A 177,408-nucleotide genomic window follows, 5' to 3' on the forward strand; every position below is an offset into this window, starting at 1 on the left:
GCTACGGCTGCACCGCACGACTTCGTCATGCTGCCTGCAACCTAGCGTGCCGACGACTTCGTCGCGGCGGTTTGGTGATGATGGCAGAGGGGTTCCACGCGTACCCATCTCGAACACGACCGTTAAGCCCTCTAACGCCGATGGTACTTGGACCGCAGGGTCCTGGGAGAGTAGGAAGTTGCCAAGCTAAAGAGCAGAAGAAGCACCCTCGCGGGTGCTTTTTTGCATACTCGGGCGTTTTGTATCCTCGGGCAGTGTGATCCGGGTTCTCGGAGGGCCATTAGAGGGACGTTAGAGGGACGTTAGCTGCTTGGAGAATGTGTTTGTTGGAAACTCGATGTGTGTTGTATTGGCTAGTTAAAGGTGTTGTGGATGCGCGTTGCCTGAGATGGGGAGGAAGGAACGATGTGTGAGAGGTCGGGATATCGCTCGTTGCCCGAATTTTATGCGAAATTTCACATTGGCGCGGCGCGATAACGGGGGACTTGGACGATTTTATGCGATAAATCGCATTCATGGGGGCGGTTTCGTTCCGACGGGGTCGCATATATGCTAAAAATCATATAAAACGCCGAGATTGCGGCTCATTCAAACTAATGAATGTGAAAAACCGCATAAAATCGCAAAAGCCGGTTAGGCGTTTTTCTTGCGTTCTGTTGCGCGCGATGCTCCCCTTGCCTGATCTGCGCGTGCCGGACCACGATGAGGCAGAATGTTGCGATACAACAACATTTGGCCCGCCAAACAGCTCCATTCCGGCGAAATGATGCCAAAAGTCAACATTACCAACGATTTCTCCGAAAAAAGAGGGAATTCGGCCCAAAATGTTGACTATCCGCATCATTTTTTACGTTAGAGGGTGTTATTCCGTAAAAATGTTGCTAATCCGCAACAATTTGCTGGCTGCCTTCGCCAGAGGAGCTGCAAACGTGCATCTGATTGCCCGTCTGGTACCCCAGAAGAGGCCAACTTGACGGTGCCAAGTTGACATTTGGTAAATTAAGAAGTAAAGTATTTACCTAACCGGGGTATTGGGAGGATTCGAATGGCTACCGTCAAGCAAATAGCTGAACTTCTGGGCATCTCTAATGCGACCGTGTCGCGGGTACTGAATCATGACCCCAAGATATCGGTAAGCGAACAAACGAGGGCCGCGATTTTTAAGACGGCCGACGAGATCGGCTATACGAAGAAGAAGGTCAATCCCAAAATCGATAATATCGCGTTGCTCTACTGGGTGGAGGAGGGCGAGGAACTCGATAATATTTTTAACGAATCGATTCTGAACGAGATTGTGAGCCAGGCGCAGAGCCGGAACATGAGCTTGGTTCGATACGATAAGCGAGACGGTATTGCGGCGGTTAAAGAGGATATGGCCGGGTTTATTGCGATCGGTTGGTTCGACATGGAGGAGATCGAGTGCCTCAAGCGAATAACGCGCAAGGGCGTGTTCATCAATACGCGGCCCGACGAGAGCTTGTTTGACAGCGTTCAGGCCAATCAAGACTCGATGGTGAGACAAATCGTCGATTACTTCGTCGCGAAGGGCCACAAGAGCATCGGCTTCATCGGCGGCCCCGATTACGAGATGGTTACCCATAAGCCCCTCATGGATGTTCGGGAGTGGTCCTTCCGCCAGACGATGGCCTATTACAATCTTCTTAGGGAAGAGCAGATCTTTATTGCGGATGGTTTTACCGTCAAGGAAGGATATCGCATCGGCGCCGACGCGATCAACAAGCTGCAGGATGCCATGCCGACCGCGTTCTGCGTGGCCAGCGACGCGCTTGCGATCGGCGCCCTGCAGGCGTTTAACGAGCGGCAATGGGAGATTCCGGGCCGGGTGTCCTTCTTCAGCATCAACGACATCGGCATCGCCCAGTATGTCTCCCCGCCGCTGACGACCTTCCGCATCGATATCTCGATCATATGCAGCTCCGCCCTGGACCTGCTGATGGAACGCATCCTCAAGAACAGGACCACGACCAAGACTGTTTATATCAACGGCACTCCGATCTTCAGGAGAAGCTGCTGACGGTGTCTGCGATCGCCAATCGGCGGTCGTTTTTTTTGCGCGGAAAAGAAAGGTGTCTCGCCAACGGAAAACGGTTACAAATTTTAATTGACAGATGTGGGAGGGCGTGCTAAGATAACTGCAAGTAAATAATTTACCATAATTAAATAAATAATTTATTTGAAAGGTGAAGTTGATGACGTTTATCAAAGGCATGGACATATCCGTTCAGACAGAAATCGAGCAGCTAGGCGCCAAATATTATAATGGCGGAGAGGAAGGCGATGCCGTTCATATCCTCGGAGATTACAACGTCAACCAAATCCGCTTGCGATTGTGGAACAACCCGTACGACGCCGACAACAAGCCCTACGGCGGAGGCACCAACGATCTTCCGACGACGATTAAACTCGCGCAGAGAGCGGCGGAGAGAGGAATGGGCTTCTTGCTGGACTTGCATTACAGCGACTTCTGGGCCGATCCCGGCACTCAGGTCAAGCCGAAGGCGTGGCAGGACTTATCCGGCGAAGCGCTGGAGAGAGCCGTGTACCAGTATACCTTCGACACGTTAAAGGAGCTGGAGCGCAACGGAGTTCTGCCCGGCATGGTTCAGATCGGCAATGAGATCACGAACGGCTTGCTCTGGTCGGACGGGAGGTTCGAGAACGGCAAGGCGATGATCCGCTTGCTGGCGGCCGGCGTCGAGGCGGTCAGAGACTATAACCCGGCCATTCGCACCGTGATCCATCTGGACTGGGGCGGCGACAATGCGCTGTACCGAAGATGGTTCGACGAAGCGGCCGCCGCCGAGCTCGACTTCGATATTATCGGCCTATCCTATTATCCGTTCTGGCACGGTACGCTGGAGCAGCTCACCGATAACATGAACGATATCTCTTCCCGCTACGGCAAGGATGTGCTTATCGCGGAGACGGCATTCCCCTTCACGATAGAGCAGATCGAGAGCGAAGTGATGATCTTCACCGAAGAGCATGCGGCCTCGGTGCCGTACGCCATCGACGCGCAGGGGCAGAGCCAATTCCTGCTGGATCTGATGAACGCCATTCGCTCCGTCGAGAACAACAGAGGCATCGGCTTCTTCTACTGGGAACCCACCTGGCTCAATATCCGTCAGGCAAGGTGGGCCACGGAGGAGGGGAAGAAGTACTTGAGCAATGACGGCATCTCCGCGAATGTATGGGCCAACCTTGCTTTGTTCGATTTTCGCGGCAACGCTCTTCCCGCTCTCCAGGCGATAAGGGACTTCTGATTCGGTCCGGGCCGGGAACCAAGGAAGGCAATTCATAAAAGGGGGAACGACAATGAGAAAAGGATTCCAGGTAATGCTTGCGTCGGTAATGAGTTTGGTTGTTCTGTCCGGATGCGGCGGCAATTCCGCGAATTCGGAATCGACGCCTTCGTCGGGGACGAAGCCCGCCGGGGCGACAGAGGGGGCGAGCGCTTCCGCCAAGACGAGCGAATCCATCACGTTATGGACCAACTTCCAGGTGGAGGCGGAATTGCTGCAGAAGTACGCGGACAAGTGGTCGGAGGAGACGGGCAACAAGGCGACGGTCGTCCAGACGAGCATCGAGCTTCAGCAGTTCGCCCAGGCGGCGAACAGCGCCGGCGGTCCCGACGGCATCTTCGGCATCGCCAACGATCAGCTCGCCAGCTTCGTCACCGCCAATCTCGCGGAGGAAGTGCCTGCCGACTTCTACAATGACAGCGATTATGTCAGTGCGGCCGTTCAAGCCAGCTATGTGGACGGCAAGCGGTACGGGGTTCCGATCGCGGTGGAGACGGTCACGCTGTTCTACAATACCGACAAGGTATCCGCGCCTCCGACGACCTGGGACGAATTGCTCGCGACCGCCAAGACAAGCGGCGGCGTCAAGTTCGACGCGACAAGCATCTACTACGATCTGGGCTTCGTCAGAGCGTTCGACAGCTACATCTTCAAGTGGGCGGACAACGCCTACGACATCGAGGACATCGGGCTTGGCAACGACGGCGCGGTTCAGGCTTACGGCTACATCAAGAAGATGGTTGACGAAGGCTTCATCTCGTCCGACATCACCTTCGATATCGCCAGAAGCGCGTTCGAGAACGGGGAGACGGCCTACTACATCGGCGGTCCTTGGGACGTGGACGCCTTCGCTTCCGCAGGCGTGAACTTCGCGGTCGTTCCAATGCCGACGCTGAACGGGAAGCCGTTCGTCACTCCGGTAGGAACGCAGGTCGGCTTCGTCAGCTCCAAGTCGACGCACAAGGACGCGGTATGGGACTTCTACCGATACCTGATCGACGAGGCCTCCGCAGAGCTGTATCAAGTGGGCGCCCGCATTCCGGCCAAGTTAAGCGTCCAGCAGCAGATCGAGATGGATGCCACAACGCAAGCGTTTATGCAGCAGATTGCCAGCGGAGAACCGCTTCCGTCCGTTCCGGAGCTGGGGCAATTGTGGACTCCGTATACGGATAATATGCGCCTGCTGTTCCAGGGCAAGCTGTCGCCGGAGGAAGCCGCCAAGTATATCGATTCGCAATTCAAGGAAGCCATCGAGCTGATGCATTCCGGTTCGTAGGCAAGCGCGTCAGGAGACAGCCGAATGAGAAAAGCGAAGAGCAACCTAACTGCGTATGCGTATTTATCGCCGGCGATGATATCGATTTTTGTACTGACCTTTCTGCCGGTCGCCTACACCGTCTTTATCTCTTTTACCAACTATAACATGTACCATCTGGACTCCTACGACCTCGTCGGCTGGAAAAATTACGAGACACTGCTAAGCGGCACGATCAAGAATGTGTTCTTCTCCGTATTGGGCTGGACGGTCGCCTTCGCGCTTCTCAGCACCGCCCTGTCCTATGCGGTGGGCATGGGGCTGGCCGTGCTGCTGAACAATCCGCTCATGAAGGAAGCCCGGATTTACCGCTCCATTCTCATAATTCCCTGGGCGCTGCCGGCGACCATCGCCATTCTGTCCTGGCAGGGCCTTCTGAATGAGCAATACGGCGGCATCAACCACCTGCTGGAGGCGTTCGGCATCCCTGCTGTTCCTTGGCTGACCGACGTCTTCTGGGCAAGGGCGGGCATTATTCTTGTCAATGTCTGGCTTGGCTTCCCCTACATGCTGAACGTGTGCATGGGAGGGCTGCAGTCCATCTCGCCGACCTTCTACGAGGTGGCCAATGTGGAGGGCGCATCCAAGTGGTACGCCTTCCGCCGAATTACGATGCCGCTTATGTTCAAGGTGAGCGTTCCGCTGGTCGTCGCTTCGTTCGCGGCCAACTTCAATAACTTCGGCAATATCTACATGATCACCCAGGGCGGGCCGGCCAAGGTCAATTCCCAATTCGCCGGCAGCACGGACATTCTGGCCAGCATGGTCTATAAGATGACAACCTGGTCGAACCGCTACGATCTGGCGGCGACGCTCAGCATCTTTATCTTCATCATTGTCGGAGTGCTGACCCTTGTGAATCTCAGGCTCTCCGGGGCATTCAAGGAGTAGAGCGGCATGGGGAAAATCGGATTACGAAACGGGAGGGCGGCACGATGAAGGGGAAGCAACGGACGGGCCTATGGATAAGTCGGCTGGTGATCTGGATCGCCATCTTCTGCACGCTGTTTCCGGCTTATTGGATATTCATGGCGTCTTTCTCCGCCGGACAGAGCTTCTTCAGCGCCACGCTGTTCCCCAAAGCTCTGACGGCACACAATTACGAGCGATTGATCTCGGAGACCGACTTTATGCGATGGGTGGGCAATTCCCTCAAGATCTGTCTGTGGGTGTCGGTGATCCAACTGTTCCTGACCAGCACATCGGCTTACGCCTTCTCGCGGCTGCGTTTTCCCGGCAGGAAGAACGGGCTGATGGCCTTGCTTGTGCTTCAGGTATTCCCCAGCAGCATGGCTGTGTCCGGCTTCTATATTCTCATCTACCGGTTCGGCCTGTCGGACAGCGTGTACGCGCTTATCCTGGTGCTGGCGGGAGGGAGCGCCTTCAATATCTGGCTGCTCAAAGCCTATATCGATACGATTCCGAAGGAGCTCGACGAGGCGGCCTTCGTGTCCGGCGCCGGACACGGGGTTGTGTTCACCCGAATCATTCTGCCGCTGGCGCGGCCTCAGCTTGCGGTCATCTTCGTCTTCTCGTTCATTGCGACATATAGCGAGTACGTCATCTCGTCCGTGTTCTTGAACAAGCCGGAGAATCACACGCTGGCACTCGGCCTGCAGACCTTCATCACGAATCAGTTCGCGGCGAACTGGACGCTGTTCGCGGCCGCCGCGGTGCTGTCGTCCTTGCCGATCATGGTCATGTTTATGTTTATGCAGCGATTCATTCAGAACGGTCTGGCCGCAACCGGAGTCAAGGGCTGACGACCGTTCATCCCGGAAGGAGGTGATCGTCCGACTCGATTGGAGTCTGCCGGCAGGTACGAGCGTATCAGAGGGCAAGCGGCATGAGACAGAATAAGAGGAGGTTTGTATGATGTTAAGAAAACGGTTGCAAAAAACGGCGACGGCGGTGCTCGCCGCTGCCATTCTGCTCGGAGGGAGCGTAAACGCTCCGGCTCCCGCATCCGCGGAGGAGTATGACGATTTTATCCGCGGTGTCGACGTATCCATGCTGAGCATGGTGGAAGACCTCGGCGGGCAGTTCTACTCGGACAATGTCGAGGGCGATGCGCTTGAGATTCTCCACGACAACGGCGCCAACTATGTGAGACTGAAGCTGTGGGTGGACCCCTACGATGCGAACGGCAATCCCTACGGCGGGGGCACCAACGACTTCGAGACGACGCTGGCTCTGGCCAAACGAGCCGATGCGCTCGGAATGGGAATTCTGATCAACTTCCATCTGAGCGACTGGTGGACGGACCCGGCCAAGCAGATCAAGCCGAAGGCCTGGGTCGGCCTGTCCTTCTCCAGCTTGAAGACGACGTTGTACAATTATATGAAGAATACGCTCGACGACTTCGCGGACGAGGGCATCATTCCCGATATGATCCAGGTGGGCAATGAGATCCCTACGGGAATTCTGCATACCGACGGCAAGGTAGGGGACGGCAACGACGACTTCTCCGACCTGGCCGAACTGCTCGGAAGCGCCATCGACGGCGTGAGGGATTCGGCGGCTTCCAATGCCAAGATCATCCTCCATCTCGACCACGGCGGCGACAACGGACTCTACCTCTGGTGGTTCGGCAACCTGCTCGCCGCCGATGCGACTCTGGACTTCGACATTATCGGTCTCTCCTTCTATCCGATGTGGCACGGAACGATGTCCGATCTGCAATACAATCTCAACGATATCAGCAAGAGGTACGACAAGGACGTGCTGATCGTGGAGACCGCCTACGCCTACACCCTTGATGACGGCGACGGAGCCGGCAATGTATTCATCAGCGGCGACGAGAACATCGCGGGTTATCCTGCGACGCCTCAAGGCCAGTTCGACTTCATGAACGATCTGGAGTCCATCATCCTTAATGTCCCCGACAGCCGAGGGCTCGGTTATTTCTATTGGGAGCCGACCTGGCTGCCGGTGGAAGACGCGGTATGGGGGACGGCGGCCGGGGTGGCGTATGCCAACGACTCCGTAACGCCGACCAATACGTGGGATAACCTGACGCTGTTCGATTTTGACGGCAATGCTCTCTCCTCCATGAATCTCTTGAACGAGCCAACGCCGAACCTCTTGACCAATCCGAGCTTCGAAGCCGACGGTTACACGAATACCCCGTCCGGCTGGAATGTGTGGCTGCCGAGCGGTGTCTCGGCCACGACTGTCAAGACGGAGAGCAGCTACGCCTTCGACGGCGATTACAAGCTGACGTTCTGGAATTCGTCGAGCTACAGCGGCTCCATCTACAAGACCTTCACCGGGCTTGAGAACGGAACGTATTCGTTCAGCGTATGGGCGATGACGAACGGGGATCAGACGACGCTGCAGCTCTATGCGAAAAACTACGGAGGCGCGGAGCTCAACACGACGATCGGCACGAGCGACATCAACTGGAACCTCTTCACCATCGACAATATCGTGGTGACCAACGGGACGTGCGAGATCGGCATCTATACGGTTGCCGGAGCGAATGATTGGCTGAACCTGGATAAGGCCATGTTCAGGAAGGTGGAGTAGCTCCTCTTCGGAGCAGCCGATTTGTACCCAAGCAAGGCCCGGGATACGGTTGATGCCGTATCTCGGGCTTTTTTGGGCAGTGGCCGAGGCGGTTGCCTATGTCCCCTTCTCCGCAGACACATAGAATGATCGAAGCTAGAAGATCAGACGGAACGCGGGTGATGGTGTGAATATCGCATTCGACATGTTCTTTGCGCGCACGGAGGCAAGACGCAGGGGAATCGGCCGCTACTCGCACAATCTCATCCACGCCATGATCACCTCCGATACCGGGCATTCCTACTATTATTTTTACCCCGATCTGTCAAAGGGACTTGCTTCTCTTAAGCGGCAACTGCAGCAATTCCTGCTTCGCAACCGAATCGACGTTTACCATATCATGAGCCCCTTCTACTTGTTCCATCTTCGCCCCGATCTGTTCGCCCAGTACCGGCACATGCTGCCGGACCGCTCCTGGTTCGGGACGGTTCGCGTGGCCGTGACGCTATACGATGTGATCCCCCTCGTCTACGAGGAGCAATTCCTGAACAACGACAATCGCCAGGTCTATTGGTCGACGATCGAGCTGATTCGTTCATGCGACGCGATCTTCGCGATCTCGGAGACGACGAAGCAAGATGCGGTTCGCCTTGCCGGTCTCGATCCGGACCGAATCGTTGTCATCATGGCCGGATTGGACCCGCAGTTCGCGGCAGCGGCGACGGAACGCAGGCGGGACGCGAGCCAAGCTTACGGAATTCGCCGCCCTTATGTCATGTGCACCGGAGGGACCGATCCCCGCAAGAACGCGACGGCGCTCATCAGGGCTTTCCTGGACGCGAATGCGCGACTGGGGCGCAAGCATCAGCTTGTGCTCGCCTGCGCCATCTCGGAGGGGGAGACGATCGCGCTGAGAAGATTGGCCGCGGCAGCGGGGGACGCGGCCGCTCTGGTCACGACCGGCTACGTGCCCGATGCCGAGCTGGTCGAATTGTACAAGGGGGCGGTATTGTTCGCGTTCCCGTCCTTGTACGAAGGCTTCGGCTTGCCGGTGCTCGAGGCGATGGCCTGCGGAACGCCGGTGCTGACGTCGGACGGCTCCTCGCTGAAGGAGATAAGCGGGGAAGCCGCCTGCCTGGTCGATCCGACCTCGACGAAGGCCATCTCGGAGAAGCTCGCTTATCTGCTCTCGCATCCCGATCAGCTCAAGAGGCTGTCGCAGCAGGGACGGAAGCAAGCGGCGAAGTTCACTTGGGAGAAGGCGAGCCGGCTCGTTCTCGAGACGTACGAGGCGATCACAAGACGCAAGGCGGCCATCGTGGCTCCGTATGCTCCGCCTTATGCCACGGCTGTCGGGCTGCTTCCGCTTGCGGCTCCGTATCTGGTGAACGATGTCGATATCGATCTTTACCTCGTGGGAGAGAGCCGCGATCTGCAGCTCGCCCTGGAGGACGACGGAGCGATTCGGCGCCTCGATCTCGGGCAGTTCGCCGAGCGTTCCGCAGCCTACGATCACATCGTGTACGAATTCGGCGACGACTCCCGCTACGATGCGATAGCGCCGCTGCTGCATCGTTATCCCGGCATCGTTGTGACCGGCGACGCGGACTTCCACGCGCTCGCGATTCGAACGACGCTGGAGAGGAACCGGCTGGAAGCCTACTACCGGGTGCTGGAGAGCGAATTCGGCTCCGCCGAGGCGCATGAGAAGCTGGATCGTCTGCTCGCCGGAAGCCTGCAGCCGGAAGCGATCAAGCTGCTTCGCCATTATCTTGGGAAGGCTCACGCGGTTGTCGCTTACGGGGATAAGCAGCGGGCCGAGTTGGTTAAGGCGGGCTGTTCCCCCGTTCTTACAGCTCCCGTACCCGTGCCGGAGAAGGACGGTGTCATCAAGACGAGAGGGGAGGGCTTCCTCTTCTCGAGCTTCGGCCCGCATCGAGATGCCGAGGAACTGCTTCCCTTGCTGGCGGCCATGAAGCAGCTTAAGGCGAATCCGGGCGGCAGACGTCCGATCGGGCTGCGGATCTCGGGGCCATACCTGGGCGGAACGAAGGAGCAGTTGCTCAGGCAAGCCAATTCCTTGGGAATTGGCGATCGGGTGGAGATTGCGGATGAGCCGGGGAATGCGGCCCAGGCGGAGAAGGAATGGCGAGAGACCGATGTCGCCGTTCAACTGGGAAGGGCAGAGGCGGGAAGGTTGGCGTATGCTCCTTATCTGGCGCTTGGCTACGGCGTTCCCTTGATCGTCAGGGAGGAGGTGATGGAGCCGTCAATGCAGGAGGAAGAGACGCTCGCCTTCCGTATTCGGGAAGGGCAAGACTTCGACGACCGTGTTCTTCAAGCAATGCTGTCGCTATATCGGAACGAATCGCTGCGGGAAGCGTACTCCCGGGACGGGCGGGCTTACGCGCAGCGGACGTTAACCGCAGCCGCTTATGCGGAGGTCGTCAGGCAAGCGATGTTCCGGACGAGAACAGAGGATGAGGAGACCGCCATCTGGACATTCAGCATGACGCCGGGCGGTGTGCCGAAGATCGTTCAGGTTCAGCGCAACAATGAGGAGAGAGGGGACGAACGATGCTGATATCGAAGCTATGCGGAGAGAAGGACTTCACCACGCCATGGTTCGTCCGCGGCTGCATCGAGCTGAAGGAGACGTTCCGTTACCATCGGAAGCTGTGGGAATGGTGCTATATTTTAGAGGCATTGCGGGAACGTTCGATGCTGTATCCTTTTCGCAGGGGGCTTGGCTTCGGGGTTGGCAGAGAACCGTTGACTTCCGTCTTCGCTTCGCGCGGCTGCGAGATCGTTGCCACCGACATGGACGCAGAGAAGGCGAAGGCTCAAGGGTGGGCGGACACGAATCAACATGCGCTCGGCCTCGATGACCTGAACGAGAAGGGGCTGTGCAACCCCAATCTTATGAAGAGACTAGTTACCTACGAGACCGTCGATATGAACGCTATTCCGGAGCGCTACCACGGGAAGTTCGACTTCACCTGGTCCTCCTGCAGCTTCGAGCACATCGGCTCGATCGAGAAGGGCAAGCGGTTCCTGCTCGAGCAGATGAAGTGCCTCCGCTCCGGAGGCGTTGCCGTTCACACGACGGAATACAACCTGAGCTCGAACGAGGATACGCTGGAAGCGGAAGTGCTCGTCATCTTCCGCAAGCGGGACATCGAGGAGATGGTCGCTGCCTTGCGCCAAGAGGGCTATCTCGTCGAGATCGATTACACGGCCGGCACCGGCCCGTTCGAATCGATCGTGGACGTTCCGCCCTTCCACTTCAACCCTCATCTTCGACTGCAGCTCGGCCAATACGTATCGACCTCTGTCGGCCTTATCATCCATAAACCGTGAAACCAGTGAAAACCGTGAAACCGTGAAACCAGTGAAAACCGTGAAAACCGTGAAAACCGTGAAAACCGTGAAAATCGGTAAAATTCGACTTTATTCGTATGGACAACAAACAAAGTATGCGTGAGGCGGGGGCAGCGGAAAGGACGAGGAGAGCGTGTGAGCGGAACGAGAAGAACCAACGAGAAGTCCCTCCGCACGCCAATCGCCGCTCCAGTTGAGTCGACTCATCTCAATCCTTCCGCGCGCTTACCGGCGCTCCGAAGAGGCGGTTGGAGGGGGGCTAGTGGAGTCAGAGTGTCAAAGAACCGTCAGGGAGAGAACTTCCCTGACGGTTCTGCTTGTTGCGACGGCAGGGCCGGAAGAAGGGGCGGCGAAGAGAGGGTCAGCGTACGAGCAGCAGATCGAGGTGGACGATCCCGTTGAACTTGGCAAGTTCGTCCGGAGTCGTCGGCTCGATGGCGCCCGCGCGAGGAACGTTGAAGATCTGGAAGCCGCGGCTGGCCAACTGCCTCATGTACGGCACGGGATCGGTCTGCTCCCACAGGATCGGCAAGTATTCCATGAAGACGATCATTTTGTCGTTGCGGTCGACGATCTGCAGCAGGCTGTCCATGATGTAGGGCTCTCCGCCGTCGATGTCGATCTTGATGACGTCCGCCTTGAGCGAAGGATCGAGATAATCCGTCAGCAGCCCGAGCTTGACCCTGGTCTCGGTAACACCGTTAAGCTCGACGAGATCCGGGTAGAAGATGCTTGTTCCGCCTTCGCCCCTCGTTCGCATAAACGTCTCTCCGCGCTTGTCGGACACCATTACCTGGTGGAGCTTGACGTGGCCGAAGCCGTTTAACGTCGCGCTTTTGATCAGATTGCGGTGGTGGAACGGGTTCGGCTCGAACGCGTGCACCTTGCCGGTCGGTCCGGTCCGCATGCCGGCCAGCAGGCTGAAGTAGCCGCTGTGCGCGCCGATATCGAGCACGGTCATTCCGGGCTTCACGGCGTTCAGGAAGTAGCCCGACAGCCACGGCTCCCATTCTCCTTCGAGAAGGATCGACATGCAGACGGGGTCCCGCAGGTCCAGCATCATGGCCGGTCCGTGAATCAGGTTGACGAGCACAGTATGGTCCCCCACATACACGTGAGGTCGGTTCAGGTTCAGCATGGAGTGGCACCTCCTCAGGTTCAGGTGGGAATCGGCGCTTCGGCCGTCAGAAGCAGCTTCGGAAGCCGGACGCGACAGGCCGAATCGTTGTGCTTGTAGAGGCGAAGCTCGACGTCATTCTCCGCCGCCGGAAGATGGATGACGGCTTCCAGGCTGCACGGCTCCGAGAGAGGGCGGCTCCAGAGCACCTTGCAGCCCTCCTCCGCCGTCAGCTCGAGCGTGAAGCGGCCGTGCCCATCCAGCGCGACTTCGGCTTGCAGCAGGTAAGCTCCCGGCTGCAGCGAGAGGAACGGGCCGTAGAACACGTAGCCGGACGAGTGGGAGCTCAGCTTCCCTTGAAGGTCATACCCCGCGGGGCGGTTAAACGGCAACGTGTACAGGCTTCCCACGATGACAGGAGGATGATAGGCCAGCGCGGCATCGGCCTGGGGCGCGGGCGGACGAGCCGCCGCCGTCGTCCCGCGCTTGCGCAGCCGAATCGCGGCGATTCCGTTCGCGAAGACGAACGGGTTGTCGAAGCGCGTCTCGGCGAGCTCGCTGCGATCGCATTGAATCCACGATTGCTTCGGCGCGTCGAACTGCATCTCCATGTCGAGCTTGCGGAAGTAGGATACCTCCATCGCCTGCTTCGGGATTCCGTAGCGGCTGAAGGCCAGATCGAGGTAATCCGCGCTGAATTGGATCAGCCACCCCAGGTCCATCAGCTTGCCGAACGGAACGGTGACGAGCGCTTCTCCGTCTTCGCCAAGAAGATCGTAGACGTGGCGGAGCGCCCGCAGCGGAGCCTCGCGATCGCCCCGCTTCTGTTCCCCGTAGGCGTGCTGGCCGACATGCTCCAGCGTCGAGATGCAGACGACCGTGTCGTGCTTCCGCTCGTACTCCATCAGATCGACGTTCACGACGCCGGAAGCCTGCTCGAACTTGTCGATTACCGTGCGATTCGCCAGCTCGGGAGAACGCTCCAGCAGCGGCTTGTAATAATTCAAGACGTTGCCGATCTCCAGATAGGCGTGCCGCGTGCCCGCTTCTCGGCGCTCAAGGAATTCGAGTGCGAGCGGCAGCTCGATCGCCCGCTCCGAACAATTATTGTAAGGTATCCGGTTGTAGGGAAGCGGCTTGCCGTTGTGAAGAAAATAATTGAACAGCTCCATGCCCGCAATGCCCGTGTTGCCTGTATTGCCCGTGTTGCCCGCAATACCCGCGATGCCCGTGTTGCCCATGTCTCCGCTCCATTCTGTGAAGGATGAGGCCGATCCGGCCCGGTAGGGGGTAGACTCCAGTACTGAAGTATATGCGCGGGGGAGAAATGCGTATGGACGAATATCGGCAGCATCGGAACCGGGCACGGTCGTTTGCCCCAAACGAGCCGGGAATTCGCCCCATATACTGGAGAAGATCGGGGCGAAGGAGGCGGGGCGATTATGAAGGTCACGGGGGTCCACTGGCAGGGACCCGTCTACGATATGGGAGGGTACGGGAACGTCTCCCGCAACTACTTGCGCGTTCTGGAGGCGATCGGGGTTCCCGTGTTGGTCGAATCGTACGGCGGCGGGATGCATCGGGCCGAGATCGGGGAAGAGACGTACCGGTGGCTTCAGCGGCTATCCAATCCCCGGATCGGAGATCGGGTCGTCAGCATACGTCATGGAGTGCCGCCGCTGTTCGATCAAGCGGCGAGTCCGATTCGCGCGGCCAAGAAGGTCGGCATTACCTTGTTCGAGACGGATCGTCTCCCGCAGGGCTGGGCCGAGCCGTGCGACCGCATGGACGAGGTCTGGGTGCCGACGGAGTTTAATCGCCGGACGTTCGCGGCCAGCGGAGTTCGGGAATCCAAGCTGAAGGTGCTGCCGTATGCGCTGGACGCGAGTCGGTTCTACCCCGGCATCGTCGCCAGCCGAATCGACTTCGCTCCTCCGCTGCCCGGCTTCTCGTTCCTCTATGTGTTCGGCTTCGACTATCGCAAGGGCTTCGATCTGCTCATCGATGCCTTCTGCGAGGAATTCTCTTCGGCGGAGAAGGCATGCCTCGTCCTGAAGGTATACGTGCACAGCGGCTATAAAGCGGAGCAGGTGATGCAAGAGATGAGGAGATGCATTCCGCAGGGGCGCCTGTTCCGCCAAATCTTCGTTATCCTCGAGCCGTTCGACGACAGGCAACTGCTCGAGCTGTATCAAGCCTGCGACGCCTATGTGTCCGTAGACCGCGCCGGCTGGGGCATGCCCGCCATGGAGATGATGGCGCTCGGCAAGCCCGTCATCGGTCTGGACTGGGGGGGCTACACCGAATTCATGGACGATTCGAACGGCCTGCTGATCCGGCCGGAGAAGGAGCTGGTCCCCGTCGATGCCCGGCTGCAGAGGGATCGCCCGGATTATTACCTCCATCATCGCTGGGCGGACATCCGGCCGCAGAGCGTCGGGGCCGCGATGAGGCGGATTTACGAGGACGAGGAGCTGAGGGCGAGAATCGCGAGGAAGGCTGCGTTCGACATTCACATGAACTTCTCCATCGAGGCGGTCGGGGTGCGCATGCGGCAGCTTTTGCAGCTTGGCTAGACGAATCTAGGCTTCCGCCAGCGGGTGTTCGTCCATGCCGGCGCACCCGACCATCCATACAATAGTCCATACACCGGGAGGGCAGTGCCGCGAAGCGGATCGCTGACTCCCGATTCGGAGGAGATCGGCAATGAAATTCGTGATCATGGCCGGAGGGCGAGGCAATCGCTTGTGGCCGCAGAGCGCCGAAGGGAAGCCGAAGCAATTCCATGCCTTGGCCTCGAGCGGGTCGATGCTTCAGACAACGTACCGCAACCTGGCGAGCCGGGTCGATGCGAAGCAGATTTACGTAGCGACGGCCGACCGCTATCGCCTGCTGGCGCTTGATCAGCTTCCGGAGCTGGAGGAGAGCCGCCTCATCTGCGAACCGGCGCAGCGGGACACCGGACCGAGCATAGCGTTGTCGGCCCTGCACTTCCTGAGAGCCGAAGACGACGAGGCGATGGTCTGCCTTCCTTCCGATCAGAACGTGCCGGATACGGACGCTCTCTTGGGCGCGCTGGCGCATGCTGCGGAGTTCGCCGAGGCGTCCGGCTCGATCGTCACCCTGGGCGTCCTTCCGACCCGGGGCGAGACGCAGTACGGGTACATCCAAGCGGAGCGGGGCTCCGCGCTCGGGCGCATCGTCAAGGTGCGGGCATTCATCGAGAAGCCGAGCGAGGAGCGGGCGATTCAGTTGGCCTGCACTCCGGACGTGTATTGGAACAGCGGCATCTGCATATGGAAGCCTTCGACCGTCCGGCGAGAGATGAAGCTTCATCAGCCGGAGATGTGGCGGAGGATGGAAGAGGCCGGCGAGCGGCTCGAACGGATATACGGGGAGCTGCCCCGGCTCTCGATCGATTACGCCATTCTCGAGAAGAGCGACCGCCTCTATGCAATTCCCGTCGCGCTCGAATGGGACGACATGGGGAGGTGGACGTCGCTCGAGCGGATCAAGGCCGCGGACGAAGCGGGCAATATCGTCCAGGGATTGGTCGAGATGGCCGGAAGCGCGGGCAACATCGTGCTTACGGATCGGCCGACGATTGTAATCGGGGCCCGGGATCTGATAGTCGTCTCGCTGCCCGAAGGGCTGCTTGTGAGCAGCAAGGCGAAGGAATCGGCGCTGAAGGCGATCGTTCAGCAGCTAGAGAACCGCAGGGAGGAATCGCAGGAATGAAGGCTCTTGTTACCGGAATTACGGGATTCGTCGGAAGCCATCTGGCCGAGTACTTGCTGGAGCTCGGGGTCGAGGTCGTCGGCACGGTGCGGGGGCGAAGCCGGATGGATCACATCCGTTCGTTCGAGAAGGACGTCAAGCTGGCGGAGTGCGAGCTTCGGGACCCGTTCTCCGTGGATCGGCTTATCCGCGAGGAGAAGCCGGAGCTGATCTTCCACCTGGCGGCGCAGAGCTTCGTCCCGACCTCGTGGAACTCGCCGATGGATACGATCCACAACAATGTGGCCGCGCAATTGAACGTGTTCGAAGCGGTTCTTCGCAGCGGGCTGGACCCGAAGATCCAGATCGCCTGCTCCAGCGAGGAGTACGGGCACGTTCTCCCGGAGGAGACTCCGATCAAGGAGACGAACCCGCTCCGGCCGCTCAGCCCTTACGCGGTCAGCAAGGTCGCCCAGGATTACATGGGCTACCAGTACAACCGCAGCTTCGGGCTGCGCGTCGTGCGGACGCGAACGTTTAACCACACGGGCCCGCGGCGGGGAGAGCAGTTCGTCACGTCGAACTTCGCGAAGCAGATCGCGGACATCGAGAAGGGCAGGAAGCCGCCGATTCTCTACGTCGGCAATCTGGAGGCGCAGCGCGACTTCACCGACGTTCGCGATGTCGTCCGCGCCTATTGGCTTGCCCTGGAGCGCGGGGTTCCCGGCGAGGACTACAACATCGCCTCCGGCGAGTGCCGTACGATCGCGGATATGCTGTCGCTGCTGCTGTCGCTGAGCGAGACGGAGATCGAGGTGCGGACCGATCCGGCCAGGCTGCGGCCGTCCGATGTCGAGATTCTGCTCGGAGACTGCCGGAAGTTCCGCCTGAGGACCGGCTGGAAGCCGGAGATCCCGTTCCGGCAGACGATGGAGGATCTTCTTAACTATTGGCGCGAACAGCCCTGATCGCATCATTGCTCCCCAATCAACCCCAATCAACCCAATCACCCCAATCGATCCCCAATCCCTATCCCTATATACGCGGCGAGGAGGACAGACCGGCATGTACGCGATGTGCAGCATCATCTCCAAAAATTATCTGGCCCACGCGAGAACGCTCGCGCAATCGTTCCTCCGGCATCATCCGACCGGCAAGGCGTTCATTCTCCTGACCGATGAAGGAGAAGGGCAGATCCCGGCTCAGGGAGAGCCGTTCGAATGGGTCTATGTCCGCGACATCGGCTTGCCGGACGCGGACTCGCTACGGTTCCGCTACGATGTTGTGGAGTTCAATACGGCGGTCAAGCCTTTTCTCATGGAATATTTGTTCGTCTCCCGCGGGGTCGACAAGCTCGTCTACCTGGACCCGGATATTCTGATCACGCAGCGGATGGATGAGCTGTTCCGCCTGATGGACCGCACCTCGATCGTGCTGACGCCGCACATTCTGACCCCGATGAAGGACGACGGCTTGCGTCCGAGCGAGACGGACCTGCTGCAAGCGGGCATCTACAACCTCGGCTTCCTTGCGCTGACCCGTTCGGCGGAGGCGATGAGGCTGCTCGGCTGGTGGAAGGCGAGACTGCTCGCTTACTGCTTAATGAAGCCCGAGAGCGGCTATCACGTCGACCAGAGGTGGATGGACTTCGTGCCCGCCCTGTTCGAGAACGTTCATATTCTGAAGTCCTGCGGCTACAACGCCGCGTATTGGAACCTGCACGAACGAACCGTCGCAAGCGAAGACGGGATGTTCCTCGTGAACGGGGAACCGCTTCTGTTCTATCACTTCAGCGGCTTCACGGCGGACTTGAGCCAGATCTCCAGGCACCAGACGCGCTTCTCCTGGGAGCAGGTCCCCGGGCTGCGCCCTCTCTTCCTTCAATATGCCCGGCGACTTGCGGAGAACGGCCATGCGACGCTGTCTTCGCTCGGGTACACATACGGGTTCTTCGACAATCAGGTGCGAATTCCGCCGTTCGTCCGCGAGGTGTACCGGAAGCTCGGAGAGGAGGCGAAGCGCTTCGGCAACCCGTTCGCGACGCTCGATCCGGGCGGATTCTATCAGTGGCTGTTCTTCCCCCAGCGGTCCCCGACCGGCTTGCCGCGCCTTCTGCACGAGATTTACGAGACCAGGCCGGATCTGCAGCGGGCATTCCCCAGTCCGACGGGAGCGCAGCGCGGGGAGTTCCTGAAGTGGGCGAGGCCGTTTATTCCGCTTGAATACGGAGTCGAGCCGAAGCTGTGGAACCCGGTCATGGACGTCGCAATGACGAGACCGTTCGGGTAGCGGGGACGAGAGTACGGCAACGGTTAGCGAAAAAAAGGGGGCGAGCGCAGATGGGGCGGAAGGAGAGCGAGTCCGGCGAGGGGCTTCCGGGGACGAATCTGATCGGCTACGTCCGCTACGAGATGGGAATCGGGGAATCGTGCCGGATGGCCGCCCGCGCGCTGGAGCGGGCGGGGGTGCCGTTCGGCGTCTATCCCTTCTCCGGAGGCTGCACGTCCCGCAGCGAGGATTCTTCGCTGGAGGCCTTCTATGTATCCGAGCCCGAGTATGCGATCAACCTCGTGCACGTCAATGCCGACCAGATGCCGGTCGCCTACGGGGAGCTTGGCCCGTCTTGGTTCGAGGGGCGCTACACGATCGGCTACTGGCACTGGGAGCTGCCGGAATTCCCGGACGAGTTCGCGGAAGGCTTCCGGTACGTCGACGAGGTGTGGGTGCCTTCGGCATTCGTCGCCCGCGGCGTCGCGGCCAAATCCCCGGTTCCGGTCGTCCGCATCCCCCACGGGGTCGAGGTGCGCGTCCCCCCGGGAATGTCGAGGAGAACGTTCGGCCTTCCCGAGCGCCGCTTCCTGTTCCTGATGATGTACGACACGTTCAGCTACAGCTCCCGCAAGAACCCGGCCTCCGTCATCGAGGCTTACCGTCGCGCCGCCCTGCAGTTCGGCCTCCCCGCCGACCTGGTCGTGAAGATGAACAACCCGCAGCCGGAGGAGATCGCGGCGATTCGCCGGGCGACCGAAGACCTGCCGGGGGTTCACCTCATCGACCGGACGCTCGGCCGGCTAGAGACGAACGCTCTCTTGGCGTGCGCCGATTGCCTCGTCTCCTTGCACCGTGCGGAGGGCTTCGGCTTGCCGATCGCCGAGGCGATGGAGCTGGGGAAGCCGGTCATCGCGACAGCCTGGTCGGGCAACGAGGACTTCATGTCGCCGGGCAATTCGGGAGCCGTCCGCTACCGGCTGCAGCCGCTCGGCCGCGACTTCGGCCCTTATCGTTCCGAGCAGGTATGGGCGGAGCCGGATGTGGAGCATGCGGCGTTCCTGATGCGCAAGGTCGTCTATGACGAAGAGTGGAGGGCGCGAATCTCCGCGGAAGGGCGCCTGACGATCCGGACGACATTCTCCCCGGCGGCTTCCGGGCTCGCCATGGCAAGGCGGCTGGCCCAGATTGCGGGCGAACGGGATGCACGGCGGCCGGGAATGCGGTAATATAGGGGGAAAATGAAGGCAGGTGTTCCATGAACATTCGACAGCTTGAAGAGAGAGACTTCGATGAGCAAACGGCTTTGTCCGAATTTGCCTTCCAATACGTTCTGAGCGAAGACGAACGCAAGGCAAGGCGCAGGCAATATCGGCCGGCGGATTACTGGGGAGCGTTCGGCGAGCGGGGGGAATTGCTGTCCAAGCTGACGATTCTGCCGCTGGAATGCAGGGTCGGCGGCCGCGCCCTGCGGATGGGAGGCATCGCCGGCGTGGCGACGTGGCCGGAAGCGCGGCGGATGAACTGCGTCACGAGGCTGCTGGAGCGCGCGCTTGTCGTCATGAAGGAGCAGGGGCAGACGATCAGCATGCTCCATCCGTTCTCGATCCCCTTCTATCGCAAGTTCGGTTGGGAGCTTACGATCGAGCAGAAGAAGGTCGAGATCGAGACGGCCAAGCTGGCGAAGCGGAAGGATGCTCCGGGCCGTATGGAGACGATCCCGAAGGAAGGGGACGCTCTTAAGGAACTGCAAGACGTATACGAGGCGTTCGCATCGGCGTATCAAGGGGCGCTGGTCCGGAATGCGGAATGGTGGAACGAGCGCATTGTATCCAAGCCGGGAAGAATCTCCGCCTGGAGGAACGATGCGGGAGCCATGGAGGCTTACGTCTTCTACGAGGTGAAGGAAGGCGATCTGACGGTCCACGACTGGGCGGCCTTGAACGAAGAGGCTCGCGGCGCCCTGTGGGCGTTCCTCGCGAATCACGATTCGATGGCGGCGACGATCCGGCTGCAAGCTCCGACGGACGACGCGACCTCCTACCTGCTGCTTGATCCGCGAGGCGCGAAGCAGGAGCTTCATTCCTACTTCATGTCCCGGATCGTGGATGCGGCGGGCTTCCTTCGCCAATATCCGTTCGCGGGGGGCGAAGCGAAGGAGCGGCTGACGCTGCAGTTGACGGACGAGTATGCGCCGTGGAACCGGAACGTCCTCGTTGTCGAATGGGACGAGCAGGGCCGCGCCGTCGTCTCGGAGTCGGCAGAGGAGGCGGAAGCGGGAGCGGCTTCGACGGCCGGGAACGACACGGCGGGCGAGACGGCAGCGGACATCCGGTGCCACATTCGCGAGCTGTCCGCGATGCTGCTCGGGAGCCGCAGGCCGGAATGGCTTCAGCGCTGCGGCTTGCTGTCGGCGACTTCGGACGCCGTCCGGCTGCTGGAACGGAGAATTCCGCCGCGCGTTCCGTATCTTCCGGACTTCTTCTGAAGCCGCCGGGCGCTTGGAATTATTGCTTAGGGATGCGGCTGGCTCGTCAGCGGGCTGCCCGCATCCATTCCCGTCGTTGTCAGGTCGATCTTAACCGATACCGACACCTTCGCCTTCGAGAACAGCTCGGGCCAATCCGAGCGCCACTGCTTCCAGAGCCGGGGATTCCACCTCTCGACCCTTAATCCCGCGAACAGCACGTCCGCCTTGCGCTTCTGAATATACTCCAACGCTTCCAGAGTGTCGCTTGTTACTTTCTCCTCCAGGCGCTTCACGAACCGATCGTGCTCCGCCTTCGTCAGCACGCTGGAGCAGACCAGCTCGCCAACCCCTCCTTGCAGCGATAAATGTATTTTGATATTCGGCAAGCCTCCCGAGCTCACGACCCGCAGACGGGATTTGGCGTTGCCTACTTTGAACAGATCCGCCGCCTCGCCCCCCGCTTCGCCATCGCTGGGACAGGGCAGCGTAATGAGCCCTCGCTTGTACTCGCCCCGGATCATCATAATGTTGTCGACGAACTTGATCGGAACAAGGCCCGAGTCGATCTTGCCGGGAGGCAGCCGCAGCACATTCATGCCGTCGATAATGGCCGCCTGCTGGCTCTGCTGCTTGAGCAGCTTCAGCCGGGGGAGAAGCGTCACCGATCCCGGAGATTGGGCCAGGATCTCAAGGTTGATCAGGGAAAGCGCGGTCGAGGCTCCCGCCTGGAGGCTGGACAGCCTCTCCACCGTCTTCAATTGCTGCCCGATCGTGTTCTCGATCAGAGGATTGATGAGAAGATATCGATTGGCCAAGCCTTCCGTCGTCATGACGAACGCCGATCCCCGCAGCCCTTGGGAACGCGAGAAGAAGTCGAGAATCTCGCCGATATTGCGGTTAAGGGCGGCCTCTTCCCCGAGCAGCAGCGCTCTCATATGGCTCCACTGCAGGTTCCTCCCGAGCTGCGCGGCTATCTGGCCAGCCGCTTGGGAGATGGTGGACGCTTCGCTGGTCAGCGTGACGAACGACTTGCCGCTGGAAGAGGTGTCGCTTCTGGATTCGGAAGCCCCCGGCCGGTAGATCTGGGTGGTGACCCGGAATCCGCCGCTCTCCGTAAGATCGATAGCGACCGCTTGAACGAAGCCCCATGCGGTCAATTCGTTCTTGTCCCAGCACCCGGTCAAGAGGGTCAGCGCTCCCAAGAGAAGCATGCACCGTCCCCATGCGCCCACGCCCGCGCCGCTCACCTCGCGCGACCGCGGCGGCCGCGGGGCGGCGCCGATTCCGATGGAAGCAAGCGGCGATTCCGGGGGTTCTTCAGCATGGTTGTCAACGGGGCCCGAACGACAATGTCGCGCCAATCCGAGAGCTTCAAGGGGGCGATCGACGTCAGGTAGGGCTGACCCAGCGTGCGCAAGCAGGTCAGGTGCAGCAGCAGGAGCAGGGAACATATCATCAGGCCGAAGCCTCCGAGCAGCGTCGCCGCGACCATGAACGGGAACCTCAGAATGCGGATGGCAATGGCGATATCGTAATGCGGAATGGCGAAGGAAGCGATCCCTGTTAACGCGACCACAATGACCATGATCGGAGAAGAGATCTTGGCCATGATCGCCGCCTGGCCGATGACCAGCGCGCCGACGATGCTGACGGCAGATCCAACGGGCCGCGGCAGGCGAATTCCCGCTTCCCGAAGCAGCTCGAAGGAGATCTCCATAATCAGCGCTTCGATAAAAGCCGGGAACGGAATTCCTTCTCTCGTGTCCAATATAGCCAGCAGCAGGACGGTCGGAATCATCTCGGGGTGGAAGGTCGACAACGCGATATAGAGGCTGGGCAGCATCAGCGCGATGAAGAAGGCGCCGATTCGAAGAAGGCGGATCATCGTGGCGAACACGGTCCGCACGTAATAGTCTTCGCTTGTGCCGAGAAAATCGGTCAGAAGAGCCGGGGCGATAAGAACCATCGGCGAATTGTCGACGAGCACGGCGATTCGGCCGTCCATAATGGCGGCGGCTATCGCATCCGTTCGCTCCGTATACCGATATTGAGGGAAGGGCGAGTACTTCGAATCTTGAACCCAATCCTCAATGAAGGACGTCTCCGGGACGTCGTATTGCTCAATCCCTTGCAGGCGGCTTTGAAATTCGTTAAGCACCGTAGGGATTACCGCGTTGTCCAAGTAGCACATGGCGATGGTTGTCTTCGTTGTGTCTCCCGCGACCAGGAACTCGATCTTCAGGCGGGGAGTCTGCAGCCGCTGCCTGATCATTCCGAGGTTGGTCGAGAGCCGCTCAACGGTACCTTCCCGCGGGCCTTGAACGACCGGCTCGCTGACGGGCTCCGTCACCTGCCGCTTGTCGAACGAGGGCGCCTGGTAGGCGACAGCCCGATTCCAGCCGTCGAACATCAGGACGACGAAGCCTTGCAGGATGAGATTGATCGCCGCTTCCAGCTCCGTTACGATCCTCATCCCTTGAGAGGTCGCGCCCTCCTGGCCGAAGTAGCGTTCGACCGAGGCGGGGGTGACGGATTCGGCCCTCCCCGAACGGCGGCCCGAGAGGTCTTCCAGCGATTGCATCATGTAATGATTGCGGTCTACGGCAACGAGGGAGCTGCAGTACACCGACAATGCCTTGTAGTCCAAATTATCTCCGTATGTAAGTACATCGAAGATGACGTCATCGCATTTTCCCAACAACTGCTCCAGACTCCGCCGATTCGCGGACAGATCTTCCGTCAACAGCTCCGGGTTTGCGGGAGAGGGCTTCATCGTTCTGCCTCCTGTGCGCGCGAAGCGGGTTTTGTCCTTGCCAGAGTCAGTCCCGCAAGCGCGTAAATCAACAAACAGCCTACGAAGATGACGGTAAAGGGCCAAACTTGATAAACGAGGTATTGGAAGTCCGCCGGGCTGCTGAACAGAGTCAACGAGAGCAAGGTGCACAGCAAGCCGAGCGGATAGATGAAGGCCCGTTCGTCCTTAACGCCGCTTATCTTCGAGAGGACTCTGTTCAACGCGATAATGTATCCCGTAGCCTTCATATAGGAGCCCAGAATAAGCGCAACTCCGATAACCGCCTCGATGCGTTCGTTCGTGCCGCCGATCTCGATATTGCTGGCAAGCTGGTACAAGGAGTAGTTGAAGTGCCCTGCGGCGGCGCCGAACGCGGCGATCGTACACAATGTTGCGATCACCATGGATATTCCGGTAATGCCGAATGCCAGCAAGAGCCTGACGCTTAAGAGCCTGCTGTTGTCCTTGCCGGCATAGGGGAGAATCAGAGCGAACAAGCACACCTCCCCGAAGGGGAATCCGGCGGTGATGAACAGCCCGTGCAGGATAGGCCCGGCTCCCTTATCGAAGATGGGAAGCAGCCGGTTCCAGTCATAAAGCGGAAGTGCAATGACCAATACGACAACGGCGAACATGATCATGATCGGCACGAGCAGGACAAACATTCGGGCTGCCGCGGCGATTCCGGCTCTTGCGGTCAAGGTGGCCACAAGCAGACTGAACGAGCAGAAAATATAGAGGGGAGTCTCGGGCATCATGCCGCTGATAAAAAAAGCTCCGATTCCGGCGATAATGGCGGCCGTGGCGAACAAGAGCATCGCGATAACCGGAATCATAATGATCACCGTTGCGGTTCTCCCGATCAAGATGCGCGAGTATTCGACCATGTCTCGCCCTTCATGCCGCCGATGCAGGAACAATACGCAGAGCAAGGTGATCATTCCGAAGCCGAAGGCGCCGAGGAGCGATAACCAAGCTCCGTTGCCTGCCGTCAGGATAAGAGAACTGGGGATGAAGATGATCGCCGATCCCATCGAGACCGCAATGAGAAAGCACGCCAACTGCCCGGTGGTAAGTTTATCTGCGCGTCCTTGCAATATCGTGCCCTCCTTGAATGGTAAGTTAGTGGATCGGCGCGGATCAGCGATCGAGCAAGTCAGCGGATCGATTCCAACATGCGGACGAAGCCGTCCGAAGGCGGCCCGTAAATCCACTCCAGCCATTCTCCGAATCCAGCCCAATCCATATGGCCGGCATACATCAAGGCGAAGTAAAGGGACGGCGTCGTGATGAGCAGAATCCACCGGCGAGTTTTCTTGTTCTGGTGTTTCCAATCATGAATCGTGGTTAAGATAAATAAAGAGAACAATATCGTCAGGAATAACCACTTTTCCATCTCGTGCCGCTCCTTCCGTCGTCTGCATGCGCTTGGGGGTCTTGACCATTTTCCCCTTTTTTCCATGTCTTATGCGCGAAGATCAGGCGCGAACGAAGCGTGCATTCCCGGAATATCTTGAATGCAGGAGGCGTCTTGACGAAAATTTTCGGCCCGCAGGCAAGTAATCCGCAGCGGTTCTGCCCATACTTTCGAAGAGAGCGCAAGAGAAGGGAAGTTCGGCGGCGATCCCCCCTTGGCAAGTCGGGAAAAAGCGATTATAATAAGCCTATAGTCAAAGAAAGTCAAAGTCAGAGTCGGAGCCGTAATCGCGCTTCGGAAGGGAGGTTGGCGATGCGCAACATCTCGGATCTGATCGAGCAGTACTTAAAGCAAATCCTGGCGGTCAGCCAAGGGGGCGCCGTCGAGATTCAGCGCAGCGATCTCGCGGAGAAGTTCTCCTGTGTTCCTTCGCAGATCAACTACGTGATCGGCACCCGCTTCACGATCGAGAAGGGCTATTACGTCGAGAGCAAGCGGGGAGGCGGAGGCTACATCCGCATTCAGCGCGTCGACCTGCCGAATCTGGAAGCCGTGCAGCGCCACATTCAGATAACGGTGGGCGAGCAGATCGATCAGAGCGCCGCGGAGGGGCTGATCTACCAGTTGGAGGAAGCAAGGTACTTAAGCCCAAGGGAAGCTCATCTCCTGAAGGCGGCCATGTCGAGAGATGTGCTGCAGCTCAAGCTTCCCGCCCGCGATGAACTGAGAGCCCGGCTGCTTCGGGCGATGCTCGTGGCCTTGCTCGCCAAGTAGCGGCGGCAAGGGGAAAGGAGGAGTCAAGGATGGTATGTCAGGAATGCGGCAAAAGACAGGCAACGTTGCATTTTACGAAGATTGTGGGCGGCGAGAAGGCGGAGCTGCACATCTGCGAGGCATGCGCTCGCGAGAGAGGGGAACTGATCCCCGGCACCCAGTCCGGCTTCTCCATCCATAACCTGCTGTCCGGCATTCTCGACTTCGAGAATCCGGGGGCGGCGTCCAAGGCGCCCGTTCTTCGCTGCGAGACATGCGGCATGACCTATACCCAGTTCAGCAAGATTGGACGATTCGGGTGCAGCCAATGCTACAAGAACTTCGCGGATCGTCTGGACCCTCTGCTGAAGCGGGTTCACGGCAATACCGTCCACGTCGGCAAGATTCCGCGGCGGGCGGGCGGCCAGGTGCAGACGAAGCGGGAGATCGAGCAACTCAAGAAGGAGATGCTCGGCCGCATCGAGAGGGAAGACTTCGAGACCGCGGCGCAACTGCGGGATCGCATCCGGGATCTCGAGAAGGAGGTCGGCGGCTGATGAAGAACTTCGCCGCTTCGCTTCATGCGAGAGGAGGAATGAACGATGACCAAGCCTGAATTCGCCGAGTTTGCGCTTAGCCCTTGGATGGAGAAGGAAGGTCCGGATACCGACGTCGTGCTGAGCAGCCGGGTTCGGCTCGCACGCAACCTTCGCTCTTATCCTTTTCCCATGCTGGCTACTCCGGCCCAGTCCGCAGACGTCGCCGAGCAGTTGCTCGGCGTTGCGGAGAGCGGAAGGCTGGGCGGCCTCGGCCCGATCGCGTCGTATTCGCTGGCGGAGCTGACGGAGCTCGAGAAGCTCGTGCTCGTGGAGAAGCACCTGATCAGCCCGGCGCTCGCGAGCGAATCGCGCAACGGAGCTCTGATCCTTAGCCGGAACGAGGACGTCAGCATCATGGTCAACGAGGAGGATCATCTGCGGATTCAGCTCCTGTATTCGGGCTTCCAGATCAAGGAGGCGTGGGAATACGCGAGCAAGATCGACGATATCTTCGAAGAGAGCGTCGACTTCGCCTTCGACGAGAAGCACGGCTACTTAACGAGCTGTCCGACCAACGTCGGCACCGGAATTCGCGCTTCCGTCATGATGCACTTGCCCGCGCTCGTGCTGACCGGGCAGATCAACCGCATTCTGTCCGCCGTCACGCAGGTGGGCCTCGCGGTGCGCGGCATCTACGGCGAAGGCAGCGAAGCGACTGGCAACCTGTTCCAGGTGTCGAACCAGATCACGCTCGGGCAGTCGGAAGGCGAGATCATCGACAATCTGCACGCCGTCGCCCGTCAGATTATCGGCCACGAGAAGGCGGCGCGGGAACGTCTGATGGCGGACAACCGGGCGAGGCTCGAGGATCGCGTGATGCGATCGTTCGGCATTCTGTCCTATGCCGGCATCATCGACTCGAAGGAAGCGGCGCAGCGGCTGTCGGACGTCCGTCTCGGCGTGAATCTCGGGCTTCTGCCCAGCCTGAACCTGCAGATGCTGAATGAGCTTATGGTGTCCACGCAGCCCGGCTTCCTGCAGCGGAAGTTCGGCGAAGCGCTCAGTCCGGAGCAGCGGGACATGACGAGAGCGGAGATTATTCGTTCGAGGCTGGCAACGAAGGCGTAAATGTTCTATTCTATCTCTATAGGGGAGGTGTTGTCTCATGATGTTCGGAAGATTCACTGAACGGGCACAGAAGGTGCTTGCATTGGCTCAAGAAGAAGCCGTGAGACTGGGACACAACAATATCGGCACGGAGCATATCCTGCTCGGATTGATTCGCGAAGGCGAGAGCATCGCCGCCAAGGCGCTTATTGCGCTCGGACTCGGCCTCGAGAAGATTCAGGACGAGGTGGAATCGTTGATCGGCCGCGGCCAAGAGCAGCCGACCAATATCGCTTATACTCCTCGCGCGAAGAAGGTCATCGAGCTGTCGATGGACGAAGCGCGCAAGCTTGGACACACGTACGTAGGAACCGAACACATCCTGCTCGGCTTGATCCGGGAAGGGGAGGGCGTCGCCGCCCGCGTTCTGAATAACCTGGGCATCAGCCTGAACAAGGCCCGGCAGCAAGTGCTGCAACTGCTCGGCAGCAGCGAGAGCGTCTCGCCTAGCCACGGCCCGTCCGCGAACGTCAGCACGCCGACGCTCGACGGCCTGGCGCGCGACCTGACGGCCAGCGCCCGCGACAACAACATCGATCCTGTCATCGGCCGGGCGAAGGAGATCGAACGCGTCATTCAGGTTCTGTCCCGCCGCACGAAGAACAACCCGGTGCTGATCGGCGAGCCGGGGGTCGGCAAGACGGCGATCGCCGAAGGCCTCGCCCAGAAGATCGTCAACAACGAGATTCCGGAGACGCTTCGCGACAAGCGCGTCATGACGCTCGACATGGGCTCCGTCGTCGCCGGCACGAAGTACCGCGGCGAGTTCGAAGACCGCCTGAAGAAGATCATGGACGAGATTCGCCAAGCGGGCAACGTCATCCTGTTCATCGACGAGCTGCACACGCTGATCGGAGCGGGCGGCGCGGAAGGCGCCATCGACGCATCCAATATCCTGAAGCCGGCGCTCGCGCGCGGAGAGCTGCAATGCATCGGCGCGACGACGCTGGACGAATACCGCAAGTACATCGAGAAGGACGCCGCGCTCGAGCGCCGCTTCCAGCCGATCACGGTCGATCAGCCGTCCCCGGAAGAAGCGGTTCAGATTCTTCACGGGCTGCGCGACCGCTACGAGGCTCATCACCGCGTGAAGATTACGGACGATTCGATCGAAGCGGCGGTGAAGCTGTCCGACCGCTACATCACGGATCGCTTCCTGCCGGATAAGGCGATCGACCTGATCGACGAGGCCAGCTCGAAGGTGCGCCTGCGCTCGTACACGATTCCGCCGAACCTGAAGCAACTGGAGCAGCGTCTGGAGGATATCCGCAAGGAGAAGGACGCCTCCGTGCAGAGCCAGGAGTTCGAGAAGGCGGCTGCCCTCCGCGATACCGAGCAGAAGATTCGCGAGGAGCTCGACGCCACGAAGAACCAGTGGAAGGAGAAGCAGGGCCGCACCGATTCGGAGGTCACTCCGGAGGACATCGCCCAGGTCGTCGCAAGCTGGACCGGCATCCCGGTCAGCAAGCTGGCGGAGGAGGAGACCGAGCGCCTGCTGAAGATGGAAGAGATTCTGCACGATCGCGTCATCGGGCAGGAGGAAGCCGTCAAGGCGGTGGCGAGAGCCGTTCGCCGTTCCCGCGCAGGGCTTAAGGACCCGAAGCGTCCGATCGGTTCGTTCATCTTCCTCGGGCCGACGGGCGTCGGCAAGACCGAGCTCGCCCGCGCGCTTGCGGAAGCGATGTTCGGCGACGAGAACGCGGTCATCCGCATCGACATGTCGGAGTACATGGAGAAGCATTCGACCTCCCGCCTCGTCGGGGCGCCTCCGGGATACGTCGGCTACGACGAGGGCGGCCAGCTCACGGAGAAGGTTCGCCGCAAGCCGTATTCGGTCGTCCTGCTGGATGAGATCGAGAAGGCGCATCCGGAAGTGTTCAACGTGCTGCTTCAAGTGCTCGAGGACGGCCGTCTGACCGACTCGAAGGGCCGCACCGTCGACTTCCGCAACACGCTGATCATCATGACCTCGAACGTCGGGGCCGATCAGATCAAGCGCAACTCGACGCTCGGCTTCACGGCGGCGCATGATGCGGGCCGCGATTACGCCGTCATGAAGGATAAGGTGCTGGGCGAGCTGAAGAAGTCGTTCCGTCCGGAATTCCTCAACCGGATCGACGAGATGATCGTGTTCCACCCGCTCGAGCAGGAGCACATCGCCCGCATCGTCACGCTGATGGCCGACGAGCTGCGCAAGCGCCTCGCCGAGCACGACGTCGAGTTCGAGCTCACCGAAGCGGCGAAGGCATTCCTCGCGAAGGAAGGCTTCGATCCGCAATACGGAGCCCGTCCGCTGCGCCGTGCGATCCAGAAGCACATCGAGGATCGCCTGTCCGAGGAACTGCTGCTCGGCAAGATCCAGAAGGGCCACAAGCTGCTCATCGACGAAGCGGACGGCACGCTGGCGGTCCAGGTGAAGGACGAAGTCGGTTCGACGAATTTATAAGAGAGAACGGCGGCATCGGGAGACTCTCCCTGTGCTGCCGTTTTTGCGTCGTCAGCGTATGAAATTTCATATTCGTTTGTCCGTTGGGTTGTTTGGACGGCGAGTGGCGGGCGGGGAGAAGGACTCCGGCGAGGGCATCGTTCGATGCATATCACCAATCCGGGCGGCGGGCCATACCCTATAGCAAATCCGATGGCGAAGAAGGGAAGCCCGATGTATCGAAGGCGGCGAAGGCCGTTCCCGTGGAGACAGCCGCTTCCGTTCCTGCTCAGCGGAATCGGATTCGTGCTTATGCTGCTCATTCTGAGCAAAATCCTGTTTGTGCTGTTTTATTTGTTCGGGGGTGTGATGCTTATTGCCATCGTCCTGTGGTTCTTATGGAGATGGTGGTGGTATCGTTAGCCCCGGCGGGACCTCATCTTCGCGGATGCGGTCCTTTTTTTATTCCGCCGTTAGACGCATTTTACCCGGTTGGCCGATCATGGTACACTTTAGATACTGAATTGTTCGAGGGGACTAAGATGGCTAAAGTCAAGATCAAGTTCGTATGCAACGAGTGCGGGACGGAGTCGCCCAAGTGGATGGGGAAGTGTCCGGGCTGCGGGGCCTGGAACTCCATGACGGAAGAGGCGGAAGCCGTCACGAAGGCTCCGGTTGGACGGAGCGAGACGCTTCGGACGAAAGAAAAGCCCGCTTCCATCATACATATAGAAAGCGGCCGCGAGCCGAGAATATCGACCGGACTCGAAGAATTGAACCGCGTGCTGGGCGGCGGGCTCGTTCCCGGTTCGCTGATGCTCGTCGGAGGAGATCCGGGCATCGGCAAGTCGACGCTGCTGCTGCAGGCGTCCAACTCCCTGGCCAGCCAGGGACTGAAGGTGCTGTACGTGTCCGGGGAAGAATCGGTTCGCCAGACGAAGCTGCGGGCCGATCGTTTGGGCACCTTAAGCGAGAAGCTGTTCGTGCTCTGCGAGACGAACCTCGACTTCATCGAGGAAGCGGTTGCCTCGCTTGAGCCGGACTTCCTCGTGATCGACTCGATCCAGACGGTGTATCGCCCGGATGTCGCGTCGGCGCCCGGCAGCGTCGCGCAAGTGCGGGAATGCACGGCGCAATTCATGCGCGTCTCCAAGATCAACGGCGTCGCGACCGTGCTCGTCGGCCATGTGACGAAGGAAGGCGCGATCGCGGGGCCGAGGCTGCTCGAGCATATGGTCGACTGCGTGCTCTACTTCGAAGGGGAGCGCCATCATTCGTACCGCTTGCTTCGCGCCGTCAAGAACCGGTTCGGCTCGACCAACGAGATCGGAATCTTCGACATGACCGAGGACGGGCTGCGGGAAGTTGCCAATCCGTCCGAGCTGTTCCTGTCCGAACGCCCGCTCGGGGTGGCGGGCTCCTGCGTGGCCGCGAGCATGGAGGGGACCCGGCCGGTGCTCGTCGAGCTGCAGGCGCTGGTTGCGCCGACCAGCTTCCCGTCGCCGCGTCGGATGTGCTCGGGGCTCGACCATCACCGGATCTCGCTCGTGATAGCGGTGCTCGAGAAGCGGATGGGTTTGTTCCTGCAGAACCAGGACGCCTATGTGAACGTGGCCGGCGGGGTGAGGCTGGAGGAGCCCGCGGCCGATCTGGCCGCTGCGGTCAGCCTCGCATCGAGCTTCCGCGACTTGCCGACGAAGCCGTATGACGTCGTCTTCGGCGAGGTCGGCCTGACCGGCGAGGTGAGGGCGGTGTCCCGCGCGGAGATGAGGGTGAAGGAAGCGCTGAAGCTCGGCTTCAAACGCGTGATTCTGCCGGAGATGAGCTTGAAGGGGTGGTCGCCGCCGGCCGGGATTCAGTTGATCCCGGTGAAGACGGTGGCGGAAGCGCTCAAGGCAGCGTTGGAATAAGGGGGTGCCAGACACATTATGAGAGAGACCAAAGACAGAGAGCATCAGACGATGAACCAGTTGCTGCAGATGGTTGCCCCCGGCACGCCGTTCCGCGACGGGCTCGAGAACGTTCTTCGCGCCAAGACGGGGGCGCTGATCGTTGTCGGCTGCAGTTCGGAGATTATGGAGGTTGTGGACGGAGGCTTCAGCATCAATTGCGACTTCAGCCCGAACTACCTCTACGAGTTGGCGAAGATGGACGGAGCAATTATCCTCAGCGAGGATGCCAAACGCATTCTCTATGCGAATACTCAATTGATCCCGGACTCCTCGATCTCCTCGATCGAGACCGGCATCCGGCATCGCACGGCGGAGCGGGTGGCGAAGCAGACGGGCAAGCTTGTCGTCTCCATCTCCCAGCGGCGCAATATCATTACGCTGTATCAGGGCAGCCTGCGCTACTCCTTGAAGGAGACCGGGGCTATTCTGACCAAGGCGAACCAGGCGATCCAGACGCTCGAACGGTATCGGACGGTGTACAATCAGGCGCTGACCAACCTGTCGGCGCTGGAATTCGAGGAGCTTGTCACGATGCACGAGGTTGCATACGTGATGCAGCGCTCGGAGATGGTGCTTCGCTTCAAGATGGAAATAAGCCGTTACGTGCTGGAGCTCGGTAACGAGGGCCGGCTGATTCAGATGCAGATGGTGGAATTGGTCGGATCGGCGGAGGAAGAGTCCCGGCTGATGCTGAAGGACTATGCGCGCGATTCGAGCGACGAGAAGATTCGGGAGATTCAGGCGACGCTGAGGAAGCTGAGCTCCGAAGAGCTGCTGGACGCCAACGGCCTCATCCGGTTGCTTGGCTACACGTCCCTCAGCACCATCGCGGAGGACGGCTTCCACCCGCACGGCTATCGTCTGCTCAGCAAGATTCCCCGACTGCCGAGCGTTATTATCCATAATCTGGTGGGGCGCTTCGGCTCGTTCCCCCGCATGATGGCCGCTTCCATCGAAGAGCTGGACGAGGTGGACGGCATCGGAGAGGTGCGGGCGCGGTCGATCAAGGAAGGTCTGAAGCGAATTCAAGATCAGGTGTTTATTGACAGACAGATTTAACGCGTCTAGAATGAATGAATGTATGAAGGAATGGCAATCTGGCATTCGAATATATAACATTCGTCCTGGGATGAGGAACGACATCCGCCATTATAGGCTCAGCCGAACGTCCGGAACAAGTCCGATGCCGCAGCGAAGGCGTTTTTTGCTTGTCTGGTTTCGAACCGGCAACACGGTCGTTTCTTTTTTTTTGATTCCTGCTCCGATTGGACTCCGATTGGGCATAGTAAAGTCGAGGTGGATCCATGATCGCGAAATCCATACCGAATTTGTTTACCATAGGCAATCTGTTCCTCGGCGTTCTCTCCATTATCTTGGCGTTTAATGACCGGGCGGACGGGGCTGCGCTTCTGGTGATCATTGCCATGCTCTTGGACGGGTTGGACGGCCGCGTCGCGCGCGCCCTGGGCGTTCAGAGCGAGTTCGGCAAGGAGCTCGATTCCTTGTCCGACGTCATCTCGTTCGGCGTCGCACCCGCATTCATTATGTATCAGGCCGCCTTCTCGACCGATGTCAGCGAAGCGCTCGCCTGGATCGTCACGGCCATCTTCCCGATCTGCGGGGCGCTCCGCCTTGCCAGATTCAACGTGATCGAAGGCATTCCCGGCTACTTTATCGGGCTGCCGATTCCCGCCGCCGGCGGGGTGCTGGCGACCCTCGCTCTCTTCAACCACGATCTGAACGTGTATCTGCTTCTGATCGCTACGCTGGCCTTGTCGTTCCTGATGGTCAGCAACATCAAGTACCCGAACTTCAAGAAGCTCGGCCTTCCGCGAGCTGCGGTGTGGGCCATACCGCTCGTCGTCGCTGCAGCGGTCGTTCTGGCCTTCCTGTTCCCGCGAGCCATTCCGCGGTTTATCCTGGGGCTGCTGCTTCTCTACGCCCTCTGGGGGCTAAAAAAAAACGTTGACTCTCTGGTCGGCCGACGCCGCAAGAAGAGGGCGCGGGACGAGAAGCCGCGTTCGAAGCACAGCGCCTAATGTCCGGATTTCATCGCATGGCATGATCATCGAATACAGCAGAGGCCGTCTCGGGCGAGACGGCCTCTGCGCGTTTAATGGGATGACATTGGCGAACCGAAGGGCGAGCACGAGTGGAGTGCGAGTGTAATCGGGAATTTATGTGAAAATTCACATTCGTGCAGCGCGATAACGGGCAGGTTGGACGATTCTATGTGAAAAATAGCATACATAGAGAAATTTCCGGCTCGAGTTGTCGCATATATGCTAAAAACCGCATAAAACGCCGCAAATCCCTCCCAATCGAGCCGACGAATGTGAAAAACCACATAAAATTGCCGGAGCCGGGGCCAGAGCCAGAGCCGGAGCCGGAATCAAGACCCGGAGCCGGGGTCGGGGCCAGAGCCAGAGCCAGAGCCAGAGCCAGAGCCAGAGCCAGAGCGGGAGCCGAAATCAAGAGCCAGGGCCAGAGCGGGAGCCGAAATCAAGATCCGGGGCCGGGGCCGGAGCCGGAATCAAGAGCCGGAATCAACCCCAACCCAAGCCGGAGCGAAAAACAAACTACCGCAGCAACTGAACGGACAGGATCAGCGTGTGCCCGTCCGGCGTCTCCGCCGTCGCGTCGTAGCCGAGCAGCTCGGCCATGGAGCGGAACGGGACGAGGAGAACGTCCTGGACGAGCTTCGGAGCGGCGTCGAGCTCGAAGGGGTGTCCGTCCGCGCTCGCCTGCGTCTCGCCCAGCGTGAGCGAATACTTGCGATGCTCCCGTCCGAGGAACAGCGTCTTCGTCGCGTGATCCCATTGCAGGCTCGCTCCGAGCACGATCGCGGCCTCCTTGGCGGGAACAAGCAGCTCGTTATCCCCGGCGGCCCTCAGCATGGTGAAGGTCGGCTGCTGCTCTGCGTTGCCCATCTTCAGCGAGAACTTCGCATTTATCACCCGATTGTCCGGCGTGATGAGCAGGGAGGCGAGCTGATTCTCGAGCGTATCCGTGAATGTCCGCGCGTTGTCCGCCGTCACCCGGTACCGGCTGTCGTCCTCGCCGATCCGCTTCGCGATCCACGTGTTCACGTCCTCGCTGTAATGCGACAGGTCCTTGTACCGATCCAGATCGAAGGTCACGTCCGCTTCCGTCTGGAAGTCGTACACCTTCGTGTTGGGCAGCGCGCCAAGCTGTCCGTACATCCATTCGCTCATCTCGAGCTGGTTCCGGTAACGCGTCTCGTTCGTCTGCCTCCACACCTCGTGTCTGAGAATGCTGTAGGGCGGATAGAAGAAGATAAACTCGGCTTCCGGGTGAAGCTTCACCAGGGAGAGAATATTTTGTGCAAAATTGTCCTTCACGTACTCGATCGGCTCCTCGTTCAGGCCAAAGTACTTCTCGTTCACCTGGGCCAGCCGGTAGTCGTGCATGACCTTGGCAGCCGAGAAGCCTCCGCTTCCGTTCCAGTTGCCCAGGCGCTCCAGATCGCGGTTGTTCCCGTTCGTGAAGGAGTGGACGACACTCTTGAAGAGCATCGAGTAGACGGACAGATTAAACCAATATTTATAATCGTTCTTCCAGTCCGAATCGTACAAATAGTCGGGAAAATCAGCCGCCAGCTCCGGGTCCTGCGCCTTCAGCGCGAAGTAGTCGAGCCCCCACAGCACCTGCTTGACCTTGCCCGTGTCCAGGGCAAGCTTGGCGATCTTGTATTGTTCGTCCGCCATCGAGCCCCGCATCGCCAGCTTCATGACCTTGCCGTGCAGCGCCTCTCCGACGACGGACGGCAGGAAGTTCTCGGTCATCGACGTCCCGACGATAATCGTGTCGTAGTCGAAGTTCTTGGCCAGGCCGGGATTCTGGTAGCGCTCTTCGGTGGAGAAGACCATCGGGATGACGGTCGCCTTGCGGTAGAACTGGAGCGGATCGAGCGCAAGGGTGAGCAGGATAAGCGATAACGCAAGCGAGACGGAGGCGATGACGAAGCGGCGAACCCAGGAACGATAAGCCGCTCGGGCATTCCTCCCGGCCGGTCGGCGGACGGACGAGGCGGGAGCGGCGGGAGTGGATGCGGCGGCAGGGATAGGTGCGTGCACGGGGATGCCCCTCTCTGGTTGGTCATCGATTGCAGGCTTTTTTTCCTAGTTTCACTATACCGTTTAAGGCGGTTAACTGCCAAGATAAATTGAACTCGGGCGGATATAACCGATTTGTCAAAAATCGCTTATTTACTTTCCGGCCTTCCTTCTATACATAATGATTAATGATCTAAAGGGCGGGGGGCCGACTATTGCACCTCTATAAATGTAAGCGCAAACAAGGGGCGGGGGAAGTGAAGGCGATGAACAAAAAATCGAGGCTATGGCGAGAATATTTGATCTCTTATGTTTTTATTTTTGCGATTCCCTTCCTTATCCTCGGGATCTTCATATACATGAACGCGGTAAAGGTCGTTCAGCATGAGATCGAACAAGCGAACAGCTATAAGCTGAAGCAAGTGCAAAGCTATCTCGACGGCCAGATTAACGGCCTTAAGCATATGGCGGCGAAGATGGCCTTCGATCAACGGCTGACTCCGTATGCGGCCAAGCTGAACGACTATTCGGCTGCGGAGACGGTGAAGGAGTTGTCCCGATACAAGGATAACAGCTTGATTCTCGACGGCGTCCTGCTTTACTTCCGCGACGACAACCAGATTTTCTCCGACGAGGGCGTTGTTTCGCTTGATGTGCTGACCCAGCAGATGTATCGATTCCCGCAGGCGGAGCGCGAAGCGTTCCTGGCCGATCTGTCTGCCTCTCTCCAGATAACGTTGAAGCCGGCCGTTCCGGTGCAACTGCAGGGGGACAGGGAAGAACGACTGCTCACGTATATGTTCCCAATCATGCCGAACAACAGCCAGCCTTATGGAACGGTATTGTTCCTGATCAACGAATCGATGCTGACAAGCGCGATGAGCAATGTGTTGGGCAATGTTCAAGGGGCCGTCTACTTGCTGAACGAAGCTGGCGACGTGCTTGCCGTCGAGCGGACGGGGGAATCTCCGGAGGTCGAGCGCATCATGAAGAGGTCCGAGCTTAAGACGGGCGAGGTCATCAGCCGAATCGGTTCCACAAGCTATTCGGTGATGAGCGAGAAGTCGGAGCTGACGGGCTGGACCTACATGATTGTCATGCCGACGGATCAGTTCTGGAATCGGGTCATTCAGTTTAAGCAGATCGCCGGCCTGGTGCTGTTTATGGTGCTCGTCATCGGCATTGTTGCCGCCTGGTTCGTGTCGATCAAGAAGTCGGGCCCGATCCGTTCCCTGGCGGCGCACTTGCAGCACAAGGGCGCTCCGGGAAGGGAGAATCGGCCAAACGCCAACGAGTTCGAGTTCATTCGCGGCGCGGTGGATGACCTGCATCATTATACGCTGCAACTGCAAACGAATATGGAGCAGCAGTTGCCTCTCGTTATCGATCAGATGCTCTATCGGGCATTGACGGGGAGGGGCTCCGAAGCGGAGACGGGAGCGGGGGCGGCCTTCTATCCCCATATTCAAGGCCAATCTTATTATGTCATGGTGATCTCCTATCGCCAGGACAGCCATCAGCCGCTCGGCTCGTCCGGGCGCGAGGCGTTCTATCGCCTGCTGAATCGGATCGAGGTTGCCGATGGCAACGGCTTCGGCATCGAATTGCTTGATGAGCAGGCGTTCGCGCTCGTGATGGCGGTTCGGGAATCCGTCGCCGATACAAGAGCGCATCAGGTACAAGCCGCCAACGCCATACAGGCGTTGCTGCGCGAGAAGGCGGGCATCCACTCCTTGATCGGCGTCGGCACGGCCTGCAGCGAGCTGTCCGCGATTAATCAATCGTTGATCGAAGGGCTGGCCACCCTTGAATATCGACTACTGTTCCCGGAGGGACATGTGCTGTTCTTCGAGGATACGGCCAAGCTTCAGGATCAGAATCGCCAATATTCGATGGGCGACCAGATGAAGTTCACGCAGAGTCTGCGAATGGCCGATCAGGCCGTGTGCCTGGATTCCTTGCATGCGATGCTGAACAATATGGCGCAGATGGAGCAGTCCATGCTGATGCTTCGTTATATCTGCTTCGATCTTGTCAATGCCGTGCTGAAGGAGATAAGAAGCCTTAAGGTCGGAATGGAGTGGCCGGAGACGAAGCGAATGATGGAGTTCCAGACGTTGGAGGATTTGCGGGAGAGCATGGGGATCGTTGTCGCCCGGATCTGCGAGCATGTAGGGGCGGGCAAGCAATCGAAGCGAGCCGATCTATGCGGCAGGATCATCGCGGAGATCGATCGCGACTACCGGTCGGATCAACTGAGCCTGGACAGGCTGGCCCGGCAATTCGACGTGTCGCCGTCCTACATCAGCCGATTGATTCGCGAACAGACGGGCACCTCCTTCCTGGACTATGTGCAGCAGCTTCGGATACAGGCGGTCAAACGCGAGATGCTGGCAACCGACCGCCCCATTAAAGAGATTATTCTCGAAGCCGGCTATCAGGATATGTCGAGTTTTATTAAGAAGTTCAAGAAGTCCGAAGGGATGACTCCGGGCGATTACAGGAAAAAAGCGCGGTTGGAATAGGTCGTTTATGATCGTTGGCGACCGATTCAAATCTGACCTATTCCACAAAAACGGCTCATTTACAGTCGTCCCCCCTCAACTCTATAGTGAGTGCCATAACCGATGAGGGGAGGGAAAAAATCTCGATGACCGCGCTTTCAAGGGGCGTCCGCAAGCATTGGCAGATGTACGTCTTTCTGTCTCCGGCGCTTGTCTACTTCACGATTTTCCACTATATCCCGATGTATGGCGCGCAGATTGCGTTTAAGAATTATTCGGCCGTTAAAGGGATATGGGGGAGCGAATGGATCGGATTCGATCAGTTCGAACGCTTCTTCCATTCGTATTATTTCGGGCTGCTGTTAAGAAATACGCTGCAGATCAACTTGTACCAGTTGGCGCTGTTCCCGGTTTCGATTATCGTGGCGCTCGCGATTCACGAGGTGACCAGAGCACGCTTTAAACGGTTCGTGCAGCTAGTCACGTATGCTCCGCACTTTATTTCGGTTGTCGTCATCTCGGGCATGATCCTCGTGTTCCTTGATCCGTCCACGGGAATCGTCAACTCGCTGATCCAAGCCCTGGGCGGAGAGCCGATCTCCTTTATTACAGAGCCGGGCTGGTTCAAGAGCATCTATGTATTGTCCGGGGAGTGGCAGAACCTCGGGTGGGGCGCGATCATTTATTTGGCAGCGCTTGCCGGCATCAATCCGGAGCTCCACGAGGCTGCGCAGATCGACGGCGCCAATCGTTGGCAGCGAATATTCCACATTAATATTCCGGGAATCATGCCGACCATTATTATTCTCTTTGTTCTAAACTTGGGCAGCTTCATGAACGTCGGCTTCGAGAAGATCTACTTGCTGCAGAACCCGTTAAACCTGGAGTCTTCCGAGGTTATTCAGACCCATGTGTACAAGAGCGGTCTGCTGCAGGCGCAGTACAGCTATACGGCGGCGATCGGCTTGTTTAACAATGTCATTAATTTTGCGATTCTGCTAACCTTCAACAGACTGGCGAGAAGAAGCGGGAACAGTCTATGGTAGAGTCGAAGCCGAAGACCGGAGGGACTTAAGGGATGATCAGACATACATTCGGAGACCGAGTGTTCCAAGCGATGAATAGCGGATTTCTTGCCCTTCTCTCTATCGTTGTATTGTATCCGCTTCTGTATATAATTAGCGCTTCGATCAGCGATCCGACCTACGTGAACTCCGGACAAATGTGGTTATGGCCGAAGGGATTAACGTTCGAAGGGTATGAGCGGGTATTCCGCAATCCGGACATCTGGAGAGGGTACTTTAATTCCGCTTTCTACACCGTTGCCGGCGTATTGATCAATTTAGCGGTCACCTTGCCGTGCGCCTATGCGTTGGCCAGGACGGGCTTGCCGGGCCGTAAGCCGATCGCGTTGTTTATCATTTTCACGATGTTCTTTAGCGGGGGCTTAATCCCGAATTATTTGCTGGTGAAGGACTTGGGCATGGTCAATACGTACTGGGCGTTGCTGCTTCCCGCGGCGGCCTCGGCGATCAACATTATCGTATCGAGAACCTTCTTCCAATCGAATATCTCGCGAGAGATGGAAGAGGCGGCCGCTATAGACGGCTGCTCGGACTTCCGAATGTTCTTCGTGATCGTGCTGCCGTTATCCAAGGCATTGATTGCGGTTATGGCTCTCTTCTATGGGGTCGGCCATTGGAATCAATACTTCGGCGCTTTGATCTACTTGAGCGACAGAGACATGTTCCCGCTGCAACTGTTCCTAAGAGAGATATTGGTGCAGCAGGAGATCGCTTCGCAGATGCTGATGAACGGCGGCGACGTGGAAGTGCTGATGGCGGAGCAGACCAGGATCGCCGAGCTGATCAAGTACGCCGTTATGATTGTCGCCGCGCTGCCGCTTATTGTTGTTTATCCGTTTGTCCAGCGTCATTTTGTGCAAGGCGTTATGATCGGGTCGGTTAAAGGATAACCATCAGGGAGGGTTCTACTATGAGAAAAAGAACAGTGTGCGCTGCGACTGCGGCGGTAGCGTTGAGCATGACCGTGTTGGCGGGCTGTGCGTCGAATGGCAAGGAAGGGAATCCGAGCGCGAATTCCGCCGAGGGGCAGAAGCCGTCCGCCGCCGCGAAATCGTTTAACGAGACGGGGCTTCCGATCGTTAACCAGCCGATCAAGCTGACGATGATGGGCGCCGAGGACATGCAGCGGAACTGGGAGGACCTCTATTTCTTCAAAGGAATGGAAGCGGATACGAACATCCAATTCGAATATATGGCTCTGCCAAGCACCTCCTATAGTGAACGCAAAAATTTGGCATTTGCCAGCAATGAATTACCGGATATCTTCTTTAACGGCGGACTTACCAGCAACGACGAAGTCAATTACGGCGCGCAAGGCATGCTGATTCCGCTTGAGCAATTAATTGCCGATTATGCGCCGACCTTGACAAAGCTGTTCGAGGATTATCCGGAGATTCGCCAATCGATTACCGCGCCGGACGGACATATTTATGCGCTGCCGCAAATTGCGGATCATCCGCGCGACCGCTTCTTCCGATTGTTCGTGAATGGCGAATGGCTGGACAATCTGAAGATTGACAAGCTGCCCACAACCGTCGACGAATTGTACGCGATGCTGGTTAAGTTCCGCGATGAGGACCCTAACGAGAATGGCGTAGCGGACGAAATCCCGTTGACGGGAGACAACAAGCTGAATTATATTCGCCCGATCATGCTGTCCTACTTCGGTTATGTGAGCGACTTCATCAATGTGAAGGATGATAAGGCCGTCTTCGTGCCGGTACAGTCCGGCTACAAGGATTATTTGACCTTCATGCATAAGCTGTACGCGGAGAAGCTGCTGGATCCCGAAATTTTCTCTCAGAATAGAGCGCAGATGACGGCCAAGGGCGAGAAGGAGCTGTACGGCGTCATGGGCAACAGCTTGCCGTTCTTTGGCGGGAAGGACAGGCAGGTTGTGCCTAACAACATATTGGACAATCCGCAAATGCCGCCGCTCGTGAGCGAGGCAGGAGCAACGCCGATCTATCCGGAGCGCGATACGATTCGCCGCGGCATGTTCGCGATCACCAGTGCGAATAAGTATCCGGAAGCGACGATCCGTTGGCTGGATTACCTCTATTCGGAGGAGGGGTATAAGCACGCGCAATACGGAATAGAAGGAGAAAGCTATCGTTGGTCCGATACGGATCCGAAGTACGTGGAATATATCATTCCGGAAGGCATGCTGGAGAATGACTTCAAAAATACGAAGGTGTCCAATCTTGGGTATGGATTCGCTAATGAGGAATTGGAGAAAAAGTTCCTGAATTCGGATTGGCTTGGCTTCGTGCTGAATGACCAGGTTGGGCAATACGTGGATTACGGCCAGAAGGCGTTCCCGCTCACTTACTTCACGGAAGATGAGCTGCAGCGGGTGAATGCCCTCACGGTCGATCTGCAAACGTTCATCGAGCAGATGGAAGCGAAGATCGTCGTTGGTCAGGAACCGGTATCGAAGTGGGACGACTACGTGCAAACGATGAACAAGATGGGGGTAGAGGAACTGGTCGGCATCTACCAAGCCTCCTATGATCGTTGGAAGAGCGCCAAATGAGGACGGAGACGCCCCAAAGCCTTAAGGAATATGACGTCGTTGTGGTCGGCGGCGGATCGGCGGGGACAGCGGCGGCGATTCAAGCGGCCAGAGCGGGAGCCAAGACGGCTTTGATCGAGAAAAACGGAATACTGGGAGGCACGACAACGGCAGGAGCCGTTAATTTTCCGGGATTGTTCCACGCGTGGGGGAAACAGATTATTGCCGGAATCGGCTGGGAGGCGGTCGTGCGGACGGCCCGACTGGAAGGAACGCGGCTGCCGGACTTCTCCGTTGTGCCCGAACGGCACTGGCAGCACCAGATTCGCGTCAATCGGTTCCTGTATTCGGCGGTGCTGGATGAGCTGTGCCTGGAGGCCGGAGTGGAATTGAGGTTCCATGAAATGACGGCCGCTGCCGAGCAGACGGACTCCGGCATTCTGTTGAGCGTGGCAGGCAAGGAGGGAATAAGCCTGTTGCATGCGAGCAAGGTCGTGGATGCAACCGGAGACGCCGATGTATGCGGCTTGCTCGGTTATGAAAGGGTGCAGAGCGATCACAAGCAGCCAGGCACGTTAATCAATGAGATCGGCGGGTACGAGTTGGACGATATCGATCCGCTGAGGCTGAAGCAGCTCTACGATGCGGCGCTTGCCAGGGGCGAGATTCGGATGACGGATCATCCGGTAAGCGACATTCCGTTCTATCACGAATTGAAGGGCGGCTCCGTCAGCATGCATGTGCCGGGCATAGACGGCGGCAGCTCGGCGGCGAGATCGGCGGCGGAGCTGGAGGCGCGCCGGACCTTACTGCGCATCTACAAATTTCTGCGCACGGTTCCGGGGTGCGAACGGCTGACGATCCGATTCGCCGCAAGCGAATGCGGCATTCGCGAGACGTGGCGCATCGTCGGGGAGGAGACGATCACCGAGGAAGCGTATCTGAACGGGTACGTGTGGCCGGACGCGGTATGCTACAGCTATTATCCCATTGATCTGCATCACCCGAGCGGCAATACGGTCGTGAAGAAGTATCCGGCCGAGCATGTCGTGGCGACGATTCCGTACGGGGCGCTTATTCCGCTTCGGAGCGAGCATCTGCTGGTCGCCGGCCGCTGCATCTCCGGCGATCAGATGGCCAACTCCGCTTATCGGGTTCAAGCCACCTGCATGGCTACCGGGCAGGCCGCCGGAGCCGCCGCCGCGCTTGCTTCGCGGCATAACAAGAAGGTTCGGGAGCTGTCTTGCAAGGAATTGGCCGATTGCTTGCGGCAGCACGGCGCAATCGTGCCGAATCGCATACGGGAGGACTGAGCGTGGACAAGCGGTGGACGGCGTTATGGATTACGGATGAACGATTCGCGGGCAAGCCCAAGCTCGATCTGTTCCATAAGGAGCTGGAAGGAGAAGGGGCGTATCGGCACGAGGAAGAGCTGACGAACGTTCATATGCTTGTCCGCAAATCGTTCGATCTGGACCGGGCGGGCGAGGAGGCATGGCTGACGATTACGGCCGACGATTATTACAAGCTATATATTAACGGGCGCTTCGTCGGCCAGGGCCCGGCGCAGGGCAACTGCGATCATTATTATTACAATCGTTATGATGCGGCTCCCTACTTGATGCCGGGGACGAATGCGATTGCCGTTCATCTCTATTATCAGGGGCTTGTCTGCCGCGCGTACAACAGCGGCGATTACCGGCAGGGCATGATCGCGGAATTGGAAGTTGGCGGCCGGCTTGCGGTTTATACCGATGAGACTTGGCTGTATCGTATCGCGGAGGAATACGGCAACGGAGGCATTATCGGCTACAACACTCAGTTCCTCGAGGCGATCGACAGCAGGAGGAAGCAGGCCGACTGGCGGGAGAAGGAAGCTTCGCTTGCCGGCTGGCGGCCGTGCCTCGCGCTCGCGAGCCATGATTATACGCTGATCGCCCAGCCGACGCCTCCGGTGGCCGTGTATTCCATTCGTCCGCAGCGCATTGTTCGGTTGCCGGAAGGAGGTCTCTGGCTGGACTTCGGGCAGGAGCTGACCGGCCAACTGCAGTTGCAAGCGCGCGGGCGAGCGGGGGACGTGGTCGAGATCCGCTGCGGCGAGGAACTGCTTGAGCCTGAGCGAGAGTCGGAGTCGGGGCAAGAGTCGGAGCTTCGGCGCGTTCGCTTCCGGATGCGCTGCAATTGCGATTATCGGGAGCTCTGGACGTTATCGGGTGCGGTGGACGAACCCGACTTCTACGACTACAAGGCGTTCCGTTATGCCGAATTGCTTGCGCCGCCGTCCGTGGCCATCGATATCGACAGCATTCATGCCGTCGCAAGGCATTATCCGCTGGATGAACAAGCGAGCCGGTTCCGTTCCTCCAATGACCTGCTGAACCGGATCTGGTCGATATGCAGCAACGGCGTGCGCTGGGGAGCTCAGGAGAACTATGTGGATTGCCCGAGCCGGGAGAAGGGGCAATACTTGGGCGACAATACGATCATTGCGCACGCCCATGTCTATGTATCGGGGGATCTGCGGCTGTTCCGCAAATCCTTGCTCGACTTCCGGCATTATTCCCGCAAGGTATGCGCGGGCTTCACGGCGGTTGCGCCGGGACATCATATGCAGGAGATTGCCGATTTCTCGCTGCAGTGGCCCTTGCAACTGCTGCAATATTACCGCCAGAGCGGAGATGCCGCCCTGCTGTGCGAGCTGCTTCCGGCGGCGGAAGGGATTGTGCGTCACTTCGCCCGGTTCGAGAGAGCGGACGGGCTGCTGGAGCGGGTAACGGACAAGTGGAATTTGGTGGACTGGCCGATCGGGATGAGGGACGACTACGACTTCGCGCTGACCCAGCCGATCGGGGAAGGTTGCCACAATGTGTTGAACGCCTTCTATTACGGAGCCTGGAGCGCTGTGCTGCAAATTCGGGAGCTGTTGGGCGTGGATGGCGTGGATGGCGTGGATGGCGTAGATGGGAATGGGAATGGGAATGGGGATTCGCAGCTCAGGCTGGAGCAAGCGCGCCGCCGCGAGTCGTTCCGCGCGCAGTTCTACGATCCGGCCCGGCGCTTGTTCGTCGACGCGGCAGGCTCCGATCATCCGTCTCTGCATGCCAATGCGCTGTCGCTGCTGTTCGGTCTTGCGGACGAAGGGGAGGACGAGCGGTCGATCGTGGACTTTATTCGTCGCAAGCGGCTGAGCTGCGGCGTCTACATGGCGTATTTCGTTCTGCAGTCGCTTGCGAAGGCGGGGGCGCACGACCTGCTGTACGAACTGATCGTCTCCGACGACACCAATTCCTGGAGCACGATGGTGAAGGAGGGGGCGACGACCTGCTTCGAAGCCTGGTCGAAGGACGCGAAGTGGAACACAAGCTTATGCCACCCTTGGGCCAGCGCTCCAATTCCGTTGCTGATTGAGCATATCGCAGGCATACGGCCGGCGAAGCCCGGTTGGACGGAGGCGATCTTCCAGCCGCGAATTCCGGCCGGCCTTGAGGAGCTGCATCTGTCGTTCCGGACGGCTGCGGGCCAATTCGTTCTGGAGCACGGCAAGGAAGGAACGTACCTGAAGGCGCCGGAGGGCGTAACGGTACACCGCGCGGAGAGCGGAACGGCCATGCGAATGTTTAGGCAGAGCGATTAGCGAAGATACTAGCGAAGACGAGAAGACCGCCCGAAGCCGTGAGGCTTGGGGCGGTCTTCCTTGTGGAACACGGTTAAAGCCGACGAAGCCGCGATCGCTGCCGCCCCTGCCGTCACAATCCGGGAGTTTATGTGGAATTTCACATTCGTGCCGCTCGATAACGGGCAGGTTGGGCGATTCTATGCGGAAAATAGCATACATGGAGAAAATTCCGGTTCAAGCTGCTGAACGTATGCTATAAATCGCATAAAAAGCCCACATTCCCGCTCAATCCAGCCGACGAATGTGAAAAATCATATAAAATCGCAAAAGACATCGAACCAGGGGGCGAATCGCGTTACGGGGAACCGCCAGAGCGAGATCCCCCTGACGGTCCTTGCCGTCTTGCTGCGGGCGGCCCGACGCGGGAGCGTCAGGTCATGTTGAACAGCCCGAGGGTGGAGCACTTGTCGGACTCCTTGGCGACGACCTCTTCGAGGCTGATGTCGAGGAGATTGCCGAGCGCGGACATATAGAACATGTTCTTGCCGAGCTCCGTGGAGATGGCATCCTTGCAATTCTCGCACAGCTCTCCGGCCATGTGCGACTTCGATTGCCGCATCGCCTCATCGAGCGGAAGATCCTCCGAGAAGCCTTGGTGCCGGGCATTGAGCTCGATGCAGCCGCATTCCGTAATGGCCTTGGATACGGCTCGGTTCACTGAAGCGTTGGCTTGCCCGAACTTGGTGACGACATCCAGCAGACTGCGGTGACGGAGCAACAGTTCCGAGACCTGCTGCTGGAAATCCTGCAGCGTGCGTGCGCTCATCCGTTCCACCTCGGTTACCGTGATTTTGCTTTGCTAAGCACTATTATAGTGCAAGGCGTTCGGCATAGCAAAAGAAGAAAAACTCATTTTCCGCGCAAGAAAGTTTGCGAACCGGGGGCCCAGGGATCGATTAGGCGGCCGAAAATTGGAACATACTAGTAGATAACCGGGTGGACGGAGTCCGTTCGTTCGCTCCGGGTCCGGATCGGAAAAATCAAGGAGTGATTATTATGATGATGAAGCGCATCATCCAGGCGGCGGGCGTGCTGCTTGGAGCGATGATGGGACAAAGCGTGTTCTCCGCCCGCATGCCGAGCGGGTCGGAATGGATGAATCCGCTCATGGGAGCGTCCTCCGTCTCTAGCGGCGGCTACCTCGGAGCCGCGATCGGCGCGATGGTCGGCCTGTTCGCCGCGTCGGCGCTGGCGGGCCCGATCCAGCGGGCGATCGAAGCGGCGATCGAGAAGCTGTCCGCCATGCCGGCGGCCGCGCTGGCTTCGGGGCTGCTCGGAGGAGGAGCGGGACTTGGGCTCGCGGCTCTATTATATCCGTACTTGGGAGAGCTTCCCCGGATCGGCGCTATAGCGTCGGCGCTGCTCGCGCTCCTGCTCGGCTACGCGGGCGTCCGCGTCGGGACGCGCAAGAAGGACGAGTTGGCATCGCTGCTGCAAGCCCGGAAGGCGGGACAGCCGCAGGACGAGGAGCAGCCCCGCTTCGAGGAGCACAAGATTCTGGACACAAGCGTCATTATCGACGGCCGAATCGCCGATATCTGCAAGACCGGATTTATCGAAGGGACGCTTGTCATTCCGGAATTCGTGCTTGAGGAGCTGCAGCACATCGCGGATTCGTCCGACCTGCTCAAGCGCAACCGCGGCCGCCGCGGGCTGGACATTCTGAACAAGATTCAGAAGGAGCTGGACGTGCGCGTGCTTATCTACGAGGACGGCAATGACGAGCCGGGCGAGGTGGACAGCAAGCTGGTCAAGCTGGCGAAGGCGATGCGCGGCAAGGTCGTGACGAACGACTTCAACCTGAACAAGGTGTGCGAGCTGCAGGGCGTGTCGGTGCTGAACATCAACGATCTCGCGAACGCGGTCAAGCCGGTCGTGCTGCCGGGCGAGGAGATCGTCGTCCAGGTCATCAAGGACGGCAAGGAGCACGGCCAGGGGGTCGCCTATCTGGACGACGGGACGATGATTGTGGTCGAGGGAGGAAGGGACTTCATCGGGACGACGATGGAGGTGCTTGTAACGAGCGTGCTGCAGACGTCCGCCGGCCGGATGATCTTCGCGAAGCCGAAGCTATTGGAAAAAGCGCTTTGAACGAGTATGATATAAGAAAAACGGGCGGGACGCGCTCTCGGGTGTCCCGCCCGTTTTTCTTATGTCTAGGGGAGTGGGTGCGCAGCATGGAATGGGGAGCGGTGATCGTCGCGGCCGGCCGGGGAAAGAGAATGGCCGCCGCGGACAACAAGGTCTACCTCCCGCTCGGGGATCGGCCGGTGCTCGCCCATACGATCGAGGCGTTCGAGCGCTGCGCCGCCGTGAGCCGCATCGTGCTCGTGACGGCGCCGGGCGAGGAAGCCCGGGCGGAGACCGTTCTGCGCGAGCTGGGCGCAAGCAAGGTGAGCGCGATCGTGCCGGGCGGCGCCGAGCGGCAGGACAGCGTGTACGCGGGTCTTGCGGCGCTCGGAACGGAGGGCGCGCTCGTGCACGATGCGGCGCGGCCGCTTGTCGCGCCGGAGCAGATCGAAGCGTGCTGCCGGGAGGCCGAGCGGCACGGCGCGGCCGCGCTGGCCGTTCCGGTCAAGGACACGATCAAGATCGAAGGCGAGAAGGGCTTCATGACGCAGACGCCGGACCGCAGCACGCTGTGGTCGGTGCAGACGCCGCAGGCGTTCCTTCGCGCGGACCTGATGCGGGCGCATCGGCTTGCGAAGGAAGCGGGGAAGTCGGCGACGGACGACACGATGCTGATGGAGCTGCTGGGCCGCAAGGTGGCTATCGTTCAAGGGGATTATCGCAATCTTAAAATCACGACGCCGGAGGATCTTCCCGTAGCGGAGCTGTTCCTGGCAAGTCGTCGGCGGGAGGATTAAGAACTAATATGATCAGAGTGGGACAAGGGTTCGACGTGCATCAACTGACGGAAGGCCGCGACTGCATCATCGGAGGCGTCAAAATTCCGTATGAGAAGGGGCTGCTCGGCCATTCCGATGCGGACGTGCTGCTGCATGCGGTCGCCGACGCGGTGCTCGGGGCGCTGGCGCTCGGGGACATCGGGAAGCACTTCCCGGATACGGACCCGGCGTTCAAGGACGCGGACAGCGTGAAGCTGCTCGAGCACGTGTGGAAGCTTGCGACGGACCGCGGCTACAAGCTCGGCAACGCGGACGCGACGATTATCGCCCAGGCGCCGAAGATGGCGCCGCACATTCCGGCGATGGTCGACGTCATCGCCCGTTCGCTCGGGGCGGAGCCGTCGCAGGTCAACGTGAAGGCGACGACGTCCGAGAAGCTCGGCTTCACGGGGCGCGGGGAAGGGATCGCCGCGCAGGCGATTGTTTGCCTTGTCCAGGCAGAGCAATAATATTGCCATACAAGCATCCATATAAGGGGGAAGTTCCGTCATGTCCGACAAAGTAAGAGTAAGATATGCGCCGAGCCCGACGGGCCATCTGCATATCGGCAATGCTCGAACCGCGATTTTCAACTACTTGTTCGCCCGTCATCACGGCGGGGAGTTCATCATACGGATCGAAGACACCGATGTGAAGCGCAACGTCGCCGGCGGCGAGGAGAGCCAGCTCAAGTACCTGAAGTGGCTCGGCGTCGATTGGGACGAGAGCGTGGACAAGGTCGGGGCGCACGGGCCTTATCGCCAGACCGAACGGCTCGACATCTACCGCGGCTACTGGCAGGACCTGATCGACAAGGGACTCGCGTACCGCTGCTACTGCACCGAAGAGGAGCTGGAGAAGGAGCGCGAGGAGCAATCCGCCCGCGGCGAGACGCCGCGCTACTCCGGCAAGTGCCGCGGCTTAAGCGATGCCGATCGCGCCCGTCTGGAAGCGGAAGGCCGCGTCGCGAGCGTTCGCTTCCATGTTCCGGAAGGCAAGACGTATTCCTTCGACGATATGGTGAAGGGCGAGATCTCGTTCCAATCGGACGAGTTCGGCGACTTCGTCATCGTGAAGAAGGACGGCATTCCGACGTACAATTACGCGGTTGCGCTGGACGATCACCTGATGGAGATCACCCACGTGCTGCGCGGCGAAGATCATATTACGAACACGCCCCGCCAGTTGATGGTATACGAAGCGCACGGCTGGGAGCCGCCGGTCTTCGGCCATATGACGCTGATCGTGAACGAGAGCCGCAAGAAGCTGTCCAAGCGCGACGAGTCGATCATCCAGTTCATCGAGCAGTACGACAAGCTCGGGTATTCGTCCGAGGCGCTGTTCAACTTCATTACGCTGCTCGGCTGGTCGCCGGAGGGCGAGGAGGAGATCTTCACCCGCGAGCGGCTGATCGAGATCTTCGACGCGAGCCGTCTGTCCAAGAGCCCGGCGGTGTTCGACACGGTCAAGCTGAACTGGATCAACCAGCATTATCTGAAGGGGCTGGGGGTCGAAGCTCTGGCGGAGCTGTGCCTGCCGCACTTGAAGCAAGCCGGCCGCTTGGCCGCCGAGCCGAACGAGCGGGAGCTGGCCTGGGCGACCGCCCTCGTGACGCTGTACCGGGATCATCTGCGCTACGGTGCGGAGATCGTACCGCTGGCGGAGCTGTTCTTCCGCGAGGAGGTCGTTCTGGAGGACGAAGGCCGCGCCGTGCTTGCCGAGGAGACCGTGCCTGCGGTGCTGTCCGCGTTCGCAGGCCAGCTCGAGGCGGCGGGCGAAGCGGGCTTCGCCGAAGAGAACATCAAGGCTGCGATCAAGGCCGTTCAGAAGGAGACCGGCGCGAAGGGCAAGTCGCTGTTCATGCCGATCCGCGTCGCGCTGACGGGACAGACGCACGGTCCGGACCTGAACGGCAGCATCTGGCTGCTCGGCTACGAGCGGGTGCTGAAGCGCCTGAAGGCCGCCGCCGCGGGGGAACTGGCCTGACGGCGGAAAAGCGGGCGGAAACGATGATATCAGAGTATTCGGATGGGATTATGGTGCCCTTGTCGATCGGCAGGGGTTCGGCTATACTGGCGATATCAAGCTTCATACCGGAATCCGCGTCGAACAGGTAGAGTACGTTCCCGCCTCGGATGTACAGAGAGGGCTGCGATTGCTGAGAGCAGCCTCGTCCGTGGGAACCGAAGTGCGCCTGGGAGCCGCATCGCCGAGCAAGCGCACGCGCGCAGCGGGTAGGCGATGCCGTCCGGCCCTCGTTATCGGGCGAATGAGTTGGATGGCCGCCGCCGGCGGGACCGCGCGAGCGAGGCTGTTCAAGCAGAGTGGGACCGCGTCACGATCGACGCCTCTGCAGCGAGATGCTGCGGAGGCGTTTTTTTTATTTATCATCTATCTCCGGCCGCGGCGTCCGCTCGAATGGAAGCAAGGAGGTAACGATATGGGAGCATGGAGGAACATTCGCTCGGATATCGAAGCGGTATTCGAGAACGACCCGGCGGCGCGCAGCAAGTTCGAGGTCATCTTCACGTACTCGGGTCTGCACGCCATCTGGGCTCATCGCGTCGCTCACTTTTTTTACCGCCATCGGTGGTTTACGGTCGCCCGGATCATCTCGCAGGTCAGCCGCTTCATGACGGGAATCGAGATTCACCCCGGCGCCCGGATCGGCCGGAAGCTGTTCATCGACCACGGGATGGGCGTCGTCATCGGGGAGACGTGCGAGATCGGCGACGAGGTCGTCATCTACCAAGGAGTGACGCTCGGCGGAACCGGCAAGGAGAAGGGCAAGCGCCACCCGACGATCGGCAATCGCGTCGTTATCGCATCGGGCGCGAAGGTGCTGGGCTCGTTCACGGTGGGAGACAATTCGAACATCGGGGCGAATTCGGTCGTGCTTCGGCCGGTGCCCGCCGACAGCACGGTTGTCGGCATTCCCGGCAGGGTCGTGAAGCGCAACGGGGAACGCGTCGGGGACCGTCTCGATCACAAGAATCTGCCCGATCCGGTCATCGAGACGTTCCGCTTCATGCAGACGGAGATCGACTACATGCAGAAGGAGCTGCACGCGCTGAAGTCGGAGGTCGAACTGTTGAGGGCCGAGAGGAATAAAGAAGAGGAGACGGAGCCGGCTAAGATCGGCGCCGCCTCCCAAGAATCGTAAAGGAGAGTCGAATTGTGACCTTGAAGATCTACAACAGCCTGACTCGGGAGAAGGAGATATTCGTTCCGCTGACGCCGGGCCATGTCAACATGTACGTGTGCGGGCCAACCGTCTACGATTACATTCATATCGGCAACTCCCGGCCGGTTATCTTCTTCGACGTCGTGCGCCGCTATCTGGAATTCTCCGGCTACGAGGTAAACTATGTCGTCAACTTCACGGATGTGGACGACAAGATGATCCGGCGCGCGAACGAGCTAGGCCTCACCGTTCCGGAGCTCGCCGAGAAGTATATCGCGGGCTTCAACGAGGATCGCGAAGGGCTCGGCGCGAGGCCGGCCACGATCAATCCGCGAGTCACCGAGAATATTCCGGAGATCGTCGCGTTTATCGAAGAGCTTGTGGACAAAGGCTATGCGTATGAGAGCGGCGGGGATGTGTACTATCGCACGTCCAGGTTCCCGGAATACGGCAAGCTCTCCCACAAGAACCTCGACGAGCTGCAATACGGCATCCGCGTCGAGGTCGACGAGCGCAAGGAGAACCCGCAGGACTTCGTGCTCTGGAAGGGCGCGAAGCCGGGCGAAATCTTCTGGCCGAGCCCTTGGGGCGACGGACGTCCGGGCTGGCACATCGAATGCTCGGCGATGGCGCGCACGTTCGCGGGCGATACGCTGGACATTCACGGCGGCGGCCACGATCTGCAGTTCCCGCACCACGAGTGCGAGATCGCGCAGTCCGAGGCGCTGACCGGCAAGCCGCTGGCGCGCTACTGGATGCACAACGGCTTCGTTAACATCAACAACGAGAAGATGTCCAAGTCGCTCGGCAACGGAATCAATCCGCGCGAGCTGCTGAAGCGCACGAGCGCGCAGGCGATCCGCTACATCATGCTGACGACGCATTACCGCAGCCCGCTGAACTTCAGCGAGGAGATCGTCCGTCAGGCGGAGAACAGCGTCGCGCGGCTGGCGACGAGCGCGAGCAACCTGAAGCATCGCCTCGCCGGCGTGCACGACGAGCTGCCGGAAGGGCCGGACGCCGAGGTGGAAGCGCGGCTCGCGGAGCTGATGGCCGAGTTCCGGGCGAAGATGGACGACGACTTCAACACGGCCGACGCGGTGACGGCGTGGTTCCAGCTCGTCTCGGAGACGAACGCTTATCTGCAGCGCGACGTCGCGGACGCTGCGACGCTCGGTCTTCTGCTGAAGACGGCGGAGGAGCTGGATCGCGTGCTCGGCCTGCTGCTGCCGGAAGATGAAGGGGCGGATCTGCTGGACGAGGAAGTGGATCGCCTGATCGCCGAGCGCGCGGACGCGCGGAAGAGCCGGAACTTCAAGCGGGCCGACGAGATTCGCGATCTGCTCGCGGAGAAGGGGATCCTGCTGGAGGACACTCCGCAAGGGATTCGGTGGCGGCGCGCATGACGGAGTCGAAGCGAGTCGAGGGCGGAAACGCGGAGCCGAAGGCGGAAACGGAGAGAAGCGCGAGCGGAACGGCAGGCAGAACGGCAAGCAGAACGGCAGGCGGAACGGCAGGCGGACAGGCGCCGGGATTGCCGGAGAAGAGACTGCCGGAGGCGGTCATCGCGCCGGTCGTTCCCGGCGACGTGCCGGTGCATCTGCTGCCGCCGATCGTGCTCGCGTACATCGGGGACGCGGTGTTCGAGGTGTATGTTCGGCAGCGGCTTATTCTCGAAGCGGCGATCCGCAAGCCGCAGCAGCTCCACAAGGCGGCGTCGAGCCGCGTATCCGCGGCCGCCCAGGCGCGGCTGCTCGAGAAGTGGCAGCCGCTGCTGACGGAGGAAGAGGCGGACGTCGCCCGGCGCGGCCGGAACACGAAGTCGGGCCAGCCGCCGAAGAATGCCGATCCGGCGGCCTATCGGCTGGCGACGGGGCTCGAGTGCCTCGTCGGCTACCTGTATTATCGCGGCGAGCGGGACAGGCTCGAGCAATTGATCGGTCTGGCGTTCGAAGAAGACCGGACGAACGAGTGAGGAGAGGAAGATCGATATGAACAATCGTTATAAGCCCCGCCCTTCGTCAGGCGATTCGAGAAGGCCGTCCGAACGCGGCAGAGGGGTTCGCGAGACCGATAGCGCGATCGAGGAAGAAGCGGCAAGCGACGAGAGCTACCTGGCCGGCAAGCATCCCGTGCTGGAGGCGCTGAAGGCGGGCCGGGCGCTGAATAAGATCTGGCTGTCCAACCAGGCGCAGAAGAGCCTTGTTCAGCCGATTCTGGACGAAGCGAAGACGCGGGGCGTCGTCGTTCAGTTCGCCGACAAGAAGAAGCTGGATTCGCTCGTGCCGGGGCTGCAGCATCAGGGGGTCGTCGCGCAGGCGGCTTCCGCCGTCTATGCGGAAGTGGAGGATCTGCTCGCGCTCGCGAAGGAGCGGGGCGAAGCGCCCTTCCTGATCCTGCTCGACGAGGTCGAGGACCCGCACAACCTGGGGTCGATCCTGCGCTCGGCGGACTGCACGGGGGCGCACGGCGTCATCGTGCCGAAGCGGCGCAGCGCCAGCCTCACCGCCGTCGTCGCGAAGACGTCCGCGGGAGCGGTCGAATACGTGCCCGTCGCGAGGGTGTCGAATCTTGCCCAGACGATCGACAAGCTCAAGGAGGAAGGCGTCTGGGTGGCCGGAGCGGATGCTGCGGCGACGCAGGACGTCTACAAGGCCGACCTGAGCGGCCCGATCGCGATCGTGATAGGAAGCGAAGGCAAGGGCATCTCGCGGCTGATCCGCGAGAAGTGCGACTTCCTCGTCTCGCTGCCGATGTTCGGCCACGTCAACTCGCTGAACGCCTCCGTCGCCGCGGGCGTCATCCTCTACGAGACGGTGCGCCAGCGCCGGGCTCGAGCGGAGAAGACGGCAGCCGCGGGGACGCCTGCCGCCAAGGGAGATGGACATGCTTCGCCGTGAAGACGTTCTGATCGTCGACGGCTACAACATGATCGGCGCCTGGCCCGAGCTCGAGAGGCTGAAGGCGGACAAGCTGGAGGATGCGAGAGACCGGCTGCTCGACCTGCTCGCGAATTACCAGAGCTACGCCGGCCTCTCGGTGTACGTCGTGTTCGACGCCTTCCGGGTGCCGGGGCTCGGCGCCGAATTCAAGCAGAATCGTCTCCAGGTCGTGTACACGCGGGAGAAGGAGACGGCGGACGAGTGCATCGAGCGCTTGGTCGGCGAGATGGCGTCGGTGTCGCGCAACCTCTACGTGGCGACGTCCGATCAGACGGAGCAGAGGGTCGCCTTCGGCAGAGGGGCGCTCCGTCTGTCCGCGCGCGAGCTGAAGCTTGCGATCGAGGACGGGAAGCGGGAGATCGAGCGGACTCTGCGCAAGGAACCGCCCCCGAAGCGCAATCCGCTCGGGGGAATTCTGAAGCCGGATATCCAGCTTCGGATGGAGCGTCTGAGGAGAGGACAGTCGCTTCCGGAGGAAGAGGATGGGAGCGAGTGACATTTCTGCCATTGTCGAATGCTTGGAATGCGCGTCAAATAAGGTCGCATCGGTTGACGCTATTGGAATCTTCAAGTATATTGTTAGTAGTTTGGAAGTTTCCGAGAGGCGGCAACGCAAGCCTGCTGAAGCCTGATCGAGACCTGGAAGGTCGGAGGGATGATTCGTGAGCGTCGACGTGAATGATCTAATAGCACACGAATACGACTTCAAGACCGACGAGGACATCGTGGAAGCCGTCCGTCTGGGCGATTCCAACGCTCTCGAATACCTGATCAACAAGTATCGCAATTTCGTCCGGGCGAAGGCCCGTTCCTATTTTCTCATCGGCGCGGAGCGCGAGGACATCGTTCAGGAAGGGATGATCGGCCTCTACAAGTCGATTCGCGACTTCAAGGGCGACAAGCTCGCTTCCTTCAAGGCGTTCGCCGAGCTGTGCGTCACCCGCCAGATCATTACCGCAATCAAGACCGCCACCCGCCAGAAGCACATTCCTCTTAACTCGTACGTCTCCTTGGACAAGCCGATCTATGACGAAGATTCCGACCGGACGCTGCTGGACGTCATCTGCGGCTCGCGCGTATGCGATCCCGAAGAGATGATCATCAACCAGGAGGAGTTCTTCGGCCTCGAGGACAAGATGTCCGAGATTCTGAGCGACCTGGAGCGCCGGGTGCTGATGCTCTATCTGGACGGGCGTTCCTATCAGGAGATTGCCGTCGACCTGGACCGTCACGTCAAGTCGATCGACAATGCGCTGCAGCGGGTCAAGCGCAAGCTGGAGAGGTATCTCGAGGTGCGGGACATCGGGCTTTGACCGCCCGGGCCGGGCAGCCGCTCCGAAGCGCGAAGACCATCCAACCGAATCAAGGACGAAGCAGTTTCCGACGAGGGCTGCTTTTTTTGTTGCGCGAGACTTATATTTTCCAATTGTTGTAGAAACAATGGGAATAGCTCTGTCGCCAGAAGACGGTCTTGAGGTTCCTTAAGCTCCCATTTGACTTTTCGTTGACATCGGTATAGCCCCTGTGATAAATTATTTTAGTAACCTTAAGGTGGAGTTTTATGCACAGGCCCTGAATCTTGGGCGAAACGCCAGGTCTCGTTGTCGTGCAACGGCGAGATGGTGTTTGCGCTTGGATTCAATATGTTTATGAAGTTGGCAAGCCCGGGAGGTGGAACACATGCGGGTTATTATTACGCTCGCTTGCACGCAATGCAAGCAACGCAACTACACGACGAGCAAGAACAAACGGACGCACTCCGATCGCATTGAGCTGAAGAAGTTCTGCAAGTTCTGCAATTCGCAACTTCCTCATCGCGAAACTCGGTAAGTCGTAGGAGGTTTGGACGTGACTTTCCTGGCCAAAATGAAACAGAGCTTTGGGTCCTTTTTTGCCTTCTTCGGCGACAGCTGGAGCGAGCTTAAGAAGGTCAAGTGGCCGAAGCGCAAGGAATTGATCAGCTATACGGTTGTCGTTATCGTCACCGTGCTGCTGATCGCCGTCTACTTCTGGGCACTGGACATCGGCATCTCTCAGCTCGTCGATCTAGTCATTTGACACAGGAACCAAAGGTGACTTCGATGGAGAAAAGATGGTATGTTGTTCACACGTACTCCGGGTATGAGAACAAGGTGAAGACCAACCTGGAGAAACGTGTGGAGTCGATGGGCATGCAGGATAAGATTTTCCGCGTGCTCGTGCCAATGGAAGAGGAGATTGTCAACAAGGACGGCAAGAAGAAGACGGTGATGCGCAAGGTGTATCCCGGCTACGTTCTCGTTGAGATGATCCAGACGGACGATTCTTGGTATGTGGTGCGCAACACGCCCGGCGTTACCGGGTTCGTGGGCTCCACGGGATCGGGATCGAAGCCGACGCCTCTCCTGCCCGAAGAAGTAGAACAAATTCTGCGTCATATGGGCATGGAAGAGCCTAAGCCGGTTATCGACTTCGAGATCAAGGAGAACGTTCGCGTGAAGGTTGGGCCTTTCGCCAACTTCGTCGGATCGGTTGAAGAGATCCTGCACGACAAGAGCAAGCTTAAGGTGCACGTGAACATGTTCGGCAGGGAAACCCCGCTTGAGTTGGATTACACGCAAGTGGAGAAGATATAATTTTATCCGGTTTCTAGGCAAGAGCGGGAGGAGCTAACGGCTCCGTCTAACCGCATTATGGGGCAAGGAGGTGTGCAACATGGCAAAGAAAGTCATCAAACTGGTGAAACTGCAAGTCCCTGCCGGTAAAGCGAATCCGGCGCCGCCAATCGGTCCTGCACTGGGTCAAGCGGGTGTTAACATCATGGCTTTCTGTAAGGAATTCAATGCTCGTACCGCCGATCAAGCCGGCCTGATCATTCCGGTCGTCATCACGGTGTTCGAGGATCGTTCCTTCACGTTCGAGACGAAGACTCCGCCTGCGGCAGTATTGCTGCGCGTAGCTGCCGGTATCCCGAAGGGCTCCGGCGAACCGAACAAGAAGAAAGTCGCTACGGTTAAACGTGCGAAGGTACGCGAGATCGCCGAGCAGAAGCTTGTCGACCTGAACGCTGCTTCCGTCGAAGCCGCAATGCGTATGATCGAAGGTACCGCCCGTTCCATGGGCGTTGTCGTCGAAGACTAATTCCGGGCGGATCGAATGCCGTAACCGGGTGCCCTGCGCTTCGCCGCGCGGGACATGTGGGAGGACACATCCGTTAAAACCACAAAGGAGGAGAACAACATGGCTAAACACGGCAAGAAGTATGCTGAAGCCGCCAAGCTGATCGACCGCGACGCGACTTACGAGTCGCTTGAAGCGATCGAGCTTGTGAAGAAGGCCGCTTCCGCCAAGTTCGACGAATCCGTCGAAGTTGCGGTGCGTCTCGGCGTTGACCCGAGAAAGCAAGACCAAAACGTTCGTGGCGTTGTTGTCTTGCCTCACGGCACAGGCAAAACGAAACGAGTCCTCGTATTCGCGAAGGGCGAGAAGCTGAAGGAAGCTGAAGCTGCCGGAGCGGACTACGTCGGCGATACGGACCTCATCAACAAGATCCAACAAGGCTGGTTCGAGTTCGACGTCTGCGTCGCGACTCCGGACATGATGAGCGAAGTGGGTAAGCTCGGTCGTATTCTCGGCGGTAAGGGCCTCATGCCTAACCCGAAGGCCGGTACGGTAACGACTGACGTTACCAAGGCTGTTCAAGAGATCAAGGCCGGTAAGATCGAATACCGTCTGGACAAGGCTGGACAAATTCATGCTCCGATCGGCAAGGTATCGTTCGACGCTGAGAAGCTCAACGAGAACCTGAAGGCTCTGATCGACGCATTGAACCGCGCCAAGCCGGCGGCTGCCAAGGGCGTATACCTGAAGAACATCGCGATCTCTTCGACGATGGGACCGGGCGCTCGTCTGAACGCTGCATCTTACCGTTAATCGGTTGCAGGCACAATCTGCCGATTGACAAGCTTTGAACGATCGTGTTAATCTGTCAAAGTTGAATATCGATACCGTAGACCGTAGGTGCCGCAAGGCTTAATCTCCTACCGAGGTGTGTGTATAGAATCTTAAGCCGCTTCTTCGCGAAGCGGATGACTAGATCGAACACGTCATGCCTCCGTAGAATCTGCGGAGGCATTATTTATGCCTCGCCGATGTCCCGCCGATTCTGCGCGATTCCGATACGGTTGAATCAAGAACCAGGAGGTGTACGAAATGGCAAATGCGAAAATCATCGAAGCGAAGCAACAGGAAGTGACCGAGATCGCAACGAAGCTGCGCGAGAGCGCAAGCACCGTTGTGGCCGACTACCGCGGACTGAACGTCGCTCAAGTGACCGAGCTGCGCAAGCAACTTCGCGAAGCCGGCATCGAGTTCCAAGTTCTGAAGAACTCCCTGGTAAGCCGCGCTGCTGCAAGCGTCGAGCTGTCCGATCTGGATGCCGTCCTGACGGGTCCTACGGCAGTTGCGTTCAGCAAGACGGATGCCGTCGCCGCTGCGAAGATCCTGAACGACTTCTCGAAGAAGAACGACGCTCTGAAGCTGAAGGGCGGCGTTGTCGAAGGTCGTTACGTCGATGCTGCGCAAGTCAAGGCACTGGCCGACCTGCCTTCCCGCGAAGGCTTGCTGTCCATGTTGCTCAGCGTCCTTCAAGCTCCGATCCGCAACTTCGCGCTCGCAGTCAAGGCGGTCGCGGAGAAGAACGAAGCAAGCGCGTAAGTCGTGCGCATAGCTCCATCGCCGTCACAGGCGCAACAACCAACAACGCATGACTAGCTCCACCGAAGAGCTTCACCGAAGTGCTTCACCCAAAAATCAAATTTATTGGAGGTTCTATTTCCATGAGCAAAGAGCAAATCCTCGAAGCCATCAAGGGCATGAGCGTTCTGGAACTTAACGATCTCGTTAAGGCAATCGAAGAAGAATTCGGCGTAACGGCTGCTGCACCGGTTGCAGTTGTCGCTGGCGGCGCTGCTGCTGAAGTTGCCGAGCAAACGGAATTCGACGTTGTCCTTCTTGAAGCTGGCGCTTCCAAGATCAACGTTATCAAGGTTGTTCGCGAAATCACGGGCCTCGGCCTGAAGGAAGCTAAGGACGTTGTCGACAACGCTCCGAAGCCGATCAAGGAAAAGGTTGCCAAGGAAGAAGCTGAAGCTGTCAAGGCTAAGCTTGAAGAAGCTGGCGCCAAGGTCGAAGTTAAGTAATTCGCTTAACCTTCGAATAAGAATCGAACCCCTTGAAGATTCCGATCTTCGAGGGGTTTGTTCTTGAGATGAGGTTTGTTCTTGAGACGAGGAGGGGTACGAATGAGCGAGCATTATTATACGCAGAAGCCGCAGACGGCGAACGACCGGAAGTCGATTGCCGTCGAGCTTAGGGGCTTCAAGCTGCAGCTCACCTCCGATGCCGGCGTGTTCTCGCGGGACGGGGTGGACTACGGAAGCCGGACGCTCATCGATCGGATGACGTTCGCGGAAGATGCGGACGTGCTCGATCTGGGCTGCGGCTACGGCCCGATCGGCCTTGCCGCTGCCCGCCTTGCGCCGCGAGGACATGTCACGATGCTGGATATCAACGAGCGGGCGGTTGCGCTCGCGCTCGAGAACGCGAAGCGGAACGGGATCGGGAACGTCAGTGCCATGCAGAGCGATATTTATGGTTCGGTAGAGGGGCGGAGGTTCGATGCCATTCTGTCCAATCCGCCGATTCGCGCGGGCAAAGTCGTTGTTCATCGAATTCTGACGGAAGCCAAGGAGCATCTGAACCCGGGAGGCTCTCTGTGGATCGTCATTCAGAATAAGCAGGGGGCTCCGTCGGCCAGAGCCAAGCTGGAGGATACATTCGGCGAGGACCAGGTCGAGGAGATCGGCAAAGACAAGGGCTACCGGGTTTATCGAGCAAAAATGGTTTGACTTTACTTTCGCATTGTGATACTATTGAAAAATGTCAGTATTAAGATGGGCTTATTGTCTTTAGCTCGCTAAAATGTCAAGCCCTTTTGCGATTTAAGGAATAGTTTTAAGCCGCTAGGCGTATAATGGGTTTGTTTTGGGCAAATGACTGGATAACGATTGCCATTGTGTTGCCGAACGGCGCATAAGGGCTTTTCTTGGTCATTGGAACGTATCCGTCATCGGGTCCGCTATTTAGCTTGCTTAAGTGCGTACGCCCGCGGAACGGCTGCCTCTGCTACTGCTGGAGAGAGGATCTCGTTCTCGCTTGTGTTGAAGTAGACTGAAGGGGTGAGGTTAACTTGGCAGGACATCTTGTTCAGTATGGCCGCCGAACGCGGCGCAGCTACGCCCGTATTAACGAAGTGTTGGATATTCCCAACCTGATCGAAATCCAGCAGCAATCGTACCAGAAATTTCTGGACGAGGGTCTGCGCGAGATCTTCCAAGACATCTCGCCGATTACGGACTTCACGGGCAATCTCGTGCTCGAATTTATCGATTACAGCTTGGGAGAACCCAAGTATTCCGTCGATGAATCGAAGGAACGGGACGTAACGTTCGCGGCTCCGCTTCGCGTCAAGGTTCGCCTTCTCAATAAGGAGACGGGCGAGGTGAAGGAGCAGGAAGTGTTCATGGGCGATTTTCCGCTGATGACCGAGACCGGCACCTTCATCATCAACGGCGCCGAACGGGTCATCGTCAGCCAGCTGGTTCGCTCTCCGAGCGTTTACTACAGCACGAAGATCGACAAGAACGGGAAGAAGACGTTCACCGCGACGGTCATTCCGAACCGCGGCGCATGGCTTGAGCTCGAGACGGACGCCAAGGATATCGTCTATGTGCGGATCGACCGGACACGCAAGATTCCGGTAACGGTTCTGCTTCGTTCGCTTGGCTTCGGCTCCGACGCGGAGATTCTCGATCTGCTCGGACACGACGAGTTCATTCGCAATACGCTCGAGAAGGACAACACGGATTCCACGGAGAAAGCTCTCATCGAGATTTACGAGCGCCTTCGTCCGGGCGAGCCGCCGACTCTCGAGAACGCGCGCAGCCTCTTGATCGCCCGCTTCTTCGATCCGAAGCGCTACGATCTGGCGAACGTTGGCCGCTACAAGATCAACAAGAAGCTTCATATCAAGAATCGCTTGTTCAATCAACGCCTGGCCGAGACGCTGGTCGACCCTTCGACGGGCGAGATCATCGCCGAGACCGGCCAGATGATCGACCGCAGGCTGCTCGATCAGATTCTGCCGATGCTGGAGAAGAATGTCGGCTTCAAGACGTACCGCGTCACGGGCGGCGTCAACGAGGCGGAAGACATTCCGCTGCAGACGATCAGCGTGTATTCCCCGGTCGAGGACGGCAAGGTCGTGAAGGTCATCTCGAACGGCCTGATTGACAAGTCCGTTAAGCATATTACGCCTGCGGACATTATCGCGGCGATCAACTACTTTATGAACCTGCTGCACGACATCGGCAGCACGGACGACATCGATCACCTCGGCAACCGCCGCCTTCGTTCCGTCGGCGAGCTGCTGCAGAACCAGTTCCGCATCGGCTTGTCCCGGATGGAACGCGTCGTTCGCGAGCGCATGTCGATCCAGGATCAGAACGCGATTACGCCTCAGGCGCTGATCAACATCCGCCCCGTCATCGCGGCGATCAAGGAGTTCTTCGGTTCCTCGCAGCTCTCGCAGTTCATGGACCAGACGAACCCGCTTGCCGAGCTGACGCACAAGCGCCGTCTGTCCGCGCTCGGACCCGGCGGTCTGACCCGCGAACGCGCAGGCATGGAAGTGCGCGACGTTCATCCGTCCCACTACGGCCGGATGTGTCCGATCGAGACGCCGGAAGGTCCGAACATCGGCCTGATCAACTCGCTGTCCACGTTCGCGCGGATCAACGAGTACGGCTTCATCGAAGCGCCTTACCGGAAGATCGATCACACGACCGGCAAGGTAACGACGGAAGTCGTCTACATGACGGCCGACGAAGAGGATAACTACATCATCGCCCAGGCGAACGCCGAGCTGAACGAAGACAGCACATTCGCGGAAGATATGGTTATCGTTCGCTACAATAAGCAAGCTGATAACATTGTAACGATGCCTTCCAACCGAGTGGACTTCATGGACGTCTCGCCGAAGCAGGTCGTATCGGTCGCAACCGCGATGATTCCGTTCCTTGAGAACGATGACTCCAACCGCGCGCTGATGGGATCGAACATGCAACGTCAGGCGGTCCCGCTGCTCGTTCCGGACTCTCCGTTCGTCGGCACCGGCATGGAGCACAAGGCCGCGAAGGATTCCGGAGTATGTATCGTGTCCAAATACGACGGAATTATCGAACGCGTAACGGCGAACGAGATCTGGCTCCGCCGTACGGAAGTGATTGACGGCAAGGAAGTCAAGGGCGACATCATCAAGTATAAGCTGCAGAAGTTCATGCGCTCGAACCAAGGCACATGCATCAATCAGCGTCCGCTTAGCCGCAAGGGAGACATCGTCAAGAAGGGCGATATCCTGGCCGACGGTCCTTCGACCGATACGGGCGAATTGGCTCTGGGCCGCAACGTCGTCGTTGCGTTCATGACCTGGGAAGGCTACAACTACGAGGATGCGATCCTTCTCTCCGAGAAGCTTGTTCGCGAGGACGTCTATACGTCGATCCACATCGAAGAATATGAGTCCGAAGCCCGCGATACGAAGCTCGGACCGGAAGAGATCACGCGCGACATCCCGAACGTCGGGGAAGACGCGCTGCGCAACCTCGACGAGCGCGGCATTATCCGCGTAGGCGCCGAGATCGGCGCCGGCGACATTCTCGTCGGCAAGGTTACGCCGAAGGGCGTTACCGAGCTGACGGCGGAGGAACGCCTGCTACACGCGATCTTCGGCGAGAAGGCTCGCGAAGTGCGCGACACGTCCCTGCGCGTGCCGCACGGAACGGACGGCATCGTCGTCGACGTCAAGGTGTTTACCCGCGAGAACGGCGATGAGCTGCCTCCTGGCGTTAACCAACTCGTTCGCGTCTACATCGCCCAGAAGCGGAAGATCTCCGAAGGCGACAAGATGGCCGGACGCCACGGCAACAAGGGTGTCGTCGCCCGGATTCTGCCGGAAGAAGATATGCCGTTCCTGCCGGACGGAACGCCGGTGCAGGTCGTTCTGAACCCGCTGGGCGTACCTTCGCGGATGAACATCGGCCAGGTGCTCGAGCTTCACTTGGGGATGGCATGCCGGTACCTCGGCATTCGCGCCGCGACTCCGGTATTCGACGGAGCGCGCGAGAACGACGTCTTCGACACGATGGAAGAAGCCGGCATGCAGCGCAACGGCAAGACGAAGCTGTACGACGGCCGCACGGGCGAAGAGTTCGAGCGCGAGATCACGGTCGGCGTCATGTACATGATCAAGCTGGCCCACATGGTCGACGACAAGATCCATGCCCGTTCCACCGGTCCGTACTCGCTCGTTACGCAGCAGCCTCTGGGCGGCAAGGCTCAGTTCGGCGGCCAGCGCTTCGGGGAGATGGAAGTGTGGGCGCTGGAAGCTTACGGCGCCGCTTATACCCTGCAGGAGATCCTGACGGTGAAGTCCGACGATGTCGTTGGACGCGTCAAGACGTACGAATCGATCGTCAAGGGCGAGAACGTGCCGGAGCCGGGTGTTCCGGAGTCGTTCAAGGTCTTGATCAAAGAGCTGCAAAGTCTCGGAATGGACGTCAAGATTCTTGCCGGAGACGAGCGGGAGATCGAGATGAAGGAATCCGATGATGAAGATGATGCCACTGGCGACAAGCTGAACCTGAACCTGGAAGGCTCCGAGATCGGCGCCGAGTCCTGATAGCAGGGGAGCGGGCGGCGCAAGGCGCGCCGCCGATCGCCGCGCTATAACGTTCGAGTCATTCGGTACTGTCGCTCCCGTTTCCGAAATCCGCAGCAACGATGAAGGAGGGTTTGCTCCTTGTTAGACGTCAACAATTTTGAGTTCATGAAGATAGGTTTGGCCTCCCCGGACAAAATCCGTTCGTGGTCGAGAGGCGAAGTCAAGAAGCCGGAGACGATCAACTACCGTACGCTCAAGCCGGAGAAGGAAGGCTTGTTCTGCGAGAAGATCTTCGGGCCTACGAAGGACTGGGAGTGTCATTGCGGCAAGTACAAGCGCGTCCGCTACAAGGGCGTCGTCTGTGATCGCTGCGGCGTCGAAGTTACTCGCGCCAAGGTGCGCCGCGAGCGCATGGGCCACATCGAGTTGGCCGCTCCCGTCTCGCACATCTGGTACTTCAAGGGAATTCCGAGCCGCATGGGTCTGGCGCTGGATATGTCTCCTCGTTCGCTCGAAGAGATTATCTACTTCGCTTCCTATGTCGTAACGGACCCGGGCGATACGCCGCTCGAGAAGAAGCAACTGCTCTCCGAGAAGGAATATCGCAGCTACCGCGAGAAGTACGGGTATGCGTTCCAAGCCGGCATGGGCGCCGAAGCGGTCAAGCGACTGCTTCAGGACATCGACCTCGACCGCGAGCTCGACATGCTCAAGGAGGAGCTGCGCACGGCCCAGGGCCAACGCCGCAACCGCGCGATCAAGCGTCTGGAAGTTATCGAATCGTTCCGCAACTCCGGCAACCTGCCGGATTGGATGATCCTTGATGTGCTTCCGGTTATTCCTCCGGAGCTGCGCCCGATGGTGCAGCTCGACGGCGGCCGCTTCGCGACAAGCGATCTTAACGACCTGTACCGTCGCGTTATCAACCGGAACAACCGCCTGAAGCGTCTGCTCGATCTGGGCGCTCCGGACATTATCGTTCAGAACGAGAAGCGCATGCTGCAAGAAGCGGTGGACGCTCTGATCGATAACGGCCGCCGCGGCCGCCCGGTAACGGGTCCGGGCAACCGTCCGCTGAAGTCCCTCAGCCACATGCTGAAGGGGAAGCAAGGCCGCTTCCGTCAGAACCTGCTCGGCAAGCGCGTCGACTACTCCGGCCGTTCGGTTATCGTTGTCGGTCCGGACCTCAGGATGTACCAATGCGGGCTTCCGAAGGAGATGGCGCTCGAGCTGTTTAAGCCGTTCGTCATGAAGGAGCTCGTTCAGAAGGGTCTCGCCCACAATATCAAGAGCGCGAAGCGCAAGGTTGAACGCGTCAGCGCCGAAGTATGGGACGTTCTCGAAGATGTCATCAAGGAGCATCCGGTTCTGCTGAACCGCGCCCCGACGCTTCACCGTCTCGGCATCCAGGCGTTCGAGCCGATTCTGGTCGAAGGCCGCGCCATCAAGCTTCACCCGCTCGTCTGTACGGCGTACAACGCCGACTTCGACGGCGACCAGATGGCCGTTCACGTGCCGTTGTCCTCCGAAGCGCAAGCGGAAGCCCGCCTGCTGATGCTGGCTGCCGGCAACATCCTGAACCCGAAGGACGGCAAGCCGGTCGTGACTCCGTCTCAGGATATGGTTCTCGGCTGCTATTACCTGACAATGGACAACAAGGAAGCGCCGGGCTCCGGACTGCGCCTGTCCGAAGTGAACGAAGCCGTGTCCGCATACCAGCGCGGTGCCGCGCATCTTCATGCGCGCGTCATCATTCCGGTCAAGGCTCTGAAGAAGAAGTGCTTCACGGATAAGCAACAGGACGCTCTGTTGATTACGACGATCGGCAAGATCATCTTCAACGAGATCTTCCCGGATACGTTCCCGTATATCAACGAGGCGACGAAGGACAATCTGCTCAAGGGAACGCCGGAGAAGTACTTCATCTACGACAAGGGCGCCAATCTCGATGAGATCATGGCCTCCGTCCCGACGCCTGGCGCTGTGGGCAAAGAGTACCTCGGTCACCTGATTGGCGAGTGCTTCAACCTGTATCATACGATGCAGACGTCGATCATTCTCGACGACATCAAGAAGCTCGGCTTCACGTACTCGACCCGCGCGGGGATCAGCGTAGCGGTGGCGGACGTTATCGTTCCACAGGAGAAGGTCGACATCCTCAAGAAGTCGGACGATTCCGTTAAGCTGATCACGACCCAGTATCGTCGCGGTCTTATTACGGACGAAGAGCGCTACGACCGCATCATCGAGATCTGGTCGAAGACGAAGGACGAGATCACCGACGTCCTGATGAAGTCGATGGATCGCTACAACAGCATCATGCTCATGGTCGATTCGAAGGCGCGGGGCAACAAGTCGCAGATCACCCAACTGGGCGGAATGCGCGGTCTGATGGCGACGCCGTCCGGCCGAATCTTCGAGCTCCCGATCAAGTCGAACTTCCGCGAAGGCCTGACAGTTCTCGAGTACTTCATCTCGACACACGGAGCGCGTAAAGGTCTGGCCGATACCGCCCTGCGTACCGCGGATTCGGGTTACCTGACCCGTCGTCTCGTCGACGTCGCGCAAGACGTCATCGTTCGCGAAGAAGATTGCGGCACCGACAAGGGCATCTTCGTCTCCCGGATCGAGGACGGCAAGGAGATTATCGAGGACCTGTACGACAGAATCGAAGGCCGTTACGCCTTCGAGACGATCCGTCACCCGGAGACGGGCGAGATCATCGTCGGACGCAACGATCTGATCGATTCCGTCAAGGCCGAGCAGATCGTAGCCGCCGATGTGAAGAAGCTGCAGATCCGGTCGGTTCTGAGCTGCCGCGCCCGCCACGGCGTATGCAAGATGTGTTACGGACGCAATCTGGCGACTGGCAAGAAGGTCGAGATCGGCGAAGCGGTCGGCATCATCGCCGCCCAATCGATCGGCGAACCGGGAACCCAGTTGACGATGCGTACGTTCCACACCGGCGGCGTTGCCGGAGACGATATCACGCAAGGTCTTCCGCGTATCCAGGAGCTCTTCGAGGCCCGCAACCCGAAGGGGCAAGCGGTCATCTCCGAGATCGACGGCGTCGTCAAGGAGATTCGCGAGACCAAGGATCGCCGCGAGATCGAAGTGCAAGGCGATGCGGAGACGAAGGTCTACTCGGTCACGTACGGTTCGCGTATTCGCGTCTATGAAGGCTTGCATATTGAAGCCGGAGACGAGCTCACGGACGGCTCCATCGACCCGAAGGAGATTCTTCGCATCAAGGGCGTACGCGGCGTGCAGAACTACATTCTGCAGGAAGTACAGCGCGTATACCGGAACCAAGGCGTAGAAATCAACGACAAGCACGTCGAAGTTATGATCAAGCAGATGCTTCGCAAGATCCGGATCGTCGATCCGGGCGACACGAAGCTGCTGCCTGGATCCTTCGTCGACGTGCACGAATACGAAGCGGCGAACCGCCAAGCGATCATGGCAGACCAAGAGCCTGCCGTTGCCCGTCCGGTTCTGCTCGGGATTACGAAGGCGTCGCTCGAGACGGATTCGTTCCTGTCCGCAGCATCCTTCCAAGAGACGACCCGCGTCCTGACCGACGCTGCCATCAAGGGCAAGGTCGACCGCCTGCTCGGTCTCAAGGAGAACGTCATTATCGGCAAGCTCATTCCGGCCGGCACCGGAATGTCCCGTTACCGCAACATCAAGGTGGTCTCTCCTCTGGATGAGCCGGAGGACGAGGAAGTCGATCTTGAGGCGGTTACGGTCGAATAACCGATCGTTTGACCAGTCGGCGGCCCCTTCGGGGGCCGCTTTCTTGTGCCCTGTGAGTTCTGCTTATCCCAATCGCAGCGGCTCCGGCTCCGGCCGAGAGTTATCCACCTGTGAACAAGAACCCCGCGACCTCGCACCCCGTTAATAGTTAACGTTGTTACACACATTTTCCCCGCGGTTGTCCACCTTACGGTGTTGATAGACGACGATAAACGGGAGAGAGAGCGACTTCCGCCGATATTCCGCTGTGGACAGTTGTCTTCATCCGACTATCCACATGTGGACACTTAAGCGATTCGCCCGGACGGCCGCTTCTTGCGGAGAATATCCACAGACGAACAACTGCATTCCGCGCGTCAGGTTGGTGAAGGGGCCGGATGTCCGAGGGATTTATACGAAAATTCACATTCGCGCAGGTCGATAACGGACAGGGTGGGCGATTCTATGTGAAAAATAACATACATGGAGAGATTTCCGGCTTGGGCTGCCGTATGTATGCTAAAAACCGCATAAAAGCGCCGAAATCTCCGTCAATCCAAGCCAATGAATGTGAAAAAACATATAAAATCGCAAATGGAATTTCGGACTGACTTCCGACTTAATATTGCGTTAACGATCCTGTTGTATAGTGGGACAAGCGGAACGAGCTTCGACAAAATTAATGCCTTAAACCGGCGAGCCAGATTCTTGACACGGGCTATTCCGGATGATAATATGTTCTAGTGTGTGCCCGACGTGCTGATTCTTATGCTACTGGAGGTCGAATGTCCATGGAATTCGAAGGACGTTTGGAGCCGGGAACCATCAAGGTAGGCACTAAGCAGACGATCAAGATGGTCGAACAACACAAAGCCTCCTTGGTCTATGTAGCGCAGGATGCAGATTCGCGCCTGACGTCTCGTATCGTGCAGTTATGCAAGCAGCACTCCGTCGAGGTTGTGTATGTCGATACGATGCGCGCTCTAGGCAAGACATGCGGAATTGAGGTCGGCACGGCAGCCGCCGTTGTCGTAGAGGAATAGGAAGTATGGGTTTAGCCGTTCTGGATTTGTCTTTATGGCGAGGATAGAATCGGTCGAACCCTTTCGCATTTCTCAAAATGAACCGCCTGGATCTGTGGACTTCGCTCCGCTGGGGCCGGATGCCGTTATTCTAGTTCTCCAACATTATGGGAAGGGGGTGGCAATACCATGCCAACAATCAACCAGCTCGTACGCAAAGGCCGCGAACCTAAGGTCGTCAAGTCGAAATCCCCTGCACTGCAGAAGGGCTTCAATGCCCTCAAGCGTGTGGAAACCGACCTGAGCGCTCCTCAGAAGCGCGGAGTATGCACCCGTGTAGGTACGATGACGCCGAAGAAGCCGAACTCGGCCCTTCGTAAGTATGCCCGTGTTCGTCTGACGAACCGCGTCGAAGTCACAGCCTACATTCCGGGGATCGGTCACAACCTGCAGGAGCACAGCGTCGTTCTGATTCGCGGCGGTCGTGTTAAGGACCTTCCGGGTGTCCGTTATCACATCGTTCGCGGCGCTCTCGACACCGCAGGCGTGAACAACCGCAAGCAAGCTCGTTCCAAGTACGGCACGAAGCGCGCTAAGGCCAAGAAATAAGTATCGTTGCCAGGTTTAAAATGAGCTCAGCTCATGAAGAATGAGAAAGGAGGAATTACTCGATGCCACGTAAAGGACCAGTACCGAAGCGGGACGTTCTCCCGGACCCGGTATACAATAGCAAGCTGGTTACTCGTCTCGTCAACCGGATCATGATCGACGGGAAGAAGGGTGTTGCGCAACAACTGTTGTACAATGCATTCAACCTGATTCAAGAGCGTTCCGGCAAGGACCCAATGGAGGTCTTCGAGGCGGCAATCAAGAACATCATGCCGGTTCTCGAAGTTAAGGCTCGTCGCGTAGGTGGTGCCAACTACCAAGTTCCGATTGAAGTCAAGCCGGAGCGCCGCACGTCCCTCGGACTTCGTTGGCTCGTCAACTATTCCCGCAACCGCGGGGAGAAGACGATGGAAGAACGTCTTGCCGCCGAGATCATGGATGCCGCCAACAACACCGGCGCAGCCGTGAAGAAGCGCGAAGACACGCACAAGATGGCTGAAGCCAACAAAGCATTCGCTCACTACCGCTGGTAAGACAGGGGAGTCGGGGAAGCGAAAGGAGACAAAAGAATGGCAAGAGAGTTCTCCTTACAAAATACGCGCAATATCGGGATCATGGCGCATATTGACGCAGGCAAGACTACGACTACGGAACGGATCCTGTTCTACACCGGACGCGTTCATAAGATCGGCGAAGTGCATGAAGGCGCCGCTACGATGGACTGGATGGAGCAAGAACAAGAACGCGGCATCACGATTACGTCTGCCGCGACGACCGCTCAGTGGAAGGGTCACCGCATCAATATTATCGACACTCCGGGGCACGTTGACTTTACAGTTGAAGTTGAACGTTCCCTGCGCGTATTGGATGGAGCCGTTGGCGTATTCAGCGCCAAGGAAGGCGTAGAGCCGCAATCCGAGACGGTATGGCGTCAAGCCGATCGTTATGGAGTGCCGCGTATCGCTTATGTTAATAAGATGGACATCATCGGTGCAGACTTCTTGCAAGTCGTCAACGACATGCGCGCTCGTCTGCAAGCTAATGCCGTCGCTATCCAATTGCCGATCGGCGCTGAGAATCACTTCAAGGGCATGATCGACCTGATTGAACGGGTTGCTTATGTCTACCAAGATGATCTGGGCAAAGATCCGGTTAAAGCAGAAATTCCTGCCGAGTTGGCCGACCAAGTCGAAGAACTCCGCATGGAATTGGTTGAGAAGGTTGCCGAACTTGACGAAGAGTTGATGATGAAGTATCTGGAAGGCGAAGAGCTGACCGTTGCTGAGATCAAGGCTGGACTTCGCAAGGGCGTCGTGGAGGTTAAGATCTTCCCGGTCGTATGTGGATCTTCCTACCGCAACAAGGGCGTTCAGCCGATGCTGGATGCTGTCGTCGACTTCCTGCCTGCTCCGATCGACGTTCCGGACATCAAGGGTCACCTCGATGACGGCACGGAGACGACTCGCAAGTCCGCTGACGATCAACCGTTCTCGGCGCTCGCGTTCAAGATCATGACCGACCCTTACGTTGGTAAGCTGACATTCTTCCGCGTTTATTCCGGCGTACTGAACTCCGGTTCGTATGTGGTCAACGCGACGAAGAACAAGCGCGAACGTATCGGCCGTATCCTGCAGATGCACGCGAACAGCCGTCAGGAGATCAGCGAAGTGTATGCAGGCGACATCGCTGCAGCCGTCGGTCTCAAGGACACAACGACGGGCGACACGCTGTGCGACGAGAAGAACCCGGTTATCCTCGAATCCATGAACTTCCCAGAGCCGGTTATCCAACTCGCGGTTGAGCCTAAGACCAAGGCCGACCAAGACAAGATGGGTATCGCTCTGCAGAAGCTGGCTGAAGAAGATCCGACCTTCCGCGCTCACACCGACGAAGAGACCGGACAGACGATCATCGCAGGTATGGGTGAGCTTCACCTTGAGATCCTCGTTGACCGCATGCTTCGCGAATTCAAGGTTGAGACGAACGTTGGCAAGCCGCAAGTTGCTTACCGCGAGACGTTCAAGCAATCGGCCAAGGTCGAAGGCAAGTTCGTACGCCAATCCGGCGGCCGCGGTCAATATGGCCACTGTTGGGTTGAGTTCGAACCGCTTGAGCCGGGCCAAGGGTTCGTCTTCGAGAACAAGGTTGTCGGCGGCTCCGTACCGCGCGAATACATCGCACCGGTACAAGCTGGTATCGAAGAGTCGATGAAGAACGGCGTCCTCGCGGGCTTCCCGCTCGTGGACATCAAGGCCACTATCTTCGACGGTTCGTACCATGATGTCGACTCCAACGAAATGGCGTTTAAGATCGCCGGCTCGATGGCGCTCAAGGCAGCGAAGGACAAGTGCGCTCCTGTTCTGCTTGAGCCGATCATGAAGGTCGAAGTAACCGTTCCGGAAGAGTACATGGGCGATGTCATGGGCATGCTCAGCTCCCGTCGCGGACGCATCGAAGGCAGCGATTCCCGTCATGGGGCGCTGATTGTTCGTGCGAAGGTGCCGCTGGCCGAGATGTTCGGCTACTCCACTGTTCTTCGTTCCGGTACGCAAGGCCGCGGCGTGTTCTCGATGGAACTGTCGCACTATGAAGAAGTGCCGAAGTCGATCTCGGAAGAGATCATCTCCAAGAACAAGGGCGCTTAATCCTTGATGCAATCGGTCGGGCTGGGGATGCCGTCGGCATGACCCAATCCCGTCCACCCTATAAAATTTCCTTTACTATAAGGAGGAGAATTTACAATGGCAAAGGCTAAGTTTGAACGTAACAAACCGCACGTTAACATCGGCACGATCGGTCACGTTGACCATGGCAAAACGACGCTGACGGCTGCAATCACGACTGTACTGTCCAAGCGTTATGGCGGTGCTGCTGTAGCATTCGACCAAATCGACAAGGCTCCGGAAGAGCGCGAACGCGGCATCACGATCTCGACGGCTCACGTTGAGTACGAAACTCCGAACCGTCACTATGCACACGTTGACTGCCCAGGACACGCCGACTATGTCAAGAACATGATCACCGGCGCTGCTCAAATGGACGGAGCTATCCTCGTTGTATCCGCAGCCGACGGCCCAATGCCGCAAACGCGCGAGCACATCCTGCTCTCCCGCCAAGTAGGCGTTCCTTACATCGTTGTCTTCCTGAACAAGTGCGACATGGTTGAAGACGAAGAGCTGCTTGAGCTGGTTGAGATGGAAGTTCGCGACCTGCTGAACGAATACGAGTTCCCGGGCGACGACACTCCGATCATCCGCGGCGCTGCTCGTGAAGCTCTGCAAAATCCTGACGGCCCTTGGGCTGACAAGATCGTTGAACTGTTCGAGCAAGTTGACTCCTACATCCCGCAACCAGAGCGCGACACGGCTAAGCCTTTCCTTATGCCTGTCGAAGACGTGTTCACGATCACCGGTCGTGGTACGGTTGCTACGGGCCGTGTAGAACGCGGAACGATCAAGATCGGCGAAGAAGTTGAGATCATCGGTCTGCAAGAAGACACTCGCAAGTCGGTTGTAACGGGCGTTGAAATGTTCCGTAAGCTGCTCGACTCCGCTCAAGCGGGCGACAACATCGGCGCACTGCTTCGCGGCGTTGACCGTAAGGACATCGAGCGCGGACAAGTTCTGGCTAAGCCGGGCTCCGTTAAGCCGCACACGAACTTCACGGCTCAAATCTACGTTCTGACGAAGGAAGAAGGCGGCCGTCATAAGCCTTTCTTCACGGGCTACCGTCCGCAGTTCTACTTCCGTACGACTGACGTTACGGGCATCGTAAACCTTCCAGAAGGCACCGAGATGGTTATGCCTGGCGATAACATCACCGTTACCGTCGAGCTGATCTCCCCGATCGCCGTTGAAGAAGGAACTCGCTTCTCCATCCGCGAAGGCGGCCGTACGGTTGGTGCCGGCGCTGTAGCAACGATCCAAAAGTAATTCGCTTAACCGCGATAAAGAAGACCGCTCCGGGTTCCCGGGGCGGTCTTTTTTCAATGTTCGGCGTGCTCAGCTAAGCAAGCATCTTCTAGCCGGGTGAAACTAGTCATGATCGCGAAAGCCTGGCCGCTTGCCGGACGGAAGCGGGGGTAGATCCGGTCAGTCTTTTGAACGTGCGATAAAAATAGGAGGCATCGAAAAATCCGAGATAACGTGCGATATCGGCTTGGGTCATCTCTGTGTCGGCCAGCAGCTCGCGCGCAGTGGAGATGCGCAGTTGAAGCATGAATTCGATCGGCGTCTGTCCGGTCGTTTCTTTGAAGATTGCATTCGTGTAGTTGGCGGAACGATCGATCTGCCGGGCAAGCTCTTCCAATCGGATAGGCGCGCGGTAATGCTCGATAATATATTCCTTGAGTTGCTCGCACAGCCTTATCTTGATGGGAGAGAGATGACGCATGCTGATCTCGCGGTACAAGAGAGTGAGCAGTTCGGTGCAGATGCTGGCGCACAGCACCTCGAAGTAAGGCTGTCTCCCCACCCAATGCTGGTGGAGAACGGCGAACCGCTGCTTGACGTAATCGAAAAGATGGCACCTCTCGATTCGATGGCTACGGGAACACAGCAAAGGAAGCGACTGCTGGACGGATTCTTCCGGCTCAAAGAATACTGTGTACTTCTGATGGCCGCCGCCCGGGTGGCTCCAGGCTTCACGCCGCGTTCCCGTCGGAATCAGCAGAAAGTCGGACTTGTCCAACTCGCACCGCGAACCGTTGAGGGCATACTGCACTTTTCCTTGCAGGATAAACACGAAAATATGGGATTTTACATAAACTTCAGGATTGTACCAATTCGTATCATAGTCATCGAAATGAACGGATTTTATACGCACCATGGCTCGTCATCGCTCCTTTAATTTCGGTGGCCGATTCTACATCAATCATAGAATAATACATATTCTTCTGGATAGGTTGATTTTATAATGGGGGAGTCGGATTATTTCATTTCAAGGATTAAGGATTGATTTTAGCGGAATAAGGAGAGGCATACCATGAGAATATTGCTGCTCGACCTGGATTCGACGCGCCCCGACCATCTGGGGTGTTACGGATACCATCGGAATACGTCTCCCAATATCGACAGGATCGCGCAGGAAGGCGTACGCTTCACCAATTATTATACCTCCGACGCGCCATGCTTTCCTTCCCGAACCGCCCTAATGACCGGTCGCTTCGGCATTCACAACGGAGTCGTCGGTCACGGCGGCACGGCCGCCGACGTGCGTCACGACGGCCCCGACCGGCTATTCCAGGATACGCTGGCGCGAGAGAGTTTGCCAGCCTTTCTGCGTTCCGTCGGCTTGCGTACCGCGCTGATCAGCCCGTTCGGCGAGAGGCATTCGTCTTGGACGTTCTATGCGGGATTTAACGAGATTCATAATACCGGACAGAGCGGCATGGAATCCGCTGAAGAAGTTACGCCGACGGTGCTGGACTGGATACAGGCGAACGGGATGAAGGACGACTGGTTCCTCTACGTGAACTATTGGGATCCTCATACGCCGTACCGCGCCCCGGCTGAGTATGGCAATCCGTTCGAGAACGACCCGCTGCCGGACTGGATCACGGACAACGTGCTGGAGCGTCACTTGAAGAAGGTGGGACCTCACAGCGCCAGCGAGATCAACATGTACGACAACCGGACGTCTCCGAAATATCCGAGGCATCCAGGGGAGATCGTAGATCGGGCCTCGCTGCGCGACATGATTGACGGCTACGATACAGGGATTCGGTACACGGACGACAATATCGGGCAACTCTTCCGCGCACTGGAGGCGCAAGGAGTAATGGAGGAACTGGTCATCATCATTACTGCGGATCACGGGGAGAACCAGGGCGAATTGGGCATATACGGCGAGCATGGCACTGCCGACCAAGCGACTTGCCGCATCCCGATGATCATACGTTGGCCGGGGATGACCCGGGCGGCCGTCAACGACGAATTGCACTACCATCTGGACTTGAATCCGACCTTGGCCGAGCTGTTCGGAAGAGCCCCCATGAACAGTTGGGACGGCCGGAGCTATGCTCATGTCCTGCGGGGCGAGAGCGGATCGAAGCGGGACTTCCTGGTCGTCTCCCAATGCGCGCATGTCTGTCAGCGAAGCGTGCGCTTCGGCGATTATTTATACATTCGGACCTATCACGATGGCTTCCACTTATTCGACAAAGAGATGCTATTCGACTTGAAGGAGGACCCGTTCGAGCAATACAGCCTCGCTAAGGAACGACCGGAATTGTGCAGGGAGGCCGTCTATCTGCTGAACGAGTGGCACGATGACATGATGAGTTCGATGAAGTTCGATGTGGATCCGTTGTGGACTGTCATGAAGGAAGGAGGGCCGTTTCACGCGAAGGGACACCTTCCCGCGTACATTGAACGGCTGGAGGAGACGGGGCGGGGCGAAGCCGTTGCCGAGCTGAAGCGCCGCCATCCGCAGGAGTTCGATGCGGGCGCTGAAATTTGCCGTGCTTCGGATGATGGCTGTAATCAGATGCACGCATCACCAGCGACCGTTCATAAGCGGTGAGAACGAGGAGACTGGAAGAGATCGAGAAATCGGTCTCTTCTTTGAATTAGCGGGGTGCTGTTTCGAAACAGCTTAAAATGAGGTATGATAGAGCAACAAATAGCCAAGGTCATGGACTGTGTAATCATTCTATTGCAAGCGCTTTCTCGATGTGGTCGGAGGCTCGGCTATATGAGTGATCGATTGATTGATCGGGGGTTGAAGATGGAAAACAGAAAAAGAAAACACCGTCTTTTTTACCAGTTTTTAATTTCCCATATCCTTATATTCGCAATCCCGTTCACGATCCTGAGCTGCGTCGTTTACTACAACGCGGTTGTCAGCTTCAAAGGCGAGGTTGAATCCTCGAATATGTTTAAGTTGGACCAATTGAAGAAGACGTTCGACCTAATGGCAAAGGGCCTGGACAAGACAGCCTCGCGAATATCGATCGATACTGATTTAACCCCGTTTAGTGTGAGGAATGGGAGCTACAATGGCGTGATAGCCAAGGACGAACTGGCCACTTACAAGGACAGCAATGTAATCGCGGAAGAAATAGCCCTGTACTTCCACGGGGACGACCGCTTGTATACTTCGGTCGGCATGAGCTCGCTCGAAACGTTCTTCAGCAGCATCTATTCTGTTGCCGCATCTGATGCCGACAAGTTAATTATGGATTTGAACAATCTTCGCGAACCGGAATTATTGCGTTTGTCATCAGTCTCGAACAAGCAGCAAAACAAAATTTTGGTTTATACTGTTCCGATTCCCCGAAATTCGCAATCTCCTTATGGGACGGTGGTGTTTTTCATATCCGAATCGATGTTCACCGAGTTTGCGACCCCCATTCTCGGTGATTTCATTGGAGGAGTATACATCTCGGACTCCAAGGGCGACTTGTTTGCATCGAAATCCAAAGGCATAGGGTTAGCGGAAGCCGACATAAGGCAATTGATATCACTATATGGAGATGACGGTGTCTACAACGCTTTGATCGACAAAGAACAATATTCGATGATGCGAGAGAATTCGGAGTCGACAGGGTGGTCATACATTGTCGTTATGCCGACAAGTCAATTCATAGGACGAGTACTTGAGATGAGGACGTTCATTTTAATTGTATGCACGGTTGTAGTGATGATTGGAATTTCGATTGCGTTCCTGTTATCGAGACGACAATATCGTCCGATTCGCGGGATTGCCGATCGGATCCGTTCGCTGCATGCCTTGCGTGGCAATGCGAACGAAAGCAAACATGAGCTCGATGTCTTGTGGTCATCCGTGGAATCTACACGCGAGATGATCGAGCAACTCGACTACCAAAGGCCGATCGTTCGAGAGCAATTCTTCTTCAAGCTGTTGAAGGGCATGATGAAGGATGTCGCGGAGATCGAGACGAATGTTTCCCGGGAAAATCTGGTCTGGCGCGGAGAAAGTTTCTTTGTGGCCGTCATATCCATTGATTCGAATGAGTATATCCCAATGCAGAGCAGGGAGGAACTGCTAAGAATGTTATCGGTCGTGCCGCTTTCGAACGCTATCGGATACGGCGTAGAAATGACGATGGAGCAAGCTATTGTCATGCTGATGAATACCGATTGCGAGCCGTCCGGAATGCGTCAGGTTCAAGAAGCGGCGACGAGCGAGCTCTCGTATCTATTTGAAGGCTGCTGCGGCTTCAAGCCGATGATTGGATTGGGCAACGCTGTGTCCGCACTGATAGATGTGAACCGATCCTTCATTGAAGCTTGCGCCGCTCTGGAAACAAGTGCGAAGAGCAGATCAGGTTCCATTTTGTTTTTCAATGATATTTCCGACTGGAAGGAACGCCATGATTGGTACCCTGTGGAGGAGCAGATCAGGCTGGTTCAGAGCATGAAGCAAGGCAACAAAGAAGCGGCCAACGCCGCTCTTGAAGCCATTCTCTTGGATCTGCAGGAAAAGGATTCGTCATTATTCATGTTCCGTTGCATGAGCTTTGATCTCGTGAACACTTGCTTGAAAGCAATTAGCGAATGGAAGCTGACTCTATTGAAGGGACATGTGAGTCTGCTTACGGAGTTCACTTCGTTGGAGCAACTGCGTCAGGCGATGACGGGGATGATTGCCGATATTTGCAATCAGGTTGAGTCGAGCAAACAGAACAAGAATCAGGAATTGGGCGAACGGATCTTAAGGTATATTCAAGATCATTTCAAAGAATATGATCTGAATTTGGAACGCATCGCCGACCACTTTCAAATGTCGCTGTCCTACTTCAGCCGCTTCATAAGGGAACAAACCGGGTTCACCTTCTCCGAGTATGTTGTGGACCTTCGAATGGAGGAAGTGAAGCGTCAATTGAAACAAACCGGGCAACCGATCAAGGATATCGTTGCCGGAGTCGGCTACGCCGATGTACCGAACTTTATTCGCAAATTCAAAAATGCCGAAGGCATCACACCCGGACAATATCGCAAGCTTCACTCCTAACCAGAGCTTGCGGACATCAGCTTTTCGCAAGGGGACATCTTCCCCTTATTTTTTTTGTCCCAAATCGTAAAACGCCAGAATAATGACAATCGGAAGCAACAAATACATGGCCGATAATCATGACGGAATGAAATACATGCCCAGTGCAGAAACACATGTTTACGTTGGATCGGCGTTCTGTTTAGACTGATTTCGCGGTACATTCCATCAGGGAAGGGTGAAGCTTGTGCGAAGGCATTATGTAAAGATCTTGTTGGTAATCGGTTGTATGACGCTTGCCATGCTAATGGGCCAATCGGTCATACAAGCGTCAACAACAAGCCATCTTGATTATGATTTCGAAACGGTGGTGAACAGCGGTTTCGAGGGGTTGGGAGCTGAATTGGATCCGTTTCAATTCATGCCGGAAAGCATAGAGAAGGGATATAATGAACAGTATTGGGAAATCGAAAAGCTTAGAATAAAAAAATACAAACCAAAATTAATCCGAATGTGGTTCCAACTCGATTGGATCGAACCGATCAATGACAATAACGATCCCTTCGTCGCTAACGCCCAGGGGTTCTCTGTGGACAATTCCCGTATGGAATCGGTGAACCGCATTCTTCAATTTCTTAAAGAAGAGGACATAGACGTTATTCTGGTCATGGGGTGGAAGCGCGACGTCCCCCAATGGGACTGGCTTACGTATCCTTCTTCCAAAGATGAAAGCGCTCCCTCAAATGTTGACGAATGGACGGAAGGCATTTCTTACACGCTGAATTACTTTCTTAATACGCAAGGCTATAGCAATATTAAAGCCATCCACACGTTTAACGAAGTAAACGGGAACGAAATGCTTGTTCCGGAAGGAACGGACAAGCAAGCCTTCTACATGAATTTGCTGCAGTCGCTGCATGACCGGCTCGTCGAAGACGGTCTTCGGGATCGCGTTCAGTTGCTGGCGCCGGACGAAAGCGGCCGAGCTTTGCAATGGGTGATGAGCAGCGAGAAGAATAAAGATGCAATTATTGACGCGTACAGCTCGCATGCTTATCGGATGGATGATGAGCGCGTAGGCGGTTGGCTGGAGGAAAGAGCCAACATTCTGAGACCGTCTGGGAAAAAACTGTATGTGTCCGAGTTCGGCGCGCCTGATAGCGATACGTACGAATCGAGAGAATCGTTCGATTATGGGATCAAGCTATCCGAGGTTATTCTCGCGGGGCTCAATAACGATGTCACGAAAGCGATGTCGTTCTGGAGAAGTCATGAACAGTATCTGGTGTCGCCGCGGGCATACAACGCCAACGCGATCTCGAAACCGGGATTGCAGGCGCTCGGCTTATGGCGTTGGCTCCCGGACGACCTTCAGCCGAGATATGTCTATTACGCCTTCAGCCTATTGAGCTCGATGATCGACAAGGGCAGCGATATCGTGTTGTCCAACTCCGACGATTCTATGATACGAACGGCAGGCATCGTCAATGGAACGGATTACACCTTCGTTGTGCTCAATAAGGATGCCGAGAGCGAAAGAAACATCGATTTGCAGTTCAGCGATACGATCAACGTCCCGCTCTATCGGTATGTATACTCCGATTCCATCGTCAGAGACGGGAATTTATCGATCATTCATTGGGATAAGCAGTTTAACGGCAATCTCGACACGCTGACGGATGTGATACCGGCCAACAGCCTGATCGTCTATACAACGAAGACGATCCCCGCGCAGGCATCGATCACGCCTGCCGATGGCGTTACGCTGCAAGCCGGCCAGACGCAGCAATTTACCGCTTCGCTGCAAGGCGCAACCGGTACGGTTGCGTGGTCGGTATACGGAGCTGGAAGCATCAGTCCTTCCGGTTTGTATACGGCTCCGGGTCTCGTTAGCGAACCGTCAACTGCGCTCATTCGGGCAGCATTGGCGACGGATCCGTCCATCTACAATCTGACCATGGTGAAGCTGACGCCGGAGATCCCGGATACAGTTGCCCCGGCTGATATAATGGATTTGGAAGTTTCTGGCTACACAAGCGATTCCGTTACCTTGCAATGGACTGCGCCAGGCGACGATGCAGAGGCGGGAACCGTTTCGGGCTATAAAGTGGCCTATTCTTTCTATGATATCGGCATGTCCAACTTCTACGGAGCCTCGCAAGTCGATGCCACGCCTGTTCCCGTAGCGGGTGGAAATACCCAGACGATGACGATTGAAGGATTATTGCCGGGAGCAACTTATCATTTTGCGGTCAGGGCGTATGATGAGAGCGGCAATTGGTCCGTCATTTCCGATTCGTCCCAGGTTGCGCGTCAATCGTTGCCTCCAATGCTGGAAAATTACGAAGATGGTCAAGCGCAAGGGTGGATATCATCCGGGGGGGCCTGGTCTGTAGAGGATGCCGGAGAATCATGGATTTATCGGCAGAGCGATTCCGCTTCTTACAGCAGAGCCGTCTATAACAGCCGCGATTGGCGCGATGTGACCATGAAGGCTTCATTTGCCTATCAGTCCGCTGCGAGCGATTCGAGCTTCGGTCTTATCGGCAGATATCAAGATGGCGGGAACTACTATATGTTCAAATACAATGTTTCGAATGCAAGGCTGCAACTTCAGAAGAGAGTATCGAATACGGTAACGACAATATCGGAAATTCCGATGGTTCTTAGTCCGGAAACCTCCTATGACTTGACGTTCTATATGAGGGGGACGCAGTTGCTTGGCTATGTGAATGGGGAGCTGCGGTTGTCCGCCCGCGACGAATCGCTGTATGAGGGAAAGTCGGGGCTTCTACTGAACAAGCTGGCAGGCGAAGTTGACGACTTCCTTCTGTCCAATAGCTTGGGGGATGTGGAACTGCTGCAAGCCGTCCCCGGAGACGATCATGTGGATCTTAGCTTCACAGAGATCAACGGAGCTACCGGCTACACCATCTTGTATGGCGTCAAATCCGACGACTACACGGAATCCCTTCGCATTGACGCGTCATCCGTCAATGCGGAATACGATACCGTTACGGTTGCCGTTCCCGATCTGAACAACAACAGCACCTATTTTTTCATAATCAGACCGGAGAATAGTCTAGGTCCGGGAACGCAATCGAATGAAAAAAGCGCAATGACAAGAAATCCGCTATTAAGCGATTCCTTTGAAGACGGCGATGCTTCCGATTGGAAGGTGGATAGCGGAGACTGGACGGTTGCAAGCCAAAACGGCAATCAAGTACTGCAACTGCAAACGGCCGGAGAGTATCGAAAAATTCTCGCGGGAGAGTATGATTGGAACAATTATGCAGTATCGGTCGATTTTCAACTGAATGCAGCTCCGCTCGAAGGCTCGTATGTCGACATTATAACGTCCTATGTGGACAAAGGGAATTATAATCTCCTGCGGTTTGATCCGCTTGCGAACAAGCTATCCTTTCTAAATCGAAGCAACGGAATTACGCTGACGTTTAAAAGCGCTTCGTTAAGCGGCCCGCTCGATACTGGAATTGCCCACAATATGAAGATCGTGCAGAGCGAAAACAGAGTGTCGCTTTATTTCGACGGCCAATTCGTTTCTTCGATCATGCATGTGTTGCCTGCGGGCAGCGGACGTGTCGGTCTGCAGGCGCATTTGCTGCCGGTATCGTTCGATCAATTCATGGTCGCTCCCTTGGAACAGGTGTCCACACTGACGGAGGATGATTTCGAATCGGGTCAGGATCCCGCTTGGCAAGCCCTTAGCGGGAGCTGGCAAATCGAAGAACAAGATGGGAATCATGTTTATAAGCAGACACAAGCAGGAGCAGTCACGGCTAGAAGTATCCTTGGTTCCGACCAATGGCGCAATTATCGCGTCTCTGCACTGTTTGAAGTTAATCAGGCCGAGTCGGCTGGAATGATCGGTCTGCTGGCCGGGTTTCAAGACGATCAAAATTATTATTTGTTGCGATATAATTTCAACCTCGAGATGCTGGAGTTGATTAGGAAGGTAAACGGAACAACGATGGTCTTGGATCAGTCAAGCGCCCTTGTCTCATGGAATGATTCGCATCGGTTCGCGCTTGAGATCGTTGCAGGCAAAGTAACCGGTTATGTGGATGGCATGTCCCAGGTGCAGGCGACGGACACATCTTTGGAGAACGGACGAATAGGCTTGACCACCTATGACGTTCAAGCTCAATTCGACGATATTCAGGTACAAGAAAGCGTCTCTTCCAAGCAGTCGCCGCTTGCCTACGATCGCTTCGATAATGGAATGAGCGAGCCATGGAGCGAGTCGGGAGGAGACTGGACAATAACCGATCAAGTCGACGGAGCAAGCTATGAGCAGCAGGACTTGTCCGCGAATACGGCGAGATCGGTTATCGCTGACCGGATGTGGGAGGATTTCGAGATAGAATCCATGATCCGAGTGAATCAAGTTCAAGCGCCTGCTTTAGTTGGCATCATGGCGAGATACGCGGATGAGAATAACTATTATTTGCTTCGATATAATTTTAATTTGAGCAAATTAGAGTTGGTTAGACGAATGAATGGGACGACGACAACGTTGGCGGCTAAAAACATGACTTTCGACATCTCCGAAGATCATTTATTTAAATTACGTCTCAAGGGAGACGAACTGGTCGCTTATTTGGACGGAGAAGAGAAATTAAGAAAAGAAGATGCTTCCTTGATATCAGGCACGATTGGACTGCTTACGTATCATGCGTCCGCCCGGTTCGACGAAGTGTACGTGAAGTCGTTGCTTCAGCCGCCAAGAATTACGAGTCTCACGGCGCAGGACAGTGCGATCGTCGTGCATTTCACGGAAGTGCCGGAGGCCGACAGTTATTCCATTCTCGTAGGCACTTCATTATCCGGTCCCTATACGGAGCGTTATACCAGCGTGACCGATTCCACTTACAGAATCGAGGGATTGTTGAACGATACGACCTATTATGTAAGGGTAGCGGCGGTTAATGATCAAGGCGAGAGCTCGGCTTCCAACGAGTGGAATATTACGCCGCGACTGCCTTTGTTAAGCGATTCTTTCGAAGAGGCGACATTGTCGGCATGGGATATTGAATCCGGGATATGGCAGATTGCCGGGCAATCGGTACAGACCGTCGGAACCACTGAGGCGGTAATAACGAGCGGCAAGCGAGTCTGGTGGAATTACAGCCTGGAAGCAAGCGTTATGAAGGGGCAGGCAGGAGCGGGGGACAACAAGGTGGCACTGCTCGGACGATATCAGAGCAATGCTACCTATTATAGGCTTGAGTATGACGATACTGCGGAAGAACTGGTGCTGTATGCTGTCGTTGACGGAGTGGCAACGCTATTGGACAGCGTTCCGTATACGATGAGCGCTAACGTATCGGTTACGCTGGGGCTTAAATTCGAAGGCGACATTATTCAAGCCTATGTGAATGACGAAGAAATGCTGCTGGTCAACGATTACAGCATTCGTGCAGGACAATTCGGCTTGCTGAGCACGATGGATGGAACGCAGTTCGATAATGTGAACGTATTCGAAGTGATCACGAATAAATAAACAAAAGCCGGATTCGCCCTTCGATCGTCAATCGGAAGGCGAATCCGACCAGGAGGAGAGAGCGGACACAGTGTCTAACAACCATGAGCAAATCGTACGGAATTATTTGAGGGAGAAGCAAGAGAACATCATGAGAAAACCCGAAGGAAAGCTGAGGTTCCCATTCCTGGAACCGGGAGGCACGTATCGCGGAGTGATCTGGGATTGGGATTGTTACTTCGCTGGAATCGGAATGCAGCCGGAGCAAGAAGGCGGAGCGTATTTGAAAGGCTGCGTGCTAAATTTCCTGGATCATATTCGAGAGGATGGATTCATTCCCTACCATATTCAAGCCAACTTGCCAGAAATCATTAATCCCAATTCGCCGTTGAATGTCGGTTATCGCAGCAGAAGCGCGGAGCTTCCATTCAATACATGCAAACCGATTCTTGCGCAAATGGCGCTGGCCGCATCCAGAAAGCTGGGGGATGTCGAATGGGTTAGGAGCTGCTATGCAACGCTTGAGGCTTATATCAAGCACTGGGAGGAAACGCAATTCAGTCAGACGGGTTTATTCGTCTGGCGGTCGCATCGAGGAAGCGGTGCGGATAACCATCCGGCCGTCTATGGCAGGCCGTTAAATTCATCAGCAGGCGTGGATCTAAACGCTTTGTTCGTTAGAGAGTATTCGGCGCTCTCCATTCTTGCGCGAATGTTGCATGGCGAGGAGCGGGCAGAAACTTACTTGTTCAAGCAGCGCAAGTTATCGGAGGCAGTCAATAAGCACTTGTGGGATCCGGTCGACCAAATCTATTATCATGCGGACTCCGCCGGAAGCACGCCGTTTCAAGCCAATCAGCAGGTGGAGTGGGTTGTGCCTTTAAAGTACAAAGCTTGGACGGCATTTTTGCCGATGTGGGCAAAGATTGCGCCGGATGACTACGCAGAAAAGATGGTAAGCCGATATTTGTTGAAAACCGATAGGTTTCTCAGCGAGAACGGAATTCGTACGCTGGCTAAAGATGAACCTCTGTATAATCTGAAAGCGATGAGCAATCCCTCAAACTGGCAGGGGCCCGTTTGGATTGTATCCAATTATTTAGTTTTCCGTTCGCTGCTGAACTATGGCTATGACGAACTTGCGCGTGAGATTGCGGAGAAGACGCTGCGCATGCTGAGCCGTGATATTCAACAGACAGGAACCCTTCACGAGTACTACCATCCGGACACAGGAGAGGGCATCATGAATCCTGATTTTCTAAATTGGAATTTATTGTCGCATGCGATGATGCTCGAACTGGAGCAAAACCGCGATCTGACCGCTTTATAAGCGACCTTGCATCACTCACATATTCGAAGCATGGACGACACATTTACCAAGTAAACGCATTCACCCTAGAATGAGTCATGAATCGAGCAGCAGGATAGTAGAAGGGAAGGATTTCATGAATCAACTAGCAACAGAAGCGTCGCTAGCCATGTCTATGGAAAATAGGAAAAGGCGGCGAAGAGGGCGTTTGCGAAAAAATTGGCATCTTTATGCATTTGTTTTGCCGACGGTACTTTATTTTTTGGTCTTTCATTACTTTCCCGCCTACGGCTTAGTCATTGCGTTTAAGAACTACAAGGTATCCGAAGGTATCTGGGGAAGCGCATGGACAGGCTTCGAACATTTTGAACGGTTTTTTGATTCCTATTATTTCTGGGATCTTATTCGGAACACAATGGGCATCAATATATACCAGCTAGCTCTGTTTCCGATTCCGGTCATTGTCGCATTGGCGTTTAATGAATTGTCCAATGGGTGGTACAAGAGGTTTCTTCAGACGGTAACGTATGCCCCGCATTTTATTTCGACGGTCGTCATCTGCGGAATGATTATCTCCTTTTTAAACCCGTCATCGGGCATCGTCAATCAAATCATTGCAGGATTCGGGGGAGAGCCGATTTCTTTCCTGACTGAACCGGGCTGGTTCAAAACGATTTTTGTTGTTTCCGGCGAGTGGCAGCGATTCGGGTGGGGAGCCATCCTGTATTTGGCCGCGCTGGCCGGCGTTGACCCTCAGTTGCACGAAGCGGCCAAGATAGACGGCGCAACGCGGCTGCAACGCATTCGGAATGTCAATATCCCTAGCATTATGCCGACGATTGTCATCATGTTCATTTTAAACATGGGGGACTTTATGACCGTCGGTTTCGAGAAGATTTATTTGCTGCAAAATGAACTGAATTTGAAGACATCGGATGTGATCCAGACCTATGTCTATCGAAGCGGTCTGCTGCAGGCCCAGTACAGTTTTTCGGCAGCGATAGGATTATTTAATTCCCTGATTAATCTGTTCATGCTGGTGATGGCCAATCGTTTGGCCAAGCGTTTCAGTCAAACAAGCTTATGGTAGGAGGACACAATGAAAGAATCAACATTCGATCGATTGTTCGTTTATTTTAATCATCTATTTTTATTTCTATTGCTTGTGAGTGTGCTTTATCCGCTTATCTATGTGACCAGCGCCTCCATTAGCGACCCTGTTGCCGTAAATGCGGGCCGGATGTGGCTCTTTCCGAAGGAGGTGACATGGGAGGGGTACCAGCGAGTATTCCGGGATGCCGAGATATGGATCGGATACAAGAACACGATCTTATATACGTTGCTCGGTACAATCGTCAATCTATTGCTGACGATACCTTGCGCTTATGCCTTGGCTCGAAAAGATTTTGCGGGGAGAAATGCGATTACCCTCTTTATTGTATTCACCATGTTTTTTAACGGCGGACTCATTCCGACGTTTCTGCTCGTAAAATCGTTGCATATGGTGGATACCGTATGGGCTCTTGTTCTGCCGCAGGCAGCCGCCGTCATGAATATTATCGTTTCGCGGACCTTCTTTCAAATGACGGTACCTCGTGAATTGGAAGAGGCGGCAGAAATAGATGGCTGCTCGAATTTAAGGATGTTCGTGAAAGTCGTTCTTCCCATATCGGGCCCGATTATAGCTGTTATGGCGCTCTTTTATGGGGTAATGCATTGGAATCAGTATTTTAACGCAATGATTTACTTGAAGGATCGGGACATTTTTCCGTTGCAGTTGTTTCTGCGGGAAATCTTGGTATCGAGCGAGATGAGCGCCGCGATGCAAACCGGTGTTAGCGATTTGGAAGCGATGGAGGCGCAAGCGCGAATTGCTGAAATCGTCAAATATTCGGTTATGATCGTCTCCGCACTGCCTCTTTTGGTTGTTTATCCGTTCCTGCAGCGCTTTTTCGTAAAAGGGGTGCTCATTGGGTCTTTGAAAGGATAATCTTGTTGCCTTCATAAAAACATGACAAAGGGGATTGGAAATATGAGAAAATCAATCATTGTATTCGCTTGCTTCAGCCTGTTGCTGCTGTCTGCATGCTCGAGAAGCGATAATCGGAATAACGAACCGTCCGCATCCGCATCGGAGAAGCAGACGCCAAGCAATCTCAATCTGACGGGATTCCCGATTACGACAGAGAAGATAACGCTTGATTTGATGGGAGAGAAAGCACCTATCCATGGCCCGTGGGATCAAATGTACTTTTTTCAGGAGATGGAGAAAAAGACGAATATCCATTTCGAGTTTGATACGCCTGCAAGAGAGTCTTATAAAGAACGTAAAAATCTTGCCTTTGCGAGCGGCGAGTACCCGGATTTGTTCTTCGGCGGCCAACTGGACACGGCCGATGAAATCAATTATGGCCAACAAGGGATTCTCATTCCTCTCGAAGATCTGATTGAGGAATATGCGCCAAATCTGAAGAAGTTCCTGGAAGAAAATCCGGACGTGAAGCGATCCATCACAACGACGGATGGTCATATTTATGCATTGCCGAACGTAAATACGGTTCCACGGGACCTTGTAATGAAGCCATGGATCAATGGGGAGTGGCTTGCCAATTTGAATATTTCCACACTTCCGGCCACGACCGACGATTTACTCGAGCTTCTGCGCGCATTTCGAGACGGAGACCCGAATCAGAACGGAGAAAAGGATGAAATTCCGTTATCGGCTCCAAGCATGACGAATCTCAGAAAACCTTTGCTTGCGGCATTTGGTTTGCTATCAAATTCCATTGAAGTGAAGGATGATAAGATTGTGTTCTCCCCGATCGAATCCAATTATCAACAATATCTGAAGTATATGAATGTGCTGTTCAACGAGAAGCTGCTGGATTCCGAATTGTTCTCGCAAACGACTCAGCAGTTCACGGCAAAAGGAAAGTCGGATCGCATCGGCGTATTCGTTCATGCAGCCCCGCACCTCGTATTGGATATCAGCGACCCGGCCGACAATGCCAAGCATCCGGCACTGCCCGTTCTGACCAGCGAGGTAAATTCGGAGAAGGTATATCCATTGAATTCCAGCATCACGCGGGGCACCTTTGCAATTACGAAAAAGAATAAATACCCGGAAGCGACCATGAGATGGGTAGATTACTTCTACAGCCCGGAAGGAAGCAACTTCGCTATGGTCGGCGATAGTTGGCAATGGAAGGATGCCGACCAGACGCAATGGGAGTTTGTCTATGAAGGGGACAACAAAGAAGAATACAGAGGGAAGATCGTACCCGATCCCGGTTTGCCGCTGCCTCTCGTAAGAGACAACGACTTCTTGTCGAAGGAGTATAATCTTTCGGGGGCTTACTTGAACAAAGTAACAGAGGAGCAATTCCTTCCCTATGCACAGACGGCCTTCCCCCTCGTCTATTTTACGGAAGAAGAACAAGATCGTCTGAATGTGCTGAATGCGGATATAACAACTTATGTCGAACAGATGGAAGCCAAGTTCATCTTTGGTCAAACGCCGATCAGCGAATGGGACAACTATGTGGCCACGATCCAGAAAATGGGCGTCGATGATATGATCAGCATTTATCAGGCTGCCTATGACCGTTGGAAGAGCGAATGAAGCCAAACATTATATTCATAACGGCCGATCAGTTGGCCGCCGCAACGCTTCATTGTTACGGGGGAAGTGTTCCTTCTTCCCCCGTGCTTGATTCCCTGGCCGCAAGTGGAACCCGATTCGATCGCTGTTACGCGCATGTTCCCGTCTGCGCGCCAAACAGAGCCACTTTGTTATCGGGACGTTCGAGGAGCATTCACGGAGTCACGACCAACAATCTTGTGTTCCCTCAAGATGTCCCGACGTATGCGCAAGTATTGAGAAGCAATGGTTATCGAACGGGCGGGTTCGGGAAATTCCATCAGACGCCGATGCAACTACCTTTGCCGCCGACACTGGAGCATCTGGGCTTTGACGAGGCCGTGTTAACGGAAGATACGAAGCTCGGACCGTGGCTGGACTGGATAAAGGAATGTCATCCCGAGTATTATGACATGGCGCTGGCGACTTGCTGGTCAATGCCGTACCTGAACAATTACGGAGAGAACGGGATTGATCTTCGTCAAAGGTGGGAGAGCGCGTTCGAGAAGTTCATCGCTCCGTTAAGGAAGAACTCGGACTGGGCGCCGATGTATGCGTCACCGCTCCCGAAGGAGCTTCACCAGACGGCGTTTATTGTGGATAGAAGTCTGGATTTTATGGGCAAGCATATGATGCAATACCCGGAACGCCCTTTTTTTTGCCACGTCTCATTTGTCGATCCGCATAACCCCTATGACCCGCCTGCGCCTTATGACGACATGTTCCGATATGAAGATATGCCGCTGCCGGTGAAGCAGGCTGAGGGGGAGCGCGAAATCCCAACGTTGGCGCGCGCGAGAGACATGATGAATTTTCGGAAGGTGAGTCATTCCGATAAGGTGTTGAAGCAACTTCAGGCGTATTTCCATGGCTCCGTCCGCTTCATTGACGATCAGATCGGCAGAATCGTCGCATGGCTTCGTGAGAAGAAGCTTGACAGCAATACGATAATCGTGTTTACGACCGACCATGGCGAGATGCTTGGCGATCATGGCTTTATTACCAAAGGCTCCATGCATTATGACAAAAGCATTCGTTGTCCATTGATCGTGCATGGTCCGGGCATCGAAGAGGGAGTTTCCAATCGATTGGTAAGCTCGCTGGATTTCTTTGCGACCTTCTGCGATTGGGCGGACATAATGGAAATCCCCCCTCATGAGGGATTCTCGTTCGCCGAACAATGCGGTGGACATCATAAGTCGATGACAGAGGTTCGAGAATTATCCGTACAGTATGGAGCGGTAAGAACGTTGTTGACGGATAATGGGTGGAGACTGACCTTATACGACGAGGGAGATCGCATATACGGCCAGATGTTCCATCTGGCCGAAGATCCGGATGAGCAGATCAATCTCTATGATAGGGATGAATGGCAAGCTCAAAAGATTGAACTGCTGGAGCGGCTGGCGGCTATTCACGCGAAGGAGGGGCTCGTGCAGCAGTTCAGGAATTTGCCGATTCATGAAGGGTACCGTTGCAGCGTTGACGAATTCGCACTGAAGCCAATTGTTCCCAATTAATTGCGACAAAGTTCCATTGGAGATAGCCTGCAAGAGCGATACTTCGCTACTTGCAGGCTATTTGCCGATTGCAGCATGTTGTGAACAGCAGCTTCTAGCCGGTTTGGCTATCGGAAGCAGTCTTGGTCCCAGCCGCTCTTGGCGAACCTATTATAGCCTTCTCAGGAGCGCATCTGCTTCATACCCCTTCGGAGCGACCATCTCCACCACAATCGACTCAGGCGCGTGCACCTCCAGTTCGAATCTGCGACCGCCGCTTTCTTCCTTCAAGCGCCATGCCACGTCGATTCTGCCTCCATCGGGCAGCGGCACTGCCCCCCGAGCCCACTTCAAGTTTGCAGGCTGCGGCGCGACCCGTACCTTCCTCCAGCCGACGGAAGCCTTGCGCACACCAAGCACGCATGCGCCCAGGAAATAACCCGGAGCAGCCGACCAGGCATGGCAATGGCTGCGAGTCAGCATCTTCGGATTCGGCCGATTGTCGGCGTAATCCGGGTACATCTCCCAGCATGTCGTCGCCTCATGCTCGATCATCTGACCGAAGTTCTCGCGCATATCGTCCAGCATCAGATCGAATCGGCCCAGTTCTTCTAGCGCCTCATAGTAGAAGAACGCCATAAACGGGCTGCCGATCTGCACGAAATCGTCCGGCACTTGAGCGAGGTAATTGGCAATTCGGCTCTTGCGATCGCCTTCCGCGATGCCATTGAGGAAAGCGATGATCTGCGTCTGAATACTGATCGTATCGGATCTTCGCCCTTCCGCGTGGAGGCAGTCGATATACGCTTGACGCTCTTCGCACCAGAGATGCTCGTTGATTGCTGCAGCAAGCCGCTCGGACGCTTCCTCGAACCGGATGCCCTGCGAAGCTTCGCCCGCCGCTTCGGCCAACTTCGCGGCTGCCTTCAACGTTCTCGCAAGGATTGCATTCTGATGCGTGACAACGCCGTTGCGAGGTTGATCGATCGGCGCCCAATCGAGAAGATTCCAGCCTCTAATGAACAGGAGACCGCGATCATCCAGTCTATCCAGATAATGCTCCAGTGTGAAACGAACCTTCGGCCAGATCTCCTTAGCGAACGTTGTATCGGCTGTATGTTCGACAACCTCCAGGCAGGCGATGGCCCAGAAGAAGGTCCAGTTCGGAATAACGCTGCTCCAGCCGCTCGGCACCTGATCGGTATAAAGCGGCGTCTGGAAGCGCGATCCCGGCACCAGTTCGAGGCAATGCTTCACCATGTCGGTCTCCCCGAACAAATAATAGTTGACCAACGCCTCATTGCGGCTGTCGCCGACCCAGAACGCCTGCTCGTAGGCAGGGCAATCGACGAAGGTGTCCTCCATGCACAGGCGGGTCGTATGCTTGCTGATTTCCCAAATATCGTTCAGCAGCGTGTCCGAGCTGTGGAAGCGGCCGATTTCCGCTACGGGGTAGTTGCTTTGCAGGAGTTGAACGCCGTACAGCTTCACTGGGCGCGTCGTATTACTCACTGTGACCATCAGATAACGAAGACCGCGTCGGACAGGAGACTCATAGGTTTGCCTGCCTTCCTTGCAGACATAACGCAGCGTATTGTCCAGAATGTAGGTATCTTGACGCCAGCCGTCCTTCATATATTCATATCCGTAGAAATCAAGCATCGTTCCCGCAGGCGCATCCACCTCGAAGCGCAGATAGCCCGACCACATCTTGCCAAAATCCAAGATCAGTTCCGTCTCGCTTCCTGTGCGCGAAATGATTACTGCCGGCTCGGAGTTTGCCATGCATGCCGATTGCAGGTTCATGGGAATGAGCAGGCTTCTTTCCTCCCGCTTCCAGATGCTTCTTGCGAACATGGAAGCGCGCGAGACCAGCGAATTGGGAATAGGCTTCGCCAATGCTGCGAAACGGCTTAGCCCGGCAACCTCCCGAACGCTGCGGAAGCTCTTGTAGACATCGAAATGTTCGAATGCATCTTCATCTAATGCCTTGCTTCCGCCGAAGCCTTCATACCCCGAGAGCGGATGGACCTCATCCCGATGATCTATCGATTCATGCGTCGTGAAGGGGCCGATCAGCACGAATGGTGACGAATCTTCTTCTGCATTGTTCGCGAACGGAGGAGAGACGAGTTCAAACGCGACTTCACAATCGATACCGAAGTGCAGCCCTGTTCCATGATCTGAACCTGCGAAATCCAGCCACAGAAGGTTATCCCCTTGATTCAGGCGAAGCCGGGCATACCGCTCCGGCTGCTCCCCCTCCATATCCGACGCAGCCCGGTATTCGCCGCCCAGCGAAATCCCCCTAAGCGCATGGAAGCGGCTGAGAATGCCCAACGTCGCTTCGGTCTCTTCACTGGCCCGTATCACGACAGCAACATAACCGACGAACGAGACGGGATTGGCATGACCGACGCTGCCCGGATCCATCGCGTTCCGAATATCGATGGCAGTTGTGAAGGAGACAGGCGTGGTCTCCTTCAGCGATTCTATACGTACCGGCCAGACCGGTTCCTCCGTCAGCGGGAGAATCGGACTTCCAAGCAGAGACGGCCAGGGCTCGTCGCCAGGCTTGCCGACAGTGATTGCCCGCACCCATTGATCGGAACCGGATGCGCATGTCCCCCTCTTCCAGTTCTCATCCCAGGCTCTGGCATCAACGCTTTCGGAGAATCCAAGCTGCGTGGACATACGTTGGCTTCTCGTGTCATAGCCGGCATGCTTCGCCGTCAGCCAGCGCTCGTCCGTTCCAATCGTCAATATCTGTCCGCTGGCCATCTCCACATCCAACTGTGCGAGGAGTCCGCCTTGGCTCAACAAGTATTGAAACGTCGATACCCCATAATGCATGACCAACACTGCAATCGTATTCTCGCCTTCTTGAAGCAGATGCGCCACGTTATGGATGTTATAGCTCTGTTCAGCCGGCCATGACCGGATAGGCCCCCTGCCGCACTGCTTGCCATTCACATGGAGTACATACCGCGAATCCGCCGTGATCGCAATCTTCGCTTCTTTTATTCCACCGTTACGAAGCTCGAACGAATGCTTGAAGCATCTCCACTCATTACGCGGACTCTTCTCCATGCCGCTCCATATCCAGCTTGCCTGCCAATTCATTTCCCGCTCCTTCAACATCGTCTCATCCCCTTGCAGTAGTATGTCTGCCCCTATTCTACTATGGGAAAACACTGAAATTGAGGGGGAAATCAGACAGTTGTAAGGGGGGATTCGGACTAAGAGCATTGCAGAATCAGTTGAGTTCTACTATGCTCGAAGACAGAGCTTATTCAGTTCGGATCTTGATAAGGAGCGAAGCATCTTGTCCATTCTGCATCCGATTTCCATTACAAGAGGCGATATGTTCTTCACCAAGGAGCTCCCGCTGTATATGAACCGGGTGGCCGAGTCCTTCAAGCTGCAGAAGCATGCTCATGACTTTATCGAGATTTGCATGGTGACGGAGGGAGGAGGAGAACATTACATCGATGACATTCATTTCAAGGTGTCCAAAGGCGATCTGTTCTATATCCCGATTGGGATGTCCCATGTGTTCAGACCGAGGTCGTCCTCACCCGGCAATCGCCTGGTCGTGTACAATTGCATTTTCACTACAGCCTACCTGAATGAATTGATGGCCAAGCATCCGTTTGAGCCAGGCATTCTCGTCTTCTTCGATGAGCTTGGGCAGCAATGCCGCCGTCTGTCGCTGCAAGATGCGAACGGTGAAGCAGAGCGAATCATGCTGCGCATGCATCTCGAGTATACTCAGCGAATGACCGGCTATTCCGCCTGTCTGCAAGCCGGATTGGTGGACTTGCTCGTGCTTGTTTATCGGAGAAGCCTGGCCTCCCCTTCCGTCAACAAAGCTTCCTTCGACAATCGTCTTCGGGAGTGGCTCGCTCGTATCGACCGGGATGTCGCGACACTTTACCCGGCGGATGAGCTCGCCTCCGACATAGGCATCAGCGTGCGTCATTTGCAGCGACTGATCAAAGCCGCAGCGGGCATGACGCTTACCGAATACATTCAAGTCTCCCGAATCAAACAAAGCCGACGGCTGTTAAGCGAGACGAATCTGAATATCAGTTCCATCGCGGCCGCTGTCGGCTATCAGGATATGAAATTTTATAATCGGCTATTCAAGCAGCATTGCGGCATGACGCCAGGCGAATTCCGCAGACGAGTGAGCAGCAACAACTCGCAGCCAGTCATGCACGAATAAACGCCGGATGCAAGCCACTGGCTAAGCCGGTGGCTAGGACTGGCGGCGAGAGGCGATAACCCGCGCGGGAACCCCCACCGCGAGGCTGTACGGCGGAATGTCCTTCGTCACGACGGAGCCGCCGCCGATGACGGAGCCGCGTCCGATCGTGACGCCGGCCATGATGTTCACCCGCCCTGCTATCCATACGTCATTCTCGATTGTAATCGGCGCCAGGTCGAGGCCTTGCGTGCGGATCGGCCGATCCGGGTCCGCGAAACGATGGTTGCCGGCGATGATGATCGCGTGAGAGGCGATCCGTACATCGTCGCCGATCGTAATCAGACCGGCGGGCTGCTGCTTCGAGCCGTAGCCGACAATGTTCGAATAGGCTTGAATCGAGCAGTTGCGGCCGATCGTGACGTTGCCCTGCAGCAGGACGCCGAGGGCGACCGTCGAGCGTTCGCCGATTCCAATAAAGCCGTCGCGCGGGTGAATCCGCGCTTCCGGGCTGATCAGACAAGTCGGATGAATGTCCGTCATCGGATGCCGGGAAGCGAGCCAGCGCCCGACGCGGGAAGATAGCCGCTGTCCCCATGTCTTCTGCGCCGGCATGCTGTATCCGCCGTCCAGCAACGTCCACCAGCTCATGCCAGCGCTCCGGCCACATCGATCTCGCACACGGTGGCGTGTTCGCCCGGAAGCGTGTTGACGATCACCTTGCGTCCGTCCGAAGAGAAGACGGGATGGTGGCAGACGCGTTGCCGGTTCCGCCCGCGCGGCTCCTCCTTGCCGAACACGCGCGGCAGCAGGATGCGGCGGACGACCTCGTCCGTACGGATATCGATGAACAGCACCGCGCCCGGAATGCTGCCCTCGTCGGTCACGAGAAGATGGGGATCGGCGGGGGAGATGCTCGGGTGTCCGCCGCTGTGATGCTCGCTGAGCTTGCGGTAGCCGCTTCCGTCATAGCGCACTTGTGCGAGGCACATGCGCGATGAATCGCCCGGGTCCGGACCGTAGCCGACCAGATGCTCGCCGTCGGGGTGCCAGGACCAATGGACGCCGGGCCGGCCGTAGCTCAGATCGACGGCCAGGTGCAGGTCGCGAAGCTCACGGTCTGCGGTGAAAATGTACGAGAGTTTAGGCTCCTCACGGCTGCCGTGAACGCAGTGATTGCCGAAGTAGAACAGCAGCCGGCTGCCGTCCGGACTCCAGCGCACGCAATAGCACATCAGCGTCAGCCCGTCCTCGCTGCCAAGACGCTGCTTCAGCTCGCGGTCGCTCGCCAGAATGCGTTCCCGAGCCGGATGACGCGCGAGCACGTCGGCAACGCTTAGCGCCAGCGCAGTACGACTCGGCTCGAAGCTATAGCGGAACAGGCCGTGCTCGTCCCGTCGCTGGAACGGCACAGGCGCCAGTTCCGGCTGGAAGCGGTTGTAGCCATATCCTGCCGCATACAGCATGCCCATCAGTCCGGATACGAGCGGCTCCCCATAGGGAGGCGCGCCTTCCATGTCGCCCTCGAGCGCAAGCTCGTCTCCTGCGAGCAAGTCGCGGCGCATGATAAGCGGGCGATTCAGCGTGCCGGCCTGGTAGTAGACATACCTTCCATCCGGGCTCCATGTCTGCCACAACCCCGTGTGGAAGAAGCCGGAATGAAGCGTCGTGCTGCCGAACCGGTCAAGGACCGACCCGTCCGCATCCAAGACGATCACCTCGCCAAGCCCATTCGCAAGATCCCCTCCCGCGACCAGCATTCTGCCGGAGCCGTCCGGCGCATACGGACTGACGGTGTAATAGCTGTGCACGCACCACCGGTCCTTGACGGGATACGGCTTCAGATACGGCGCTTCCGGAAGTCCGGCGACGCTGAAGTGCTGTTTAACCGATTGCGCATTCTCCGATTGCCTATTCTCCGATTGCATAAACGCTCCCCCCGCATCCGCATATAAGATGAAATGTCATAGTCAGTATAGCGGCTGCCGGGCCCGGTTCGCCATTCAGGATACGACCATCATTTGCACAAAACGCTTAATCTGCGGAATCCGGCGAATCGGATAAACAATCATTGTTTCCTTCATGTAGCGAGCCTTGAACAGTCAATACAATGATGGTGAGGAGCGAGGCAGCACAAGCCGTCTGCCAAAGCGAATCTTGCAAATTCGAACAGACTGGAGGCTAACGCCGATGAACCCGCTCTATATGGCGCAAAAGCTGTACGAGCATCTCGAGCACAGTGAAGAAGTGAAGCATTATCACGGGCTGCTCGCCATCTTCGGGCTGCTGCAGACCGCGGAAGAGAAGCAAGACGAAGTGCTGCTGGAGAAGGGGAGAAGGATTCTGTCCCGCTTCCCCGACCGGATCGAGCACCCGCGTTACAATTTTCCCAGCTATGCGATCGGCGGCATTCCCAAGGCGTATGCGTTGCTGAAGGGCTGGATGCCGGAGGCGGAGGAGCAGGTCAGGGAATACGCCGAGGAGATGCTGACGGCGCCTCGCGATAGACGCGGCATTATGTCCTACCGGTACGAGCCGGAGACGGAGAAGATCTGGATCGACGTGGCGATGGCGGTGACGCCGTACTTGCTGTATGCGGGTCTTGCGCTGGGCGAGGAGCGCTATCTCGACGAAGCGGCGCGGCAGACGTTCCTGATGTACGAGGAATTTGTCGATCGGAGCAACGGACTGCTGCATCAATGCAAGAACTTCCGCGGACCGGGACTGTATTCGGAGGATCACTGGGGCAGGGGCAACGGCTGGTGTTATCTGCCGCTCACCGAGCTGGTGCTGCGGCTGCCGCAGCAGTCCAAGCACCGGGCGACGGCGGAGCGATACTTCAAGGCGCTGTCGGCGGCGCTGCTGCCTCATCAGTCGGAACGAGGGCTGTGGAGACAGGAGATTCCGTTCGACCACTCCTACGAGGAGTCTTCCGGCACCGGGCTTATTCTGTACGGGATGGGCGTCGGCCTGCGGACCGGACTGCTCGATAGGGCCGCATACGAGCCGGCCTTCCGCAAGGGAATCGACGGGTTGAACACGCTGTGCATCAACCAAGACTACTCGACGGAATTAAGCTGTCCCGGCTGTCTCTGTCCGGGCGAAGGCGAGGAGAAGGGGACGGTCAAGGCTTACGTCACCCTCCGTCTGCCTCGACGCGACGAGCCTCACAGCTTCGGACCGCTGATGCTCGCGTTGGTGGAGGCGTACCGCAACGGCATTTACGGTCTGCCGAGGGACGCGTGATGGAGTTAGTGACGGATGAGAGGTGCGGATTCTCGCTTGTCCATCGGCAGGAGCGCTTCTTCGTCGGTCCGGACCCGGACCGCGGGGCGTGGAGCTTCCTGGAGGAGGCAGAGGACGGCCGCGGGCGCAAGCGGCCGCCGCAAGCCGTCAGCCGGATCGTGCGGCAGATGGGCGGCATTCAAGTGATTCGCTCCGATGCGGCGAAGCGGTATGACGGTCCGATCAAGCGTGCGGAGCGGACCTGGATTGCCGCGTCGCCGCATGCGCTGTTCATCGTCGATCGCATCGAGGCCGAGCGACCGGTCAAGGCGGAGAGCGTGTTTATGCTTCATAACGGCGACAACGGGATGCAGGTGAAGGTTGCGGCCGAGCACAAGCTGGTGTTAAGGCGCGGCGGCGCCGGCATGAAGTTTTTCCAAGTGTATGCTTCTTCGGAACAGCGCTTGGCGGAGAGCGGTCAGGCGATCCGCTATGCGAGCGAGCAGTTCCAGCCCAGCCATACGATAGTTTATGCGGCGGCGCTGGACGATACGGACGCCGTGAGGAGCTGGCACATCGTTCCGCTCGGCGAACGGCACTTCTATGTCGAGCCGCCGGCCAAGACGGGCGGATACTCGCTCGAGCTTGCGGACCGCGAGGCGCTGATCGTGCATGACCGGGAGGCCGGCAAGTCGTACCGGATCGACGGGGAGGACCGCTATCCCTTCGCGTAATGGGAGGGCGACTCGCCCGTCAGCTTCTTGAAGAGGCGGCTGAAATAATAAATGTCCTGGAAGCCGACCGCCAGCGCCGCTTCGGTCACGTTGCATTCGCCGCTGACGAGCAGATCCTTCGCCTTGCTGATGCGGATGTGGTTCTGGTATTGCACGGCGGTCATCCCCGTAATCTGCTTGAACAGCAGGCGGAAATGCGATGGGCTGAGGCTCGCGTAGGCAGCCAGATCGTCAATCGAGAAGTGCCGCTTGCAATTCGTCAGGATCAGATCGGCCGTTCGTTCGATGGCGTTGTAATGAGCCGTGCCGTAGCTGGCGCGATCCCGCTCCTTGATCAAGATATAGAGAATGTCCATCAGGATGCTTTTGCATTTGACCGTGAAGCCGCTTCGCTTGCCGGTCCAGATCTGCAGAAGCTCGGAGAACAGCGCGGGCATGCGGTACAGGTGAGGGCTGCGAATGACCGGGTCGAATCGCTCGAAGAGGCCGCTCGTCTCTTCATTGCGGAAGCGAATATCGAACGAGACCGAGCAGAACGACCAGGGCTTGTCCGGGTCCGCGTAAGCGGAACGGACCAATCCCTTCGGCAGGAAGAGCAGATCCCCCTTCCCGACCGGAAGCCGTTTGCCGCCAATATGGTAGACCGCTTCTCCCTCTCGGCAGTAGGCGAGCACGTAGCGGTTCGGGTAAGAGACATCGTTTAATTTCCAGGTCGGACTCGCCTCCCGATCGGTCATGTGATCGATGTCGGAGATGTCGAAGTCGTAATCGGGCAGCGCGGGATGATCGGGCAAGCGAATCGCTCCTTTCCGTCGTCTGGCATCATTATACAGGAAGAGCCAAGCATTCTGTGCACAAAAATTCGAATGGAGGATACACAAATGGATCTGGAACAGTTGAAGGCGGAGCGGGGAACCAAAGCGCTCGCTCCGCTTCCGATAACGGAGCGGGAGCTGTGCGACCGGTTCGAGCAGACATTCACGGCGGCGGTCAACGATGTGCTGCGCGAGCGGGGGCTGCTCTATCAGGTGCTGCCGGCAGGCATCCTGCCGCTGAAGGACGAGATGAAGGTATGCGGCATCGCCTTCACCGTCAAAGGATCGAAGAATCTGACGCTGGAGAGCGAGATGGAGCAGCGGGCCCGCATGCTGGAGGAGATCGGGCCGGGAAGCGTTGTCGTGTGGGATACGAGCGGCGACGACGAATCGGCGCAGTGGGGCGAGGTGATGACGATGGCTTCGCAGCGGCGCGGCTGCCGCGGCGCGATCGTCGACGGCGGGGTGCGGGATACGAATAAGGTGCTGGAGCAGGACTTCCCCGTCTTCTGCAAGTATCGGACGTCGAACGGGATGCTGGGCCGCTTCCGGATGATCGGCTGGCAGATGCCCATTCAGATCGGCGGCGTCTTCATCTATCCCGGCGACGTCGTCTTCGGCGACATCGACGGCGTGATCGTTGTTCCGCGCGCGATGGCGTACGAGGTTCTGCTGAAGGCCGAGCATATCAAGGAGAACGAGAAGGCGATCAAGCAGATGGTGCTGGATGGGTTGACTCCGACGGAAGTCATTAAGAAGGGCGGGTATTTCTAATGAGAGCGGCGGTCATGGAGAAGTGGGGAGCTATCTTGATCCGGGACGTCCCGATTCCGGTTCCGAAGGACGACGAAGTATTGATCAAGGTGAAGTATACCGGCATATGCGGCACCGATCTGCATATTTACGAAGGCCATCATCCGACGGCCAAGGCGCCGCTGATTCCCGGGCACGAGTTCGTCGGCACGATCGAGCGGATCAATACGCGGCGGCATACGGAGCTGCGGGAGGGGGACCGGGTGGTCGTCGAGCCGCTGCTCAGCTGCGGCGAATGCGAGGCGTGCCGCGAGGGGAACCCGCACGTATGCCGCCGCCTGGGGCTGCTCGGCATTCATGCGAACGGCGGCTTCGCCGAATATGTGACGGCATCGCTGGACAAGGCGATTCGCGTGGACGACAGCCTGCCCGATACGATTGCGGCGCTGGCCGAGCCGTTCGCCGTCGGCTACCACGTCAATCGCCGGGCCGGCGTGGAGCGGGGCGACCGCGTGCTCGTCATCGGCGGCGGACCGATCGGCTTGATCGCAGGTCTCGTCGCACGCGAGCGGGGAGCGTCGATGGTGGCGTTCTCGGAGATTAACCCGGCGCGAATTGCGCAGGCGCAATCGTTCGGCTTCGCGCAGACGATCAATCCGGCGGCGGAGGATGCGGCGGCGCGCACCGACGAACTGACCGGCGGGGAAGGCTTCGACATCGTCATCGAGGTGTCCGGCTCGCAGGCCGGGCTGCTGTTCGCGACGCAAGCATGCCGCATCCGCGGCAAGATCGTGTTCGTCGGCTTTCCCGGCGCGGTGCCGCAAGTGAACGTGCTGCAGGGCATCTTCAAGGAGCTGGTCTTCATCGGCAGCCGCGTCTACACGTTCGACGACTTCCGGCAGACCGTGGAGCTGCTGGGCCGAATGGCTGCGGACACGAAGCTGTCCGTCGACCGTCTCATCACGGACATCTGCGACGTCGAAGAGCTGGAAGCATCCATTCATGCAATGAAGGAAGGCCGGACCAACGGCAAAATTTTAATTCGATTCTAATCTTCCAAACTTCTTAAGGCGATAAGGAGGCGTTGCGAATATGAAGACAAATGCGAAGCAACGGCAATTGACGGTGGCCATCATTGGAGCCGGCGGCGGCATCGGGCAGGCGGCGGCACGGGTGCTGGCGGCGCAGGGAGCCCGGCTGGCGCTCGGCTCGCGCGGGGAGCCGGCGCTCCGGGAATTGACGGAGGAGCTGGCGGGCGGGGGAGCGGACGTTGCCTTCCGAACCGTCGATGTGACGAAGGAGGAGGAGGTTCGCGCATTCTTCGAGTGGGCGGGCCGTACGTTCGGCACCTTGGATGTGCTGGTGAACGCTGCGGGACTCAGCATCCCCGCACAGCTCGCCGAGATGACGGAGGAGGCGTACGATCGGACAATCGACGTCAATGTGAAGGGAAGCTTCCTGTGCTCCAAGCACTTCATTCCGCATACGGATCGGGAGCGCGGCGGCTTGGTCGTCCATGTCGGCTCGATGGCCGCGAAGCGGGCGAACAGCGGGGCGCCGCTGTATTGCACGGCGAAGGCGGCGGTGAACATGCTGGCCCAAGGGCTGGCGCTGCAACTGGCCGAACGTCATATTCGCGTGACGACGATTAATCCCGGGGCGACCGACACCGGCTTCTGGGGCGAGCGGCAGGTGCCGCGGGACAAGTTCATGACGGCGGCCGACGTGGCGGATGTCATCGCCTTCGTGGCGGCGCTGAACCCGCGGATCGTCGTGCACGAGATCAACTTCGAATCGTTCGCTTCCTTCCGCCCTTTATAATTGCCTAATCGGCTGCAAAAACGGATAATATAGGACGGGCGCCGTATTTATAGACATTTCGGACGATATTGCAGTGTTCATCCGGCTGTCTCCCATTATATATTCGAGTCGTCAAGCCGAGGGCGGCCGCTTTCGTCGCGGCATTGTGAAAGCGCTGTACCGAGGATGAGACAACATTATGATGAAATGGGGTCAGCAGCCACAATGAAATCGATTTTCCGTTTAACCGCGATCTTCTCCCTGCTGTCGGCGATGTTGATTACGGGCTGCCAAAGCGCCGGCTCGAACGGCTCGAACCAGAAGGGCGATACGGGGGCTTCTTCAAGCTCGCCGGCAGCTTCGCAGAGCTCCGCCTCTTCTCAGGAGGAGACGCTCGAACCCGTTAAGCTGAAGTATTACTTCTACGGTGCGGCGAAGCCCGGCGATGAGGCCGTCTACGACGCGATGAACAAGATTCTGAAGGAGAAGATCAACACCACGGTCGAATTCGTGAAGATTCCGAGCAACGGCGACTATACGCAGAAGATGACGATTATGGTGAATGCCCAGGAGGAGTTCGATCTGGCCTTCACATCGCCGAGTTACTTCGACTACTTCGCGAATGCCGCCAAGGGCTCCTTCGTGGACATTACGGATCTGCTGCCAAAGTATGCTCCGCAGACCTATGCGCAGTTCAAGCCGGAGATCTGGAACGCGGCCAAGGTGAACGGCAAAATCTACGCCAGCATCAACCAACAGATCTTCGCCCGTCAATCCGGGTTCGTCATATCCAAGCCGCTGGCGGACAAGTATCAATTCGATCCGACAGGCGTCACGAAGCAGTCCGATCTGCTGCCGTTCCTGGAGAAGGTGAAGGCGGGCGAGCCGGCCGACACGACGGATCAGCTATATAACGCGCAGATGAAGAACCACGTATTCAGTTACTTCTACCCGTATTACGAATGGGAGACGATCGGCGGATCGGATGTGCCGGGCGTGGCCAGCTCGGTCCTGGATCAGCCGAAGGTGTTCAACGAGTACGATACGCCGGAGTTCAAGGAATTCATCCTGACGAATGCCGAATTCCAGATGAAGGGGCTGATCGCCAAGGATGCGCTGACGCGGCCGACCTTCGATGCGTCCAAATACGCGGCCTCGTCGATGGCCACCTTGATGCCCGGCATCGAGGAGACGGTCAAGAAGACGTACAAAGCCGAGCAGTACATTATCCCGCTGGGCGATCCGATTCTGACGACGCCGAACGCAATCGCTACGATGACGGCCGTCTCGGCCACGTCCAAGCATCCGGAGCGGGCGCTCATGGTCATCGAGCTGCTGAACACCGACAAGGAGCTGTACAACCTGATGGTGTGGGGCATTGAAGGTGTCGATTACGAGAAGACGGGCGACAACCGGATCGAATCGCTATCCGGCTCCACATACGGTCCGGCGCCGGGCTGGATGTTCGGCAACCAGTTCAATTCATTCGTCAGCGGCACTCAGCCGGATGACGTCTGGACGCAGACCAAGGAGCTGAACGAAACGGCGAAGGTGTCGAAGCTATACGGGTTCAACTTCAGTCCCGACAGCGTGAAGACCGAGATCGCCAACACGTCGGCCATCGTCAATGAATACAAGGCCGCATTCAATACCGGCATGTACGGAGCGGATACGGAGAAGATTTACGCGGAATTCCTCTCCAAGCTCAAGGCGGCCGGGGTCGACAAGGTGCTGCAGGAGAAGCAGAAGCAAGTTGACGCCTTCGTCGCGCAGAAGCAGTAAGGCAGCACCATGCATAACGAGAAAATCCAAATCATCGGCCGATGATTTGGATTTTCTCGTTACCATAAGCCGGGGAGGAAGCGCGATGTTTACTATTGTCCGCAGCAAGAAAAAAGGGGCTATCCTCAGCCATGTGAATATTTTCCTATCCTTCCTCCTTATCGTCCTGGCCGCGAACATCGCGCTTACTACCTCCATGTATGTGACAGCGGAGCGGCATTCCGTCAATCTGGCTCAGTCCTCGACCGTGGAGGAGCTGTCCCAGATCAGCTACAGCACCAACTTCATGTTCGAAGCCGCCAAGCTGACGCTGCTGCAGTTGTATTCGAATCCCGCGGCGTTGAAGCTGATGAATTACGACGAACTGGGCCAACTGGAGACGTCGGCTCTGCTGCGGCAGGTAGGGGTGGACAACGTCATGATGCCGTTCGTCAACTCGATCTATATCTATAACAAGCAGGCGCAGAAGATGTACTTCGACGGCAAGGCGTTCCCGGTTGCCACCTTCCCCGATCAGGATATGGTGACCAGGCTCCAGGAGCCGGTCGGCCTGCGCAATCTGCAGCCGATTCCCCGAAGCATTCCGTCGCCGGATCATTACATGAATGCGCTCGACGAATCGATCCCCAGCGACAACGTCTATTCCTTCGTCTTGTTCGACGGCAGCTCGAACATGATTGACAATGCGATCATTCTGAACGTCTCCCAGGAATGGCTCGCCGATACGATCGAAGCGATGGACCCCCGCACGGGCAAGGAGACGGTCATTGTCGATTCCGGCGGCACGATTACGCTTGGCAACGAGCGATATCGCTACCTGGACGATCTAAGCGGCAATTCGGCCGTTCAGGACGTTCTGCGTCAGAGCGAGGATACGGGCTATGCGGTCGCTGCACTAGGCGGAGAGAAGTTCCTCGTGACCTATGTCTCCTCCCCGATGCTCGACTGGAAGTATATCCGGTTCACGCCCTATGAAGCGGTATCCGGCAAGCTGAAGCAGCTCCTGCTGACGACGCTCGTCATCTTCGCGCTTGTCACCGTTCTGTCGGTGGTGGCCGTCTTGTTCAATTCCAGAACCGTATACGGGCGATTCAGCCGCAAGATCAGCGAGATGGAGAAGAAGTACGACAAGGAGAAGCATGCCGGTTATGAGAAAAAGCAGCAGTTCCTGCGAATGCTGACCGCGAGGACGATGGAGGACAGTGTTCTCGTCAAGCGGTTCGCCCGTTACGGGATCGGCTTCGAGCTGAACCGCAGCTTCATGACCGTTGTGCTCAAGATCGACCGATACGATGAATTCTGCGGCAAATACGCACCGGAGGACCGCGTCTTGCTGTCCTACGGGCTGATTAATATTATCGGGGAGCTGTCCGTTACGCGCTTCACGCATGAAGCGGTCGATCTGGGCGGCGGCTTCATCGGCATTCTGTTTAATCCCGACCGAAGCGACTACGAGGAGATTACGGTGAAGATGGAAGGGCTGATCAAGGAGATTCAAGACAAGTCCGCCCACTATCTGGGCCTGTCGCTGTCCGCCGCGCTGGGGGATCTGCTGGATGAGATCGCCGATGTTCCGGGCAGCATCGAACAGTGCAAGGAGGCGCTTCAATACAAGCTCTATCACGGGCCGCGCGCAGTGCTTTACGTATCCGTCGTCAAAGAGCTGAAGAAGCGGGATTATCCGTTCCCGGAGCGAAGCGTCGCCGAACTGTTCGAGTATCTGCTCGCGGGCAGCGACGATTCCGTGCGGACATGCTGCCGCAGCATTATCGAGGGGACGCGCGGCTATTCCGTCGCCTCGCTGCAGACGACCGTGCTTCGGCTGGCGATCGAGATGCAGGATTTCGTGCGCAAGTACGAGCTGCCGACGGATGGGTTCGACTACAATCGGTTCATCGCCATCGCCAACCGGATTGCGGCTTACGAGACGGTGGACGAGATTGCCTTGGACGTTCAGGAGCAGTGCGCTTCGATTGCCGCGTACCTGTCCAGCTCTCGGGAGACGGTCAGGAAGTACGAGCGCTACAGCGGCATTCTGGACAATGTGCAGCAGTTCCTGGAGCGGGAATACGCCAATGCGAACCTGAGTCCGGAGCTCATCGCCGACCAGCTCGGCATATCGGCCAAATATTTAAGGTCGTTGTACAAGAAGGCGTCCGGCGAGTCGCTCGGCGAGACGATCAATCGCTACCGGATCGACCGGTCCAAGCGATTGCTGGAGCATCCCGAGATATCCGTCCAAGAGGCGGCGCTGCGCAGCGGCTTCACGAATATCAATTACTTCTATACGTTGTTCAAGAAATACAACGGCAGCACGCCGAATGAATTCCGCAATCTGCGGCTGGCCGATTCGAAGTGACGGCATAAGGCCATATTTGTAGGGAATTTGGACGATATTACAGTATTCAGCGCGAGCGAACGCCCCCTATACTGAAGCCGTCGGCCGGGACAACCGACAATATCCGGCGGAAAGGGAGCGTTGCGGCCATGAATTCGGAACGTCTGCGCAGGAAGCTTAAGCCATTCAAAGACCATCGGCATCTTCTGATGATGTCTCTTCCTGCGATGATCAAAATCTTTATCTTCTCCTATCTCCCCATGTTCGGCATCATTATGGCCTTCAAGGACTATGTGCCGGCGAAGGGGATTGCGGGCAGCCCGTGGAACGGCTTCCGCAACTTCGAGTTCTTCTTCAAATCGGTCGATGCCTGGCGGATTCTTCGCAATACGATCGGGCTGAACGCCCTGATGATCGTCGTGGAGCTGCTGGCCGGCGTCATCGTCGCGCTGCTGCTCTATGAAGTGGCAAGCAGGCGTATGCTGAAGACCTACCAATCCGTTATGTTCTTCCCCTACTTCTTCTCTTGGGTGCTCGTCGGGCTTATGCTGACGACGCTGCTCAATCCCGGCACGGGCATGCTGACATCGCTAATTCACCGGATGACCGGTCAAGAGATCTCCTTCTATTCCGAGCCGTGGTATTGGATTATTATTCTTCCCTTGGTCGGAATCTGGAAGGGAACGGGCTTCAGCAGCCTCATCTACTACTCGGCGCTCATGAGCATCGACAAGGAGCTGTTCGAAGCGGCGGAGATCGACGGGGCTTCCAAGCTGAAGTCGATCCGGCATATCTCCCTTCCCTTCCTGGCCCCGATGATGGTCATGCTGACGATTCTGGCGATCGGGCATATTCTGCGGGCGGACTTCGGGCTGTTCTACTTCGTTCCGCGCAATGTGAGTCTGCTCTATCCCGTTACCGATGTGCTGGATACGTACGTCTTCCGGGCGCTGACCGTGAGCGGCGACTTCGCGATGAGCTCGGCCGTCGGCGTCTTCCAATCGGCCGTAGGCTTCGTGCTCATCATCGGCACGAACCGCGTGGCGAAGCTGTTCAACAAAGAGTACGGACTATTCTAACAGGAGAGAAGGCGTGCATATGAGACGGAATTCCATGCAGTTGACGGCGCATATATGTCTGATCGTCTTCTGTGCGATGTGCCTGCTGCCGATGGTGCTGACCATCTCGGTCTCTCTGACGGACGGACAGGCGATTCAAACGTTCGGCTATCAGATCGTGCCCATCCACTTCTCGCTGGAGGCGTACGAATATATATTGAAGGAACCGTTTACGCTGCTGTCGGGCTACAAGAATTCGATCATTATCGTTGTCGTCGGAACGACGCTGAACCTGCTCATTACTTCGTTGATCGCGTATCCGCTCGCGCGGCGGGACTTCCCGTTCCGCGGCGTTATCTCCTTCTATATCTTCTTCACGATGATCTTCAGCGGCGGCATGGTGCCCTTCTACATTCTCATCGTGCAGTACCTGGGTTGGAAAAACATGCTGATCTCGCTCATCGTCCCCGCCTTCGCGGCGCCGTTCCAGATTTTCCTGCTTAGAGTGTTCTTCCAAGAAATTCCGCCTGCGCTGATCGAATCGGCGAAGATCGACGGCGCCTCCGACCTGCGGACGTACCGGAGCATTATTCTGCCCCTGTCGAAGCCGGCACTGGCGACGCTCGCGCTGATGATGACGCTGGGCTACTGGAACGAGACCATTCACGCGATTCTGTTCATCGACCATTCGGCGAAGTATCCGATTCAGCTCATTCTGAAGAACATTACCGCCTACATCGAGATGATGAAGAACGGAGGCGTCGATCCCAGCGGCAACCCGGTCGATCCGTCCGACGTGCCGACCGATGCGATCATGTACGCAATGATGGTGCTGACCTCGCTTCCGGTGATGTTCGTGTTCGCGTTCTTGCAGAAGTATTTTGTCAAAGGGATGACGATCGGCGCGGTCAAGGGTTGAGGCTTCGGGAGCACGACAGACCATACGAGTTGGGCAAAAAAGGAGAGAAGTGTCATGGGCGAGACGATTCGGGTGACCATATGGAACGAATTCCGGCACGAGACAAACAAGCCGCACGTTCAAGCGATCTATCCGCGAGGCATGCATCATGCCATCGCCGAAGGATTGACAGGCAGCTTCGCGATTCGCACGGCGACGCTCGACGAGCCGGAGCACGGGCTGGACGAAGCTGCGCTGGCGGACACGGACGTCCTCATCTGGTGGGGGCATACGGCCCACAGAGAGGTGCGGGACGACGTTGTCGAACGCGTCGCCGCTCGCGTGCTGCAGGGGATGGGGCTGATTGCGCTGCACTCGGCCCATTATTCGAAAGTGTTCAAGAAGCTGATGGGCACGAGCTGCTCGTTGCTCTACCGGGACGAGGGGGAGAAGGAGAGGCTCTGGGTGACGGCGCCGGGGCATCCGATCGCGGAAGGGATCGGGCCTTGCTTCGAGCTGGAGCGGGAGGAGATGTACGGCGAGTTCTTCGACATTCCGGCCCCTGACGAGGTGGTGTTCACGAGCTGGTTCGAGGGAGGCAACGTCTTCCGCAGCGGCTGCTGCTTCAATCGGGGACAAGGCAAGATCTTCTACTTCCGCCCCGGCCATGAGCTATACCCGACTTATCGCGATGCGAACGTGCTGCGCGTCATCTCCAACGCCATTCGCTGGGCGGCCCCGGCGAAGCGGGAACCGGTGCGGTTCGGCAAGTCCGTGCCGGCGCTGGAGGCCATTAAACCCAAGGGGGAATAAGGGCGTGCCGGCGCTGGAGGCGAGAACCTGCGGCGGCTGGAACTTCAATTGGAACTTCAATTCAAGAGGGGGGCAATAAGCAATGAGCAAATTGAGAGTAGGAGTCGTCGGCGCCGGGAGCATCTTCGGCAATTCGCATGCGCCGGCCTGGCAGTCGAATCCGCATACCGAGCTTGTCGCGCTGTGCGACGCCCATCGGCCGACGGCGGAGGCGCAGGCGCAGCGGCTCGGCGTGAACGCCGTCTATACCGATTATATCGAGATGCTGGATCGCGAGAAGCTGGACGCCATCGACATCTGCGCGCCCAACGTATTCCACTCCGAGGTGGCGATTGCCGCGCTGGAGCGGGGCGTCCACGTCTTCAGCGAGAAGCCCGATGCGGTGAACCCGGTCGAAGCGCAGCGGATGGCCGATGCGGCGAGAAACGCAGGCAAGGTGCTGATGGTCATGCGCAACAACCGCTTCACGCCGGAGATGCAATTCCTCAAGCGGTACGTCGATAGCGGGGCGATGGGCGAGGTCTACACCGGCCGCACCGGCTGGGTGCGCCGCCGGGGCATTCCCGGCCGGGGAGGCTGGTTCACGACGAAGGCGATGTCCGGCGGCGGCCCGCTGATCGATCTGGGCGTGCACATGATCGATCTGGCCATATGGCTCATGGGCAATCCCCGCCCGGTGGCGGTCAGCGGCGCGGCCTATACGAAGTTCGCCGACGCCCCGTTGCCGCTTGGCAGCAAGACGAAGCGCCTCGGCACGATGAACGAAGGAGGCATCTTCGACGTCGAGGATCTGGCGACGGGCTTCATCCGCTTCGAGGGCGGTGCGACGCTGCAGCTCGAATTCAGTTGGGCCGCGAACGCGGAAGCGCTCAAGTTCATGGAGCTGCGCGGCACGAAGGCGGGCTGCAGCCTGAAGAACGGCGAGCTGAAGCTGATGACGGAGATCGAGCAGGTGCTCTGCGACATCGTGCCTCAGTTCGGCAAGGACGAGAGTCGGCCGCATTGGCAGAACATTCATCATTTTATCGACTGCATGCTTGGTCTGGCGGAGCCGATCAACGACCCGGAGAGCGGCGTGGATATGATCAAGATTCTAAGCGCTATCTACGAGTCGGCCGAGATCGGAGCGGAAGTGCGGCTATGACGAACTTGACCAAGCCTAATATTTTGTTCATCATGTGCGATCAGATGCGGCATGATGCGCTCGGTTGCAACGGCAACCGGCATGTCCGAACGCCGAATATCGATCGTCTGGCCGCGGGCGGCGTTCGCTTCACCCATTCGTTCACGCCCGATCCGATATGCGTTCCGGCCCGAGCGAGTCTGACGACCGGCTGTTATCCGCATAGATGCACGGGACAGAAGTCGAACGGAGGAGTAATTCGAGGCGATTTTCCCAAGCTGGGCGAGGAGTTCGCGAGCCGCGGCTATGACACCTATTCAGTAGGCAAGCTTCATTATCTTCCTTACGCAGGTCCCGGGGAAGATCGGACAACGCATGGCTTTAACACGGCAGAATTCGCCGAATCCGGCAGAATATTGAGTCAGTTCGACCCCCTGGGCGAGCTGCGGGGACTCGAGGATTACCACGATTATTTGCATACGGTCGGCTGGGGCGGCTATACGCGAGGACATGGTCTCGGCAACAATGACGTCTACCCGGCTCCAAGTCCGATTCCACAGGAGCACTATGTCGATACGTGGGTTGCCGATGAAGCAATGGCCCGCATGCGCAGCCATTTGGCGGCGGAGAGCGGACGACCTTTTTTTGTATGGGCGTCTTTTCCAAAGCCGCACTCTGCATTCGATCCGCCCCGCCCTTACGACAGCATGTACGATCCCAGGCAGCTGCCGCCTCCGATCGGCGATGCGGCGACGCTTGCGGAACGAAGTCTCGACCATTTGGAGAACAAGCATTACATCCATATGTGGCACCTGCTGTCCCCGCAAGCGAAGCAAGTCATCAAAGCTTATTATTACGGGCTCATCTCCCATCAAGACGCTCAGGTCGGCCGACTGCTTGATTTCCTCGATCAGCATGATCTAAGCGGCAATACGATCGTTGTCTATACATCCGATCACGGGGAGATGCTGGGCGATTTCGGCTTGTATTTCAAAAGCAATTTTTACAACGGCTCGGTTCGCATTCCGCTCATGATCCGTTATCCGGGGGTCATCGAGCCGGGGACTTTATCCGATCAACTTGTTGGTCTGCAGGACCTGCTTCCGACTTTGCTGTCGCTGGCGGGAAGTCCGCTGGAGCGGCAAGTGGACGGTCGGGATTTGTCGCCCGCCATCTTCGAGGACCAGCCGGTGCGGGAATATTATATCGGACAGTGCGAAGACCATCCGAAGCAGCAATATATGATTGCGGATCGGCGCTGGAAGTATATTTACCACGAGTACGGAGCTATCGAGGAATTGTACGATCAGCAGAAGGACGAAGCGGAGACGGTCAATTTGGCGGACAGCGCCGAACCGCATATTCGCAAGGTAAAGGAAGCGATGAAGCAGGCGTTGATCGGGTGGTGCGAAGGTAACGAAGATCGGGCCATGCTGGATAACGGAATTCTGGCCAAGGCCGAGCGGAAGCAGACAACCGTGCGGCCCAGCCCATCCAACCCGTTCGGTCGGCGCTTGTACTGACGGCAAAGCGCTTGTCCATCCGGTAACGGCGGGGCGACAACGTCTTCGGAGAGAAATTCGACATGCTGCGCTGCGGGAGGGAGGTGACGTTGACGTAGAGGAATGTTGGCGGAGGATAGGAGCGGTCATGACAAGTCGAACCGGAGAGACAAGAGAACCGTACGGCACGACATCCTATTACGGAAAGGTAGAGATGGCATGCTGAATGGAAAAATACGTCGGCTGCCGGCGGTCCTGGCGGCCGCCAGCTTGCTGCTGGGCATCATCCTGACGCCGATCGGCGGCGCCGTGGTTCGTGCGGACGAGCCCGGCATCGGGGATCTGGCCCATGAGGGCTTCGACGCGATCATCACCGGCGGGAAGCCCGGCGGGACGGGGTGGAGCTACAAGGAGACGAACGGAACGGTTGCGGTGGCGGAGGTTCCGGACGCTGCGAACAAGAGTCTCGAGATTGATCGCACAGCCACGGACACAGGCACGAATCTGTATGCGAGGTATGCAACCGGGAGTGCGCTGACCGGCCAGTATGTCGTTCGCACGAAGGTGATGGCGGCCCAGACGGACGCGACCGTCATCGCGCTGCAGCTGCGATCTTCGGACAACAAGGAGCTGGCGGTCGTCACGCTGACATCGGACGGCAATATCCGTTATCAGCAGGCGAGCAGCACAGTCGTTGTGCAGCCGTATTCGGCCGGCGTCTGGTATGACGTCGCCGTGGCGGTCGATACCGCTGCGCAGCAGTACATTCTGCTCATCGACGGCGTTAGCAAGGTCGGACCGGTCGCGTTCAAGAGTGCGGACGCGCACGATCTGAAGCAGGTCGACTTCCAGGTGTACCGCACGACACCGGGCGTCGCCTACTTCGACGACTTCGACCTGTATACGCAGAGCGTCAGCTTGAACGAATCGACGGCGACGTTGCCGATCGGGCAGAGCGAGTCGCTGGCCGCATCGGTGTTGCCCGCAATCGATGGATTGCAAGCGGTTACATGGACATCGAGCGATCCAAGCGTCGTTCGGGTGGACGCCGGCGGCACGATAACCGCCTGGGGGTATGGCACCGCCACCGTGACGGCGACATCGCCGGGAGGCGCGTCCGCCGACTGCGCGGTCACTGTTCCGGCCGGGCCCGACGTTCCGGTGACCGGTCTGACGCTGGAGGGCGGCGATCTGACGCTGGATGCCGGCGAGAGCCGGGATGTCTCCGCAACGCTGGAGCCGTTCTATGCAACCGATCAAGCGATTGCCTGGACGTCGAGCAATCCTTCGGTCGTCTCGGTGGTCTACAGCGTCTACTCCGGTACGGCCACGCTGACGGCACTGCAGCCGGGGACGAGCATAATTGCCGCGACCAGCGACGACGGCGATTACAGCGGCCATATCCAGGTGACGGTGCTGGCGAGCGGCGATCTGTTCGCCGAGCGCTTCGAATCCTATAGCCCGGGAACGAAGCCGAGCACGCTCAGCATACCGACCGTTGCGGGCGTGACGGCGGCGGTGGCGGACAATCCTTACTCGCCGGGCAGAAGCTTCAAGATCGACAAGTCCGCAGAGACGGCCAGCAGCTACCTTGTCTCGCGGACGATAAGCGCCGGCCACGAGAAGGTGAAAGTATCCTTGCGGGCCATGGCCAAGCAGACGGATGCGGTCGTCTATACCGCCGTTGTCCGCAACAGCTCGGGAGCGTCCGTTCTCTACGCGGACTTCCACAGCAACGGCAAAATATCGATTATGAACGGCGGCTCCTGGGAGGCGATTGAGCCCTACGAGGCGAACCGCTGGTATCGGTTCGACCTGATCCTCGATGCATCGACGGATACGTACGATCTGTATATCGACGGGGTGCCGAAGCGGCTCGGTCTCGCCATGATTCAGCCGGCGGACGAGATCCGCAACGTTCAGTTCGGCATGTACGGGGCGGCCGTCGGCACCGCGTACTTCGATGATCTGGAGTTCTTCAGCTACCGCGCGGTGACCGGGTTCGATCTGCTCTCGATTCCAACCGTGCTGGCGTTGAACGACACGATTGCGCTGAAGCCGAACTTCACGCCGGCCGACGCGACCTTCACCGCCGTCCAGTGGGCGAGCAGCAACCCGGGGGTTGTGGCGGTCGACGATCTGGGCAACGCGACAGGCGTAACCGAGGGGACGGCCACGCTGACGGGGACGACGGTGGACGGCGGTCTGGTCGACAGCGTCGCGATAGAGGTGGTGGAGAAGCACCCGACAGGCGTCTCGATCAGCCCGGCGGCCTTGACGCTGCCGCTCGGCTCCGATCGCGCGCTGACGGCCGCGGTGCTGCCGGCCGACGCCAGCAACCGCAGCGTCGCCTGGAGCAGCAGCAATCCGTCCGTTGCCTCCGTAGATGAGGAGGGACGGGTGACGGCAACGGGCATAGGCACCGCCGAGATCACCGCCGAGACGGAGGACGGCGGCCTTACAGCCTCCATTGAAGCGGAGGTTGTGGCCCGAACGGTTCAGGCCGCCTACTATGTATCGCCGGATGGCAGCGACAGCAATTCCGGCACAGAGGCGTTGCCCTTCCGGACGCTGGAGAAGGCGCGGGACGCCGTGCGTACGATCAACGCCGACATGACGGGCGATATCGTCGTTTATCTGCGGGGCGGAGATTATCCGTTGACGACCGCGCTGCAGCTCGACGAGCGCGATTCCGGCAGCAACGGGTACTGGATCATTTACCGGGCGTACGAGGACGAGCAGCCGGTCATCGAAGGCGGCCGGACGATCGGCGGATGGACGCTGTACGATGCCGGCAATGGCATCTATCGGGCGTCCGCCGGCGGCGACCTAGAGACGCGGCAGTTGTTCGTGAACGGCGTCCGGGCGGTCCGGGCACGAAGCGAAGGCGGGCTGACGAATCCGCAGAAGACGGCGACGGGCTACGTGTCGGACGACGTCGGTCTGGCGTCCTGGAACAACATCGGCGATCTCGAGTTCGTCTACAAGGCGGAGTGGACGAATCCGCGGGATCGCGTACAGTCCGTTACGGTCCAGGACGGTCAAGCGGTCATTGCCATGCAGCAGCCCGGGTGGAATTATGTGACGGTCAGATCATCCGTGGTTAATCCCTGGTATTTGGAAAATGCCTACGAGCTGCTCGACCAGCCAGGAGAGTGGTATCTGGATCGCACGACCGACATGATCTACTACAAGCCGCGCACCGGCGAGAATATGAGCACGGCCGATGTGGTCGCGCCGGTCGCCGAGCAACTGGTGAACATCGCCGGCACGACGCTGGACACGCCGGCGGACGGCATTCGCTTCGAGGGGCTGACGTTCGCCTATACGACCTGGAATCGCCCGAGCTCCGACCTCGGACATGCCGACGCCCAGAACAACCTGCTGCGCTACGGCACCGACAAGCTGCCGCCCGGCGCGATTATGGCGGAGAAGGCGTCGCATATCGTCTTCGAGAACAACACCTTCACGAAGCTCGGCATTACGGCTATCACGATGACCGGCGCTGTGCAGCATAGTCTGATTCGCGGCAATCGCTTCTACGATATCTCGGGAAGCGCGATCGATGTCGGCGAGGTGACCAAGAGCGATCCGGACATTTACGCCCCTTCCGATCCGCGCAAGGTGCTGAAGAACATCGATATCGAGAACAACTACATCCACGACATCGGCGTCGATTATCGATCGGCTGCAGCTATCGGCCTCGGCTTCGTCGCGGACTCGGATATTCGCCACAACGAGATTTTTAACGTGCCCTACGATGGCATCACGATCGGCTACGGGTTCGGATACGTGACGACTTCCGCGCTTCGCAACAACAAGATCCAGGCGAACTTCATTCACGACCTGCTGGGCGAGCAGATCTACGACGGCGGGGCGATCTATACGCTCGGCGGCACGGGGGGGACGGCCGACCACAAGAATGTGATCTCGGACAACTACGTGCGCAACCAGATGAACCGCTACGGCGTGATTTACAATGACGAGGGATCGACGTATTGGCAGGTCGAGCACAATGTCATCGATCAGTCCGAGACGCCGGTCTGGGACGAGATCTTCCCGGTGTCCTGGGCGTTCGTGAACGGACCGCTGACCAGCCACGATATTACGTTCGATACAAACTACACGACGACGGCGCGTGCGCAGATGGTCGGCGTCAATGTCAGTCAGACCGGCACACAGGTGTATCCCGACGCCCAGTGGCCGTCTGCCGCGCAGGCGATTATCGCGAGCGCGGGGCTGGAGCCGGCGTATCGGCATCTTGCGGACGATATGCCCGAGCGCATCGTGCTGCCGAAGAAGCTGGATCTGGCAAGCGGCGACGATGAGCAGCTTGAGGTGACGGCGACAACGGGCAAGGATGTGCCCGTCGACCTGTCCGGTGCGGACATCACCTATGTCAGCGCGGACGAGAACGTCGCGCAGGTGAGCGTGACGGGCAGCGTGTATGCGGCAGGTCCGGGTCATACGGACATCCGGGTGAGCGTCCAGGTCGGCGACATGCGCTGGACGAAGAACGTTCCCGTCTATGTGGATGACGCGTTCGACCATATCGACGTCTACTATGTCGAGAACAAAGCGAAGCATCTGCTCGGAGAAGAGTACACGGCCATGCTCGGCGTGCAGCGTCCGTTGACGATCGAGGCGAAGTCGCTGTATGGGCAGACGATGACGGTGTCGTCGGCCGTCTACACGAGCAGCGATCCTGCCGTAGCGACCATCGATGCCCAAGGCGTACTATCCGCCTTAAGCGCAGGGAGCGCCGACCTCGAGTTCGCGCTTGCGGTGAACGGCGTCCCGCACACTCGCACGATCGGGGTGAGCGTGCTGAGCTTCGGCGACCCGGCCGGTCTGGAATACGACGCTTATCCGCTTGACGACGCGATCAACGATCCGGATCATTGGTACGTCTATTCGACGGGAGTCGGCAGCCTGCTGCCCGGCTCGGACAACCTGACGATCTCGACGCCCGGTGGCTTCGCGACCTACGAGGGCGACACGTACGGGGACGAGCTGCTGACGACGGATCTGCAGATCAATTCTTCCGGCGGATGGCCATCGCTGGCCATCCGGGTGCAGCAGCCGGAAGAGGCGTTCACTTCGGCGACGAACGATCTGTATCTGTTCTGCTTCAAGGAGGACGTTATTGAGCTGCATCGGTTCAACGGCGGGGTGCGGACCGTCATCTACGGCAACCTCGACGGTTATACGAGCATCGGCGGCCAAGGGATTCCGAACCAGTACATTCCGTTCGGCGAGCGCCACCGGGTCCAGGTCGGGGCGGTGAACGAAGCCGGCGGCGTTCGGCTGATTCTGAACATCGACGACGAGAATGTCATCTACTTCCTGGACACCGGAGCGGAGCGAATCGAGGATTCGGGCTACTTCGGGCTGTACTCCCGGTCGGGAAGCATGAAGCTGCTGTCGCCGGAGATGGAATAAGAATAACGGACTAACAATGCGATGAGTGACGATGTAGAGCAGCCTGGGCGATATGCCTAAGCTGCTCTATGTTTATTGGCGAAGCGAACGGCGATATTCGCTCGGCGTGAGGCCGAAGCGAGCGCGGAACTGTCGATTGAAGTGCGTATAGTTGGCGAATCCGCAAGCTTCGGCGACCTGGCCGAGGGTGAGTCCGGACTCCGTCATCTGATCCTTGGCCATAGAGAGCCGAACGTCGATGGCGTAGTCCATAATGGATTGCCCGACCTCCTGGCGGAAGATGTCCGAGGCTCGAGATACGCCCAGGCTGACGGCCTGCGCGGCATCCCGCAGTCGGAAGCTTGTCGCGGCGTGCTGCTCGATGAACCGTTGGATTCGATAAGCGACGTTGCGCTCATACCGATTGCCATCCGGCATCTCGCGAAGCTGACGCTGCACGCCGAGCAGCAGGCAGCGCGACAGACCGTCCAGAATGGCCGGACTGCTGTCTCCCACGCGTCTCTTCTCCGAGATGATGGCCTTCCAGATCGCGAGGAGCTGCTCGTCGATGGCGATGCTGCTCTTCCGGCAGTGCCGCAGAGGCCCCCACCAATTCGTCAGCCATGCGTCGGCTTCCATATTCAAATAGTAATCGCACACAGGAGCGGCCTCGTCCGCACGATGGAGCACGCGGAGCCGATAGCGGTCGCCGGGGAGGCAGAGGAGCAGATCTCCCGGCCCAAGCTCGTAGAGGACATCGTTCACGTCCGCTTGGCACCGGCCTTCCACCTGCAGCCGAATCAAGTAGGCGCTGCGAACCCCATTGGATTGGAAGGGCTGCGTGTGCCGTTTGTACCCGGCGCTGACAACGGTAAGCATCGAATGCACCTCCAACCTCCAAGCCCGAGCCACAGGGGCATAGGATTGCGAACTGACGTGTTGTCATCGATTGTAACCTTGCCCCTATGTCTGCACAAGACAATTCCGTCCGTTCTCCGCCGGGTTGCATCGTAAGATAAGTAAAGTTTATCGCGAGATGCGCCAGCGACCTCTCCTTGACTTGTTGATATACTCGGTAAACAAGGAGGTCGATTCGATGAGATCGAAGTTAGCCGTTCAATTGTTTACGGTAAGGGAAGCATGTGCCTCCGATATGGCGAACGCGCTGGAGCGTCTGAAGGGAATGGGCTGGTCGGGCGTTCAGTTCGCCGGGCTGCACGGCTGGAGCGCAGCTCGATTGGCCGATAAGTTAAGGGATCTGGAACTGCGAGCGGCAGGCTTGCACTATGGCTACGCCCCATTGCTGGCCGGCCTGGAGCAGCATATCGAGGATGCGATCGCACTTGGCACCCGCGATCTCGTATGCTCGTCGATCCCGATTGAGATGAGAACGGAGGACGGCTATCGCGAAGTGCGGAAGGAACTGGCTCAAGCCGCCCAACATGCATCGAAGAGAGGAGTTCGCATCAGCTATCACAATCATGCCTATGAGTTCGAGCAAGAGGTAGACGGCATGGATGGGCTGAGCTATCTGCTCGAGCCGTCGGCAGGACATGCCGTGTTGGCCGAGCCGGACGTCTATTGGATCTTCAGAGGGGGGATGCCGCTTCTTCCATTCCTGGAGCGCTATGCCGATCGGGTGCCGCTCATCCACCTGAAGGATATGACGTCGGATGAGAAGGCAACCTTCGCCCCGGTAGGGACAGGCCGAATCGACTTTGCTCCGATTGCGGAATGGGGCGAGAGAAGCGGTGTCGAGTGGTACGTCGTGGAGCAAGATCGGTGCGAAGGGGACCCCTTCGACGCGTTGCAGACCAGCTATACGAATCTTCAGCGAATCATTGCAAGCATGGAGGACGGGACGATCAATTGATCGTCCTTGTTTGCCGTTCGCAATATCGGATTCAGAGGCCGATTTTGAATAGGGGAGCGGGCGAATTTGCAGTTTATTCGGCTCGAATCGGCCATTATATTGGGGAAGAACGGTCGTAATCGAACCATGGGGCAGGCGAAAGGAAGAGGAAGCATGTTGATTGAAACGGGAAGCGTGTGGGAGATATCGTGGCTCGATCTGGTGCTGCGGATGGCCTTGTCGGCTGTGCTTGGCGGCGTGATCGGCATGGAGAGGGAATGGAACAATCATGCGGCGGGGTTCCGCACCCATATTCTTGTCTGTCTGGGCTCGACGACGATTATGCTGTTGTCCAGCTACGGCTTCAGTTCCTTCGTCAGCGAGGTCAATGTTCGCATCGATCCGGCGCGGCTGGCCGCCCAGGTCATTAGCGGCATCGGGTTTCTCGGCGCGGGAGCGATCATGCGCAACGGCAACATGGTCAAGGGCTTGACGACTGCCGCTTCGGTCTGGACGGTGGCGGCGATCGGACTGTGCGCAGGGGCCGGATTCTATGAAGGCGCATTGGTGTGCACATTGATGGTCCTGATCAGCCTCTATGTGCTGAACAAGTGGGAGAAGGCATTGCTGCGGCATCGACGTTACCAATCGATCGAATTGCAGGTGACGGACAGCCCCGGATTGTGGGGGCGGATCGCGGCTGCGTTCGAGCAGCACAATGTTCAAGTATCGAATATGACGGTAGCTCCGTATCCTCCGAATTCGATTCTTCGCGTCAAGTTGAAGAGCTTCCGGATGAACGACTTCCTGGAGGCAATGGAGGAGATCGGGCGACTGGACGGCGTCGAGGAGATCGATTCCGACAGTATGATCTTCGCTGCGAAGAAGGCGGATAGACACAGGAACGAACTTCAAGGAACATCGATCTCCCCGTAGGCTAATCTATCGTGCCCGCTTCGGCTCGTGGTATGGTAGGGAGAGCAAGTGAGAAGCGTCGCGGGCAGGCAGACTAGAACAGGGGGAATACAATGAGCGCTCCGAACCGGCATGCAGAGAGAAGCGTCACTGGCAGCAACGCCAGCATGTTTATGACCTTCGCGATCATTGTGGTCGTGACGAATCTGATCCTGTCATCAACGATGTACGCGAACTACAAGCGTCATTCCATGGAACTCGTCCAGTCGTATTCGGTCGAGGAGTTGTCGCAGGTCAGTTACAGCATGAGCTTCATGTTCGAAGCGGCCAAGCTGACGCTGCAACAGCTCTACACGAATCCGAGCGTCTTCAAGCTGATGAACGCCGATCGCCTGGGGGAGCTGGAGACGGCGAGCCTGCTCAGCCAGGTGGGGGTGCCGAGCGGGGGCTTTAACCTGAACTTCGTCAGCTCCATCTATATTTACAATCAGAAGGCGGATAAAGTGTACACAGATGGGAAAGCGTTTACATTCTCGCAATTCCCGGATCGCGACATCATCGAACGTCTTGAGAGCGGCGAGGGGCTAAGCAGCATGAAGCCGATTGCCCGGAAGGTTCAACTATCCGCTCGCGATAAAGAGCTGTACGGCAGCTTGGAACCGTTCCAGACGCCGGATGTGTATACCTTCGTGCTGTTCGACAGCTATTCGCGGCACATCGACAGCGCCATCATGTTGAACGTGTCCCAGGAATGGATGAAGCAGACGATCGAGGCGATGAACCCGGAGATGAGCGGCGAGACGATGATTATCGACGATCAGGGCCGGATTGCACTCGGCAACGACCGATTCCTTTATCTGGAGCAGGCTAAGCGTTATATCGACGGCGCGATTCCGGATGGCGAAGGCTCCTCCGGCTACGCGATCGAGATGCTGGATGGGAGGAAGCAGGTCGTCAGCTATGTCTCGTCCGAGATGGGGTGGACGTTCATCCGGTTGACGCCTTATGAGGTCATCTCGGGCAAGCTGTCGCGCATGCTGATGCTGACCTGGATCATCTCGGTGCTGGTCGGCATCCTCGCCGTCCTGGCCGTCATGTTCAGTTCGAGGATTCTGCTTCGCTTGATGAACAAGAGAACGAATGCGCTTCTGGGACGTTATGAACGGGAGAAAAGATCGGGCTATGAGCAGAAGCAGCGGTTCCTGCGGACGTTCGCGACAAGCCGGATGACGGAATATTCGTTGACCAAAGGCTTCGAGCGGTTCTCGATCGACTTCGACACGAACCGCCGGCTGTTCACGGTTGCGTTCAAGATAGACCGCTATGAGGAATTCTGCGACAAATACGGGCAAGACGATCGAATGCTGCTCGATTACGGCGTCATCAATATTATTGAAGAGACGGTCAAGTCCGCATGGAAGCCGATTGCGTTCGTACTCGAAGACGGGGTGTTCGGAGCGTTGTTCCTGATCGATTCGGAGGAGAATGAAGCCTTCACCGTACGAGTGGAAGAGCTGGTCCGCCAGATTGGCGCCAACGTGGCGCAATATCTGGCGATCTCGCTCTCCGTGTCCATCGGCGATCCGCTGGATGGGGTTGCGGAAGTGCCGGAGAGCTTCGCCGAGCACCTCGAGACGCTCGGCTACAAGCTGTTCGCGGGCCCGGGAGCCATTCTGTACGCTTCCCGCATCCGCGAGATCAAGAAGCGGGAATACAGCATTCCGGACCGAGGCATCGCAGCGCTCATTGACGAGATCCGAAGAGGCGACAGGGAGGGGGCGCATTCGTCGAGCCTTGCTCTGTTGCGAACGGTGGACGGGCATGCGATGACGTATTTGTTCACCTTGCTGCTTCAACTGGCGATTGCGCTGAGAGACTTCATGAAGCGCAACGATATCGCGGACGACGGGAGTATCTATCTTAGATTCATCGATGTGGCCAAGGGAGCTCCTCATAACGAGACGCTGGAAGAGATCGCAGCCCGGCTTGACGAGCCGATCGCGGACATTATGGAACGTCTGGCCTCGAAGCAGGAGCAGCTTCGCAGCCATGATCGCTATAACGATATGCTTCGGCAAGTGGAGGAGCTGATCGAAGCGGAGCTGACCAATCCGAATCTCAGCCCGGATCTGATCGCGGAGCGAATGGGACTGTCGGCCAAGTATCTGCGAGCCTTGTACAAGAGAACAAGCGGAGAATCGCTCGCAGAGAGCATCAATCTCAGCCGGATGAGCAGGGCGAAGGGGCTGCTCGCCGATACGGAGCTGTCGGTTCAAGAGGTTGCGCTGAGGAGCGGGTTCATCAACATCAGCTACTTCTACACCTTATTCAAGAAGTATCAGGGCGTAACGCCGAACGAATACCGCCTGCTGCCGCAGAGCGACTAGCAGAGTCGAGTTCAAATTCGGAAGACAGCCGATATCGAAGTCTCGCAAGGACGATATTGGAGCCGCATTCGGACGAAAATGCACTATTTTCCCCAAGCGGCTCGCGACTATAGTAAGGGTGCAAGCTCATATCAAGCCAAAGCGAGGGGATAGGTTCCATGCATGTCAAACGGAAGAGGTTGCTTGCCCTGACGACGGCGGTCGTCTTGTCGGCCGCCATGCTGGCAAGCGGTTGTTCCTCATCGAACGGGAACGGGAACGGCAATTCGCAAGGACAATCGGCCGCAACGGAGAGCGCGGGCGCCGCCGGCTCCGGAGCGGGCGAGGGAACGGCGGCATCGGAGGCACCGAAGGCGGACACCTCGGAGTTCGTCAAGCTGAAGTACTATTATACGGGCCCGACCAGCCCCGGCGACGACGCGGTGTTCGCGGAGTTGAACAAGCGGATCAAGGAGAAGATCAACGCCAACGTGGAATTCATCAAGGTAGCGAGCGGCGACTACACCCAGAAGATGTCGATCATGGTCAATGCTCTCGAGGAGTTCGATCTGGTGTTCACGTCTCCGTATTACTTGAATTATTACGATAACGCGTCGAAGGGAGCGTTCGTCGACATTACCGATCTGCTGCCGGTATACGCGCCGGAGACGTATGCGCTCTTCAAGCCGGAGATCTGGGACGCGGCCCGTGTGAACGGCAAGATCTATGCCAGCATCAACCAGCAGATCTTCGCCCGGCAGAGCGGCTTCTCCGTGCAGAAGGCACTCGCGGATAAGTACGGGTTCGATCCGACGACCGTGAAGAAGTTATCCGACATTGCGCCGTTCCTGCAGAGCGTCAAGGACGGTGAGCCGGCCGAGACGACCGATCAGTTGTGGAATGCGCAGGTCAAGAATCAAGTGTTCAGCTACTTCTACCCGGCTTACGAATGGGAATCGATCGGCGAGATCGATCTCCCCGGTGTCGTCCGTTCGATGGAGGACAACCCGAAGGTGTTCAACGAGTACGAGACGGAGGAGTTCAAGGACTTCGTGCTGACGAATGCGGACTTCCAGAAGAGAGGGTTCATCGCGAAGGATACGCTGACGCGCCCAACGTTCGACCCGGCCAAGTACGTGGGAACGGCGATGGCGACTTTAAGTCCCGGAGTAGACGCGACGATCGCGCAGACGTACAAGGCGGAGCATTACGTCATCCCGATGGGCAGCCCGATGCTGACGTCGGCTAATGCGATCGCCACGCTGACCGCGGTATCCGCGACATCCAAGCACCCGGAGCGTGCGCTCATGTTCATCGAGCTGCTCAATACGGACAAGGAGATTTACAACATGCTCGTCTGGGGGCTGGAGGGCGTCGATTACGTCAAGACCGGCGACAATCGCATCGAAGCGGTCGAAGGCTCGAGCTTCAAGTCGCAGGCCGGCTGGAAGTTCGGCAACCAGTTCAATTCCTACGTGACCGGCACGCAGACCGACGACGTATGGGAACAGACGGATGAGCTCAACAAGTCCGCCAAGATGTCGAAGCTGTTCGGCTTCAGCTTCAATCCCGAACAGGTCAAGAGCGAGATCGCCAACACGATGGCGATTGTCGCCGAATACCGTCAAGCCTTCAACGCGGGGATGTACGGGGACGATACGGAAGCGAAGCTGCAGGAATATAATCAGAAGCTGAAGTCGGCCGGCGTGGACAAGATCATTGCGGAGAAGCAGCGGCAGCTCGATGAGTTCATCGCCCAGAAGGGCTGACGTTCGGGTGAAGGCGAGCGGGAGGACCGAAGCGATCGTCGGTTCTTCCGGGCTCGCGACGCGTGTGAATCCGCCGACGGGAGTGCAGATTGTGGCTGCAGAGAGAGTAAGGAAATGGGGCAAATATGCCAAGGAAGACCGTCATCTTCTTCTGATGACATTGCCGGCTGTCGTGAAGATTCTGATCTTCTCCTATCTGCCGCTCATCGGGATTGTCATTGCCTTCAAGGACTACGTGCCGAGATTGGGCATTCTGGGAAGCCCGTGGAACGGTTTAGAAAATTTTGAATTTTTCTTCAAATCGTCCGACGCCTGGCGAATTCTGCGCAATACGATCGGGCTGAACGCCCTCATCATCGCGGCAGAGCTCGTCGTGGCCGTCTCCATGGCCTTGCTGCTGTATGAGATATCCAACCGCAAGGCGCTCAAGGCGTATCAATCGATCATGTTCTTCCCGTACTTCTTCTCGTGGGTGTTGACCGGCCTGATGTTGACTACGTTGCTGAACCCGAACAACGGGATCGTGTCCCGGCTGATCGAGGACATGACGGGGCGCGAAGCGGCTTTCTACTCGGAGCCTTGGTACTGGATTGTCATTCTGCCGCTCGTGAGCATCTGGAAGGGCACCGGCTTCAGCAGCCTGATCTATTACTCGGCGCTGATGGGCATCGATAAGGATCTGTTCGAGGCGGCGGAGATCGACGGAGCGACGAAGCTTCAGGCGATGCGATTCATCTCGCTGCCGTTCCTGATGCCGATCATGGTCATGCTGACGATTCTGGCCGTCGGGCATATTCTGCGAGCGGACTTCGGCTTGTTCTACTTCGTGCCGCGCAATGTCAGCGCCCTGTACCCCGTGACGGACGTGCTCGATACTTATGTATTCCGCGCGCTTACCGTCAACGGCAACTTTACGATGAGCGCCGCCGTCAGCGTTTTCCAATCGTTCGTCGGTCTGGTCTTGATTCTGGGCACGAACAGATTGGCGAAGATGTACGACAAAGAGTATGGGTTGTTCTAAGTTGGAGGGATGGAATTGAACACACGTACGCTGCCGATTCGACTTCTCGCGCACGGCTGCTTGCTCCTCTTCTGCTGCATATGCCTGCTGCCGATGGTCCTGACCTTATCGGTATCGCTCACCGAAGGGGCGGCCATTCAGCGATACGGGTATGCGCTCATTCCGCCATCCTTCTCTCTGGATGCATACGCCTTCATTCTGGACGACATGAAGACGCTGATCGACGGATACCGCAATTCGCTGCTGATCGTCGTCTTCGGTACGACGTTGAACCTGCTCGTGACCTCCATGGTGTCTTATTCGCTTGCACGGCGGGACTTTCGCTTCGGCAAGGCAATCTCGGTCTATATCTTCGTCACGATGATCTTCAGCGGCGGCTTGGTGCCGACGTACATCCTGATCGTGCAGTATTTGGGGTGGAAGAACATGCTGATCGCGCTGATCGTGCCCGCCTTCGCCGCTCCGTTCCAGATTTTCCTGCTGCGGGTGTTCTTCCAAGAGGTGCCTCAGGCGCTTACGGAATCGGCGAAGATCGACGGCGCGTCCGACTGGCGAACGTACTGGAGCATCGCGCTGCCGCTATCTAGGCCCGCGCTGGCGACGCTTGCCTTGATGATGACGCTGAGTTATTGGAACGAGACGTTTAATGCGATGCTGTTCATCGATAAGTCTTCGCTGTTCCCGATTCAATTGGTGCTGAAGAATATTCAAAGCTACGTCGAGATGATTCGCAACGTCGGGTTCGACCCGAGCGGCAATCTCGTCGATCCGTCGGATGTGCCGACCGAGTCGATCATGTATGCCATGATGGTGCTCACTTCGCTGCCCGTCATGTTCATCTTCTCGTTCCTGCAGAAGTACTTCGTCAAGGGAATGACGCTCGGTGCGGTTAAGGGATAAGCGATTCGGCGGAGAGGGACAGGAATTTACAGAGAAGGATGGGAGTCTATGAGTGAAGCGATACGCGTGACGATATGGAACGAGAATAGGCATGAGACGAGGGAAGAACGGGTCAGGGCGATTTATCCGCAAGGAATCCATGGCGCGATCGCGGAAGGGATCTCGGGCGACTTCGTCATTCGGACCGCGACGATGGACGAGCCGGAGCAAGGCTTGCCGGAAGACGTATTGGACGCGACGGATGTCCTCGTATGGTGGGGACATATCGGCCATCGCGACCTGTCGGAGGAGCTTGCGGACCGTGTAGCCGCCCGCGTCAGGCAAGGCATGGGGCTGATTGCGCTGCACTCTTCGCATTATTCGAAGCCGTTCAAGAGGCTGATGGGAACGAGCTGCTCCTTGCTCTATCGCGACGTGGCGGAGAAGGAGAGGCTGTGGGTTACGGCTCCGGCGCATCCCATCGTCGCTGGAATCGGTCCGTACTTCGAACTGCCTCATGAAGAGATGTACGGCGAATTCTTCGACATTCCGTCTCCGGACGAGGTCGTGCTCACCGGCTGGTTCGAGGGCGGCAACGTATTCCGCAGCGGCTGCACGTTCACCCGCGGGATGGGCAAGATTTTCTACTTCCAGCCGGGCCATCAATTGTACCCGACGTACTACGACAGCAACGTGAGACGAGTAATCTCCAACGCGATTAATTGGGCCGCGCCTGTTCGGAGGCCGGCGCTGCAGTTCGGCAAGTCCGTGCCGGCTCTGGAGCCGCTGTCCGTAGAAGGGGAATAAGAGAGAAGTGGAATAAGAGCGAAGGGAATAAGAGAGAAGGGGAACAGATCATGTCCAAGCTTCGAATAGGCATTGTGGGAACAGGGAAAATCTTCGAGAACGCGCACGCGCCGGCCTGGCTGTCGAGTCCGCATGTGGAGGTAACCGCGGTATCCGATGTGTATCGGCCGGCGGCGGAGACGCAGGCGAAGCGGTTCGGCACGGATCGGGTCTATACCGATTACATGGAGATGCTGGAGCGGGAGAAGCTGGATGCCATCGATATATGCGCGCCTAACGTCCTCCATTCCGAGATTGCGGTTGCCGCGCTCGAGCGGGGCATTCACGTGTTCTGCGAGAAGCCGGATGCGGTAGATGCGGCCGGAGCCGAACGGATGGCGGATGCGGCGGCGCGTTCGGGCAAGCTGCTGATGGTCATGCGGAACAATCGCTTCTCTCCGCAGGCGCAATTCCTGAAGCGTTACATCGAGAGCGGAGCGATGGGCGATATTTATTCCGCGCGCGCGGTGTGGCTGCGTAGACGCGGCATTCCGGGCAGAGGAGGATGGTTCACGACGAAGGCGATGTCCGGCGGCGGACCTCTGATCGATCTGGGCGTGCATATGATCGATGTCGCCATCTGGCTGATGGGCAGTCCGAAGCCAGTCGCCGTCAGCGGAGCTGCGTATACGAAGTTCGCAGACTCGAAGCTGACAAGCGCGGCTCCGCGCAGAGGGGCGACCGCAGGGGGCGTGTTCGACGTCGAGGATCTGGCTGCGGGCTTCATTCGGTTCGACAACGGCGCGACCATGCAGATTGAATTCAGTTGGGCGTCCAACATCGAGGAGGACGTGTCCAAGCTCGTCGAGCTGCGCGGCACGCGGGCGGGCGCGATGCTCCGCAACCGCGACCTGAAGCTGGTCACGGAGATCGAAGGCGCGATATGCGATATTGTGCCGCAGTTCCCGAAGGATGACACGCTTACGCAATGGCGCAACATCCATCACTTCATCGATTGCCTGATCGGCGAGGCCGATCCGATCAGCACGCCGGAGACCGGCGTCGACATGATCCGTATTCTGAGCGCGATCTATGAATCCGCCGCGACGGGGGCGGAGGTTCGGCTGGACGAGGCCGAACAGGGCTGAACGAAGTGAACGAGGAGAGGGCGGGGTTAATGTGAACAGGAAAGTTGTCCGCAGGCTTACCAGGCTTGCCAGGCTTCTCATGGCAAGCCTTCTGCTTCAGGCAATTGTCTGGCATGCACCCAAGGCGGCATCGGCAGAGGAGATCGGCGCAGGCGATCTGTATCAAGAGAGCTTCAACGGCATTGCCGCCGGGAACAAGCCGGCGGGCTCCGACTGGAGCTTCGGCGAAGCTTACGGCTCCGTGTCCGTGGCCGAGACGCCGGACTCGTCGGACAAGAGCTTGCGGATCGAACGGACGGATGTGGATACGGCGTCCGGCTTGTATGCCCGCAAGAGCTTCGCCACGCCGCTGACCGGCCGATTCATCGTGCGCACCAGGGTCATGGCGGAGCAGACGAATGCCGCCGTGGTCGCGATGTCGCTTCGTTCGTCGGACAGCAAGGAATTTCTGGCGGTGACCTTGACGGCGCAAGGTCAGATTCGTTACCAGACGGCAACCGGCTCCGTTGTCCTGCAGTCGTATGCGGAGGATGTGTGGTATGACATTGCGGCCGTCGTGGATACCGACACCCAGCAATACGGAATCGTAATCGACGGGCAGTGGAAGGTAGGGCCGATCGCATTCAAGGACTTGGATGCCGAGAACTTCAAACGAATCGAATACCAGGTGTACAAGACGACGCCGGGAACGGCGTACTTCGATGAATTGTCCGTCTACTCGCATGAGGTTGATCTGAGCGCAAGCTCCGTCACGCTGCCGCTCGGTCAGAGCGATGCCCTGGAGGCCGACGTGACTCCGGGGTGGCCGGCGCTTGAGGGAGTGACGTGGACAACAAGCGATCCGTCGGTTGTCCGTGTCGATTCGAGCGGAGCGATAACCGCTTACGGCTATGGCACGGCTGCGGTCCGAGCGACATCGGTCGGCGGAGCTTACGCCGAATGCATCGTTACGGTTCCGTCGGGACCGAACGTACCGGTAACGGGGCTGTCTCTTGACGGCGACGCTCTAACGATCAGGGAAGGCGACGTCGTGCCGTTGGAAGCTTATTTGCAGCCCTTCTATGCCAGCAACAAGGGAATCGAATGGGCTTCAAGCGAGCCTTCCGTCGTCTCTGTCGTCTATGATGCCGGGTCAAGCATCGCCACATTGACGGGGCTGGAGCCGGGCGAGAGCGTCATTACGGCGGTCAGCGAGGACGGAGATTACGGCGACAGCCTAACGGTAACGGTCCTGCGTCAGCCCGATCTCTTCGACGAGAGCTTCGAAGGCTATGCCGAAGGAACCAAGCCGACGTCGCTGACCGTGCCGACAGCCTCGGGGGCGGATGCGACGGTGACTTCGAAGCCTTATTCGTCGGGCAAGGCGCTGCGCATCGAGAAGACGGAAGCGACGTCGAGCTCCTACATGGTCACTCGTTCCGTGCCGACCGGCAATGAGAAGATGAAGCTGTCCATGAAGGCGATGGCGAAGCAGAAGAACGCGGTGGCTTACGTCTCCGCGATACGCAATCGCGCGGGAACGGCGATTCTGTACGTTGCCTTCCACAACACGGGCAAGATCTCCGTCTTCCATAGCGGGGCGTGGGAAGCGGTGCAAGCTTACGAGACGAACCGCTGGTACCAATTCGACTTGGCGATCGACACGACGACAGGGACCTACGATCTGTATATCGACGGAGAGCCGAAGCGAGTCGGATTGCCCTTGATGGCCTCCGGCAGCGAGGTCGCCACCCTGCAGTTCGGCATCTACAGCCTGTCGACGGGAACGGCTTATTACGACGATATCCAGGGGTACAGCTACGAAGCCGTGACCGGGGTATCGACGTCCGGGCTTCCTTCCGAGCTGTCGCTTGGCCGGACGTATCGGCTTCGGCCCGAGCTTGCGCCGATTGAACCGACCTTCGAATCGGCAAGCTGGTCGAGCAGCGATGAAGCGGTCGTCTCGATTGACGAGCTTGGCAACGCGACGGCTGTCGGCCTTGGCACGGCGACCCTGACCGCTGTGACGACGGATGGCTCGTTTACGGATCAAGCCATGGTTCAGGTCGTGGAGAAGCTGCCGGAGTCGCTCGTCTTGACTCCCTCTTCCCTGACGCTGCCGGTCGGCTCCGATCGGCAGCTCGTGCCGGCCATGGAGCCGTATGATGCAACGAACGGGAACGTGACCTGGGCCAGCAGCGACACCGGCGTGGCGACCGTGGACGAAGAGGGGCGAGTGTTCGCGGTCGGAGCCGGCACGGCGACGATCACCGCTACGACGGAAGAAGAGGAGATCGCCGCGACCAGCAGCCTTACGGTCGTGAACCGGTCGGTCCAAGCGGAGTTGTATGTGTCTCCGGACGGGGACGACGGCAATCCGGGCACGTTGGCCTCGCCTTATCGGACGCTGGAGCGGGCTCGAGATGCTGCGCGAACGATGAACGACGAGATGACGGGCGATATCGTAATCTATCTTCGCGGAGGGGATTATGCGCTCGATTCGACCTTCTATCTCGACGAGAGGGATTCCGGAAGCAACGGCTACCGAATCGTCTATCGGGCTTACGAGGGAGAAGAACCTGTCGTGGAGGGCGGCAAACGGATCACCGGATGGACGTTATATGATGCGGAGAACAACATTTACAAGGCTGACGCGGGCTTCGATATCGAGACCAGACAGTTGTACGTAGACGGCGTGCGCGCCGTTCGGGCAAGAAGCGACGGAGGGCTGACGAACCCCGAGATTGTCTCGGGCGGCTATCGCTCCGACGATATCGAGCTTGCCGGATGGGGCAATATCGGGGATATGGAGCTGGTGCTCAAGGCGGAATGGACGAACCCGCGCAATCGGATCGCTTCCATTACGACGGACAACGGCCAGGCGGTCATTACGATGCAGCAGCCGGGCTGGTCGTACGTGACGTCGAAGGACAGCGTCGATTATCCGTGGTACATCGAGAATGCGTACGAATTGATCGACCGGCCCGGGGAATGGTATCTCGACCGGACGACGGATACGTTCTATTACAAGCCGAGGCCCGGCGAAAACATGAGCACGGCCGATGTGGTCGCCCCCGTGCTGGAGAAGCTGATGCACATCGAAGGCACGACACTGGATACGCCGGTGGACGGCATTCGCTTCGAAGGGCTGACGTTCTCGTATGCGACCTGGCTGCGGCCAAGCGGAGACCGGGGGCATGCGGACGGACAGAACAATTCGCTGCGCGACGACAACGAGAAGCTGCCTCCCGGCAACATCCAGGTGGAGAAGGCGGCCCATATCGATTTTATCGGCAACGACTTCTCGAAGCTGGGCATTATCGGTCTGGAGATGATAAACGGAGTGCAGCAGGTTCAGATTGTCGGCAACCGCTTCTACGATATCTCGGGAGGAGCTGTCGACATCGGAGAGGTCTCGAAGTTCGATCCGGACATCTATCTGCCGTCAGACCCGCGCTTGGTCATGCGAGGCTTCACGATCGAGAACAACTACGTTCACGATATCGGCATCGATTACCGTTCGTCGGCCGCGTTCGGCCTCGGCTTCCTGGTCGATTCCAGCATCAGCCACAATGAGCTGTTCAATTTGCCCTATGACGGCATCACGATCGGCTTCGGCTTCGATCTGATTCCGACGTCCGTCTTGCGCAACGTGAAGATTCATGCCAACTTCATCCACGATCTGATGGGAGATCAGATCTATGACGGAGGCGCCATCTATACGCTGGGAAGAACGGGCGGATCGTTGAACGACATGAATGAGATTACGGAGAACTATGTCCGCAATCAAATGAATCGATACGGAACGATCTACAACGATCAGGGCTCCACGAATTGGGCGATCGAACGGAATGTTATCGACCAGAGCGAATCGCCTGTCTGGGATGAGATTTTCCCCGCCAACTGGGCGTTCGTCAACGGAGGAAGCTATAACATCCTGTACGATTCGAATTACACGACCGTAAGCAATACGCGATTGTACGGAGATAACGTCTCGACCGTTAACACCTATCTGTATCCGGACGCGGATTGGCCGACGGAAGCGCTGGAGATCATCGACAATTCGGGGCTCGAGGAGCCGTATCGGGCAATGGCGGAGGATGTGCCGGAGAGGATCGCCGTTCCTGCCGCATTAAACGTCTCGACGGGCAATTCGGTCGCGCTGAATGTCACGGCGGCTGACGGCAAGGACGGGACGGTCGATCTGGACGGGGCCGATCTCTTCTACTACAGCGACGACGAATCGGTTGCCGAAGTGTCCGTCTCGGGCAGCGTGTACGGAGTTGGCTCCGGAGTTGCGACCGTTCATGTCGGCGTCAAGGTTGGCGATATGTTGTGGATGAAGCAAGTGCCGGTATACGTGGACGACGAATTCAGCCGAATCGACGCCTATTATGGGGAGAACAAGGCGAGATACGACTTGGGCGGCGAGCTTGAGCTGCTGAAGGGTGCCAAGAAGCAATTGTACGTGGAGGCGAAGTCGATCTTCGGGCAGACCCTGGAGCCGTCCTCCCTCTCGTACACGAGCAGCGATGAGAACGTAGCGACGATAAGCGCCCAGGGGCTGCTGACCGCGATCGACTCGGGTACGGCCGATATTGAATTCGAGCTGGTCGTGGACGGTGTGCCGCGTACCAAGCTGGTCGAAGTGACCGTCTTCCAGATCGGAGACGATGCCGGCCTGACTTATACGCCGACTTCGTTCGAGGATGCGATCAACGATCCGACGAATTGGTACGTATCGGCAACGGGCTCGGGCAATCTGCAAGCCTCTGCGGACGAGATCGAAATCTCGACGCCCGCCGGCTTCGCGACTTATACCGGGGAGACGTACGAGGACGAATTGTTGGAGATGGATGTGCGAATCGATGCCGATGGCGGTTGGCCTTCGCTGGCGCTTCGCGTTCAGGAGTCGGACGAAGCGTTCGATTCGCCGACCAACGATTTGTACTTGCTCGTGTTCAAGACGGATGTCATCGAGCTGCACCGATTCAACGGAGGCGTTCGAACGGTGATCTATGGCTCGATTAACGGCTACACGAGTATAGGAGGTCCGGCGATACCGAACGATTATCTGCCGTTCCGGGAGACGCGGCGCGTGCAGTTCGGCGCGGTGAACGAGAGCGGAGGAGTTCGCCTCATTCTGAACATAGACGGAAGGAATGTCTTCTACTTCCTGGACGATGAAGCGGAACGAATCGAGGATTCGGGATACTTCGGGTTGTATGCGAGAAGCGGCTCGATCATGCTTAAGACGCCGGAATGAGCTTGAGGTGCGGTGCGCGCTTCGGGGGATCGAACGACGACCCGGAGCGTCGCCCCGTTATGGTTGGAGGAGGAATGAAGATGAAGCTGGCGATACTTGGCGATCTGCAGTTGGTGTCGCCCGACGAGCCGAGGGACGAGTTGCGGCGCAGACGCAAGCACTTCGCGGATGCGTGGCCTTCGTTCCGGCCGATCGCGGATCGAATCCGGAAGGAGTCGCCCGACTTGATTCTGAGCGTAGGGGACTTGGTCGACTGGTACAGCGTGGAGAACCGGGATTATGTTGCGGATCTGATGAATGGGCTCGGCATCCCGTGGGAAGCGACGCCGGGCAACCACGATTACTCCGTCTACACTTGGAGCCAGGAACGGGGAGCCTACGATTATTACAGCCAAGGGGAGAGATGGCTGGAAGCGGATCGAGGCTGGAAGGAAGGCGGCATCAACTTCGACAACCGGACGATTGACGTCGGGAATACGCGATTGATTCTGATGAACAGCGCGTTCAGCGGCGTGCTTCCGGGAACTCGCGAATGGTTGCGGGAGCAGACGAGATCCGAGCAGCGGAAAATATTGATTACCCACGTGCCTGTCGACATTCCGGAGGTAAGAGACTATATTCTGTCGATAAGTCCGGGACGCGAGCTTGCCAAGTATGTGCAGAGTCATGCTCCTTGGCTGTTCGACGAGTGCGTTCGCGGCCGAATCGGCGATGTCTATTCCGGTCACCTGCATCTTCCCGGCCGCATAACCGTTGACGGGACGTCCATGCATCTTCTGGGGCTTAGCACCATTAGCGTCGGTGCGACTTATCCCGGCATGGGACAGGTCACGTTCCTGAATATCGACTAGCCGGAGAAGACGGAGTTGGGCAGAGTCAGGAGCAGGGAAGCGGGAGCGTGAAGGAGACGGGATAGCTTGCGAATTGCGATCATAGGGGATTTCCATCTGCTGGAGGACGAATGGGAGCTGTCGGAGCGGGCAATGGACGATGTTCGGAACGCCGCTCCGGATCTCGTCGTGGCCCTGGGCGACTTCGGCACATACGGCAACATCGGTTCGCCGGCCGGTCTGGAGGAAGCGTACGGGCTGCTTCGGAGAACAGGATCGCCGATTCGGCCGATTCTCGGCAATCACGACCTGGAGCGGGAGTCGGGAGACGGGGCGCTGCCTCATGGAACGATGGCGGACGCTCTGATCCGAATCGGCCAATTGGCCGGAGAAGACGTCTATGGCGTCATCGAGCTGGAGAAGGTGCGTCTCTTGTTCATCTCGACGGAGCCGCAACCGGCGGAATCCTGTCATCAGGTTCAGGAATGTTATGTATCGGACCGGCAATTCGAGGAGTTGACGGCGCTTCTGGAGAAGCGAAGAGGGGTACCGATTATTGTGTTCAGCCATGCGCCGCCGATGGGAAGCGGCCTGCGTACCGTACCGGGCACGCATGTGCGGTCGACGAACGCTTATCTGGACCAGAATCACGATCCGGAGCGATGGATGAGATGGCTGCGGGATTACTCGGAGATCGTCATGTGGTTCTCCGCTCACTATCATCTTAGCCATCATTATCAGGATAGCCACACGTACCGGCACGGCACCCACTTTTTCCTGACGGGCGTTCACGGCAGTTGCACTCGCGATGGGTATCGGCAATCCAGGTTAGTCGACATTGGCGAGAATGAGACAACGGTCCATACGCTGGATCACGAACGCAGGGGGATACTCGCGAGTCAGAGCTGGAGCGAGGGGAGAACGCCGGCGGAATGGATGCTGCGGAAGCTGCTCAAGCGAACGGCTTCTTGTCCGGTAGGCGCGGGGCCGCTGCTCAGGAACGGTCTGCTTGCGCTGCCCGGCCAAGCGTTCATCGCGGCATCGGAGGACGGGTACTCATGGGAGGTGCGGCCGGAGCACGAGGCGGTCATGGGGACGCTCCATGTGAAGGCCAAGGCTCATGCGCTGGCTTATTCAGAGGGGAGGATCTGGTCGGCGTGGGGGCGGTGGCTCGGAGTCTGTGAGGCGAACGATCCCGGAAGATTCGTGCGGAAGGCGATAGGGGGAGTGCCGGAGCGAAGAACGGAGTTGGCCTCTCCCGTCGTTGTTCTGGCCGCCGGTCCGAATGGTGCGGTATGGTTCGCGAACGACTCGCATCTGTGGTTGGCGAAGCTTGAAGCGGGAGAGGCTGGCGGTGTCGGTGAGATCGCGCTCGTCAGGCTCGACTCTCTGCCGGGACCGGCAGAGAGTCTGGTTGCGGACAGCGGTTCATGCTGGCTGTTATCGAAAGGGCAAGCCTATCGCTGGAACGAGGAGGAGTGGGAATCTCTCGGTGTTGCCGGCAATGTTGTAGATATCAAGGCGCGAGACGGAGCGGTGACGCTGCTACTCGAGGAAGGCGGGAAGCTGCGTCTCCTGGATCGGCATGGCAACGGTGAGTCGTTGCTGGAAGTTCCGCTCCCGGGGACTAAGAGGGCCGGACAAGCGTACTCGCAAGAGAAGCCGCAAGAGGGTTCGCAAGAGGAATCCCAGGAGGAATCCCAAGAGGATTCATTCGCGATTCGGTTCCTTCCGCTCGATTCGCCCGGACGACGCTTCCTCTTCATGAGAAGAGGAAGGTTATATTATTGGGAACATGGCTGGTCGGAGGCGTGGAAGCTGGACACGGGGGAAGATGAGGTCGTCGCGCTGGCCTTGGCTCTTGGAAGAGAAGGCGAATCGGCCGAGCCGGCGTCAAAGTTCGCATTCGTCGTGCGCAGTGGGGACGACGATCCGGATCGTCTGGAATTGTGGGAGTCGGTTCGGCATTGACGCAGACAAGGAATGAGCGAGGGGAACGAATATGGGGAATGATCGGACGGGCGAACGTTTGTATAGAGAACCGGCCGGGGCGGCCAATGAACGCCGCGAACGGCAGTTCCTTCAGTTGGAACAGTACGTACGCTTGGCGAGAGAAGAAGCGGACCGGCGGAGGGAGCGGTTCTACCGACCGGATCTCCATTCTCCATCAGCCTTCGAGAGAAGCAATCATTCGTATCGGGAGAGGTTTATTCGCATGTTGGGCTGGCCGCTTGCGACATATTCCGACACAGCAACCGTCCCGGAAGCGGATATCGAGTTCGTCGGAGAAGACGAGTTGTCCCGTATCTATCGGTTGGACATTCGGGTGGATAGCCGCCTGAGCTTGTACGGACTGCTGTTCCTGCCTCTGACGGAAGGGCCTCATCCGCTCGTCATCGTCCAGCACGGCGGGGGAGGGACGCCCGAGTTATGCGCTGCATTCTACGAGAGCAGCAATTATAACGATATGCCGCGACGTTGCTTGAGGCGGGGCTTGGCCGTGTTCGCTCCGCAGCTCCATCTGTGGACACCGGAGCAAGGGCCGGAGAAGAAGCGGAAGGAATTCGATCATCAGCTAAAGCAGCTCGGAGGGTCGATCGCGGCGCTGGAGATTTATAAGCTGCGAAGGAGCCTGGACTATATGCAGGCGAGGTCTGATATCGACGGGGGGCGAATCGGAATATGCGGCCTCTCTTATGGAGGCTTCTACGCATTGTTCACGGCGGCCGCCGACACGAGAATCCGGGCCGTCTATACGTCCTGCTTCTTCAACGATCGCTTCCGATACGACTGGAGCGACTGGATCTGGCAAGATTCCGGCAACCTGTTCCTGGATGCGGAGGTGGCGGGGTTAGTCTGCCCGAGACCGCTCTATATCGAAGTAGGAAGCGAAGACGAATTGTTCGAGGCCGACTCGGCGGCTCGGGAATTCCGGAAGATCGAGCGGCTGTATGCTCAATTGAGGCTTCCTTATCGTTTGCAATTTAAGGTGTTCGACGGCAAACACGAGTTCGATCCGGCCGATGACGGCCTGCGGTTCCTGGAAGATGCGCTCGCCGGGCGCCTCGAATGAGGAATGAAGCCATGCGGCGGCGTTGGGAGGGATTCCTCCTGTCGTCGCCGTTCTTCGTTCCGCTGCTGTTCTTTATTGATACAATCCCCCTCCTTCGCAAGATGACTACCATATTATGGTGCAACCATAGGTGTTATCCTCCTTCTGGACGCTTATGTCTCTTCCCCCGCCGGCTCAGGAACCTCCCCTTGCGATCTTCGCCCCTTCCCTGCCGTCCCTCTTCGTGTACAGTGATCGCGCTCCGACGTCAGGTCGGGCTCGTTGTTGCCCCTGCACGCAGCGCAGAAGTACCCCGACCATCGTCATACATCGCCTATCGCCGTACCAAGCCCATCGCCGGGTATTCCCGGAGCATTCCTATCCTGAACGAGTGGGAGAAGAGGCATAATGCCAGCAGATGGGATGCAGCTCTGGAGGAGGGGATGGACGAATCACTTCTGATAATCTCGCGGCGTCACTCCCGTAGCTTGCTTAAAGATTCGGCTGAAGTAGAAGGGGTCGGGGTAGCCGACCTGCTCCCCGACGGTCTTCACGGGAAGGTCCTTGCGATGCTTGAGCAGGCGCTTGGCTTCGTTGATCCGCAGCGCGGCAATGTATTTGGATGGAGCCTCCCCGGCATGCTTAAGGAAGATCTTGCTCAGATAGGCGGATGAGAAGTTGAACTGCTTCGCAAGGTGTTCCAGGCTGATGTCTTCGTGATAGTGCCCTCGAAGATAGTGCTGGATCCGTTGCACCGTCTTCTCGCTGTCGTTGGCTTCGACCAGCGGCTCCAGCGACAACTGAGCCCGGACATCGTCGAGCATATCCGAGAGCTCCAGCAGCTTGAAGGGCTTGAGCAAATAGTGCTTGACGTTGAATTTCATTGCTTGACGGGCGTATTCGAAGTCGGCGTAGCCGCTGGCAATAATAACGGCGGTGCGAGGGAAGTAGTTGTGAACCTCCTCGATCAGCTTTAGTCCGTCCATGACGGGCATGCGAATGTCGGTGATGAGCAGTTGAGGCTGCAGACGCCGAATTAGTTCAAGCGCTTCCACGCCTTGAGCAGCTTCCCCGACGACGGAGAAGCACGGGCGGCTCTGCTCGATCTTGCGGACCAATCCGTTGCGGATCAGTTCTTCGTCTTCTACGACAACGGTCGAATACATGGCTGAGTTCATAATGGGTCACTCCTTGTCCAGTAGTCCTCCGATGACGACGGACGCGCCGCCTTCCGGATGGTTGCGGATGCAGAACAGCTTGTTCTCGCCGTAGATCAGGTTCAGTCGGGCGTAAATATTGAGCAGTCCCATGCCGTTCAGCTCAAGCGCAGGCAGGCCGCCCTCCTTCTCCAACGAGGCAAGCCTGGCGTTCAGCCTATGAAGCTGTTCCGGCTCGAAGCCTCTTCCGTAGTCTCGGACTTCCATCTGCCAATGGCTGCCGATCACCGAGCCGATGAGTTCGATGCGCCACGGAGGAGCCAGGGCGGAGCTGAACTTGATGCTGTTCTCGACCAGAGGCTGTACGATCAGTTTAGGAACGGTCTGCGTCAACAGCGCCTCCGGCACGGAGACACGGTAGGTCAGCCACTCACCGAAGCGGATCTTGTGGATATCGAGAAAGTGGATGGTGTGCTTCAATTCTTCTCCGAGCGGGACAAGGCGTTCCTTGGAGGCGATGTAGCGCAACAAGTCGGACATGTGTTCGATCGTCGAGATAAGTGGCTCGTTCATTCGCTGCTCGGCCATCTCCTGCAAGGTAGCGAGCGTATTAAATAGGAAGTGGGGATTCATCTGCGATTGCAGCGCGCTGATTCTCGCTTGCAGGCTCTGCGATTCAGCCCGCAGCAGATGGTCCAGGGAGAGCTTCAGCCGTTCGCTCATGCTCTGGAATGCGTCGTACAGCTCGTCAAGCTCGATGAAGCCGCTGTTCATTTTCTGCTGGGCAATGATGTTGGAACCGATCAATTCGAAGGAGAAGTTGCGAACGGCCCGCCGAATCCGGTAGATCGGATTGGTAATCTTGTTCGCCGCATAGAAGGAGAGCGCGATTCCAAGCGCGAGCAGGAGGAAGGCGGTTCCGAACAGTTGAAGCGTGAACCTCCTGAGAGAAAGGAACAGGTCGCTCTCAGACGTTGTCAGAATGGTTGTCCAGCCGGTTGCCGACGAGTAATGGAGCGACAGCAGCTGCTTCTCTCCCGTAACCGGATCCATGAAGGGCAAGCTGAGGGAGGAGTCGTTGCTGCGATCCGCAACGGCGGCAATGTCGCGGAATGTCTCGCTAAGCTCCGGGTCGCTCTCGAACGGATAAATGATGGAGCCTGCGGAATTCAGCACGTAGATATGACCGTCATACGGGTTGCTGTCGGCGAAGTCGGAGGCGCTTGCGAACACGCGGTACGCGTACTGCTTCACCTCGATGGCTCCGATCGGAACATTGTATTCGTTGTACAGCAGACGATAGAGCGAGATCGAATACTTGCCGTCCACAGACGAATAATACTTGGACAGCAGCAGGTCCGGAAGGGGATCGGAGACGATCTTGCCCGGAGCCTCCTGCAGCAATTGCGCAATAAAAGGTTTGTCTTCGGGGTCATAGGTCTGCTCGCGATTGTCGAAGCCGGTTCCATAATAGCGTCCGTTGAAGGAGTACAGATAGATCTGCTCCGCCAGACGGGAGGGGCCGATTATCGCCGTCAGCGCATCGGTCAGAACCTTGGCGTCGTTGTTCTGCTGGATGCGTTGCTGGGCGGCCGAGGAGGCGTCGTCAGCCGCAACTGAAGGAGTCGGGCTGTCGCTCCCCGGCGAATCGATGTTGCCGCCCTCGTCCCTGTCACCGTCCGAATCGGCGCTTGCGGCGCGGTCAACCGACAGTGCGTTGCCTGACATGTAGCTGGCGAAGCGCAGCTTAACCAGATTGGAATACATAACGTTCAGCGACACCCGATTCAATTGTTCGATCTGCTGAACAAGCTGCTCCTGAATGGAGGCGCCGAAGCTCTCCAATGTGCTCGTAGCCTGGTCTCGCAATTGTCGGGTAGACCAGGAATAGAAGCAGAGGACAAACGTAGCGAAGACGATCAGGATGATGGAGGAATACGTCAGGAACAGCGCGGTCTTCATCGTCTTGAAAATCATGATCTCTCCTCCAGAATGCTGCGCAGGACTAAACTTTAATCAATTATACCTCAATAAATTCATTATGTAAGCGGTTAAATTTAGATAAGTTTAGGAGTGATTCCTCTATGGAGGATGGAGCGCAGTTCAATATACTTATAGATATCATCCTTGGATGAGCAAGCGACAACTGAACAGGGGGAATAAAGGAATGAAGAAGTGGACGATCGTCGTGCCTGCCGCTCTTCTGGTCATGGCATCGGCGTTGACGGCTTGCGGCGGCGGCAGCGGCAGCGGCGACAACACTGCGTCGGAAGGGGCTTCAAATTCGAGCGGCAAAAAAAATATCACGCTGACCTACATGGCCAGTCAAGGCTGGATTAAGGATGCCGAGATGGAGCTTGCGAAGAAGTTTGAAGAAGAGACCGGAATCAAGATCGACTTCCAGAATGTCCCTTCCGATCAGTATTTCAACGTGCTGAAGACGAAGCTGAACGCAGGCGAAGGGCCGGATATCTTCGGAGGGCAAAGCGGCTACAGCGAAATTACGATGAATTACAACGTAGAGAGCAATGCCGTCGATCTGAGCGATCAGGAATGGGTGCAGCGTGAGGATCCGCTGTCCGTGGAGCAGCTTACCGCCAACGGCAAAGTGTATGCGCTTACGATCTGGGACACCTACAGCAGCTTCGTGGTCGCCTATAACAAGAAGCTGTTCAGTCAATTGAATCTGGACCTTCCGAAGACGTATGAGGAATTCAAGAATGCGGCGTTGACGATCCAGAAGACTGGCGTTACGCCGATCTACGAGCCGATCGCAGACGGCTGGCACCATGTGCTGTGGTTCGCCGAACCCGGGCCGAATTACGAGAAGCTGGAACCGAATCTGTACGACGATCTGAATCAGAACAAGAAGAAGTTCGTCGATAGCCAGGCGATGCTCGATTCCTTGACCCAATTCAAGGAAATGTACGATTTGGGCTTCTTCGGCGATAACGTCCTGTCCGATACCGGTTCCGATACGGTCGCCAAGCTTGGCAGCGGACAGTTCGCGATGAGTCTCGTAGCGCAAAGCGTGGCGCAGGAATGGTCGGATCAGTACGACGATTACGAGATCGAAGATATCGGCTTCTTCCCGATCCCGCTTACGGACAATCAGATCTACTACATCAATCCGGGCGGCCCGAGCAAGTTTATCTACTCCGGCTCCAAGCATATCGAGGAAGCGAAGCAGTACTTTGAATTCCTGACGAAGCAGGAGAATCTGCAATACATGGTGGACAACGATGCGACGATCTCCAACTTGAACTTCCCGGGTCTGAATAATAAGTATACGGCGGAGCAGCAGAAGCTGTTCGACAGCTACCCGGAGCGCGGAACGGATATTCAGGATTACGTTAACTACGTGAACCCGCAATGGATGGATATCGGCAAGGACATGGTCGCGATGCTGGCCGGCGTTATCGAGCCCATCGATGTGCTGAAGAGCATTGACGAGAGGCGCGAGAGCATGGCGAAGGTGGCACAGGATTCCAATTGGCAATAACCTGATGGCAATAACCTGAATTGATATGTTGACGACAAGATTAACAGGAGCGGGTTGGCAACGGCCGGATGCCGGTCGTTGCCAACCCGCATTGACCGAGAAAAGAGGGATTAGCGATGAATCGCGCCATGTATCCGTTCTATTTCGCCATCGCGGCCTTGATTGTTTATTCCGTTTTTTTTGTGATGCCGGGATTGATGGGCATTTACTACTCCTTCACGGACTGGAACAGTTACTCGAATGAGGTTCATTATATCGGCTTCGACAACCTGGCCAAGATCTTCGACGGCCAAGCGAAGTATCTCGGTTACATCAAAAACACGCTTGTGTTCATGGTCGCGACAGTCGTTCTCAAGACGGTTCTTGGCATGCTCTTCGCCATGATGCTGAATGACGGCATTCGGGCGAAGGGGCTTCATCGCGTCATGCTGTTCATGCCCTCGATTATTCCGATGCTCGTTGTGGGCCTGATCTTCAAGTCGATTCTGAATCCCGCTACGGGGCTGCTGAATGAATCGCTGCGGACGGTCGGCCTCGAATTCATGACGCAGAAGTGGCTGACCGATCTGAATTGGGCGTTCAAATCGATCATTGCGGTAGATGTGTGGAAGGGGGTCGGCTACATTATGATCATTCTGCTGGCCGGCCTGCAATCGATCGATAAAACCTACTATGAGGCTGCCTCTATCGATGGAGCCAACTTCTGGCAGAAGCTGCTGCACATTACGCTTCCGCTTATCATACCGGCTCTGATGGTGACAACGGTGCTGAATCTGCTTCATGGCCTCAAGGTGTTCGAGGTCGTCTACGTGCTGACGAACGGCGGTCCCGGCTACGCGACGGATGTTATGTACACGGCAATCTTCAAGGAATTCTCCACGGGCAATTACGGCATGGGGACGGCGCTGTCCTCCGTTCTGTTTATTGTTATGACGGTGCTGGGTTACTTCGTTGTACGCCTGATGTCCAGAGAGGGGAATGAATCATGATGGGTGTGAACAAGGCTCTGCTGCCGGCGCTGCGCAATGCTGTGGCCTGGATTCTGAGCGCTGTCATGTTTGTCCCGCTTCTGCTTGTCGCGGTCAATTCGCTGAAGACCAAAGCCGAAGCGAACGGGATGAAGCTGTCGCTGCCGAAGGCGTTCCAATGGTCCAATTACTCGATCGTCATCGAGGAAGGGAAGCTGGTTCGGTCGTTCTTCAACAGTCTTCTGTACGCATGCGGAGCGACGGTCGGCAGCATCCTGCTTGCGTCGTTGGCCGCTTATGTCTTCTCCCGACATCGGACCCGATTCAACAAGGGGATGTACTTCTATCTTATTATGGGCATTGCGATGCCGACCAACTTCGTTACTTTGATGAAAGTGATGCAATGGACGCATCTGCTGAACACGCAGCTCGGAATCATTCTGATTCTGACGGCCTCGAGCATTCCGTTCAGCGTGTTTCTGATCCACGGCTTCATCGGAGGCGTTCCACGCGAGCTCGACGAAGCGGGCGTTGTCGACGGCTGCTCGCCGATCCGGCTGTTCCTGGCGGTTGTGATGCCGCTGCTGAAGCCAGTGCTGGTCACGGTGGCCATTCTGAACTTTATGGGGACATGGAGCGACTTTATCCATCCGCTCTACTTCCTGAACAATTCGGACAAGTGGCCGATGACGCTGGCCGTGTACAACTTCTTCGGCCGATTCCAGGTCAACTGGAATCTCGTGTCGGCGGACATTGTTCTGACAACGCTCCCGGTCGTTGTCATCTATCTGTTGGGGCAGCGGTTTATTATTTCCGGGATGACGGCCGGTTCGGTCAAGGGGTAAGCCGTTATGAGGGAGCCGTGGCTGAAGGAGATGCGGGAATGCGTCGGCTGGGATGCGAGCTGGAGCCAGGTTCGTCGTTGGATGACGCTGGAGGGACGGGGCGAGCATGTGGATCTGCTGTGCCTTACGGCAGGCGCAGCTTATATGCAGCGGGAGGGGCCGAAGCGGCAGTTGGAGGTTGGCGACTTCGTGATCGGCGGGTTGTCGGGCGAAGCGCTGACCATCATTCCGAATGGAGCGAACGGCTGCCGGCTGCTGCATATTCGTCTGGCCGTGGAGCTGCTGCCCGGATTGCCGCAGGGGGGCAAGCTGCTTGCCTTGCTCTATGGGGCCTGCGGAAGCGACACGATAGAAGCAAGCTCTGCCTGTACGCGGGAGATGCGACGCTCGGCGGAAGCTCTGGCGGATTGGTGCGGGGCAGCGGACCATGCCGGCGCGTCGGGGCGGATCTTGCTTCAGTACTCGAAGCTGGTTGAACTGCTCGGCTATCTGCTCGAAGGGCTTGGCGAGGATACGGCGCACCCTGCACAGAGGAATACGGTGTATTGCTCAGCCCGCGAGAGCTTGTTCGAAGCGGTAGCCTTTATCGTCGAGCATATTACGACCGATCTCGACATGACAGAGATTATTCGCACAAGCGGGCTCGGGAAGACGCCATTCTATGAGGAATTCCGAATGTTGACCGGAATGAGTCCTCGGGTATTTATCCGTCGGCTGCGCATTCAGATGGCGCGGAGGCTGTTATGCACTTCGAATTTAAGTGTAACTTCTATCGCCTACGAGTGCGGGTATCGTTCTTTGAATTATTTTCACAAGCAGTTTAAACAGCAATATGAGGTCACGCCGAGAGAATATCGCAAGCGGGACAGAACGACAGGCTAAGGCCAACGTCGAAGGAGTGGTGAGCAAGATGGCTGACGCCAAGGAGCAGGCGAACGTGTCGGACAGACATGCCTTGTTGACGAACGATCCTCGCACCGAATGGTTCGCGGAGGCGCGGTTCGGACTTTATATTCACTGGGGGCTGTACTCGCTCGGTGCGCGTCACGAATGGATGCGCTGCAGAGAAGCAATGAGCAATGAGGAGTACGAGAAGTACTTCCGGCGATTCGATCCCGATCTGTACGCACCGGAGAAGTGGGCCAAGCTGGCGAGCGATGCGGGAATGAAGTATATGGTCGTGACGGCCAAGCATCATGAGGGCTTCTGCCTCTGGGATTCCAGGCTGACCGACTACAAGAGCACCAACACTCCTTGCGGGGCGGATCTGCTAAGACCGATGCTGGAGGCGTTCCGGGCAGAGGGTATTCGTACCGGGTTGTATTATTCGCTTCTGGATTGGCATCACCCGGATTATACGATCGACGTCAAGCATCCGATGCGGCACGACAAGGATTATGCGGCGAAGGATTCCGGGCGTAATTGGCAAAATTACGTGGACTACATGCACGGGCAAACGAGGGAGCTGCTGACGGAATATGGCGATATTGATGTCCTGTTCCTCGACTTCTCCATTCCCCCGGAGCAGGGCTTCCCCGGCAAGGGCAAGGAGGAGTGGCAGAGCGAGCGATTCGTGGAGATGGTGTCGACGCTGCAGCCTCGCACACTGATCAACGATCGCCTCGGTGTGCCGGGCGATATTACGACGCCGGAGCAGTATCAGCCGCGGGAATGGATCAAGATCGACGGCAAGCCGGTGCTGTGGGAGGCGTGCCATACGTTCAGCGGCTCCTGGGGCTATCATCGGGACGAACAATCCTGGAAGACCACGGAACAGTTGTTGCGCATGCTGATCGACACGGTCGGCAAGGGAGGCAACTTCCTGTTAAATGTCGGTCCGAACGCTCGCGGCGAGCTGGATGAGAGGGCGGTGGAGCGATTGGAGGAGATCGGCGTCTGGATGAGGAAGCACGCCCGCTCCATTCATGGATGCACGGCGGCGCCCGCCGCGCTTCCGGCCTGCCCGGAGGATTGCCGGTTCACTTACAATCCGCGAACCCGCCGACTGTATCTGCATTTGTTCGCTTGGCCGTTTAAGCAGCTTCATCTGGAGGGCTTCTCGGGGAAGGTCGAATATGCGCAGCTGCTGGATGATGCGTCCGAAATTATTATGATCGAGGGAGAGAAGCGGCTCACGATGGAAGCGGGAGCGTTCGATGAAGGGCGCCCGGCGAGTATGCTGACGCTGCAATTGCCGGTGAAGAAGCCGAAGGCAATTATTCCGGTTATCGAGCTGTTCTTGAAGTAGAAGCGCCTGTGTCCAAAGCAAGAGCAAGCGCTAAGCCTTATTGAGGAAGCGGGAGGAGATCATCATGAAGCAAACCTATCGGATGGGTGTTATCGGTCTGGGCGAGGGGCGCAGCATCATGTCGGCTGCGCTGCAAAGCGAACGATGGGAGTTGAAGCAGGTATGCGATTTGAACGAGGAACTGTGCAGACAACGGGAGCGGGAATTCGGATTCCCTCATTGGACAACGTCATATGAACAGATGCTGGACAGCGACGAGATTGACGTTATTGCGATCTATACCCCTGACCAGCTTCACTTCACGCACATCGTTCAGGCGATTCGGGCCGGCAAGCATGTCATCTGCACGAAGCCGGTTCTGCCTTCGCTGGATGACGCCGCGAAGCTGCTCGCCTTCATGAACGAGAGCGATCGCAAGCTGTTCATCGGGCAGAGCACCCGATACTTCGAGCCGATGCTTCGGCAGCGGAGCGACTTCGAAGCGGGCAAGCACGGAGAACTGTCCGTGGTGGAGGCGCACTATATTACGGACGGGCGCTGGTTCCTGGACAAGGGCTGGAGTCGGCAGCAAGGCTTCAGTTGGTTCTACGGGTTTATGATTCATGCGGTCGATCTTGTCCGTTGGTATCTCCCCGATGTCTCGGAGGTGTCCGGTTATGCGCTGACGAGCGCGAATACCCGCGCCTTCGGACTGGAGGCATGGGATTCGCTGCGCTTCACGGCCCGCAACGAAGCGGGGCAGATCGCCACTCTGGCCGGAGATTATGCGCTTCCGACGCTCGGGCAGCATGCCCAGTCGCAGATCGGCTGCGTGCTTCGCGGCACCGAGGGCGTCTCTCGAGCCGAGTATTCCAATCTGGTTTACTATACGAACTTCGCGGAAGAAGGTCCGAAGGTGCATTCCTTACACGACAGGGAGTCCTACTACTTCCGGTTCGAGAACAGGAGCCATCATGCCGGCGAGTATCAAAACTACATCGAGCACTTCGCCGACTGTCTGGACCGGGGAGAGACGCCGCTGCCGGATGCCGCGGAAGCCGTTCGCACGCTGGCGCTGATGGAGGCAATGACCCGGAGCGTCAAGCGCGGGGGGCAGCCGGTTCGTCTGGCGGAAGTTGTCGCCGATTACGGACTGTAGACATGGCAGGAGGCTTCAAGGGCATGGAACTGGCTTATGATCGGCCGGCTCGGACATGGACCGAGGCGCTGCCTGTCGGCAATGGCCGGCTTGGCGGCATGGTGTTCGGAGGAATCGACAGGGAGCTTATCTCCCTGAACGAGGATACGCTGTGGTCGGGTTATCCGCGTGACTGGAACAACCCTCGTGCGCTTGAAGCGCTGGCCGAGGTTCGCCGAGCCGTTCTGGAGGAACGCTACGAGGACGCGGAGCGGCTAAGCAAGGCGGGCATGATGGGGCCGTACACCCAGGCGTACATGCCGCTGGGGGATTGGCATATCCGCTTCCATCACGGCCACTTCGCCGACGGCTATCGGCGCTCGCTTGATCTGGAGAAGGCTTGCGCGAATACCTCTTATGAGATTGGCGGCGTTGCCTACACCCGCGAGTTGTTCGCATCGGGCCCCGATCAGGCGCTTGTTTGCCGTCTGGTCAGCAGCAAGCCGGGCATGCTCGATCTGACCGCATGGCTGGACAGCCCGCTGCGGTCGACGACAGTCTGGAGCGACGGAACGCAGGAGGAAGCGTATTATGCGGTGCGGGGCGATTGCCCCAGCGAGGTCAGTCCCGATTATACATTCGATCCGGTGCCGATCAAGTACGACCCTGAATCGGCAAGCCGCACTGTCTCCTTCGAAGGCAGATTGGCATGCCGGGCCGATTCGGGAGCCGAAGTGAGCGTCAATCATACGGGCATTCGGATTCGGGGGGCGACGGAGGTGCTATTCGGCTTCACTGCCGGAACGAGCTTCGCCGGCTTCGACCGGATGCCCGACAGCGAATCGTTTCCACCGGGAGAGCTCGCGGCAAGCCGTCTTCGGGAGGCGCTGGCGAAGCCGTACCCGGAGCTGAAGCGGCGGCACGAGCGAGAGTATCGGGCGTTGTTCGACCGCTTCAGCCTCCGATTGGGACCTGTGCCGTCCGACGATCGAAGGAGAGCGACGACAGACGAGCGGCTTTGGAAGCACGGGGCGGAGGATGCGGAGCTTGTCGCGCTGTTCGTGCAATACGGCAGGTATCTGCTCCTGTCGTCCTCGCGTCCGGGAACGCAGCCTGCCAATCTGCAGGGCATCTGGAATCAGCACGTTCGTCCGATCTGGAGCTGCAATTATACGCTTAACATCAACCTGCAGATGAATTATTGGCTGGCGGAGCCGACGAACCTGAGCGAATGCCACGAGCCGCTGCTGCAATTCGTGGAGGATCTGTCCGTTACCGGAGAGGAGACAGCGCGAATTCATTATGGCTGTCAGGGGTGGGCGGCACACCACAATTCGGACGTGTGGCGGCAATCCGCTCCTCCCGGCAATTACGGGGACGGCAATCCGTTATGGGCGAATTGGCCGATGGGCGGGGTGTGGCTCTGCGCGCATCTGTGGGAGCATTACTTGTTCACGGGAGACGAGGAGTTCTTGCGAACCAGGGCGTATCCGGTGCTGCGGCAAGCCGCCCTGTTCTGCCTCGATTGGCTGACGCCGGACGGGCGGGGGATGTATCGGACCAACCCCTCCACCTCGCCGGAGCACCGCTTCCGGCTGCCTGACGGAAGGACGCCGGCGCTTACGGTATCCTCCACCATGGACATCAGCCTCATTCGCGAATTGTTTGTTCATTGCGTGGACGCGGCCGAGCTTCTTGGTCTGTCGGAACCGCTTCTGCCACTGCTGCGAGCAAGGCTGACTGAATTGCCGGCCGCGAAGATCGGGAGCCGCGGGAACGTTCAGGAGTGGTTCCATGACTTCGAAGACGAAGACGAGGAGCACCGGCACGTCTCGCACTTATACGATCTGTATCCCGGTTCAGCCTGGGGCCGGAATCGGCATGCTCATCTGTACGAAGCGGCAAGGCGGAGCATGGAGCTGCGGGGCGATGGAGGAACCGGGTGGAGCCTGGCTTGGAAAATCGCGCTAAGAGCGAGGCTTCGCGAAGGGAATCGAGCCTATGCGCTCATTCGCAGACTGCTCTCCCCGGTTGAAGACGACGGGGTCATGGACTTCACCAGGGGAGGGGTCTACGCGAATCTGTTCGACGCGCATCCGCCGTTCCAGATTGACGGCAACTTCGGAGCGGCCGCCGGCATCGTCGAACTGCTGCTTCAATCGCACGAAGGGACAATCGAACTGCTCCCCGCCTTGCCTGACGCCTGGCCGGAGGGCGAGCTCGCAGGGGCGAAGGCGAGAGGCGGCTTTACCGTCGATATCGAGTGGGAGCAAGGGAGACTGAAGCGAGCCTTCCTTCTATCATCGGCAGATCGGCTGCTGCGGGTTGCGGCCGGGCAGCCGTTCCGGCTGCTGTGCGCCCGTTCTGGCTCGACGCTGACGGCCGAGCCGGCAACCGAGCAGACGATTGAGACGAAGAAAGGCTTGCTTTACGAAGTCAGACCGGAGGCGGAAATTCAGGAGCAATAAAGCTTGACTGGCCTTCCTCTGCTCTGCATGAGCTGAATGCTCGCCATCGGGCTTCTCATTCCACTTCAAGGTGGAGCGAGAAGCCTTCGTCATCTGCGGGCGATATGCGAACCGCATGATCTCCGAATCGCTGCCTCCATAGACCGGGCGAGCCGAGATGGGGAGCGGCCAACTCCCGGGCCGCGTCGTTCAGCAAATGATCGGTCGGCAGCCAGACGCCTCCTCCGGCGAAGCGGCGCGGATGGCGAAGCTCCCGAGGCAGCAGCCATTCGCAGGCAATGACATCGGTTCCCAGAGCGGCGAGCTTCACGCAAGCGGACAGTGTCTCCTCGCTGATATAACTGCCGGTCAGAATAAGGAGAGATGGAGAACCCAGCGCCTCTTCATCGGCGTAGGCGTCGAAGGCAAGTACACTGTTCGCCGGCTGGAAGAGCGGATGGATCGGCTTGCCGTAGGCCCTATCGGGAACGCCCTCCCGCAGCGGGTAGCGAATGAAGTCAGGGGCGAATTGCAGCGCATGGCGCGGGAAGTGGAAGCCCGGGATATGCAGGCAGCTTCCATGAAGGGGGATGGCTCCGTGCGTCGCCAGATGCCAGGCATGGAAGACGGATTGGCTGCTCTCCGCCATCGGCAGCTCCCGAATGCCGTATGGACGTTCGTTCTGGCCATAGTTGCTGTCGTCGGAATGGACAATCGCGATATCGGCGCGTGCCTGCCGATGATCGTACGGCAACGGGTTCGCGGGTACGTAGTCTTTAACGAATTGCCGCCACTCTTCACCGAACTCGGTCGCCTCCGGCTTCCCGGCTTCGTTCATTCGCAGAAGTCCGTCGACATTCTCCGTGAATAGGTGAGAAGGTCCCATATGATAACCGAGACGCAGCGCGGAAGCGAATTCGGCGGGCGAATGGCCAGGGAAGCCGGGGACCCGCGTCAACCACGGTCCCGTGTCCGGGCCCCACAGATCGGCGCAGACCCAGAGGCCCTTATGATACTGCTTCGCCGCTCCTAGCGCGGTTCCGAGCTGGAGAGCATGGAACGATTCCTTCATGATCTTGGGCGTAGGCGTCATGCCGGCTCGGGCGTGACTGTGGAACAGAGTCGGGAATACTTGCTCGGCCAGAACGGGAAGCTCGCCGGCATTAGCCTTCCGGAGCGAAGCCAGACACTTCGATACCTGATCTGTGAACCGCTCGTTCGCTTCTCTTAAGGTAGTCGCTTGCAATCGGCCCCAATGCGGAAGCCAGTCCCGCTTGCGGTATTGGCTTGCATTGATCTGAAGATGCTCCGGTTCGTCGTATAATAGAGCTTCCAGCACACCGCTCCGAAGAAGCGGCTCAAGAGCCTCACGGGGAATGTCGTAGCGGTTGGTCTCATCCGCCCACGGACCGTTGATATTGCCGTATTCGTTGCCGATCACAAGTCCGAGACCCGTTCGTCGGCAGTCTTCAATTAATTCGGGCAGCTCCCGCATGTCAGGGAACAAGTGATGCACATAAAATTCGGCGCCAAGCTCCTTAAGCGCCGATGTATACGCTCCTGGGGCGATGTCCGGCTCCTGGGCGGGAATCATTCGTCCGGTGCCGGTTCGCATAACGGTCATTGAAGCTTCCGCATTCCAGGGATCGTTCCAGGCCAACACGGGGCCTTGTATGCCGAACCGAGGCTGACGGATCATTCGATCTCCTCCATTCGTTCGAGATACAGCAATCGTAGCACGAAGAAGTCGGAGATTCCTGCTCGGCAGGACGTCTATTTAGGAAGGTTTGTCCGGGCTTATGCTCAGGAAGTGATCTTCTCCGGTTCCGGATAATCGACGCCGAGCGTATCGACGGTTACCTTCTTCATGACGGGTGCGGTGACCGGCTTGGACAGCTCGCCATATCCGTTGTCCACGGTAGGCTGCTTCGACAGTTCTTCCACGACGTCCAATCCTTCCGTTACCTTGCCGAAGGCGGCATACAGCGTATCGAGCGAATCGACCGTGCTGACCATAATGAAGAATTGGGACCCGGCGCTGTCCGGGGAGGTCGAACGGGCCATCGACAGAACCCCCGGTTCGTGAAGCAGCTTGTTTGTGACGCCGTTGTTCGCGAATTCTCCCTTGATCGAGTAGCCGGGACCGCCGGTGCCGTTGCCGTCGGGATCGCCGCCCTGGATCATGAAGCCGGCATATAATCGATGGAACGTTAATCCGTCATAAAAACCTTTTTGGACCAGGGAGATGAAGTTGTTGACGGTGATCGGGGCGACTTCCGGATAAAGCTCCGCCTTGATGATCTTGCCGCTGTCCATCTCGATGGTTACGACCGGGTGACTGGCGTTCGGATCGACGCTGCCGCTCGGGGCGCCAGCCTTCTTATTATCGTTGCCGCACCCCGCGAGGAGGACGGAGATCAGGGCGATCGCAGCGAGCAGAAGCGGGATTGACTTGCGCGAATGAGAGTGCATGAATGGGGAAGGCCTCCTTATAATGATCACGCCGAAGACGTTATCTTGTTCAACCTGAATCATAGCATAAGTGAGGCGGCAATATCCATTGTTCGGATCGGTGCGGAAGGGGGCCGGAGCGGGACGGGAGCGGTGCCGAAGGAACCGGTCTGAACGTGTTTCTTCTATATAATATGTGTTGGGACTAGCATGCCCGATGACGAACGGAACGATCTCCGGCGGCTGTCATGAAAACATTAAAAATTTGTTGCAATTGCCTGGGCAGATCGCTATAATAGTGAATGTTGGTCTGTGACTGTGCGATGATGCGAGAGGTTGCCGACACACCCGGCCCCTTTGCCATAGGGTGGCTAGAGGGAGCTCGTCGGGTTATTCTCGTGGAGTATGTCCGATTCCAAAATTGGGCGAATGAAGGAGGGAATTATCTATGGCAAAGCAAAAAATCCGTATCCGTTTGAAGGCTTACGATCATCGAATCCTGGATCAATCCGCGGAGAAGATCGTCGAAACGGCTAAGCGTACGGGCGCCGGCGTATCCGGTCCGATCCCGCTGCCGACCGAGAAGCAAGTCATCACGATCTTGCGCGCGGTTCACAAGTACAAGGATTCGCGTGAGCAATTCGAAATGCGCACGCACAAGCGCTTGATTGACATCGTCAATCCGACGCCGCAAACGGTAGATGCGCTGATGCGTCTTGACCTGCCGTCCGGCGTAGACATCGAAATCAAGCTTTAATAGTTATCAACAGATCATTGGTAAAGGAAAAGAGGTGTCAACATGAAAGGAATCTTGGGACGTAAGATCGGAATGACTCAAGTGTTCGCCGCCGACGGAAGCGTCGTGCCGGTCACTGTAGTCGAAGCGACTCCGAACGTTGTTCTGCAGGTTAAGACTGCCGAGAACGACGGATACGAAGCGGCTCAATTGGGCTTCGCCGACAAGCGCGAGAAGCTCTCCAACAAGCCGGCTATCGGTCACGCTAAGAAAGCCAACACTGGCCCCAAGCGCTTCATTCGCGAAATCAGCGGTTCGCAAGACCTCGAGGTCGGTGCGGAAGTCAAAGTTGACGTATTTGCTGAGGGAGAGTTTGTTGACGTTACGGGGATTTCCAAGGGTAAGGGTACGGCAGGCGCCATCAAGCGTTGGGGCTTCCAACGCGGCAAGATGACGCACGGTTCGAAGTACCACCGCGGCAACGGCTCGCTCGCAACGATTCGCGACGCCAACCGCGTGCCGAAGGGCAAGAAGATGCACGGCCGTCTCGGTTCCGAGACGATCACGGTTCAGAACCTGGAGATCGTCAAGGTAGATACCGAACGCAATGTGCTTCTGATCAAGGGCTCCGTTCCTGGCGCTCGCAACAGCTACCTCAAAGTCCGCGCAGCGGTCAAGAAATAAGAACTGTTCAAGAAAGGAGGACCACTCTCATGCCAAAAGTTTCTGTATACAACGTAAGCGGCAGCCAAGTAGGCGAGCTTGAACTGGCGGAGAACATCTTCGGCGTCAACCCGAATACTCATGTTCTGCACAGCGCAATCGTTCTGCAACAAGCTTCCGTACGTCAAGGTACGCACAAGACCAAGGGCCGTTCCGAAGTTCGCGGCGGCGGTCGCAAACCGTGGAAGCAGAAGGGTACCGGCCGCGCTCGTCAGGGCTCGATCCGTTCCCCGCAATGGAAGGGCGGCGGTATCGTCTTCGGACCGACTCCGCGCAGCTACGGCTTCAAGCTTCCTCGCAAGGTTCGCCGTCTGGCGATCAAGTCGGCGCTGTCGAGCAAGGTTATCGGGAACGAGATCATCGTTCTGGATCAACTGAGCCTCGCAACTCCGAAGACGAAGGAGTTTGCAGCAATCCTGAATAACCTCAAGGTCGAGCGTAAGGCTCTGGTCGTAACGGCCGACTACGAGGACAATGTGGCGCTGTCCGCACGCAACATTCCTGGAGTGAAGTTCGTCTCCGCAACGGGAATCAACGTGCTCGACATCATGGTGCATGATAAGCTTATCATCACCAAGGATGCGGTCGCCAAAGTCGAGGAGGTGTTCGCGTAATGAAAAACCCTCGCGATATTATCAAGCGTCCGGTCATTACCGAGCGCACGAGTGAGTTCATCGAACAACTGAAGTACGTGTTCGAAGTGGATCTCAGAGCCAACAAAACCGAAATCAAGCTTGCCATTGAAGCCATCTTCGGCGTCAAGGTTGCAAGCGTCAATACGCTTCGTATGCCTGCCAAGCCGCGCCGCTACGGACGCCACTCCGGCTACACGTCGGAATGGAAGAAAGCGATCGTGCAATTGGCCGAAGGCAGCAAGCCGCTCGAATTCTTCGAAGCATCGGTATAACCAGTCTCTAAGGTAAGGAGGGAAACCAAGTGGCAATTAAAAAGTTTAAGCCGACATCGCCAAGCCGTCGTCAAATGACGATGTCTACTTTTGAAGAAGTAACGACTTCTACACCCGAGAAATCGCTTCTCGCGCCTCTGTCCAAGCGCGGCGGACGCAACCACCAAGGCAAGATCACGGTTCGTCACCAAGGCGGCGGTCATAAGCGCAAGTATCGGATTATCGACTTCAAGCGTACCAAGGACGGCGTTCCTGGACGCGTTGCTTCGATCGAATACGATCCGAACCGTACTTCTTACATCGCTCTGATCAACTACCTGGACGGAGAGAAGCGCTACATCATCGCTCCTAAGGGCCTGAAGGTTGGCGACGAGATCGTATCCGGCGCCGAGGCCGACATCAAGGTTGGCAACGCGCTTCCGCTGGAGAACATTCCGGTCGGTACGGTTATCCACAACATCGAGCTGAAGCCGGGCAAGGGCGGACAACTGGTTCGCGCAGCCGGCACGGAAGCTCAATTGCTCGGTAAGGAAGAGCACTATGTAACGATCCGTCTGACTTCCGGCGAAATCCGCAAGATCCTGAAGCAATGCCGCGCTACGGTCGGCTCCGTCGGCAACCCAGACCACGAGCTGATCAACATCGGTAAAGCAGGACGCAATCGCAACCTGGGCAAGCGCCCGGTCGTTCGCGGTGTCGTCATGAACCCGGTGGATCACCCGCACGGTGGTGGCGAAGGCCGCGCTCCGATCGGCCGCAAGTCCCCGATGTCTCCTTGGGGCAAGCCGACGCTCGGTTACAAGACCCGCAAGAAGAAGAAGGCCTCGAGCCAATATATCGTACGTCGTCGCAAGTAAGGGCCGTACGCCGGGTGGCGATAACGGCCTACCCTCACAATCGGTTGAAGGGAGGATTTTACCATGGGTCGCAGCTTGAAGAAGGGGCCTTTCGTGGACGACTACCTGTTCAAGAAGGTAGAAGTGCTTAACGAAGGCAGCAAGAAAGTCGTAATTAAGACGTGGTCCCGCCGCTCGACGATTTTCCCGCAGTTCGTCGGACACACGTTCGCTGTATACGACGGCCGCAAGCATGTTCCGGTCTACGTGACGGAAGACATGGTCGGTCATAAGCTCGGTGAGTTCGCTCCAACGCGTACGTACAAGGGACACACCGACGACGATAAGAAGACGGGCAAGCGCTAATAGCGTCTGTGTCCGGCAACTCGTGCACGTAACGTAAGAGAGGAGGTACATCGATGTCTCAAGAAGCGAAAGCCGTTGCGAGCAATATTCGCATCCCGGCCCGCAAAGTCAGACTGGTCGTTGACTTGATCCGCGGCAAGAAGGTTGGCGAAGCGATCGCCATCCTGCGCCACACTCCGCGTTCCGCATCTCCGGTTCTGGAGAAGCTGCTGAACTCTGCTGTGGCCAACGCTGAGCATAACTACCAACTGGACGTGAATAAGCTGGTGATCTCCCAGGCTTATGTCAATGAAGGCCCAACCATGAAACGGTTCCAGCCTCGTTCCCAGGGTCGCGCGTTCAGCATCTTCAAGCGGTCCAGTCATATTACGCTGGTCGTATCCGAAAAATAAGGAGGGACAACGTGTGGGTCAAAAAGTAAATCCGGTCGGTCTTCGCATCGGCGTTATCCGCGATTGGGAATCCAAGTGGTACGCTGACAAGGACTTCGGCACCCTTCTGATGGAGGATGTCAAAATCCGCGAATTCCTCAAAAATAAGCTGAAGGACGCCTCGGTATCGCGCTTCGAAATCGAACGCGCAGCCAACCGCGTCAACGTTACCATTCACACCGCCAAGCCGGGCATGGTTATCGGCAAGGGCGGCGCGGAAGTGGAAGTTATCCGCGGCCAGCTCACGAAGCTGACGGGCGGCAAGAAGGTTCACATCAACATCTCCGAGATCAAGAATCCGGAGCTGGACGCTATCCTCGTAGCAGAGGGCATCGCTCAACAATTGGAACGCCGTACTTCGTTCCGCCGTGCGATGAAGCAAGCGATCCAACGCACTCTGCGCCAAGGCGCGAAGGGCATCAAGACGTCGGTTAGCGGTCGCCTCGGCGGCGCCGAAATCGCACGTACGGAAGGCTACAGCGAAGGAACGGTTCCGCTGCATACGCTGCGTGCCGACATCGACTACGGAACGGCTGAAGCGCACACGACCTACGGTCGCATCGGCGTCAAGGTTTGGATCTACCGCGGCGAAGTCCTTCCGGCCAAGAAGAAGAGAGTCGCTCAGGAAGGAGGCAACTGATCATGTTGGTCCCTAAACGCGTCAAACACCGCAAGCAGCACCGCGGGAAGATGAAGGGCCGCGCCAAAGGCGGCACGGAAGTAAGCTTCGGCGAATTCGGCCTTCAAGCTCAAGAGCCTTCTTGGGTAACGAACCGCCAGATCGAAGCCGCTCGTATTGCCATGACTCGTTACATCAAGCGTGGCGGTAAGGTATGGATCAAGGTATTCCCAGATAAGCCGATCACCCAGAAGCCTCTTGAAGTCCGGATGGGTAGCGGTAAAGGTAACGTCGAGAAGTGGGTAGCCGTTGTAAAGCCGGGCAAGGTTATGTTCGAGCTGGCAGGCGTATCCGAGGAAGTTGCACGTGAAGCGATGCGTCTTGCAGCCAACAAGCTGCCAATCAAGACGAAGTTTGTGAAACGTGAAGAACTGGGTGGTGAAGCGAATGAAGGGCAGTGAGTTCCGTAACCTGACGTCCGTCGAGATCGAGCAGAAGGTCGCCGGCTTTAAGGAAGAACTGTTTAACCTCCGTTTCCAACTGGCAACCGGCCAACTGGACAACCCGCACCGCATCAGCGAGCTGCGCAAGGAGATTGCCCGGGCCAAAACCATTTTGCGCGAGCGCGAACTCGGCATCGGCTAACCCCCGAATAAATACCCCGAAGACGCTTCCGGGAAGGAGGATTTGCAATGAGCGAACGCAACAACCGTAAGGTGCAGATCGGCAAGGTCGTCTCCGACAAGATGGACAAAACGATCGTGGTGGCTGTTGAGACGTACAAGAAGCACAGCCTGTACCACAAGCGCATCAAGTATACGAAGAAGTTCAAGGCTCACGACGAGAACAACGACGCGAAGATCGGCGATACCGTGAAGATCATGGAGACCCGCCCGCTGTCGAAGGACAAGAACTGGCGCCTTGTCGAAATCACCGAGAAAGCCGTTATTCTGTAACGCGACCTCACCCGTAACTGAAAGGAGGACCTAACGATGATTCAACCGTTTACGAGATTGGCCGTTGCCGACAACTCCGGTGCTAAGGAACTGATGTGCATTCGCGTGCTTGGCGGTACGGGACGTCGCGTCGGACACATCGGCGATCTGATCGTTGCTTCCGTCAAACAAGCAACACCAGGCGGCGTTGTCAAGAAGGGCGATGTCGTTAAGTGCGTAATCGTCCGCACGAAGCGTTCGGTGCGTCGTAAAGATGGTTCCTATATCGCGTTCGACGAGAACGCAGCCGTTATCGTCAAAGAAGACAAGAGCCCGCGCGGCACACGTATCTTTGGACCAGTCGCTCGCGAACTTCGCGACCGTGACTTTATGAAAATCATTTCCCTGGCTCCGGAAGTTCTGTAATCCGGCTGATGCTCATGGAGAAACACTCAAGGAGGTGTACCCATGCCCCGTTTGAAAAAAGTGCTTGAATCGCATAACAATAAGCTGCACGTGAAGAAGGACGATAACGTCATCGTCATCTCCGGCAAGGATAAAGGCAAGAAGGGTCGCGTCATCGCCGCTTACCCTCGCGAGAACCGCGTTCTCGTCGAAGGCGTCAATATGGTGAAGAAGCATACCCGCCCGAGCGTGAACAACCAACAAGGCGGTATCATCGAGCAGGAAGCTCCGATCCACGCATCCAACGTCATGCACGTGGATCCGAAGACCGGCAAGGCAACCCGCATCGGCTACAAGGTGCTTGAGAATGGCGCGAAAGTTCGGATCGCTAAGCGTTCTGGCCAAGAAATCGACTAATCGCAGTCAAGACGGAAAGGAGGTCACTGTGACAAATGGCAGCAAGAATGAAAGAACGTTACCAAAATGAAATTACTCCTGCTCTGATGCAGAAGTTCAGCTACAAGTCGGTCATGCAAGTGCCGAAGATCGAGAAGGTTGTCATCAACATGGGCGTAGGCGACGCGGTTCAGAACTCCAAGGTTCTGGATACGGCCGTTGAAGATCTGCAGAAGATCGCCGGTCAGAAGCCGGTCATCACCCGTGCGAAGAAGTCCATTGCAGGCTTCCGCCTTCGCGAGAATGCTCCGATCGGTGCGAAGGTCACGCTGCGCGGCGACCGCATGTACTACTTCCTCGACAAGCTGTTCAACATCTCTCTCCCGCGCGTACGCGACTTCCGCGGCGTATCGAGCAAGGCGTTCGACGGACGCGGCAACTACACGCTCGGGTTGAAGGAACAGCTCATCTTCCCGGAAATCGAGTACGACAAGGTCGACAAGATCCGCGGGATGGATATCGTTATCGTAACGACGGCAAAATCGGACGAAGAAGCGCGTGAACTGCTGACCCAACTGGGCATGCCGTTCACGAAGTGACGTCGCCCACCTGGCCTTAAGAACCAAGGGACCCATTGGGAGGTGTGAAAGCAAGTGGCAAAAACGTCGATGAAGATCAAGCAACAGCGCCCGCCGAAGTTCCAAGTCCGTGCTTACACGCGGTGCGAACGTTGCGGACGTCCGCACTCCGTATTGCGAAAGTTCAAGATTTGCCGGATTTGTTTCCGTGAGTTGGCATATAAAGGCCAGATTCCTGGCGTTAAAAAAGCGAGCTGGTAATCAGCCTAGTTCGGGAAGGAGGTTTACCCCATGGTTATGTCTGATCCCATTGCAGATATGCTTACGCGCATTCGCAACGCGAATCTGGTGCGTCACGAGACGGTAGAACTGCCTGCGTCTAAAGTGAAGAAGCAAATCGCAGAAATCCTCAAGCGTGAAGGGTTCATCCGTGACGCTGAATACGTAGAGGACAACAAGCAAGGGTTGATCCGTATCTTCTTGAAGTACGGACCGAACAACGAGCGTGTCATTACGGGCCTCAAGCGCATTAGCAAGCCAGGCCTGCGCGTATACACGAAGTCGAACGAAGTACCTCGCGTACTGGGCGGCCTCGGCATCGCGATCATCTCTACATCCCAAGGCATCATCACCGACAAGGAAGCCCGTCAAGGGAAGTCCGGCGGCGAAGTGCTCTGCTACGTTTGGTAATAGAACCCGTACAAGTTAGGAGGTGTACCCATGTCCCGTATCGGACGTAAACCGATCCAGGTGCCTAACGGCGTGGACGTGAACCTGGACAACAACAAGATTACGGTCAAAGGCCCTAAGGGAACTTTGTCTCGTGAGCTGCACAAAGATATGAAGGTAACGATCGAAGCGAACGTTATCAACGTTGAGAGACCATCCGATCACAAGCTGCATCGCTCCCTGCACGGCACGACGCGCAGTGTCGTCGCCAACATGGTCAGCGGCGTAACGGAAGGCTACTCGAAGAACCTTGAACTGGTTGGCGTAGGTTACCGCGCAAGCAAGTCGGGCGAGAAGCTCGTGCTGAACGTCGGTTACTCCCACCCGGTTGAATTCATTCCGGAGAACGGAATCGAATTCGAAGTTCCGGCTCAGAACCGGATCATCATCAAGGGCATCGACAAGGAAGCCGTAGGCTCCATCGCTGCCAAGGTTCGCGAAGTTCGTCCGCCGGAGCCTTACAAGGGCAAAGGCATCAAGTACGAAGGCGAGCGCATCCTCCGCAAGGAAGGCAAGGCCGGCAAGAAGAAATAATAAAACGAAGTTGCGGGTGGCTTAAGAAGCGCATCGGAGGCTGCCCAGATGCAACCGTTAAGGAGAGTTCTCGACATGATTACCAAAGGCGACAAGAACAAGGCCCGCCTGAAGCGTCACCTCCGTGTACGCAAGAAGATTACCGGCACGAACGAGCGTCCGCGCCTGTCCGTGTTCCGTTCCTCGAAGCACATCTACGCTCAACTGATCGACGATGTCAAGGGTGTTACCCTGGCAGCCGCTTCGACGGTCGACAAGGAACTCGCTGCTTCGATCGGCAACGGCGGCAACGTCGAAGCTGCCGGCAAGGTTGGCGAACTGATCGCCAAGCGCGCTAAGGAGAAGGGCTACGAGAACGTCGTGTTCGATCGCGGCGGCTACTTGTACCATGGACGTATCCAGGCTCTGGCTGATGCAGCTCGCGAAGCTGGTCTCCAGTTCTAACTTTAAATTTTCGAACAAGGAGGGTAAACGACTTGCGTGTAGATCCAAACACATTGGAACTGACTGAAAAGATGGTCCAGATCAACCGCGTTGCCAAAGTCGTCAAGGGCGGTCGCCGGTTCAGCTTCAGCGCACTCGTCGTTGTCGGCGACGGCAAAGGCTGGGTTGGCGCAGGAATCGGCAAAGCAGGCGAAGTTCCTGACGCGATTCGCAAAGGCATCGACGATGCGAAGAAAAATCTGATTTACGTTCCGCTGGTCGGCAAGACCATTCCGCACGCCGTTACGGGACACTTCGGCGCCGGCAAAGTGCTGCTGAAACCGGCATCGGAAGGTACGGGCGTTATCGCGGGCGGACCTGTCCGCGCGGTGCTCGAACTCGCTGGAGTCGGTGACATTTTGACGAAATCGCTCGGCTCTTCCAACTCGATTAACATGGTTAACGCGACGTTGGAGGGACTTTCCCGACTGAAGCGCGCCGAAGACGTAGCGAAGCTCCGCGGTAAATCCGTGGAAGAGCTGTTAGGTTAAGGAGGGGTACGAAATGGCGAAACTGCAAATCACCCTCAAGCGCAGTCTGATTGGCCGTCCTGAGGTTCAACGCGCGACGGTGCAATCTCTGGGTCTCCGCAAGGTGAACTCCACTGTCGTCAAAGAAGATAATGTGGCCATTCGCGGCATGGTTAATGCCGTCAGCCACCTGGTTGAAGTTAAAGAAGTATAAGATTTATTCGCAAGAGCAAATCACTCAAGGAGGTGCGACGAACGATGAAATTGCATGAACTTTCTCCTGCCGAAGGGTCCAAGTTCAGCCGCAAGCGCGTCGGTCGCGGCATCGGCAGCGGTATGGGCAAGACGTCCACTCGCGGTCACAAAGGTCAAAACGCCCGTTCCGGCGGCGGTGTTCGTCCCGGATTCGAAGGCGGTCAGAACCCTCTGTACCGTCGTTTGCCGAAGCGCGGCTTCAACAACGATCGCTTCGCTACTGAACATGCGATCGTAAACCTGGAACAACTGAACGGATTCGCTGCTGGTACGGAAGTAACGCCTGAGCTTCTGCTCTCTCAAGGGATCGTGAAGAACCCGAAAGACGGAATCAAGATTCTGGGCGCCGGCGAACTGACGGTAGCGCTGACCGTTAAGGCTCACAAGTTCTCTGAGTCCGCAGTAGCTAAAATTCAGGCCGCCGGCGGTAAAACCGAGGTGATCTAATGTTCGCGACCGTCTCCAACATTTGGAAAGTAGAGGACCTTCGCAAGAGGATCCTGTTTACCCTTTTCATCCTGCTTGTCTATCGCGTAGGTTCTTTCATTCCGGTTCCGAACATTGACAAAAGCGTGCTTGAGGCTGTCAACGAGCAAGGCAACGAGCTCTTCGGCCTTCTCAACACGTTCTCCGGCGGCGCTCTGTTCCAATTCTCCATCTTCGCCCTGGGGATCATGCCTTACATCACGGCTTCGATTATCGTTCAGCTTCTGTCGATGGACGTTATTCCGAAGTTCGCGGAATGGGCTAAAGAAGGCGAGAACGGCAAGCGCAAGCTGGCGCAGGTCACACGCTACGGGACGGTCATCCTGGGTCTGATCCAGGCCTTCGCAACATCGATCGGATTCAACCGAATCTACAATAACGATATGGTCCTCGATCCCTCGTGGGCCACCTACATCATGATTGCGATCGTGTTGACGGCTGGTACCGCGTTCCTGATGTGGCTCGGTGAACAAATCAACGAGAAGGGAATCGGCAACGGGATCTCGATCCTGATGTTCGCGGCAATCGTATCGCGGGTACCGCAATACGCGCAGGACATCTATCGCGACCAGTTCGCGAACAACGACGGAGAGCTCTTCTGGGCGATCATCAAGGTCGTTGTCATCGCGATCGTCGTTCTCTTCATCATCGTTGGCGTTATCTTCATCCAGCAAGGGGTTCGCAAGATCCCGGTTCAATACGCGAAGCGCGTAGTCGGACAGAAGATGTACGGCGGACAATCGACGCACATTCCTCTTAAGGTCAATGGCGCCGGCGTTATCCCGGTCATCTTCGCTTCCTCGCTGCTCATGTTCCCAATCACGATCGCCCAATTCTGGGCGGGTCACAGTTGGGCGAACTGGATCATCAATAACCTGTACTATAACAAACCGCTCGGTATGGTGTTGTACATCCTGCTGATCGTCGGATTCACGTTCTTCTACACGTTCGTTCAGTTCAACCCGCAACAGTTGGCGGACAACATGAAGAAGAACGGCGGCTACATCCCAGGCATTCGCCCGGGCAAGCCGACGTCCGGCTACTTGATGAAGGTAATTACCCGCATCACTCTGGCGGGGGCCGTATTCCTTGCAGTGATCTCGATTCTGCCGGTTATCTTCGGCTCGGCCTTCGGCCTTCCGAAGACGGTACAGCTTGGCGGTACTTCGCTCCTCATCCTCGTCGGCGTTGCCCTCGAGACGATGAAGCAGGTCGAGAGCCAGTTGATCAAGAGACATTACAAGGGATTCATCAACAAGTAACTTGCCTTGGGAGGAACAACAATGAACATTTTGTTTATGGGGCCTCCTGGCGCCGGGAAGGGCACGCAGGCCGAACGGATCGTCGAACAGTTCGGCGTGCCGCACATCTCGACCGGCGACGCTTTCCGCTTGGCGATCAAAGAAGGCACTCCGATCGGACTGGAAGCCAAGGGCTACATTGACCAAGGTCTTCTTGTTCCGGACGAAGTGACGAATGGAATCGTTCGCGATCGTCTCGCTTCGGACGACTGCAAGACGGGCTTCCTGCTCGACGGGTTCCCCCGCACGCTTGCTCAAGCCGAAGCGCTCGATCAGATGCTCGCCGACACGGGGCGCAAGATCGACCACGTCATCAACCTGAAGGTGGACCGCAGCTTCCTGCTGGCCCGCCTGACGGGAAGACGGATCTGCCGCTCCTGCGGCTCCACCTACCATGTGTTGTTCAACCCGCCGAAGCAAGAAGGTACTTGCGACAAGTGCGGTGGAGAGCTGTACCAGCGCTCCGACGATACGGAGGAGAAGGTCGGAACCCGGCTTGACGAGTATACAAGCAAGACAGCACCGCTGCTCGAGTACTACGGCAACAAAGGCTTGCTCCGGGAAGTGGACGGGGAGAAGGATATCGACGCGGTTACGGCCGAAATCGGTTCTCTCCTGAGAGGGTAACCAGCCATGATCGTGTGCAAATCCGAATCGGAATTGATCTTGATGCGAGAAGCCGGCCGAATCGTAGCCGAGACGCATCGCCTGATGAAGCAGGCGGTCGTGCCAGGCATCACGACGGGGGAGTTGGATCGGATCGCCGACGACTACATCCGCAGTCAAGGCGCAACCCCTTCCTTCAAAGGCTATAACGGATTCCCCTCCAGCATATGCGCTTCTGTGAACGAGGAGCTCGTTCATGGGTTCCCCGGCAAGCGGAAGCTCGTAGAGGGCGATATCATCAGTATCGACATCGGCGCTCAGTACAAGGGATATCACGGCGATTCCGCGTGGACCTATGGCGTCGGGACGATCAGCGAAGAAGCGCAGAGGCTGCTCGACGTGACGGAAGCGTCGCTGTATGCCGGCTTGGAGCTCGTTCGGCCTGACGTTCGTCTGTTCACGATCTCGAACGCGATTCAGAAAGTTATCGAAGGTGCGGGGATGTCGGTCGTTCGCGAATACGTCGGTCACGGCGTCGGAACCGAACTGCACGAGGAACCGCAAATTCCGAACTACGGGCCTCCGGATCGGGGACCGCGGCTGAAGCCCGGCATGGTGCTGGCGATCGAGCCGATGGTCAACATCGGAGAACGTTATGTTCGGACGCTCTCCGATAACTGGACGGTTGTCACGGTGGACGGCTCCCTATGCGCACACTTCGAACATACGGTTGCCGTAACGGAGTCCGGGTACGAGATCCTCACTCGTACGGAAGCTTAGGTGATTCGAAGTGGCTGAATACGCAAGGTTGTCTCCCGGAGATATCGTGAGAATCCGGCGGGGGAAAGACGAGGGCGAATGGTCGGTCGTCATCGCTCTCGAAGACGAGCGATTCGCACTCGTGGCCGACGGCGACAGACGTCGCTTCGATCGGCCCAAACGCAAAAATGTGCTGCATCTCGAGCCGATCGGGGCGGCAAGCGAGGAAGTCCTAAGAAGTCTTCAAGAGACCGGGCGAGTCACCAACGGCAAGCTCCGGTTCGCAATCGCGAATGCCCGAAGATCGATCGAAGCGCATGCTGAAGAGAAAGGAGAATGACCGTGGCCAAAGAGGACGTCATTGAGGTGGAAGGAACGGTCATCGAGCCGCTGCCGAATGCGATGTTCCGCGTGGAACTCGAGAATGGACACCAAATTCTGGCCCACGTCTCCGGCAAGCTGCGGATGCACTTCATCCGCATTCTGACGGGAGATAAAGTGGTTATCCAACTGTCGCCTTACGATTTGACGCGAGGCCGGATTACCTACCGCAAATAGTTCGTCCGATCTGCCGTACCACTCGTGCCGATCGAACGCGGCGCCAAGGCGCACAAGACTACGATCGCACTCTGAAGGAGGTTATTATCATGAAGGTGAGACCTTCGGTCAAGCCTATTTGCGAGAAATGCAAAGTCATTAAGCGCAAAGGCAACGTGATGGTTATCTGCGAGAATCCGAAACACAAACAAAAACAAGGCTAAGAGGAGGTGCTTTAAAGCATGGCACGTATTGCTGGTGTTGACCTTCCGCGCGACAAGCGCGTCGAAATCGCCCTTACGTACATCTTCGGAATCGGTAAAACGACTTCCCAGAAGATTATCGCTGGCGCCGATATCAACCCTAACACTCGCGTTCGCGACCTGACGGAAGATGAGCTTGCTCGTATCCGTGAAGGGATCGATAAGAGCGTAAAAGTCGAGGGCGACCTTCGTCGTGATATCGCACTAAACATCAAGCGTCTGATCGAAATCGGATGCTATCGCGGAGTTCGTCATCGTCGCGGCCTGCCGGTTCGCGGCCAACGCACGAAGACAAATGCCCGCACACGCAAGGGCCCGCGTCGTACGGTAGCTAACAAGAAGAAGTAATAAGGGGGGATAACAAGCATGGCACCAAAAGGAAAGAAAGTCGTTCGCACCAAGCGTCGTGACCGGAAGAACATCGATTCGGGCGTAGCACACATCCGTTCGACGTTCAACAACACGATCGTGACGATCACGGATCCGCACGGCAACGCGATCTCCTGGGCGAGCTCCGGCAACCTGGGCTTCAAGGGTTCGCGTAAGAGCACTCCGTTCGCAGCGCAGATGGCAGCCGAGTCTGCTGCTCGCGCAGCGATGGAGCATGGCATGCGTGTCGTTGAAGTCATGGTTAAGGGTCCTGGCGCAGGCCGCGAAGCGGCTATCCGTTCCCTTCAAGCCGCTGGCCTTGAAGTTAGCATGATCAAGGACGTAACGCCGATCCCTCACAACGGCTGCCGTCCTCCGAAGCGTCGCCGCGTATAACACTTGCCGTGTGGTATCAAACAACAGCAACTTGTGAATAATGGTTGTATTGCTTAGACATACTACATGGTTTACCCTATTGGCATGACCGTAAGAGCGATTAACAAGGTACCTTGGGACCGTCGGCTTTACAGGGTAAACAATCGGCAACGTCAGCGCAGCAAGCGACGTTTTGAAGGAGGGTTATGGTTGTGATTGTGATCGAGAAGCCGAAAATCGAGTCCGTCGAGATTCAAGAGGATAAGAAGTACGGTCGTTTTGTCGTGGAGCCGCTGGAACGCGGCTACGGCATGACGCTGGGGAACTCCCTCCGTCGTATTCTGCTGTCGTCCCTTCCGGGCGCCGCCGTCATCTCGGTTCAGATAGACGGCGTTCTTCATGAATTCTCTACCGTTCCGGGCGTCATTGAGGATGTAACGGAAATTATCCTCAATCTGAAGCGGCTGTCGCTGAAGATTCATTCTGACGAGGAGAAAGTGCTCGAGATTGATGCAGAAGGCGAAGGAGTCGTGACGGCCGGAGACATTCGGGCGGACAGCGACGTGGAGATCCTTAATCCGGATCTGCACATCGCAACCCTGGCTTCCGGTGCGCGCCTTCACATGCGCATTTTTGCCAGACAGGGACGCGGTTATGTCCCGGCGGATCGCAACAAGAAGGAAGATCAGCCGATTGGAGTCATTCCGGTCGACTCGATCTACACGCCTATTACCCGCGTCAACTACCGAGTCGAAAACACCCGCGTCGGCCAAGTTACCAACTATGACAAGCTCACGCTCGAAGTGTGGACCGACGGAAGTATTCGACCGGAAGAAGCGGTCAGTCTGGGCGCGAAGATCCTTACGGATCACTTGTCGTTGTTCGTCGGACTAACGGACGAGGCCAAGGACACCGAGACGATGAAGGAGAAGGAAGAGGACAAGAAGGAGAAGGTGCTCGAGATGACAATCGAAGAGCTCGATCTCTCCGTCCGTTCCTACAACTGCCTCAAGCGCGCCGGTATCAATACCGTGCAAGAGCTGATCACGAAGTCCGAAGAGGACATGATGAAGGTCCGCAACCTGGGCCGCAAGTCCTTGGAAGAAGTTCAAGAGAAGCTCGAGGAGCTCGGACTCGGTTTACGTATCGAAGAATAAACAAGCGCATTGGAATATACAGCAAGGAGGGAAAACGATGGCTTACCAAAAACTGAGTCGCGATTCCAGCGCTCGGAAGGCTCTCTTCCGTGACCTGGTAACCGACCTGTTCCTGTACGAGCGGATTCAAACGACCGAGGCTAAAGCCAAGGAAGTTCGCTCGATCGCCGAGAAGCTGATCACGCTCGCTAAGCGCGGCGATCTGCACGCTCGTCGTCAAGTAGCAGCATTCGTGCGTCGGGAGACCCTGAACGGCGATCAAGACGCCATCCAGAAGTTGTTCTCCGATTTGGCGCCGCGCTACGCGGAGCGTCCGGGCGGATACACTCGCATCTTGAAGCTTGGACCACGTCGCGGCGACTCCGCCCCGATGGTGTATCTCGAGCTCGTAGATCGCGCGTAAAACCGGAACAAGAAAGGATGGGCCGAACTTCGTCTTCGGGTCATCCTTTTTTTGTTGGAGAAGGGTTTATGGGGGCTCCCCCAAAAGTAATCGGAATAATCTCCGGAGCCTAACGTCACTTTTGGGGGGTGATTTATGTTGCGCAATATCTGCATGCTTGTCTCGTATGACGGGACCGGCTATTACGGGTATCAGAGCCAGCCCGGCGGCAATACCGTGCAGGATCATCTCGAGGATGCCATTCGGGCGCTCACCGGCGAGAAGCTGAAGATTCACGGCTCCGGGCGCACGGATGCCGGCGTTCATGCGGCCGGGCAGGTTGTTCACTTCCACACGGAATCGAAGATCCCTGCTGAGCGTTGGGCGCTGGCCCTGAATACCCGGCTTCCCGACGATATTGTCGTGCGCGCCGCCGTCGAGGTGCCGCTTGCCTTCCATTCGAGAAGATCGGCGATCCGCAAGACGTACAAGTACGCGATCACGAGCTGCCGGTTCCCGGATGTGTTCGACCGGAAGTATGTTTTCCACCATCCCGCGCCGCTTCGATTCTCGGCCATGCAGGAGGGACTCGCGCACCTGCTGGGCGAGCACGACTTCTCCTCCTTCACGTCCCCGCTCTCCACGAAGCCTCATCACGTTCGCACGCTGTACGAAGCGAGGCTCGACCTGGAGCCCGGGGGCGACGGAGAGATCGGGCAGGGAAGAGGCAAGGCCAGCCTTGTCGTCTCCGGCAACGGCTTCCTCTATAACATGGTGAGAATCATCGCCGGAACGCTGATGCAGGTCGGCGAGGGCAAGCGCAGGCCGGAGGAGATGGGAATCATCCTGGCGGCGCGCAACCGGGCCAAGGCGGGGCCGACGGCGGTTCCGCACGGCTTGACGCTCATGAGCGTCGAGTACGGTCCCGAGTGGGGCATCGATTGGAAGGCGGCCATCCTTCGCAGGCATTAACTCGCGCAGATCGTGCAGAAGTTCGGAGGAAGCGTCGGGGAAAATCCGAAATAATGTTCTTGCGAGAGTGGGCGTTATGATGTACAATAATCATTGTGTGTTCTTCATGGCTTCCCACGGCCCCCAATGAAGCTCACCGCAGCAACAAACGACCGATAAATCGCAGTTTCCCGAAGAGACCGTCGATTCTAGAGGATTGGTCGTCGATTGACACCGACAATGAATTTAACATGTCTAGTGACATACAAGCGCGTAACTAGCTAAACCAGAAGGAGGACCTCCAATGCGTACCACGTTTATCGCGAAGCCGAACGAAGTCGAGCGCAAGTGGCATGTCATCGACGCCGCTGGCAAGACCCTCGGCCGTCTGGCTACCGAAGCTGCCGCTCTGATTCGCGGCAAGCACAAACCTGAATTCACTCCTCACGTTGATACGGGCGACTTCGTTATCGTCATCAACGCCGAGAAGATTGTCCTGACGGGCAAGAAGCTCCAACAGAAGAAGTACTACACTCACTCGCACTACCCGGGCGGTCTCAAGACCACAACGGCCGGCGAGATGATCGCCAAGAAGCCTGCTCGCATCATCGAACTTGCCGTCTACGGCATGCTTCCGAAGAACAAGCTGGGCCACCAACTGCAAACGAAGCTCAAAGTATACGCTGGTTCGGAGCATCCGCACCAAGCCCAACAACCTGAAGTTTACGAACTTCGCGGTTAATCGAAAGGGAGGACCTACCAATGGCTCAAGCGAATTATATTGGAACAGGCCGCCGGAAGCATTCGGTTGCGCGAGTTCGTCTCGTACCGGGTGAAGGCCAAATCACGATCAACAAGCGCAACATCGACGAATATTTCGGTCTGGAGACGCTGAAGCTGATCGTTAAGCAACCGCTCGTCCTGACTGAGACGAACGGCAAGTACGACATCATCGTTCTGGCTAACGGCGGCGGCATGTCCGGCCAAGCCGGCGCTATCCGTCACGGCATCTCCCGCGCTCTGCTGAAGGCAGATCCGGAGCTGCGCAGCACGCTGAAGAGAGCGGGCTTCCTGACTCGCGATCCTCGTATGAAGGAACGTAAGAAGTACGGCCTCAAGGCTGCTCGTCGCGCTCCTCAATTCTCGAAGCGCTAATCGTTGCGCACCCAAGCCTTCCCGCTGCCTTTGGCAGTCGGGAGGGCTTTTTTTTGTTCTCTAAACCGAGCGACCCCATCGAATCCACTATCCCCCGCCAAATTGACCAAACAGAGCAAACAGACCAAACCGATCAAACCGACTAAACAGACCAAACCGATCAAACAGACCAAACAGACCAAACAGACCAAACTAGCCAAATACGGAAACCTCGCCAACCCCCGCCGAATCCACGGAACTTACCGTTACTAACCCCACCGAGCGTGATAATCGCCGGATTTTATGTGAAAAATCACATTGGCGCAGCCCGATAACGGGTGTTTTGGGTGATTTTATGCGAAAAATCACATTTGTGGAGGAATTATCGGGCCAAGCTGCTGGATATATGCTAAAAATCACATAAATCGCCGCGATTCTCGCCAATTCAAGCTAACGAATGTGAAAATTCATATAAAATTGGAAAAGCCATCGCATCGGGACGATCGTCCCGACACGATGCGGCGTAACCGTTCAGCGCGAAAAACTTTCTCCCAATTCGAAAGAAAGTGGTTCCAATTCATTGTACAATCCGATAAGATAACGTATAATTCATAGTGAATTGGTCAGTTTACTCATCTACGGGGGGTTATCCGGATGAATCTGTTTGAGAAAGAAGCCCTGATCCGCGAGAAGGCGGAGGAGTTCGAGAACGCATCGCCAGAGACCGTCATCAAATTCGCGGTCGAGACATTCCCGAATATAACGTTCGCATGCAGCTTCGGCGCGGAAGACGTCGTGCTTGTCGATATGCTTCAGAAGATCAGCCCGTCCACGGATATTTTCTATCTGGACACGGACTTCCACTTCAAGGAGACGTATGAGACCCGCGATCGCATGGCCGAGAAGTACGGCCTCGAGTTCGTGCGGGTCAGCCCGAAGATTACTCCGGAAGAGCAAGCGGCCGAGCATGGCCCCGAGCTGTGGAAGAGCGACCCTAACGGATGCTGCAACATCCGCAAGGTCGAGCCGCTGACCCGGATTCTGGGGCAATACGAAGCCTGGATCACGGGCATTCGCCGCGATCAGGCCCCGACGCGCGCGAACGCCAAGAAGGTCGAATACGACACGAAGTTTGGACTCGTGAAGTTTAACCCGCTGGCGGCGTGGACCTCCGAGGATGTATGGAATTATATCCGCGACAACGACGTTATCTACAATCCGCTGCACGATATGCATTATCCGAGCATCGGCTGCGAGCATTGCACCCGTCAGGTCTTGCCCGGCGAAGATCCGCGCGCGGGACGCTGGTCCGGCTCCGACAAGACCGAGTGCGGCCTGCATAAATAAATACATGCAAGAATAAAATACCGCCTCGTCCCATAAGATGTAGCGTTACATCGCTGGGACGAGGTGGTTTTGTTGAGCAAGAGAAGACGCATGATGCACCCCCGGTTCGTCGTCTGGGTGACGCGGCGCGGGTGGCTTAAGATCGCGGCGGCGGCGGCGCTGCTCGTTGTTGCCGTCATGGCTCTATATACGGAGATTCCTTCTTCCAACACGTGGACAGCCTGGAGCACTCCGCTCACGGGGAAGGTGATTGCGCTCGACGCGGGCCACGGAGGAGCGGACGGGGGAGCCGAGAGCCGATCCGGCATTATCGAGAAGGACATCAATCTGGCAATTGTGAACTATCTGCGCGATTATCTTCAGCAGGCCGGGGCGATTGTCGTTCTGACGCGGGAAGGGGATTACGACCTGGCCGACAAAGGGGTCAAGGGGTATTCCAAGCGCAAGACGGAGGATCTGCTGACGCGCGTCCAGTTGATCGAGGGACGGAAGGCGGATCTGGCGCTCAGCATCCATATGAACAGCGTTCCGTCCCCGAATTGGTCGGGAGCGCAGTCGTTCTACTTCTCCGGCAGGGAGGAGAGCGTGCGTCTGGCGACGGTTATCCAGCGGGAGATTCGCGAGTCGCTCGCCAACACGAACCGGACGGCGATCAAGAACGACAAGGTGTACTTGCTCAAGACGCTGACGATGCCGACGGCGCTCATCGAGATCGGCTTCCTGTCGCACCCGGAAGAAGCGAGGCTGCTCGCGGACGAGGAGTACCAGAAGAAGGTCGCAACCGCCCTCTATCGCGGCATTCTGAGGTACGCCTCCGGAGAGGATCGCGCCTCGAAGCCGTAAGCGGCGGACGGAGCGGATGTGATATAATACAGGCATATGTTGAGAAAAGAGAAACGAGGGCGCGTAACGATGATCACAAGAGAAGCGATACTGGAGGCATTGAAGTCGATCGACGAGCCGACGCTTCATGTCTCCTTGATCGAGTTGAACCTGATTCGGGATATTGTCGTTAAAGAGGAAGGCAAGGTATCGCTGACGGCGGTGCTGCACCCGACCAGCATAGAACAAGCGGCGAAGCTGGAGCTCGAGGTTCGTGCCGAGATCGTGAAGCTCGGCGCGGAGCTCGCCAAATTCCGCGTTCGCGTCATGACCGAGCACGAGCAGAGCGAAGCCGGCGCCAGGACGGGAGCTGCGGAAGCGGCGGGACAAGCTTCGGCCGAGGAGAAGACGACGCCGGGGGCGCAAGGCGCGGCAGGCGCCGGAGAGAAGGGGGCCGCGCCCGTGAAGGGGCACGGGGCCGGGCTGGAGGAGACCAGCGCGCTGCTGGCCGAAGGCAGCAAGACACAGTTCATCGCGATCGCGAGCGGCAAGGGCGGCGTCGGCAAGTCGACCGTCACGGTCAACCTGGCCGTGGCGCTGGCCCGCAGCGGCAAGCGCGTCGGGCTGATGGACTGCGATATCTACGGATTCAGCGTCCCGGACATGATGGGCATCGAAGAGCGGCCGCAGCAGGTCGGCAACAAAATTCTGCCCGTGGAGCGCTTCGGGGTGAAGGTCATCTCGATGGGCTTCTTCGTCGAGGACAACAGCCCGGTCGTCTGGCGCGGTCCGATGCTCGGCCGGATGCTGCGCAACTTCTTCCAGGAGATCGACTGGGGCGAGCTCGACTTCGTCCTGCTGGACCTGCCGCCGGGCACCGGCGACGTCGCCCTGGACGTTCATCAGATTCTCCCGCACAGCAAGGAGATCATCGTCACGACGCCGCACGCGACAGCCGCCTTCGTCGCCGCGCGCGCGGGCTCGATGGCGCTCAAGACGAACCACGAGATTCTCGGTGTCGTCGAGAACATGGCTTACTACGAATGCGGCTCCTGCGGCAAGCGGGATTACGTCTTCGGCCGGGGCGGCGGCGGCATGCTGGCCGAGACGCTCCATACCGACCTGCTGGCGCAGTTCCCGCTTGGGGCGCCGGACAACCATCCGTCGGAGCCGGACTTCTCGCCGTCCGTCTACAAGGCGGAATCCGCTATCGGACAAGCGTACCTGGAATTGGCCGCTCGGGTTATTGAGCACACCCGCTAAGAACACCGCTCCGCCAACAAAGAGAAGGCTGAAGATCGCGCTCCCCGAGCGTTCATCTTCAGCCTTCTTGGCGTTAGCTGGAGCTATCTCCTCCACTGTCTCCGCCTTCACCGCTTCCGCCGCCGCCGCTGTCGTCCCCTTCGCCGCTGTCTTTTTTCTCCTTGGTGGTAGTGGGGTTAAGCTGTTCCTTGACGACGTCTTGCAGAATCTTCATCAATTCAAGCTTAAAAATCGGGTTCTGAACCGCTTCTTGCACGGCGCTCATCATCTGGGTACGGTACTCCGTCGTCTTCATCGCCTGGAACATGACGGTCTGCATGTCCTGGCTCTTCAGGATGTTAACGAGCTCCTTCTGGTAACTCGGGTCCTTCAGAAGCTCCTTCTGGAGCGTCTTGTTGTCCTTGCTGACCGCCTTGGCGAACTCGCCCGCGAACTTCGTATCCGTCATGATCCCTTGGAGAATCTTGTCGTATTCGGGGGAAGTCAGAATATCCTTCACGGCGGTGCGAACCTCTTCCTGATCCTGCGGCGTGAGGGATTGCATATGAAGGCCGCTTGCGCCGTACTTGGCGGTCGATGCCTTCTCCAGCGCCTCCTGCGCTTCGGTGGAACCGAGAATGTCGATCACCATCGACTTGACATCCTTGTAGCTCATTTGTTCGTTGCTGCTGCTGGATTCGGGACCACAACCGCTTAGAGCCAAGGCCATCCCGATTCCAAGCAACGCCGTTTGCCACAGAGCCCGCTGACGCATTGCCGACCTACTCCCTTCCTGGGGCTTTATGCTCGTTAGTATGCGACGCGGCCTCGGCGAATATAACGGGAGGTAAATGGCTTTTTGATCGGAACGTGGTAAAATAAAGGGTATCTGACAGAGGAGGAATTCGAGTTGAATCTGCGCAAATGGATGACGATGTTCGGCTTGTCCATCATACTTGGAGGCGTCGCCTCGCTTATAACGGGATTAATTATGCTGCTGGGCGATTCGTCGTTCCGCGTCGTGAAGACGGAGGACTGGCTGTTCAATATCGCGATGATGTTCCTGGCGGGACTGAGCCTGGGCGCGTTCGCCCATATGGGCTTCTTCGCTTATATGATGGTCAACTATATCGCTAGAAGCATCTTCAGACGTCCGTACCTGTGGGTTGCGCTGCAGGGCTTCCTGGCGGTCTTCGTGCTGATCGAGATTGTGTACTGGACGTATGACAGCGAGTTCCATCCGGCCGTCTTCTGGGCGGTGCCGCTCGCGCTTGCGGCCGTGTCGACGGCGGTGGCGTGGCGCAAGGTATACGAGACGACGTCCGGAGCCTGGGTTCCGACGCTCTTCTTCATGATTGCGGGTACAACGGTGGAGGCGCTTCCGGGCTTCCAGTCGGGCAATGCGTCGTCGCTTGTGTTCACGCTTATCCCTCTGTTCGTATGCAACGGCTATCATATTCTGCGCCTTCATCACATTCTGGATCGTTCCAAGGATGGGAAAAGAAACGCCCCCGCAGCGGCGGCGGAGGCGCGTTAACGTCGATCGGTCGAGGGGGAGGGGGAGGTTGGCCGAGGGTCAGGCGAATTGATTCCAGGCGGCCGGGTCCTCAACGGTCTTGCCCTTGCTGTCCGTCTGGCTGATCAGTTGGGAGACGGTCACGAACTCGTAGCCTTGGGCGCGGAGCTGATCGATAATGGTCGGCAACGCCTCATGGGTCTGCTTGCAGGAGTCGCTGGCATGAAGCAGGACGATGTCGCCGGGATGAGCCTTCGTGACAACGCGCTGAATGATCGTGTCTACGCCCGGGTTTTTCCAATCCAAGGAATCGGTGTCCCATTGAATGACCTTATAGTTCAGTTCCTCGGCGATTCGCAGCACCCGCTTGTCGAAGTCGCCGTTCGGCATGCGAATCAGGTTGGGCGCGCGCCCGGTCATCTCGGACAGGACGCCGTGGGCGAGAGTGATCTGCTTGCGAATCTCTTCGTCGCTGTATTGGCTGTAGTTGTCGTGCTTATGCCCGTGGCTGCCGATCTCATAACCTCCGTCGACGATCTTCTTGACGATGTCCGGGTGGGTTTTGCTCCATGGCGACGAGAGGAAGAAGGTGGCGTTCGTGACGCCCTTGGCCTTCAGGATGTCGAGAATAGGCTCGGCACGCTTGTCCCCCCAACTGATATCGAAGGTGAGGGCAATGACCTTGCGGTCGGTCGGAACGCTGTAGATGGCCGCCGGAGGCTGGGGAGCGAAGACGCTGATATTGTCCTTCTCGGCCCAGATTACGCCTACCGATAACACAGCCGCCAGCAGGAGGAACAGGAAGTTTTTGATACGCTTGCCGTTAAATACGAAGAAGTGGTTCATGGGTGAATTCCGCCCCTTTCATCATTTCGATCAGGATTGACGAGCGCTAGCCGGACAAGATCCGGGCTTGGTCATTACAATGTATGCTTGACCATGGGCCCGTTATTCGCGACAGCCGAAGAATGGGGGAATAAGGATAAAATGTTCGGAATGTTCCGCAAGCAAGCATTGAAGCAGAATTGGGTTCAGGTGAAGCCGTACGTGATCTTCGCGACGATGGTGTTCTTCGCCGGCGTTATTGTCGGAGCCGCCGCTCAAGGTCCCGTCGATTGGCTCGACAAGCAATTGCTGAATCTGGCGGAGATGTCGAAGGAAGCGAACGAGGCGAGCAATCCGCAGCAGGCGATGTTCACGACGATTCTCTGGAACAATATCAATGCGTCGCTGATGTCGATGTTCATGGGATTTATGGCCGGCATCATGCCCGTGGCCACTCTTGTGCTGAACGGAATGATCATGGGGTATCTGTTCGGCGGCATCGCCGACCAAGGGGTCAACATATGGCCGATTATTCTCAAGGGGATTCTTCCTCACGGCCTTCTGGAGATTCCCGCGATCCTGTTCGCTTGCGGATACGGGGTGCAGCTCGGGATTACGCTTATTAGAGGCGTGTTCGGGGCCTTGTTCGGCAGAACCGAGCCGTGGGCCAAGCTTAAGGTGGCGATTCGCGGCATCATCCCCGCCGTGCTTCTTGTTGTCCTGCTGCTGGTCGGGGCCGCCGTCATCGAGAGCACGCTCACGTATTGGCTTGTCCAAACTTAATGTGCGAATCGGCAGTTCCGGCCGTCATAAAGCTGACAGATTTGGAGCATAACAGTAGAACCATCCGGCGCGCTTGTGAGGGCAAGCGCCCGGCGATGGACTTCTGGATGAAGATCTCAATGAAGATCTGAATAGGGATCTGTATAGGGATCTGAATGAAGATCCGAATGAAGATCCGAAATGAAGATCCGAAATGAAGATCCGAATGAATGCTCTGAATGATTGGAGGCGCCAGTTCTATGGCTATGCTCGGGATGCTGTTCACGGACAAGGAATGCAAGGAATTCGATTATCTGCTGCGCAAGGAGATGGACGAGATGCTGCTGGACATGAGCGACCGCCGCTTGGACGGTCCCGTTAAGGAAGCGATCTCGAAGCGCTACAAGACGATCTTCCGGATGTATGCGCGCATTGCGCCCCCAAGGGAATTGTCGCGTTACTCGTTGGGACTGAAGACGACGCGCTAATCGAACGGATAGATCAGGGAGAGGCGTTTACGCCGCTGGATTAACCGTGGCTCGAACGCCTCATTGCTGCAGCTATTGGCCGGTTGCCGCTATTCTGAGCCCATTCTGGGGAAAATGTGAAAGAAAGCCTTGACTATAATTGGCGTGGTGTGGTAAATTAATTTCCGCCCCTTCGAGAGGGCAGGCGCGGTACGGATACGGACAAGTTCGTTGCCAATAAGACGAACGGGCCGAACAGGGAAGAAACAAAAAGGAAATAAAAAATACCTGTTGCAAACACCTGACGCGCTGTGGTATATTATGAAAGTCGCCGCTGAAAAGCGGATGGCAAAGATTGACGAAACAACAAGATACCAAAGCAACAACTTGTTCCTTGAAAACTGAACATCGAGCGTAATGAAATCGTCGAGCGGAGCTTCGGTTCTGCGAGACAAACCAGCAATACAGAACGAGCCTTCAAGGTTCTTCACAGTTGGACATTTCGACTCTCGGGATTTCCTCACGGAAACCCTGCCGTCGAAAGTCCCTTTATGGAGAGTTTGATCCTGGCTCAGGACGAACGCTGGCGG

General features: G+C 57.4%; 155 protein-coding genes, 1 rRNA gene and 1 other annotated feature. Of the genes, 135 read left to right on the top strand and 21 right to left on the bottom strand.

From position 1 onward, the window contains the following. Positions 1-70 precede the first annotated feature (70 nt). The 9 genes from rrf (at position 71) to E6C55_RS12575 (ending at position 11,505) form a co-directional block, all read left to right on the top strand. Positions 71-187: ribosomal RNA gene (rrf, locus tag E6C55_RS12535) — 5S ribosomal RNA — on the top strand. Between the two features lie 858 nt (positions 188-1,045). Continuing rightward, on the top strand, positions 1,046-2,035 hold the full coding sequence (locus tag E6C55_RS35075) for a LacI family DNA-binding transcriptional regulator (RefSeq protein ID WP_136370146.1): 990 nt from the start codon (positions 1,046-1,048) through the stop codon (positions 2,033-2,035). A gap of 175 nt (positions 2,036-2,210) precedes the next feature. After that, positions 2,211-3,284, top strand: a complete 1,074-nt coding sequence (locus tag E6C55_RS12545) for a glycoside hydrolase family 53 protein (RefSeq protein ID WP_136370147.1) — start codon at positions 2,211-2,213, stop codon at positions 3,282-3,284. Between the two features lie 52 nt (positions 3,285-3,336). Next, a complete protein-coding gene (locus E6C55_RS12550) occupies positions 3,337-4,599 on the top strand; it encodes a sugar ABC transporter substrate-binding protein (protein WP_136370148.1) in 1,263 nt (420 codons plus the stop codon). 24 nt (positions 4,600-4,623) lie between these two features. Further along, a complete protein-coding gene (locus tag E6C55_RS12555) occupies positions 4,624-5,529 on the top strand; it encodes a carbohydrate ABC transporter permease (RefSeq protein ID WP_136370149.1) in 906 nt (301 codons plus the stop codon). Positions 5,530-5,573: 44 nt separating this feature from the next. Continuing rightward, positions 5,574-6,401: a sugar ABC transporter permease gene (locus E6C55_RS12560; protein ID WP_136370150.1), complete on the top strand. Its 828-nt coding sequence runs from the start codon at positions 5,574-5,576 to the stop codon at positions 6,399-6,401. 112 nt (positions 6,402-6,513) lie between these two features. Beyond that, complete coding sequence (locus tag E6C55_RS12565; protein WP_168735609.1) at positions 6,514-8,166, top strand: glycosyl hydrolase 53 family protein; 1,653 nt, start codon at positions 6,514-6,516, stop codon at positions 8,164-8,166. Positions 8,167-8,332: 166 nt separating this feature from the next. Then, positions 8,333-10,729, top strand: a complete 2,397-nt coding sequence (locus E6C55_RS12570) for a glycosyltransferase (protein WP_136370152.1) — start codon at positions 8,333-8,335, stop codon at positions 10,727-10,729. Further along, entirely contained in the window at positions 10,723-11,505 is a 783-nt protein-coding gene (locus tag E6C55_RS12575; protein ID WP_136370153.1) for an SAM-dependent methyltransferase, read from the top strand. The genes E6C55_RS12570 and E6C55_RS12575 overlap by 7 nt, the downstream gene beginning before the upstream one ends. Positions 11,506-11,887: 382 nt before the next feature. Here E6C55_RS12575 and E6C55_RS12585 read toward each other — a convergent pair whose 3' ends face one another. Together E6C55_RS12585 and E6C55_RS12590 are read right to left on the bottom strand one after the other, a co-directional pair. Then, a complete protein-coding gene (locus E6C55_RS12585; RefSeq protein ID WP_230986667.1) occupies positions 11,888-12,664 on the bottom strand; it encodes an FkbM family methyltransferase in 777 nt (258 codons plus the stop codon). A gap of 20 nt (positions 12,665-12,684) precedes the next feature. Then, positions 12,685-13,884: a class I SAM-dependent methyltransferase gene (locus tag E6C55_RS12590; RefSeq protein ID WP_136370155.1), complete on the bottom strand. Its 1,200-nt coding sequence runs from the start codon at positions 13,882-13,884 to the stop codon at positions 12,685-12,687. Positions 13,885-14,085: 201 nt separating this feature from the next. Here E6C55_RS12590 and E6C55_RS12595 point away from each other — a divergent pair, with 201 nt between their 5' ends. The 6 genes from E6C55_RS12595 (at position 14,086) to E6C55_RS12620 (ending at position 21,116) form a co-directional block, all read left to right on the top strand. After that, a complete protein-coding gene (locus E6C55_RS12595; protein WP_136370156.1) occupies positions 14,086-15,219 on the top strand; it encodes a glycosyltransferase family 4 protein in 1,134 nt (377 codons plus the stop codon). Between the two features lie 130 nt (positions 15,220-15,349). After that, complete coding sequence (locus E6C55_RS12600) at positions 15,350-16,381, top strand: mannose-1-phosphate guanylyltransferase (protein ID WP_136370157.1); 1,032 nt, start codon at positions 15,350-15,352, stop codon at positions 16,379-16,381. Next, positions 16,378-17,328, top strand: coding sequence for a GDP-mannose 4,6-dehydratase (locus E6C55_RS12605; RefSeq protein ID WP_136370158.1), 951 nt, complete (start codon positions 16,378-16,380; stop codon positions 17,326-17,328). The genes E6C55_RS12600 and E6C55_RS12605 overlap by 4 nt, the downstream gene beginning before the upstream one ends. A 97-nt stretch (positions 17,329-17,425) precedes the next feature. Then, positions 17,426-18,649: a glycosyltransferase family protein gene (locus tag E6C55_RS12610; RefSeq protein WP_136370159.1), complete on the top strand. Its 1,224-nt coding sequence runs from the start codon at positions 17,426-17,428 to the stop codon at positions 18,647-18,649. A 50-nt stretch (positions 18,650-18,699) separates the two neighbouring features. Beyond that, entirely contained in the window at positions 18,700-19,857 is a 1,158-nt protein-coding gene (locus E6C55_RS12615) for a glycosyltransferase family 4 protein (protein ID WP_136370160.1), read from the top strand. Positions 19,858-19,886: 29 nt separating this feature from the next. Beyond that, on the top strand, positions 19,887-21,116 hold the full coding sequence (locus E6C55_RS12620; RefSeq protein ID WP_136370161.1) for a GNAT family N-acetyltransferase: 1,230 nt from the start codon (positions 19,887-19,889) through the stop codon (positions 21,114-21,116). Between the two features lie 26 nt (positions 21,117-21,142). Here E6C55_RS12620 and E6C55_RS12625 read toward each other — a convergent pair whose 3' ends face one another. Genes E6C55_RS12625 through E6C55_RS33810 form a run of 4 tightly spaced genes read right to left on the bottom strand, consistent with a single transcriptional unit; the run spans position 21,143 to position 25,288 of the window. Continuing rightward, on the bottom strand, positions 21,143-22,309 hold the full coding sequence (locus tag E6C55_RS12625; protein ID WP_136370162.1) for a Ger(x)C family spore germination protein: 1,167 nt from the start codon (positions 22,307-22,309) through the stop codon (positions 21,143-21,145). Between the two features lie 32 nt (positions 22,310-22,341). Then, on the bottom strand, positions 22,342-23,871 hold the full coding sequence (locus tag E6C55_RS12630) for a spore germination protein (RefSeq protein WP_136370163.1): 1,530 nt from the start codon (positions 23,869-23,871) through the stop codon (positions 22,342-22,344). Then, positions 23,868-24,989, bottom strand: a complete 1,122-nt coding sequence (locus E6C55_RS12635; RefSeq protein WP_168735610.1) for a GerAB/ArcD/ProY family transporter — start codon at positions 24,987-24,989, stop codon at positions 23,868-23,870. Before E6C55_RS12635 ends, E6C55_RS12630 begins: the two co-directional genes overlap by 4 nt. A 59-nt stretch (positions 24,990-25,048) precedes the next feature. Beyond that, a complete protein-coding gene (locus E6C55_RS33810) occupies positions 25,049-25,288 on the bottom strand; it encodes a hypothetical protein (protein ID WP_168735611.1) in 240 nt (79 codons plus the stop codon). A gap of 333 nt (positions 25,289-25,621) precedes the next feature. Between E6C55_RS33810 and E6C55_RS12640 the strand changes: the two genes are divergently transcribed. From E6C55_RS12640 to pssA, 8 genes are all read left to right on the top strand, one after another. Continuing rightward, positions 25,622-26,083 carry a CtsR family transcriptional regulator gene (locus E6C55_RS12640; RefSeq protein WP_136370165.1) on the top strand — a complete coding sequence of 154 codons (462 nt, stop codon included), beginning with the start codon at positions 25,622-25,624 and terminating at the stop codon, positions 26,081-26,083. A 29-nt stretch (positions 26,084-26,112) separates the two neighbouring features. Then, positions 26,113-26,619, top strand: coding sequence for a UvrB/UvrC motif-containing protein (locus E6C55_RS12645; RefSeq protein WP_136370166.1), 507 nt, complete (start codon positions 26,113-26,115; stop codon positions 26,617-26,619). A 45-nt stretch (positions 26,620-26,664) separates the two neighbouring features. Beyond that, entirely contained in the window at positions 26,665-27,729 is a 1,065-nt protein-coding gene (locus tag E6C55_RS12650) for a protein arginine kinase (protein ID WP_136370167.1), read from the top strand. A 37-nt stretch (positions 27,730-27,766) separates the two neighbouring features. Then, positions 27,767-30,214, top strand: coding sequence for an ATP-dependent protease ATP-binding subunit ClpC (gene clpC / locus E6C55_RS12655; protein WP_136370168.1), 2,448 nt, complete (start codon positions 27,767-27,769; stop codon positions 30,212-30,214). A 213-nt stretch (positions 30,215-30,427) separates the two neighbouring features. Continuing rightward, positions 30,428-30,616 (top strand): hypothetical protein, encoded by a 189-nt coding sequence (locus E6C55_RS12660; RefSeq protein WP_136370169.1) that lies wholly within the window; start codon positions 30,428-30,430, stop codon positions 30,614-30,616. A gap of 119 nt (positions 30,617-30,735) precedes the next feature. Next, positions 30,736-32,103: a DNA repair protein RadA gene (gene radA, locus E6C55_RS12665; RefSeq protein ID WP_136370170.1), complete on the top strand. Its 1,368-nt coding sequence runs from the start codon at positions 30,736-30,738 to the stop codon at positions 32,101-32,103. 18 nt (positions 32,104-32,121) lie between these two features. After that, positions 32,122-33,204: a DNA integrity scanning diadenylate cyclase DisA gene (gene disA / locus E6C55_RS12670; protein ID WP_136370171.1), complete on the top strand. Its 1,083-nt coding sequence runs from the start codon at positions 32,122-32,124 to the stop codon at positions 33,202-33,204. Positions 33,205-33,449: 245 nt separating this feature from the next. Beyond that, entirely contained in the window at positions 33,450-34,184 is a 735-nt protein-coding gene (pssA, locus tag E6C55_RS12675) for a CDP-diacylglycerol--serine O-phosphatidyltransferase (RefSeq protein ID WP_136370172.1), read from the top strand. Between the two features lie 540 nt (positions 34,185-34,724). On the opposite strand, the gene E6C55_RS12680 is transcribed toward pssA, so the two are convergent. Beyond that, on the bottom strand, positions 34,725-36,242 hold the full coding sequence (locus E6C55_RS12680; protein ID WP_136370173.1) for a copper amine oxidase N-terminal domain-containing protein: 1,518 nt from the start codon (positions 36,240-36,242) through the stop codon (positions 34,725-34,727). Positions 36,243-36,580: 338 nt separating this feature from the next. Between E6C55_RS12680 and E6C55_RS12685 the strand changes: the two genes are divergently transcribed. From E6C55_RS12685 to E6C55_RS12710, 6 genes are all read left to right on the top strand, one after another. Next, positions 36,581-38,746 (top strand): AraC family transcriptional regulator, encoded by a 2,166-nt coding sequence (locus tag E6C55_RS12685; protein WP_168735612.1) that lies wholly within the window; start codon positions 36,581-36,583, stop codon positions 38,744-38,746. Between the two features lie 125 nt (positions 38,747-38,871). Next, a complete protein-coding gene (locus E6C55_RS12690) occupies positions 38,872-39,771 on the top strand; it encodes an ABC transporter permease (RefSeq protein ID WP_136370175.1) in 900 nt (299 codons plus the stop codon). Positions 39,772-39,803: 32 nt separating this feature from the next. Further along, positions 39,804-40,700, top strand: coding sequence for a carbohydrate ABC transporter permease (locus E6C55_RS12695; RefSeq protein ID WP_136370176.1), 897 nt, complete (start codon positions 39,804-39,806; stop codon positions 40,698-40,700). A 20-nt stretch (positions 40,701-40,720) separates the two neighbouring features. Further along, a complete protein-coding gene (locus E6C55_RS12700) occupies positions 40,721-42,346 on the top strand; it encodes an extracellular solute-binding protein (protein WP_136370177.1) in 1,626 nt (541 codons plus the stop codon). After that, on the top strand, positions 42,343-43,638 hold the full coding sequence (locus E6C55_RS12705; RefSeq protein WP_136370178.1) for an FAD-dependent oxidoreductase: 1,296 nt from the start codon (positions 42,343-42,345) through the stop codon (positions 43,636-43,638). Before E6C55_RS12700 ends, E6C55_RS12705 begins: the two co-directional genes overlap by 4 nt. Positions 43,639-43,640: 2 nt before the next feature. After that, positions 43,641-45,959 (top strand): family 78 glycoside hydrolase catalytic domain, encoded by a 2,319-nt coding sequence (locus E6C55_RS12710; RefSeq protein WP_136370179.1) that lies wholly within the window; start codon positions 43,641-43,643, stop codon positions 45,957-45,959. Positions 45,960-46,371: 412 nt separating this feature from the next. On the opposite strand, the gene E6C55_RS12715 is transcribed toward E6C55_RS12710, so the two are convergent. After that, a complete protein-coding gene (locus tag E6C55_RS12715) occupies positions 46,372-46,767 on the bottom strand; it encodes a nucleoside triphosphate pyrophosphohydrolase family protein (RefSeq protein WP_136370180.1) in 396 nt (131 codons plus the stop codon). Between the two features lie 233 nt (positions 46,768-47,000). Here E6C55_RS12715 and E6C55_RS12720 point away from each other — a divergent pair, with 233 nt between their 5' ends. From E6C55_RS12720 to tuf, 25 genes are all read left to right on the top strand, one after another. Continuing rightward, positions 47,001-48,092 carry a PIN/TRAM domain-containing protein gene (locus E6C55_RS12720; protein WP_136370283.1) on the top strand — a complete coding sequence of 364 codons (1,092 nt, stop codon included), beginning with the start codon at positions 47,001-47,003 and terminating at the stop codon, positions 48,090-48,092. 86 nt (positions 48,093-48,178) lie between these two features. Then, positions 48,179-48,868, top strand: a complete 690-nt coding sequence (gene ispD, locus E6C55_RS12725) for a 2-C-methyl-D-erythritol 4-phosphate cytidylyltransferase (RefSeq protein WP_136370181.1) — start codon at positions 48,179-48,181, stop codon at positions 48,866-48,868. A gap of 8 nt (positions 48,869-48,876) precedes the next feature. After that, positions 48,877-49,359, top strand: a complete 483-nt coding sequence (ispF, locus tag E6C55_RS12730) for a 2-C-methyl-D-erythritol 2,4-cyclodiphosphate synthase (RefSeq protein ID WP_136370182.1) — start codon at positions 48,877-48,879, stop codon at positions 49,357-49,359. Between the two features lie 40 nt (positions 49,360-49,399). Next, the gene (gene gltX / locus E6C55_RS12735; protein ID WP_136370183.1) at positions 49,400-50,875 is read left to right on the top strand and encodes a glutamate--tRNA ligase; all 1,476 of its coding nucleotides are present in this window, start codon (positions 49,400-49,402) and stop codon (positions 50,873-50,875) included. Between the two features lie 454 nt (positions 50,876-51,329). Beyond that, positions 51,330-52,052, top strand: coding sequence for a serine O-acetyltransferase (gene cysE / locus E6C55_RS12740; protein WP_136370184.1), 723 nt, complete (start codon positions 51,330-51,332; stop codon positions 52,050-52,052). A gap of 14 nt (positions 52,053-52,066) precedes the next feature. Next, a complete protein-coding gene (gene cysS, locus E6C55_RS12745) occupies positions 52,067-53,479 on the top strand; it encodes a cysteine--tRNA ligase (protein WP_136370185.1) in 1,413 nt (470 codons plus the stop codon). Then, positions 53,476-54,048: a Mini-ribonuclease 3 gene (locus tag E6C55_RS12750; protein ID WP_136370186.1), complete on the top strand. Its 573-nt coding sequence runs from the start codon at positions 53,476-53,478 to the stop codon at positions 54,046-54,048. The genes cysS and E6C55_RS12750 overlap by 4 nt, the downstream gene beginning before the upstream one ends. Positions 54,049-54,064: 16 nt before the next feature. Beyond that, positions 54,065-54,973, top strand: coding sequence for a 23S rRNA (guanosine(2251)-2'-O)-methyltransferase RlmB (rlmB, locus tag E6C55_RS12755; RefSeq protein WP_211093573.1), 909 nt, complete (start codon positions 54,065-54,067; stop codon positions 54,971-54,973). After that, a complete protein-coding gene (locus E6C55_RS12760; protein ID WP_136370187.1) occupies positions 54,960-55,511 on the top strand; it encodes an NYN domain-containing protein in 552 nt (183 codons plus the stop codon). The genes rlmB and E6C55_RS12760 overlap by 14 nt, the downstream gene beginning before the upstream one ends. Before the next feature lie 166 nt (positions 55,512-55,677). After that, the gene (gene sigH, locus E6C55_RS12765) at positions 55,678-56,328 is read left to right on the top strand and encodes an RNA polymerase sporulation sigma factor SigH (RefSeq protein WP_136370188.1); all 651 of its coding nucleotides are present in this window, start codon (positions 55,678-55,680) and stop codon (positions 56,326-56,328) included. Positions 56,329-56,695: 367 nt separating this feature from the next. Next, positions 56,696-56,845: a 50S ribosomal protein L33 gene (gene rpmG, locus E6C55_RS12770; RefSeq protein WP_136370189.1), complete on the top strand. Its 150-nt coding sequence runs from the start codon at positions 56,696-56,698 to the stop codon at positions 56,843-56,845. 18 nt (positions 56,846-56,863) lie between these two features. Then, complete coding sequence (secE, locus tag E6C55_RS12775) at positions 56,864-57,073, top strand: preprotein translocase subunit SecE (RefSeq protein WP_136370190.1); 210 nt, start codon at positions 56,864-56,866, stop codon at positions 57,071-57,073. 23 nt (positions 57,074-57,096) lie between these two features. After that, positions 57,097-57,630, top strand: a complete 534-nt coding sequence (gene nusG / locus E6C55_RS12780) for a transcription termination/antitermination protein NusG (protein ID WP_136370191.1) — start codon at positions 57,097-57,099, stop codon at positions 57,628-57,630. Between the two features lie 79 nt (positions 57,631-57,709). Continuing rightward, on the top strand, positions 57,710-58,135 hold the full coding sequence (gene rplK / locus E6C55_RS12785; protein ID WP_136370192.1) for a 50S ribosomal protein L11: 426 nt from the start codon (positions 57,710-57,712) through the stop codon (positions 58,133-58,135). A gap of 99 nt (positions 58,136-58,234) precedes the next feature. Then, positions 58,235-58,927 (top strand): 50S ribosomal protein L1, encoded by a 693-nt coding sequence (rplA, locus tag E6C55_RS12790; RefSeq protein ID WP_136370193.1) that lies wholly within the window; start codon positions 58,235-58,237, stop codon positions 58,925-58,927. Between the two features lie 56 nt (positions 58,928-58,983). Continuing rightward, positions 58,984-59,142, top strand: a sequence feature (ribosomal protein L10 leader region). Between the two features lie 64 nt (positions 59,143-59,206). Then, positions 59,207-59,710 (top strand): 50S ribosomal protein L10, encoded by a 504-nt coding sequence (gene rplJ, locus E6C55_RS12795; protein ID WP_136370194.1) that lies wholly within the window; start codon positions 59,207-59,209, stop codon positions 59,708-59,710. 122 nt (positions 59,711-59,832) lie between these two features. Continuing rightward, positions 59,833-60,195, top strand: coding sequence for a 50S ribosomal protein L7/L12 (gene rplL / locus E6C55_RS12800; protein ID WP_136370195.1), 363 nt, complete (start codon positions 59,833-59,835; stop codon positions 60,193-60,195). Positions 60,196-60,297: 102 nt separating this feature from the next. Continuing rightward, entirely contained in the window at positions 60,298-60,903 is a 606-nt protein-coding gene (locus E6C55_RS12805; protein WP_136370196.1) for a class I SAM-dependent methyltransferase, read from the top strand. A gap of 341 nt (positions 60,904-61,244) precedes the next feature. Next, on the top strand, positions 61,245-64,793 hold the full coding sequence (rpoB, locus tag E6C55_RS12810) for a DNA-directed RNA polymerase subunit beta (protein ID WP_136370197.1): 3,549 nt from the start codon (positions 61,245-61,247) through the stop codon (positions 64,791-64,793). A 120-nt stretch (positions 64,794-64,913) separates the two neighbouring features. Continuing rightward, complete coding sequence (rpoC, locus tag E6C55_RS12815) at positions 64,914-68,531, top strand: DNA-directed RNA polymerase subunit beta' (RefSeq protein WP_136370198.1); 3,618 nt, start codon at positions 64,914-64,916, stop codon at positions 68,529-68,531. A 770-nt stretch (positions 68,532-69,301) separates the two neighbouring features. Beyond that, a complete protein-coding gene (locus E6C55_RS12820) occupies positions 69,302-69,553 on the top strand; it encodes a ribosomal L7Ae/L30e/S12e/Gadd45 family protein (RefSeq protein WP_136370285.1) in 252 nt (83 codons plus the stop codon). 168 nt (positions 69,554-69,721) lie between these two features. Next, entirely contained in the window at positions 69,722-70,141 is a 420-nt protein-coding gene (gene rpsL, locus E6C55_RS12825) for a 30S ribosomal protein S12 (RefSeq protein ID WP_136370199.1), read from the top strand. Positions 70,142-70,203: 62 nt separating this feature from the next. Beyond that, on the top strand, positions 70,204-70,674 hold the full coding sequence (rpsG, locus tag E6C55_RS12830; RefSeq protein WP_126961551.1) for a 30S ribosomal protein S7: 471 nt from the start codon (positions 70,204-70,206) through the stop codon (positions 70,672-70,674). A gap of 36 nt (positions 70,675-70,710) precedes the next feature. Beyond that, the gene (fusA, locus tag E6C55_RS12835; RefSeq protein ID WP_136370200.1) at positions 70,711-72,786 is read left to right on the top strand and encodes an elongation factor G; all 2,076 of its coding nucleotides are present in this window, start codon (positions 70,711-70,713) and stop codon (positions 72,784-72,786) included. Positions 72,787-72,882: 96 nt separating this feature from the next. Next, positions 72,883-74,073, top strand: a complete 1,191-nt coding sequence (tuf, locus tag E6C55_RS12840; protein WP_136370201.1) for an elongation factor Tu — start codon at positions 72,883-72,885, stop codon at positions 74,071-74,073. Positions 74,074-74,179: 106 nt separating this feature from the next. Here the strand turns inward: tuf and E6C55_RS12845 are convergent, their stop codons facing one another. After that, on the bottom strand, positions 74,180-74,968 hold the full coding sequence (locus E6C55_RS12845; RefSeq protein WP_136370202.1) for a helix-turn-helix transcriptional regulator: 789 nt from the start codon (positions 74,966-74,968) through the stop codon (positions 74,180-74,182). Between the two features lie 156 nt (positions 74,969-75,124). Between E6C55_RS12845 and E6C55_RS12850 the strand changes: the two genes are divergently transcribed. The 8 genes from E6C55_RS12850 (at position 75,125) to E6C55_RS12885 (ending at position 91,068) form a co-directional block, all read left to right on the top strand. After that, positions 75,125-76,663, top strand: a complete 1,539-nt coding sequence (locus E6C55_RS12850) for a sulfatase family protein (RefSeq protein WP_136370203.1) — start codon at positions 75,125-75,127, stop codon at positions 76,661-76,663. 171 nt (positions 76,664-76,834) lie between these two features. Then, positions 76,835-79,117 (top strand): helix-turn-helix domain-containing protein, encoded by a 2,283-nt coding sequence (locus E6C55_RS12855; protein WP_168735613.1) that lies wholly within the window; start codon positions 76,835-76,837, stop codon positions 79,115-79,117. Positions 79,118-79,385: 268 nt separating this feature from the next. Continuing rightward, complete coding sequence (locus E6C55_RS12860; protein ID WP_136370205.1) at positions 79,386-84,620, top strand: fibronectin type III domain-containing protein; 5,235 nt, start codon at positions 79,386-79,388, stop codon at positions 84,618-84,620. A 70-nt stretch (positions 84,621-84,690) separates the two neighbouring features. Next, positions 84,691-85,929 carry an MGH1-like glycoside hydrolase domain-containing protein gene (locus E6C55_RS12865; protein WP_136370206.1) on the top strand — a complete coding sequence of 413 codons (1,239 nt, stop codon included), beginning with the start codon at positions 84,691-84,693 and terminating at the stop codon, positions 85,927-85,929. Between the two features lie 115 nt (positions 85,930-86,044). Further along, the gene (locus tag E6C55_RS12870) at positions 86,045-86,998 is read left to right on the top strand and encodes an ABC transporter permease (protein ID WP_136370207.1); all 954 of its coding nucleotides are present in this window, start codon (positions 86,045-86,047) and stop codon (positions 86,996-86,998) included. 9 nt (positions 86,999-87,007) lie between these two features. Continuing rightward, the gene (locus E6C55_RS12875; protein ID WP_136370208.1) at positions 87,008-87,898 is read left to right on the top strand and encodes a carbohydrate ABC transporter permease; all 891 of its coding nucleotides are present in this window, start codon (positions 87,008-87,010) and stop codon (positions 87,896-87,898) included. Between the two features lie 42 nt (positions 87,899-87,940). Then, positions 87,941-89,530, top strand: coding sequence for an extracellular solute-binding protein (locus E6C55_RS12880; RefSeq protein WP_168735614.1), 1,590 nt, complete (start codon positions 87,941-87,943; stop codon positions 89,528-89,530). After that, positions 89,527-91,068 carry a sulfatase family protein gene (locus E6C55_RS12885; RefSeq protein ID WP_136370210.1) on the top strand — a complete coding sequence of 514 codons (1,542 nt, stop codon included), beginning with the start codon at positions 89,527-89,529 and terminating at the stop codon, positions 91,066-91,068. Before E6C55_RS12880 ends, E6C55_RS12885 begins: the two co-directional genes overlap by 4 nt. 150 nt (positions 91,069-91,218) lie before the next feature. Here the strand turns inward: E6C55_RS12885 and E6C55_RS12890 are convergent, their stop codons facing one another. Next, positions 91,219-94,188 carry a family 78 glycoside hydrolase catalytic domain gene (locus E6C55_RS12890; RefSeq protein WP_211093574.1) on the bottom strand — a complete coding sequence of 990 codons (2,970 nt, stop codon included), beginning with the start codon at positions 94,186-94,188 and terminating at the stop codon, positions 91,219-91,221. A gap of 184 nt (positions 94,189-94,372) precedes the next feature. Here E6C55_RS12890 and E6C55_RS12895 point away from each other — a divergent pair, with 184 nt between their 5' ends. Then, complete coding sequence (locus E6C55_RS12895; protein WP_136370211.1) at positions 94,373-95,275, top strand: AraC family transcriptional regulator; 903 nt, start codon at positions 94,373-94,375, stop codon at positions 95,273-95,275. A 33-nt stretch (positions 95,276-95,308) separates the two neighbouring features. On the opposite strand, the gene E6C55_RS35210 is transcribed toward E6C55_RS12895, so the two are convergent. Both E6C55_RS35210 and E6C55_RS12905 read right to left on the bottom strand, forming a co-directional pair. Beyond that, positions 95,309-95,905, bottom strand: coding sequence for an acyltransferase (locus E6C55_RS35210; RefSeq protein ID WP_136370212.1), 597 nt, complete (start codon positions 95,903-95,905; stop codon positions 95,309-95,311). Continuing rightward, positions 95,902-97,182: a TolB-like translocation protein gene (locus E6C55_RS12905; RefSeq protein WP_136370213.1), complete on the bottom strand. Its 1,281-nt coding sequence runs from the start codon at positions 97,180-97,182 to the stop codon at positions 95,902-95,904. Before E6C55_RS12905 ends, E6C55_RS35210 begins: the two co-directional genes overlap by 4 nt. Positions 97,183-97,444: 262 nt before the next feature. Here E6C55_RS12905 and E6C55_RS12910 point away from each other — a divergent pair, with 262 nt between their 5' ends. Together E6C55_RS12910 and E6C55_RS12915 are read left to right on the top strand one after the other, a co-directional pair. Then, a complete protein-coding gene (locus E6C55_RS12910; RefSeq protein WP_136370214.1) occupies positions 97,445-98,500 on the top strand; it encodes a glycoside hydrolase family 88 protein in 1,056 nt (351 codons plus the stop codon). Continuing rightward, positions 98,500-99,213 carry a hypothetical protein gene (locus E6C55_RS12915; RefSeq protein ID WP_136370215.1) on the top strand — a complete coding sequence of 238 codons (714 nt, stop codon included), beginning with the start codon at positions 98,500-98,502 and terminating at the stop codon, positions 99,211-99,213. The genes E6C55_RS12910 and E6C55_RS12915 overlap by 1 nt, the downstream gene beginning before the upstream one ends. On the opposite strand, the gene E6C55_RS12920 is transcribed toward E6C55_RS12915, so the two are convergent. Beyond that, positions 99,198-100,007 (bottom strand): AraC family transcriptional regulator, encoded by an 810-nt coding sequence (locus E6C55_RS12920; protein WP_136370216.1) that lies wholly within the window; start codon positions 100,005-100,007, stop codon positions 99,198-99,200. The two genes, E6C55_RS12915 and E6C55_RS12920, sit on opposite strands and share 16 nt — an antisense overlap. 87 nt (positions 100,008-100,094) lie before the next feature. On the opposite strand from E6C55_RS12920, the gene E6C55_RS12925 reads away from it, so the two are divergent. From E6C55_RS12925 to E6C55_RS12975, 11 genes are all read left to right on the top strand, one after another. Continuing rightward, positions 100,095-100,802, top strand: coding sequence for an RraA family protein (locus tag E6C55_RS12925; protein WP_136370217.1), 708 nt, complete (start codon positions 100,095-100,097; stop codon positions 100,800-100,802). Beyond that, on the top strand, positions 100,802-101,833 hold the full coding sequence (locus E6C55_RS12930) for a zinc-dependent alcohol dehydrogenase (protein WP_136370218.1): 1,032 nt from the start codon (positions 100,802-100,804) through the stop codon (positions 101,831-101,833). Before E6C55_RS12925 ends, E6C55_RS12930 begins: the two co-directional genes overlap by 1 nt. A gap of 40 nt (positions 101,834-101,873) precedes the next feature. Beyond that, on the top strand, positions 101,874-102,602 hold the full coding sequence (locus E6C55_RS12935; RefSeq protein WP_136370219.1) for an SDR family NAD(P)-dependent oxidoreductase: 729 nt from the start codon (positions 101,874-101,876) through the stop codon (positions 102,600-102,602). 204 nt (positions 102,603-102,806) lie between these two features. Then, the gene (locus E6C55_RS12940) at positions 102,807-104,363 is read left to right on the top strand and encodes an ABC transporter substrate-binding protein (RefSeq protein WP_168735615.1); all 1,557 of its coding nucleotides are present in this window, start codon (positions 102,807-102,809) and stop codon (positions 104,361-104,363) included. A gap of 85 nt (positions 104,364-104,448) precedes the next feature. Further along, positions 104,449-106,722 (top strand): AraC family transcriptional regulator, encoded by a 2,274-nt coding sequence (locus E6C55_RS12945; protein WP_136370221.1) that lies wholly within the window; start codon positions 104,449-104,451, stop codon positions 106,720-106,722. A 128-nt stretch (positions 106,723-106,850) separates the two neighbouring features. Continuing rightward, the gene (locus E6C55_RS12950; protein WP_136370222.1) at positions 106,851-107,780 is read left to right on the top strand and encodes an ABC transporter permease; all 930 of its coding nucleotides are present in this window, start codon (positions 106,851-106,853) and stop codon (positions 107,778-107,780) included. A 19-nt stretch (positions 107,781-107,799) separates the two neighbouring features. Then, positions 107,800-108,678 (top strand): carbohydrate ABC transporter permease, encoded by an 879-nt coding sequence (locus E6C55_RS12955; protein WP_136370223.1) that lies wholly within the window; start codon positions 107,800-107,802, stop codon positions 108,676-108,678. 54 nt (positions 108,679-108,732) lie between these two features. Then, positions 108,733-109,470, top strand: a complete 738-nt coding sequence (locus E6C55_RS12960) for a ThuA domain-containing protein (protein ID WP_136370224.1) — start codon at positions 108,733-108,735, stop codon at positions 109,468-109,470. A gap of 82 nt (positions 109,471-109,552) precedes the next feature. Further along, positions 109,553-110,614, top strand: a complete 1,062-nt coding sequence (locus tag E6C55_RS12965) for a Gfo/Idh/MocA family protein (protein WP_136370225.1) — start codon at positions 109,553-109,555, stop codon at positions 110,612-110,614. Next, positions 110,611-112,116, top strand: a complete 1,506-nt coding sequence (locus E6C55_RS12970) for a sulfatase family protein (protein WP_136370226.1) — start codon at positions 110,611-110,613, stop codon at positions 112,114-112,116. The genes E6C55_RS12965 and E6C55_RS12970 overlap by 4 nt, the downstream gene beginning before the upstream one ends. A gap of 198 nt (positions 112,117-112,314) precedes the next feature. Beyond that, the gene (locus E6C55_RS12975) at positions 112,315-117,537 is read left to right on the top strand and encodes an Ig-like domain-containing protein (protein WP_168735616.1); all 5,223 of its coding nucleotides are present in this window, start codon (positions 112,315-112,317) and stop codon (positions 117,535-117,537) included. Between the two features lie 72 nt (positions 117,538-117,609). On the opposite strand, the gene E6C55_RS12980 is transcribed toward E6C55_RS12975, so the two are convergent. After that, entirely contained in the window at positions 117,610-118,395 is a 786-nt protein-coding gene (locus E6C55_RS12980) for a helix-turn-helix domain-containing protein (RefSeq protein ID WP_136370228.1), read from the bottom strand. 217 nt (positions 118,396-118,612) lie between these two features. On the opposite strand from E6C55_RS12980, the gene E6C55_RS12985 reads away from it, so the two are divergent. From E6C55_RS12985 to E6C55_RS13040, 12 genes are all read left to right on the top strand, one after another. Continuing rightward, positions 118,613-119,389 carry a sugar phosphate isomerase/epimerase family protein gene (locus tag E6C55_RS12985; RefSeq protein WP_136370229.1) on the top strand — a complete coding sequence of 259 codons (777 nt, stop codon included), beginning with the start codon at positions 118,613-118,615 and terminating at the stop codon, positions 119,387-119,389. A gap of 153 nt (positions 119,390-119,542) precedes the next feature. Continuing rightward, complete coding sequence (locus tag E6C55_RS12990; protein ID WP_136370230.1) at positions 119,543-120,304, top strand: MgtC/SapB family protein; 762 nt, start codon at positions 119,543-119,545, stop codon at positions 120,302-120,304. Between the two features lie 92 nt (positions 120,305-120,396). Further along, positions 120,397-122,670, top strand: coding sequence for an AraC family transcriptional regulator (locus E6C55_RS12995; protein ID WP_136370231.1), 2,274 nt, complete (start codon positions 120,397-120,399; stop codon positions 122,668-122,670). A 158-nt stretch (positions 122,671-122,828) separates the two neighbouring features. Then, positions 122,829-124,418, top strand: a complete 1,590-nt coding sequence (locus E6C55_RS13000) for an ABC transporter substrate-binding protein (protein ID WP_136370232.1) — start codon at positions 122,829-122,831, stop codon at positions 124,416-124,418. Further along, positions 124,393-125,439 (top strand): ABC transporter permease, encoded by a 1,047-nt coding sequence (locus tag E6C55_RS13005; RefSeq protein WP_230986668.1) that lies wholly within the window; start codon positions 124,393-124,395, stop codon positions 125,437-125,439. Before E6C55_RS13000 ends, E6C55_RS13005 begins: the two co-directional genes overlap by 26 nt. Before the next feature lie 15 nt (positions 125,440-125,454). Continuing rightward, a complete protein-coding gene (locus tag E6C55_RS13010) occupies positions 125,455-126,339 on the top strand; it encodes a carbohydrate ABC transporter permease (protein ID WP_168735617.1) in 885 nt (294 codons plus the stop codon). 48 nt (positions 126,340-126,387) lie between these two features. Continuing rightward, positions 126,388-127,125, top strand: coding sequence for a ThuA domain-containing protein (locus tag E6C55_RS13015; RefSeq protein ID WP_136370234.1), 738 nt, complete (start codon positions 126,388-126,390; stop codon positions 127,123-127,125). 50 nt (positions 127,126-127,175) lie between these two features. After that, the gene (locus E6C55_RS13020) at positions 127,176-128,252 is read left to right on the top strand and encodes a Gfo/Idh/MocA family protein (protein WP_136370235.1); all 1,077 of its coding nucleotides are present in this window, start codon (positions 127,176-127,178) and stop codon (positions 128,250-128,252) included. A 31-nt stretch (positions 128,253-128,283) separates the two neighbouring features. Further along, entirely contained in the window at positions 128,284-133,497 is a 5,214-nt protein-coding gene (locus E6C55_RS13025; RefSeq protein ID WP_168735618.1) for an Ig-like domain-containing protein, read from the top strand. Between the two features lie 80 nt (positions 133,498-133,577). Further along, on the top strand, positions 133,578-134,348 hold the full coding sequence (locus E6C55_RS13030; protein WP_168735619.1) for a metallophosphoesterase family protein: 771 nt from the start codon (positions 133,578-133,580) through the stop codon (positions 134,346-134,348). A gap of 66 nt (positions 134,349-134,414) precedes the next feature. Further along, positions 134,415-136,298 carry a metallophosphoesterase family protein gene (locus E6C55_RS13035; RefSeq protein WP_136370238.1) on the top strand — a complete coding sequence of 628 codons (1,884 nt, stop codon included), beginning with the start codon at positions 134,415-134,417 and terminating at the stop codon, positions 136,296-136,298. Positions 136,299-136,329: 31 nt separating this feature from the next. Next, positions 136,330-137,400, top strand: a complete 1,071-nt coding sequence (locus tag E6C55_RS13040; protein WP_136370239.1) for a dienelactone hydrolase family protein — start codon at positions 136,330-136,332, stop codon at positions 137,398-137,400. 431 nt (positions 137,401-137,831) lie between these two features. Here the strand turns inward: E6C55_RS13040 and E6C55_RS13045 are convergent, their stop codons facing one another. Both E6C55_RS13045 and E6C55_RS13050 read right to left on the bottom strand, forming a co-directional pair. Then, positions 137,832-138,557: a response regulator transcription factor gene (locus tag E6C55_RS13045; protein ID WP_136370240.1), complete on the bottom strand. Its 726-nt coding sequence runs from the start codon at positions 138,555-138,557 to the stop codon at positions 137,832-137,834. A 6-nt stretch (positions 138,558-138,563) separates the two neighbouring features. Next, positions 138,564-140,513 carry a sensor histidine kinase gene (locus E6C55_RS13050; RefSeq protein WP_136370241.1) on the bottom strand — a complete coding sequence of 650 codons (1,950 nt, stop codon included), beginning with the start codon at positions 140,511-140,513 and terminating at the stop codon, positions 138,564-138,566. A gap of 190 nt (positions 140,514-140,703) precedes the next feature. Here E6C55_RS13050 and E6C55_RS13055 point away from each other — a divergent pair, with 190 nt between their 5' ends. The 7 genes from E6C55_RS13055 (at position 140,704) to E6C55_RS13085 (ending at position 149,684) form a co-directional block, all read left to right on the top strand. After that, positions 140,704-142,038, top strand: coding sequence for an ABC transporter substrate-binding protein (locus E6C55_RS13055; protein ID WP_168735620.1), 1,335 nt, complete (start codon positions 140,704-140,706; stop codon positions 142,036-142,038). A 116-nt stretch (positions 142,039-142,154) separates the two neighbouring features. Continuing rightward, positions 142,155-143,027: a carbohydrate ABC transporter permease gene (locus E6C55_RS13060; RefSeq protein ID WP_136370243.1), complete on the top strand. Its 873-nt coding sequence runs from the start codon at positions 142,155-142,157 to the stop codon at positions 143,025-143,027. Beyond that, positions 143,024-143,851, top strand: a complete 828-nt coding sequence (locus E6C55_RS13065) for a carbohydrate ABC transporter permease (RefSeq protein WP_136370244.1) — start codon at positions 143,024-143,026, stop codon at positions 143,849-143,851. Before E6C55_RS13060 ends, E6C55_RS13065 begins: the two co-directional genes overlap by 4 nt. Positions 143,852-143,857: 6 nt before the next feature. Further along, the gene (locus E6C55_RS13070; RefSeq protein ID WP_136370245.1) at positions 143,858-144,733 is read left to right on the top strand and encodes a helix-turn-helix domain-containing protein; all 876 of its coding nucleotides are present in this window, start codon (positions 143,858-143,860) and stop codon (positions 144,731-144,733) included. Between the two features lie 28 nt (positions 144,734-144,761). Continuing rightward, positions 144,762-146,099 (top strand): alpha-L-fucosidase, encoded by a 1,338-nt coding sequence (locus E6C55_RS13075; protein WP_136370246.1) that lies wholly within the window; start codon positions 144,762-144,764, stop codon positions 146,097-146,099. Positions 146,100-146,163: 64 nt separating this feature from the next. Beyond that, positions 146,164-147,237, top strand: a complete 1,074-nt coding sequence (locus E6C55_RS13080) for a Gfo/Idh/MocA family protein (RefSeq protein ID WP_136370247.1) — start codon at positions 146,164-146,166, stop codon at positions 147,235-147,237. A 23-nt stretch (positions 147,238-147,260) separates the two neighbouring features. Continuing rightward, positions 147,261-149,684: a glycoside hydrolase family 95 protein gene (locus tag E6C55_RS13085; RefSeq protein ID WP_136370248.1), complete on the top strand. Its 2,424-nt coding sequence runs from the start codon at positions 147,261-147,263 to the stop codon at positions 149,682-149,684. Positions 149,685-149,739: 55 nt separating this feature from the next. Here the strand turns inward: E6C55_RS13085 and E6C55_RS13090 are convergent, their stop codons facing one another. Further along, on the bottom strand, positions 149,740-151,362 hold the full coding sequence (locus E6C55_RS13090) for a hypothetical protein (RefSeq protein WP_136370249.1): 1,623 nt from the start codon (positions 151,360-151,362) through the stop codon (positions 149,740-149,742). A gap of 104 nt (positions 151,363-151,466) precedes the next feature. Further along, positions 151,467-152,135, bottom strand: a complete 669-nt coding sequence (locus E6C55_RS13095) for a peptidylprolyl isomerase (protein ID WP_136370250.1) — start codon at positions 152,133-152,135, stop codon at positions 151,467-151,469. 427 nt (positions 152,136-152,562) lie between these two features. On the opposite strand from E6C55_RS13095, the gene rpsJ reads away from it, so the two are divergent. From rpsJ to E6C55_RS13285, 37 genes are all read left to right on the top strand, one after another. Continuing rightward, positions 152,563-152,871: a 30S ribosomal protein S10 gene (gene rpsJ, locus E6C55_RS13105; RefSeq protein ID WP_027092000.1), complete on the top strand. Its 309-nt coding sequence runs from the start codon at positions 152,563-152,565 to the stop codon at positions 152,869-152,871. A 42-nt stretch (positions 152,872-152,913) separates the two neighbouring features. Continuing rightward, the gene (gene rplC, locus E6C55_RS13110) at positions 152,914-153,534 is read left to right on the top strand and encodes a 50S ribosomal protein L3 (protein ID WP_136370251.1); all 621 of its coding nucleotides are present in this window, start codon (positions 152,914-152,916) and stop codon (positions 153,532-153,534) included. A 29-nt stretch (positions 153,535-153,563) separates the two neighbouring features. Next, a complete protein-coding gene (gene rplD / locus E6C55_RS13115; protein WP_136370252.1) occupies positions 153,564-154,187 on the top strand; it encodes a 50S ribosomal protein L4 in 624 nt (207 codons plus the stop codon). Next, the gene (gene rplW / locus E6C55_RS13120; protein WP_136370253.1) at positions 154,187-154,480 is read left to right on the top strand and encodes a 50S ribosomal protein L23; all 294 of its coding nucleotides are present in this window, start codon (positions 154,187-154,189) and stop codon (positions 154,478-154,480) included. The genes rplD and rplW overlap by 1 nt, the downstream gene beginning before the upstream one ends. A gap of 29 nt (positions 154,481-154,509) precedes the next feature. Then, a complete protein-coding gene (gene rplB / locus E6C55_RS13125) occupies positions 154,510-155,337 on the top strand; it encodes a 50S ribosomal protein L2 (protein ID WP_136370254.1) in 828 nt (275 codons plus the stop codon). A 63-nt stretch (positions 155,338-155,400) separates the two neighbouring features. Next, positions 155,401-155,682: a 30S ribosomal protein S19 gene (rpsS, locus tag E6C55_RS13130; protein ID WP_136370255.1), complete on the top strand. Its 282-nt coding sequence runs from the start codon at positions 155,401-155,403 to the stop codon at positions 155,680-155,682. 53 nt (positions 155,683-155,735) lie between these two features. Continuing rightward, positions 155,736-156,074, top strand: a complete 339-nt coding sequence (gene rplV, locus E6C55_RS13135; protein WP_136370256.1) for a 50S ribosomal protein L22 — start codon at positions 155,736-155,738, stop codon at positions 156,072-156,074. A gap of 13 nt (positions 156,075-156,087) precedes the next feature. Next, the gene (gene rpsC / locus E6C55_RS13140; RefSeq protein WP_136370257.1) at positions 156,088-156,753 is read left to right on the top strand and encodes a 30S ribosomal protein S3; all 666 of its coding nucleotides are present in this window, start codon (positions 156,088-156,090) and stop codon (positions 156,751-156,753) included. Positions 156,754-156,755: 2 nt separating this feature from the next. Next, on the top strand, positions 156,756-157,193 hold the full coding sequence (gene rplP / locus E6C55_RS13145; protein ID WP_136370258.1) for a 50S ribosomal protein L16: 438 nt from the start codon (positions 156,756-156,758) through the stop codon (positions 157,191-157,193). Continuing rightward, on the top strand, positions 157,180-157,377 hold the full coding sequence (gene rpmC, locus E6C55_RS13150; RefSeq protein ID WP_126961576.1) for a 50S ribosomal protein L29: 198 nt from the start codon (positions 157,180-157,182) through the stop codon (positions 157,375-157,377). Before rplP ends, rpmC begins: the two co-directional genes overlap by 14 nt. A 47-nt stretch (positions 157,378-157,424) precedes the next feature. Continuing rightward, on the top strand, positions 157,425-157,688 hold the full coding sequence (rpsQ, locus tag E6C55_RS13155) for a 30S ribosomal protein S17 (protein ID WP_136370259.1): 264 nt from the start codon (positions 157,425-157,427) through the stop codon (positions 157,686-157,688). Between the two features lie 36 nt (positions 157,689-157,724). Next, positions 157,725-158,093 (top strand): 50S ribosomal protein L14, encoded by a 369-nt coding sequence (gene rplN / locus E6C55_RS13160; RefSeq protein WP_126961580.1) that lies wholly within the window; start codon positions 157,725-157,727, stop codon positions 158,091-158,093. 42 nt (positions 158,094-158,135) lie between these two features. Next, positions 158,136-158,489 (top strand): 50S ribosomal protein L24, encoded by a 354-nt coding sequence (rplX, locus tag E6C55_RS13165; protein ID WP_211093575.1) that lies wholly within the window; start codon positions 158,136-158,138, stop codon positions 158,487-158,489. A gap of 35 nt (positions 158,490-158,524) precedes the next feature. Continuing rightward, a complete protein-coding gene (gene rplE / locus E6C55_RS13170) occupies positions 158,525-159,067 on the top strand; it encodes a 50S ribosomal protein L5 (protein WP_136370260.1) in 543 nt (180 codons plus the stop codon). 54 nt (positions 159,068-159,121) lie between these two features. Next, complete coding sequence (locus tag E6C55_RS13175) at positions 159,122-159,307, top strand: type Z 30S ribosomal protein S14 (protein ID WP_136370261.1); 186 nt, start codon at positions 159,122-159,124, stop codon at positions 159,305-159,307. 30 nt (positions 159,308-159,337) lie between these two features. Beyond that, positions 159,338-159,736, top strand: a complete 399-nt coding sequence (gene rpsH / locus E6C55_RS13180; protein WP_136370262.1) for a 30S ribosomal protein S8 — start codon at positions 159,338-159,340, stop codon at positions 159,734-159,736. 30 nt (positions 159,737-159,766) lie between these two features. Beyond that, a complete protein-coding gene (gene rplF, locus E6C55_RS13185; RefSeq protein ID WP_136370263.1) occupies positions 159,767-160,309 on the top strand; it encodes a 50S ribosomal protein L6 in 543 nt (180 codons plus the stop codon). A 75-nt stretch (positions 160,310-160,384) separates the two neighbouring features. Continuing rightward, on the top strand, positions 160,385-160,753 hold the full coding sequence (gene rplR, locus E6C55_RS13190) for a 50S ribosomal protein L18 (RefSeq protein ID WP_136370264.1): 369 nt from the start codon (positions 160,385-160,387) through the stop codon (positions 160,751-160,753). A gap of 32 nt (positions 160,754-160,785) precedes the next feature. Further along, on the top strand, positions 160,786-161,283 hold the full coding sequence (rpsE, locus tag E6C55_RS13195; RefSeq protein ID WP_136370265.1) for a 30S ribosomal protein S5: 498 nt from the start codon (positions 160,786-160,788) through the stop codon (positions 161,281-161,283). Between the two features lie 13 nt (positions 161,284-161,296). Continuing rightward, positions 161,297-161,476, top strand: a complete 180-nt coding sequence (gene rpmD / locus E6C55_RS13200; protein ID WP_136370266.1) for a 50S ribosomal protein L30 — start codon at positions 161,297-161,299, stop codon at positions 161,474-161,476. A 44-nt stretch (positions 161,477-161,520) separates the two neighbouring features. After that, the gene (gene rplO / locus E6C55_RS13205) at positions 161,521-161,964 is read left to right on the top strand and encodes a 50S ribosomal protein L15 (protein WP_136370267.1); all 444 of its coding nucleotides are present in this window, start codon (positions 161,521-161,523) and stop codon (positions 161,962-161,964) included. Continuing rightward, positions 161,964-163,265, top strand: a complete 1,302-nt coding sequence (gene secY, locus E6C55_RS13210) for a preprotein translocase subunit SecY (protein ID WP_136370268.1) — start codon at positions 161,964-161,966, stop codon at positions 163,263-163,265. The genes rplO and secY overlap by 1 nt, the downstream gene beginning before the upstream one ends. Before the next feature lie 21 nt (positions 163,266-163,286). Beyond that, the gene (locus E6C55_RS13215; RefSeq protein WP_136370269.1) at positions 163,287-163,931 is read left to right on the top strand and encodes an adenylate kinase; all 645 of its coding nucleotides are present in this window, start codon (positions 163,287-163,289) and stop codon (positions 163,929-163,931) included. 6 nt (positions 163,932-163,937) lie between these two features. Beyond that, entirely contained in the window at positions 163,938-164,690 is a 753-nt protein-coding gene (gene map / locus E6C55_RS13220; RefSeq protein WP_136370270.1) for a type I methionyl aminopeptidase, read from the top strand. A 10-nt stretch (positions 164,691-164,700) separates the two neighbouring features. Beyond that, positions 164,701-165,009 carry a KOW domain-containing RNA-binding protein gene (locus E6C55_RS13225; protein WP_136370271.1) on the top strand — a complete coding sequence of 103 codons (309 nt, stop codon included), beginning with the start codon at positions 164,701-164,703 and terminating at the stop codon, positions 165,007-165,009. A gap of 2 nt (positions 165,010-165,011) precedes the next feature. Continuing rightward, positions 165,012-165,227: a translation initiation factor IF-1 gene (gene infA, locus E6C55_RS13230; protein WP_015253312.1), complete on the top strand. Its 216-nt coding sequence runs from the start codon at positions 165,012-165,014 to the stop codon at positions 165,225-165,227. Positions 165,228-165,316: 89 nt separating this feature from the next. Further along, the gene (gene rpmJ, locus E6C55_RS13235; RefSeq protein WP_023388342.1) at positions 165,317-165,430 is read left to right on the top strand and encodes a 50S ribosomal protein L36; all 114 of its coding nucleotides are present in this window, start codon (positions 165,317-165,319) and stop codon (positions 165,428-165,430) included. Between the two features lie 18 nt (positions 165,431-165,448). Next, positions 165,449-165,817: a 30S ribosomal protein S13 gene (rpsM, locus tag E6C55_RS13240; RefSeq protein WP_136370272.1), complete on the top strand. Its 369-nt coding sequence runs from the start codon at positions 165,449-165,451 to the stop codon at positions 165,815-165,817. 18 nt (positions 165,818-165,835) lie between these two features. Continuing rightward, complete coding sequence (gene rpsK, locus E6C55_RS13245; protein WP_126961605.1) at positions 165,836-166,234, top strand: 30S ribosomal protein S11; 399 nt, start codon at positions 165,836-165,838, stop codon at positions 166,232-166,234. 191 nt (positions 166,235-166,425) lie between these two features. Beyond that, positions 166,426-167,370 (top strand): DNA-directed RNA polymerase subunit alpha, encoded by a 945-nt coding sequence (locus E6C55_RS13250; RefSeq protein WP_136370273.1) that lies wholly within the window; start codon positions 166,426-166,428, stop codon positions 167,368-167,370. 37 nt (positions 167,371-167,407) lie between these two features. After that, positions 167,408-167,773, top strand: coding sequence for a 50S ribosomal protein L17 (gene rplQ, locus E6C55_RS13255; RefSeq protein WP_126961609.1), 366 nt, complete (start codon positions 167,408-167,410; stop codon positions 167,771-167,773). Between the two features lie 138 nt (positions 167,774-167,911). Beyond that, a complete protein-coding gene (gene truA / locus E6C55_RS13260) occupies positions 167,912-168,724 on the top strand; it encodes a tRNA pseudouridine(38-40) synthase TruA (RefSeq protein WP_136370289.1) in 813 nt (270 codons plus the stop codon). Between the two features lie 283 nt (positions 168,725-169,007). Continuing rightward, positions 169,008-169,445 carry a 50S ribosomal protein L13 gene (gene rplM, locus E6C55_RS13265; protein ID WP_136370274.1) on the top strand — a complete coding sequence of 146 codons (438 nt, stop codon included), beginning with the start codon at positions 169,008-169,010 and terminating at the stop codon, positions 169,443-169,445. 20 nt (positions 169,446-169,465) lie between these two features. Continuing rightward, complete coding sequence (gene rpsI, locus E6C55_RS13270) at positions 169,466-169,858, top strand: 30S ribosomal protein S9 (protein WP_136370275.1); 393 nt, start codon at positions 169,466-169,468, stop codon at positions 169,856-169,858. A gap of 633 nt (positions 169,859-170,491) precedes the next feature. Next, positions 170,492-171,184 (top strand): phosphoadenylyl-sulfate reductase, encoded by a 693-nt coding sequence (locus E6C55_RS13275; protein WP_136370276.1) that lies wholly within the window; start codon positions 170,492-170,494, stop codon positions 171,182-171,184. A gap of 90 nt (positions 171,185-171,274) precedes the next feature. Beyond that, positions 171,275-172,027, top strand: coding sequence for an N-acetylmuramoyl-L-alanine amidase CwlD (cwlD, locus tag E6C55_RS13280; protein ID WP_136370290.1), 753 nt, complete (start codon positions 171,275-171,277; stop codon positions 172,025-172,027). A gap of 69 nt (positions 172,028-172,096) precedes the next feature. After that, positions 172,097-173,269: an Mrp/NBP35 family ATP-binding protein gene (locus tag E6C55_RS13285; RefSeq protein ID WP_136370277.1), complete on the top strand. Its 1,173-nt coding sequence runs from the start codon at positions 172,097-172,099 to the stop codon at positions 173,267-173,269. Between the two features lie 73 nt (positions 173,270-173,342). On the opposite strand, the gene gerD is transcribed toward E6C55_RS13285, so the two are convergent. Next, positions 173,343-174,023, bottom strand: coding sequence for a spore germination lipoprotein GerD (gerD, locus tag E6C55_RS13290; protein ID WP_136370278.1), 681 nt, complete (start codon positions 174,021-174,023; stop codon positions 173,343-173,345). Between the two features lie 135 nt (positions 174,024-174,158). Between gerD and E6C55_RS13295 the strand changes: the two genes are divergently transcribed. Then, the gene (locus E6C55_RS13295) at positions 174,159-174,785 is read left to right on the top strand and encodes a KinB-signaling pathway activation protein (RefSeq protein WP_136370279.1); all 627 of its coding nucleotides are present in this window, start codon (positions 174,159-174,161) and stop codon (positions 174,783-174,785) included. A 39-nt stretch (positions 174,786-174,824) separates the two neighbouring features. Here E6C55_RS13295 and pdaB read toward each other — a convergent pair whose 3' ends face one another. Then, positions 174,825-175,610 carry a polysaccharide deacetylase family sporulation protein PdaB gene (gene pdaB, locus E6C55_RS13300; protein ID WP_136370280.1) on the bottom strand — a complete coding sequence of 262 codons (786 nt, stop codon included), beginning with the start codon at positions 175,608-175,610 and terminating at the stop codon, positions 174,825-174,827. A 141-nt stretch (positions 175,611-175,751) separates the two neighbouring features. Here pdaB and E6C55_RS13305 point away from each other — a divergent pair, with 141 nt between their 5' ends. Beyond that, positions 175,752-176,372 (top strand): stage II sporulation protein M, encoded by a 621-nt coding sequence (locus E6C55_RS13305; protein WP_168735621.1) that lies wholly within the window; start codon positions 175,752-175,754, stop codon positions 176,370-176,372. 245 nt (positions 176,373-176,617) lie between these two features. Then, positions 176,618-176,839 carry a hypothetical protein gene (locus tag E6C55_RS13310; protein WP_136370291.1) on the top strand — a complete coding sequence of 74 codons (222 nt, stop codon included), beginning with the start codon at positions 176,618-176,620 and terminating at the stop codon, positions 176,837-176,839. An 89-nt stretch (positions 176,840-176,928) separates the two neighbouring features. Here E6C55_RS13310 and E6C55_RS34180 read toward each other — a convergent pair. Then, positions 176,929-177,408 (bottom strand): hypothetical protein (locus E6C55_RS34180; RefSeq protein ID WP_211093576.1); only part of this gene is annotated, 480 nt, incomplete at its 5' end.

Origin of the sequence: Cohnella fermenti, from assembly GCF_004801405.1 — a bacterium.
Lineage (GTDB): Bacteria > Bacillota > Bacilli > Paenibacillales > Paenibacillaceae > Cohnella > Cohnella fermenti.

Coding starts and splice junctions, on each gene's coding strand:
- E6C55_RS12845 (WP_136370202.1), bottom strand. CDS start 74,968: ATGGTGCGTATAAAATCCGTTCATTTCGATGACTATGATACGAATTGG.
- E6C55_RS12700 (WP_136370177.1), top strand. CDS start 40,721: ATGAGAAAAAGAACAGTGTGCGCTGCGACTGCGGCGGTAGCGTTGAGC.
- rpsJ (WP_027092000.1), top strand. CDS start 152,563: ATGGCAAAGCAAAAAATCCGTATCCGTTTGAAGGCTTACGATCATCGA.
- E6C55_RS12560 (WP_136370150.1), top strand. CDS start 5,574: ATGAAGGGGAAGCAACGGACGGGCCTATGGATAAGTCGGCTGGTGATC.
- E6C55_RS13050 (WP_136370241.1), bottom strand. CDS start 140,513: ATGATTTTCAAGACGATGAAGACCGCGCTGTTCCTGACGTATTCCTCC.
- E6C55_RS12940 (WP_168735615.1), top strand. CDS start 102,807: ATGAAATCGATTTTCCGTTTAACCGCGATCTTCTCCCTGCTGTCGGCG.
- E6C55_RS12575 (WP_136370153.1), top strand. CDS start 10,723: ATGCTGATATCGAAGCTATGCGGAGAGAAGGACTTCACCACGCCATGG.
- E6C55_RS12910 (WP_136370214.1), top strand. CDS start 97,445: ATGAACCCGCTCTATATGGCGCAAAAGCTGTACGAGCATCTCGAGCAC.
- E6C55_RS12690 (WP_136370175.1), top strand. CDS start 38,872: ATGACCGCGCTTTCAAGGGGCGTCCGCAAGCATTGGCAGATGTACGTC.
- E6C55_RS13090 (WP_136370249.1), bottom strand. CDS start 151,362: ATGATCCGTCAGCCTCGGTTCGGCATACAAGGCCCCGTGTTGGCCTGG.
- E6C55_RS12890 (WP_211093574.1), bottom strand. CDS start 94,188: ATGTTGAAGGAGCGGGAAATGAATTGGCAGGCAAGCTGGATATGGAGC.
- E6C55_RS12875 (WP_136370208.1), top strand. CDS start 87,008: ATGAAAGAATCAACATTCGATCGATTGTTCGTTTATTTTAATCATCTA.
- ispF (WP_136370182.1), top strand. CDS start 48,877: ATGATCAGAGTGGGACAAGGGTTCGACGTGCATCAACTGACGGAAGGC.
- rpmG (WP_136370189.1), top strand. CDS start 56,696: ATGCGGGTTATTATTACGCTCGCTTGCACGCAATGCAAGCAACGCAAC.
- E6C55_RS13005 (WP_230986668.1), top strand. CDS start 124,393: ATGAGTTCATCGCCCAGAAGGGCTGACGTTCGGGTGAAGGCGAGCGGG.
- E6C55_RS12585 (WP_230986667.1), bottom strand. CDS start 12,664: ATGCTGAACCTGAACCGACCTCACGTGTATGTGGGGGACCATACTGTG.
- E6C55_RS12605 (WP_136370158.1), top strand. CDS start 16,378: ATGAAGGCTCTTGTTACCGGAATTACGGGATTCGTCGGAAGCCATCTG.
- E6C55_RS12660 (WP_136370169.1), top strand. CDS start 30,428: ATGTATCGAAGGCGGCGAAGGCCGTTCCCGTGGAGACAGCCGCTTCCG.
- E6C55_RS12625 (WP_136370162.1), bottom strand. CDS start 22,309: ATGCTTCTCTTGGGAGCGCTGACCCTCTTGACCGGGTGCTGGGACAAG.
- E6C55_RS12995 (WP_136370231.1), top strand. CDS start 120,397: ATGAGCGCTCCGAACCGGCATGCAGAGAGAAGCGTCACTGGCAGCAAC.
- E6C55_RS12880 (WP_168735614.1), top strand. CDS start 87,941: ATGAGAAAATCAATCATTGTATTCGCTTGCTTCAGCCTGTTGCTGCTG.
- E6C55_RS12950 (WP_136370222.1), top strand. CDS start 106,851: ATGAATTCGGAACGTCTGCGCAGGAAGCTTAAGCCATTCAAAGACCAT.
- E6C55_RS13040 (WP_136370239.1), top strand. CDS start 136,330: ATGGGGAATGATCGGACGGGCGAACGTTTGTATAGAGAACCGGCCGGG.
- rpsG (WP_126961551.1), top strand. CDS start 70,204: ATGCCACGTAAAGGACCAGTACCGAAGCGGGACGTTCTCCCGGACCCG.
- rplO (WP_136370267.1), top strand. CDS start 161,521: ATGAAATTGCATGAACTTTCTCCTGCCGAAGGGTCCAAGTTCAGCCGC.
- rpmC (WP_126961576.1), top strand. CDS start 157,180: ATGAAGGGCAGTGAGTTCCGTAACCTGACGTCCGTCGAGATCGAGCAG.
- rpsL (WP_136370199.1), top strand. CDS start 69,722: ATGCCAACAATCAACCAGCTCGTACGCAAAGGCCGCGAACCTAAGGTC.
- E6C55_RS12925 (WP_136370217.1), top strand. CDS start 100,095: ATGGATCTGGAACAGTTGAAGGCGGAGCGGGGAACCAAAGCGCTCGCT.
- rplA (WP_136370193.1), top strand. CDS start 58,235: ATGGCTAAACACGGCAAGAAGTATGCTGAAGCCGCCAAGCTGATCGAC.
- ispD (WP_136370181.1), top strand. CDS start 48,179: ATGGAATGGGGAGCGGTGATCGTCGCGGCCGGCCGGGGAAAGAGAATG.
- rplD (WP_136370252.1), top strand. CDS start 153,564: ATGCCAAAAGTTTCTGTATACAACGTAAGCGGCAGCCAAGTAGGCGAG.
- pdaB (WP_136370280.1), bottom strand. CDS start 175,610: ATGAACCACTTCTTCGTATTTAACGGCAAGCGTATCAAAAACTTCCTG.
- rplC (WP_136370251.1), top strand. CDS start 152,914: ATGAAAGGAATCTTGGGACGTAAGATCGGAATGACTCAAGTGTTCGCC.
- rplP (WP_136370258.1), top strand. CDS start 156,756: ATGTTGGTCCCTAAACGCGTCAAACACCGCAAGCAGCACCGCGGGAAG.
- E6C55_RS12600 (WP_136370157.1), top strand. CDS start 15,350: ATGAAATTCGTGATCATGGCCGGAGGGCGAGGCAATCGCTTGTGGCCG.
- cwlD (WP_136370290.1), top strand. CDS start 171,275: ATGATGCACCCCCGGTTCGTCGTCTGGGTGACGCGGCGCGGGTGGCTT.
- rplX (WP_211093575.1), top strand. CDS start 158,136: ATGCCCCGTTTGAAAAAAGTGCTTGAATCGCATAACAATAAGCTGCAC.
- rpsM (WP_136370272.1), top strand. CDS start 165,449: ATGGCACGTATTGCTGGTGTTGACCTTCCGCGCGACAAGCGCGTCGAA.
- E6C55_RS12750 (WP_136370186.1), top strand. CDS start 53,476: ATGACGGAGTCGAAGCGAGTCGAGGGCGGAAACGCGGAGCCGAAGGCG.
- E6C55_RS12705 (WP_136370178.1), top strand. CDS start 42,343: ATGAGGACGGAGACGCCCCAAAGCCTTAAGGAATATGACGTCGTTGTG.
- rpsS (WP_136370255.1), top strand. CDS start 155,401: ATGGGTCGCAGCTTGAAGAAGGGGCCTTTCGTGGACGACTACCTGTTC.
- E6C55_RS12870 (WP_136370207.1), top strand. CDS start 86,045: ATGAATCAACTAGCAACAGAAGCGTCGCTAGCCATGTCTATGGAAAAT.
- E6C55_RS12805 (WP_136370196.1), top strand. CDS start 60,298: ATGAGCGAGCATTATTATACGCAGAAGCCGCAGACGGCGAACGACCGG.
- E6C55_RS12850 (WP_136370203.1), top strand. CDS start 75,125: ATGAGAATATTGCTGCTCGACCTGGATTCGACGCGCCCCGACCATCTG.
- E6C55_RS12545 (WP_136370147.1), top strand. CDS start 2,211: ATGACGTTTATCAAAGGCATGGACATATCCGTTCAGACAGAAATCGAG.
- rpmD (WP_136370266.1), top strand. CDS start 161,297: ATGGCGAAACTGCAAATCACCCTCAAGCGCAGTCTGATTGGCCGTCCT.
- E6C55_RS13055 (WP_168735620.1), top strand. CDS start 140,704: ATGAAGAAGTGGACGATCGTCGTGCCTGCCGCTCTTCTGGTCATGGCA.
- E6C55_RS13215 (WP_136370269.1), top strand. CDS start 163,287: ATGAACATTTTGTTTATGGGGCCTCCTGGCGCCGGGAAGGGCACGCAG.
- E6C55_RS13310 (WP_136370291.1), top strand. CDS start 176,618: ATGCTCGGGATGCTGTTCACGGACAAGGAATGCAAGGAATTCGATTAT.
- rplQ (WP_126961609.1), top strand. CDS start 167,408: ATGGCTTACCAAAAACTGAGTCGCGATTCCAGCGCTCGGAAGGCTCTC.
- E6C55_RS12610 (WP_136370159.1), top strand. CDS start 17,426: ATGTACGCGATGTGCAGCATCATCTCCAAAAATTATCTGGCCCACGCG.
- fusA (WP_136370200.1), top strand. CDS start 70,711: ATGGCAAGAGAGTTCTCCTTACAAAATACGCGCAATATCGGGATCATG.
- rplJ (WP_136370194.1), top strand. CDS start 59,207: ATGGCAAATGCGAAAATCATCGAAGCGAAGCAACAGGAAGTGACCGAG.
- E6C55_RS12860 (WP_136370205.1), top strand. CDS start 79,386: ATGACGCTTGCCATGCTAATGGGCCAATCGGTCATACAAGCGTCAACA.
- E6C55_RS12565 (WP_168735609.1), top strand. CDS start 6,514: ATGTTAAGAAAACGGTTGCAAAAAACGGCGACGGCGGTGCTCGCCGCT.
- E6C55_RS12820 (WP_136370285.1), top strand. CDS start 69,302: ATGGAATTCGAAGGACGTTTGGAGCCGGGAACCATCAAGGTAGGCACT.
- rpsQ (WP_136370259.1), top strand. CDS start 157,425: ATGAGCGAACGCAACAACCGTAAGGTGCAGATCGGCAAGGTCGTCTCC.
- E6C55_RS12965 (WP_136370225.1), top strand. CDS start 109,553: ATGAGCAAATTGAGAGTAGGAGTCGTCGGCGCCGGGAGCATCTTCGGC.
- rpmJ (WP_023388342.1), top strand. CDS start 165,317: ATGAAGGTGAGACCTTCGGTCAAGCCTATTTGCGAGAAATGCAAAGTC.
- E6C55_RS12695 (WP_136370176.1), top strand. CDS start 39,804: ATGATCAGACATACATTCGGAGACCGAGTGTTCCAAGCGATGAATAGC.
- E6C55_RS12955 (WP_136370223.1), top strand. CDS start 107,800: ATGAGACGGAATTCCATGCAGTTGACGGCGCATATATGTCTGATCGTC.
- E6C55_RS12620 (WP_136370161.1), top strand. CDS start 19,887: ATGAACATTCGACAGCTTGAAGAGAGAGACTTCGATGAGCAAACGGCT.
- E6C55_RS12985 (WP_136370229.1), top strand. CDS start 118,613: ATGAGATCGAAGTTAGCCGTTCAATTGTTTACGGTAAGGGAAGCATGT.
- E6C55_RS13000 (WP_136370232.1), top strand. CDS start 122,829: ATGCATGTCAAACGGAAGAGGTTGCTTGCCCTGACGACGGCGGTCGTC.
- E6C55_RS12630 (WP_136370163.1), bottom strand. CDS start 23,871: ATGAAGCCCTCTCCCGCAAACCCGGAGCTGTTGACGGAAGATCTGTCC.
- rplW (WP_136370253.1), top strand. CDS start 154,187: ATGAAAAACCCTCGCGATATTATCAAGCGTCCGGTCATTACCGAGCGC.
- E6C55_RS12715 (WP_136370180.1), bottom strand. CDS start 46,767: ATGAGCGCACGCACGCTGCAGGATTTCCAGCAGCAGGTCTCGGAACTG.
- E6C55_RS13075 (WP_136370246.1), top strand. CDS start 144,762: ATGGCTGACGCCAAGGAGCAGGCGAACGTGTCGGACAGACATGCCTTG.
- E6C55_RS13305 (WP_168735621.1), top strand. CDS start 175,752: ATGTTCGGAATGTTCCGCAAGCAAGCATTGAAGCAGAATTGGGTTCAG.
- rplM (WP_136370274.1), top strand. CDS start 169,008: ATGCGTACCACGTTTATCGCGAAGCCGAACGAAGTCGAGCGCAAGTGG.
- gerD (WP_136370278.1), bottom strand. CDS start 174,023: ATGCGTCAGCGGGCTCTGTGGCAAACGGCGTTGCTTGGAATCGGGATG.
- secY (WP_136370268.1), top strand. CDS start 161,964: ATGTTCGCGACCGTCTCCAACATTTGGAAAGTAGAGGACCTTCGCAAG.
- rplF (WP_136370263.1), top strand. CDS start 159,767: ATGTCCCGTATCGGACGTAAACCGATCCAGGTGCCTAACGGCGTGGAC.
- E6C55_RS12885 (WP_136370210.1), top strand. CDS start 89,527: ATGAAGCCAAACATTATATTCATAACGGCCGATCAGTTGGCCGCCGCA.
- rpsI (WP_136370275.1), top strand. CDS start 169,466: ATGGCTCAAGCGAATTATATTGGAACAGGCCGCCGGAAGCATTCGGTT.
- rplK (WP_136370192.1), top strand. CDS start 57,710: ATGGCAAAGAAAGTCATCAAACTGGTGAAACTGCAAGTCCCTGCCGGT.
- E6C55_RS12930 (WP_136370218.1), top strand. CDS start 100,802: ATGAGAGCGGCGGTCATGGAGAAGTGGGGAGCTATCTTGATCCGGGAC.
- E6C55_RS13285 (WP_136370277.1), top strand. CDS start 172,097: ATGATCACAAGAGAAGCGATACTGGAGGCATTGAAGTCGATCGACGAG.
- rplV (WP_136370256.1), top strand. CDS start 155,736: ATGTCTCAAGAAGCGAAAGCCGTTGCGAGCAATATTCGCATCCCGGCC.
- E6C55_RS13070 (WP_136370245.1), top strand. CDS start 143,858: ATGAGGGAGCCGTGGCTGAAGGAGATGCGGGAATGCGTCGGCTGGGAT.
- rplN (WP_126961580.1), top strand. CDS start 157,725: ATGATTCAACCGTTTACGAGATTGGCCGTTGCCGACAACTCCGGTGCT.
- E6C55_RS12645 (WP_136370166.1), top strand. CDS start 26,113: ATGGTATGTCAGGAATGCGGCAAAAGACAGGCAACGTTGCATTTTACG.
- rplR (WP_136370264.1), top strand. CDS start 160,385: ATGATTACCAAAGGCGACAAGAACAAGGCCCGCCTGAAGCGTCACCTC.
- E6C55_RS12760 (WP_136370187.1), top strand. CDS start 54,960: ATGCTTCGCCGTGAAGACGTTCTGATCGTCGACGGCTACAACATGATC.
- E6C55_RS12595 (WP_136370156.1), top strand. CDS start 14,086: ATGAAGGTCACGGGGGTCCACTGGCAGGGACCCGTCTACGATATGGGA.
- E6C55_RS12905 (WP_136370213.1), bottom strand. CDS start 97,182: ATGCAATCGGAGAATAGGCAATCGGAGAATGCGCAATCGGTTAAACAG.
- E6C55_RS12970 (WP_136370226.1), top strand. CDS start 110,611: ATGACGAACTTGACCAAGCCTAATATTTTGTTCATCATGTGCGATCAG.
- E6C55_RS13065 (WP_136370244.1), top strand. CDS start 143,024: ATGATGGGTGTGAACAAGGCTCTGCTGCCGGCGCTGCGCAATGCTGTG.
- E6C55_RS12650 (WP_136370167.1), top strand. CDS start 26,665: ATGACCAAGCCTGAATTCGCCGAGTTTGCGCTTAGCCCTTGGATGGAG.
- E6C55_RS12720 (WP_136370283.1), top strand. CDS start 47,001: ATGATGAAGCGCATCATCCAGGCGGCGGGCGTGCTGCTTGGAGCGATG.
- E6C55_RS12685 (WP_168735612.1), top strand. CDS start 36,581: ATGAACGCGGTAAAGGTCGTTCAGCATGAGATCGAACAAGCGAACAGC.
- E6C55_RS13015 (WP_136370234.1), top strand. CDS start 126,388: ATGAGTGAAGCGATACGCGTGACGATATGGAACGAGAATAGGCATGAG.
- E6C55_RS12980 (WP_136370228.1), bottom strand. CDS start 118,395: ATGCTTACCGTTGTCAGCGCCGGGTACAAACGGCACACGCAGCCCTTC.
- radA (WP_136370170.1), top strand. CDS start 30,736: ATGGCTAAAGTCAAGATCAAGTTCGTATGCAACGAGTGCGGGACGGAG.
- clpC (WP_136370168.1), top strand. CDS start 27,767: ATGATGTTCGGAAGATTCACTGAACGGGCACAGAAGGTGCTTGCATTG.
- disA (WP_136370171.1), top strand. CDS start 32,122: ATGAGAGAGACCAAAGACAGAGAGCATCAGACGATGAACCAGTTGCTG.
- E6C55_RS12960 (WP_136370224.1), top strand. CDS start 108,733: ATGGGCGAGACGATTCGGGTGACCATATGGAACGAATTCCGGCACGAG.
- E6C55_RS12915 (WP_136370215.1), top strand. CDS start 98,500: ATGGAGTTAGTGACGGATGAGAGGTGCGGATTCTCGCTTGTCCATCGG.
- rpsK (WP_126961605.1), top strand. CDS start 165,836: ATGGCACCAAAAGGAAAGAAAGTCGTTCGCACCAAGCGTCGTGACCGG.
- E6C55_RS13080 (WP_136370247.1), top strand. CDS start 146,164: ATGAAGCAAACCTATCGGATGGGTGTTATCGGTCTGGGCGAGGGGCGC.
- E6C55_RS12555 (WP_136370149.1), top strand. CDS start 4,624: ATGAGAAAAGCGAAGAGCAACCTAACTGCGTATGCGTATTTATCGCCG.
- E6C55_RS12640 (WP_136370165.1), top strand. CDS start 25,622: ATGCGCAACATCTCGGATCTGATCGAGCAGTACTTAAAGCAAATCCTG.
- rplE (WP_136370260.1), top strand. CDS start 158,525: ATGGCAGCAAGAATGAAAGAACGTTACCAAAATGAAATTACTCCTGCT.
- tuf (WP_136370201.1), top strand. CDS start 72,883: ATGGCAAAGGCTAAGTTTGAACGTAACAAACCGCACGTTAACATCGGC.
- pssA (WP_136370172.1), top strand. CDS start 33,450: ATGATCGCGAAATCCATACCGAATTTGTTTACCATAGGCAATCTGTTC.
- gltX (WP_136370183.1), top strand. CDS start 49,400: ATGTCCGACAAAGTAAGAGTAAGATATGCGCCGAGCCCGACGGGCCAT.
- E6C55_RS12590 (WP_136370155.1), bottom strand. CDS start 13,884: ATGGGCAACACGGGCATCGCGGGTATTGCGGGCAACACGGGCAATACA.
- E6C55_RS13045 (WP_136370240.1), bottom strand. CDS start 138,557: ATGAACTCAGCCATGTATTCGACCGTTGTCGTAGAAGACGAAGAACTG.
- map (WP_136370270.1), top strand. CDS start 163,938: ATGATCGTGTGCAAATCCGAATCGGAATTGATCTTGATGCGAGAAGCC.
- E6C55_RS12975 (WP_168735616.1), top strand. CDS start 112,315: ATGCTGAATGGAAAAATACGTCGGCTGCCGGCGGTCCTGGCGGCCGCC.
- rlmB (WP_211093573.1), top strand. CDS start 54,065: ATGAACAATCGTTATAAGCCCCGCCCTTCGTCAGGCGATTCGAGAAGG.
- nusG (WP_136370191.1), top strand. CDS start 57,097: ATGGAGAAAAGATGGTATGTTGTTCACACGTACTCCGGGTATGAGAAC.
- E6C55_RS12550 (WP_136370148.1), top strand. CDS start 3,337: ATGAGAAAAGGATTCCAGGTAATGCTTGCGTCGGTAATGAGTTTGGTT.
- E6C55_RS13020 (WP_136370235.1), top strand. CDS start 127,176: ATGTCCAAGCTTCGAATAGGCATTGTGGGAACAGGGAAAATCTTCGAG.
- E6C55_RS33810 (WP_168735611.1), bottom strand. CDS start 25,288: ATGGAAAAGTGGTTATTCCTGACGATATTGTTCTCTTTATTTATCTTA.
- E6C55_RS13060 (WP_136370243.1), top strand. CDS start 142,155: ATGAATCGCGCCATGTATCCGTTCTATTTCGCCATCGCGGCCTTGATT.
- E6C55_RS12935 (WP_136370219.1), top strand. CDS start 101,874: ATGAAGACAAATGCGAAGCAACGGCAATTGACGGTGGCCATCATTGGA.
- E6C55_RS12615 (WP_136370160.1), top strand. CDS start 18,700: ATGGGGCGGAAGGAGAGCGAGTCCGGCGAGGGGCTTCCGGGGACGAAT.
- E6C55_RS35075 (WP_136370146.1), top strand. CDS start 1,046: ATGGCTACCGTCAAGCAAATAGCTGAACTTCTGGGCATCTCTAATGCG.
- rpsH (WP_136370262.1), top strand. CDS start 159,338: ATGGTTATGTCTGATCCCATTGCAGATATGCTTACGCGCATTCGCAAC.
- cysE (WP_136370184.1), top strand. CDS start 51,330: ATGGGAGCATGGAGGAACATTCGCTCGGATATCGAAGCGGTATTCGAG.
- rplL (WP_136370195.1), top strand. CDS start 59,833: ATGAGCAAAGAGCAAATCCTCGAAGCCATCAAGGGCATGAGCGTTCTG.
- E6C55_RS13095 (WP_136370250.1), bottom strand. CDS start 152,135: ATGCACTCTCATTCGCGCAAGTCAATCCCGCTTCTGCTCGCTGCGATC.
- E6C55_RS12855 (WP_168735613.1), top strand. CDS start 76,835: ATGAGTGATCGATTGATTGATCGGGGGTTGAAGATGGAAAACAGAAAA.
- E6C55_RS35210 (WP_136370212.1), bottom strand. CDS start 95,905: ATGAGCTGGTGGACGTTGCTGGACGGCGGATACAGCATGCCGGCGCAG.
- E6C55_RS12990 (WP_136370230.1), top strand. CDS start 119,543: ATGTTGATTGAAACGGGAAGCGTGTGGGAGATATCGTGGCTCGATCTG.
- E6C55_RS13085 (WP_136370248.1), top strand. CDS start 147,261: ATGGAACTGGCTTATGATCGGCCGGCTCGGACATGGACCGAGGCGCTG.
- E6C55_RS12945 (WP_136370221.1), top strand. CDS start 104,449: ATGTTTACTATTGTCCGCAGCAAGAAAAAAGGGGCTATCCTCAGCCAT.
- E6C55_RS13030 (WP_168735619.1), top strand. CDS start 133,578: ATGAAGCTGGCGATACTTGGCGATCTGCAGTTGGTGTCGCCCGACGAG.
- E6C55_RS13275 (WP_136370276.1), top strand. CDS start 170,492: ATGAATCTGTTTGAGAAAGAAGCCCTGATCCGCGAGAAGGCGGAGGAG.